210 protein-coding genes, 2 tRNA genes and 3 riboswitches (2 of these 215 cut by a window edge) are annotated in these 230,686 nt (G+C 37.5%); of the genes, 101 read left to right on the top strand and 111 right to left on the bottom strand.

What is annotated here, in order from left to right; all coding sequences use genetic code 11:
- Together fabG and J2T03_RS14965 are read right to left on the bottom strand one after the other, a co-directional pair.
- Positions 1–138: the 5' portion of a 3-oxoacyl-ACP reductase FabG gene (gene fabG / locus J2T03_RS14970; protein ID WP_306841639.1), read on the bottom strand. Its footprint begins 594 nt before the window's first position; the window shows 138 of its 732 coding nt (coding positions 1–138); its start codon is at positions 136–138; its stop codon lies off the left edge, out of view.
- A gap of 82 nt (positions 139–220) precedes the next feature.
- Positions 221–1,741 carry an HAL/PAL/TAL family ammonia-lyase gene (locus tag J2T03_RS14965; RefSeq protein ID WP_306841638.1) on the bottom strand — a complete coding sequence of 507 codons (1,521 nt, stop codon included), beginning with the start codon at positions 1,739–1,741 and terminating at the stop codon, positions 221–223.
- A gap of 97 nt (positions 1,742–1,838) precedes the next feature.
- On the opposite strand from J2T03_RS14965, the gene J2T03_RS14960 reads away from it, so the two are divergent.
- Entirely contained in the window at positions 1,839–3,089 is a 1,251-nt protein-coding gene (locus J2T03_RS14960) for an NAD(P)/FAD-dependent oxidoreductase (RefSeq protein WP_307212254.1), read from the top strand.
- Between the two features lie 37 nt (positions 3,090–3,126).
- Here J2T03_RS14960 and J2T03_RS14955 read toward each other — a convergent pair whose 3' ends face one another.
- The 4 genes from J2T03_RS14955 to J2T03_RS14940 form a co-directional block, all read right to left on the bottom strand.
- Positions 3,127–3,729 carry a hypothetical protein gene (locus tag J2T03_RS14955; protein ID WP_307212252.1) on the bottom strand — a complete coding sequence of 201 codons (603 nt, stop codon included), beginning with the start codon at positions 3,727–3,729 and terminating at the stop codon, positions 3,127–3,129.
- Positions 3,730–3,779: 50 nt separating this feature from the next.
- Positions 3,780–4,382, bottom strand: coding sequence for a hypothetical protein (locus tag J2T03_RS14950; RefSeq protein WP_307212248.1), 603 nt, complete (start codon positions 4,380–4,382; stop codon positions 3,780–3,782).
- A gap of 12 nt (positions 4,383–4,394) precedes the next feature.
- A complete protein-coding gene (locus tag J2T03_RS14945) occupies positions 4,395–5,687 on the bottom strand; it encodes a phenylacetate--CoA ligase family protein (protein WP_307212246.1) in 1,293 nt (430 codons plus the stop codon).
- A gap of 74 nt (positions 5,688–5,761) precedes the next feature.
- Positions 5,762–7,450 carry a M23 family metallopeptidase gene (locus J2T03_RS14940; RefSeq protein WP_307212243.1) on the bottom strand — a complete coding sequence of 563 codons (1,689 nt, stop codon included), beginning with the start codon at positions 7,448–7,450 and terminating at the stop codon, positions 5,762–5,764.
- A gap of 315 nt (positions 7,451–7,765) precedes the next feature.
- Here J2T03_RS14940 and ileS point away from each other — a divergent pair, with 315 nt between their 5' ends.
- From ileS to trpS, 7 genes are all read left to right on the top strand, one after another.
- Complete coding sequence (gene ileS, locus J2T03_RS14935) at positions 7,766–11,155, top strand: isoleucine--tRNA ligase (protein ID WP_307212240.1); 3,390 nt, start codon at positions 7,766–7,768, stop codon at positions 11,153–11,155.
- 59 nt (positions 11,156–11,214) lie between these two features.
- Positions 11,215–11,595, top strand: a complete 381-nt coding sequence (locus tag J2T03_RS14930; RefSeq protein WP_034726982.1) for a TraR/DksA family transcriptional regulator — start codon at positions 11,215–11,217, stop codon at positions 11,593–11,595.
- Between the two features lie 80 nt (positions 11,596–11,675).
- Positions 11,676–11,921, top strand: coding sequence for a DUF6576 domain-containing protein (locus tag J2T03_RS14925; RefSeq protein ID WP_307212238.1), 246 nt, complete (start codon positions 11,676–11,678; stop codon positions 11,919–11,921).
- Positions 11,922–11,947: 26 nt separating this feature from the next.
- Positions 11,948–12,133, top strand: coding sequence for a DUF2683 family protein (locus tag J2T03_RS14920; RefSeq protein ID WP_111958618.1), 186 nt, complete (start codon positions 11,948–11,950; stop codon positions 12,131–12,133).
- Positions 12,133–12,771 (top strand): lipoprotein signal peptidase, encoded by a 639-nt coding sequence (locus tag J2T03_RS14915; RefSeq protein WP_306841628.1) that lies wholly within the window; start codon positions 12,133–12,135, stop codon positions 12,769–12,771. Before J2T03_RS14920 ends, J2T03_RS14915 begins: the two co-directional genes overlap by 1 nt.
- Positions 12,772–12,787: 16 nt before the next feature.
- Positions 12,788–13,432, top strand: coding sequence for a SanA/YdcF family protein (locus J2T03_RS14910; RefSeq protein ID WP_307212235.1), 645 nt, complete (start codon positions 12,788–12,790; stop codon positions 13,430–13,432).
- A 135-nt stretch (positions 13,433–13,567) separates the two neighbouring features.
- Entirely contained in the window at positions 13,568–14,536 is a 969-nt protein-coding gene (trpS, locus tag J2T03_RS14905) for a tryptophan--tRNA ligase (RefSeq protein ID WP_307212233.1), read from the top strand.
- A 3-nt stretch (positions 14,537–14,539) separates the two neighbouring features.
- On the opposite strand, the gene J2T03_RS14900 is transcribed toward trpS, so the two are convergent.
- From J2T03_RS14900 to J2T03_RS14865, 8 genes are all read right to left on the bottom strand, one after another.
- Complete coding sequence (locus tag J2T03_RS14900) at positions 14,540–15,832, bottom strand: sensor histidine kinase (RefSeq protein ID WP_307212230.1); 1,293 nt, start codon at positions 15,830–15,832, stop codon at positions 14,540–14,542.
- Positions 15,833–16,504: a response regulator transcription factor gene (locus J2T03_RS14895; protein ID WP_307212228.1), complete on the bottom strand. Its 672-nt coding sequence runs from the start codon at positions 16,502–16,504 to the stop codon at positions 15,833–15,835. It abuts the gene before it with no gap.
- A 166-nt stretch (positions 16,505–16,670) separates the two neighbouring features.
- Positions 16,671–17,120 (bottom strand): PepSY-like domain-containing protein, encoded by a 450-nt coding sequence (locus J2T03_RS14890; RefSeq protein ID WP_307212227.1) that lies wholly within the window; start codon positions 17,118–17,120, stop codon positions 16,671–16,673.
- A 175-nt stretch (positions 17,121–17,295) separates the two neighbouring features.
- Entirely contained in the window at positions 17,296–17,991 is a 696-nt protein-coding gene (locus J2T03_RS14885) for a YjjG family noncanonical pyrimidine nucleotidase (protein ID WP_307212225.1), read from the bottom strand.
- 205 nt (positions 17,992–18,196) lie between these two features.
- A complete protein-coding gene (locus tag J2T03_RS14880; protein WP_306841621.1) occupies positions 18,197–18,787 on the bottom strand; it encodes an RNA polymerase sigma factor in 591 nt (196 codons plus the stop codon).
- Positions 18,788–18,984: 197 nt separating this feature from the next.
- Entirely contained in the window at positions 18,985–19,476 is a 492-nt protein-coding gene (locus J2T03_RS14875; RefSeq protein WP_307212221.1) for a hypothetical protein, read from the bottom strand.
- Between the two features lie 82 nt (positions 19,477–19,558).
- Positions 19,559–20,839 (bottom strand): methionine adenosyltransferase, encoded by a 1,281-nt coding sequence (gene metK / locus J2T03_RS14870; protein ID WP_306841619.1) that lies wholly within the window; start codon positions 20,837–20,839, stop codon positions 19,559–19,561.
- A gap of 231 nt (positions 20,840–21,070) precedes the next feature.
- On the bottom strand, positions 21,071–22,021 hold the full coding sequence (locus J2T03_RS14865) for a LysR substrate-binding domain-containing protein (RefSeq protein ID WP_306841618.1): 951 nt from the start codon (positions 22,019–22,021) through the stop codon (positions 21,071–21,073).
- Between the two features lie 132 nt (positions 22,022–22,153).
- Here J2T03_RS14865 and J2T03_RS14860 point away from each other — a divergent pair, with 132 nt between their 5' ends.
- From J2T03_RS14860 to J2T03_RS14840, 5 genes are all read left to right on the top strand, one after another.
- Positions 22,154–23,641 (top strand): catalase, encoded by a 1,488-nt coding sequence (locus J2T03_RS14860; protein ID WP_307212219.1) that lies wholly within the window; start codon positions 22,154–22,156, stop codon positions 23,639–23,641.
- 104 nt (positions 23,642–23,745) lie between these two features.
- Complete coding sequence (locus J2T03_RS14855; RefSeq protein ID WP_307212217.1) at positions 23,746–24,513, top strand: enoyl-CoA hydratase-related protein; 768 nt, start codon at positions 23,746–23,748, stop codon at positions 24,511–24,513.
- 42 nt (positions 24,514–24,555) lie between these two features.
- On the top strand, positions 24,556–24,978 hold the full coding sequence (locus tag J2T03_RS14850; RefSeq protein WP_111958590.1) for a deoxycytidylate deaminase: 423 nt from the start codon (positions 24,556–24,558) through the stop codon (positions 24,976–24,978).
- A gap of 6 nt (positions 24,979–24,984) precedes the next feature.
- Positions 24,985–25,899: a site-specific tyrosine recombinase XerD gene (gene xerD, locus J2T03_RS14845; protein ID WP_306841615.1), complete on the top strand. Its 915-nt coding sequence runs from the start codon at positions 24,985–24,987 to the stop codon at positions 25,897–25,899.
- Positions 25,900–25,941: 42 nt separating this feature from the next.
- Positions 25,942–26,460 (top strand): NUDIX hydrolase, encoded by a 519-nt coding sequence (locus J2T03_RS14840; RefSeq protein WP_306841614.1) that lies wholly within the window; start codon positions 25,942–25,944, stop codon positions 26,458–26,460.
- Between the two features lie 62 nt (positions 26,461–26,522).
- Here the strand turns inward: J2T03_RS14840 and J2T03_RS14835 are convergent, their stop codons facing one another.
- The 8 genes from J2T03_RS14835 to J2T03_RS14800 all read right to left on the bottom strand — a co-directional run bounded on the left by J2T03_RS14835 (position 26,523) and on the right by J2T03_RS14800 (position 35,811).
- Positions 26,523–26,981 (bottom strand): heme-binding domain-containing protein, encoded by a 459-nt coding sequence (locus tag J2T03_RS14835; RefSeq protein ID WP_307212215.1) that lies wholly within the window; start codon positions 26,979–26,981, stop codon positions 26,523–26,525.
- Between the two features lie 4 nt (positions 26,982–26,985).
- Entirely contained in the window at positions 26,986–28,740 is a 1,755-nt protein-coding gene (locus J2T03_RS14830) for an Ig-like domain-containing protein (protein ID WP_306841612.1), read from the bottom strand.
- A 23-nt stretch (positions 28,741–28,763) separates the two neighbouring features.
- On the bottom strand, positions 28,764–30,026 hold the full coding sequence (locus J2T03_RS14825) for a serine hydrolase domain-containing protein (RefSeq protein ID WP_307212213.1): 1,263 nt from the start codon (positions 30,024–30,026) through the stop codon (positions 28,764–28,766).
- A gap of 152 nt (positions 30,027–30,178) precedes the next feature.
- Entirely contained in the window at positions 30,179–31,108 is a 930-nt protein-coding gene (locus tag J2T03_RS14820; RefSeq protein WP_307212211.1) for a 2-hydroxyacid dehydrogenase, read from the bottom strand.
- A 138-nt stretch (positions 31,109–31,246) separates the two neighbouring features.
- Entirely contained in the window at positions 31,247–31,798 is a 552-nt protein-coding gene (locus tag J2T03_RS14815) for an acyl-CoA thioesterase (protein ID WP_307212208.1), read from the bottom strand.
- Entirely contained in the window at positions 31,786–32,526 is a 741-nt protein-coding gene (locus J2T03_RS14810; protein WP_306841607.1) for a hypothetical protein, read from the bottom strand. The genes J2T03_RS14815 and J2T03_RS14810 overlap by 13 nt, the downstream gene beginning before the upstream one ends.
- Positions 32,527–32,664: 138 nt before the next feature.
- Positions 32,665–34,803, bottom strand: a complete 2,139-nt coding sequence (locus tag J2T03_RS14805) for a TonB-dependent receptor (protein ID WP_307212206.1) — start codon at positions 34,801–34,803, stop codon at positions 32,665–32,667.
- A 303-nt stretch (positions 34,804–35,106) separates the two neighbouring features.
- Positions 35,107–35,811, bottom strand: coding sequence for a WG repeat-containing protein (locus tag J2T03_RS14800; protein WP_307212204.1), 705 nt, complete (start codon positions 35,809–35,811; stop codon positions 35,107–35,109).
- 515 nt (positions 35,812–36,326) lie between these two features.
- Here J2T03_RS14800 and J2T03_RS14795 point away from each other — a divergent pair.
- Entirely contained in the window at positions 36,327–39,107 is a 2,781-nt protein-coding gene (locus J2T03_RS14795) for a bifunctional aconitate hydratase 2/2-methylisocitrate dehydratase (RefSeq protein WP_307212201.1), read from the top strand.
- A gap of 332 nt (positions 39,108–39,439) precedes the next feature.
- Positions 39,440–41,707 carry an aconitate hydratase gene (locus J2T03_RS14790; protein WP_306841600.1) on the top strand — a complete coding sequence of 756 codons (2,268 nt, stop codon included), beginning with the start codon at positions 39,440–39,442 and terminating at the stop codon, positions 41,705–41,707.
- A 126-nt stretch (positions 41,708–41,833) separates the two neighbouring features.
- On the opposite strand, the gene J2T03_RS14785 is transcribed toward J2T03_RS14790, so the two are convergent.
- Positions 41,834–44,572, bottom strand: coding sequence for a TonB-dependent receptor plug domain-containing protein (locus J2T03_RS14785; protein WP_307212198.1), 2,739 nt, complete (start codon positions 44,570–44,572; stop codon positions 41,834–41,836).
- A 288-nt stretch (positions 44,573–44,860) separates the two neighbouring features.
- Positions 44,861–44,959, bottom strand: a riboswitch (SAM-I-IV-variant riboswitch).
- Between the two features lie 122 nt (positions 44,960–45,081).
- Here J2T03_RS14785 and J2T03_RS14780 point away from each other — a divergent pair.
- Positions 45,082–47,295, top strand: a complete 2,214-nt coding sequence (locus J2T03_RS14780) for an outer membrane beta-barrel family protein (RefSeq protein WP_307212195.1) — start codon at positions 45,082–45,084, stop codon at positions 47,293–47,295.
- 67 nt (positions 47,296–47,362) lie between these two features.
- Here J2T03_RS14780 and J2T03_RS14775 read toward each other — a convergent pair whose 3' ends face one another.
- From J2T03_RS14775 to J2T03_RS14715, 13 genes are all read right to left on the bottom strand, one after another.
- Entirely contained in the window at positions 47,363–48,073 is a 711-nt protein-coding gene (locus J2T03_RS14775; protein WP_307212193.1) for a HesA/MoeB/ThiF family protein, read from the bottom strand.
- A gap of 91 nt (positions 48,074–48,164) precedes the next feature.
- Complete coding sequence (gene thiH / locus J2T03_RS14770) at positions 48,165–49,283, bottom strand: 2-iminoacetate synthase ThiH (RefSeq protein WP_307212189.1); 1,119 nt, start codon at positions 49,281–49,283, stop codon at positions 48,165–48,167.
- A gap of 15 nt (positions 49,284–49,298) precedes the next feature.
- Positions 49,299–50,075: a thiazole synthase gene (locus J2T03_RS14765; RefSeq protein ID WP_307212186.1), complete on the bottom strand. Its 777-nt coding sequence runs from the start codon at positions 50,073–50,075 to the stop codon at positions 49,299–49,301.
- Entirely contained in the window at positions 50,072–50,686 is a 615-nt protein-coding gene (thiE, locus tag J2T03_RS14760) for a thiamine phosphate synthase (protein ID WP_307212185.1), read from the bottom strand. Before thiE ends, J2T03_RS14765 begins: the two co-directional genes overlap by 4 nt.
- 2 nt (positions 50,687–50,688) lie before the next feature.
- Complete coding sequence (locus J2T03_RS14755; RefSeq protein ID WP_307212182.1) at positions 50,689–51,438, bottom strand: hydroxymethylpyrimidine/phosphomethylpyrimidine kinase; 750 nt, start codon at positions 51,436–51,438, stop codon at positions 50,689–50,691.
- Positions 51,411–52,001 (bottom strand): thiamine phosphate synthase, encoded by a 591-nt coding sequence (locus J2T03_RS14750; RefSeq protein WP_307212179.1) that lies wholly within the window; start codon positions 51,999–52,001, stop codon positions 51,411–51,413. Before J2T03_RS14750 ends, J2T03_RS14755 begins: the two co-directional genes overlap by 28 nt.
- Positions 51,998–53,809, bottom strand: coding sequence for a phosphomethylpyrimidine synthase ThiC (thiC, locus tag J2T03_RS14745; RefSeq protein WP_306841583.1), 1,812 nt, complete (start codon positions 53,807–53,809; stop codon positions 51,998–52,000). Before thiC ends, J2T03_RS14750 begins: the two co-directional genes overlap by 4 nt.
- 23 nt (positions 53,810–53,832) lie before the next feature.
- Positions 53,833–54,039 (bottom strand): sulfur carrier protein ThiS, encoded by a 207-nt coding sequence (thiS, locus tag J2T03_RS14740; protein ID WP_307212177.1) that lies wholly within the window; start codon positions 54,037–54,039, stop codon positions 53,833–53,835.
- Positions 54,040–54,097: 58 nt separating this feature from the next.
- Positions 54,098–54,195: riboswitch (TPP riboswitch) on the bottom strand.
- Between the two features lie 103 nt (positions 54,196–54,298).
- The gene (locus J2T03_RS14735; protein ID WP_307212175.1) at positions 54,299–56,368 is read right to left on the bottom strand and encodes an Ig-like domain-containing protein; all 2,070 of its coding nucleotides are present in this window, start codon (positions 56,366–56,368) and stop codon (positions 54,299–54,301) included.
- 200 nt (positions 56,369–56,568) lie between these two features.
- A complete protein-coding gene (locus J2T03_RS14730) occupies positions 56,569–57,246 on the bottom strand; it encodes an RluA family pseudouridine synthase (protein WP_306841577.1) in 678 nt (225 codons plus the stop codon).
- A 3-nt stretch (positions 57,247–57,249) separates the two neighbouring features.
- Positions 57,250–57,573, bottom strand: a complete 324-nt coding sequence (locus tag J2T03_RS14725) for a hypothetical protein (protein WP_306841575.1) — start codon at positions 57,571–57,573, stop codon at positions 57,250–57,252.
- 3 nt (positions 57,574–57,576) lie between these two features.
- Positions 57,577–58,392 (bottom strand): 3-methyl-2-oxobutanoate hydroxymethyltransferase, encoded by an 816-nt coding sequence (panB, locus tag J2T03_RS14720; RefSeq protein WP_111958535.1) that lies wholly within the window; start codon positions 58,390–58,392, stop codon positions 57,577–57,579.
- Positions 58,393–58,456: 64 nt separating this feature from the next.
- Positions 58,457–59,170 (bottom strand): Crp/Fnr family transcriptional regulator, encoded by a 714-nt coding sequence (locus J2T03_RS14715; protein ID WP_062652074.1) that lies wholly within the window; start codon positions 59,168–59,170, stop codon positions 58,457–58,459.
- Between the two features lie 89 nt (positions 59,171–59,259).
- Here J2T03_RS14715 and J2T03_RS14710 point away from each other — a divergent pair, with 89 nt between their 5' ends.
- The 10 genes from J2T03_RS14710 (at position 59,260) to J2T03_RS14665 (ending at position 69,767) form a co-directional block, all read left to right on the top strand.
- Positions 59,260–61,635 (top strand): heavy metal translocating P-type ATPase, encoded by a 2,376-nt coding sequence (locus J2T03_RS14710; protein ID WP_307212173.1) that lies wholly within the window; start codon positions 59,260–59,262, stop codon positions 61,633–61,635.
- Between the two features lie 109 nt (positions 61,636–61,744).
- Positions 61,745–61,972: a cbb3-type cytochrome oxidase assembly protein CcoS gene (ccoS, locus tag J2T03_RS14705; RefSeq protein WP_184162681.1), complete on the top strand. Its 228-nt coding sequence runs from the start codon at positions 61,745–61,747 to the stop codon at positions 61,970–61,972.
- A 5-nt stretch (positions 61,973–61,977) separates the two neighbouring features.
- Positions 61,978–64,239, top strand: coding sequence for a cytochrome-c oxidase, cbb3-type subunit I (gene ccoN / locus J2T03_RS14700; protein ID WP_306841565.1), 2,262 nt, complete (start codon positions 61,978–61,980; stop codon positions 64,237–64,239).
- Positions 64,240–64,255: 16 nt separating this feature from the next.
- Positions 64,256–64,456 carry a cbb3-type cytochrome oxidase subunit 3 gene (locus J2T03_RS14695; protein WP_111958529.1) on the top strand — a complete coding sequence of 67 codons (201 nt, stop codon included), beginning with the start codon at positions 64,256–64,258 and terminating at the stop codon, positions 64,454–64,456.
- Between the two features lie 10 nt (positions 64,457–64,466).
- Positions 64,467–65,348 carry a cbb3-type cytochrome c oxidase N-terminal domain-containing protein gene (locus J2T03_RS14690; protein ID WP_306841561.1) on the top strand — a complete coding sequence of 294 codons (882 nt, stop codon included), beginning with the start codon at positions 64,467–64,469 and terminating at the stop codon, positions 65,346–65,348.
- Between the two features lie 95 nt (positions 65,349–65,443).
- On the top strand, positions 65,444–66,898 hold the full coding sequence (gene ccoG, locus J2T03_RS14685) for a cytochrome c oxidase accessory protein CcoG (RefSeq protein WP_306841559.1): 1,455 nt from the start codon (positions 65,444–65,446) through the stop codon (positions 66,896–66,898).
- Positions 66,899–66,958: 60 nt separating this feature from the next.
- Positions 66,959–67,411, top strand: coding sequence for a FixH family protein (locus tag J2T03_RS14680; RefSeq protein WP_307212170.1), 453 nt, complete (start codon positions 66,959–66,961; stop codon positions 67,409–67,411).
- Entirely contained in the window at positions 67,402–68,157 is a 756-nt protein-coding gene (locus J2T03_RS14675) for a sulfite exporter TauE/SafE family protein (protein WP_307212167.1), read from the top strand. The genes J2T03_RS14680 and J2T03_RS14675 overlap by 10 nt, the downstream gene beginning before the upstream one ends.
- Before the next feature lie 17 nt (positions 68,158–68,174).
- Positions 68,175–68,912, top strand: a complete 738-nt coding sequence (locus J2T03_RS14670) for a hypothetical protein (protein ID WP_307212166.1) — start codon at positions 68,175–68,177, stop codon at positions 68,910–68,912.
- 78 nt (positions 68,913–68,990) lie between these two features.
- Positions 68,991–69,767 (top strand): hypothetical protein, encoded by a 777-nt coding sequence (locus J2T03_RS14665; protein ID WP_306841555.1) that lies wholly within the window; start codon positions 68,991–68,993, stop codon positions 69,765–69,767.
- 75 nt (positions 69,768–69,842) lie between these two features.
- Here J2T03_RS14665 and serS read toward each other — a convergent pair whose 3' ends face one another.
- The 4 genes from serS to J2T03_RS14645 form a co-directional block, all read right to left on the bottom strand.
- Entirely contained in the window at positions 69,843–71,111 is a 1,269-nt protein-coding gene (gene serS / locus J2T03_RS14660) for a serine--tRNA ligase (protein WP_307212164.1), read from the bottom strand.
- A 66-nt stretch (positions 71,112–71,177) separates the two neighbouring features.
- Positions 71,178–71,684 (bottom strand): hypothetical protein, encoded by a 507-nt coding sequence (locus J2T03_RS14655; protein ID WP_307212161.1) that lies wholly within the window; start codon positions 71,682–71,684, stop codon positions 71,178–71,180.
- A gap of 26 nt (positions 71,685–71,710) precedes the next feature.
- Positions 71,711–72,955 (bottom strand): oligosaccharide flippase family protein, encoded by a 1,245-nt coding sequence (locus J2T03_RS14650; protein ID WP_307212159.1) that lies wholly within the window; start codon positions 72,953–72,955, stop codon positions 71,711–71,713.
- Entirely contained in the window at positions 72,952–74,088 is a 1,137-nt protein-coding gene (locus tag J2T03_RS14645; protein WP_307212157.1) for a glycosyltransferase family 4 protein, read from the bottom strand. Before J2T03_RS14645 ends, J2T03_RS14650 begins: the two co-directional genes overlap by 4 nt.
- Before the next feature lie 125 nt (positions 74,089–74,213).
- Here J2T03_RS14645 and J2T03_RS14640 point away from each other — a divergent pair, with 125 nt between their 5' ends.
- A complete protein-coding gene (locus J2T03_RS14640) occupies positions 74,214–74,960 on the top strand; it encodes a class I SAM-dependent methyltransferase (protein WP_307212156.1) in 747 nt (248 codons plus the stop codon).
- A gap of 29 nt (positions 74,961–74,989) precedes the next feature.
- Here J2T03_RS14640 and J2T03_RS14635 read toward each other — a convergent pair whose 3' ends face one another.
- The 6 genes from J2T03_RS14635 to J2T03_RS14610 form a co-directional block, all read right to left on the bottom strand.
- Positions 74,990–75,478 (bottom strand): hypothetical protein, encoded by a 489-nt coding sequence (locus J2T03_RS14635; RefSeq protein WP_307212152.1) that lies wholly within the window; start codon positions 75,476–75,478, stop codon positions 74,990–74,992.
- Between the two features lie 103 nt (positions 75,479–75,581).
- Positions 75,582–76,361, bottom strand: coding sequence for a (Fe-S)-binding protein (locus J2T03_RS14630; protein WP_307212149.1), 780 nt, complete (start codon positions 76,359–76,361; stop codon positions 75,582–75,584).
- The gene (locus J2T03_RS14625) at positions 76,351–76,974 is read right to left on the bottom strand and encodes a hypothetical protein (protein WP_307212147.1); all 624 of its coding nucleotides are present in this window, start codon (positions 76,972–76,974) and stop codon (positions 76,351–76,353) included. Before J2T03_RS14625 ends, J2T03_RS14630 begins: the two co-directional genes overlap by 11 nt.
- 11 nt (positions 76,975–76,985) lie before the next feature.
- Complete coding sequence (locus tag J2T03_RS14620; RefSeq protein ID WP_306841541.1) at positions 76,986–78,326, bottom strand: 4Fe-4S dicluster domain-containing protein; 1,341 nt, start codon at positions 78,324–78,326, stop codon at positions 76,986–76,988.
- A gap of 7 nt (positions 78,327–78,333) precedes the next feature.
- The gene (locus tag J2T03_RS14615; RefSeq protein WP_306841540.1) at positions 78,334–79,284 is read right to left on the bottom strand and encodes an MlaD family protein; all 951 of its coding nucleotides are present in this window, start codon (positions 79,282–79,284) and stop codon (positions 78,334–78,336) included.
- 127 nt (positions 79,285–79,411) lie between these two features.
- Positions 79,412–81,565, bottom strand: a complete 2,154-nt coding sequence (locus tag J2T03_RS14610; RefSeq protein WP_307212144.1) for a peptidylprolyl isomerase — start codon at positions 81,563–81,565, stop codon at positions 79,412–79,414.
- A gap of 260 nt (positions 81,566–81,825) precedes the next feature.
- Here J2T03_RS14610 and lon point away from each other — a divergent pair, with 260 nt between their 5' ends.
- Both lon and J2T03_RS14600 read left to right on the top strand, forming a co-directional pair.
- Positions 81,826–84,231: an endopeptidase La gene (gene lon / locus J2T03_RS14605; protein ID WP_307212143.1), complete on the top strand. Its 2,406-nt coding sequence runs from the start codon at positions 81,826–81,828 to the stop codon at positions 84,229–84,231.
- A gap of 260 nt (positions 84,232–84,491) precedes the next feature.
- Complete coding sequence (locus J2T03_RS14600; protein WP_307212142.1) at positions 84,492–85,604, top strand: AI-2E family transporter; 1,113 nt, start codon at positions 84,492–84,494, stop codon at positions 85,602–85,604.
- 125 nt (positions 85,605–85,729) lie between these two features.
- Here J2T03_RS14600 and J2T03_RS14595 read toward each other — a convergent pair whose 3' ends face one another.
- Positions 85,730–85,966: a bacteriocin-like protein gene (locus J2T03_RS14595; protein ID WP_307212140.1), complete on the bottom strand. Its 237-nt coding sequence runs from the start codon at positions 85,964–85,966 to the stop codon at positions 85,730–85,732.
- A gap of 156 nt (positions 85,967–86,122) precedes the next feature.
- Between J2T03_RS14595 and J2T03_RS14590 the strand changes: the two genes are divergently transcribed.
- Positions 86,123–86,500, top strand: a complete 378-nt coding sequence (locus J2T03_RS14590) for a DoxX family protein (protein WP_306841532.1) — start codon at positions 86,123–86,125, stop codon at positions 86,498–86,500.
- Positions 86,501–86,572: 72 nt separating this feature from the next.
- Here the strand turns inward: J2T03_RS14590 and J2T03_RS14585 are convergent, their stop codons facing one another.
- Positions 86,573–87,931, bottom strand: a complete 1,359-nt coding sequence (locus tag J2T03_RS14585) for an acyl-CoA dehydrogenase family protein (protein WP_306841531.1) — start codon at positions 87,929–87,931, stop codon at positions 86,573–86,575.
- Positions 87,932–88,139: 208 nt separating this feature from the next.
- On the opposite strand from J2T03_RS14585, the gene J2T03_RS14580 reads away from it, so the two are divergent.
- The 12 genes from J2T03_RS14580 to J2T03_RS14525 all read left to right on the top strand — a co-directional run bounded on the left by J2T03_RS14580 (position 88,140) and on the right by J2T03_RS14525 (position 99,136).
- Positions 88,140–89,057, top strand: a complete 918-nt coding sequence (locus J2T03_RS14580; protein ID WP_307212138.1) for a DUF4349 domain-containing protein — start codon at positions 88,140–88,142, stop codon at positions 89,055–89,057.
- A 158-nt stretch (positions 89,058–89,215) separates the two neighbouring features.
- On the top strand, positions 89,216–90,085 hold the full coding sequence (locus J2T03_RS14575; protein ID WP_307212136.1) for a TraB/GumN family protein: 870 nt from the start codon (positions 89,216–89,218) through the stop codon (positions 90,083–90,085).
- Between the two features lie 25 nt (positions 90,086–90,110).
- A complete protein-coding gene (locus J2T03_RS14570) occupies positions 90,111–90,620 on the top strand; it encodes an RNA polymerase sigma factor (protein ID WP_307212133.1) in 510 nt (169 codons plus the stop codon).
- Entirely contained in the window at positions 90,610–91,218 is a 609-nt protein-coding gene (locus J2T03_RS14565; RefSeq protein WP_306841525.1) for a hypothetical protein, read from the top strand. The genes J2T03_RS14570 and J2T03_RS14565 overlap by 11 nt, the downstream gene beginning before the upstream one ends.
- 206 nt (positions 91,219–91,424) lie before the next feature.
- On the top strand, positions 91,425–93,065 hold the full coding sequence (gene pgi, locus J2T03_RS14560; RefSeq protein WP_307212131.1) for a glucose-6-phosphate isomerase: 1,641 nt from the start codon (positions 91,425–91,427) through the stop codon (positions 93,063–93,065).
- A 3-nt stretch (positions 93,066–93,068) separates the two neighbouring features.
- Positions 93,069–93,893 (top strand): class I SAM-dependent methyltransferase, encoded by an 825-nt coding sequence (locus tag J2T03_RS14555; protein WP_307212128.1) that lies wholly within the window; start codon positions 93,069–93,071, stop codon positions 93,891–93,893.
- A gap of 21 nt (positions 93,894–93,914) precedes the next feature.
- On the top strand, positions 93,915–94,799 hold the full coding sequence (locus tag J2T03_RS14550) for a bifunctional 5,10-methylenetetrahydrofolate dehydrogenase/5,10-methenyltetrahydrofolate cyclohydrolase (RefSeq protein WP_306841520.1): 885 nt from the start codon (positions 93,915–93,917) through the stop codon (positions 94,797–94,799).
- Positions 94,800–94,806: 7 nt separating this feature from the next.
- Complete coding sequence (locus J2T03_RS14545) at positions 94,807–95,436, top strand: 7-carboxy-7-deazaguanine synthase QueE (RefSeq protein WP_306841518.1); 630 nt, start codon at positions 94,807–94,809, stop codon at positions 95,434–95,436.
- A gap of 44 nt (positions 95,437–95,480) precedes the next feature.
- Positions 95,481–96,851 (top strand): exopolysaccharide biosynthesis polyprenyl glycosylphosphotransferase, encoded by a 1,371-nt coding sequence (locus tag J2T03_RS14540; RefSeq protein ID WP_307212125.1) that lies wholly within the window; start codon positions 95,481–95,483, stop codon positions 96,849–96,851.
- A gap of 119 nt (positions 96,852–96,970) precedes the next feature.
- The gene (locus J2T03_RS14535) at positions 96,971–97,723 is read left to right on the top strand and encodes an MlaE family ABC transporter permease (protein ID WP_116015026.1); all 753 of its coding nucleotides are present in this window, start codon (positions 96,971–96,973) and stop codon (positions 97,721–97,723) included.
- A complete protein-coding gene (locus J2T03_RS14530; RefSeq protein ID WP_111958469.1) occupies positions 97,723–98,538 on the top strand; it encodes an ABC transporter ATP-binding protein in 816 nt (271 codons plus the stop codon). The genes J2T03_RS14535 and J2T03_RS14530 overlap by 1 nt, the downstream gene beginning before the upstream one ends.
- Complete coding sequence (locus tag J2T03_RS14525; protein WP_306841512.1) at positions 98,522–99,136, top strand: outer membrane beta-barrel protein; 615 nt, start codon at positions 98,522–98,524, stop codon at positions 99,134–99,136. Before J2T03_RS14530 ends, J2T03_RS14525 begins: the two co-directional genes overlap by 17 nt.
- A 33-nt stretch (positions 99,137–99,169) precedes the next feature.
- Here the strand turns inward: J2T03_RS14525 and J2T03_RS14520 are convergent, their stop codons facing one another.
- Positions 99,170–99,478 carry a hypothetical protein gene (locus J2T03_RS14520; RefSeq protein ID WP_306841510.1) on the bottom strand — a complete coding sequence of 103 codons (309 nt, stop codon included), beginning with the start codon at positions 99,476–99,478 and terminating at the stop codon, positions 99,170–99,172.
- A gap of 93 nt (positions 99,479–99,571) precedes the next feature.
- Positions 99,572–100,378: a M48 family metallopeptidase gene (locus J2T03_RS14515; RefSeq protein ID WP_306841508.1), complete on the bottom strand. Its 807-nt coding sequence runs from the start codon at positions 100,376–100,378 to the stop codon at positions 99,572–99,574.
- Between the two features lie 109 nt (positions 100,379–100,487).
- Between J2T03_RS14515 and J2T03_RS14510 the strand changes: the two genes are divergently transcribed.
- Positions 100,488–101,042, top strand: a complete 555-nt coding sequence (locus J2T03_RS14510; protein WP_306841506.1) for a DUF4251 domain-containing protein — start codon at positions 100,488–100,490, stop codon at positions 101,040–101,042.
- On the opposite strand, the gene meaB is transcribed toward J2T03_RS14510, so the two are convergent.
- Positions 101,039–102,022, bottom strand: a complete 984-nt coding sequence (gene meaB, locus J2T03_RS14505) for a methylmalonyl Co-A mutase-associated GTPase MeaB (RefSeq protein WP_307212123.1) — start codon at positions 102,020–102,022, stop codon at positions 101,039–101,041. The two genes, J2T03_RS14510 and meaB, sit on opposite strands and share 4 nt — an antisense overlap.
- A 141-nt stretch (positions 102,023–102,163) precedes the next feature.
- On the opposite strand from meaB, the gene J2T03_RS14500 reads away from it, so the two are divergent.
- A complete protein-coding gene (locus J2T03_RS14500) occupies positions 102,164–102,454 on the top strand; it encodes a c-type cytochrome (RefSeq protein WP_307212120.1) in 291 nt (96 codons plus the stop codon).
- A gap of 20 nt (positions 102,455–102,474) precedes the next feature.
- Positions 102,475–102,762, top strand: a complete 288-nt coding sequence (locus J2T03_RS14495; protein WP_306841502.1) for a cytochrome C — start codon at positions 102,475–102,477, stop codon at positions 102,760–102,762.
- Positions 102,763–102,826: 64 nt separating this feature from the next.
- Here the strand turns inward: J2T03_RS14495 and J2T03_RS14490 are convergent, their stop codons facing one another.
- The 13 genes from J2T03_RS14490 to J2T03_RS14430 all read right to left on the bottom strand — a co-directional run bounded on the left by J2T03_RS14490 (position 102,827) and on the right by J2T03_RS14430 (position 123,577).
- Entirely contained in the window at positions 102,827–103,819 is a 993-nt protein-coding gene (locus tag J2T03_RS14490) for an enolase C-terminal domain-like protein (RefSeq protein ID WP_306841500.1), read from the bottom strand.
- 385 nt (positions 103,820–104,204) lie between these two features.
- Positions 104,205–104,903: a peptide chain release factor H gene (gene prfH / locus J2T03_RS14485; RefSeq protein WP_307212118.1), complete on the bottom strand. Its 699-nt coding sequence runs from the start codon at positions 104,901–104,903 to the stop codon at positions 104,205–104,207.
- Between the two features lies 1 nt (position 104,904).
- A complete protein-coding gene (locus tag J2T03_RS14480) occupies positions 104,905–105,456 on the bottom strand; it encodes a hypothetical protein (protein WP_307212116.1) in 552 nt (183 codons plus the stop codon).
- A gap of 86 nt (positions 105,457–105,542) precedes the next feature.
- Positions 105,543–106,934, bottom strand: a complete 1,392-nt coding sequence (locus tag J2T03_RS14475; protein ID WP_307212114.1) for an RtcB family protein — start codon at positions 106,932–106,934, stop codon at positions 105,543–105,545.
- Between the two features lie 461 nt (positions 106,935–107,395).
- Positions 107,396–107,896, bottom strand: a complete 501-nt coding sequence (locus J2T03_RS14470) for a hypothetical protein (RefSeq protein WP_307212112.1) — start codon at positions 107,894–107,896, stop codon at positions 107,396–107,398.
- 56 nt (positions 107,897–107,952) lie between these two features.
- Positions 107,953–110,070: a methylmalonyl-CoA mutase gene (scpA, locus tag J2T03_RS14465; protein ID WP_307212110.1), complete on the bottom strand. Its 2,118-nt coding sequence runs from the start codon at positions 110,068–110,070 to the stop codon at positions 107,953–107,955.
- 138 nt (positions 110,071–110,208) lie between these two features.
- Positions 110,209–112,317 (bottom strand): prolyl oligopeptidase family serine peptidase, encoded by a 2,109-nt coding sequence (locus J2T03_RS14460; protein ID WP_373425252.1) that lies wholly within the window; start codon positions 112,315–112,317, stop codon positions 110,209–110,211.
- A gap of 89 nt (positions 112,318–112,406) precedes the next feature.
- Entirely contained in the window at positions 112,407–113,081 is a 675-nt protein-coding gene (locus J2T03_RS14455) for a hypothetical protein (RefSeq protein WP_306841488.1), read from the bottom strand.
- Between the two features lie 93 nt (positions 113,082–113,174).
- Positions 113,175–114,260, bottom strand: a complete 1,086-nt coding sequence (prfA, locus tag J2T03_RS14450) for a peptide chain release factor 1 (protein WP_306841487.1) — start codon at positions 114,258–114,260, stop codon at positions 113,175–113,177.
- A 151-nt stretch (positions 114,261–114,411) separates the two neighbouring features.
- Positions 114,412–115,707 carry an APC family permease gene (locus tag J2T03_RS14445; RefSeq protein WP_307212108.1) on the bottom strand — a complete coding sequence of 432 codons (1,296 nt, stop codon included), beginning with the start codon at positions 115,705–115,707 and terminating at the stop codon, positions 114,412–114,414.
- A gap of 7 nt (positions 115,708–115,714) precedes the next feature.
- Entirely contained in the window at positions 115,715–118,135 is a 2,421-nt protein-coding gene (locus J2T03_RS14440; RefSeq protein WP_307212105.1) for a TonB-dependent receptor plug domain-containing protein, read from the bottom strand.
- Positions 118,136–118,231: 96 nt separating this feature from the next.
- Positions 118,232–118,340, bottom strand: a riboswitch (SAM riboswitch).
- Positions 118,341–118,445: 105 nt separating this feature from the next.
- Positions 118,446–121,283: an alpha-amylase family glycosyl hydrolase gene (locus J2T03_RS14435; protein WP_307212103.1), complete on the bottom strand. Its 2,838-nt coding sequence runs from the start codon at positions 121,281–121,283 to the stop codon at positions 118,446–118,448.
- Between the two features lie 215 nt (positions 121,284–121,498).
- Positions 121,499–123,577 carry a T9SS type A sorting domain-containing protein gene (locus J2T03_RS14430; RefSeq protein ID WP_307212100.1) on the bottom strand — a complete coding sequence of 693 codons (2,079 nt, stop codon included), beginning with the start codon at positions 123,575–123,577 and terminating at the stop codon, positions 121,499–121,501.
- Positions 123,578–123,726: 149 nt separating this feature from the next.
- Between J2T03_RS14430 and J2T03_RS14425 the strand changes: the two genes are divergently transcribed.
- Positions 123,727–124,596 (top strand): helix-turn-helix transcriptional regulator, encoded by an 870-nt coding sequence (locus tag J2T03_RS14425; RefSeq protein ID WP_307212098.1) that lies wholly within the window; start codon positions 123,727–123,729, stop codon positions 124,594–124,596.
- Between the two features lie 97 nt (positions 124,597–124,693).
- On the opposite strand, the gene J2T03_RS14420 is transcribed toward J2T03_RS14425, so the two are convergent.
- The gene (locus J2T03_RS14420; protein ID WP_174772309.1) at positions 124,694–124,978 is read right to left on the bottom strand and encodes a hypothetical protein; all 285 of its coding nucleotides are present in this window, start codon (positions 124,976–124,978) and stop codon (positions 124,694–124,696) included.
- 93 nt (positions 124,979–125,071) lie between these two features.
- Positions 125,072–126,679 carry a fumarate hydratase gene (locus tag J2T03_RS14415; protein ID WP_306841474.1) on the bottom strand — a complete coding sequence of 536 codons (1,608 nt, stop codon included), beginning with the start codon at positions 126,677–126,679 and terminating at the stop codon, positions 125,072–125,074.
- Positions 126,680–126,815: 136 nt separating this feature from the next.
- Between J2T03_RS14415 and fumC the strand changes: the two genes are divergently transcribed.
- Positions 126,816–128,210: a class II fumarate hydratase gene (gene fumC / locus J2T03_RS14410; RefSeq protein WP_307212096.1), complete on the top strand. Its 1,395-nt coding sequence runs from the start codon at positions 126,816–126,818 to the stop codon at positions 128,208–128,210.
- Between the two features lie 148 nt (positions 128,211–128,358).
- Positions 128,359–128,565 carry a hypothetical protein gene (locus J2T03_RS14405; protein ID WP_307212093.1) on the top strand — a complete coding sequence of 69 codons (207 nt, stop codon included), beginning with the start codon at positions 128,359–128,361 and terminating at the stop codon, positions 128,563–128,565.
- 43 nt (positions 128,566–128,608) lie between these two features.
- On the opposite strand, the gene J2T03_RS14400 is transcribed toward J2T03_RS14405, so the two are convergent.
- The 8 genes from J2T03_RS14400 to J2T03_RS14365 form a co-directional block, all read right to left on the bottom strand.
- The gene (locus tag J2T03_RS14400) at positions 128,609–129,334 is read right to left on the bottom strand and encodes an ABC transporter ATP-binding protein (protein ID WP_307212090.1); all 726 of its coding nucleotides are present in this window, start codon (positions 129,332–129,334) and stop codon (positions 128,609–128,611) included.
- 2 nt (positions 129,335–129,336) lie between these two features.
- On the bottom strand, positions 129,337–130,803 hold the full coding sequence (locus J2T03_RS14395) for a DUF5687 family protein (RefSeq protein ID WP_307212087.1): 1,467 nt from the start codon (positions 130,801–130,803) through the stop codon (positions 129,337–129,339).
- A gap of 51 nt (positions 130,804–130,854) precedes the next feature.
- Positions 130,855–132,504 carry a DNA repair protein RecN gene (locus J2T03_RS14390; RefSeq protein ID WP_306841467.1) on the bottom strand — a complete coding sequence of 550 codons (1,650 nt, stop codon included), beginning with the start codon at positions 132,502–132,504 and terminating at the stop codon, positions 130,855–130,857.
- A gap of 77 nt (positions 132,505–132,581) precedes the next feature.
- The gene (gene porD / locus J2T03_RS14385) at positions 132,582–133,484 is read right to left on the bottom strand and encodes a type IX secretion system protein PorD (protein WP_306841465.1); all 903 of its coding nucleotides are present in this window, start codon (positions 133,482–133,484) and stop codon (positions 132,582–132,584) included.
- 36 nt (positions 133,485–133,520) lie between these two features.
- Entirely contained in the window at positions 133,521–134,726 is a 1,206-nt protein-coding gene (gene coaBC, locus J2T03_RS14380) for a bifunctional phosphopantothenoylcysteine decarboxylase/phosphopantothenate--cysteine ligase CoaBC (RefSeq protein WP_307212084.1), read from the bottom strand.
- Positions 134,727–134,849: 123 nt separating this feature from the next.
- A complete protein-coding gene (locus tag J2T03_RS14375; protein ID WP_027372958.1) occupies positions 134,850–135,173 on the bottom strand; it encodes a DNA-directed RNA polymerase subunit omega in 324 nt (107 codons plus the stop codon).
- 42 nt (positions 135,174–135,215) lie between these two features.
- Positions 135,216–136,211: an outer membrane protein assembly factor BamD gene (locus J2T03_RS14370; RefSeq protein WP_307212081.1), complete on the bottom strand. Its 996-nt coding sequence runs from the start codon at positions 136,209–136,211 to the stop codon at positions 135,216–135,218.
- A gap of 103 nt (positions 136,212–136,314) precedes the next feature.
- A complete protein-coding gene (locus J2T03_RS14365) occupies positions 136,315–136,944 on the bottom strand; it encodes a TetR/AcrR family transcriptional regulator (RefSeq protein WP_073328854.1) in 630 nt (209 codons plus the stop codon).
- A 97-nt stretch (positions 136,945–137,041) separates the two neighbouring features.
- Here J2T03_RS14365 and J2T03_RS14360 point away from each other — a divergent pair, with 97 nt between their 5' ends.
- The 4 genes from J2T03_RS14360 (at position 137,042) to J2T03_RS14345 (ending at position 139,568) form a co-directional block, all read left to right on the top strand.
- Positions 137,042–137,668 carry a TatD family hydrolase gene (locus J2T03_RS14360; protein WP_307212078.1) on the top strand — a complete coding sequence of 209 codons (627 nt, stop codon included), beginning with the start codon at positions 137,042–137,044 and terminating at the stop codon, positions 137,666–137,668.
- Positions 137,661–138,386 carry a tRNA threonylcarbamoyladenosine dehydratase gene (locus J2T03_RS14355; protein WP_306841445.1) on the top strand — a complete coding sequence of 242 codons (726 nt, stop codon included), beginning with the start codon at positions 137,661–137,663 and terminating at the stop codon, positions 138,384–138,386. The genes J2T03_RS14360 and J2T03_RS14355 overlap by 8 nt, the downstream gene beginning before the upstream one ends.
- The gene (gene rnpA, locus J2T03_RS14350) at positions 138,386–138,763 is read left to right on the top strand and encodes a ribonuclease P protein component (protein ID WP_307212075.1); all 378 of its coding nucleotides are present in this window, start codon (positions 138,386–138,388) and stop codon (positions 138,761–138,763) included. The genes J2T03_RS14355 and rnpA overlap by 1 nt, the downstream gene beginning before the upstream one ends.
- Before the next feature lie 193 nt (positions 138,764–138,956).
- On the top strand, positions 138,957–139,568 hold the full coding sequence (locus J2T03_RS14345) for a DUF4126 domain-containing protein (protein ID WP_306841441.1): 612 nt from the start codon (positions 138,957–138,959) through the stop codon (positions 139,566–139,568).
- Positions 139,569–139,626: 58 nt separating this feature from the next.
- Here the strand turns inward: J2T03_RS14345 and J2T03_RS14340 are convergent, their stop codons facing one another.
- The 12 genes from J2T03_RS14340 to J2T03_RS14285 form a co-directional block, all read right to left on the bottom strand.
- A complete protein-coding gene (locus J2T03_RS14340; protein ID WP_307212072.1) occupies positions 139,627–141,654 on the bottom strand; it encodes a tetratricopeptide repeat protein in 2,028 nt (675 codons plus the stop codon).
- A gap of 1 nt (position 141,655) precedes the next feature.
- Positions 141,656–142,177: an LPS assembly lipoprotein LptE gene (gene lptE, locus J2T03_RS14335; protein WP_306841437.1), complete on the bottom strand. Its 522-nt coding sequence runs from the start codon at positions 142,175–142,177 to the stop codon at positions 141,656–141,658.
- An 83-nt stretch (positions 142,178–142,260) separates the two neighbouring features.
- On the bottom strand, positions 142,261–143,547 hold the full coding sequence (locus J2T03_RS14330) for a sigma-54 interaction domain-containing protein (protein ID WP_307212069.1): 1,287 nt from the start codon (positions 143,545–143,547) through the stop codon (positions 142,261–142,263).
- Positions 143,548–143,577: 30 nt separating this feature from the next.
- Positions 143,578–144,375 carry a tetratricopeptide repeat protein gene (locus J2T03_RS14325; RefSeq protein ID WP_307212067.1) on the bottom strand — a complete coding sequence of 266 codons (798 nt, stop codon included), beginning with the start codon at positions 144,373–144,375 and terminating at the stop codon, positions 143,578–143,580.
- Positions 144,347–144,859: a hypothetical protein gene (locus J2T03_RS14320; protein ID WP_307212064.1), complete on the bottom strand. Its 513-nt coding sequence runs from the start codon at positions 144,857–144,859 to the stop codon at positions 144,347–144,349. Before J2T03_RS14320 ends, J2T03_RS14325 begins: the two co-directional genes overlap by 29 nt.
- 9 nt (positions 144,860–144,868) lie before the next feature.
- Positions 144,869–146,305: a tRNA (N6-isopentenyl adenosine(37)-C2)-methylthiotransferase MiaB gene (miaB, locus tag J2T03_RS14315; protein ID WP_306841430.1), complete on the bottom strand. Its 1,437-nt coding sequence runs from the start codon at positions 146,303–146,305 to the stop codon at positions 144,869–144,871.
- A gap of 269 nt (positions 146,306–146,574) precedes the next feature.
- Complete coding sequence (locus tag J2T03_RS14310) at positions 146,575–146,985, bottom strand: hypothetical protein (RefSeq protein WP_307212061.1); 411 nt, start codon at positions 146,983–146,985, stop codon at positions 146,575–146,577.
- A 9-nt stretch (positions 146,986–146,994) separates the two neighbouring features.
- A complete protein-coding gene (locus J2T03_RS14305) occupies positions 146,995–147,447 on the bottom strand; it encodes a hypothetical protein (protein ID WP_307212059.1) in 453 nt (150 codons plus the stop codon).
- 155 nt (positions 147,448–147,602) lie between these two features.
- The gene (locus tag J2T03_RS14300; RefSeq protein ID WP_307212055.1) at positions 147,603–149,336 is read right to left on the bottom strand and encodes a thiamine pyrophosphate-dependent enzyme; all 1,734 of its coding nucleotides are present in this window, start codon (positions 149,334–149,336) and stop codon (positions 147,603–147,605) included.
- A gap of 264 nt (positions 149,337–149,600) precedes the next feature.
- Positions 149,601–150,800 (bottom strand): diaminopimelate decarboxylase, encoded by a 1,200-nt coding sequence (lysA, locus tag J2T03_RS14295; RefSeq protein WP_306841424.1) that lies wholly within the window; start codon positions 150,798–150,800, stop codon positions 149,601–149,603.
- 260 nt (positions 150,801–151,060) lie between these two features.
- Positions 151,061–152,284: a 3'-5' exonuclease gene (locus J2T03_RS14290; RefSeq protein ID WP_307212052.1), complete on the bottom strand. Its 1,224-nt coding sequence runs from the start codon at positions 152,282–152,284 to the stop codon at positions 151,061–151,063.
- A 374-nt stretch (positions 152,285–152,658) separates the two neighbouring features.
- On the bottom strand, positions 152,659–154,182 hold the full coding sequence (locus J2T03_RS14285) for a helicase HerA-like domain-containing protein (protein WP_306841421.1): 1,524 nt from the start codon (positions 154,180–154,182) through the stop codon (positions 152,659–152,661).
- Positions 154,183–154,319: 137 nt separating this feature from the next.
- Between J2T03_RS14285 and J2T03_RS14280 the strand changes: the two genes are divergently transcribed.
- The 4 genes from J2T03_RS14280 (at position 154,320) to J2T03_RS14265 (ending at position 157,653) form a co-directional block, all read left to right on the top strand.
- Positions 154,320–155,390: a hypothetical protein gene (locus J2T03_RS14280; RefSeq protein ID WP_307212051.1), complete on the top strand. Its 1,071-nt coding sequence runs from the start codon at positions 154,320–154,322 to the stop codon at positions 155,388–155,390.
- A 113-nt stretch (positions 155,391–155,503) separates the two neighbouring features.
- Positions 155,504–156,913 (top strand): MBL fold metallo-hydrolase, encoded by a 1,410-nt coding sequence (locus J2T03_RS14275; protein ID WP_307212049.1) that lies wholly within the window; start codon positions 155,504–155,506, stop codon positions 156,911–156,913.
- A gap of 1 nt (position 156,914) precedes the next feature.
- Positions 156,915–157,292, top strand: coding sequence for a rhodanese-like domain-containing protein (locus J2T03_RS14270; RefSeq protein ID WP_307212047.1), 378 nt, complete (start codon positions 156,915–156,917; stop codon positions 157,290–157,292).
- A 61-nt stretch (positions 157,293–157,353) separates the two neighbouring features.
- Positions 157,354–157,653: a thioredoxin family protein gene (locus J2T03_RS14265; RefSeq protein WP_034701246.1), complete on the top strand. Its 300-nt coding sequence runs from the start codon at positions 157,354–157,356 to the stop codon at positions 157,651–157,653.
- Positions 157,654–157,777: 124 nt separating this feature from the next.
- Here J2T03_RS14265 and J2T03_RS14260 read toward each other — a convergent pair whose 3' ends face one another.
- Entirely contained in the window at positions 157,778–158,599 is an 822-nt protein-coding gene (locus tag J2T03_RS14260; protein ID WP_306841413.1) for a hypothetical protein, read from the bottom strand.
- Between the two features lie 124 nt (positions 158,600–158,723).
- The gene (locus tag J2T03_RS14255; RefSeq protein ID WP_307212043.1) at positions 158,724–159,479 is read right to left on the bottom strand and encodes a nitrilase-related carbon-nitrogen hydrolase; all 756 of its coding nucleotides are present in this window, start codon (positions 159,477–159,479) and stop codon (positions 158,724–158,726) included.
- A gap of 104 nt (positions 159,480–159,583) precedes the next feature.
- Between J2T03_RS14255 and J2T03_RS14250 the strand changes: the two genes are divergently transcribed.
- The 6 genes from J2T03_RS14250 (at position 159,584) to J2T03_RS14225 (ending at position 165,949) form a co-directional block, all read left to right on the top strand.
- Entirely contained in the window at positions 159,584–160,024 is a 441-nt protein-coding gene (locus J2T03_RS14250; protein WP_307212040.1) for a DUF6646 family protein, read from the top strand.
- 103 nt (positions 160,025–160,127) lie between these two features.
- Positions 160,128–161,609: an RIP metalloprotease RseP gene (gene rseP / locus J2T03_RS14245; RefSeq protein WP_306841409.1), complete on the top strand. Its 1,482-nt coding sequence runs from the start codon at positions 160,128–160,130 to the stop codon at positions 161,607–161,609.
- A gap of 81 nt (positions 161,610–161,690) precedes the next feature.
- A tRNA-Asn gene (locus J2T03_RS14240) sits at positions 161,691–161,764 on the top strand.
- An 83-nt stretch (positions 161,765–161,847) separates the two neighbouring features.
- The gene (locus J2T03_RS14235) at positions 161,848–162,567 is read left to right on the top strand and encodes an AAA family ATPase (RefSeq protein WP_306841407.1); all 720 of its coding nucleotides are present in this window, start codon (positions 161,848–161,850) and stop codon (positions 162,565–162,567) included.
- 136 nt (positions 162,568–162,703) lie between these two features.
- Positions 162,704–162,777 (top strand) — tRNA-Asn (locus tag J2T03_RS14230).
- Positions 162,778–163,420: 643 nt separating this feature from the next.
- Positions 163,421–165,949, top strand: a complete 2,529-nt coding sequence (locus J2T03_RS14225) for a DUF5686 family protein (RefSeq protein WP_307212037.1) — start codon at positions 163,421–163,423, stop codon at positions 165,947–165,949.
- Between the two features lie 161 nt (positions 165,950–166,110).
- Here the strand turns inward: J2T03_RS14225 and J2T03_RS20565 are convergent, their stop codons facing one another.
- The 3 genes from J2T03_RS20565 to rplU all read right to left on the bottom strand — a co-directional run bounded on the left by J2T03_RS20565 (position 166,111) and on the right by rplU (position 167,322).
- Positions 166,111–166,278, bottom strand: a complete 168-nt coding sequence (locus tag J2T03_RS20565; RefSeq protein ID WP_444861133.1) for a bacteriocin-like protein — start codon at positions 166,276–166,278, stop codon at positions 166,111–166,113.
- 198 nt (positions 166,279–166,476) lie between these two features.
- Positions 166,477–166,734 (bottom strand): 50S ribosomal protein L27, encoded by a 258-nt coding sequence (rpmA, locus tag J2T03_RS14220; protein ID WP_007842221.1) that lies wholly within the window; start codon positions 166,732–166,734, stop codon positions 166,477–166,479.
- 12 nt (positions 166,735–166,746) lie between these two features.
- Complete coding sequence (gene rplU / locus J2T03_RS14215) at positions 166,747–167,322, bottom strand: 50S ribosomal protein L21 (protein ID WP_111953705.1); 576 nt, start codon at positions 167,320–167,322, stop codon at positions 166,747–166,749.
- A 195-nt stretch (positions 167,323–167,517) separates the two neighbouring features.
- Here rplU and J2T03_RS14210 point away from each other — a divergent pair, with 195 nt between their 5' ends.
- The 8 genes from J2T03_RS14210 (at position 167,518) to J2T03_RS14175 (ending at position 176,834) form a co-directional block, all read left to right on the top strand.
- Complete coding sequence (locus J2T03_RS14210; protein ID WP_307212034.1) at positions 167,518–168,405, top strand: metalloprotease; 888 nt, start codon at positions 167,518–167,520, stop codon at positions 168,403–168,405.
- Between the two features lie 113 nt (positions 168,406–168,518).
- Positions 168,519–169,607, top strand: coding sequence for an acyltransferase family protein (locus J2T03_RS14205; RefSeq protein ID WP_307212031.1), 1,089 nt, complete (start codon positions 168,519–168,521; stop codon positions 169,605–169,607).
- 75 nt (positions 169,608–169,682) lie between these two features.
- Positions 169,683–170,261, top strand: a complete 579-nt coding sequence (locus tag J2T03_RS14200) for a tRNA-(ms[2]io[6]A)-hydroxylase (protein WP_307212030.1) — start codon at positions 169,683–169,685, stop codon at positions 170,259–170,261.
- A gap of 23 nt (positions 170,262–170,284) precedes the next feature.
- Entirely contained in the window at positions 170,285–170,902 is a 618-nt protein-coding gene (locus J2T03_RS14195) for a DUF502 domain-containing protein (RefSeq protein ID WP_111953713.1), read from the top strand.
- Positions 170,903–171,049: 147 nt separating this feature from the next.
- Entirely contained in the window at positions 171,050–171,970 is a 921-nt protein-coding gene (locus tag J2T03_RS14190) for a DsbA family protein (RefSeq protein WP_306841398.1), read from the top strand.
- A gap of 24 nt (positions 171,971–171,994) precedes the next feature.
- Entirely contained in the window at positions 171,995–173,080 is a 1,086-nt protein-coding gene (locus J2T03_RS14185; RefSeq protein ID WP_307212026.1) for an FAD-dependent oxidoreductase, read from the top strand.
- A 1-nt stretch (position 173,081) separates the two neighbouring features.
- Positions 173,082–174,239 (top strand): pyridoxal phosphate-dependent aminotransferase, encoded by a 1,158-nt coding sequence (locus tag J2T03_RS14180; protein WP_307212024.1) that lies wholly within the window; start codon positions 173,082–173,084, stop codon positions 174,237–174,239.
- A 162-nt stretch (positions 174,240–174,401) separates the two neighbouring features.
- Positions 174,402–176,834 carry a TonB-dependent receptor plug domain-containing protein gene (locus J2T03_RS14175; RefSeq protein WP_307212021.1) on the top strand — a complete coding sequence of 811 codons (2,433 nt, stop codon included), beginning with the start codon at positions 174,402–174,404 and terminating at the stop codon, positions 176,832–176,834.
- Positions 176,835–176,915: 81 nt separating this feature from the next.
- On the opposite strand, the gene J2T03_RS14170 is transcribed toward J2T03_RS14175, so the two are convergent.
- Positions 176,916–178,133, bottom strand: a complete 1,218-nt coding sequence (locus J2T03_RS14170; RefSeq protein WP_307212018.1) for a PQQ-dependent sugar dehydrogenase — start codon at positions 178,131–178,133, stop codon at positions 176,916–176,918.
- Positions 178,134–178,239: 106 nt separating this feature from the next.
- Between J2T03_RS14170 and J2T03_RS14165 the strand changes: the two genes are divergently transcribed.
- From J2T03_RS14165 to uvrB, 3 genes are all read left to right on the top strand, one after another.
- Complete coding sequence (locus tag J2T03_RS14165; protein WP_306841388.1) at positions 178,240–178,611, top strand: BlaI/MecI/CopY family transcriptional regulator; 372 nt, start codon at positions 178,240–178,242, stop codon at positions 178,609–178,611.
- 2 nt (positions 178,612–178,613) lie between these two features.
- The gene (locus tag J2T03_RS14160) at positions 178,614–180,008 is read left to right on the top strand and encodes a M56 family metallopeptidase (protein ID WP_307212015.1); all 1,395 of its coding nucleotides are present in this window, start codon (positions 178,614–178,616) and stop codon (positions 180,006–180,008) included.
- Positions 180,009–180,150: 142 nt separating this feature from the next.
- Positions 180,151–182,142: an excinuclease ABC subunit UvrB gene (gene uvrB, locus J2T03_RS14155; RefSeq protein ID WP_306841385.1), complete on the top strand. Its 1,992-nt coding sequence runs from the start codon at positions 180,151–180,153 to the stop codon at positions 182,140–182,142.
- A 408-nt stretch (positions 182,143–182,550) separates the two neighbouring features.
- Here uvrB and J2T03_RS14150 read toward each other — a convergent pair whose 3' ends face one another.
- Genes J2T03_RS14150 through J2T03_RS14140 form a run of 3 tightly spaced genes read right to left on the bottom strand, consistent with a single transcriptional unit; the run spans position 182,551 to position 184,551 of the window.
- Positions 182,551–183,318, bottom strand: a complete 768-nt coding sequence (locus J2T03_RS14150; RefSeq protein ID WP_307212012.1) for a hypothetical protein — start codon at positions 183,316–183,318, stop codon at positions 182,551–182,553.
- Positions 183,319–183,348: 30 nt separating this feature from the next.
- Entirely contained in the window at positions 183,349–183,948 is a 600-nt protein-coding gene (locus J2T03_RS14145; protein WP_307212008.1) for a recombinase family protein, read from the bottom strand.
- A gap of 60 nt (positions 183,949–184,008) precedes the next feature.
- Positions 184,009–184,551: an antirestriction protein ArdA gene (locus J2T03_RS14140; RefSeq protein ID WP_307212005.1), complete on the bottom strand. Its 543-nt coding sequence runs from the start codon at positions 184,549–184,551 to the stop codon at positions 184,009–184,011.
- 396 nt (positions 184,552–184,947) lie between these two features.
- Between J2T03_RS14140 and J2T03_RS14135 the strand changes: the two genes are divergently transcribed.
- From J2T03_RS14135 to J2T03_RS14100, 8 genes are all read left to right on the top strand, one after another.
- Entirely contained in the window at positions 184,948–186,843 is a 1,896-nt protein-coding gene (locus J2T03_RS14135) for an HsdM family class I SAM-dependent methyltransferase (RefSeq protein ID WP_307212002.1), read from the top strand.
- Between the two features lie 4 nt (positions 186,844–186,847).
- On the top strand, positions 186,848–187,912 hold the full coding sequence (locus tag J2T03_RS14130) for a restriction endonuclease subunit S (protein WP_307211999.1): 1,065 nt from the start codon (positions 186,848–186,850) through the stop codon (positions 187,910–187,912).
- A 2-nt stretch (positions 187,913–187,914) separates the two neighbouring features.
- Positions 187,915–189,600: a DUF262 domain-containing protein gene (locus J2T03_RS14125; protein WP_307211995.1), complete on the top strand. Its 1,686-nt coding sequence runs from the start codon at positions 187,915–187,917 to the stop codon at positions 189,598–189,600.
- A gap of 225 nt (positions 189,601–189,825) precedes the next feature.
- Positions 189,826–190,389 (top strand): hypothetical protein, encoded by a 564-nt coding sequence (locus J2T03_RS14120; protein ID WP_307211992.1) that lies wholly within the window; start codon positions 189,826–189,828, stop codon positions 190,387–190,389.
- Between the two features lie 15 nt (positions 190,390–190,404).
- Positions 190,405–190,689, top strand: coding sequence for a hypothetical protein (locus tag J2T03_RS14115; protein WP_307211989.1), 285 nt, complete (start codon positions 190,405–190,407; stop codon positions 190,687–190,689).
- Positions 190,686–190,886: a hypothetical protein gene (locus tag J2T03_RS14110; RefSeq protein ID WP_307211986.1), complete on the top strand. Its 201-nt coding sequence runs from the start codon at positions 190,686–190,688 to the stop codon at positions 190,884–190,886. The genes J2T03_RS14115 and J2T03_RS14110 overlap by 4 nt, the downstream gene beginning before the upstream one ends.
- A gap of 83 nt (positions 190,887–190,969) precedes the next feature.
- Complete coding sequence (locus J2T03_RS14105; protein WP_307211983.1) at positions 190,970–193,144, top strand: EndoU domain-containing protein; 2,175 nt, start codon at positions 190,970–190,972, stop codon at positions 193,142–193,144.
- Positions 193,145–193,163: 19 nt separating this feature from the next.
- Positions 193,164–193,508 (top strand): hypothetical protein, encoded by a 345-nt coding sequence (locus J2T03_RS14100; protein ID WP_307211980.1) that lies wholly within the window; start codon positions 193,164–193,166, stop codon positions 193,506–193,508.
- Positions 193,509–193,553: 45 nt separating this feature from the next.
- On the opposite strand, the gene J2T03_RS14095 is transcribed toward J2T03_RS14100, so the two are convergent.
- The 7 genes from J2T03_RS14095 to J2T03_RS14065 form a co-directional block, all read right to left on the bottom strand.
- Positions 193,554–194,969 (bottom strand): hypothetical protein, encoded by a 1,416-nt coding sequence (locus J2T03_RS14095; RefSeq protein ID WP_307211977.1) that lies wholly within the window; start codon positions 194,967–194,969, stop codon positions 193,554–193,556.
- 174 nt (positions 194,970–195,143) lie between these two features.
- Positions 195,144–195,926: a helix-turn-helix domain-containing protein gene (locus J2T03_RS14090; RefSeq protein ID WP_307211972.1), complete on the bottom strand. Its 783-nt coding sequence runs from the start codon at positions 195,924–195,926 to the stop codon at positions 195,144–195,146.
- Between the two features lie 14 nt (positions 195,927–195,940).
- The gene (locus J2T03_RS14085; RefSeq protein WP_307211970.1) at positions 195,941–197,236 is read right to left on the bottom strand and encodes a phage integrase SAM-like domain-containing protein; all 1,296 of its coding nucleotides are present in this window, start codon (positions 197,234–197,236) and stop codon (positions 195,941–195,943) included.
- A gap of 364 nt (positions 197,237–197,600) precedes the next feature.
- On the bottom strand, positions 197,601–197,828 hold the full coding sequence (locus J2T03_RS14080; protein WP_307211967.1) for a DUF3820 family protein: 228 nt from the start codon (positions 197,826–197,828) through the stop codon (positions 197,601–197,603).
- Position 197,829: 1 nt separating this feature from the next.
- On the bottom strand, positions 197,830–198,912 hold the full coding sequence (locus tag J2T03_RS14075; RefSeq protein ID WP_307211964.1) for an AI-2E family transporter: 1,083 nt from the start codon (positions 198,910–198,912) through the stop codon (positions 197,830–197,832).
- Positions 198,913–198,935: 23 nt separating this feature from the next.
- The gene (locus tag J2T03_RS14070) at positions 198,936–199,673 is read right to left on the bottom strand and encodes a beta-carotene 15,15'-monooxygenase (protein ID WP_306841380.1); all 738 of its coding nucleotides are present in this window, start codon (positions 199,671–199,673) and stop codon (positions 198,936–198,938) included.
- A gap of 72 nt (positions 199,674–199,745) precedes the next feature.
- The gene (locus J2T03_RS14065; protein ID WP_306841379.1) at positions 199,746–200,468 is read right to left on the bottom strand and encodes a hypothetical protein; all 723 of its coding nucleotides are present in this window, start codon (positions 200,466–200,468) and stop codon (positions 199,746–199,748) included.
- A 47-nt stretch (positions 200,469–200,515) separates the two neighbouring features.
- Here J2T03_RS14065 and J2T03_RS14060 point away from each other — a divergent pair, with 47 nt between their 5' ends.
- On the top strand, positions 200,516–201,493 hold the full coding sequence (locus J2T03_RS14060; protein ID WP_307211960.1) for an aminodeoxychorismate synthase component I: 978 nt from the start codon (positions 200,516–200,518) through the stop codon (positions 201,491–201,493).
- Positions 201,477–202,103 (top strand): aminotransferase class IV, encoded by a 627-nt coding sequence (locus J2T03_RS14055; RefSeq protein ID WP_306841376.1) that lies wholly within the window; start codon positions 201,477–201,479, stop codon positions 202,101–202,103. The genes J2T03_RS14060 and J2T03_RS14055 overlap by 17 nt, the downstream gene beginning before the upstream one ends.
- Here J2T03_RS14055 and menD read toward each other — a convergent pair.
- Complete coding sequence (menD, locus tag J2T03_RS14050; RefSeq protein WP_306841374.1) at positions 202,100–203,776, bottom strand: 2-succinyl-5-enolpyruvyl-6-hydroxy-3-cyclohexene-1-carboxylic-acid synthase; 1,677 nt, start codon at positions 203,774–203,776, stop codon at positions 202,100–202,102. The two genes, J2T03_RS14055 and menD, sit on opposite strands and share 4 nt — an antisense overlap.
- An 84-nt stretch (positions 203,777–203,860) precedes the next feature.
- On the opposite strand from menD, the gene J2T03_RS14045 reads away from it, so the two are divergent.
- Entirely contained in the window at positions 203,861–204,811 is a 951-nt protein-coding gene (locus tag J2T03_RS14045) for an isopenicillin N synthase family dioxygenase (protein WP_306841373.1), read from the top strand.
- Positions 204,812–204,903: 92 nt separating this feature from the next.
- On the opposite strand, the gene J2T03_RS14040 is transcribed toward J2T03_RS14045, so the two are convergent.
- Positions 204,904–205,092: a bacteriocin-like protein gene (locus tag J2T03_RS14040; protein ID WP_306841372.1), complete on the bottom strand. Its 189-nt coding sequence runs from the start codon at positions 205,090–205,092 to the stop codon at positions 204,904–204,906.
- 159 nt (positions 205,093–205,251) lie between these two features.
- On the bottom strand, positions 205,252–205,521 hold the full coding sequence (locus J2T03_RS14035; protein WP_307211958.1) for a hypothetical protein: 270 nt from the start codon (positions 205,519–205,521) through the stop codon (positions 205,252–205,254).
- 251 nt (positions 205,522–205,772) lie between these two features.
- Here J2T03_RS14035 and J2T03_RS14030 point away from each other — a divergent pair, with 251 nt between their 5' ends.
- Positions 205,773–205,934: a bacteriocin-like protein gene (locus J2T03_RS14030; protein WP_306841369.1), complete on the top strand. Its 162-nt coding sequence runs from the start codon at positions 205,773–205,775 to the stop codon at positions 205,932–205,934.
- Positions 205,935–206,023: 89 nt separating this feature from the next.
- Here the strand turns inward: J2T03_RS14030 and J2T03_RS14025 are convergent, their stop codons facing one another.
- Positions 206,024–207,070, bottom strand: a complete 1,047-nt coding sequence (locus J2T03_RS14025; RefSeq protein ID WP_306841367.1) for a PA0069 family radical SAM protein — start codon at positions 207,068–207,070, stop codon at positions 206,024–206,026.
- A 119-nt stretch (positions 207,071–207,189) separates the two neighbouring features.
- Positions 207,190–207,384, bottom strand: coding sequence for a hypothetical protein (locus tag J2T03_RS14020; protein WP_116012957.1), 195 nt, complete (start codon positions 207,382–207,384; stop codon positions 207,190–207,192).
- A 172-nt stretch (positions 207,385–207,556) separates the two neighbouring features.
- Here J2T03_RS14020 and J2T03_RS14015 point away from each other — a divergent pair, with 172 nt between their 5' ends.
- The gene (locus J2T03_RS14015; RefSeq protein WP_307211955.1) at positions 207,557–207,907 is read left to right on the top strand and encodes a hypothetical protein; all 351 of its coding nucleotides are present in this window, start codon (positions 207,557–207,559) and stop codon (positions 207,905–207,907) included.
- A gap of 62 nt (positions 207,908–207,969) precedes the next feature.
- Here J2T03_RS14015 and J2T03_RS14010 read toward each other — a convergent pair whose 3' ends face one another.
- Genes J2T03_RS14010 through J2T03_RS14000 form a run of 3 tightly spaced genes read right to left on the bottom strand, consistent with a single transcriptional unit; the run spans position 207,970 to position 212,556 of the window.
- Positions 207,970–210,624: a hypothetical protein gene (locus tag J2T03_RS14010; protein WP_307211952.1), complete on the bottom strand. Its 2,655-nt coding sequence runs from the start codon at positions 210,622–210,624 to the stop codon at positions 207,970–207,972.
- Positions 210,625–210,661: 37 nt separating this feature from the next.
- Positions 210,662–211,459: a DUF2797 domain-containing protein gene (locus J2T03_RS14005; RefSeq protein WP_306841360.1), complete on the bottom strand. Its 798-nt coding sequence runs from the start codon at positions 211,457–211,459 to the stop codon at positions 210,662–210,664.
- A 38-nt stretch (positions 211,460–211,497) separates the two neighbouring features.
- Entirely contained in the window at positions 211,498–212,556 is a 1,059-nt protein-coding gene (locus J2T03_RS14000) for a DUF389 domain-containing protein (protein ID WP_307211950.1), read from the bottom strand.
- A 76-nt stretch (positions 212,557–212,632) separates the two neighbouring features.
- Here J2T03_RS14000 and J2T03_RS13995 point away from each other — a divergent pair, with 76 nt between their 5' ends.
- The 9 genes from J2T03_RS13995 (at position 212,633) to msrA (ending at position 226,057) form a co-directional block, all read left to right on the top strand.
- A complete protein-coding gene (locus J2T03_RS13995) occupies positions 212,633–213,655 on the top strand; it encodes a GDP-mannose 4,6-dehydratase (RefSeq protein WP_307211947.1) in 1,023 nt (340 codons plus the stop codon).
- Between the two features lie 141 nt (positions 213,656–213,796).
- Positions 213,797–214,018, top strand: a complete 222-nt coding sequence (locus J2T03_RS13990) for a DUF2795 domain-containing protein (protein ID WP_002662059.1) — start codon at positions 213,797–213,799, stop codon at positions 214,016–214,018.
- A gap of 128 nt (positions 214,019–214,146) precedes the next feature.
- On the top strand, positions 214,147–217,221 hold the full coding sequence (secA, locus tag J2T03_RS13985) for a preprotein translocase subunit SecA (RefSeq protein WP_306841236.1): 3,075 nt from the start codon (positions 214,147–214,149) through the stop codon (positions 217,219–217,221).
- Positions 217,222–217,376: 155 nt separating this feature from the next.
- A complete protein-coding gene (locus J2T03_RS13980) occupies positions 217,377–219,542 on the top strand; it encodes a TonB-dependent siderophore receptor (RefSeq protein WP_307211944.1) in 2,166 nt (721 codons plus the stop codon).
- Positions 219,543–219,588: 46 nt separating this feature from the next.
- Positions 219,589–220,785, top strand: a complete 1,197-nt coding sequence (locus J2T03_RS13975) for a PepSY-associated TM helix domain-containing protein (RefSeq protein WP_307211941.1) — start codon at positions 219,589–219,591, stop codon at positions 220,783–220,785.
- Positions 220,785–222,902 carry a TonB-dependent receptor gene (locus tag J2T03_RS13970; RefSeq protein ID WP_307211938.1) on the top strand — a complete coding sequence of 706 codons (2,118 nt, stop codon included), beginning with the start codon at positions 220,785–220,787 and terminating at the stop codon, positions 222,900–222,902. Before J2T03_RS13975 ends, J2T03_RS13970 begins: the two co-directional genes overlap by 1 nt.
- A 51-nt stretch (positions 222,903–222,953) precedes the next feature.
- On the top strand, positions 222,954–224,165 hold the full coding sequence (locus J2T03_RS13965; protein WP_307211935.1) for a PepSY-associated TM helix domain-containing protein: 1,212 nt from the start codon (positions 222,954–222,956) through the stop codon (positions 224,163–224,165).
- Between the two features lie 84 nt (positions 224,166–224,249).
- Positions 224,250–225,218, top strand: coding sequence for an ROK family protein (locus J2T03_RS13960; protein ID WP_306841230.1), 969 nt, complete (start codon positions 224,250–224,252; stop codon positions 225,216–225,218).
- Between the two features lie 287 nt (positions 225,219–225,505).
- Complete coding sequence (msrA, locus tag J2T03_RS13955; RefSeq protein ID WP_307211932.1) at positions 225,506–226,057, top strand: peptide-methionine (S)-S-oxide reductase MsrA; 552 nt, start codon at positions 225,506–225,508, stop codon at positions 226,055–226,057.
- A gap of 124 nt (positions 226,058–226,181) precedes the next feature.
- Here msrA and J2T03_RS13950 read toward each other — a convergent pair whose 3' ends face one another.
- Positions 226,182–226,922 carry a hypothetical protein gene (locus J2T03_RS13950; RefSeq protein ID WP_306841226.1) on the bottom strand — a complete coding sequence of 247 codons (741 nt, stop codon included), beginning with the start codon at positions 226,920–226,922 and terminating at the stop codon, positions 226,182–226,184.
- A gap of 354 nt (positions 226,923–227,276) precedes the next feature.
- Here J2T03_RS13950 and J2T03_RS13945 point away from each other — a divergent pair, with 354 nt between their 5' ends.
- The 6 genes from J2T03_RS13945 to J2T03_RS13920 form a co-directional block, all read left to right on the top strand.
- The gene (locus tag J2T03_RS13945; RefSeq protein ID WP_306841225.1) at positions 227,277–227,459 is read left to right on the top strand and encodes a hypothetical protein; all 183 of its coding nucleotides are present in this window, start codon (positions 227,277–227,279) and stop codon (positions 227,457–227,459) included.
- Positions 227,460–227,517: 58 nt separating this feature from the next.
- Positions 227,518–229,158, top strand: a complete 1,641-nt coding sequence (locus tag J2T03_RS13940; protein ID WP_307211927.1) for a tetratricopeptide repeat-containing sensor histidine kinase — start codon at positions 227,518–227,520, stop codon at positions 229,156–229,158.
- Between the two features lie 11 nt (positions 229,159–229,169).
- Entirely contained in the window at positions 229,170–229,835 is a 666-nt protein-coding gene (locus J2T03_RS13935) for a response regulator (protein WP_307211925.1), read from the top strand.
- A gap of 127 nt (positions 229,836–229,962) precedes the next feature.
- Positions 229,963–230,169, top strand: a complete 207-nt coding sequence (locus J2T03_RS13930) for a hypothetical protein (protein WP_307211923.1) — start codon at positions 229,963–229,965, stop codon at positions 230,167–230,169.
- Positions 230,170–230,178: 9 nt separating this feature from the next.
- Entirely contained in the window at positions 230,179–230,511 is a 333-nt protein-coding gene (locus tag J2T03_RS13925) for a YegP family protein (RefSeq protein ID WP_307211921.1), read from the top strand.
- A gap of 10 nt (positions 230,512–230,521) precedes the next feature.
- Positions 230,522–230,686, top strand: partial view of a type I restriction endonuclease gene (locus tag J2T03_RS13920; RefSeq protein ID WP_306841220.1) — the 5' portion only. Its footprint extends 903 nt past the window's final position; 165 of the gene's 1,068 nt are visible here — the first part of the coding sequence; it begins with the start codon at positions 230,522–230,524; the stop codon falls past the right edge of the window.

Below are 230,686 nucleotides of genomic sequence, written 5' to 3'. Positions count from 1 at the left end.
TTTAGCCAAAGTTTCCTTTGCTGCCACTTCATTTGAAGCGTAGTTGATGAGTATATGATAATTTTTTTCTTCCGCCAGTTTTATACAGACTGCTCTTCCAATTCCCCTGGAGCCGCCTGTTACAATTGCACATTTCATGTGTTAGTGTTTAGTTAGTTTTAGTTTTTTTAAAGTTAGGTTTTTTATCCTTAGCTGTATGACAATTCAGTATCACTGATAATTACATGGTCTTTAAATATTTTTTCACTTCCTCTAGATACGGATACATCACCATGTCATCAGAGAATGCAGGAATTATCTTTCTTATTTCGTCATACAGTTCTTTGGTAGAAGACGAAACTTTATCCTGAAAACCAAGGTATTCAACAGCCTGGATGATAGTAATGGCTTCAATGGCCAGTACTTCAAATGCATTTTCGATCACTTTTCTACAGATCACTGCTGCATTGGTTCCCATGCTTACAATGTCCTGATTATCATTATTATTAGGTATACTGTGTACATACATGGAATTCGAAAGCATCTGGCTCTCCGCCGTTGTAGATGTTGCCGTAAACTGAACGCCCTGCATACCGAAATTGAACCCTAATTTACCCAAATTTACAAAAGGAGGCAATATTTCATTGATCTTTGCATTTAAAAGGTAGTTCAACTGTCTTTCTGCAAGCATTGTCAGCTTCGTAACAACAATTTTCAGCTTATCCATTTCCAGCGAAATATAGTCACCGTGGAAGTTTCCGCCATGATATACATGTTGATCTTCTACATTGATGATTGGGTTATCATTGGCCGAGTTGATCTCATTTTCAAGAACCTTTTCAGCATATTCCAGAGTATCCAGAACCGGTCCCAGAATCTGAGGGACACATCTTAAAGAATAATATTCCTGAACCTTTTCCTTAAATACTTTTTCCTGCTCTTCAAAGTGGGTATAAAGATGGTCTTCTCTTTTTCTGATCAGTTTACTGTCTGCTAAATGTACACGCATTCTCTCGGCTACCTTCTGCTGACCGTAATGTTTTTTTGTACCGTTCAAAGCCTCTGAAAGATGATCATCATATGCCTGAACAATCTCATTGATGGCACAGGAAAGTCTGATTGAAATATCTGTTAACTGATTCGCTTTATAGGCATTAACGATTCCTATCCCGGACATCACAGAAGTCCCATTCATCAGGGCAAGGCCTTCACGGATCTCTACCTTGATAGGCTCTAATCCTTCAGCTTCAAAAACATCTTTTGTCGCTTTTCTTTCGCCATTATAAAAAACTTCCCCTTCTCCTATCAGAACCAAAGCGAGGTGGGCAAGCTGTACCAAATCTCCACTTGCTCCTACTCCTCCGTGTTCAAAGATCAAAGGTGTAATATCCCTATTAATCAATTCTTTAAGCAAATGAATAACAGATTGATGCACCCCTGAATTCCCCAATGAAAGTGTATTGAGCCTTGCCAGCATACAGGCTTTTACTTCCTGGGCAGGCAGCGGGTTTCCGATTCCTGAGGAGTGGCTTCTGATCAGGTTATATTGAAGCTGATGGGTATCTTCATCACTGATTTTGAACTGAGCCATCGGCCCAAAACCGGTATTGACGCCATATATTACTTTATTTCTCGAAAATTCCTTTAAAAACTGAAAACTTGCTTCTACTCTATCCAAAAGTGATTCGTTCAGTTCAATTTTTCCGTTCTCAATGATAATTTTTTGAAAATCCTTCAGTTCTAAAAAGTTATTTATTTTCATCAATTAAAAGTAATAGTTGCTAATTTTGTAAAATATTAATTAATTGTCACTAATTTTGCGGCAAAGATAGAAGTTATTATTAAAATAAAAAATCAAGATGAGCAAAGAATTTGTTGATGTTCTTGTAATCGGTGCTGGACCTTCGGGATGCGTATCTTCTTCATACTTAAAGAAAAACAATATCAACGTTAAGGTTGTGGAGAAGGCAAAATTCCCCAGACTGGTCGTTGGAGAAAGCTTAATTCCCAGGGTAATGGATCATTTTGATGAGGCAGGACTTTTTCCGGCTTTGGATAAAATGGGCTTTGAAAAAAAGCTGGGAGCGCGCTTTTTACGGGGCGATGAAGTCTGCATTTTTGATTTCAGCAACAAGTTTGGAGAGGGCTGGGACTGGACCTGGCAGGTTCCGAGAGCTGATTTTGATAATACACTTGCGCAGGAAGTGATTAATAAAGGCATTGATCTGGAATTTGAGACGGAAGTCACTGATATTCAATTCAACGGCACAGATTCTATCACGACTGTAAAAACCAAGGGCGGAGAGACAAAAGAGATCCATGCTAAATTCGTGATCGATTCAAGCGGATATGGGAGAGTACTGCCAAGGCTCCTTGATCTTGAAAAACCTTCAAAACTTTCTCCGCATTCTGCTATTTTCTCGCATGTAGAAGATACCAACAGAGAGGAGGGTGAGGAAGGTACTTTGATTTCTTTTGATATCATTGAAACTGAAGTATGGCTTTGGGTAATTCCTTTTTCCAATGGAAACACAAGCGTGGGCATTGTAGGCCCTACAGAATATATTGAAAAACTGTCTGAAAATGAAAATACAACAGAAGCATTAAGGAAAGCTATTTCCCTTTCTGATTATTATGTAAAACGTTTCGGCAATGTAGATTTTATTTTTGAACCAAGACATCTGAAAGATTATTCCTGCTCGGTAAAACAATTGTTCGGAGACGGATATGCTCTGACCGGAAACGCTTCTGAGTTTCTTGATCCTGTTTTCTCTTCGGGAATGGCATTTGCCACAGAATCGGGAATGCTTGCTGCAAAATTAGCTTTAAGACAGCTTAACGGTGAAAAAATCGACTGGCAGAAAGAATACACGGATTATATTCTTTATGGTGTAGATGTTTTCACAACTTATGTAAAGGAGTGGTATACCGGGAATCTTCAGGAGCTATTTTTCCACAGACCTGAAAATGAAGATGTAAAAAGGAAAATATGTGCGGTTTTAGCAGGTTATGTCTGGAATAAAGACAATCCTTTTGTAAAAAAGCACGATACGGTTATTAAAAATCTTGCGAACCTCATCAAAACAGAGAAACAGCAGGAACAACCATAAAAAAAGCGGTCAGAAAATTTTCAGACCGCTTTTGTTTTTATTTCAAATCTCTTTCGATTCTCTGAGCAAGGGTTTTGCCTGTTTTAGCAAAACCCTCTCCTACTCTGGTTTCGTTATTAAAATTACTTCCCCACTGATCTCCAGGAGCATCTGTACTTTCAATATCGCACAACACCTTTTTAGAATCTGTTTCTACAAAAGTAAGTTGCGTGGTCACTTTTGCAGGCTGCTTCATAATTCCTGCATCCCAACCCGGATAAATCCATTTTACTTTAACAATTAATGTATATAGACTTTGAGTATTTTCTTTAAGTTTTGTACTAATATTTTCTTTTGCCAAAACTTTATTGAATATGGTGATGAATTTCGGGTTCCATAATTCTTCTTTACTACGTTCCCACTGCTTTTCCCAGATATCTCCGCTTCCTTCTGTCTTTTTGTTCAGTTCTTCAATTCTTCTTGGAATGTATTCTTCTTCGGTATAATTTTCTTTCAGTAATTTCATCTCGGAATAGTCAAAAACAACATTTATAGTTTCAGTTCCTTTCAGAAATTTTGCATCTCCGCTTAGAATTTTAAATTTCTGAGCCATTGCAAGCGTGGAAATTGTGATAAGCAACAGCAATAATGATTTTTTCATAGTTTATAATTTTTTAAGTTTCAAATATATTATAAAAAAGCAATCAATTATTACTTTTTTTCTTTGTAATGATTAGCCTTTAAAGCCAACATTTTTGAAGTTTTTGCATAGCATTCGGCAATCCTGTCATTATGGTTTGGAATTCCAATACCATTATCACCTGTTGCTCCCACTCCTTCAACAACCAGTAAAACATGATCAGGATTATTCGTTTCTACAAAAGTCATTCTGGAATCCAATTTTGCAGGCTCATTGATAACCCCGCCAAACCATCCCTGGGAAATCCATATTGGTTCTACAATAAGGGTATATTTTGTCTGATCAATATTGGTAGCAGCCTTGATGTCGATATTTTTATTCCAAGAAGCCAAAAATTTATCAGGAAAACTTTTTTCTTTTGAATATTCCCAGTCTTTTCTCCATTTTTCAGACTCTTCTTTACCACTGGTCTGCTCAATATCTTCCATCCTATCTTTGATATACTGTTCCTCACTGATCTTCTTTTTCGCAAAAGTAACGCCTTCAAATTTGAAAACTATTTTGATGAATTTTTGATCTTTCAGAAACTTGTAATCTCCGGAAACTACTCTTACCCTTTGAGCCATAACACTGGCAGAAAGAGCAATTAACAAAAGAAATAATATTTTTTTCATCCTCTGGTCTTTTTATCTTAAATCTATAAATGTGATTGGTTTTCTGCTGCTCGGATTAAAAACGGTTTTGGACAGAATATCAAAATCTACGATTTCAATTTTAGGACTCACCCTTAGTTTGGCCCGGAAATGATCACGGACTTCATTAACGAAGTTGTCATGATCCTGCTCTGTACTTAGCTTGATGATAATTTCATCCAACCCAATTTCATTGGACTGAATAACAATCTGATAGCATAAAATAGTATTGAAATCGTTCAGAATATCATTCATGGCAGGAGGATACAATGTTGTTCCTTTGTACTTGATCATCTGCTGTTTTCTTCCGACAACAGGACCGAGCCTTATGGTATTTCTTCCACAGCTGCACGGCTCGTAATGCGCTTTTACAATATCTCCGGTTTTAAAACGCAGCAAAGGAACAGCCTCAACACCTAAAGTGGTGATCGTCAGTTCACCGTTCTCTCCTTCCTGAACAGGATTTTCGTTATCGTCAAGAATTTCTGTGATAATCAGTTCAGGATGATGATGCCCTCCAATCTGGAACTCGCATTCCGTGAAGGCTGTGCTCATTTCTGTGGAAGCGTAGGTTGAGAATAATTTAATATTCCATTTTTCTTTAATCTTCTGCGAGAGAATATTGTCTGTGAAATCCTGATTTTTGATACTTTCACCGATACAAACCGCTCCGTAAACACTTGAATTTTTATAGTCCAATCCATGTTTTTCTGCATAATCAATCATCTTTAAAAGAAAAGACGGAACTGTGATCAGGTATTTAGGCTTATATCTGAAAATAGAATCCCACTGCAGCTCCGGAATACCAGGTCCCATTCGAACAACGCTGGCGCCCATTTTTCTTAACCCTAAGAAATAGGCCAGGCCTGCCATAAATCTCTTGTCGATCGTGGTTATCATCTGTACTACATCTCCTTTCTGAATTCCGGCACAGGCAAAAGAAATAGCTTCATTGTAGGCCAATCTTTCAAGATCACTGTCAGACAGCCCGAAAGTTACCGGATCACCTAAGGTTCCCGAAGTGGTGCTGTAATCCACAATCCTGTCCGGTGAAATACAGAAAAAATCATGATTATGCTCCTGCAAGTCATTCTTTGTGGTAGTAGGAATTTTTTGCAGATCTTCTAATGTCTGAATATCCGAGATATTGATACTGTTCTCTTTAAACAATTTCTGATAAAAAGGCGAATAGGTTTGAAGATAGGCTAAAAGTTCCTGAAGCTTATGCTCCTGAAATTTTTTAATGTCCTTAAGGTCTGATCTTTCGATGTCCGGATAGAATTCCAATGATTTAATTTTAAGGAACAAATTTATTTAATTAAAATTAAAAGATTGAATAATAAAATGGGAGCCGTAATAATTTACCTTTGAAAGGTAAAAGTCTGTGTATTGGCATTCCCCGCCGTATTGGCTGTAGTTACTTTTAAAGTATGTAAACCTGAACCTTTGGGACACTTTTCATCAAAAATATAGATAAAATCATCTTTTACACGGGCAAATCGAAGCCATTTCCCATCCAGTTCTGCACGGAATGATACGATATCGCCAGTTTTAGTTCTTCCATTCAATCGCAAAGTACTGGTTTTTATAAGCGCTCCTTCTTTCCAACCTGAAGAAACAGATGGTAAACTGTGATCTAACAAGAGTATTGCCGTGCCCAGCCTATTAAACCTGGCTTCAACTTTATCACCTTTCCACTTTCCTTTGACAGCATCCGTATCGCTTCCATAATCGAACAGAACAACTGTTTTTTCTTTTTCTTCATTCGTCAATTTTCTGTTGGGCTTTATTTTCAGAGTATAATCATCATGAACCGGTATATATGAACTGTGCATCACAAAAGTATTTGAAACCGCATCTGCGTGAGTACCTGCTTTTTCAGACATTTGAAAATTCACAGCATCATAAACTGCATTTTTGCTAAAACTAATTTCCGCATTTTCCGTACTTATTGTTTTTGCTTCATCCGGTTTCACCAATTTACCTGAAGGAGTAACCTGTTGTGAATTTCTCGCATAACGAACTTTTGTGATCAGCTTACTGGTATTTCCGCTAACATCCTTTAAAACAATTTCAATATTATGAACACTGTCATCCTCAAGGTGAATAATTCCTGTTTTACCGGATGAATTGTAATTTTTAAGTTTCATTCCCCGTAATTCAGATAAATGCTGAATGCTCATTTTATCTTTTGTAAACTTGGGATAATCTATACAACCATTTAGATATCGGGTATCATCATAGCTCACCTGATCAATGGAAAAATTATAGACCCGCTGCCCATCCATCAGTAATTCTGCATAATAAATCCCGAGATTAAATCCCTGATTGGCTTTGTCCACTGCTTTAATAGCAAAACTGATTTCCGGTGAATTTACCTGAATGACATCGGTTGTATAATTACTCCCATCCTTTTTCACCGTAATTCCGTTCGCGCCTGGCTCATAAGCACTGAACCGCCTGTCATACCAATAAAGTCCGCTCATAATAGGTGAAATACCATCCGGAATCTTAAAACCGAAAAGCAAAGGATTGATACATTCTTCCGTTTTTGTATCTCTGATTTCAAAATGTAAATGTGGTCCTGCCGATCCTCCTGTATTTCCGCTTAAAGCAATGAGCTGTCCTTTGGTTACCGGAAACTGTCCGGGAGAAAACGTGATGTCCTGTTCCCATTTTTCATCTTTATACTGCATTTCTTTTACATATTCATCCAGCTGATCAAAGTATTTATTTAAATGGGCATACACTGTGGTATAACCATTCGGGTGGGTAATATAAACGGCATTTCCGAAGCCATACCTCTCTACTTTTATTCGGCTTACATAACCATCTGCCGCAGCGACAACGGACAGGTTTTCCTGGCTATTGGTCCGCAAATCCAAACCCATGTGAAAATGATTGGCCCGGACTGCTCCAAAGTTGGCGGCCAACTGCATGGGGATATTCAGAGGGCTTCGAAAATAATTTTGTGGATAATTATTTTGAGCACCTATGATGATACTGGTTAGGAAAGAAATAGCGAATACTAGTTTACAAATAGCTTTCATGCAGCGATTGGATTTGAGGTTTATTTAAAATTACAAAATTTTAAATAATGATGGATCAAGATTTTAATTAAGTTTTGGCTAAAGCCAGAGGATTGAATCATATTTTAAGCGGGCTAAAGCCCGCTCCTATTGATAAAAACAACAGAAAAAATTGACCTATTCACCATTCACTATTCACTTTTTACCTCCTCCTGCATTTATATTTCTGAAATTGAACTTTTTAATAGATATAAGCTAAATAAAACATATCTTATAAACCGACAAAAATCACTAAATTTGCAGACTTAATTAATCAACGATATTGAGATATTTACAATGAGCCAATTTAAAGAATACAAAAACCTCAACCTTATTGACGTAGCCGAGAATGTAGCGGAATTTTGGAAACAGAATAAAACGTTCAGTAAAAGTGTTGAGATTCGCGAGGGTAATGCCGAGTTTGTTTTTTATGAAGGTCCGCCTTCAGCAAACGGTATGCCCGGAATTCACCACGTTATGGCCAGAGCATTAAAGGATATTTTTTGTCGTTTCCAGACTCAGAACGGAAAGCAGGTTTTCCGTAAAGCGGGCTGGGATACACATGGACTTCCTGTGGAGCTGGGCGTAGAAAAGGAATTAGGAATTACGAAAGAAGATATTGGCAAAAAAATCTCTATTGAAGATTATAACAAAGCCTGCCGTGAAGCAGTAATGCGGTATACAGACGTATGGAACAACCTTACGGAAAAGATCGGATACTGGGTAGACCTTGAGGATCCTTATATCACCTATAAGTCGAAATATATGGAGACTGTTTGGTGGTTACTGAAGCAGTTATATGATAAAGAATTATTGTACAAAGGCTACACGATCCAGCCTTATTCTCCGAAAGCAGGAACAGGACTTTCTTCCCACGAACTGAATCAGCCGGGAACGTATCGCGATGTATCGGATACTACAGTTGTGGCTCAGTTTAAAGCAAAAAAAGAAACATCTGAACTGTTCAATGATATAGAAGGTGACGTACATGTTTTAGCATGGACGACTACTCCATGGACGCTGCCTTCCAATACCGCTCTTGCAGTAGGGAGAGATATTGAGTATGTTTTGGTTAAAACATTCAACCAATATACATTTGAGCCGATAACGATTGTTTTATCAAGAGTTCTTTTACCTAAAGTATTCGGTAAGAAATATGCAGAAGGAACAGAGGAGGATTTTGCCGGCTATACTGCAGAAAGCAAAGTGATTCCTTTCAAAGTCGTAAAAGAATTCACCGGAGAAAAATTGGCCGGAACTCAATACGAGCAGCTAATTCCTTGGTTTACACCCAATGATTCACCTGAAAAAGCGTTCAGAGTGATCATCGGAGATTTCGTAACTACTGAGGACGGTACCGGTATCGTTCATATTGCGCCTACTTTTGGTGCCGATGATGCGAGAGTTGGAAAAGAAAACGGAATTCCACCCATGTTGGTGAAAGACGAAAATGACAACCTGGTTCCTCTTGTAGACTTACAGGGTAAATTCATCAAAGGAGAAAATGTACCTGACGTATTTTCAGGAAAATATATCAAGAACGAATATTATGACGACGGAACTGCTCCTGAGAAATCCTGGGACGTAGAACTGGCAATCGTTCTGAAAACGGAAAACAAAGCTTTTAAAGTAGAGAAATATGTTCACAGTTACCCACACTGCTGGAGAACTGACAAACCGGTATTGTATTATCCGCTTGATTCATGGTTTGTGAAAATGACGGCTGTAAAAGACAGACTGGTTAATTTAAACAAGGAAATCAACTGGAAACCGAAAGCTACCGGAGAAGGACGTTTTGCCAACTGGCTTGAAAATGTAAACGACTGGAATTTATCCCGTTCAAGATACTGGGGTATTCCGTTGCCAATCTGGAGAACGGAAGATCTTAAAGAAGAAAAGATCATCGGATCTGTGGAGGAATTATACAATGAAATTGAAAAGTCTGTTGCTGCAGGATTGATGAAAGAAAATCCGTTTCAGGGCTTTATCATCGGAAATATGTCTGAGCAGAATTATGAACTGGTTGACCTTCATAAAAATGTAGTGGACAAAGTAGTTCTGGTTTCAGATTCAGGAAAGGCAATGAACCGTGAGAGCGATCTTATCGATGTTTGGTTCGATTCAGGATCTATGCCTTATGCACAGCTGCATTATCCTTTTGAGAACAAAGAAATGATCGATAACAATAAAGCATTCCCTGCTGATTTCATCGCAGAAGGTGTAGATCAGACGCGTGGATGGTTCTATACGCTTCATGCCATCGGTACTGCTGTTTTTGATTCTGTTGCTTATAAAAATGTAATGAGCAACGGGCTTGTTCTGGATAAAAACGGCCAGAAAATGTCAAAACGCTTAGGAAATGCTGTAGATCCTTTTGAAACACTTTCCGTATACGGTCCGGATGCCACGAGATGGTATATGATCTCGAATGCGAATCCTTGGGAAAATCTGAAGTTTGACATTGAAGGAATTGATGAAGTAAGAAGAAAGTTCTTCGGGACCCTTTATAATACATACTCATTCTTTGCATTGTATGCCAATGTGGATGGATTTAATTATACGGAAAAAGAAGTGGAAAACCGTCCAGAAATCGACAGATGGATCCTTTCCGAGCTGAATCTTTTAATCAAAGAAGTGAAAGCATTCTACGAAGATTACGAGCCTACAAGAGTAGCGAGAGCGATCAGCACATTTGTAAATGACAACCTGAGCAACTGGTACGTAAGACTGTGCAGAAGACGTTTCTGGAAAGGAGATTATAGTGATGATAAAATCTCTGCTTACCAGACTTTATATACATGTCTTGAAACGGTGGCGAAATTATCCGCACCTATTGCTCCGTTCTTTATGGACCAACTGTATCAGGATTTAAATAAAGTAACAGGGAAAGAAAACTGTGAATCTGTACACTTAACGGATTTCCCTGTAGCTAACGAAAGTCTGATCGATCAGGATCTGGTAGAAAAAACGCATTTGGCACAGAATATCACAAGTATGGTTTTCTCTCTGAGAAAGAAGGAAAATGTAAAAGTCCGCCAGCCTTTACAGAAAGTATTGGTTCCGGTTCTGGATGCTAAAACGGAAGAGCAGATCTTAGCGGTTGCAGACCTGATTAAACAGGAAGTAAACGTTAAAGAATTACAGCTGATCAATGCAGAAGAAGCATCACATTTAATTGTAAAACAGATCAAGCCAAATTTCAAAGCGTTGGGTCCTAAGTTAGGAAAAGACATGAAAACGGTAGGCGGAGAGATTGCCAATCTTAACACGGAGCAGATCGCCAGCCTTGAAAAAGAAGGAAAAATAGACATCCAGGGGTATGAAATCACCCTTGATGATGTGGAAATCTCTACCAAAGATATTCCGGGGTGGACAGTTACTTCCGACGGAAAAACAACTGTGGCATTAGATTTGACGTTAACAGAAGAATTAAAATCTGAAGGTATCGCAAGAGAATTCATCAACAGAGTTCAGAACCTGCGAAAAGAGAAGGACTTTGAACTGACGGACAGAATTAAAATCTCCATTGAAGAAAACTCACCTTTCATTGAAGATATTAAGAAAAATGAGGAATATATTTCATCTGAGGTCTTGTCAAATAAAATAGAAATTGTATCTTCACTTTCAAATTTTAACGAAATCGAAATAGATGAGGTTAATTTTAAGATAAATGTCGAAAAAAATTAACATATAATTATTGTATTTCAAATTCCATTTCATAATTTTATTAAAAAAGAGAAAAGAATATGTCAGACGAAAGAGTAAGATACAGCGATGCTGATTTACAGGAATTTAAGGCTATCATAAAAGAAAAAATAGAAAAAGCAGAAAGAGATCTTCAGCTGATCAGAGAAAGCTTCATCAACGACCAGAATAATGGTACAGACGATACTTCTCCTACATTCAAAGCTTTTGAAGAAGGAGCAGAAACACTGAGCAAGGAGCAAAACTCTATATTGGCGGGGCGCCAGGAGAAATTCGTGCGCGATCTTAAAAATGCTTTGATCCGAATAGAAAATAAAACCTACGGTGTATGCAGAGTAACAGGAAAACTGATTCCTAAGGAAAGACTTTTGGCCGTTCCTCATGCTACGCTGAGCATTGAAGCGAAAAATATGCAGAAATAAACCGTTAAGGTTTGTAAAATACTATTGGGTTTATATCGTATTCACGGATACTTTATAAACCTAATTTTTAATGTATACCCATGAGCGAAGTATTAATTTTAGCAATTATTGTTGCTGCAGTTTTACTGTTTTTCAATAGAGAATGGATTAAAAACAAGTTCTTTCCTGACCGGCACAAGAACTACACCATCGATGATCAGTTTAATTCAGATAAACGCGAGAGGGAAAAAGAAATCGACAGAATTTTGAGTAAGATGGGCAAAAACGGTCTTAGCGACCTGTCTGCAAAAGACCGTAAAAGACTCGATGAGCTGTCCAAAATGTAACATTTAAAAAAGAAAAAGAAAAGAAAATGGAATCTATCATAGTACATCCTAAAAATCCTATGGAGCTGAGTGCACTGAAAAGTGTTTTAAAAGATATGAACATCAGATACGAACGTGCTCAGACCAAAAATACGTTCCATACAGAAAAGGTAGCCAAGAAAATTTTTGACAAGAAAAATTCTGAGAAACCTTCTAAACCAAAAGGACAGTAATGAAAAAGATCTTAGCTATAACATTTTTAGTATTGTTAATTGATCAGGCTTCAAAAATTTACATCAAAACGCATTTCAATCTGGATGACAGTGTCACCGTTCTTCCAGGCTTTAAACTGACTTTCGTAGAGAATCCTGGGATGGCTTACGGGCTTCATTTCGGAGGTATTATCGGAAAATATTTTCTGGTGATCCTTAGGCTTTTCCTAATCGGAGGAATGGTTTATATGTTCAAGAAATGGCTGAAACAGGGAGCTTCCAACTATCTTCTGATTCCAATGGCTATTATTTTTGCCGGCGCTATCGGAAATATTATTGACGGAATGTTTTATGGGCTCATCTTCGACAGCGGAACGGTTTACGACCCAAGCATCGACCGCTGGATAGGATATGGAGGAGTTTCGAAGTTTGTTCCTTTCGGACAGGGCTATTCTGCTTTTATGAAAGGCTGTGTAGTAGATATGCTTCACTTTCCTTTGGTAGACTGGTATGTTCCTGATAATATCCCTTTGATTGGTGGTAAACATATTGAATTCTTCAAGTATATTTTCAATGTGGCAGATTCTGCCATTACGGTAGGAGCCGCCCTGCTATTAATATTCAGAAAAAAAGCTTTTCCTAACGGACTTGAGTTTTAAAGAAACAGTATTCCGAATGAAAAAAGTAATTAAAAATATTTTTAAAATTTTCCTGCTGCTTGTTGTAGCGGGAATTATTTTTATAGCCTGGGCCAACTACAGTATCAGAAAAGAAAGCAGCGCTTTTGTTTCCTACAATATCTCTGATGTTCCTGAAACCAAAGTGGCCTTACTGCTTGGAACCGGGAAGAATCTGAACAACGGCATGCCCAACGCTTATTTCTACAACAGGATACAGGCCGCCATAGATCTGTATAAAAGCGGAAAGATCAAGTACATTATTGTAAGTGGTGACAACAGCTCCAAAGATTACAATGAACCGGAAGATATGCAGCTTACTTTAATGAAATACGGCATTCCAAAGGACAGGATTGTGATGGATCATGCCGGGTTTAGAACCCTGGACTCTGTAGTAAGGGCTAAGGAAATTTTCGGACAGAATAAGCTGGTGATCATTTCACAGAAATTCCACAATGAAAGGGCTGTTTTTCTGGCAAGAAAGAATGGAATGGAAGCTTTCGGGTATAATGCCAATGATGTAAATAAATACGCCGGATTAAAAACAAATCTGAGAGAATATCTGGCAAAAACAAAAGTGTACTGGGACCTTCTTTTCGGAGTTCAGCCGAAATTCGGAGGAGAAAAGATTCTGATTCCTTAATTTTATCTTGCTGGCTGGGCAGGTTTCCTGCTATCATTCAAAAAAACAGTCTGCAACCGCTGTGAATTTTTTATGTGATCTGCGGTAGAATTAATTAAATTTGCAATTCATTAATTTTATAAACAATTTAAACAAATGTCAAGAATTCTTACCGGCATTCAAGCCACCGGAACCCCCCATCTTGGAAATCTTCTTGGGGCTATCATTCCTGCTATTGAACTTTCCAAGCAGCAGGGAAATGAATCATTTTTATTCATTGCAAATCTTCATTCTCTTACCCAGATCAAAGATGCGCAGATTTTAAAACAGAATACCTACGAGATCGCTGCGGCTTGGCTTGCTTGTGGGCTGGATACAGAAAAAACATATTTTTACAGACAGAGCGATATCCCTGAAACCTGTGAACTTTCTTGGCATTTATCATGTTTTTTTCCTTACCAGAGATTAACGCTTGCCCACTCATTTAAGGATAAAGCAGACAGGCTCCAGGACGTTAACGCCGGGCTGTTCACCTATCCTATTCTGATGGCTGCGGATATTTTACTGTATGATGCAGAGGTCGTTCCTGTAGGAAAGGATCAGCTTCAGCATCTTGAAATTGCCCGTGATGTAGCATCAAGGTTCAACAATCAGATGGGTGAAGTTTTGGTTTTACCTCAAGCTGAACTTCAGGAAGACACAAAATATGTTCCCGGAACAGATGGCCGTAAAATGTCTAAATCCATGGGAAATATTATTAATATTTTCTTACCTGAAAAAGATCTGAAAAAGCAAGTAATGAGTATAGAAACCGATTCTAAAGCTCTTGAAGAGCCAAAAGATCCTGAAACAGATAAAGTTTTTGCCATTTATGAACTGATCGCAACACCTGAACAGACGGAAGAATTAAGAGCTAAGTACTTAGCCGGAAATTTCGGTTACGGGCATGCTAAATTAGAGCTGTTGAATCTGATCTTAACACGTTTTGCAAAGGAAAGAGAAATGTTTGCTTACTATATGAACAACCTGGATGAGCTAGAAGCTAAACTTCAGGAAGGTGCAGCGAAAACAAGAGTTGTTGCTACCGAAACCATTAAAAGAGTAAGGGCAAGCTTAGGAATTTAAGCATTAAAATACCAAAGCATTGTTTTTAGAAAGAATAAAACAATGCAATCCATCTTCAAACTCATAGACAATATCCCATCCGGGATATTGTTTTGTTATAGTCCTGATGATAGACAGACCCAAGCCGGTAGAACTTTGATCTGAACCCTGCTTGTAAAAACGGTTGAAGATCTGGGTCTTATCAAGCGGAGTGCCGTTTCCACTATTCTGGAAGATAAGCCTGTTATCTTCTATAATGATACTGACAATTCCCTCCTGGTTATTATACTTAACCGCATTTTTAAGCAGATTAGAAAGCAGGATATCCGCCAGATCAGGATTAAAATCACTTCCAAAGAATCCTTTTTCAATAATACTGACTTCAACTTTTTTAAATTCGATAAAATCCTCATAGCTTTTGATCAGCTCTGCAATCATTTCATTAAAATTAACTTTTGATATCTTGTTGAACTGGCTATTCTCTATTTTTGAAAGCACCAGCAGGGATTTATTCAGTCCTGCCATTCTTCTAAGATCACCTTTTACTTCGGTAAGGAAGTTCATATTTTCCTTATTAAGATCACCATTCTGGATCGCCAGATCGATTTTATTAGTCACAATAGCCAGTGGAGTCTGAAGTTCATGGGATGCATTTTCAATAAACTGCTTCTGCTGATGAAAGACAAGTTCATTCCGTTCAATCATTTCCTCTATTTCTACATTAAGCTCTTCAAATTCTTTGATGGAATAATTCTGAGTTTCCTGTGGTGAAGAAGCTCCGAACTGGTATTTTTTCAGCCTTTCCAAGATGGTGTAAAAAGGACGCATCGCTTTATTCAGCATATAACCATTGACGGCAACAATACTTATTACAAGTAAAATATACAGCACAATTAAAGCTGTAGTAAGGTCATACACCAATTCATCCTGCTCCACAGTAGAAGTGCGTATTTCAAGTCTCTGGCGCTTTCCGAACTGATCTATAAAATCCGTTTCAAGTACACGGTAAGGTTGGTCCTTATCGTCATACTCCATATAAAACATCTTGTTATAAAGCCGGTTTTTATCTTTATACTCAGATTCTGAAATCGGTTTGATCTTAAATTCATTAAATCCGAAATCCTTACTGTTCAACAGTTTAGGATCGTGATATACTGCTTTAATAATCTGTATCTTCCTGTCTTTCAGTCCATCATCAACATTATCATACACTTCATCCAGGATGTAGGCATAGAATAGTGCGGCCCAGACCGCAATGATAAGCAGCAGAATGCCGATCATATATTTGATAGTGTAGTATTTTAACGAAACTTTCATTCAGACAAATTTATAACCTATTCCGTAAACAGCTTGGAAATCAGCTTCTGCATTGAGGTTTTTTAATTTTTTACGGAGATTTTTAATTTGTGAATAGATAAAGTCCAGACTGTCTGCCTGATCAATATAATCTCCCCAAATTGCTTCAGCCAAAGTTGTTTTCTGCAGCGTTTTTTCCGGATGGATGACAAAGTAATACAGAAGGTCATATTCCTTGCGGTTAAGAATCATATCTTTATTCCCGACTTTAACGGTTCTGCTTTCTGGATCAATGCTGATATTTTTATAGGTAATCGTATTTTCACCATCCTGATTCTTTCTTCTGATCACAGACCGGATTCTCGCCATCAGCTCAACAAGGTGGAAAGGTTTTGCCAGATAATCATCGGCGCCTATTTCCAACCCTTTGACCTTGTCCTCAACAGAATCTTTAGCCGATAGAATGATCACAGGATCTTTTTTATGCAGCTTCTTAATTTCTTTCAGCAGCTCAATGCCGTTTCCGTCCGGCAGCATAATATCAAGAAGAATACAGTCATACTCATACGAAATGATCTTTTCCAACCCTGCATTATAGGTAAGGGCAAATTCTACAATAAAATGCTCTGATTCCAGGAAAGCCTGTACAGTGTTTTTCAGTTCCGGTTCATCTTCTACGATCAATATCTTCATTCTGCAGTATTAGCTTATCAAATATATGAAATAGAAAAGAAGAAGGAAGCTAGAAGTTGTTGTCAAGTGGCTGATATCTGATTGTCATTTTTACAAATTCATACTGCTACCTAAAGACTTTCATCCTTTAATTTCCAGCTTCCTTCAACTATATTTTTCAATTGGATTAATCATCAATCCTTTTGAAATTTCCTTTCCTGTCAAATTCAAGATCCAGCCCATTGGAAAGTTCCGCCTTATAAGACCATCTTTCTTTTTCTATCTTAACAATGTAAGTATTGGGAAAACTTTTAGCGGCGTAGTTCCTGATCGATGCCGGAATAAATGCATAAGGCAGCTTTTGATGTTTTCCGTCCACTTCTTTCCAGTTTCCGCTGCTGTCAAATTCTACTTTCATCCCGTTAACCAGATACACCTGGTATTCATCAACACCATAAATTTCTCTGTCCTCAATAGCTGATCCTACAGCAACCCCTTTAAAATGAGAAGCCAGGAAATTTTTAGCAGTTTTAGGTAACTGATTCGCATTTATTGTTTTGTCCTGCGCAAAAATAAATCCTCCTGCCAGTAAGAAAGTTAAAACAAATGCTCCTGTGATTTTTCTGAAATTTTTCATAATGCTACATTTTTTCTGTTCTTATTATGAAGCAAAGGTCAGAATCAATTTAGGAAAGAATTAGGAAAAACTAATCAGACAGAAAAATAGAACGAATTAAAAAAATAGATCATGAAGATCATCTAAAATCTTAAAAAAATTCAGTTTCTTATAGCTACTAACAAACTGAATATTTTTATAAGTATTCTTTAATTTGCAGAAGATGTGTAATAGCTTTCAGTCCTTCTTCCTGCTTATTTTCTTTATAAACATCAAAGAAGATTACATCGATTCCATAATTCTGAGAACCCACAACATCTGCGATCCAGTCGTCACCAATCAGGATACTTTCCTCCTTACTGGCTTCTGCAAGCGCCAATGAATATTCAAAAATCTTAGGATTGGGCTTTCTCACGCCTACAGAATCGGCGCTGGTAATGGTTTTAAAGTATTTATCTATTCCTGATAAGATGCATTTCCTTTCTGTTACTTCCTGAAAGCCGTTGGAAATGACATGCAGTGTATAGTGTTTGGATCTCAAATATTCCAAAATGTACTCTGCACCTTCTACAAGCTCGTTATGGTTAAGAATCTTATCCAGAAAATGTTCTTCAAAATATTGCGAAAGCTCTTCATCGTCCACTCCGAAATGTTTGAGAGTATCATAGAAACGGTGCTTTCGAAGGTATTCCTTACCGATGAGACCGTCTCTGATCTTTTCCCAAAGACTCTCATTAATTTCGTGATAGACAGAATGGAAGGCTTCAAAATCAATAGTATAATGTAACGTGATTTTCTGTTTTTCAAAAAGATCCTTGATGGTAAGGTAAGCGTTCTTACGGTGATCCCAGAGCGTATTGTCCAGGTCAAAAAAAATGTGCTGAATTTTCATACAGCACAAAATTACTCAATTTAATTTTTGGAAATCGGGAAATTATTGCTTTTGGTTTGTACCAATTCAAGACTTTTTGAGTAACTCAATAAAAAATCAATTGTTTGTTTCTTAGGTTTCAAAGTTTTCACTTTTAAGGAATCATTTTTTTTCATAGGCGAAAAGTATGTTTTCCTTTAAACGTGAATTTTTCGAAATTATTATTCTACCGTGTCAATACAATATTATTTTCGTCCATGATTTTCCTCAGGTTAATGAGTGCATAGCGCACTCTCCCCAATGTGGTATTGATACTCATATTGGTATGATCAGCAATTTCTTTGAAACTTAATCCATCAAAAAACCTCAGCTTAATGACTTCCTGCTGATTCTGCGGCAGGAATTGAAGCATTCTCAAAAGATCTTCCTGAATCTGAAGCGTTACAAGCTGATCTTCAATATTTTCCGAAGGCTCCCGAATCAGATCGAAAATGGAATATTCATCTGTTTCAAAAGTGGTTTCTGAAACTTTAATGTTTTTTGCTTTCAACCTGAAATGATCAATGATAAGATTGTGCGCGATTCTTTTTGCCCAAAGAATAAATTTGCCTTCTTCGTTATACCGGCCTTCTTTCAGCATCAGAATGATTTTCATGAATGTATCCTGAAAAACATCATTGGCTAAGTCTTCATCATTAATTTTGTAAAAAATGAATGTAAACAGTTCTCTCTGATGACGATGAATAAGGGCTGATAGGGCTTCTTCGTCTCCTTTCTGATAAAGGGATATTAGTAGGCTGTCCGTTTTTGATTTCATAACTCTTCTCAATAATAAAAAATTTGCAGACCAGCAATTCTCCAGATATTTTATCTGGCCCTAGCTGTAAATACAAAACAGTTTTTTAGAGTAAAGTAAAATCGATAGGCAGTACAATTATTATATGGTGTAAATATAATAATTTTTTAATAACTGTTAAGCTATTATTAAATTTTTACGAGAAAATTTAAAAAAAATCACTTAAACATATCATGAATAAAGACTGTAGGAATATTTAATGTTAAATTAACATTTAAGCCTTTCAGCTCTTTTCCATTCAAACGGCTCTCTCCAATCGGGAAAGCATAGCCTCCCGTAAGGTCTAAAAGCCCGAAAAGAGTAACTCCTATTTTCGGTGCAATATATTTATTGGTTCCTTCTGCTCCTATTAAAAGATAATAAGAGTGATAGAAATCGACATTTTTCTCAAAATTAAGAAGTACGTCTGCCTGCAGTTTCGGCATAATTGCAAATTTAGAACCTGCGGATCCCATCAAAGCAGATGCGCCCAGCCGGTATATCACATCATCATTCTTCAGAAAGAGCAGCTTTCCTCCCAATTCGCCAAAACTTTGGTTCTGGTAGGTATATCCTACGGTAACCATTTTATGCATGGTATACTGCGCCTTTGTTACTATGCTCAGAAAAAATATAAAAAGTACGGTAACTGCTGATTTAAAATTCATCATCATTAATTATTTAAGATGTAAAATTAAAAAAAACTGCCTTACCTAAAGATAAAGCAGCCTGTTTATTATTTCTGAAGAAGAATTAAATACCGAAAGCGGCTTTAATTTCGTCTACTTTGTCAAGTTTTTCCCAGGTAAAGAACTCAAGACCTGTAAGGGTAATTTCATTTTTCTGACCTTTGTTGAATGTTTTGTCAGCTATATAATGCTCTTTCCCCATGTGCCCGTAAGAAGCCGTTTCCTGGTAGATAGGGTTTCTTAATTTTAAGTTCTGCTCAATCGCGTAAGGTCTTAAATCAAAGATTGAAGTCACCTTCTTAGCAATATCACCATCATGAAGATCTACTTTTGAAGTTCCGTAAGTGTTGATATACAAACCGCAAGGCTCAGCAACACCGATTGCATAAGAAACCTGTACCAGAACCTCGTCAGCTACTCCTGCAGCCACCAAGTTTTTAGCAATGTGCCTTGTCGCATAAGCAGCACTTCTGTCTACTTTTGACGGGTCTTTTCCAGAGAAAGCACCACCACCGTGAGCTCCTTTTCCACCGTAGGTATCTACAATGATCTTTCTTCCCGTAAGACCTGTATCCCCGTGAGGACCTCCGATCACAAACTTCCCTGTAGGATTGATATGATATTTGATCTGATCATTGAATAATGCCTTGATCTCTTCAGTCTGTTGAGCAACAACTCTTGGAACCAGGATACTTTTGATGTCTTCACGGATCTTTTTAAGCATTTCTTCTTCAGTTCCGAAGTCGTCATGCTGTGTAGAAACTACAATAGAATCAATTCTTACCGGCTTGTGATCGTCAGAATATTCAATAGTTACCTGGCTTTTTGCATCCGGACGAAGGTAAGCGATTTCATTTCCTTCTCTTCTCAATACAGAAAGCTCTTTAAGAATAGTGTGGGCAAGGTCAAGAGCAAGCGGCATGTAATTCGCCGTTTCATTGGTTGCATACCCGAACATCATCCCCTGGTCGCCAGCACCTTGTGCATTGGCTTTAGCTTCAAAAGATTCGTCATTTACGGCTCTGTCAACTCCCTGGTTGATATCAGGAGACTGTTCGTGAATTGCTGAAATCACGCCACACGAATCTCCGTTGAACATATATTCTCCTTTAGTGTATCCAATTCCGTTAATTACATCTCTTGCAATAGTCTGAACATCAAGATATGCATCGGACTTTACTTCTCCTGCCAGCACTACCTGCCCTGTCGTTACAAGGGTTTCACATGCTACCTTAGAGCTTTTATCGTATGCTAAAAAGTGATCGATTAATGCATCGGAAATCTGATCGGCAATTTTATCCGGATGTCCTTCTGAAACTGATTCAGATGTAAATAGATAAGACATATTATTCTTTGTTTTTAGATTAAAAATTATGTGAAGAAAAATAAGAATAAATTGCCTAGAAAGAATACTGTTTTAGCATATTTTTAGAGAGGTTGCAATCAGGTCAAATTTTTCCTCGTTTATAAACGTCCGCAAATTTAAGTACTATTTTCTTAATACTAAAGGATTTTGCTTGTTAATTATAATTTTCTTAAAATTAATGATTTATATCATTTTGTGCCCCTTCTTAGTTCATTGCGGCTTGATGCTCACAAATTCCTTCGGATTTACATGATAATTCAATTTAAGTTCAAGAGAATTTTTGATAGATAATGACAGTTCATCAATTATTTTCTGCTTAAAAGTCGGCTTATAATAAATAATACTGATCTCTCTGTAAGGAAAAGGTTTTTTGAACCTGAAAACATTCTCTTTCTGCTCTTCTGAAAGCTGACTCAATGCTAGTTCCGGCAGAATACTGATCCCTCCTACCTTATCCACCATATGGACCAAAGTCTGAATATTGGATGCTAAAAAATCCAGATTCTTAGGTTTCAGTGTGTTTTCTTTTAAATGACAGATATTCTCAAACTGATTTCTCAAACAGTTTCCTTCCTCTAAAAGCCATACCTTTTCAACATTCAGCTCTTCGGGTATGATGTAAGAGTTCTTTTTATTCGCTTCCGTATCGGAGCTGTAAATCATCAATTCTTCATTGAAAAGGAAGTCCTGATAAAATTCATCGGCAGAATCATAAGGCGTGGAAATAATTCCGGCATCCAGTTCACCTGCTTTTAAGGCTTTGACAATATTATCAGTGGTCATTTCTTTTACATTCATCTGGATTTTCGGGTTGTCTTCCAAAAATTTAAAGATCTCTGTTGGCAAAATGAAGGAAGAAACGGTAGGAATAATTCCTAAATTGATCGTTCCTCCCAAAATATTATTCAAAAGATTGGCTTTATTTTTCAGCTCATTGACAGATTCTATAATTACCTTTGCCTGATCAATGATTTGGAGACCTACATCTGTAGTACGGATAGGATGCGTTGTTCTGTCGAATACCTTCACATCCAGTTCATCCTCAAATTTTTGTATCATCGCACTTAATGTAGGCTGCGTAATAAAGCATGCCTGGGCTGCTTTACCAAAATGTTTGTACTTATCTACAGCGATAAGATACTCCAGTTGCTGAATGTTCATCTGATTAATATTATCTATTACAAAGATAAAATGTTTTTGCCATTTGTAATCAAAAATTCAAGTAAATTTGATATTTAATACGTCTGCATAAGACAGCTTACAAGGGAAATCAACCATACAAATCATAACTATATGGATTCTAAAAAATTAACGCTAAGCAACGGCGCACCTTATTTTGAACATCAGGACTCACAAACTGTAGGCCCGAGAGGGCCCGTCCTGCTGCAGGATTTCATTCTTCAGGAAAACCTTGCACACTTTGTAAGGGAAAGAATCCCTGAAAGAATTGTGCACGCTAAGGGAAGCGGAGCCTACGGAACATTTACCGTAACACATGATATCAGCCAGTATACAAAAGCCAAATTATTTTCAAAAGTCGGGAACTCCTGCAGAATGTTTGCCCGGTTTTCTACCGTAGGCGGGGAAAAAGGAAGTGCAGATACAGCAAGGGACCCGAGGGGTTTTGCTTTAAAATTTTATACAGAAGACGGAAACTGGGATCTGGTAGGAAATAATACGCCGGTATTCTTTATTAAGGATGCCAAAAAATTCCCGGATTTTATCCATACCCAGAAAAGAGTACCGAAAACCAATTTAAAGAGTGCCACGATGATGTGGGATTTCTGGAGCCATAATCCGGAATCGCTTCACCAGGTTCTTATTTTAATGTCAGACAGGGGAACACCTTATGGCTATAGGCATATGCACGGATTCGGATCTCATACTTTTTCGATGATCAATGCTCAGAATGAAAGAGTCTGGGTGAAATTCCATTTTATAACAAAACAGGGAATAAAGAACTTCACCGATGCAGAAGCCGTAAAGATGGCTGGAGAAAACCCGGATTTTGCGCAGGAGGATCTTTGCAACGCCATTGAAAACGGAGACTTCCCGAAATGGACGATGTATATCCAGGTGATGACTGAAGAGCAGGCTAAGGACTTCAGATGGAATCCTTTTGATGTGACCAAAGTATGGTTTCACGACGACTTCCCGATGATCGAAGTGGGTGAAATGGAACTGAATGAAGTTCCGGTCAATTATTTTGCCCATGTAGAACAGTCAGTATTTTCCCCGAGCAGTCTTATTAACGGAATCAGCTTTTCTCCGGACAAAATGCTCCAGGGAAGGCTATTCTCTTATCCTGACGCACACAGATACAGAGTTGGAGTAAATGCCCACCAGCTGGAAGTGAACCGTTGCCCTTTTGCAGTTAACAACTATCAGAGAGACGGTTTTATGGCAGATTCCAGCCAATATCAGGACCGACCGAATTATTTCCCGAACAGCTTTGACGATATTAAACCGGATCCATCCTATAAGAATTATGAATATGAGCTGGACAGTGCCCATGTTGCCAACTATAACAGGAATGAAAATGATGATGATCATTATACCCAACCCGGATTATTGTATACAAAATCTATGACGGCTGAAGATAGAGAACACTTAATCAGCAACATCGTAGGAAGTATGAAGGGAATTACCGGACCGAAAAAAGATGAGATCATCAACCGTCAATTATGTCACTTTTTCAGGACTAATATAGAGCTTGGCATGAAAGTGGCATCTCAGCTTAACATCAATATTGATGCAAATATGATGAATCACTCGAAATAGCATTTTGAAGGATTCATCAAGTAAAAGGAAAAAAAACTAATATTTTTTCCTTTTTTTTGTAAAAAATTCATAATTTGCAAAAAATAATATTTTATAGTGGAAAAATGAGTTACGAAAATATATTATTAGAAAAAGAAGACAGATTAGCTGTTGTCACCATAAACAGACCTCAAAGCTTAAATGCTTTAAACGCGAAAACGATTCAAGAGATAAGCTCAGCAATGGATGAACTTAACGCTGACCAGTCCTGTAGGGCAATCATTATTACGGGAAGCGGTGAAAAGTCATTTGTAGCGGGAGCCGATATAAAAGAATTCAGTGATTTTGGACAGGAAAAAGCCGAAGAACTGGCCAGAAACGGGCATAATACCCTGTTCAACAAAATTGAGAATACATCTAAACCTGTAATTGCAGCCGTGAATGGTTTCGCATTAGGAGGAGGTTTAGAGCTGGCTATGGCGTGCCACATCAGATATGCATCAGAGAATGCAAGACTGGGGCTTCCGGAAGTCACTCTGGGATTAATTCCGGGGTACGGAGGAACTCAAAGACTTCCTAAACTGGTAGGAAAAGGTATCGCCAACGAAATGATCTTCTCTGCTAAAATGATTCCCGCTCAAAAAGCCAAGGAAATCGGATTGGTGAATGAAGTATACCCTATTGAAGAATTATTAACCAAAACAAAAGAACTAGCGAGTATTATAGCCGGTAACTCACCAATGGCTATATCAAAGGCCATCCAAGCCGTAAACTTGTCTGATACGGATAAAGGTTTTGAATCTGAAATCAAGTATTTCGGGGAACTTTTTGAAATGAACGACAAGAAAGAAGGAGTTAACGCTTTTTTAGAGAAAAGAAAGCCTAACTTCTAAGATTTTAATCCAAATTATTTCGAAAAAAACTAATGCTGCGGTATGAATAAGTTTGATAAAGCTTATCTAAAAATGGCCCAAGAGTGGGCAAAACTATCCTACTGTAAGAGAAAACAGGTAGGAGCTCTTATCGTAAAAGATAGGATGATTATTTCAGATGGTTACAACGGAACTCCTTCGGGATTTGAAAACTGCTGTGAAGATGGAGAAGGAAAAACACACTGGTATGTACTTCATGCGGAAGCCAACGCTATATTAAAGCTGGCTGCTTCCACTCAGTCTGCAAAAGGTGCAACGTTATATTTAACGCTGTCGCCATGCAAAGAATGCAGTAAACTGATTCTGCAGGCTGGAATTACAAGACTTGTGTATATTAATGAGTATTCAGACGACGACGGGATAGCGTTCTTGAGAAACCATAATATTGAAATAGAACAAATATCGGACTGTGAACTAAAAAAATAAGCACAAATGACCTGGAATGAAAAAATCAAAGATTTTGAAATATTTCTTCGCTTCGAAAGAAATTTTTCAGAAAATACTCTCGATGCCTATATTCGAGATATCAAAAAATTAAAAGATTATGCCGAAGTGGATCTGGAAAATGTCGGTCCAGACTCTATCGGTTACGAAAACTTACAGGAATATATCTTCAATCTTTCCAAACAGAAGTTCAGCGAAAGATCACAAGCAAGATGGATTTCTTCCATAAAAGCTTTCTTCAAGTTTCTGCTTGAAGACGAGTACAGGGAAGACAATCCTGCCTCACTGCTTGAAGGTCCAAAACTAGGATTGTATCTTCCTGATACCTTAAGCCTGCCTGATATCAATAAGATTATTGCAGCCATTGAGGCCAGTTCTGACCTCGGAAAGAGAAATCATTGTATCATTGAAGTTCTTTACGGATGCGGCTTACGTGTCTCGGAACTTATTGACCTTAAAATCTCGAACATCAATTTCAAAGAACAGTACATTAAAGTAAACGGAAAAGGCAACAAAACACGCTTCGTTCCTTTGGCGGATTATACTGCTGAACTTTTGGAAACATATATTAAAGAGGTACGTTCGAAAAGCAAGATCAACAAAAAATATGAGGATACGCTGTTTCTTAACAGCCGCGGAACATCTATGTCCAGAGTGATCGTATTTCTGATCATTAAAGAACTTACTGATAAAGCAGGAGTAAGCAAAAAAATCTCCCCCCATACTTTCAGACATTCTTTTGCAACACACCTTTTACAGAATGGAGCAGACCTTCGTTATATCCAGGAAATGCTAGGACATTCCAGTATTACCACTACGGAGATCTACACCCATCTGAAGACGGAAGAACTTCGGGATGTGATTTTGACCTATCACCCGAGAAATATTAATATTGCTCAATAAAACGAGGTTCCATCTGACTTTTGAAAAAATTATTGTTAACAGATGAAATTATTGAAATACTGCCCAAGCTGTGGCAAAGAAACCCTGCACTGGGACGGCGAAAAGAAATGGAGCTGTCCCGAATGCGGTTTCACCCTCTACAATAATGTTGCCGGTGCGGTAGCTGTTGTTATCCGATGTGGTGATGAAATCTATCTTACCCGAAGGAACCGTGACCCTAAAAAGGGAAAACTCGATCTGGCAGGAGGTTTCGTAGATCCAAAGGAAAGCGCAGAAGAAACATGCAAAAGAGAACTTTTTGAAGAGCTTCAGCTTGATGTGGATATTTCAAACTTAAAATATCTGACCAGTCTTCCCAACATTTATCAATATAAAGACATTGATTATAATACGATTGATCTCTTTTATGAGTATAATGTTCAGGAAAAGTTTGAGGCAAATCCTGAGCTTTCTGAAATATCAGAAGCAATCTGGATTCCTTTGAACACACTGGATCTTAATGATATTGCTTTTGAATCTCAGCAGAGATTTTTTGAGGAATATTTGAAAAATAACCCGTAGGTTATCATAAAGAAATTTTCTCCCGCAGATGATACAATTTGCGGGAGTTATTTTATTTGACGTCAATAAGATTTTGATTTCAGCATTTCTTCGAAATACTGAACTAGCAATGTTCTTTCTGCTTCTGTAAGATTCGCTTCTTTGTGATAGACTATATAGCCCGGCATAGGCATTACTTTACTTTGAACCGTCTGGATAGACTTGCTCAGCATGCTTTCTTTCAGTTCCTTGTTATATGTACCCCAAACAGAAAAATTAAGATGTTCCCTGCCTTCATTAACATGGCTTTTTACAGACCATGAAATGGGTGCCACATAAGCATACTTGGGATATACTGTTTCATTAGAATGACAATCGTAACAGGCTCCTTTTATCAGACTTCTAATCTTCTCCGGAGTCTTTTTCGCATCGACGAAGTTCACCGCTGTATTGACAGGCTTATTCACTTTATCAATAGAAATAAACTGCATCATTGCAAAAACCACCAGCGTCCAGAATAGCACTTTTTTTAATGTATTCATAGCTTTATTTTACCGGTGTCAAAATTGCATTTTCAGATTCAGATTTCATTTCTTTATTCAAATCCTTCTGTACAGTGTCTTTTGGTGTTTCAGCAGGAACATCAGTAGGTTTAGGAACATTTCCTTTAGGATTATCCAGCGTTCTGGTATCTTTTAAATCCCAATCTTCTTTGGTCTCCCACAATGGCCGTACAATAGCTTTTTTGTAGAAGACATAGGAATCTTCGGCAAAGGTTTCTTTTTCAAAATCTGCTTCGTCCCAGAATTTATTTCCGTTGTTATCTACCAATATCCTTACAATATATTCATTAGGTTTCAGTATATCAAATTTCACGCTGTTTCCTTTGGTATACCTTGAATAAATGACTTTATCCGAACCATCCAGAAGCTGAATCCAATAACTGGCTTCCGGTGCATTTTGAATATTAAATGCAAGACTTCCAAATTGATCTACTTTTTCTACTTCAAAGTCAAACCGTTTTGACTGTACATTTTTAGCGTAATAGGATGATACTGTTTCTTTTGGAATCGTAAGCTGATATTTTTTGCCATTCACAAAATCTGAGTGAATCTGGATCTGGTAAGGATCTGTTTCAGAGATTTTAGCAGTAAATTCCTGAGTGGTTAAGCTGTCGCTTTTTAAAGTCCATTTTTCAGGACTGATTTTATCGATGATATAGCCGGATCTTATATTAAAGTCAGAATTCGGGGCCAATAATGGGCCTCCGCTGTCGTTTTCAAGATCCATCGCATTTTTTTTGTTGTACTTATAGAATACGGAAACAGTATCCTGCTTGCTGCCGATATCGTAGCTGAACTTCAGATTCTCCGTCACCGTCTGTCCTATATTATTCTTTACAGCATCGAACCAGATTTTTACAGTATCTGATTTCGGACGATGGGTCACTTTAATATCCTGAAGTTTTTCGTTTATGGAAGCTACTTTCACATTCTCCGGATTCCCTTCAAATGTCATGATAGCCCCACCCGGACTTTCTTTCATTTCAAGATACTTCAACGGCTTTTTGGAAGGATATACTTTTAAATTTAATCCTGAAACAGATTTTTCAACATCTACAGGTTCTTTTTGAAATCCTATTTTCTCTTTTCCCGGATCATAAATAGAATTACTATTCTCATCCTCAAAGGCTATAATCTTATATTTTCCGGGCGTAAGATAGTTCAGCTCATAATATCCATCTTCATCCACTTTTGTGATGTAATAGGGCTTCTGCCTGTAATTCATGGTATCTTTTACCTGGTAAAGTCCTACCACAAGCTTATTTTCGCCTTCTTTCTTTTTAATAGCTACCGCATCCGAAATTTCACCGCTGATATAAAGATCATCCAGCTTATCTCCCGTAGAAAAAGCAAAATTGAAATACCTAAGAATATTAGACTCATTATTATCAGCAATCGAGTTTCCAAAATTGAAGTTATAAGTCGTATTGGCCTGAAGAGTATCTTCCCACTGGATCATTACAAACTTGTTGGCAATATTGGAAGGAAGAATCCGCTTTATATTTTTAATAGGTGGAGAAATGATCAGGTTTTTATTAATATCCTTTAAGGTAATATATTCGTCGAAATCCAGCCTGAGCTCGTGGATGTCTCTTTTTACATTAACTCTTGTAGTGTCAATATTAGAGCTTAAAAACTTTGGAGCCAGGGTATCTTTAGGACCACCAACAGGAGATCCTACTCTTGCACATGAGTGTACAAGAAAACAGATAACGAATAATAGAAGAAGTCTTTTCATATATGTTTAAGCAAAATTAAACATTATTCTCCAAAAACTTCATGTCCGGCATTCAAAGTATCTTTATTGTCATTCATTACACTGTGCAGCTTATCTTTCTGAGCCGGGAAATCCTCGAATAATCCTGATAAAGCCAGTGCTGTATATACTTTACCGGAATATTTGTTTCCAATAGCTACAATGGTCACTTTTGACTTCAACAAATGGGCAAATACAGAATTAGTTCCGTGCCACCATCCGTTATGATAGGTGAGTTTCTCGCCGTTATCGAAAATCTTCATCCTGAACCCGAGGCCATAATTATTCATTCCTGCTTTCTCGTTGCTGTAAGGTGTGAAAACCATCTGCATCAGTTCAGGCTTTAAGAAGTCTTTTGAAAACATAGCTTTAGAGAAGTTATAAAGATCTCTTGGTGTCGTATATACATTTTTATCACCATAAATAAGATCAAGCCTGTCTAACGGATACAGTCTGTTTCCACCGTAATAAAAGGACTGTGCAGCTGTAGGAATATCCTTCTCCTGGAAAATATAGGTATGTTCCATTTTCAAAGGCTGGAATACCATTTCTTTCATCGCCTGCGGAAACGGAGTTTTCGTGACCTTCTCTATCAGTAAAGCCAGCATGGCAAAGTTAGTGTTGCAATACATAAAACCCGTATCCGTATCTCTTGCCAGATCAGGTTTATATTTGATGATCATATTCAGAACATCCTGATTGGTAATGAAAGACTTTGAAAGCTCAGCCGGAGCAGGCTGTATTTTGGCTATAAAATATTCGTATTTTGGAAGACCGCTTCTCTGATCCAACAAAGTCTGTACAGTAACATCCGGATAAGGAAACCCTGGAAAATATTGGGTAAGATGGTCGGTAAGTTTAATTTTTCCTGCTTCTACCAATTTCAGCATGGCCATAGCCGTCAACGTTTTTGAAACGGAAGCTACATGTAGCGGTGTATTCTTACCAATCGGCATCTGATTTCCTTCTCTCCCAAAACCCCTGTAGCTTTCATATAGAATTTCATCTCCTTTTGCTACAAGTATTCCCCCGCTCAGGTCTCCCCCTTCCCAGATCTTTTTATAATATTGGTCGATATATCCTGTGAGTATTTCTTTATCTCCAAGCTGGCTGTCTTCTTTGGTAAAAACATTCCCCAGATCTACATTTCCGTAGTTTGGAAGATTGGTCGTACTTTCAGCTGAAGTCTGCTTGGATTCAGAATTTTTTTTACAGGAAATAAAGGATAAAAAAACAGCTACAATAAGTAAAAAATTACGCTTCGTCATGAGTATCAAAAAATGAGCAGCAATTTAATAAAACTCAAAATAAATTCTCAGTTCGGAGCCTATATTATGAATTATTTAACATAAAAGGTGAAACTCGCGAAAGGGATAAAGGCTATAGCAATGAGTGATTTTTTCTTTTGCAGCATATTTTCCTAACAATAGGAAGCAATTATTTTATCTACAATCACCTGTGCCAGCTTTTCTTTACTTTGGTGAGTCCATCCGGCGATGTGAGGTGTTACAATTGTTTTTTCAGATTCCAGGAGGTATTTCAGGTCTTCATTCTCTGTTTCCAGATTTTCAAAGGATGCTTTTTCATATTCGAGAACATCAAGGCAGGCTCCTTTTATTTTCCCTGACTTCAAAGCCTCAACTAAATATTTAGTTTCTACATTTTTCCCTCTTGCTGTATTGACGAAATAGAAATCTTTTTTCATTTCAGAAATAAACTTTTCATTGACGAGGTAATTGGTTTCAGAAGTTAGTGGAATGTGCAGGCTCAGGATATCTGCAGACTTTTTTAATTCGTCTAAACTAACCTGTGAAGCGTAGTCATCAGAAAGTCCGGGAAGGATATCATGAAAAATAACTTTACAGCCAAATCCCGAAAATCTCTTAGCTGTAGCTTTTCCCATATTTCCATATCCTATAAGCCCTACCGTCTTACCGAGAAGCTCATCGCCTCTGTTTTCTTCACGAAGCCAGATTCCGTTTTTAACCTCCTGGGAAGCGATAAAAAGACGGTTCATTAGAATCAACAGCATTCCTACAACATGCTCTGCTACTGAATCCCTGTTTCCTTCCGGAGAATTGATCAACTGAATACCCAGTTTCTCTGCAACAGGAATATCAATATTTTCCATTCCGGCTCCAACCCTGGCAATGAATTTCAGGCTTTTTCCCTTTTCCAGAAAGTTTTTATCCAGAGGAATCCTACTTCTGATGATGACCCCGTCATAGTTTTCAATTTTATGACAAACCTCATCGTAAGAGGAAGTAAAGTCTTCTTCCAGTACAAAATTCTTAGCCAAAAGCTGTTCTGTGATGAGAGGATGGTTTTTATCTAAAAGAAGAATTTTCATTTTTTTAACACGAATATTATAATTAAACGTGATTTTATTTTAACGCAAAGAGTGCAAAGATTTATTTAAAATAACTTCTGTTTTTAAGATCACGAAGGCGCTAATACTTAGCAAGGGTTGAATCTAAAAGAAGTTAATTTATTTTTTATCTTTTTTGGATTCTTTTGTTTCTTCTGGTTCCTGGAACAATTTCTTAAGCTCTACAGATTCAAGAGGCTTCATTCTTCCGGAAAGGATTAGTGACAGCTCTTTTCTTCTGAAAGCAGCAGCGTGTCTCAGCTTTTCTTCTTCTGTTTCAGGGACCATATCCGGGATAGGAATAGGACGGTTGAATTCATCTACTGCAACGAAAGTATAAATTCCCTCATTGGTATGAATTTTCTTCTGATTGATCGGATCGTCCAGCCAAACATCCACATACACCTCCATTGAAGTAGAGAACGCTCTTGAAACTTTAGATTCCAGGACAACCACTCCACCTTCAGGGATAGGATGATTGAAAGAAACATGATTTACAGAGGCTGTTACCACTCTTCTTTCACAGTGTCTGGCTGCAGAAATGGAAGCACAACGGTCCATTTTTGCAAGAAGCTCACCTCCGAAAAGGTTTCTTAAAGAGTTGGTTTCGTTCGGAAGAACAATATTGGTCATGATAGTCAGAGATTCTGACGCTTTTTTTATTTTTGCCATTGAGTCTTAGTGTTGTTTTGAGCTGCCGGAGCTGGTTTTATGCCTTTTCCAACCGGTTTTGCTAATGAATCTTTTTTCAGGGAATCTGAAACAGCCGCTTTCGGACCGTGCACCATAACTTTTACTGTGTCTTTTACAATTTTGTGTGTAGAAGCTTTATCAAAAGATTCTTTTCCGAAAAGAAGTTCTCTTTGGGTAAACGCCAGATACAGGATTCCTAAAACAGGAATTACAAGCAGGAAAATCCAAAGAATAGATTTTTTGAATGTATAATCTTTCTCCTTGCTTTCTTTAGTACTGATCTTTTCACCGTTATTGATATCCGAGAGCCTGATCTCTTCAAGCCCGTAGAAATCCGGATGCCCCGATTCTATTCTTTTCCCTTTGAAATGGGTCTTATCATCTTCAATATGGATAACCCCGAGGTTCTGAATTTCCAGAAACTGATCTGCCTGAAGCTTTTTCTTCCAAAAATCGGTCTGGATTTTCAGATCACTTCTGGAAGCTTCTAAAGACATGTGTTTTTCTCCGGCTATAAAGGCAGCCAGCTCATCAGACTGTATTTCATAATCCACCGTAAAAACGATCTCGCTTGCAGGCGGAAGGATGCTTCCGTTCTCAGAATTAATAATTGCTTTGGAGTTTTTAAGCGAAAACGCACCGAATCCCGGAACCGTCACAGTTCCAAATTGTTTCAGATATTCTAAAATGTAAGCTGAAATATTCATTTGGCAGCAAATTTATAATTTTTTCGTGACTTTCTGAAGAGATTTATAGGATATAAAAAAAGACTGCCGAAACAGTCTTTTGATAAATAGGTATAAAATTGAATGGATTAAACGCCTTTCGGTAAATTATCATCCGTATTATTGAATTTTCCAGCTGATCCCGAACATAAAATTAGTTCCGGCCTGTGAAAAATAGTATGGATCACCACCGTAAACAGCTCCATTGTTTACATACTTTCTATTGAACAGATTATTGACGAGTAATTTTAAAGCAATATCATTATGAGCAATAGTAAACTGGTATTGTGCATTGAAATCCGTCAGGAAATAATCTTTCAGCTGCAGGTTCTTATTTGCTGTATTGTCGAGATACTGTTTTCCTACATATTGATTCGTTAAAGCAAACAGGAAACTTTTGGAGGGATTGAATTTCAGTCCCAGATTGGCAATAATGTTCGGAGAGAATGAAATATCGGTATCACCCAGATTTTGAAGGGCTTCATTATTTTTAATCTTAAAATCAAGATTTCTGTTCTGGCTGAGACTGACATTTCCGGTAACTTCCCATTGCTTTGAAAGTTTAGCCAGTGCTCCGATCTCAATACCTCTTCTGTAACTCTTCCCTGAATTGGTTCTGATAAATGCTCCTACATTATTCAATTGTCCGTTCAACACTAACTGATTAACATAGTACATATAATATAAATTAGCCGTTACCGATAAAATTCCAAACTGCTTTTCAATACCAGCTTCAAAATCGTGAAGTTTTTCGGCTTTTACTTCATTATCACTCATCAGGTCATCCCTGTTTGGTTCGCGGTGGGCATGTGCATAGGAAAGGAAAACTTTTCCATTCCCGATTTTATAATTCACCCCCGCCTTTGGATTGAAAAACAGCCAGTTTTTATCAAGATTTCCACCCTCTCCGTCTCCGGCAGCCAGGATCTTGGTATCGTAATCAATATTTCTGATCTGAAGATCTCCAAAGAATTCAAAATGATCCCCGGTTCTCCATAAAGCTTTTGCAAAACCTGCCAGCTCAGTTTTTACAGAACGGTTTCTGTAATATTCATACTCATTGATCTGTGGAAAATAAACCCCGGTAACATTCCCAAAATGCCTTCCATAGTATTGGTTTGCAACCACCCCAAAATTCAGGTCCACATGATCCAACTTTCCGTAAAGCGTAGAAACAGCCCCATAAAAATCATTGTCCAGCCATTTTTTCCTGATGAAATCTGTTATTTCCACCGGAGATCCATTTACAATCGGTACGGATAGATTATAATTAGAGTAATGTGTTGCCTCTGCATCTGTTTCATCAACTCTTTTATAATTTTCGTAATATCCCCTTCCTTTGGTGTAATGAAGCGTTGTTTCCAAATTCCAGTGATCACTGAATTTCTGTTCCCACAAAAGCTGATAATGGTTCTGTCTGTAATTATCGGTCTCGTTATCATAGAATTTCTCTTCTCCGGTAAACAGATCTGTGTACTGTCCTGAATAATTGAACTTGGGATTCGCTTCCCAGGTTGGCCGATCGATTCCGTTCCAAGCCTGATAGGTCTTTTCTTTTCCTCCGAAAGCCATCAGCCGAAGCCTTGTTTTCCCTTCTTCAAATAATGCGGTAAAATTGTAAGAATCCAGTTTGGAAGAAGCTCTGTCAATATATCCGTCAGAATGGATACGCGTATATCTTCCCATCACTGAAAATCTGTTTTTCCAGAATTTTCCCGAACCCGCTTCCGCTGAATATTTATAAGTATTAAATGAACCGTAGCTATCATCGGTCTTAAAATACATTTTTTCATCCGGCTCTTTGGAAATCACATTAATACTTGCACCAAACGCTGAAACGCCATTATTCGAAGTTCCCACACCTCTCTGGATCACAATCTGTGAGGCAGAACTGGTAAGATCCGGAACATTGACAAAGAATGTTCCCTGGCTTTCAGAATCGTTATACGGAACACCGTTCATCATCACATTTATCCCTCTTCCTTCTACTCCACGAATTCTGAATCCTGTATATCCAACCCCGTTTCCGGCATCAGAAGTAGAGATAATGGAAGTTTGATTTTTTAAAAGTATCGGAAGATCCTGCCCTAGATTTCTGCTATCTACATCTTTCTGTACGTTGATAATTTCTTTAGCAACGGGAAGCCTTTTGGTAAAGTTGACAGCTTCAATTTCCCTGACCTTCAGGGAATCCTTATTTTGCGCCTGGACAAAGGCTGCAGAGCTTACAGTAAGCCCTAAAAAAAACAATCCTTTCATTCTATAAATTTTTAAAATTTAATGAATAAAAGGGGCGGATTATCTATAATTGATAGGCGATAAAAAATGATTGATTCTTGCTTTTCATAAAATTGATAAAATTATTTTATCAATTATCATTCTATCAATTATATAAATGTTTCCCTAAACAGCATTATCTGTTCCAGGTTCATTGGGTATAATCTCAGCTTGTTAAAGCACCCCTTTATTTCAGCCGCAAAATTACAAAAAAAATGTGATATGGGATTTTGGGTTCTGTTGGATAGAGATGTAGGATTTTGCTGTGATAGAATAACAGGCTAATTAGTAAGTCTTATTTCTGGCATCAACATAATAATAGTTCTTGCCGTCTTTTGTTACTTCAAACATTTTCCCCAGTTTCCAGCTGAAATTCCTCTTTATATTGGAATATTCGAAAGGAACAATCACTTTATTATTAACATCTATCACTCCAAATCTGTCATTATGCGAAGCCACGATCATTGGGTCTGCAATATCATCACCTTCCAGAATATATAAATACTGATACTGGGGATAGATCTGGTAATCTCTGTAATCTGCTGCATTCACGAATCTAGCCTTTTCAATGATGCCATAAAATCCGTTTAAAACATAAGCCTGGTAAAGCTGTTGCTTATAATCCTCAAGCTTACATTTTCCCAGATCTGAGTCCTTGAACTGATAGACTCTTTTTCCTGCTTTATTCACACGATAAGAAATCATGTCCTTTTCTACAGTGGCATACTCATTGGTTCCAAATTTTCGTATTTTTTGGTTAGGAGAATTCAAAAGATTACAATCTTCATAAAAAAAGACGGCAATATGATATTCAGGTTTGATAATAAATTTCCCGTTCTGATTAACATAACCAAATTTCCCATCTTCCTTTTTAGGAATCAGAACAGGAAGATCCGGGTTAATAATCACAAGATCCGGGTTTGGCTTAGCCACTGCAGGCCCCTTCTTTACTGCAGTTTTTGCTACATTTTTGACTGGTAGTTTTTTCACCGATTTCGTCTGTGAAAAAACGAAAATCGAAATAAATACACACCAAAAATTCAGGATGTTTCTCATATTCATCATTTGCCTGCAAAATTACGGCCAAAAATAGAAACTATCAAATTCATATTTATAAAGAATCTAAATAATTTCATCTGATAAAATACTAAAAAATCGTAAATTTGGGAGCACTTTTTAAATGTTTGATAATCTAAAACGTTTTGGAGATATAATTTTTGATAGGAATGCTATCAAAACAGTGTATAAATCTTACCCAAAGAGAGTTTTTTCAACAAGACAAATCGCAGGTAAATTACTTATACTTTAGCTAAAGGTCAAATATATTCCACTTCGAAACGGAACATTATTTCACATTTTTAAAGGGATAGATTATGTTGTGTATAACTATGTCCGTTTTTGCAAATTTAAACAGCTTATTGTAATGATAACCTGTTAACAAGAATAATAGTACTTAACAACTGCCATAAAAATCTACTTTTAAAATTTAAAAGACTTCTATTATTATGAATATGTATCAGGATTACATCCAAGAGATTGAAGAAAGAAAAAACCAGGGGCTAAATCCAAAGCCAATTGACGGTGCGGGATTATTAAGCGAAATCATTTCACAAATTAAAGATCCAGGTAACGAATATCGATCGGATTCTCTTAAATTTTTCATTTACAACACCTTACCAGGAACAACAAGTGCTGCAGGCGTAAAAGCTAAGTTTTTAAAAGAGATTATCCTGGGTGAATCCGTAGTAGAAGAAATATCCCCAACCTTTGCTTTTGAATTATTATCTCACATGAAAGGAGGCCCTTCTATTGAGGTATTGCTTGATCTGGCTCTAGGCAATGATATTTCTATTGCCAAGGAAGCAGCAAATGTTCTTAAAACACAGGTTTTCCTTTATGATGCAGATACTAATCGTCTAAAAGAAGCATTTAATAACGGTAATGAAATCGCAAAAGAGCTTATTGAAAGCTATGCAAAAGCAGAGTTCTTCACTAAGCTTCCGGAAGTGGCTGAAGAAATCAAGGTTGTTACATTCATCGCCGGTGAAGGTGACATTTCAACTGACTTGCTTTCTCCGGGTAACCAGGCTCACTCAAGATCAGACCGTGAACTTCATGGTAAATGTATGATCACCCCTCAGGCACAGGAAGAAATTAAAGCACTTCAGGCACAACATCCTGACAAGAGCGTAATGCTGATTGCTGAAAAAGGAACAATGGGTGTGGGTTCATCCAGAATGTCCGGAGTAAACAACGTAGCTTTATGGACTGGTAAACAAGCAAGCCCATACATCCCATTCGTGAATATTGCTCCGATTGTTGGAGGAACAAACGGTATTTCTCCGATCTTCCTGACTACTGTTGACGTTACAGGAGGTATTGGTCTTGACCTTAAAAACTGGGTTAAAAAATTAGATGAGAACGGAGAGCCAATCCGTAACGAAGCTGGAGAACCGATTCTTGAAGAAGCTTATTCTGTAGCTACAGGAACTGTTCTTACCATCAATACAAAAACAAAAAAATTATATAATGGCGATCAGGAGCTGATTGACATTTCTAAGGCATTTACTCCTCAGAAAATGGAATTCATCAAGGCTGGCGGATCATATGCAATTGTTTTCGGTAAAAAGCTGCAGACATTTGCAGCAAAGCTTTTGGGAATAGAAACACCTCTTGTTTTTGCTCCTTCAAAAGAAATTTCCCATGAGGGGCAAGGTCTTACAGCAGTTGAAAAAATCTTCAACAGAAACGCAGTTGGAACAACTCCAGGAAAAGTTTTACATGCTGGTTCAGATGTTCGTGTAGAAGTTAATATCGTTGGTTCTCAAGATACAACAGGTTTAATGACTGCTCAGGAACTTGAATCTATGGCAGCAACAGTGATTTCTCCGATTGTTGACGGTGCTTACCAATCCGGATGTCATACCGCTTCTGTTTGGGATAAAAAAGCGCAGGCCAACATTCCGAAACTCATGAAATTCATGAACGAATTTGGTCTGATCACAGCCCGTGACCCGAAAGGTGAATATCACGCTATGACTGACGTAATTCACAAAGTTCTTAATGACATAACGATAGACGAGTGGGCAATCATCATCGGTGGTGACTCTCACACAAGAATGTCTAAAGGAGTTGCTTTTGGGGCAGACTCAGGAACAGTTGCCCTTGCACTGGCTACAGGTGAAGCATCTATGCCAATCCCTGAATCTGTGAAGGTAACATTTAAAGGGAATATGAAAGAGCACATGGATTTCCGTGATGTCGTTCATGCAACACAAGCCCAGATGCTTAAACAGTTTGGTGGGGAAAATGTATTCCAAGGCAGAATCATTGAGGTTCACATCGGAACACTTCCTGCTGACCAGGCATTCACATTTACAGACTGGACTGCTGAGATGAAGGCAAAAGCTTCTATCAACATTTCTGAGGACAGCACCTTGATCGAATCATTGGAAATTGCAAAAGGCAGAATTCAGATCATGATTGATAAGGGCATGGACAATCATAACCAGGTTCTTCAGGGGTTAATTAATAAAGCTGATAAAAGAATCGCTGAGATCAGATCAGGTGAGAAACCAGCTCTGACTCCGGATGCGAATGCTAAATATTATGCTGAAGTAGTTGTTGATCTTGATGTGATCGTAGAACCTATGATTGCAGACCCGGATGTAAACAACGATGATGTATCCAAACGATACACTCACGATACCATCAGAGCACTTTCTTATTATGGAGGAGAGAAAAAAGTAGATCTTGGTTTTGTAGGATCTTGTATGGTTCACAAAGGCGATTTGAAAATTGTTTCTCAAATGCTTAAAAACATTGAAAAGCAACAAGGTAAGGTTGAATTTAATGCTCCTCTGGTAGTAGCAGCTCCAACGTATAATATCATCGATGAATTAAAAGCGGAAGGAGATTGGGAATTTTTAGAAAAATACTCCGGATTCGAATTTGATGATAATGCTCCTAAAGGCGAAGCACGTGTTGAATACAAAAACATGATGTATCTTGAGCGTCCGGGTTGTAACCTTTGCATGGGTAACCAGGAAAAAGCAGCCAAAGGAGATACGGTATTAGCAACTTCAACCCGTCTTTTCCAGGGAAGAGTAGTTGAAGATTCCGAACGTAAAAAAGGAGAATCTTTACTGGCCTCAACTCCAGTTGTTGTGCTTTCTGCCATCATTGGAAGAATTCCTAATATCGATGAATATAAAGCTGCCGTTGAAGGCATTGACCTGACTAAATTCGCTCCACCTATTAAGGAGCTTGTTCAGGTGGGCCATTAATAGAGGATTTAATCACAAGTCCAAGGACTGTTTTATAAATTATATAATTGAAAGATTTTAGTCCTGCGGGATTTAAAATCTTTCAATTTTTGTTTAGAATGTTTCCATTTAAGACTGATTAAGAATTATTTTAAATGAAATTAAGAAAAGAAATTTCATTTTTCCTTAACTTGATAGAAATAAAACATTCTGATTATTGATTAGAAATATTCATTTTACAGATGGAAGGAACAGAATTTGATGAATTGTAGTAACAAAGAATATTTTCCGCTTTAAGTATTGAATTAATGCCGGAAAAGTCTATTAAAAAGAAGAAAAAATTAAATTAAGATATGACTTTTGATATTGATATGATCAAAAAAGTATATGAGCGTTACCCAGAAAGAATTGCTGCGGCAAGACAAATCGTGGGAAAACCTCTTACACTTTCAGAAAAAATCCTTTACACCCATCTTTGGGAAGGTAATGCCACATCAGCACATGAAAGAGGAAACTCTTATGTAGATTTCGCGCCGGACAGGGTAGCTATGCAGGATGCAACTGCGCAAATGGCGCTTTTACAATTTATGCAGGCAGGAAAAGCTAAAGTAGCCGTTCCTTCAACTGCTCATGCTGATCACCTAATTCAGGCAAGAGTAGGCGCTGAATCAGATTTACAGGAGGGGATCAACAAAAACTCTGAAGTTTTCAACTTCCTAAGTTCTGTTTGCGATAAATATGGAATTGGCTTCTGGAAGCCGGGAGCAGGAATTATTCACCAGGTGGTACTGGAAAATTATGCATTCCCCGGAGGTATGATGATTGGTACCGACTCTCACACAGTAAATGCAGGAGGTCTGGGAATGGTAGCTATTGGTGTAGGAGGTGCTGATGCAGTAGACGTAATGGCCGGAATGGCGTGGGAACTTAAAATGCCAAAACTTATCGGGGTAAAATTAACCGGTAAAATGAGTGGCTGGACGTCTGCAAAAGACGTGATCCTGAAAGTGGCAGGAATCCTTACCGTAAAAGGAGGAACAGGATGCATCGTAGAATATTTCGGAGAAGGAGCAGAATCTCTTTCAGCAACAGGTAAAGGAACCATCTGTAACATGGGTGCTGAAATCGGGGCTACCACTTCTACCTTCGGATACGATGATTCCATGAGAAGATATCTGGCAGCAACAGGAAGACAGGATGTAGTAGATGCTGCTGACAAAATTGCAGAACATTTAACAGGTGATGCTGAAGTATATGCCAACCCTGAACAGTATTTCGACCAACTGATCGAAATCAACCTTTCTGAGCTTACCCCACACTTAAACGGACCTTTTACTCCGGATTTGGCTACCCCTGTAGCTGAATTCAGGGCTAAAGCTGAAGCTAACGGGTGGCCAATAGAAGTGGAATGGGCTCTTATCGGTTCTTGTACCAACTCGTCTTATGAAGATTTATCGAGAGCAGCTTCTATCGTGGAAGATGCAGTAGCCAAAGGAGTTAAGCCTAAAGCTATCCTGGGAATTAACCCCGGATCTGAGCAGGTAAAATTCACAGCAGAAAGAGACGGATTCTTAGATTCTTTCAGAAAATTCGAGAATGCCAGAATCTTCACCAATGCTTGTGGACCTTGTATCGGGCAATGGGACAGAGAAGGCGCTGATAAAGGAGAAAAAAACTCCATCATCCACTCTTTCAACAGAAACTTTGCAAAAAGAGCTGACGGTAACCCGAATACACATGCATTTGTAGCTTCTCCAGAAATGGTAGCTGCTGTTGCCATCTCAGGAAGGTTAGACTTTAACCCAATTACAGATACTTTAACTGCTGAAAATGGCGAACAGGTAAAACTTGATGAACCTAAAGGTTCTGAACTACCGGCAAGAGGATTTGCTGTTGATGATAACGGATACCAGGCACCATCTGAGGACGGTTCCTCTGTTGTTGTGAAGGTAAGCCCTACTTCGGACAGGCTTCAGTTATTGGAAGAATTCCCAGCTTGGGACGGCAAAAACATTGAAGCAGCCAGAGTGCTTATCAAAGCTTTCGGAAAATGTACTACCGACCATATTTCTATGGCTGGGCCATGGTTGAAATACCGAGGCCACCTGGACAATATTTCAAACAATATGCTGATTGGAGCCGTAAATGCCTACAACATGGAAACTAACCATGTTAAAAATGAATTAACAGGTGAATATGGTGAAGTTCCGGCTGTACAGAGAGCTTACAAAGCTGCAGGAATCCCTACCATCGTGGTTGGAGACCAGAACTACGGGGAAGGTTCTTCAAGAGAACACGCTGCAATGGAGCCAAGACATCTTGGAGTAAAAGCTGTATTGGTAAAATCATTCGCAAGAATCCATGAAACAAACCTTAAAAAACAAGGGATGCTTGGAATAACTTTCGCTAATGAAGCTGATTATGACAAAATCCAGGAAGATGATGTGGTTAACTTCTTAGACCTTGAGCAATTCGCTCCAGGAAAGCAGCTGACTTTAGAATTCATTCACACTGACGGAACCAGAGATATCATTATGGCTAACCATACTTACAACGATCAGCAGATCGATTGGTTTAAGGCCGGTTCCGCTCTTAACCTGATCAAGAAACAAGAAAATTAATTGTTAGATCTAATTAATCATAGAAAAGCAGTTTCGATCGAAACTGCTTTTTTGTTATTGCAACAGAGGATGCATTAATTTCCTATAGAACCAGATCTATGTTATTCTGCTTATCCTTTATTTGTCTTAAAATTTAAATTCCACTCTCGCAAATACAAATCGCCCTCCTATACCATATTGCGATACCTGTCTTGAATAGACAAACTGGTTATCAGCCGTTAACGAACTGATGTTTGGGCTCCTGGAAGGCAGAATATTAAATATATTATTGCTCCCTATCGTTGCCGAAATATTTTTGTTGAAATCATAGCCTACGGAAAGGTCTGTTACAAAACGTTCACTCAAAACAAAATGCTCTCTACTTTCAATAACTCCGTCAAAGTTGGCATCCAGCACATCAGCATCCGTCACCTTTCCAAAGTAGGAGTTTCTAAGGGCAACAGTAAGTGCTGAGAATTTCAGTGTATTGGCAAGAGTTGCCTTGATACGCGGTACGGCTTCTTCAAAATACACTCTGTTCGGCTCAGAGAAATAATTATTGATCTGGCTTACCAGTTTCGACGAGGCATGAATATCACCAACCCTCCTGGTCTGATTAAAATTAAGCCCCAAATTATTCTCTAAAGATATTCCTTCTGAAATTCTTGTATTCTGGGAAACTGTGATATCCAATCCTTTGGTCTGGGAATCTACTGCATTGGCAAAGAAATTCGCAGCACTGGCTCTTGCAAGATCAAAAGCACTTTGTAATACCTGGTCATCAGGCCCTTCGATCTTATCTGGACGGAAAAACAAATCAGTCAGAACTACTCTATCCTTAATCTTTATAAGATAGGCATCGGCTGTAAATACAAGACTTAAAGCAGGAATTTTCCAGGTAATTCCAGTACTGTAAGACTGTGAAGTTTCCTGTTTCAGTTTTGGAATTCCTAATGCCTGGGCTGCTTCAGAATTATTTCTGAAAGTCCCTACCTGTGTCGTCTGACCCTGCTGAATCAGTGTAGAGGTGGAACTGTAGTAGATCTGCGCTAAAGAAGGTGCCCTGAATCCTGTGGAAACCGCTCCTCTCCAGTTGAAATTTTTAGTCAGTTTTACATTGGTCGCCAATTTATAATTAAAGGTAGAACCGAAGTCTGAATAATTTTCAAAACGCACAGCTCCTTCCAGCAGCCACCAATCAGTTGGTTCAATCTCAATATCTGCATATGCCGCAATACTGTTTCGGTTTCCGGAAACGGCGTTATCCGGACTGAATCCCGGGAAGACCTGTGATCCGGCCGGTCTTATAGTTCCAAAGAAATCAGTCACTTTTTCATTTTCAGGGGTAGCAGCAGTGACTACATGTCCATAAATATCATAGGAGACATAGGAATTTTCGTCTCCTGCATTCACTTTATAGTTTTCATAGCGATATTCTCCTCCGAAGGCTACATTCAGGCCGTGAAGAACATCATATTTTTTGGAGAAATCCAGATTCAGCGTATTTTGTAGAAATTCAGATCCTCCTGCTTCAAAAGTCCTTGGTGAGCGATCTCCCAGAGATGCATTAAATGTATTCACCACACCGAAATTAAAAGCATTCTTCCCAAAAGTATTACTCAAATCTACATTCCAGCCGTTCCATTTTCCTTTGATTCCTCCGGCTAAGGAATAATCATTTACATTGGCTTCAATTTGTGGTAGATATCCATTGGGAGTAACCGCATTGATATTTCTTTCTGTATTCGGCAGGCGGTAAAATCCTCCTGCATTTCCCAAACGGTAGCTGTACCCTCCAAAGGAATAAACTTTCCAGTCTTCACTGACGGGAATTTCAGAATTGAAAAATAGCTGTGCCGACTGCAGCTTAGATTGCCCAGCTCTTAAGCTGAAATCTTTTCTTTCCAAGCCTCTGTAATTAAGTTCCTGATCAGTAAAATCTTTACCTAACAAACCTTGTAATGCCGAAATACTGTTAGCTCCTGATATTTCATCTTTAAAATCCTGTGAAAAATAATCAACCTGTGATGCATATTGCTTGACTGTATTAATGATCTGCTGAGTGTTGGAAGTATTAGTAATATTTTTATATAATCCATCGATATTGACTCCGTTCTGCAGTGCTCTGTAATTAATTGCATTATAGGCATTATAAATATTTCCCTGGCGTACATCCGCTCTTGAATATGGATCACGATACTGTACGGAACCTGTTACATTAATAAATCCTTTTTCACCAATTTTTGCTCCATAGTTCAAGTCTGCAGAAATGGTCTGCCCGTCTACTCCTCCGGAAAAATTATTGGCGACCGGTGAAGCGTATCCTCCCAGAAAAACCTGCCCTGATAATCCTAACCGTCTTTTAAGTCCTAAATTCACGACTCCGGCAATGGCATCAGAGCCATATTGAGCAGAAGCTCCGTCTCTCAGCACTTCAATCTTATCCAGAGCAAAGGCAGGGATAGCATTAAGGTCTGTTCCCACCGAACCTCTTCCTGGTGTCAATGTAACATTAATAAGAGAAGACTGATATCTTCTTTTCCCGTTAAGCAAAACCAAAACCTGGTCCGGTCCAAGTCCTCTGAGTAGAGCCGGGTCGACAAAGTCAGTTCCATCGTTCACGGTATGTGAAGTGGAAGAAAATGAAGGCACCACATAGTTGAGAGCCTGGCTTATATTATTAACCGGACTTTGTCTTAAAATCTTTGAGATATTGATAATATCTACCGGAACCGGAGTTTCTGTAAGGGATCTTCCGGATCCTCTTGATCCCAGGATCACTACATCATCTATCTTTTTGGATGATGCAGAATCCGTCTGGCCAAAGTAAAATGCTGAAATAAGAGCTGCCGAAGCCAGGATTATTTTTTTATCGAAATTATACATGTGTTTTTTATATTTTTTATTGCTGATTGTTTGTTTGATTTTTGGCAACAGTCTTCCCGTAACCTTATTTTTAGGTTACTGTGAAAAGTCTGAATATTGATATTATTTTAAAGAAGTTTAGAAACAACAACACATGCACATATGGAAATGGCATGAAAAGAGGTCAGAATGATGAAAGGTTATTTCATGATCTGAGAAACGAAAATTTAAATTGGTCTTGTGATTTCTCTTGTCTTTAAACATTGATTTAATTTTTAAAACAAAAATGTCAAGATGGGGAGAAAATAGAGAATAAACATTTTTTCCGGACATACCGGCTTATCTATTTCAGCACCTTGCTTGTTTTTGCAGGTTGCTATCCCATCTATGAGATTCTTGATAATTACGTGGCAAAGATATAATTATTTCGGAATAAAAAAAATAATTGCCTAAAAATTTAACTTTTCACAAATTTTACCGTAACAAATTGCTCTTTTTTACGTCTAACCGAACAGTAGTAAAAAAACATTATGAAAAAAACTATATTAGCTTTATCCCTGCTGGGATCTTTTTTTGCCTATTCGCAGGAGAAGAGCAGCAGTAATGCAGTGGAGGAAAAGCAAATTGAAGGCGTAGTTATCACAAAAACTAAAAAAGCCGTTGAACAGAAAGCAGACCGTACTATTTTTGATTTTTCTGAGCAGCCTCAGCTTAATAACGGTAACGTTCTGGAAGGTATTAAAAAACTTCCCGGTCTGGTTGCTACCGATATCGCGGGAATGATGTATCAAGGAAAAATTCTGGATGTTTATCTAAACGGAAGACCTTTAAATATTACTTCGAATGAATTGAATTCTTTCCTGGAGGGGATGCCGGCAAATTCGGTAGACAGAATTGAAGTGATTACGCAGCCAGGTGCAGAATTTCCTGCTACTTCAGGAGGTGCGATCATGAATATCATTACGAATAAAAATGCCAATAAATATTTAACGGCAACTTATTCAGGAAATTACTCGTTTACAAATTACGATAAATTCAGAAGCAGAACTACCAATTCATTAAACTTAAATGCCAGAAACAAGTATTTCGGATGGCAGCTGAATGTAGGCCAAAATTACCGTGAAAGTATGCTGAACGGTGACCAGGACGTACTTCTTCACAACAATACAGACAGAATAGGACGTGGTTATTTTGCTAAATCTGGTCTGACTTTTGATCTTGGACAGGACAGATTATTAGTAAACTACGATATTTATCATAATAATAATGACAACTATACGGCGAGTAGAGGACTTGCTGACATCCCGGTCAACCTTAATCCTATCAAATACCGCGAAGCTGATTATGAGGCATCCGATGTTGCTCATACCAACAACCTAAGACAAGAGGCAGTTGTAACGTATCAGAAGCGTTTCAGCGACAAGACCCAAAAGCTGGACTTCCAGTTCGGGTATACAAAATCTACATCTAAGTTCGCTCAGGATAATTTTTTCCAGAGAGGATTTTATACAGATTTTTGGCAGCCTTTTCTTAATACCGGTGGAGAAAATGTGCTTGACAATAAATCGGATATGAGGGTGGCAAATTTCAAGGTGGACTATTCTCAGCCGATTAAGCTTATGGACGGTGGTAAAGTAAGCTTAGGAGGTTTATATGAAAGACAGGATTATGACACAGAAAACAAAGGCCTTACCAATCTGGAATACCAGAGACAGACGGCTTCCACTTATCTTGAATTTCAGGCGAAACTGAAGAAGTTTGATTTTATTTTAGGTGCTCGAGCTGAAAATTATGATATTTCAGGGATTACAAGAACAATAAAAGACGGCGCTGTTCTTGAAAGAGATCTCACCACCTTCAACAGGTTTAAGCTTTTCCCTAATGCAAGTGTACAGTACAGCCTGATGAACCAGGTTTATGTGGCTGCCAACTATAACAAAAAAATCAGCCTTCCGAGCATTTCTGCCCTGAATCCGAATAATGTAACATTCGGCAGCCCAAATACGCAGGTCACGGGTAATCCGGATCTTCAGCCTACGATCTTTGATAATTATGAATTAAAAGTCTCAGCATTTGATTATGCTTTTATCGGATACAGTGTAAGTTCTGCTAAAGATCAGGTAGCGCAGATCGTCATGAAAGAAGGCAAAAATCTTTTCAATAAGCAAGTGAATATTTCGAATATGAAAATTCACAACTTTAACCTGGGTCTTCCGATTCCTTTTATGATTTTCAGCAAACCGATGAGCGAAATCATGAAATTTAATTTTAATCCTGATAAAATTAATTTCATGTATCTGTACGCAGGATACCAGAAGCATGAGATCGATAATTTAAGCAACAAAGGCTTCTGGATCTTCAATATCATGACCCAATTGCTCTTACCTAAAGATATCAAACTGACCGCCAATTACAGCTATCTGACTCCAAAAGCGGGATATTTCTACTTTACAGCAGATAAGCCATTCAACAATAATCTGGATATCACGCTGACCAAGAAGTTTATGAACAACCGTCTTACGGTTTCTGTTTTCGCAAATGATATCTTCAACGGACAGGTGATGCAGGTATATTCCAATCCACCCGAAGGACAGGCGGTAATGATCAGAAGTAAGTATGACACAAGAAATTTCGGAATTTCAATTAACTATAAAATTCCTACGAAAAATAAACTGGCTAAGGAAGATCCGAATATCCTGAACCAGACTAAAAAAGAGGATACTGGCGTACTGCAAACTCCCTAGTAACTTATCCATATAAAATGAGGCAGCAAAATTTCTTTACTGCCTCATTTATTTAAAAACAATATAATTAAAAATCTATGGTCTGAAATCTCCATTCCAGAGTATCGATAAGGGTAAGCTGATCCGGCTGTACAGGAAGTCCTGTAATGATCTTTAAAACTTGTAAAGCCATCATGCTTCCTACAATTCCCGGCAATGCTCCCAAAACTCCGAGACTGTCACAATCCGGTAAATCTTCGTCAAAAGGCGGTTCCGGGAACAAGTCTCTAAGGTTTTTGCTTCCTTGATAGTTGAACACGGCAGTTTGTCCTGAAAAACCAAGGATACTTCCGTACACCAAAGGCTTCCCAAGCTTCACACAGGTATCATTGATTAAATATCTGGTTGTAAAATTATCGGATCCGTCAACAATAATATCATACTGTGAAAGGATTTCTTCTGCATTTGAGCCATCAATTTTTATATCAATTCCAATAAATTCCACCTGATGATTAAGTTTATTGACAAACGCTTCTGCGCTTCTGACCTTTGAAATTCCAACTGTATTTTCATTGTGAATGATCTGGCGGTTCAGGTTGTGAAGTTCCACCTCATCAAAATCTGCAATGCCTAAAGTTCCGACTCCGGCTGCTGTGAGGTATTGAATAATAGGGCTTCCCAAGCCTCCTGCTCCAATGACAAGGATTTTGGATGACCTGATCTTTTTTTGTCCTTCCAATCCAATTTTTTCTATGAATATCTGCCGGCTGTATCTTGCAAGAATGTCTTTACTTTTCATCCCATAATTTGTTTTTTAACCATTAATATTTTTTAAGCTGTTAAGAGATATTGCTTTAAGGTTAACTTAATTGCTTCAATGCCTTAATGGTTTAAATTCCGTTGTATGCAGGATCCCAATCTTTCATGACCGGATCATAGCCGGCTTTTCTGATGCTCCTTTTCACATCTTCCATGCTTCGTTCGTCGCTGGTTTCAAACTGTTCCAGAGATTCTACGTCAACGGCGTAGCCTCCAGGATTGGTCTTTGATGCGGCACTCATTGCTGTGGCTCCGAGGGATATGATATTGTCTCTGAATTTTTCATTTTCCCTTGTGGATATTGAAATTTCCAGGTCTTCATTCCAAATTCTGTAGGCACAGATCAGTTGCAACAGGTCTTTATCTTCCATAATAAAATTAGGCTCGACGGTTCCTTCCGCAGGCCTTAGTCTGGGAAATGAAACTGAAAAACGGCTTTTCCAGTATTGTTTCTGCAGATAATCAATGTGAAGTGCATTAAAGAAACTGTCTACACGCCAGTCTTCCAGCCCAAGCAGAACACCAAGACCAATCTTATGAATTCCGGCACGTCCAATCCTGTCCGGTGTATCCAATCGGAAATGAAAATTAGATTTCTTTCCTTTGGGGTGGTATTCTTTATAGACTTCCTGATGATAGGTCTCCTGATAGACTAACACAGAATAAACACCTTCCTGATGCAGCTGGAGATATTCTTCTTCAGACAAAGGCTGTACTTCAATCGAAATATTCGCAAAATGAGGCTTCAGCAGGCGAACCGCATTCAGGAAATATGAAATTCCAACTGTTTTATTAGCCTCTCCACTGACTAACAAAACGTGATTCACTCCCATAGATTTCAGGACAGAGGCTTCTATCATCAGTTCCGTATCGGAAAGGGTTTTTCTCCTTACGTTATTATCCAGGCTGAAACCACAATAAGTACAGATATTCTGGCATTCATTACTGAGGTACATCGGTGCATACAGCTGGATGGTTTTCCCAAAGCGTTTCTGGGTAAGCTCGCGGGTCATTTTGGCCATCAGCTCCAGCTCCTGGGCAGCAACAGGAGAAATAAGATTGAGAAAATCCTCCATCGTCCGGTGTTTCTTCTGAAGGCTGTTCAGTACGTCTGGATGGGTTACTTTTCCGAGTCTTTTCTTTATCTCATCCCAATGATAGCGTTCAAAAGCATCTTTAAAGCTGTTCATTTTTTTCTGCTGTTTTTATTCAAATAAAAAGGAGGTCAAGGGACTTGATGCTTCAGCATGATCCGCTATTGCCCCTAATCCTGATTCAAAGGCTCTTCTTCCGGCAATAACTCCTTCTTTAAAGGCCAGAGCCATATTGACAGGGTTTCTTGCTACAGCGATTGCAGTATTGACAAGAACGGCATCAGCTCCCATTTCCATTGCTTTTGCAGCATCCGAGGGGGCTCCTATTCCGGCATCTACCACAACGGGGACATTGCTCTGGTTGATGATAATCTCTAAAAAATCTAATGTTTTCAACCCTTTATTCGTCCCGATTGGAGCTCCCAAAGGCATTACCACAGCGGTCCCGGCATCTTCCAGACGTTTGCATAAAACCGGATCAGCGTGGATGTAAGGCATTACGATAAATCCCAATTTGGCCAGTTCTTCTGTTGCATACAGGGTCTCAATAGGATCCGGAAGAAGGTACTTCGGATCGGGATGGATCTCTAATTTTACCCAGTTGGTTTCCAAGGCTTCTCTTGCGAGCTGTGCTGCCAATACCGCTTCCTTTGCCGTTCTGGCACCTGAGGTATTGGGGAGAAGGTGAACATTGGTTCCTTTTAATGAATCCAATAACCCGTCTTCTGCCGCACCGGAATCTATTCTTTTCAGTGCCATGGTAACCATATCTGTACCCGAAGCGATCACAGAGGCCGCCATTTCCTGAAGGTTTCCGAATTTTCCGGTTCCGAGGAACAGTCTAGAGTCAAATATTCTGTCTGCTATTATTAATTTCTGATTATTCATATCATTGCTTTTTTAAATTCACTGATGGCAGCAGGGCAGTTGGTGATCTGTCCCGAAACCGCTACTCCATATATTCCGATTTGCTGAAGAGGCTCAATATCCTGAAGCCCAACTCCTCCGATGGCGTAGATCTTCGGAATGGTGATTAATCTGTCTTTTAAACTTTTAATAATATTCTGGTAGCCTTCAAACCCGAGGATCGGGCTCAGCTTTTCTTTTGTAGATGTAAATCTCAAAGGTCCTAAACCTATATAATCACATGGCTCATTGATTCTTTGAAGGACGTCTGAAAGGGTATTAGCTGTTCCTCCGATGATTTTATTTTTACCTAAAAGGCTTCTCGCCATTTCAACGGACCCGTCCTGTAAACCCAAATGGACACCGTCTGCATCAATATCTTTTGCTATTTGAACATGATCATTAATGATACAAACCGTATGGTATTCTGAACAAAGTTTATTTGAAATTTCACAGAGCTGAAAAAACTTACCTTCATCAGCATTTTTCCAGCGGACCTGCAACCATTTTATACCATTATCTAAAGCTTTCCGGATATTAAACTCCTGCTCTTCTTTGGTTTGTCCCTGAGAGATATATTGTAATTTTTCCATGTTTAAACTGAATGAAAACCCAATAAAGACGGGTTACTTTTTAAAAAATTTTCGGTATATAACTTTCCTTTCCTGCAGGCATCTTCCAAATTTTCTCCTTTTGCCAGCCAACCGGCAATTGCTGAAGACAGCACGCATCCTGAACCATGTTTCGGATAATAGACGGAAGGTTCATTAAGGTTCGGCTCCAATGAAACTTCTTTTCCATTCCCGGTAAGGATATCTGTACCGATTTTATCTGTTCTGTGACCACCTTTGAGTAGTACTGCGCAAGAGATTTCGCCTTGATCTAAAAGATTACATTCTTGTAAAACCCTATATTCATTATAATTGGGCGTGATGAGGTCAATCTTTCTTAAAACATCAGTCAAACGGGATAAGGTTTCCAGATCAAAAAAAGAAAACTCTGAGGTACTTTTTAATACGGGATCCCAGATGATTTTTACTCCGGCACTATGGGACCGTACAGTTTCTATAATATTTTCCAGAAACACAGCGTCTTTTACTATCCCAATCTTGATAACCTCAACAGGATAATCTCTCATCAGAATGGCTACAGAGGATATTATTTCATCTAAAGATCGCCACTCTATGGTTAAACATTCAGATGCAGTCTGAATGGTCATCGCAGTGCATACCCCAAATCCCATTGCCCCAATCTGTTCAAATGTTTTTATATCTGCTAAAATACCTGCCCCTCCTGAGGGGTCAAATCCAGCAATACTCATAACGAAAGGACGCTCTGTCTGCATTTCCTGAATGTATTTAAAGGTTGATCATTTTCCCAAATCGCACCCAGGAGTGCCGCTCCGTCTGCTCCGTTTTCAAATACTTTACAGATGTTATTTTCGTCAATTCCTCCCAATGCAATTAATCTTACGTTCTGATTGCTTCTATGCTTAATATCCTTCATAACATTTGAATGCTCACCGTACCCTTTTTTAGAAATACTTGGAAAAACCGGGCTTATAAATGCATACTCCCATTCTTTTCCCAAATCATTAAAGGTTTCAATATGATGTACCGATGTTGAAATAATATTTTGTCCTATATAAGATGTATAAACCTCCCCGTTCCTGTCTGCTTCTCTGAAATGAAACCGGGAAATATGATGATCCTTCCCCAAATCATAATATCCGTGCAGTACCAATTGAGGATAAAATTCCTCATCAATACCGTACAGGAAATTTATTATTTCTTCCCGGTTTATCATTGGTTTTCTTATATGAAGCAGATCCAGTCCCTCCTGAAACAGATGATTGATGATCTCCGTTTCGTTTTGAACTATGGTTTCCGGAGTGATAACAAGTATCATATATAAATTTCTTTTCCTTTTTCAATAAATTCCTGAGATTTATCCAACATTCCTTTTTCTGCAGAATCCCGGATCTCCTGAGTAATTTTCATAGAACAGAATTTCGGGCCGCACATGGAACAGAAATGGGCAATTTTAGCCCCTTCTGCCGGAAGCGTTTCATCGTGATAAGCCCTGGCCGTATCAGGATCCAATGAAAGATTGAACTGGTCTTCCCATCTGAATTCAAATCTGGCTTTACTCAAAGCATTGTCTCTATATTGCGCTCCAGGATGTCCTTTTGCCAAATCTGCAGCATGTGCAGCTAGTTTGTAAGTAATAACTCCAACTTTTACATCTTCTTTGTTTGGGAGACCTAAATGTTCTTTCGGGGTTACATAACACAGCATCGCACATCCGAACCAACCGATCATAGCTGCTCCGATGCCTGAGGTAATATGGTCGTAACCGGGTGCAATATCTGTCGTCAAAGGTCCCAAAGTATAAAACGGAGCTTCATGGCATTCTTCCAATTGCTTATCCATATTTTCTTTAATCATGTGCATGGGTACATGCCCCGGACCTTCAATCATTACCTGTACATTGTGCTTCCATGCAATTTTAGTCAGCTCACCTAAAGTTTCAAGTTCTGCAAACTGCGCAGCATCGTTGGCATCCGCAATAGATCCCGGGCGGAGGCCATCTCCAAGGGAAAAAGCCACATCGTATTTCTTCATGATCTCACAGATCTCTTCAAAATGAGTGTACAAAAAGTTTTCTTTATGGTGGTAAAGGCACCATTTTGCCATGATGGAACCTCCCCTTGAAACTATACCTGTTACTCTTTTTGCGGTAAGATGGATATATCTCAATAAGACTCCGGCATGAATAGTAAAGTATGAAACCCCCTGTTCTGCCTGTTCAATTAAGGTATCTTTAAAAACTTCCCAAGTCAGGTCTTCCGGAACTCCTTTTACTTTTTCCAAGGCCTGATAAATTGGGACGGTACCAATAGGAACCGGACTGTTTCTGATGATCCATTCTCTAGTTTCATGAATGTTTTTTCCTGTTGATAAATCCATGATGGTATCTGCTCCCCAACGGCAGGCCCAAACTGCTTTCTCTACTTCTTCTTCAATACTTGATGAAACAGCACTGTTTCCGATATTGGCATTAATTTTAACCAAAAAATTACGTCCAATGATCATCGGCTCACTCTCCGGGTGATTGATATTATTCGGGATAATTGCTCTTCCTGCAGCAATTTCGTCTCTCACAAATTCAGGACTTATCCTGCTTTTCGGAGTATTGGCACCAAAACTGTTTCCGGGATGCTGAAATGACATTTCCTTAGAAACTGTTTCCAACTGCTCGATCCGTTGATTTTCCCTGATCGCTACATATTCCATTTCAGGGGTAATGATTCCCTGTTTCGCATAGTAAAGCTGGGTAAGTTCAAATCCTTCTTTGGCTACCTTAGGCTTGTGATCGTATGTAAAACGCAGTTCATCAAGGCGGGAATCTGCCAGACGTGCTTTTCCGTATTCTGAAGTGATTCCGTTCAGGACATCCACATCTTTTCTGTCCAGTATCCATTGCTCCCTGATCCGGGGAAGCCCTTTCGTGATATCGATGGATGCATTTTCATCCGTATAGGGACCCGAAGTATCATAAATAGTAACTGGCGGGTTATCTTCCAAAGTTCCGTTGCTAAGCTTCGTGGGACTTAGGTGAATTTCACGCATTGCTACGTTGATAGGATGTATTTTTCCTTCAACGTAAATTTTCCTGGCGTTCGGAAATGGCGAACAAGTGATTGAATGAGCCATAAGTTTTTGTATTATTAAGTGAATTAACCGCCCTGAGTGGCAGTAATGATTAAAACTGAATCTTTGTTTTTAAGGATTGTTTCTGCCCAGGCGGACAATGGAATAATACGGTTATTGAGAGCCACGGCTATCCCTTTTTTCTTTCCGGGTATTTCCATAGCCATCAGTGCTTCCAGATTATCCGGAAGTACTTCAAATGTTTTCGTAGTGTGGTTGATTGTAAGTTCCATTCCTAATTATTTTATATATACTTTAGGAATGGCCGTCATTGTACAATAGAATGTACAGCAAAAGTCATTTACTTTTCCCTACGCTGGTATAATCCAGATCAGGTTCAAAGGGTAAAGTCTCAGTCTGTATGTCTACAGACACCCCTAAAGTTGTGACGAAGGTAAGTATTTTTTCAGAACAGGCAAAATATAAGATTGAAAAAACAAAAGCCCGAAGCTGCTTACAACTCCGGGCTTTTTATTTTTTTATTTAAAATTTTTATTTTTTAATCGCTTTTACGTGGCCAATACTTCCGTCTTTCATACTAAGATTTAGAATGTATAACCCTGATTTCAATTCTCCTAAATAAATTTCTTGAGATGGATTCTCAATAATTTTTATCATTCTTCCTGCACTGTCAAAAATCTGAATAGATTTTACTTTTTCAATATCAGTAATGGTGATGATATCTTTAAATGGATTAGGATATACTTTCATCTGATCTTTAGCATTCACTTCGGATGTACTTAAGCAGGCGCTGTCCACTGTTGCAGTAACAGTTGTTCTTGCACTCTCACATTTGCTGGTAATCTGCCAGTCATAGAAGTAATAATAAGATGTTGAAGCCGTATTTCCGGTAAGGTTACCTGCTGTTATAGATAATGCTCCCGGAACCGTAAAGGGATAACTTCCCCAGGTGCCTCCTGATTCTCTTATTAATCCGGACACGTTGCCTGATCTTGTTAACATCATTAGTTTATAATTACTTCCCGGCTGAATTGTAAAATTCAAGGGAACATAAGTCTTTACATAAGGAGCTGCAGAACCCGTCAGGTTTACTGTAATTGTCTGTAATGTTACAGCAGGGGAAACATTCCCATCCTGTAAAGCAATTTCTACAGTTCCAGCTCCTGTACCCATCGGGTATACATTTACCCCGTTAATAGTAACAGTAGAATAAACATCAAAAAGCAAGCCTGCATCCAGTGTATAACCTGATGTAGATATAGCATTCGTCATTCCGGTTGAAGATGTATTTCCAGTTGAAGCAGTTACATAATAAGGAGTGGTACTGCTTAATACAGGAGTTGTAAAACTCGGTCCTGTACCTACTACATTTCCTGCCGTAGCAGCATCATACCAGGTTATAGATGCTCCGGTATCTGCTGTAGCCGAAAGTGTTGCAGTCTGATTAGGACAAACAGTAGCACCAGCAGTTGTAAGAATTGCCGGTGGCAGGCATTGTGTTACAACCTGTATAGGCTGAAGCGACCATACACTCGTATTTCCGCCTCCACAATTTGATCTGATCCAGATATAATATAATGTAGAAGGCGCCAATGATCCTATGGAAGCTGAAGTCCCGGGAACATTTGGATTAGTAGGTACTGTAGAAGATGTTGGAGGTGTGTTGGCAGTACTGTAATAAATATCATACCCTGATGGAGCTGATGAAGAGGCAGTCCAAGATATGGAAGCGCCATTACTGGTGGTTGTACCTGCCGTAAGTCCCGATGGAACATAGCATGTTGGCGGTGTCCAGGTATAGGTTAACCCCGCAGAAGGCATTCCCGGAATTGAATTAGCTGTATTGAACGCCTGTGTACTGTTATTTGCGGTTCCCACAGTAGAGTTTATAAATTCCAGTGTTGTTGCATTAAGCCGGCTATTAAAATCAGCTGTGGAAGCCCCTCTCAGGCCGATCTGAGCTGTTCCTGAGACAGTTGTACTTCCTACTAAATAAGCCCCGCTGCTATAAACCATTTCAATAATATTCGAGGTTTCCTTTAAACGAGCCTGAAATGAAAAAGCATATACCGCAGCTGTAGAGGTACTGCTATTGGGTCTGAAGTTTTTCCATTGAATAACAGCCTCCCTGTTGGGAGCCGAACCGATGATTTCCCAACTGATATTCCCGGTAGATCCACTGATGTCAAAAAAACTACTTATGTCCCTTCCAAAAACAGAAACTGCCCCATCATAGGCTGTAGTACTTGATATTGGAGTGGTGGTAGTTGTGCCCGGAGCCGTTGCACCAAAAGTGACAAATCCGTTCGTTGACACGTTCAATGCGTTGTACGAAGTTCCGTTAAATACAAAATCGAAAGGCAGGGTTAAAGGGTAAACATTACTGTTAAGGTTTGTTGTCGAAGTATTACCAGTGGCATCTGCCAATGCAGTTCCTACAATAGGAGTATAGGTTCCGGAAGACTGGGTAAAACTATAAGCACTTACCTGTGCTGATACTAAACTACTGCCTGTAATCAAAGCGGTAAAACTGAATAAGGCACTTTTTAAATACTTTACTTTTTCTCTTCCTTGAGAAAAAAAATTGTAAAAATGTTTCATATGGGATTGGATTAAATTCCCAACTAAGATATTAATTTTTACGAAAAATTAAATAAAAAATAAGATTTACCTCATTATTTATATTAAAAACAAGTAATTTATCACAGATAATGGAAAAAACAAAACCAGGCAACCAGCAGTGAAATTCAATGTTTAAAGCAAAAAAAAAAATCCTGTAAAAATATACAGGATCAGATTTTTTATTCTTCGCAGGCCTTCCAAATGGCATCATTCTGCGGAACGGGAGCTGTAATTTCTATTTTTTCTTTGGTAACGGGATGAATAAACTCCAGTTTTCTTGCATGAAGATTAATTCCACCGTCCGGATTGGAACGGGGAGCTCCGTATTTCAGATCTCCTTTGATAGGAATCCCTGTTTTTGAAAGTTGTGCACGGATCTGATGATGCCTTCCGGTTTCCAGATCAATTTCAAGAAGCATATAATTATCTAATGTTTTAATAACATGATAAGTCAGAATGGCTTCTTTTGCCCCTTCGGTTACTTTGGGAAAAACAATTGCCTTATTGTTCTTTTCATTCTTTTTCAAATAATGAACAAGTCTCTGACTCTGAGGAATCATTTCTTTTCCCACAACAGCCCAATAGGTTTTTTTAACCTCTCTGTTCTTGACCATCTGGGTAAGACGGGAAAGTGCTTTGGAAGTTTTGGCATAAATGACCAGACCCGATGTCGGGCGGTCTATACGGTGAACTAAGCCGAGAAAAACATTTCCCGGCTTAGCATCTCTTTTTTTTATAAAATTCTTAATAGACTCCAGCAAGGATTCATCACCGGTTTTATCGCCCTGAACAAGCTGTCCTACTTTTTTGTTAACCACCAGAAGATGGTTATCTTCATATACAATCTGCTCCTTCATACATTACGAACGCCTTGGCCTGTTGGTGAAAGAAATGATAATTCCTCCGAGAAGACCAATTGTTTTAAGCATTGAAAGTTTAGAATCTGCCGGCAGAAATGCTCCGATTACACAAATTGCCGCCGCTACGTACATGGCGTACATAAAATTTTTATTGGCAAGTAGCGGTGCCTGAACGAAGAAACTCGCTCCTATCAATACATAAAAGACTTTTCTGGAGAGAAGCTCGTTGATTTCCGGGGAGAATAAATTAAACCAGCCTACCGCCATACATATAATTGCTGCGATGGATAAGATTCCCTGAAGAGATTGTTGTTGGTTCATCATCAATTAGTAGCTTTCATTTTCATTAGGAAATTCAACACTTTTCACATCTTTTACATACTGGGCAACGGCTCCGGTAATTTCTGTATACAGATCAAGATATCTTCTTAAGAACTTCGGGCTGAAACCTTTATTCATCCCAACCATATCATGATATACGAGAACCTGTCCGTCACAGTCAGCTCCGGCACCAATCCCGATAGTCGGAATAGAAATACTTTCCGATACTTTTTTGGCTAAATCAGCAGGAATTTTTTCTAAAACAATTGAAAAGCATCCCAGTTCTTCCAAAAGCTGTGCATCACTGATCAGTTTTTCAGCTTCGGCTTCTTCTTTAGCTCTTACTTTATAGGTTCCGAATTTGTAGATAGACTGCGGTGTTAGTCCCAAATGTCCCATTACAGGAATTCCGGCATTGATAATTTTTTTAATAGATTTTGAAATTTCTTTTCCCCCTTCAATTTTTACAGCATGGGCCCCACCTTCTTTCATCATTCTTACCGCTGATTCCAATGCTTTCTCAGGATTACTCTGGTAGGTTCCGAACGGAAGATCTGCCACCACAAGAGCTCTGTCAACTCCACGAACAACACTTTGAGCATGATAAATCATCTGATCCAGCGTGATCGGCAAAGTGGTTTCAAAACCAGCCATTACATTGGCTGCAGAATCCCCAATCAAAATAGCATCAACACCTCCGGCATCTACCATTTTTGCGGTGGTAAAATCGTAAGCGGTAAGCATTGTTATTTTTTCCTTGTCGAATTTCATTTTTCGCAAGGTTTCAGTCGTAACTTTTTTAATTTCAGAATGAACAGACATAATGTATCTATTTTTTAAAAGTTAAAAAAGTCGGCTTTCGCCGACTTAAGTTTTTGTATGATTGTTATAAAACTACGTGACCTAGTTTCATCAGTTTGTCGTGGTTCAAAATTTTGATATTCCTTCCGTCTACTTCTATGAGACTGTCCTGTTTGAATTCAGAGATCAAACGGATGGCACTTTCTGTAGCAGTACCGATGATGTTGGCAATTTCTTCTCTGGTGAGCGAAATTTTAATAAACCCTTCAGGATCTACTCCCAATTTCTGTTCCAGAAGAATCAGGATCTCTGCCAGTCTTTCTCTTACCGTTTTCTGTGCAAGGAAGGTTATAGTATTGGATGATTCTCCCAGTTCGTAAGAGATTTTCTGAAGCATCGCAAAAGAAAGCTGCGGATCTACCTCCAGAAGATACATGAAAACATCTGCCGGAAGGAAAATGCATTCAATGTCTGTCATAGCCTCAGCTTTTGCCTGGAAATTTTCCCCGCAAAGTAATGAACGATAGCCGATAATATCCCCCTCTTTGATAAATCTTAAGATCTGATCTTTTCCAAAAGCTCCGGACTTGGAAAGCTTGGCGGCTCCTTTTTCTAAAACGTATACTCCCTTTGGCGTTTCTCCGTCTTCGAAAATCGTGTCGTGCTTCTGAAAACTTAATTTTTTCTTGCTGTTAATATATTTTTCAAAATCAGTGCTAGAAAGTCTTTCCTTAAATGATTTATCATTAAAAACTCTGGCGAACCTCTCTTCAATTGCAATCTGTTGTTCCTGCGACATTTTATATGACATTTATCACAAAAATAGAACTTTTTAACGCGATAAACAAAAAAAATTGTTATAATTTTGTAGTTCAATATATTATGGTGGTGAGCGAGAACTGTTTTCATTGTGGTCAAGGTATAGAAAAGGAGCGAATTTTATTTGATGAAAAGACTTTCTGCTGCAATGGCTGCAAGTCTGTCTACGAAATTCTGAATCTCAATGATTTAACCAATTTCTACGAACTTAATAAAAGAGCAGGAATTCGTCCCGATGAAAGCTCTTCCCAATTTGAATATCTTGACACTCCGGAGATCTTCGAAAAAATTACGGATTTCTCAGAAGGAAAAACAAGTCTTGTTACTTTTAAAATTCCTGTAATACACTGTTCTTCATGCATATGGCTTCTGGAAAGCCTGCATACTTTGAATGAGCACATCAATTACTCTCAGGTAAATTTCACCAGAAAGACCTTGCAGATCTCATTCAATCATAACGATCTAAAATTAAGCGAATTAGCTAATTTCTTAACCAATCTTGGCTATAAACCCGTTATCAGCCTTGAAACCGCTGATAAAAACGTAGATCATCTTGACAAATCTCTGCTTATAAAATTCGCCATTGCCGGTTTTGCATTCGGAAACGGAATGTTCCTGGCTTTCCCTGAATACGTAGGAGGTGAAGATTTCTGGATGGAACATTATAAAGGACTTTTCAGAACACTGATGTTCCTTTTGGCATGTCCGGTTGTATTTTATTCCGCTTCGGATTATTACAAATCTGCCTGGTATGGATTAAAGAATAAAATTGTTAACATCGATGTTCCTATTGTTCTGGGGATACTTGTTCTTTTCGGACGAAGCATTTACGAAGTGGTTACAGATTACGGTCCTGGATATTTTGATACATTGTGTGGATTGCTTTTCTTTATGCTAATGGGGAAAATTTTCCAGAAAAGAACGTATAGCGCCTTATCCTACGACAGAGATTATAAATCATTCTACCCTATTGCGGTTACCAAAGTAGACTTCGAAGGAAAGCAGGACAATATTCTTCTTTCTGAAATTAAGGTAGGGGACAGAATTTTGGTCAGAAACCAGGAAATCATTCCTGTTGACGCTATACTGATCAACGGTGAAGGAAATATAGACAACAGCTTTATCACCGGAGAAAGCGAAAGCATCAGCAAGCAGCCGGGTGATAAAATCTTTGCGGGTGGAAAGCAGATTGGCTCGTCATTAGAGTTAGAAGTAATCAAAGATGTGGATCAAAGTTACCTGACACAGCTTTGGAACAAGGAAGCTTTTAAAAAGCATGAAACAGGCCTTGATACACTAACCAACAATGTCAGCAAGTATTTCACATTCATCATTTTAGGCATTGCATTAATCTCAGGAATTTACTGGGCTTTTATTGATCTGAACACCATGTTCCAAGTAATTTCAGCCATTCTTATTATTGCCTGTCCTTGTGCACTTGCATTATCTGCACCATTTACTTTTGGGCACATCATGAGGATTCTAGGCCGTAACAAGTTTTATGTGAAAGATACTCTGACAATTGAAAAGATCGCCAAACTGGATACCATTGTTTTTGACAAAACGGGAACCATCACCCACAGAAAAAAATCAAATATCAGATATGAAGGCTCCGAAATTAATGAATTTGACCGCCTGAATATCAAAACATTATTAAAGAATTCCAATCACCCGCTTTCTAAATCTCTGTATGAATTTATTGAGGTCAATGACGATTATTTCCCGGTAGAGAATTTCCGTGAGATTTCAGGAAAAGGGTATGAAGCCAGCGTACGAGGAAACGTATATAAAATCGGCTCTGCCCGTTATAATAATCAGGAACCCAAAAACCTTGAAACTGCTGTATATATCAGCAAAAATGGAGAATTTTTAGGTAAATTCATCTTCAAAAATGAGTATCGTCCGAAATTAAAAGAGCTGTTCACAAAGCTTACGAGCTACAAAATATTCATTCTGAGCGGCGATAACTCTTCTGAAGAAAACCAACTTAAAGAACTTATCCCCACATATCAGGGAATGGCTTTTAATCAAAGCCCGGAAGACAAACTCAACTATATCAAAAATCTTCAGGATCAGAACATGAAAGTAGCTATGCTGGGAGACGGCCTTAATGATGCCGGAGCATTGAAACAAAGTAATGTGGGAATCGCTATTGCCGATGACACGAACAGCTTTACGCCTTCTTCTGATGTGATCATGAATGGTGATAAAGTAGTGACATTAGACAACTACCTGAATGTCTGCAAAGGATCGATTACCATTGTAAAAATGACATTCATAATCAGTTTTTTATACAATATCGTTGGTTTAAGTTACGCAGTTACAGGCCAGATGCATCCGCTCTTTGCAGCAATCATCATGCCAATCAGTTCCATTACCGTGGTTGCATTCACTACTCTTTCCACCTGGATTTTAGGCCGGAAATATTTCAAAAAACAGGCGTAGAAGCCCTTATTTAGACTGATTTTAAATTAGCTGAAATCCGCATTTCGTGATGAATGTCATTATTTTTCACTAAATTTGAACCCCGAAAATAGGTTAATTTTGTTGTCCAATGGATATTCTATATTTAATGATCCTCTGCAGTGTTTCTTTGGCTGCGATTTTCTTGGTCGTATTTATAGTGTATGCCCGAAAAGGGCAGTTTGAGGATGATGAATCCCCGGCTGTCAGAATCCTTTTTGATAATGGAGAAATCAAGGAAAAGGATGAAAACGGCAACAAAGATAAAGACGAGAAAAAAATAGGAGAGAATAATAAAATTGAAGAAAAAAGTGAATAGTTGATATGGAAACACAAAAGTTTAGTTATGACAACAGTATTGTCCGTGCGTTCCTTTATGCGACCTTAGTTTTCGGTCTTATAGGATTTACGTTCGGGCTTACGGCGGCATTAATGCTTTTCTACCCGGAATTGCCGGAATTTATATTCGGTACAGATGATACAACCATCAAAAGCCTTGCATCAGGCAATATTCAAGGGTTAATAAACACTCATGGTGCATTTGGTTTTGGTAGAATCAGAATGCTTCATACCAATACCGTGATCTTTGCATTTGTATGTAATATCGTTTATACCGGTATTTATTACTCATTACAGAGATTATTAAAAACAAGAATGTACAGTGATACATTATCCTGGTTGCATTTCTGGACTTGGCAGTTTATGATCGTTGCTACGTTCGTTACATTCTTTATGGGGATCAATACTTCAAAAGAATATGCTGAACACGAATGGCCGATCGACATATTGATTGCATTCTCATGGATCATTTTCGGGATCAACATGTTCCTGACCATTGCAAAAAGAAGAGTAAGACACCTTTATGTGGCTATCTGGTTCTATATCGGTACATGGATTGCGGTGGCAATGCTTCACATCTTCAATAACCTTGAAGTTCCATTATCTTTCGCCGGCTGGAAATCATATTCAGCATATGCAGGGGTAAAAGATGCTATTGTACAATGGTGGTACGGTCACAATGCCGTTGCATTCGTACTGACGACTCCGGTTCTTGGTTTGATGTATTACTTCCTTCCGAAGGCAGCAGACAGACCGGTTTTCTCTTATAAACTGTCTATTATTCACTTCTGGTCATTAATTTTCGTATATATCTGGGCTGGTCCTCACCACCTTCAGTATACAGCTCTTCCGGCATGGGCGCAGGCTGTGGGAACTGGTTTCTCTATCATGCTTATCGCACCGTCTTGGGGAGGAATGCTAAATGGTCTTCTTACGCTGAGAGGAGCTTGGGATAAAGTAAGGGAAAACCCTATTCTTAAGTTCTTTGTAGTGGCTGTTACATGCTACGGTATGGCAACATTTGAAGGTCCGCTTTTGGCAACTAAAAACATCAACAAAATTGGTCACTTTACAGACTGGGTTATTGGTCACGTACACTTAGGGGCTCTTGGGTGGAATGGTTTCATGGCATTCGGGGTTATCTATTATTTAGTACCCATTATGTGGAGAACAAAACTTTGGTCTGTAAAACTAGCTAACTGGCACTTCTGGTTAGGGACATTAGGAATTATTTTCTACGCAGTACCAATGTATATTTCAGGATTCACACAAGGTTTGATGTGGAAACAGTTTAATCCGGACGGTACTTTGATGTACAAAAACTGGTTGGATACAGTAACTGCTATCATTCCTTATTTCAAGATGAGATTCTTAGGAGGTATTTTTTATATTTCCGGATCTATCTTAATGATCGTTAACGTAATCGCTACGGTAAGAAAAGGTTCATTCCAGAAAGAAGTTCCTGCTGAAGCACCTGCGTTGGCTAATATTGGAAACAAACGTAAAGAAGGTGAAGGGACTCACTTATGGCTTGAAAGAATGCCGGTATTATTAGGTATCTTATCTTTCTTCACTATTTCCATAGGTAGTTCAATTGAAATTATCCCTACACTATCTCTTAAGAAAAGTGTACCTACAATTTCAGCTGTAAAACCATATTCACCGCTTGAGCTGGAAGGTAGAGATATTTATATCCGTGAAGGATGTAATGCTTGTCACTCTCAGATGATCAGACCGTTCAGGGATGAGATCACCAGATTCAACGGTAAGAACGGACAGTATTCTAAAGCGGGAGAATTTGTATACGACAGACCATTCCTTTGGGGTTCTAAGAGAACAGGACCGGATTTACATAGAGAGGGAGGTAAAAACCCAAGTTCTTGGCACTACAAACACATGTATAACCCAAGATCTACATCAGCAGGTTCTATCATGCCTCGTTATCCTTGGCTAATTGCTACTAACTTAGACAGATCTAAAATGGTAGACAAAATGAAGCTGATGAAGAATACATTTGAAGTTCCTTATACGAAAGCTGAAATAGATTCTGCAAACAAATGGGCAGACAACCAGGCAACAAAGATCGTAAAAGACATCTTCTCTGAAGCTAATGACCTTAAGGTAGCTTATGCTAAGAGACCTCAGGGAGAATTGGAGAAAAAAGAGATCGTAGCTCTTATTTCTTATCTTCAGAGATTAGGGACAGATATCAAGACTACAGAAATAAAAACAGCAAGTACTAACTAAACATTAAAAGGTTCACATGATTCCTCAGAACTTTAAAGATATATTATCCAATACAGAAAACGCTGGTCTCTACCAGACGTTGGCTCTGATTTTCTTTATGCTGTTCTTCATAGCTCTGGTAATCTATGTTTTTAGCAGGCCTAAAAAATATTACAAAGAGGAAGAAGAGGCTCCACTTGGGGATGACGAGGATGACGATTTTAATTTAAAAAATTAAACTATTTATTATGAAACAAAGAACACCTGTTGTTGTAAACATCTTAATAATAACTGGACTTTTAATAGTTTTTTATTATTTGTTTGTACAGAGCTACTCGTTCCTAGCTTCACCTTACTTCTGGGGAACTGTTGTGATCAGTGCTATCTTGGCATACATCCACAGTGCTATTGGAGATTTGATTGAAAATAATAAATTCAAAAAGCTATCTCCGGAAGAAAAAGCAGCTTATCTGGCAGAAAAGAAAGTTCCTTTCTTAAGAAGAATGTACGACAGTGCATTCAAAAAACAATCTGCTACAGAAGAAAAAGATATCCTTATCGACCATGGCTTCGATGGGATCATGGAATTGGATAACCAGCTTCCAAAATGGTGGGTAGGTTTATTCTATTTTGGGACTGCTTTTTGTATTGTATATATCGCAGCTTATTCCTTCACAGATTTCGCACACCCGTTGAGCGAATACGAGCAGGAATATAAAGAGCAGATGGCCAGCATTGCAAAATATGAATCTGAACAGCCTCCTGTAACTATAGAAACAGCAAAATACTCTGCCGACAATATCGCAGAAGGAAAAGAACTATTCAAAACCAACTGTGCATCTTGTCACAAAGAAGACGGAAGTGGTGGTATCGGTCCAAACCTTACTGACAACTACTGGATCAACCAGCCGGAAAAGACTTTATTTAAAAACGTTTTCCACATGGACTGGAATGGTTCTCCTACTAACCCATCGATGAGAGCATTCGGTAAGAACGGAGAAGTTTCTGGTGCAGAGATTGAAAAGATTGCAGCATATGTATATCACATCAATCAGGAACAACCGCCGGTGACGCAGGCCCAGGGAGGAGCTGCTCCTCAGGGAACCGAAGCGCATTGGGAAAAAGAATAATTTTAAGAAATTAGAAACATATGAAAAAAACATAATTTGTTATTAGATTAAAATAGTAACGAATTATGTTTTTTCTTTTTTAAAATATATTACAAATGTCAGACATAGAAGAAATAGAAGTACGAGGTGGACAGGGCCAGGTTCTGGATCCTGAAACTTACAGAGATTCTATCGGGACAATGGAGCAATCCGGTAAGAGAAAATGGGTATTCCCGAGAAAACCAAAAGGGAAATACACCAATTATAGAAACATTGTAAGTTATGCTTTATTAATTATTTATTTTACAGTACCATTCCTCAAAATCAATGGCAATCCGTTCTTTTTGTTTAATGTTATCGATAGGGAGTTTTTCATTTTCGGACAGCCTTTCTATCCACAGGACTTTTTTATCCTTACTCTAGGTGCTATTGCATCCTTAATATTTATCATCATTTTTACGATTGCGTTCGGAAGAATTTTCTGCGGATGGATATGCCCTCAGACAATTTTTATGGAATCTATCTTCCGTAAAATTGAATATCTTATTGAAGGGGACCGAAACAGGCAGATGAAGCTGGACAGACAGGAATGGAACAGCGAAAAGATATGGAAGCGAAGCTTGAAATGGTCGGTTTATGTGATCATCTCCCTGATTATCACACACTTTATGCTCATGTATATCGTTGGTTATCAGGAAATCTTCAGAATTATATCAGAAGGGCCTTTTGCTCATCCTACCAACTTTATTATAATGGTTCTGTTTTCAGCAGCATTTTACTTTGTATTTGCTTGGTTCAGAGAACAGGTTTGTACTTTGGTTTGTCCATACGGCAGACTTCAGGGCGTTTTAATTGATAAAGACACGATTAATGTTTTCTACGACTTTAAAAGAGGAGAAAACAGATCTAAATGGAGAAAAGGTGAAGACCGTAAGGCTGCAGGAAAAGGAGACTGTATCGACTGTCATCAGTGCGTAGTTGTTTGTCCTACAGGAATTGACATCAGGGACGGGCAGCAGCTGGAATGTGTAAACTGTACCGCATGTATTGATGCATGTGATGAAGTAATGGAAAAAGTAGGCCTTCCAAAAGGACTCATCCGATACGCATCGGAAAATGAAATTGAAAACCAGACCGAATTCAAATTTACAGGCAGGATGAAAGGTTTTGCGGTGGTTCTTGTTTTATTAGTGGGATTCCTCGGATTCCTTCTATACAGCAGAGGAGAAATGGAGGCGAAATTCATTAAGCCGGCAGGAAGCACATTCTTTGTAAGAGACGGTAAAATTACCAATACTTACAATTATACATTCCTTAATAAAACCAACGATAAAAAGATTGTAACAATAAAAATTCTTGAGCCTGCACACGGTGAGGTCACCTACAGTGCATCCAGCAAGATCCAGGTAGACCGGGATAAAATTTCGAAAGGAACAATCAATATCAGCTTCCCGGAAAATGATATGAAACTTTCAAAACAAAACATAACTATTGGCGTATATGATATGAAAGGTAAGCTTATAGATTCTTATCAGACGTATTTCGAAGGGCCATTCAAACTGCAATTTTAATTAAAAAGCCTCTATAATTCAAAATCATGAGGTTCAAAACAGATAAAAAATCCGGAAGAAATGAAAAACTTTAGTTGGGGACACGGTGTAGTCATTGCATTATTTGCGTTCATTGTTTTTATATTATCCATGCTGTTTCTTTTCCCGAATGGGCAGAAAAATTCTGAAATGGTAACCGATAATTATTATGAAGAGGAACTTAAGTACCAGGATGTAATTGATGCTAAGAAAAGAGCAGACGATCTGCAGGAAAAACCTGTGTACTCTCAGGAAAGAAATGGAATTAAGATTACTTTTCCAAAAGAATACAATAATACAAATACTACGGTAAAATTTGTTTTAAACAGAACCGACGACCAGAATTTAGACATAAAAAAATCTGTACAGCTTGATGCCGCTCAATCTATATTTATACCGGGACAGGTATTAAAAGCAGGAAATTACACCCTTAGACTGATGTGGACGAAAGACAAGGCAGACTATAGAATGGATTATGATGTGATATGGAAATAGGACTTATTTTATCGGCAATTGCATTAGGCTTTGCTTCCGGTTTTCACTGTATCGGAATGTGCGGACCTATTGCTCTATCGATGGGATTGACTAAAAAGCAGGCCACCAATTTCTATCTTCAGAATTTAACCTATCAGTTCGGCAGGATCTTCACATACTCTTTATTAGGGGCCGTTCTGGGAATTGTAGGTGAAGGTTTTGAAATGGCAGGCTTCCAGCAGTATCTTACGATCATTGCGGGAATTCTTCTGATTATGATGGCTTTGTTTTCGTTTGGGGGAAAAGATTTTGCCTCTAAGATTCCTTTTCTTTCTAAATTTCTCTTTTCAATAAAATCAAATTTAGGAAGACTGCTGCAAAAAGCAGATTACCGCTCAAGGTTTACAACCGGGCTTCTTAATGGCTTTCTTCCGTGCGGAATGGTTTATATGGCTCTTACAGCAAGCCTGGCAGCTGGAGGAGTGTGGCAGGGAGCTTCATATATGGCTTTATTCGGACTTGGAACACTTCCATTCATGTTTGCAGTAGTTCTGGCCGGAAATCTCATGAATCAAGCTTTTAGAATTAAAATTTTGAAAGCAGTTCCTGTTATTATGATTATTTTAGGAGGATTATTTATACTAAGAGGTCTTGAACTGGGAATTCCTTATATCTCACCGAGAGCTGAAGCTATGACAATTTCTAAAGATCACAACGGTAACTGTCACATTGAAGGACACGATCACAGTTCAACCAACTGTCATTAATACAATTTACTAATTCCATGAAAAAATTCTTTTTATTCATTGTATCTCTTTTTGTTCTGCAATCATGTATCATTAATTCTGAAATTGTCTACCATACAGATGCTGCCTCCACTTCGGTCACAGATATCGACATGAAGCAGTTCATTTCAGAAATGAAGGCCATGACTCCCGATTCACTGAATCAGCAAAAAGAATTCGGAGAAATGGATAAGCTTCCAACCGTTTGGACAAGCTTTCTTGATATTCAAAAACCGGCTGGAAAGCAGGAGACCAACGACCTGGATTCTATCAGGATCATGAAAAAGATCTTTATGAAATCCAATAAAGAAAATAACGAACCAGCTGGCATTTCTTTAAAATTGGAACATTTCACGCAGGCAGATTATCAGATGCTGAGAAATTATAACAAAAAGGAAAAGCTTCCACTGGATCAGAATATTTTCAATAATTGGGACGGAAAAACCCTGACCATTAATACTGAAAACTTCAATCTTAAAAATATTGAAGAATCCCTCAAAGGAAAAGCTTCAAAAGATGAGGCTGAAAAGGTAGAAGGGATGATCACCATGTTCTTCAAGAGCATAGGAACAACCTTGAAGTTTGAAAACAAAATAAAATCTATCACCGGAAAGCATGACTGGGTGAAACAGGTCGATCATCATACCATTAAAATAGATTACGATCTCAAAACCATGTACGATAAAGAGGCTAAGTTCAAAAATGCCGATAAAAAGATTGTGATCGTTACAGAATAAAAAACCGGCTGAGATTTCAGCCGGTTTTTGGTTGGTATCTGTTTTGTAATACATAAGAAAACACTAAAAATTTCAGCAATGATTAAACAGATAAAATTTTTATGGGGCGCCATTCTTTTTATGATTCTACAGTCCTGTTCTATCAATACAGAAACCACCTATTATAAAGATGCAGCAACCAGCATGAAGTCTAATATCCTGATGGATAAAAGTGTAATGGGCATGATGAGCATGATGGGGTCAGATCCAAAAAAACTGAGCGACCTTGATAAGCTTCCTACTGACTGGACAAGTCTTTATAATGTTCAGAAACACGGGAAAATAATGCTTAATGAAGATTCGGCAAAAGTGCTTAAAAAAGTTTACATGAAAGTGGATAAAGATAAAAACGAGATTGTTGGTCTTTCTCTGAAATATGATAAACTTATGCCTTCAGAAATTACTCAACTTTTAGCCAGCGACAAACGCCTGAAGAAAATCCCTTTACAAGACATTGCAGTCTGGGATGGTAAATCCCTGACCATTAATACTGATAAATTCAATTCTGATGGGATTCTTAAAATGCTGGAAGAAAAAGAATCAGAGGAAAAAACAACTCCTAAAACCAAAAGCGATTCTATTGAAGCATACGGAAAACAAATGGCTTCAGGAATGGCTGGTATGCTCAGAATGTTCAATCTTACCTTTACCAATACCCTGAAGTTTCAGAAACCGATCAAAAGCATAGAAGGAAAGCATGATTTCGTAAAGCAGGTTGATAACAAAACCATTGAGATCACTGTAAGATCCAATGATCTTGTAGATGGCAAAAACCTTGTAAATAAAGATAAAAAAGTGGTAATTACTACTGAGTAATTCCATTTTTAACAATAAAATAATAGTCCCCTTCCAAAACTGAAAGGGGATTATTTATTATATAGAAATATTATTCTAGTTGATCAGATCGAATCTCGCATATTCTGCAATTTTCTTAGGAATTCTGATTCCTTCTTCTGTCTGGTTATTTTCAAGCAATGCAGCCATAATTCTTGGAAGTGCCATTGCAGAACCATTCAAGGTATGCACCAGCTGAGATTTTCCTTCTGTTTTGAAACGGCATTTCAGACGGTTAGCCTGGAAAGTTTCAAAATTGGATACAGAACTTACTTCCAGCCACATTTCCTGAGCCGCACTCCATACTTCAAAATCATAGGTCATTGCTGAAGTGAAACCCATATCTCCGCCACAAAGTCTCAACACTCTGAACGGAAGTTCAAGATCTGTAAGGATCTCTTTAATATGCTCTACCATTTCTTCCAGTGCAGCATAAGAATTTTCAGGTTTTTCAAGTCTTACAATCTCCACTTTTTCAAACTGGTGAAGACGGTTCAGACCTCTTACGTGAGCTCCATAGCTTCCCGCTTCTCTTCTGTAGCACTGAGAAAACGCTGTATTTTTGATGGGAAGATCTCTTTCTTCCAACAATACATCACGATAAAGATTCGTTACAGGAACTTCTGCCGTAGGGATTAGGTACAGGTCATCCAGGCCAATGTGATACATCTGCCCTTCTTTATCAGGAAGCTGTCCCGTTCCGTACCCTGAAGCTTCGTTCACAACGTGAGGAGGATTGACTTCCATATAACCTTTTTCAACGTTCTTATCTAAGAAATACTGAACGAGGGCTCTCTGAAGCCTTGCTCCTTTACCCAAGTAAACAGGGAATCCGGCACCGGCAATCTTCACTCCAAGCTCAAAATCGATCAGGTTATATTTTTTGGCAAGTTCCCAGTGAGGAATCGCTCCTTCTCCAAGCCCTGCCACATCATGAGACTGGAAAATATTCTCGTTGTCTTCAGCAGATGCTCCGCTTTTCACTAATTCAAACGGAACATTTGGAATCTGGTATAAAATATCCAATAAGGCCTTTTCCGTTGCATCTAATTGGGACTGCAATTCTTTACTCGACTCTTTGAATTGGGCTGTTTTAGATTTTGCAGACTCCGCTTCTTCTTTCTTTCCTTCTTTCATCAAAAGTCCAATTTCTTTGGAAATTTTGTTGATCTCGGAAAGCTGGGAATCTAATTCAAACTGGATTCTTTTTCTTTCGTCGTCAGCAGCGACAGCATCGTCTACCAACCCAAGATTCTTGAATTGTCTTTTTTTAAGACCTTCTAAAACGCGTTCTTTATTGTCGCGCAAAAAATTGACTTGTAACATTTTATATTAGATGTTAAATATTAGATGTTAACTTAAAAACTAAGCTAACAGTTTTGCAAATTTAAATTATTTTATGATAGTAATGGTATTTATAGCATTGGGCGTATCCGCAGCTTTGGTAAATACGACCTGATTATTGTAAAGAACCTCAGAAACCTGGAATACCGATGGTGTCCAGCGATATTTGATTTCCATTGAATCAATAGTTGTTATCACCACATTGTTCTCCGTTCTGCTCAATGCGAATGCCAATTTGGAATGATAAGTTCTGTTATCGGGGCTTAATGAATCCAGTGTTCTTCTTTTTGCACCCCGTAAATATTCAAAGTAGTATATAGAATCTGTGGTGACTTTAAGAGGTACAGATACCGGAGCCACATTCGCAACACCAAAAACGTCATTCACGGTATAGGAAGAATAGGAACCTGTCTTTTTTGCATTGAGCAGATCTTGTCCTGCACTGTTTTTTATATAGATGTTCAGGACCTGATCAATTCTCTGTAAAGAATCGTCATCGCTTCCACAACTAACCAATGCAAAAAGTACAAATAATAGAAAAACTGAATTCTTCATAAGGCAAAGGTAATAAAGATTTGTAATTAAGGAAGTTTCTTAAGATACAAAAAGAAAAAAATAAGATAAAAAAATCCTGATATGAGTATGGTAGAGGTCATGGCAATTCCCATCCCAAAGACTCCATAGATGGGTATTAATAAATACGCAGTTATAGCAAGAAAAATAAGAGAGGCTATACCCACCCAGGTATTAATTTCTATCTTTCCGACAGCCGGAAGAAGGTTACCGTAAAGATTCCTGGTCAACATCCCTACATTGAACCCTATTAATAAAACCATCAGTAACTCTGAATTATCAATATAGGCAGTTCCGAAAAAATATTTTAAAATATATTGATTAAAAAACATAAAGAAAATAAATATGCCAATACAAACAGGTATAAATACTTTGTGGAAATTAATTATATAAGACGTTAAAAACGCCTTGTTCTGATAGTTTTTAGAGAGCACTGGAAAATCGCTTTGTAAAAAACTGATGGCTAAAAAGGTGATATTGGATGGTATCAGAATGGCAACACGGTAATTGGCAACAGCACTTTCATTCATTAAAAAACCAAGTAAAAGAATGTCTAAAGAGAACATGGTATCAGAAATAAGAGATGTTGCAGCCGTAAATCCTCCATACTTCCACATTTCCCTGTAATTTTTAGGAATAAATTGACGAAATGAATAAATATCTTTTGTAAGCCAAAATAATGAAAGATAGGGTGTAACAGCAATAGCAATCAGGTAACCGTGAAGTTTAAAGAAATAAGTGAGAATGAGAATTAAAAGTAATCCGCCTATATTCACAACATTGTTAATCCTTGCAAACGTTTGATTCTTTCCTGTAATGCGGTAAAAAACCTGAGTATGGTTAACAATATAAAATCCACCCAGTCTAACCGCACAGAAAACAAAAATGAGAAAAATGTCTTCATATCGATTAAAATAAAAAAGGGCCACACTCAAAAACAAAGCAATTAGTAAGATTTCGAATAGAATTCCTCTAAAGAAAAAATAGGAAGATATTTTTCGTTTTTCATCTTCATCAGATGAAATAGATCCAAACCTCATTAAAGCCTGTCCGCTTCCAAAACCCGTGAATGGAAGAAAAATAGTGAGAACAGAAATAACGATACTTAAAACGCCAAACTCATTCTCAGGAAGCAATCTGATAACCAGCAAAGTACCGGCAAAACCACAAATTTTGGCAATCAGAAAAGATAAGAAAACGTAATGTCCATGATTATCAAAAAAACTCCTTAGAAAATCTTTCAAACTTTTCATAAGTTTGAATTTTTACAGACATCATCGTAAACTTCTGAAAACTTCTGCGCAATAATTTCTTCTGAAAATGTATCTTTTGCATATTGAGAGATGGAAAATATATTATCCTTTCTCTTCCCTTCTAAAATTATACGCATTGCCGAAAATAACTGATCTTCATCTACTTTCGTAAGTAAAATCCCAGCATTTTCAGGGAAGAATTCGCTGATTCCTCCAACATTTGTGGATATTACTTGTAAACCGCTGGCAAATGCCTCCGCAATAACACATGGCTGATTTTCATCATCACTAAAAAGAATGAAGCAATCAGACCTTTGCATTCGCTCTGCTATCTGAGATATAGTTTGTATTCCAAAAATTTCTATTCTGTTTTCAGCTTTTGCATTTCTTACCTCCTCTTGCAATTTATCAATATTACCATCACCTCCCAACTGCAAATTAAATTGATATCCTTTCGACAAGAGTTTTAACGCTACTTTTAATATTTTATCAGAATTCTTTCTGGGAATCAAATTAGAAACATGAATAAATGTAAAGTCAATAGATAACTCTTTTTTTGGTTTAAAAATCTTGGTGTCAACAACATTTGGAATAACTGTTATTCCGGTCTTTATACCAATTTTCTTTAAACTTCTTTTTAAATCATTGCTTACGGGTAAAACTTTATCTGCGGTATTTCCAATAAGCTTTGCAATATATTTTGTAATAAAAGGGGTCCGGTTACTATTAACTTCTCTCAAAACCGTCCAATGTTCTGTAATTACAAACGGTATTTTAAATCTTTTTTTAAGATAAACAGCAAAAAGCATAGAATTGTGCATTACATTGGCATGAACTAAATCTGGCACCTGCATCTCAGAAAATCCAATTTTGTAGGCTCTCATTCTCCTTAAAAAATTTTGAGCCGGATTTTTTGAATTCTTATAATAAACAATGCACGTTCTAATACCATTTATTACCTGATCATCCTTCAAATACTTTTGCTTTTGGTTAAAATCACCAATCGCATGCAGTATTTCAACATCATGAATTTTTGCAACCGCTTCCGCATGACGCTGAACAAAGTTTCCATTTGTAGGCTCAATTTTATTGGGAAACCATGAGGAAATAAACAGTATTTTTTTTCTTTTCAAAATTTTATTTAAATTATCTTTGTGAAAACTCAATTAACTGAACTTTCAAAATAATGGTTAAAATTAATAAATTTCTATCTTTTATCCGAATAATTCTCAAAAATCCGAGTCTGGTTAATCTTATTTTGAACAGTAGAATTGAGGCTGAAAATAAATTTAAAGAATATTACACTCCTATTGTCGCTTTACCACAAATAGATATAGAAGAACTGAGTTATGAAGTTCCCGGAACAATTGAAAGCTTTTTACTGGATGGCAGTTCATTAATCACAGATTTACAACTCCTTGTCACGATTGCAGGCAGAAAAGAAGTTAATTCTTATTTGGAAATAGGAACCTGGCGTGGAGAAAGCGTACACAATGTTGCCAAGCTTATTGATGACTGTACAACCATTAATTTGTCTAAAAAGGAGATGCTGAGCATGGGATGGAATCCCAAATATGTAGAACAGCACGGAATACTTTCAGGCAAAAATCCAAAAATTCTTCACTTGGATGCCAATACCAAAACCTTTGATTTCAGTTCACTTAATAAGAAATATGATTTAATTTTTATTGATGGCGACCACAGCTATGAAATGGTCCTCCATGACACTAAAAAGGTTTTTGAACATTTGGTTCACGAACACTCAATTGTAGTTTGGCATGATTACGCATACAATCCTCAAAACATCCGTTATGAAGTTTTCAGGGCAATATTAGATGGTACGGGAAAGGAAAATCACCCATATCTTTATCACCCCAAAAATACAATGTGTGCCATTTTTATAAAAAACAAATTACCAGTATCAGTTTTTGATGAAATGAATATCCCTGAAAGACTCTTCCAGATTGAAATTAAACAGCAGCCTTTTTCGAAAAACCCGCTCTAAGGCTCTGGTTTGTTTGTTTTTTATATCATTTAAGCTATACTTGCCGCCCAGCTTTTTTCCAATGGCAGCAAAAAGTGGCTTAAAAAGTCCAGGTATGTATTTTTAGAAAAATCAAAGACTTGGATATCTTTCGGCAGTTCACCACTTCTCAGCTGAGATTTAAAATCCTGAAGCTTCAATGTTTTTACCTGTTCATTTTGTACAAAGCTGGCTTTCATTCTGTCGAAAAGCCCAAGCTGGTATTCTTCATCGATCTCGCGCATAATCTTTCCTAAAGCATCAATACTGCAGCCTGAAGCCATTTCTTTCTCTTCATCCACACACACCACTATAAATTGATTTTTTTCAATCTTAAAAGATGAGGAAAGCGGTTTTCCGTGTGCAGCCCAGGTCGCCAGGAAATCGAAAAGTTTTTCAGTGATAGCCTTAGCTTCTTTGGTTTCAAAAGGTCTCGATGCCGGGTATATAATAACTCTGTAGTCGTTGGTTTCTACTATGCTGGATTCATCAATTTTCATATCCTGTCAGTTTTAAAAGTATAAAATTAAGAAATATTCCTGAGTTTATGATAAAGAAAAACCCAGACACAAGCCTGAGTTTTTACCTATCTTTTATGTAGTCTTACAGATCTTCGGCTTCTGCAAGAAGCTCTACAATATCTTTTACAGCTACTTCTGTATTTTTGTTAAAATGTTTTACACCATCTGTCATCATCGTGTTACAGAAAGGGCATCCTGTAGCAATTACTTTTGGTTCGAAAGACAATGCTTCTTCTGTTCTTTCGATATTGATGTCTTTATTCCCTTTTTCAGGTTCTTTAAACATCTGTGCTCCTCCTGCTCCACAGCATAAACCGTTGGTTTTGCAGCGTTTCATTTCCACAAGTTCGGCATCCAGTTTCTCAAGAAGGATCCTTGGAGCCTCATATTCATTATTTGCTCTTCCAAGATAGCAAGGATCATGGAACGTAATCTTTTTTCCTTTAAAGGCACCCCCTTCTATCTTCAGCCTTCCCTCTTCCATTAATGTCTTAAGGAACTGGGTATGGTGTACCACATCATAGTGTCCTCCCAGGCTTGGATATTCATTTTTCAGAGTATTAAAGCAGTGAGGACAGGCAGTTACGATCTTTTTTACTTCATAGGCATTCAGGACCTCGATATTGGTAAGGGCCATCATCTGAAAAACAAATTCGTTCCCTGCTCTTTTTGCGGGATCTCCGGTGCAGCTTTCTTCCGGTCCCAGAACTGCAAATTCAACTTCTATTTTGTTTAATATCTTGCAAAATGCTTTTGTAATTTTTTTGGCGCGGTCGTCAAAGCTTCCAGCACATCCAACCCAAAATAAAACTTCCGGGGACTTTCCTTCGGCAGCATATTCTGCCATTGTTTTAATTTGCATTTTCTTTTTGTTTAATTAATAAATCAGCGTAGTATTCCTTTGCCTTTTTCATTACTTCTACCGGAACTACAGATACATACAACGGATTGGCTTCATCATAGTTCAGATATTTCCATGTATTTCCTGTAACCTTGTCATTCAAAGCGATGATCATGGCCTGCTTACTCATTTCCAGCGAGCTGTCATCTAAAAATTTGGCATCCATCCCCTGAACTGCCATCATGCTGATCACAGTTTTCTTTTTACTTTCATCAAACTTCTCTTTCAGAAAAGTCATTTTCATCTTCATTGGATAGGTTGTGAAGGCATATTTAGTATTTTCCTTTGTGGTGAAAATATCAGAAACGTTAAAAGTATTTTTATTGGGATCTAAGATTTCTATTTTGAATTCATCATTACCTTCAAGCAGCATTTTAAAAGTTCGGGTCATTGTCTGCCTGTCTACTTTTTCAAAAATGCCGGGATGGGTAAGATCCAGCATACCGTCATAGTCTCTTTTTTGAAACATAGACATGAATGACTGTGAATCTTCAAGGATTTTTTTCTGATCAGCATTCTGAGCGAATACAAGGCCTGAAAACAGGATAACAAAGAGAAAGAATAGTTTTTTCATCTTTTCAGAGTTTAATCATTAGCCCAATTCAGACGGTCAGCCTGGTTATATTGCCAAGGAGCAGCATTATTTTCTACATTCGTCATCATCAGATTCAGCTCTTGAGGTGCAGCAGACTGTTCCATGACAAGGAATCTTCTCATTTCGAAAATAATAGAAAGCGGATCCAGCAATACCGGACATGCTTCTGTACAAGCGTTACATGTAGTACATGCCCAAAGTTCTTCTTTGGTAATATAATCATTCAGAAGCTTCTTGCCATCGTCTTCGAATTTTCCGTTTTTATCTATATTTCTGCCTACCTCTTCGAGCCTGTCTCTTGTTTTCATCAGAATCAGTCTTGGAGAAAGCTTCTTACCTGTGATATTAGCAGGACATACAGAAGTACATCTTCCGCATTCTGTACAGGAATAGGCATTAAGCAACTGTACCTGGTCGAGATCAAATATATCTTCTGCTCCAAATTTAGACGGAGCATCTGCTGTTTCTCCCTCAGCCGGTGCAGCATAAGGATCTGCATTAGGATCCATCATCAGCTTGATTTCTTTGGTTACGGAATCAAGGTTATTGAATTTTCCTTTTTTATCAAGATTTGCAAACCATGTGCTTGGGAATGCCAAAATGATATGAAGATGTTTTGAATAATAAAGATAGTTCATGAAGAAAAGAATTCCCACAAAGTGAAACCACCATGCACTTCTTTCAACAAAAACCAAGAAACCATTGTCAAAACTAAATACTTCCAGGATTGGAACAAAAAGCATCTGACTGATCGGGAAAGAACCTATATGATGAAAACCTTCTGCATTTCTAGCCTGCAGAACAGATTCTGAAGCATTCATACTAAAGAAGGCTACCATTAAAGCGAATTCTATGATCAGAATCCAGTTGGCATCATTTTTAGGCCAGCCAAAAAGTTCTTTCATATTAAGCCTTTTAACGCCATAGAAATTTCTTCTGATAAAGAAAACAACGACTCCAATGATGACTAAAAGAGCCAGTATTTCCAATGTCGCTGTAAAAAAGTTGTAGAAACTGTCTCCAAAAATGGAAGCTAAAAACCTGTGAGTTCCAAAGATCCCATCAACAATAATTTCTATCAGTTCAATATTGATAATAACAAAACCCACGTATACAAAAAGGTGAAGAATACCTGCAACAGGACGTTTTACCATTTTGCTCTGCCCCATTGCCACTCTGGCCATAGTTTCCCAACGCTCGGCTTTCCTGTCGCTTCTGTTGATTTCTCTTCCTAACCTGATATTTCTGTAAATCTTTTGCAGGCTTTTAGCAAACAGCCCAAATCCTGCAACTAATAAGATCAGAAAAATAATGTTATCGATGTACTGCATAAGGTGATTAGTCTTTATTGTTCTTACCGAAAACCGAGAAATTAATGTATCTCTTAGGGTTTGCTTTCATGTCTTCAATCAATGAATTCAGGTTCGTGGAAGCGGAGTTTAAATTATTGTAAAGTTGTTCATCTTTCATTAACTTTCCTAAGCTTCCCTGTCCGTTGTCAACCCCTGCTATTACCTGGTTCAGTTTTCCTACGGTAGCATCTAAACTGGCAATTGTTGCATTCAGCTTTTTAGTATCAATGCTTTCCGCAAGGTTACCGTATTTATCTAATGTCACCTTCCCGCTCTGCATGGTAAGGCTTGCATCATCAAGTACTTTCTGAAGTTTAGGATCATTGTTTCCCACAAGGGTATTTACACTTCCTGCAGTAGTCTGTAAAGCACCTACCGTTTTATTTAGATTGGCAAGCAGGGCTCTGATTTCTTCTCTGTTTTGCGCATTGACCACCTGGTTTGCATTCGCCATTAAAGAATCTACTCTGTACAAAACAGTCTGTAGCTGATCTTTAACAGGGCCTACCTGAGAAGAAAGACTTCCCAAAGTTCCCAGTTTGAAAGTACCCCGCAGTGTATCTCCGTCTTTTGCAGTTTGTCCGCCATACATAAGATTCACTCTCATTTCTTTTCCAGACATCAGACCGGGCTCAAAAATTTCAAGGGTTGAATTCTTGGAAAACTCGAACTTATCGTCTACCGTAATTTTTACCACAAAACTGATCTTCCCATCTTTTGCTGTCCTAGGAATGATCTTATCGACCTGACCTACTTTCAGACCATTAATGGAAACTGCGGATGACTGTGCCAGCCCTTCCACATTATCGTATTTTGCGTAAAATATATTATCGGTAGTAAAAAGACTTCTGCCTTTCATGAATTGAAACAACAACACAAAGCCTACAATAGCTAAAAGTGCAATCACACCAGCTTTTAATTCTTTACTGAACTTCACTTGCTAAATTTTTTCTAATGAGCAAATATAACACATTTTAAATTAATCTTTTTCTTTATTGTTCTGCGTTAAATACAAAAAAGCGGCAGAAAATCCTGCCGCTTTTATATCTGTAAAAATTAATTTCTTACTGTTGCTGATTCCCCAGCTTGTTCCAGATTTCGATTCTGTAGTCCTCGATATCTGCATTATCCTGAAGACTCTTCATCCAAGCCTGTCCGAACATACTTGCGCTTCTCTGGGTAATAGATTCTGTAAACTGCTTAAGGTCACCCGGCTGCTTGTTTACTGTTTCTGATTTTTTGATCAATACATAAACTCCCGTTCCACCTTCGATAGGGTTGGAAAGTTTTCCTTTCGCAACACCAAAAGCAGCACCTGCAACTTTAGGCTCCATAGCACCGGCTACTGAAGGGTTAAGCATATTAACCTGAGCCGCTTGTTTTGTTGAACCAAACAGTTTTGCAATCTGATCTAAGTTTGAAGCTTTAGCTCCGGCAATTTTATCAGAGATCTGCTTAGCCGCCAATTTATTTTTAACGATCACTTCAATCTGATCTCTCACAGACTCGGGATCTGCAAGACCTGCCTCCTGTTTTCCGTTAAGATATGCTACAATTTTATCTCCTGTTCCTTCTACAGTAAAGAATTCTGTATCTCCCTTAGTTCTTTTCTTATCGAAAGCCCAAGCTAAGATCTCTCCGTCTTTATCAGTCCCAAGTCCCTGAAGCTGTCCGTCAAATCTTTTGGCTGATTTGGGATTGGAGAACTGATAGTTTCCTTTTTTAGCAATATTCACGAAATCGTTGAAAGATTTCCCCTGAACCTGCTGAATGAATCTTCTTGCTTTTTTATCAGATTCAGCTTCTGTAGCATCTGAAGGTTTCACTTCTTTTACAAGGTTAGCTACTTTATAGCTCATTGCCCCTGCTTTTTTATCTTCAATATTGATAATATGATATCCGAACTGTGTCTCTACAACACCTGTAGCTCCTTTAGGATTATTAGCCAAATAAGTAAGGAATTCCGGAACAAAAGGAGTTTCCGGGGTAGTCCATCCTAAGCTTCCTCCCTGCGCTGCAGAACTTGGGTCATTAGACATTTTGATAAACTCTGTAAATTTTGCAGGTGTTGCTTTCACAATAGTTCCGATAGAGTCTGCTAATTTCTTAGCCTGCTCTTTAGATCTTGTTACTCCTTCTCCTGCAGGGCTTCCTTTGAAAGCGATAAGGATATGTCTTGACAATGTAGAATCTGAAGTCTTTTTATCCAAAAGCTTTGAAACCACATAGAAATTCTGCTCTTTGTAAGGTCCGAAAGTCTGTCCGATAGCAGCCGTTGCAATTTGTCCCTGAATCGTTTGAGGCAATTGGGCAGGCGCTGAATACTGGTTGTTGAAAGGCATGTCAGAATTGGCCATTATGAACATTGAGTCGTTCTTTGTATTCTGGAAATTCTCTGTTCCTCCGCTTGCATCCGTACCTCCTGAGAAAAGCTTATTGATTTCCTTCTGAGCTGCTGCATCATCTGCCGCACTAGGTTTAGAAGGGAAATATACAAGCCCGATATTTCTGCTAGGTTCAGCTTTAAACATTACCGGGTGTTGCTTGATGTAGTTTTCAAGGTCTGCCGTAGTAACGTTGATTTTTGTTTTCTGAAGATATGCTGCATAGTCGATCTTTACAAAATCGACATCAGCCAGCTGGTCTCTCTGCTTCATAAGCTCTTCAGCTTCTTTTTTGCCAGTAGTGATCCCCGCTGAAATATTAGTGAACACCTGTCTTGCCATCAATCTGTACTCCACAGTTTTTCTGGTTTTCAGCCACTGGTTGTAGCCTTCAGGATTGGTGTTTTTTAATGTTTCAATCTCTTTTTTAAGCTCTTGAGTTTTAAAATTACCTTTCTCATCAAAGAACTGCTGTTGTTGGGCGAACATCTGATCGTACTGGATCTGATTCCAGAAATAATCGTCAGTCATTTCAAAGCCCAATTTCTCAAACTGCTGCTTGATAAGTTTAGATTGTACAAGTAACTGCCAAGCCTGCTCTTCAAGTCCCGTTTTTGGACGACCCTGTTGCTCAGCCTGCTGCTGCAGTACGAAAAGCTGATCATTGAACTCTTCGCGGGTGACTTTCTCACCGTTTACTTTTCCTAAAACATCAGGATTTTTTCCAAAAACCTTGTCGATGCTGTCGGGGTTTACCAGAAACGCTAAAAGCGCCAATGCGATCACTCCCATCAAAAGCCAAGGCTTACTCCTAATCTGTCCTAAAATTGCCATTTTATATATTATAGTTTTTTATCAGTTTGCGAAAATACACATTTTTAAGAAATTAGAGAAGCAGAACTCCTTTATTTTAATTTTTAAAATGAAAGATTATTAAAAAAAGGAAATTTTGACCATATTTTTTAGCAAAAAACAAATGGCATAGGTATTGTGCAATTTAGAGAACTATAATACGCTGCACGTTTTCAGCGCATTTTGTAAAATATCATTTTAACGATTTAAAACGAAGATGACAATTTGTCATTTGATTAACTATGACAGAATTTGAAGATATTAGTTTAGAGGAAATGATCAGCGATGGATTTGACATTGTAGCCGAAGAGATCAATCTTTCAGACTTTTCGGAGACTGATAAGAATTCCGAACAGAGAATATTCCCTATACTTCCCGTAAGAAATATGGTCATGTTTCCAAATGTGGTAATTCCTATTACTGCAGGAAGAAAAACATCGATACAGCTTCTTGAAGAGGCACAGAAAAATGGTGAGTTCATTGGAATCGTAAGCCAGAAAAACTCGGATCTGGAACAGCCTGCCGAGAGAGATATGTACCAGACCGGCACATTGGCAAAGATCATTAAGATCATTAAACTTCCTGAAGGCAATATTACAGCTATTACTAAAGGGTTCCACAGATTTAAAATAAAAAAGATCGTAGAAAACCAACCTTATTTCAAAGCAGAAATTACAAAACTGAAAGATTCCCGCCCGAAAAATAAGGAAGAATATGAGGCTTTACTTGAGAATATCAAAGACTTGGCCTTAAAAATCATTGAACTGGATCCTAATATTCCGAATGCGGCTAATTTCGCCATCAAGAACATCAATAATAATGATGATCTCCTGAATTTTATCTGCACCAATGCCAGCTTTCCTTCTGCCGAAAAGCAAAAGCTGCTTGAGGAAAAAAGCCTTATGGAAAGAGCCAACAAGTGCTATGAAATGATGCATGAGGATTTCAGAAAACTGGAATTAAGAAACCAGATTCATCAGAAAACATCAAAGGATCTTGACAAGCAACAAAGAGAATATTTCCTGAATCAGCAGATCAGAACTATTCAGGATGAGCTGGGAGGCGGGCCGGAAAGTGATGTGGAAGATCTCATCAATAAAGCAAGAAGAAAAAAATGGAGCCAGGAAGTTGAAGAGCATTTCCAGAAGGAGATCAGCAGGCTGCAGCGTCAGAACCCGAATTCTCCGGATTATAATGTTCAGAGAAATTATCTTGATTTCTTCACGGATCTTCCGTGGGAAACCTATACAAAAGATGTTTTTGATATTGCCAAAGCTGAAAAAACTTTGGATAAAGCTCATTTCGGACTGGAAGATATTAAAAAAAGGATTCTGGAACACATGGCTGTTTTAAAGCTAAAAAACAACATGAAATCTCCTATTCTTTTACTTGTAGGGCCTCCGGGAGTAGGAAAAACGTCTTTAGGAAAGTCAGTTGCTGATGCCCTGGGAAGAAAATATGTAAGGTTATCTCTGGGTGGACTTCACGATGAAAGTGAGATCCGTGGGCACAGAAAAACATATATCGGAGCTATGGCGGGAAGAATTCTGCAATCCATCAAAAAAGCAGGAACTTCCAACCCGGTTATAGTGCTTGATGAAATTGATAAAATCGCTCAGGGGCTTCACGGGGACCCAAGCTCTGCTCTTTTGGAAGTTCTTGACCCTGAACAGAATAAGGCTTTCTATGATAATTTCTTGGAAATGGGGTATGATTTGTCTAAAGTGATGTTCATTGCAACAGCAAATTCACTTTCCACAATACAGACTCCTCTTCTGGACAGAACGGAGATCATTCAGATCGCCGGCTATACGATGGAGGAAAAGACAGAGATTGCAAAGAGACATTTGATCAAAAAACAACAGGAAGAAAACGGATTGGATGCAAAATCATTTAAACTCGGAAATCCTGAGCTGAAACATATCATTGAAGCACATACTTCAGAAAGCGGTGTAAGAACCCTGGAAAAAAGAATTGCTTCTATCGCAAGATGGGTTGCCCTTCAGACTGCCCTGATGAAAGAATACGATCCAAAAATCACCATTGAAAAGATAGATGAGATCCTTGGTGTCCCAAGACCGAAGAACCTGTCTGAAATCACCGGAGTACCTGGTGTAGTAACCGGCTTAGCCTGGACAAGTGTAGGTGGAGATATTTTATACATTGAAAGTATTTTAAGTAATGGAAAAGGAGGTCTTACCATGACAGGAAACTTAGGAACTGTCATGAAAGAATCCGCAACCATCGCCCTGGAATATATCAAAGCCAAACATGACGAACTCGGAATAGCACAGGAAGAGCTGGATAAGAAGAACATTCACGTTCACGTTCCGGAAGGGGCAACACCGAAAGACGGACCCTCTGCTGGTATTGCTATGCTGACCTCTATGGTTTCTTCATTTAAAAACAAAAAAGTAAAACCTCATCTTGCAATGACAGGGGAAATTACGTTAAGAGGAAAAGTACTTCCTGTAGGAGGAATCAAAGAAAAGCTTCTTGCCGCAACCAGAGCAGGCATAAAAGAGGTAATTCTTTGTGAAGCGAACAGAAAAGATGTGGAAGAAATCAAAAAAGATTATCTGAAAAACCTGACTGTACATTATGTAAACAGAATGGAGGAAGTAGTCGACTTTGCAATCGAAAAATAATTTAGAACATATCAACTCTCAATAAGAAAACGCGTTTCGGATATATCTGGAGCGCGTTTTTTTATTCACCGAATTTTAAACCAGTAAAAATCAATGAGCATATTAATGAGGGTAAGAACAGTCAAATGATTTTAGCTATAATAACATACCACACTACCCTGTTCATCTGCTTCTTCCTCAAAAGAATTATGTTAATTAAACCAAAACGATGCTTTAATTAGACGGGTTTTCTTATTTTTATGCAACAGATTTGAAAAATTATGAATTTTCTTAGGCTCCCTTTTCTTGTTAACCTCACCCTTGTAATTATTTCCATCATTGGCCTGGGCTACCTTTTGGCGCTAGGACAAAGCATATTAGCCCCTTTCTTCCTTGCTTTTTTAATGGCTATGCTCTTTCTTCCGGCTGCCACTTTCATGGAAAGAAAGTTAAGATTTCCGAGATCTGTCTCTACAATGACTTCGGTTTTTATTATGCTGGCTATTTTATCCGGGCTTATTTATTTTTTCGGATCTCAGCTTTCTGATTTCAGCAAAGATCTTCCTCATCTAAGGGATCAGGTGACAACTGTTTTTAATAATCTGCAGCACTGGATTTCAAAAACATTCAATGTAAAGATAGATGAACAGCTTGATTATATTAATCAGGGATTAAATAAACTGCTTTCTTCTTCAGGAGTGATCCTTGGTTTTACGTTTGGAATATTTTCAAGCGGTTTTGGCTTTATTGTATTTTTCACCCTGTTCTTTATTTTTATTTTAAATTACAGAAGGGTTCTTAATAATTTTATCGTAACGGTTTTTAACGAAAAACATAAAGCAAGTGTACAGGAAGTGGTTAATGAGATCAGGGTCATGACGAAAAAATATATTTTCGGGCTTTGTCTCCAGGTTTTGATCGTTTCGGTTCTCTGTACCATCCTTCTTACTGTTTTAGGAATAAAGTATGCCATACTTCTGGCTATTTTGACGGGCTTATTAAATGTGATTCCTTATCTTGGAATATGTATTTCTCTTTTAATATCATGTTTTATTGCCTTTGCCACCGGCACTCCTTCCAGCTGTGTGTACGTAGCAATCGGATATATTGCCATACATATTATTGACGGAAATATCGTACTTCCGTTCGTTGTAGGTTCAAAAGTGAAGATCAACGCTCTGTTTTCTTTCATCGGAATTATTTTAGGTGAGCATCTTTGGGGAATCGCAGGAATGTTTCTTTGTATTCCGGCTATTGCGATCATTAAAATTATTTTTGAAAGAGTAGATGGCTTAAGGCCATGGGGCAAACTGCTCGGAGAGGAAGAAAAGCCTCATAAAAAGAAAAAGAGCTATAAGATTTCTAAGAATATTACGCTGAAGGAGATGGATTGATCATTGATAATAAATAATCACAATGACTAATCGATTATAACGTATTGCCGGTCATCATATTACCTTTTCCCATTATAATTATTAATAAAAAGCCGCCTCAATTGAGGCGGCCCTATAGTTTAACTTTATAGTGCACAGAATGGATCTCTACCGTCAGGGCAAGTCTGGCTACAAGGGATATACGTTTGGCTATCAGGACAATATCCTAAGTCCTCACCACCTCCGCCCGGACCTCCCAAGCAAGGATCTCCCGGGGGAATTATACATGGACAGCCTTCCGGACCAATGTCACAAACAGGCGGCTTTCCTCCTCCATGAATTTTCCTTAAATTCTCACGATCTAATTTTTGAAGATTTTTCATAATACGATTGTTTAGTTTGATTTGTAAAACAAATATATTAAATGAAATTAGAAATTATTCCAAACACAGGGATAAATTTACAACATTAATAAATTTTAATAAAAACAGACCCGCGAATCCTATTTTTGTTTTACATTTGATATAAAATCATCAATCATGAAAATCGTGAAATTCATTCTTTGCTTTTTGTTTGCATTGGTATTTATCAATGCAGGTCTGGACAAATTTTTCCACTATTCACCAATGCCAAAACTGACGGCTGAGCAGGAGAAGATCTTTGCAGCATTCGTAGAGATTGGCTGGCTGATGCCACTGGTGGGAATTGTAGAAGTTATCGGTGGAGTATTGTTTATTTTCCCTAAGACACGAGCATTAGGCGCTATCATCATTCTTCCTGTTATGGTAGGAATAGTCCTTCACAATGTTTACAGGGATCCCAATCAGATGGGGATCATTATGTCTGTGGTTATGTTCCTTATTAATATCTGGGCTCTTATTGATAACAGGGAGAAGTATAAAGCTTTGATTAGTTAAAATAGGTTTTAGGTAGCAGGTAGCATAACGCAGATTAACCTGCAACCTACAGTCTGCTGCCTGGTACCTTATCTATACAAATGCACTGAATCCTGTAATTGATCTTCCTACAATCAATGAATTTATCTCTTTAGTTCCTTCGTAAGAATAGATGGCTTCGGCATCTGCCACGAATCTTGCTACGTCGTATTCAAGAAGAATACCGTTGCCCCCCATCACTTCTCTTGCTCTGGAAACAATATCCCTGGTTCTCAAAGTACAGAAAACTTTGGCTAATGACGCATGTTCATCCTTTAAAATTCCTTCATCCTGCATCTCCGAAAGCCGGAAAACCATGGTCTGCATGGCGGTAAGATTGGAAAGCATTTCCACCAAATGTCCCTGGATCATCTGGAATGAAGCAATAGGCTTCCCGAACTGTTCTCTGGTTCTGGTATACTGTAATGCACTTTCGTAAGCTCCTCTTGCACAGCCTGTAGCCATCCATGCCACTCCTGCACGGGTCATGCGCAGAACTTTTCCGGTATCTTTAAATGAATTTGCATTCTGCAGACGGTTTTCTTCGGTTACCAGACAGTCTTTTAAAGTAATCAGTCCGTTTTGAACGATCCTTAATGCCATTTTCCCTTTTATCTTTTCTACGGAATAGCCGGGATTGTCCTTTTCCACAATGAAACCTTTTACTTCGCCACCATCCAGATCTCTTGCCCAAATGATGATCAGATCTGCAAATGTGGCATTCCCGATCCATTTCTTTTGCCCGTTGAGAATCCAGCCTTCTTCCGTTTTTTTGCAGGTAACAGTAAGACCGCCTGCCGCACCGGACCCCACTTCGGGTTCCGTAAGACCAAAAGCCCCGATTTTTTCGAATTTCTGCATCTGTGGAAGCCATTTCTGTTTCTGCTCTTCTGATCCGCAGATATAAATAGATCCCATCGCCAGCCCTGACTGAACACCAAAGAATGTAGCAATAGAAGCATCAATTCTAGCCATTTCCATAGCAATGACACCTTCCATCAAAAAGGGCATTCCCGGACAGCCGTATCCTTCATAAGTTACACCACAGATATCCAATTTTTGAAATTTTGGGATCAGTTCAAAAGGAAACTCATCTCTCAGCCAATAATGATTTACCAGAGGCTTCACTTCTTTTTCCATGAATGCTCTCACTTTAAGCTGAATTTCACGCTGCTCAGGAGTAAGTGTATGGTAGATGTCATAAAAATCACCATCAATGGGCGGAAGCTCTTTCTTTTTCTTATTGGGATCGAGCATTTTCATCATTCCGTTCAGCTGTTTATCATCCAGTTTGGAGAAATTCTGCATCAGCTTCGGCAGATCAACTTTTTGAGAAATAGCATTCAGCTGGTCAAAATCTATCGATCTGAATAATTCTATCGCGTTTCTTATTTTGGAAAAGGGATTTGACATAGTAATATTTTGTGGGATTGATTTGTAAAAGTTAAGCAAAAACTGCTCCGAAAACAAATTCCTTCCATCCTATCTATTTTACAAAACACTCATTTTCAATTTATTAAAACAGAAATATTTCTTTACAAATTTTTTACGCTGGATTTTCAAATATTACAAAGGATCCTGACAGAACTTTGACCTAAGAAAACCCACAAAAATCAATGCTATGAAAACGACTTACATTAAATTATCATTATCGGCAGTTCTTTTATTAGGTATTTATTCATGTAAAAAAGGAGAAGCATCAGTGCATTCCACCGAAAGCGCAGACTATGCTGTAGCAGATTCTGCAGCCGTAGCCATATCAGACAGTGTTTCGTCCGCAGCAACCATGACTGTAAAGGATAAACAGTTCATCAAAACGGCAGATGTGAATATGGAAGTGAAAGACGTATATGAAGCAACAATTTCCATTGAAAAATCAGTTCAGGATCTTGGAGGATTTGTTACCCATAGCAATCTTCACAGCAATATAATATCCGAGGATACTTACAATACCTCCAATGATAATGCCATGCTGATAAAAAAATACCAGACGGAAAACACCATGCAAGTACGCGTTCCTACCGAAAAGCTAGGTAAGCTTCTTCTGATCATCAATGATAAAAAGCTGTTCCTTAATTCCAGAATTATCAATGCTGAAGATGTAACATCCAACATCAGGTACGCAGAAATGGAAGGTAAAAGAATTAAAAAGACAGGTGAAAATATTGAACAACTGAAAACTAACAAAGACAAAGTAAAGCTGGACAACGATAATATGGCGGAAGGAAATCTGCAGCAGCTTGCCAATATGGATACTACCGACAATATAAAATACAGCACCATAGATATTTACATAAAGGAACCTAAGCTCCGTATTGCAGAAATTGCCGTAACCAATACCGGAAACATTGACAATAAATATAAATTCAATTTTATATATGATGCTAAAAATGCATTTGTAGAAGGGTTTTACCTGATTCAAAAGATCGTTGTCGGGCTGATTACCATATGGCCGCTGCTATTAATATTAGGTGTAATTGTTTACTTTTTAAGAAAAAGAAAATTGACAAAGCCGGAACATGCAAAAATCCCAGAATAACAAAAGCAACCCTAACCAATTGGTTATCATCATAATTTTAGATTTTACAAGCCTCCTATTCCGGGAGGTTTTTTATTTTTTTCAAAAAAAATTGTAACGATCATCATACTGCCCATACCTACTGTTTAAAGAATAAGAAAATCAAAAAACTTAATCATATGAAAAATTTAATAAAACTTGGGTTTGCAGCGTTATTATCGGCAACCTTCATGACAGCAAATGCACAGAACAGGAATACAGAAAACAGTACAGTCTGGGAAGTTTCAGGGAATGGACTCACGAAACCTTCTTACATCGCAGGGACCTTTCATGTCATGTGCCGCCAGGATTTTGAGATTAAACCGAAAGTCATGAAAGCTCTTGAAAAATCAGATCAATTCGTGATGGAGATCAATTACACGGATCCGGCTGAAATGACAGCAATCCAGAAAATGTATCAGACTGATAAAAAACTGTCAGACCAGCTTACTCCTGAAGAAGCGAAAGAGCTGAATAAAATCCTTGCTGATTACGGAACAGATTTAAAAAAGATGGATAATTCCAGTTCACAGGGCCTATATGCTCTTATTTCCATGAAAGCCTTACCATGCCCTCAAACTGAAATAAAATCATATGAAATAGAGCTCCTTCAAAATGCTCTGAAAAACAAAAAGAAAGTCTATGGACTTGAAAAGGTAGAAGACCAGATGAATTCCATTAACAAAGCCTATAATCTGAAAGCAGTAATCGGACAGTTAAAAATGGGAAAAGAATATGAAACCCTGTTCAAGGAAATGATTACCGCCTTTAAAAAAGAAGATGTACAGTCTATCTATACATCCTTCAGAAACGACAAAATAATGAACGCCGAACAGGAAAAAGCCATGCTGACGGACAGAAATAAAAACTGGGCAGAAAAAATGCCTGAAATAATGAAAAAAGAAAGTGCTTTCTTTGCAGTAGGAAGTGCCCACCTTATGGGTGAAAACGGAATCATCAAGCTTTTAAGATCCAAAGGATATACTCTAAAGCCGGTATCAAGCCTATAACGTATAACTAAACCATGAAATTATTGTGAGCAGTCAGACTGAAACCGCTTTTTTAAAGCTCGTCAACCAGCACAAAGGCATTTTATACAAAGCCTCCCGGATGTATGCCGACTCGTTGGAAGACCGGGAAGATCTCCAGCAGGAAATTCTTATCCAACTCTGGAAATCTTACCAGAATTTCAAAGGCAACAGTGAATTCTCTACGTGGATGTACCGGGTCGCCATCAATACCGCCATTACTTATTTAAAAAAGGAAAAAATACGGACGAACAATCACACAGACGTCCCACATCATTTTGAAGTTCAGAATGAAGACTATAATCCATCAAAAGACCGGCAGCTGGAAGTTTTTTACGCCGCAGTCCAGGAACTTAAGGCGCTTGAAAAGGCCATCATATTCTATTTCATGGAAGGAATGTCTCACAAAGAAATAGGAGATAATCTGGGACTGAGCGAAGGCAATGCCCGCGTAAAACTTAACAGAGCCAAAGAAAAAATACAACAAATCATAAAAAAAACAGGTTATGAATTTTGATCAATTAAAAGAACAGTGGAATAATGAAGACGGTGAAAGCGTCAATATTCCCAACACTATAGAACAGCTAAAGAAAAGCAAACATCCTATCGAAAAGATCCAGAAAAGCATGAAAGCAGAATTTCCATTTCAGATTATTGCCGTCATTCTGTTCGCATTTTTTCCACAGCTGCTGGATTTTCCAACTTCTCAATACGTTATTTATTATACGTCATATACCATGCTTGTTGTAATATCATCTTATTACCTGTACGGATTCTATAAATTTTATAAACAGACTGAGCTCTATACCGGAAATACAAAAAACAGCCTCTGGAAAATATATCATGAACTGAAGCTGAATATGGAGAGATACCAATCCTTCGGATTCCTGCTTCTTCCCCACTTTATGATCACATTAGGACTGGCATTTTATAATACATTCCTGAAAAAAGGAATGCCTTTAGGAAGTTTTGCTGACTCTTATCAGCAGACGTTTATCCTGATTGTACTTCTTGGGACAGTAGCAATTGTAGCCAGCATTGTCCTATGGACTAAATATTTATATGGGCGCCACGCTAAACGTTTGGAAAATATACTTAACGAAACGGATGAATAATTTTTCTGATTCATCTTTTACAAAACAATAACCATGAAACCTCAGACCTGTTCTGAGGTTTTCTTTTTTAAAAAATTGTTATTTATCCTCTTCAAATTTATCTGAGGTTTTATTTTTCCTTAAATTTGCAGATCAGAAATAAATGATATGGATTTTAAACATTTGATTCAGCCTTTTGTTTTCTGAACCTATATAATTTCTAAAATATGTTATCAAAAATAAATCCTATACAAACCACCAGCTGGAAAGCTCTTGATGAACATTTTGCAGGAAATGACTTTGATTTAAGAAGCCTTTTCCAGTACAATCCTGACCGTTTTAAAGAATTCTCTCTACAGAAAGATAACTTCCTTTTTGATTATTCTAAAAACCTGATCGATGCAAGAACGAAGGAACTTTTACTACAACTGGCCAATGAATGCCAGCTGAAAGACGCCATTTCTAAAATGTTTTCAGGTGATAAAATCAATGAAACAGAAGGAAGAGCAGTTCTGCATACAGCATTAAGGGATTTCTCGGATAAAGAGATCATTGTAGACGGTGAAAATATCAAACCTCAGATCAGAAGAGTTCTTGACCATATGAAAGCATTCTCTGAGAAAATTATTTCAGGAGAACACAAAGGCTTCAGCGGAAAAGAAATTACCGATGTTGTGAATATCGGAATCGGAGGTTCAGATCTTGGACCTGTGATGGTTTGTTCAGCTTTAAAGCATTTTAAAACAAGATTAAACGTTCATTTCGTTTCCAATGTTGACGGTAATCACATTGCTGAAACCGTTAAGACCCTGAATCCTGAAACCACTTTGTTCATTATTGCTTCCAAGACTTTTACCACTCAGGAAACAATGACCAATGCCAATTCTGCAAAAGATTGGTTCTTAAAGGCAGGAAAAGAAGGTGATGTTGCTAAACATTTTGTGGCTTTATCCACTAACGTTGAAGCAGTTAAGAGTTTTGGAATTGCAGAAGAAAACATTTTCGAATTCTGGGACTGGGTAGGCGGAAGATATTCTCTCTGGAGCGCTATCGGTCTGAGTATTGTTCTGGCAGTAGGTTATGATAATTTTGAGCAGCTTTTAAAAGGTGCTCATGATACGGATCTTCATTTCCAGACTGCAGATTTCTCTGAAAACGTTCCGGTTTTAATGGGCCTTTTAGGCATCTGGTACCGTAATTTTTATGCAGCGACAAGCTATGCGATCCTCCCCTATTCACAATATCTGGACAGATTTGCAGCCTATCTTCAGCAGGGAGATATGGAAAGTAACGGAAAATGTGTAGACAGGAACGGAGAATTCGTAGAATATGAAACCGGGCCTATTATCTGGGGCGAACCGGGTACGAACGGCCAGCATGCTTTCTACCAGCTAATTCATCAGGGAACTGAACTTATTCCTGCAGATTTTATTGCTTATGTGAAAAGCAGCAACGCAGTTTCTGATCATCAGCCGAAACTTTTAGCTAACTTTTTTGCACAGACTGAAGCGCTTGCCTTCGGGAAATCTGAAGAGGAAGTAGAAGAAGAATTAAGAAGCGCTGGAAAATCCGATGCAGAAATTGACAAGTTATTAAACTACAAGGTCTTTCACGGAAACACACCAACTAACTCTATATTATTCAATGAATTAACTTCTTTTTCGTTAGGACAGTTAATTGCCATGTACGAGCATAAGATTTTCGTTCAGGGTGTAATCTGGAATATTTTCAGCTTCGACCAGTTCGGAGTGGAATTAGGAAAAGTTTTAGCCAATAAAATCCTTCCTGAGCTTGAAAACAATGAGGCAATCAGTTCTCATGACAGCTCTACGAATGGACTGATCAATTATTATAAAGGAAACAAGTAGCAGATGTCTGCATTACGGTCATATTATTATAAGCTTCCTCCCAGCCTCAGGCTTTTGGGGAGAAAGGTCTACTATTTCCCGATAGATCTCTACAATGGGCTTACCGGAAAAAGATCTGAAAATGAACCTAAAAAAGGAGACATTTATGTAGGTGGCAGTGACTTTATCCCTCACGGAATCCGCCAGGTGAATGCGCTTAAAAAATATATCGGATTACAAAATACAGATCATGTTCTGGATGTGGGGTGCGGGATCGGAAGAACGGCAGTAGCCCTTACCGGCATTATTGATAAAGGAACATATGACGGTTTTGATGCTGTAGAAAAAGGAATCAACTGGTGTAATAAAAATATCGGCAAAAAACACCCGAATTTTAAATTCAAGTTTACCCCGATTTATAACGACTTGTATAATACTTTCAGCCAAAAGGCGGAAAATTTTACATTTCCGTATGATAATGCCCGGTTTGACAAAACATTTCTGTTTTCAGTTTTCACTCATATGCAGATTCCTGAAATCAAGAGATATCTTAAGGAAATCAGCAGGGTGCTGAAGAATGACGGACAATGTCTGGCTACATTCTTCCTGTATGATGAGTCTAAAGCTGAATTCGGCACAATGCCGTTCCCGCATCAGCATGAAGGCTACAGGCTTATGGATGATAAAGTAACTGCAGCCAATATTGCAGTAAGCATTCCCCTGCTGAATGAGATGGCAGCAGAAGCAGGATTAAAAGTAACCACGATAAAAGAAGGATTCTGGAGAACCAATGTAGAAAAGGAAAGTGCCGATGAATTCCAGGATATTGTTGTATTCAATAAAATCTAAATAAAAGTAAAAAAAGTAAAAATGGCAGAAATTCTTGACGGACTTAAAGTATCCAAAGAAATAAAGGCAGAAATCAAGGTTGAAGTGCAAAAGATCCTTGAGGGCAAGAAAAGAGCACCACATTTGGTTGCCATTCTTGTAGGAAACAACGGGGCAAGCAAGGCATATGTAAACAGTAAAGTAAAAGACTGTGAGGAAGTAGGATTCCGCTCTTCGCTTTTAAAGTTCCCAAGCACTGTTTCCGAGTCTGAATTGCTGGAGAAAATTGATGAATTAAATAAATCTAAGGAGGTAGACGGTTTTATCGTACAACTTCCTTTACCGGATCAGATCGATCAGGAAAAAATCATTCTGGCGATTGATCCAAGAAAAGACGTAGATGGTTTCCATCCTGAAAATTTTGGGAAAATGGCATTGGAAATGGACACTTTCCTTCCAGCTACCCCTTTTGGAATCCTGACATTACTGGAAAGATATAATATTGAAACCAAAGGAAAAGACTGTGTCATTATCGGAAGAAGCAAAATCGTGGGAAGACCTATGAGCATCCTGATGGGAAGAAAGGATTTCCCGGGTAACTCTACCGTGACTTTAACACACTCTTACACAAAAGACATCGAAGAATATACAAAGAAAGCAGACATTGTTATTACCGCATTAGGTGATCCTCATTTCTTAAAAGGAGATATGATCAAAGACGGCGCAGTAATCGTGGATGTTGGTATCACAAGAGTAGACGATGACTCTCCAAAAGGATACTACCTGGCAGGGGATGTAGATTTTGACAGCTGTGCAGCCAAAGCAAGCTGGATCACACCGGTCCCTGGAGGAGTAGGCCCTATGACCAGAGCCATGCTGATGAAAAATACCATCATCGCTTACAAAACTTCAGTCTATAACGACTAATTTTAAAATGAACAAAGAAGAAGATATTTTATTAAAAGAAGGTAAAATGCTCCCCGTAATGGAGCATTTTTACACTTTACAGGGAGAAGGGGCACACACCGGAAAAGCATCCTATTTCATCAGATTGGGAGGCTGCGACGTCGGATGTCACTGGTGTGACGTAAAGGAAAGCTGGGATCCAAACCTTCATCCATTGATGAATGCAGAAGAAATTGCAGAAACTGCCGCAAGGCACTGTAAGACAATTGTTTTAACCGGCGGGGAACCGTTGATGTGGAATTTAGATATTTTAACATCCAAATTAAAAGAATTGGGATGCACTATCCATATTGAGACCTCAGGAGCCTACCCGTTGAGCGGACAGATCGACTGGATTACCCTTTCGCCTAAGAAAACAGGACTTCCGAAAGAAGAAATCTATGAAAAAGCCAGTGAGCTTAAAGTAATCATTTTCAATCAGCATGACTTTACATTTGCCCAGGAACAGGCAACAAAGGTTTCTGAAAATTGCAAATTGTATATGCAGAGCGAATGGAGCAAGCGTGATGAAATGTATCCAAAGATCACCGATTTTATTTTAGCCCATCCGGAATGGCGAGCCTCGGTTCAGACCCATAAATACCTGAATATCCCGTAAAAATACTTACCTTAGCTCTTCGTATCCATTATAAAGACTAATAGATGCAGAGAATTCGATACTCTAGATACCTGAAATCGATCATTATTTTGCTTGACCTTTTGGTTATTGCATCTATCTTCATATTCTTTTTCATAAGCAGGAACGAAAGTTTAAGATACCATGAAGAAACCTGGTATCAGAATATTTTTTCCCTGGTATTGCTTTTTTTGTTCTGGATGCTTCTAAGCGGCAGAACAAAAATTTATAATATTCAAAGAAATCTTACCTATACTTTATTTCTGGAACGCCTTCTTATCCATTTTCTGTTTTTTATACTCGGTGTTCTGCTCATTGGAAAAGTAAGCAAAAATGTATTTTTTAATTCAGATATTTACTGGCTTTCCTTCTATCTTTTTTTCTTTATTTTTCTTGCGAAATCGATCATTTATTTTACTATAAAATATTTCCGCTCACTGGGGATCAATTATAGAAATGTGATGTTTTTGGGAGAAACAGGCTCTACTGAAATTTTGAAGAATATATTTCAGGACAGAAAAGATTACGGATATAAAATATTTGAGTACGGAACGTCTGATATAAAACCAAGCGAGCTCGTTGAGTTTTGGAAAAAAAACGGAATCCACACATTGTTTTTATCTACAGAAAACCATTTCACCGAAAGTCTTGAAACTGAAATCTTCAAACTTGCTGAAGACCATAAAGTTCACGTCTCATTAATTCCGAGCATTACACAGAGCGATTTTTTCCTGTATGATCTTGGATATATTCAGACGCAGCCTATTCTCAGCCAGGCAAAATATCCTTTGGATTATTACTCCAACTTCCTGGTTAAAAGAATTTTTGACATTTCTTTTTCTATCCTTATATTGGTTTTACTAGGTTCCTGGCTATTTCCGATTATTGCAGTTCTCATCAAAATAACGTCTAAAGGACCTGTTTTCTTTGTCCAAAAGAGATATGGCTTCCATGAAGAAGTATTCTCCTGTCTCAAATTCAGAACCATGATCGTTAATGATGAATCTGCAACAAAAACTACGGAAGAAAATGATGTAAGGATCACTAAAATAGGAAAATTTCTTAGGAAAACCAGCCTTGATGAGCTTCCTCAGTTTATCAATGTCCTAAAAGGTGAAATGTCCATTGTAGGGCCACGTCCGCATATGCTTGCTGTTGATAATTTTTATAAACCCAAGATAGGAAGATACAGCTTAAGAAGTATGGTGTCGCCTGGTATCACCGGCCTTGCCCAGGTAAGCGGGCTACGGGGAGATTATGGAGATGTGGAGGTGGAAATGAAAAAACGGATTCTTGCAGACACATTCTATGTAAGAAACTGGAGTTTTGTTTTGGATCTGATCATTATTTTAAAGACCGTCTTATTGGTGATCGGTGGTGATAAAAATGCGAAATAAATAAAACAAAAGGTTAAGATTAAAATTGAGGAATCATATTTGCTTCTAAGGTTTAATAAACCTCCGTTGAGCATCTGAGGCCTAACCTTAATTAAATAAAAAAAGTCTAATTTAGCAGCATGTTAAAAAAGTTTTTTACAGCAATAGGAGAGTACATTATCCTTCTAGGTAAATCCTTGCAGAAACCCCAGAAAATGAGGGTTTTTTGGAAGCTGTTCATGAGAGAAATCAATGATCTCGGCGTCAATTCTTTTGGGCTTGTGATCTTCACTTCTATATTTGTGGGAGCCGTAGTGGCTATCCAGATGTTCAATAATTTTGATTCGTCTTCTTTTCCTATTCCGCCTTCATTTGTGGGATATGCCACAAAAGCTGTTTTGGTACTGGAATTTTCGCCGACCATTATCAGCCTTATCCTGGCAGGTAAAGTAGGATCCTATATTGCATCAAGCATAGGGACCATGAGGGTTTCCGAACAGATCGATGCATTGGACATCATGGGGGTAAACTCACCCAATTTCCTGATATTGCCAAAAATTTTTGCCTGTGTCATTTTCAATCCCCTGCTTATTGCCATCAGTATCGTATTCGGTATCGGAGGTGGGTACCTGGCAGGTATCCTGACGGGAAACTGGACGGAAAATGATTATATAGTAGGTATCCAGATGTATATGCCGAATTTATTCGTCTATTACGCGTTTATAAAAACCACAGTATTTGCTTTTATTATTGCTACAGTGCCTTCTTACTTCGGATATAATGTAAAAGGAGGATCGCTGGAAGTTGGTAGAGCCAGCACACAGGCTGTAGTATGGACCATGGTATTCATTATTATTTCTGAATTAATTTTAACCCAATTAATATTAAGCTAATGATTGAGGTAAAAGATCTTAAGAAGAGTTTTGACGAGGTTGAAGTGCTTAAGGGAATTTCAACTTCTTTTGATAAAGGAAAGGTAAACCTGATCATTGGACAGAGTGGCTCCGGAAAAACAGTTTTCCTGAAAAGCTTACTGAATGTTTATCAGCCCTCATCAGGAGAAATCCTTTTTGACGGCAGAGATATTAACGTCATGACACGGGAGGAAAAACAGCACCTGCGCTCAGAGATCGGAACAGTATTCCAAGGCAGTGCACTTTTTGATTCTCTTACAGTGGAAGAAAATATCATGTTTCCACTGGATATGTTTACCAATCTTACTTTCAGAGAAAAAAAGAAAAGAGTATTTGAAGTAATCGGCAGAGTGCACCTTGATAAGGCTGGCAGGAAATTTCCGTCTGAGATTTCCGGGGGAATGCAGAAACGTGTTGCCATTGCAAGGGCGATCGTGAACAATCCGAAATATCTGTTCTGCGATGAACCGAATTCCGGTCTTGACCCTTATACTTCCAATGTCATTGATGATCTTCTTCTTGAAATCACCAAAGAATATAATACAACTACCATCATCAACACGCACGATATGAATTCCGTGATGACGATTGGGGAGAAAATTGTATACCTGAGACTGGGAATCAAAGAATGGGAAGGAAACAAGGATATTCTCATTACTGCAGGCAATAAAAATCTTATTGACTTCGTTTATTCTTCAGAACTGTTTAAAGAACTGAGAGAATATTTACTTGAAAATAATAAAACGATTGAAAATACAATCTCTAAAATAGATGATAATGAAAAAGGTACTTAGTATAGCGTTAATCGGGTTTTCAATGTTCGCTTCTGCACAGATTTCTCTGGCAGGAAAAGCCAACCTAATATTCCCGACAGGATCTCCTTCCTGGAAAAACATTAAAGGAACGGTAAATGAAGCCATTGAGGGAACAGGAAAAAACAATGCAGGTTTCAACGTGGGACTTTCTTTAAAAATAGGACTTCCGACTGCACTTTATGTAATGCCGGAACTATACTACACTCACTTCAAAAATGAATTCACTACGGAGAATACTACTTTTGATGTAAAGAGCAACCGTATCGATATGCCTGTTCTTTTAGGGTATAATCTTTTAGGAGATATGCTCGGGGTTTTTGTAGGACCTGTAGCCAGCTATAATTTAAGCAAGGACGATACCTACAACGATTTTAAAGAAAACGTTAAAAACGATTTCACGGTAGGGTACCAGTTCGGCGCACAGCTTGAAATCAAAAAACTGATCATCAATGCCCGATATGAAGGGGCTTTCAGCAAAGACGAAAGGAACTTCATCAATAAGGTTTCCGGATCGGAAATCAGGTATGACAACAGACCTAATCTGTTTTTAGTAGGTGTAGGTTATAAGTTTAAATAATCTGAAAATAACACTATAAAAAACCCTCAAATATTAAATTTGAGGGTTTTGATTTTGTTGAAGTTCCGCTTCTCTTCTGGCAATATCTGCCGCCTGTTTTTCCAGATCTTCTTTTTCCTGCTGTAGTCTTTTGAATTCTCTTTTTTTCTCTTCAGCCTTTATCGCGCTTCCTTTGCTTACATATCCTACCATTCCGCCAATAATAAGACCAATTCCTACGCCGGCCATTACGCCCATCATATGTGAGATGGTAATTCCTCCTACCGTAAAATCAGTGGTCAGATAAAAAAGCAACGCCGAAACGGCAAGCAGTATAAGCCCGGTAATTGATAAACTTTTCATAAATATTGTGTTTAGTGGTTTATATTGAAAAAGCCTTACCCAATTTAGTGAAAAATTCAATAAGGCTCTATACAAGATTAAATTCTGAAATAATTATATTTTCCCTCCGGCCGCTTTATAGTATTCCAAAGCTTTTGGAAGGTTTTTATTGATATCTGAAATCCTTGTTTCAGGATTCGGGTGAGTCGACAGGAATTCAGGCTGTCTTGCGCCTGATGCTGCCCCTTCCATTCTGTTCCAAAAAGGAATTGCCTCTCTTGGATCATATCCTGCCATAGACATCAGGTACAGTCCCATCTGGTCTGCCTCTGATTCCTGATTTCTACCGTATTTCAACAGGGCTACCTGCGATCCGATAGGATATACTTTTTCGAAAATACCGGCCCATTGTGAATTGGAAATTGTTCCACCCAGAATAGAGCCTCCGTACTGCGCAACCATAGCCTGAGAAATTCTTTCATTGCCATGCCCTGCTAAAGCATGTGAAACTTCATGTCCCATCACTACAGCCAGGCCATTATCATTTTTTGTAACAGGAAGAATCCCTGTATAAACGGCAACTTTTCCGCCAGGCATACACCAGGCATTCAGCTCATTACTCTGTATAAGATTAAATTCCCAATTGTAATTCGCAAGGTCTGCAGATCTTCCTATACTCTGATAATATCTTTCTGCTGCACTTTTTATTCTGCTTCCTACACTCCCTATTCTTTTTGCATCTGAAGTTCCGGTGATAATCTTAGATTTAGACAATGTCGTCTTATATTCCTGAGCAGACATTGTTAATATTTCCGAATTATTGGCGATCTGTAATGAAGACCTTCCCGTAATTGGATTAGTAGTACATGCTACAGCTGATAAAGCAACTGCTCCTATTCCTAATAGATGTGTAAATTTCATAGTTGTTTGAGTGTTAATAATTGAACATTTACAATTTTTATTCCAAAATGATTCAGAAGGAATATATTTGCATACAATTTGCTATTTAAATTTAACAATTATTACGGTTATGAAAAATTATATTTCACTTATATTTATTTTGGGATTTCTTTTTTTCTTCCAAAGCTGTTCCTCGCAGGCTTCACTAGATTCCAAAACAGTTGATGCGCTTGTAGATTCCCAGGAGTTTACTTTTCATGCACAAAGAGCAAACCCTATGAATTATGACGTTATCAATGTTATGAATTCAATGCCAAATTCTACATCAATGAGGATTTTAGAGCTTAACGGGGACAACTATAGCATTATAATCAATAAAAACAATTTGGAGGTTGTACTTCCTTATTTCGGAAGAGTATTTAATCCTTCTTTCGGAGATAGAGATAAAAACAGCTACCGTTTTACCTCCAAAGACTTCACTGTCAATAAGTCTCAGAATAAAAAAGGAAACTGGACCTTAAAGATTAAGCCAAATGATGCAAGAAATGTTGATGAGATTAATATAGAAATTTTTAAGAACGGTAAAGCATTTGTTTCAATGAGAAGTAATGACAGACAGCCGATTACTTATGACGGTTATATTTCTAAAAATGAGGAAGCGCCAAAAGAGAAGGAGAAACTTTAGTCTTTAGATAAAAATTTTTCAACAAACAATTTTGCTTCAGTGCTGGGATTAGAAACCATTTCTGAAGCATTTTTTTTGTGCTGTGCATAAGCAGCTTCTACGGAATCACTTCTTTTCATCATAGCCAGGATATATTCCTGAACCCAATATTCAAAACGTTTTTCTGCCTGATGGGTACGGACTTCACTAAAGCGTGCAGTTTTCTTTTTTAAATCTATAAATTCATCAATCTTACTGTATATTTCTTCCAAGCCTTCATTGTAAAGGGCAGAACCTAAAAGTATAGGGATTTTCCAGCCTTTTTCTTTGGGAGGAATAAAATCCAGTGCACGTTTCAGTTCCAGCCTTGTATTTTTTGCTTTCTGAAGGTTATCCTTTTCTACTTTATTGATAAAGATAAGATCTACCATTTCCATGATACCTCTTTTAATTCCCTGAAGCTCGTCTCCTCCGCCAATGATCTTCAGGAATAAAAACACATCGGTAATATCGGCTACGAGCACTTCAGACTGCCCCACCCCAACCGTTTCGATCAAAATATAATCGTATCCTGCCGCTTCGCAGATGATCATGGTCTCAAAGGTGGTATTGGCAATACCGCCAAGAAATCCGGAACTCGGGGAAGGACGGATAAAAGCACGTTCTTCTTTGGCCAATTCTTCCATTCTGGTTTTATCCCCCAAAATGCTTCCTTTATTAATGGAAGAGCTGGGATCGATGGCAAGAACAGCCACTTTTTTACCATTAGCAATAGCAAGCCTTCCGAAATTTTCAATGAATGTAGACTTTCCTGCGCCGGGAACTCCGGTGATTCCAACTCTTATGGAATTTCCCGAGAAGGGCATTATTTTCTTCAGAAGTTCTTCCGCCTGGGTTCTGTGTTCAGCTTTTTTACTTTCGACTAATGTAATAGCTTTTGCGATCAGGCGCTTATTTCCTGACCGTATTCCTTCTATTAGTTCTTCTGTAGTAAATTTCATTGATTCAAAAATATAAAAATAACCTTCAAACTTCCATATAAACAGGAATTAATTTTATTTCTTCTAAATTAAAACTAAGGCTTGCTTCATCAAGGGGAGTGGTAAATTCTTACATTTGTTACTAATCAAAATTCAAGAAACATGAAAAAAATTTCCGTTGTTGCATTATTTACTTGCCTATCTCTGGCTTCCTGTACACCAAAAGCTTCTACAGCCGGACCTATAGGACCTGCTGTTTCTACTGCAGAACAAATAGCTCAGGGAAAAACAATCTTTGAAAATGCATGCGGAAAATGCCATAAGCTCCCGGATCCTACAGCACACACATCTGTACAGTGGGTAGGAATCATGAATTCAATGGCTCCGAAAGCGAAACTTACTGACGAGCAACATCAATGGGTATATGACTATATTGTTTCAGTGAAAAAATAATCACCAAATCAGATATGGATATGAAAAAAATAATCTTAAGTATAATCGCGGGTGCTGTATTTATGGTATCATGTGGACCTAAAAGCATTGCTGTAACGGGGCCAAAGTACACTGCATCCGAGCAGCTGGTTCAAGGTAAAACTATTTTTGAAAATTCATGTTCGCAATGCCACAAACTTCCGGATCCGGCTAAACACGATGATCAGGGATGGATCAAAACATTAAGCAGAATGGCTCCGAAAGCCAAGCTCAGCGATGATCAGCATCAGATGGTATATGATTACCTGATTTCTGTGAATAAGAAGTAGAATTTCTGTCTTGGAGAGTTTAGGATATGATCTTCATTACTTACAATATATAATTTCTTCTCCTTTATTTTAACATTATTCCCAAACCTGGTTTCCCGGATAAAATTATTTTTCCGTTTTCTACAAAATTTCCGGAGGCATAGTCATTGGAAATAAGGTTTGCACCATCAAGATCAGCAAAGTCAGCCAGCCCTGTCAATAAACAACCAGCGGAGATTCCAACGGTAGATTCCGTCATGCATCCGATCATTGTTTTATATCCCAGTTCTTTTGCTTTTATGATCATTTCCAATGCCGGAGTAAGTCCTCCACATTTCATCAGCTTGATATTGACACTTTTATAATAAGGCAGTAGCTCTTCAAGGGAATTCAGACCTTGAGAATCCTCATCTGCCATCCAGTTGGCAAAACCTTCTTTTCTTAGAACTTTATACTGGTCAACCGGCCGCGGCTGCTCCAGATAAGAGAATTTTCGGACATCTTTATTTTCCTGAAGCCAGAGACAATCCTGATCTGTAAAACTTGCATTGGAATCTAATGCGATATTGCGGTTCAGCCTTAACAGCTTTTCGATATTGTCTTTATTCAATCCTTTACATTTTACTTTAAATCTGTTCCAGCTGCTTTTTTCTATTTTGCGGATCTGATCTTCAATATCCGCTACTGAAATGGTAATTGAGCTTTCTGCTAAGTTCTCGTAAGGAATGTGATTTAATTCTGTAAAGCTTTTGTTTTCAAGTTTTCCAAAAAGATCCCAATAGGCACAATCTAACGCTGACATTAAAAACGGATGAAGATTCAGCGTTGAAAGAAAGTGAAAAAAGTCTTTGGGATGGGTGACATTCTGCTTTTCAATTAAAGACTGTATCTCTTTTAATCTGATGATAAATTTTTTCAGATCAATATGATAATAATCTATGGCAACACATTCACCATATCCTTTACAGTTTAAATAAGATAATTCTACCAGCAATGCTTCTCTTGTATCATAATTCCCATAGGAGATGGAGAAGGTTTCTTTTAGCTGAAGTGTTTTTATTGTATAATTTATTTTCATATCCTAGCTAATCCAATTCTGAAATGATTTAATTTCAACCCATTCTCCATTGATCTTTTTATAAATTGCTGTATATCCACTTCCATTTAATATAGCCACAGGAAGTTGAGTTTTGAACGATACACATTGTTTTATCTTTATTGAAGAAAGGCACTGAGAAGTTTCGAATGCATGTATGTCCAAATTTTTTGTTCAGCTCAGTCCAAAAATCATTATCAAAAAAATATAGTGTTTCATATACTAAATCTACGAAAAAAGGGACTTTTGAAATCATCAAAGCCGGAAATTTCTTCCGGCCATGAATTATTTACTTTTTTGAGGGATATTTTACGGGCAGTTCGGAAGGGCGTATGGATAATTGTCCAGTGCTGCAAAATATTTACTCTTAGTTAAGCTCATTTCTATCGTTTTTCAATTCTTTTTTCAGGATATTCCTCTGTTTTTTGAATGATTTATCCTGATGGTTCTTTTTAAAATTTGTTCCTGAAAATATACGGACCGGATTCCCTCTCTGCACCTGAAGATGATTACTCCAGGTATCCTGCATTCTTTTTTCCAACTGTTTAATATACAGTCCAGCCACTTTCTCTTTCAGCCGTATAATGGCCAGCTTTTTATTCTCAAGCTGAGACCGGGAATCCTGTGCAAATACACTTTCTCCGGTTGGTATGTGAATGGCACGAACAGCCGTATTGACTTTATTTACATTTTGTCCGCCACTTCCCTGGCTTCTAGTAGTCTGGAAATGAATATCTTTTTCACTGAAATTGATTTTCTCCAATCCTTCCAGCTCGAAGATACCGATAAACCAGTTGCTTCTTTTATGAAGTTTCCTGAATGTACTTTTTCCGGTCCAGCATATGCTTCCTAACCATGTTTTTAAGAATGTATCCAGTTCTTTTGCTTTTAAAAGGATGGTTACAGATTTCAAAGTCAGGTTTTCATCTCCGTTTTCGCGGTGGATGATTTCGTAATCTATTGCATTGTTTTTAACTTCCTCAAGGAAGACCTTCAGAACTTTTGCAGTGACCCACTGGCATTCTAAAGGTCCTTTTCCTGAGGTTATTTGTATGAGTTTTTTCATTTTAATTTACTTTAGGTATTTCACTTAATTTTGGATGACCAACAGGATCAATTCTTCTCTGCAATAAATCTTTAGCAGCCATTACGGCCCAGCATTTATCACTGGAATGAATGTTTCTGTAAAACGTCAGTAAAAGTTCAGGCTTCACTACTGTAAAACCATTAATTTCAATGGTTTCCAGATCATTTCTCTCGAAGAAATCTATAGTAATTCTGTGAGATTTTCCATTTTCCAGTACAGCTGTTTTTTCATACCTGCGGAAGTTTTCTGCACTCTGCAGATGATCATAGCGGGTCCATACTTTTTGAAAACCTTCCTGCTGAAGAATCATAACTGCTTCTGCGGCGTTTTCTTTCTTTACAAAAACATCAATATCCTTGTGGTCATGGGCATGCTTGTATTCTGTATGCCCAGTTTCTGACATAAAATGCCACGCCCAGCCACCTGATATAATGACTTTATCTTTTAGTTTATTTAAAATTTCAAGCCCGTACAGGATTCTAAACTCCGGCCAGACCTCTCCGTATCTTTTTATGTTATGAGGTGCTCCCATTTTCTTATTTCTTTTGTTACTAATTACTGGTCCCCGGTCACCAGTTATAATTTTCAAACTGATAACCAGAAACCTGCAACTAAAATTTATTTATCCATTCTCACAATTCGGGGTTGAAATGTTCCGAGAATGTCTACCAATTCGCTCTGTGCATTCATTACTTCATGAATATCCTTGTAAGCCATTGGTGCTTCTTCTGTATTTCCACCTATCAAAGTGACCTTCTTCAGCTTAAGCTCTTTTTTAATGTCATTCTGAGTAAAAAGGCTCCTGCATTCTCCTCTCGAATGAGCTCTTCCAGCTCCGTGTGATGCTGAATTCAAAGCATCGGGATTACCTTTCCCACGGACGATAAAACCTTTTGCCGTCATGGATCCCGGAATCATGCCCAATTCATTTACGTTGGCGGGAGTTGCACCTTTCCTGTGGACAATCACTTCTTTTCCGTTATGAATTTCTTTCCATGCGAAATTGTGATGATTTTCAATCCTTGCTTTTACTCTGCCACCAACAGCTTTTACCAGTCTTCTATGAATATCATCGTGGCAGGCAGAAGCGTAATCTCCTGCAAGATTCATTGCAGTCCAGTATTCCAGGCCTAGATGGCTATTGAGATCCAGCCAGGCAAACTGCTGGGCTTCTTTTGGCAACGGACACTGGTCTGCAGCTGTTCTTGAATAGTATTGGGCGATCTCAGCTCCTAACCCCCTGGAACCGCTGTGAGATAAAATCCCCAGGTATTTTCCTTTCGGAAGGCCGATCTGGTTATCTTCTTCCGTGATCTCCACTTCTCCGAATTCCACAAAATGATTTCCTCCGCCGGAAGAGCCCATCTGTTTGATGGCCTTTCCTTTTAACCTCCTCAAAACCGGGATCATATCGAAGGTATCTCTTTCAAAGATTTCATGATCAATATGAGATTTATGAACTTCATACATCCCGAATTTGGTGTGTTCGGCAAGAGCTTTTTCATATTTATCTCTTGCTCCGTCAAGATATGAAACGGGTATATCCAAAATACTGAGGCTCATCCTGCAGCCAATATCCATTCCTACGCCATAAGGTATAACCGCGTTTTCAACAGCCAGAACGCCACCTATCGGCAGCCCGTAACCGCTGTGCGCATCGGGCATTAAAGCGCCCTGGGTTGAAATTGGCAGTTTTAATGCTGTATACAACTGGTTTTTTGCTTCTTCAGAGATATTGTTTCCAAAAATCTGAAAGGAGGCACGCTGTGTATTGAGCATTCTTTTTTCTGTTTTTCTGGATGAAAGCAGTGATTCTGCAATTTGCCCGAATGTCAGGTCTTTTTCAAAGCTTTCCGGGTTGAGAAGGATGTCTTTCAGAATAGATTTTACATGATGAATATTCTTCGTTGCAAAATTTCTTTTCATGACCTCCAAAGCCACATTGACGCTTTGATTATTCGGATACCCGAGTTTTAATATATCTTTTCCTTTTAGTTTTAAATTTCCCATTGTTTTATTTTTAAGACATAAAATGTCAGACACAAGATCCAAGATTTTGATCTGTGCATACTATTTTTATCAACTAAAATATTAGTTGATCTATTTGTAATGAGGAACAATACATTGGAATCTTAAAAAGGTTCAATGATTCTGTTCTTCCTGATATTGAAAAAATTTCGGGGAAACTGAAGTTTAAATATTGCGCAATAAAAAACCCGAAATCTTTACGACTCCGGGTTTTGATATTTCGTTGTACTATTATTCTAAGAGTATACCAAACCACGAAGCCTTACCACCATAAGGGGTACTCCAGCTGAAGAATTTTGATTCGTTTTGAACATTGCTTCGTTGTTTTTTAATGGGTTAAACTTGATTTTCAGGTGCAAATATAGTATTTTTTCTGAATATTCAGTTTTTTTGATAAAAAAAAGCCTGAATAATTTATATCCAGGCTTTGCTTTATGGGGAGATTAATCTTTTGATCCTAAGCTGTCCATCTCGTCGTCCATTCCTTTAACTTCATTGGAATGGTAGACTCTTTCTGATCCAAGGAAATAAATATTATGCCTTGCTTTGGCAATGATTCCGTTATATTCCTGTTCCGACATTCCCTCAGGAATGCTGTCTTTAGCTTCTGAAGGCTTACGGTAAACTTCGAGTGCCCCGTTTTCATTTAAAATGGTTTTGGCCGCCTTAGCCTGCTGCAGGTCGTCTGCATATACAATAACATTGCTTCTGCCAATACTGTGTTTGCGGTAAGCCTCGAGCATTTCTGCATCGTGAGCAAAGACGTATTCAAAAAATCCTTTTGTTTGTTCATCTTCCTGAAACTGATCAGTTGACAATCCACTTTCTACCTTAGATTTTGAAATAATAATATTTGCCTCATCAAAACCTTTTTCTTTTAAATTCTTTTTAATTTCCTCTGTATCTACAGTCACCGGAAATACTGAAACTACTGTATAAGCCATAATGAAATTTTTCATTTAAACTATACAAAAGCTGTGCAGTTATTCTATAAAAAATGTTAATTTAAAAATTTTTCTAAAATTTCCACCGCACATTTGGGAAGATTAGTTCCCGGGCCGAAAATAAAATCGGCTCCGTTGGCATAGAGGAATTCATAGTCTTGCTGTGGGATAACTCCTCCTACAACAATGGTAACATCATCAGCTCCCAATTTTTTCAATTCTTCCACCACCTGTGGAACCAATGTTTTATGTCCTGCCGCAAGAGAGGAAACCCCAAGGATATGGATATCATTCTCTACAGCCTGTTTAGCTACTTCTTCGGGAGTCTGGAACAACGGTGCCACATCTACATCAAATCCCATATCTGCGAATGCGGTAGCTACTACTTTGGCACCTCTGTCGTGCCCGTCCTGTCCCATTTTAGCAACCATAAGTCTTGGGCGGCGGCCTTCTTGCTCTTCAAATTTCTGGGTCAGCTGAAGAGCTTTTTCAAAATATTCGTTTTTCCCTGCATTCATAGCGTATACTCCGGAGATTGTTCTGATATTGGCTTTATATCTTCCAAAAGTTTCTTCCATAGCGTCACTCATTTCGCCAAGAGTCACTCTTCTTCTGGCCGCTTCTATACATAATGCCAGAAGGTTTCCTTTGCCTGTTTTTGCACTTTCACGGATATCATTCAGAATTTCTGTAACGGCTTCAGGATTTCTTTCTGCTTTTATTTTTTCGAGTCTTTCAATCTGCTTTCTGCGGACTTCTGTGTTATCGATATCCAGGATTTCTATGCCATCCTGTTTTAAGGCTGTCCTGAATGAATTTACTCCAATGATGAATTCTTCACCACTATCAATTTTAGCCTGTTTTTTAGCCGCTGCTTCTTCAATCCTCATTTTTGGAATTCCGGCTTCAATAGCTTTTGTCATGCCTCCTTCCTGCTCTACCTCATCGATGTATTTCATCGCTTCTTCAATCATTTGCTGGGTAAGACTCTCCACAAGATTACTTCCGCCCATAGGATCTACAACATCACAGATTCCGCTTTCCTGCTGGAGGATAATCTGGGTATTTCTTGCAATTTTTGCTGAATAATCTGTAGGAAGTGCAATGGCTTCATCCAGTGCGTTGGTATGGAGTGACTGGGTTCCTCCTAAAGCTGAAGAAAGGGCCTCAATAGCTGTTCTTGTAATATTATTAAAGGGTTCCTGCTCTGTAAGGGACCAACCAGAGGTCTGAGAATGGGTCCTTAATGCTAAGGATTTTGCATTCTGCGGGCTGAACTGTTTTAGAAGAGTTGCCCAAATGTATCTTGCAGCACGCATTTTTGCAATTTCCATGAAATGATTCATTCCGATCGCCCAAAAAAATGAAAGTCTTGGGGCAAAATCATCGACATTCATTCCGGCTTTTATCCCTGTTCTCACATATTCAAGACCGTCTGCAAGCGTATAGGCCATTTCCAGTACCGGAGTGGCACCCGCTTCCTGCATATGGTATCCTGAAATGGAAATAGAGTTGAATTTCGGAATGTTTTGGGCTGTATATTCAAAGATATCAGCGATGATCTTCATAGAAGGTGCAGGCGGATAAATATAAGTATTTCTCACCATGAACTCTTTCAGAATATCATTTTGAATGGTTCCTGAAAGCAGTTCTTGCTTTACCCCTTGCTCTTCGGCAGCCACGATATAGAAAGACAAAATAGGAAGTACAGCTCCGTTCATCGTCATGGACACCGAAATCTGATCTAGTGGAATTTCATTGAAGAGAATCTTCATATCTTCCACAGAATCGATCGCTACTCCGGCTTTTCCTACATCACCAACTACTCTTGAATGATCGGAATCATATCCTCTGTGCGTTGCAAGGTCAAAGGCGACTGATAATCCCTTTTGTCCTGCTGCCAGATTTCTTCTGTAAAATGCATTGGATTCTTCTGCGGTAGAGAAACCTGCATACTGTCTTACAGTCCAGGGTTTTTGTACATACATAGTGGAATACGGACCTCTGAGATAGGGTGCAATTCCCGGAGAAGTCTGTGTTAAAGATTCATTTTTAACATCTTTGGGGGTGTAGGATGATTTTAATTCTAATCCGTCTTTTTCAAAATTATAGATCTCTCTTTGCTGAGGTTCTATAGTAAAATCCGGAGTTTTCACAGAAATTGTCTTTCGCATTCCAATAATTTTTGTCTCCGTAAAGTTAATTTTTTTGAATGAAACATGAAACTTATGTTAACATCCTGTTTTACTGAATTTTAAGCTACAAAAAAGACCGGACAAATGTCCGGTCTCAGTTTATGTATACGTATTATATTACTTCAATTTCGTTATCCCCATTTCATATAAGGCAAATGATATAAGATCTGCATTTTCGCTGATCACCTGATCGGTTGCTCTTCCGGCACCATGGCCTGCATTTTTCTCAATTCTTAATAAAATTGGGTTTTTACAGCTTTGCTTATCCTGAAGCTCTGCTCCGAATTTGAAAGAATGCGCCGGAACTACCCTGTCATCATGGTCACTTGTAATGATCATTGTGGAAGGATAACATGTTCCTTTTTTCACATTATGCACCGGGGAATAGGATTTAAGATATTCAAACATCTCTTTGCTGTCTTCTGCAGTTCCGTAATCATAGGACCAGCCAGCTCCCGCTGTAAACTTATTGTATCTCAGCATATCCAGAACTCCTACTCCCGGGAAAGCTACCTTTGCAAGGTCAGGGCGCATGGTCATTGTTGCTCCTACAAGCAATCCTCCATTCGATCTTCCGGATAATGCCATATATTCTTTTGATGTATAGCCTTTGCTCTGCAGATATTCTCCTGCCGCAATGAAGTCTTCAAAAACATTTTTCTTCTGTGTTTTTGTTCCGGCATCGTGCCATTTTTTGCCATATTCACCACCACCGCGGATATTCGGTACTGCGTATATTCCTCCGTTTTCCATCCAGATCGCATTCACTACAGAGAATGAAGGCTGAAGGCTGATGTTGAAACCTCCATAAGAGTACAGGATCGTAGGATTTTTACCGTCAAGTTTTGTTCCTTTTTTATAATTGATCATCATTGGAACTTTGGTCCCATCTTTTGAAGTATAGAATACCTGCTCAGAAACGTAATCTTCAGGATTGAACTTCACTTTGGGCTTCTGATAAATTTCTGATTTTCCGGAATCTGCATTAAATTTATACGTAGTTCCTGGTGTAATATAATTACTGAAAGAGAAATAAAGCTCTTTTTCCTCTTCTTTACCTCCAAAACCGCCTACATTTCCTTTTCCTGGAAGTTCAATTTCTCTTATCAGCTTGCCTGTTTTATCAAACTGTTTTACCTGATCAATAGCATCAATCATATAGGTGGCAAAGAAGTATCCGCCTCCTGTAGATATCCCTAAAACATTTTCTGTCTGCGGGATCACATCTTTCCAGGTTTCCGGTGAAGGATTTGTGATGCTGGTTTTTACAAGACGCATATTCGGAGCATCTTTATCGGTAAAGATAAAAAGATCGTCTCCTTGTGTATCCACAATGCTTACATTAATATCAAATCCTTTATTGATCTGTACAAAATCGCCGCCTTTCTTTAGGTCTTTGATATACAATTCATTTCCATTGGTTGCGTTGGCAGCAGAAACAATGAGGTATCTCTGATCTTCGGAAACTCCGGCTCCAAGGTATCTTCTGGGAGTTTTATCTCCTCCGAAAATAAGTTTATCTTCCGACTGCTTGGTTCCTAACTTATGAAAATATACTTTATGTTTATCGGTCATTCCGGAAAGTACTGTTCCTTCTTTCGGCTTATCATAGCTTGAATAGTAGAAACCGTCATCACCCTGCCATGAAATTCCGCTGAATTTTACATCTACCAATGTTTCATCAATCTGTTTTTTGGTAATGGCGTCTATGATAATAATCTTATTCCAGTCACTTCCTCCTTCAGAAATGGAATATGCTGCAAGGTTTCCTTTTTTGTTGAATGACAAATTGGAAAGCGAGGTGGTTCCTTTTTCTGAAAATTTATTAGGATCTAAGAATATTTCTGTTGCTTTGGTCTTATTGTTTGTTCTGTATAGGATGGATTGTGCCTGAAGACCATTATTTTTATAATAGTAAGTATAGTCTCCTTCTTTGAAAGGCGCTGAAATTTTTTCATAGTTCCAGATCTCTGTCAGCTGATCCTTGATTTTATTTCTGAACGGGATCTTTGAAAGATAATCCTGGCTGTAGGCTACTTCATCGTCTACCCATTTTTTCGTGGCATCAGAATCATTTTCCAGATCTCTGAAAGGGTCTGCAACAGCGTTACCAAAATAAGTATCTGTTTGACTTCCTTTTACTGCTTTAGGATAATTCATTTTTTGAGAATAAAAAGTTGCTGAAAAAAGGACTCCAGCGGTTAATAACATAGGCTTAAAATTCATAATCAAGGGTTTTCTCAAAAATACGTAAAGTATGTGAAATAAAAAAAGCCCTGAAACCAGAGCTTATAATAATATTTTTTAAAGGATCATTATTTAGACCCGAAGCTTTCAAAATAGAAATCCGTCAATCCTGAAACAATTTCATCAGGACTACCGTTCCAGTAGTATGTTTTTCCTCCTTCGTTTAGCTGGTACAAACTGAACTTTTGCTCTGTTACGACGGTTTTATCTGCATTTTTAAAATCCTGTACACTTTGGACCAGGTATTTTTTAAGGTCTTCAGGCTTAACGGTTTTAATATCTCCCGTTGGAATATCAGAAAATTTAGCCGGAACTTTGAAACTGACTGAATAATTAACCTCAGCAATTTTCTGGTCTTCTATATATTCATTCTGGACAATTTTCACGTCTTTAACGGAAAGTTTTCCGTTTTTAAAATTTTCCATCATAGCGGTGAAATAATCTTCGGCTTCTTTTTTACAGGCATCTGCCGTGGTTTTGGAAAAAGCAGATAAAAAGTTGTCGGTGGTTTCTTTCATCATATCCCTGGAAACGGTTTTAAAATCTACCTGATAAGCATTTTCTCCTTCTACGGTAGGTTTTAAATAATCATTCAGCTTAGCAAGTGCAGCATCATCATTTTTAACGAAGGTTCCGAAGTACATTTCAAAGACTTCCGAAGGTTTCTTCACTTCCGTCTGGGCCAACAGATTTTGACTTAACACTGCCAACATCATGAATATAACGATCTTAAAATTGTTCATATTATTTTGTTTTAATTCAATGGTTTTTGAAGGATGAATATACAGCAAAAAAAAGCTCCTGAAATTCAAGAGCCTGATTTTTATAATTTATTTTTAATAATTTTCTTCTTCTCCCTTCATCTTTTCTGCATTTTCCGCCATGATGACAGCGTCTATCATTTCAGAAATATCCCCGTTCATATAAGCATCGAGGTTATACATGGATTTATTGATTCTATGATCCGTCACCCTTCCCTGAGGATAGTTGTAAGTTTTGATCTTTGCGGAACGGTCTCCTGTAGAAACCATTGTTTTTCTCTGTGCAGCAATATCTCCCTGAACCTCCTGAAGCTTAATATCATATAATTTCGCACGAAGCATTTCCATTGCCAGCTCACGGTTAGCCAGCTGAGAACGGGCCTGCTGACATACGACCACTAAACCTGAAGGCTTGTGAGTCAGCTGTACTTTAGTTTCTACTTTGTTAACGTTCTGTCCACCGGCACCTCCTGAACGGGAAGTCTGCATTTCAATATCTGCAGGATTGATCTCTACATCCACTTCTTCAGCTTCCGGAAGTACTGCAATGGTGATTGCAGAAGTATGAACTCTTCCCTGAGATTCTGTTTCAGGAACACGCTGTACACGGTGAACTCCGGATTCGAATTTCATGATTCCGTAAACACCTTCACCTTCCACTTTCATGATAAGTTCTTTGTAGCCTTTCGCCGCCTCATTAGAATCCGTTACTTCATGTTTCCATCCTTTTGTTTTGAAGTACATGCTGTACATTCTGTAGATATCTTCCACAAAAATAGCTGCTTCATCACCTCCTGTTCCGGCACGTAATTCTACAATGATATTTTTGTCGTCTGCAGGGTCTTTAGGAATCAAAAGAACTTTTAATTCTTCTTCCAGGCCAGGAATTTTAGCCTGAGCTTCCATTTTTTCCTCTTTGGCAAGGTCCACAAGATCTCTGTCAGACCCGTCAGCAATGATTTCATCAGATTCTTCAATCGAATCCAGAGCACCTTTATACTGGTCGTAGACTTTTACAATCTTTCCTAAATCACTGTATTCTTTGTTCAGAGAAGAATATTTTTTTTGATCTGAAATGATATCAGGCTGTATAATAAGGTCTGCAACCTCATTATATCTTTGTTTAATAGCTTCTAGTTTTGGAATTAATGATTTAGACATTCTGCAATTTTTGAGAGTGCAAAGATAAGAATTTATTAATTCAAATTAAAATTCCTTTACTGTGTCAAATTCATATAATTTTTTTGAAATATTATGGTTTAAGACCTTTTCAGGATTATCAGACGGATTTTTATTTTAAGATTTTAATGTTCTACTGTTTTTTAAAAAATTTCCTGTCAATTACATATAAAACCAGTCCAAAGGCTACAATTCCAAGTCCTATAATACTTTCTTTGGGATTATGAACGAGTGTAAAATAGAGAATATAAATACTGAAGAGCAGAAAGACTGCCGGGAAAATGTAAAATATATTGGATTTAAATATTTTCCTCTGATCTTTTTTGAGAAAGAAAACCGTAGAAATGGAAAGACTGGCAAACAGCTGAAGGATAAAAGCGGTATACACAAAGATCTCTTTAAAACTTCCCGTCAAAATGATCACTGAAGCAATCACAGCGTGTACAAAGATAGCCCTTACCGGAATTCCTTTTTTGTTGTTGACAGCAAGTGATCTCCACAAATGGTTTTCCTTTGCAAAAGCCTGTGTAAGCCTTGAACCCACCCATAAATAACCGCTGATCGTAGCAATCAGCTGTAAAGCAATAAAAACATTGACGATTTTTCCAAAACCGATTCCCAGCATATTCCCTGCTGCTTCTCCCATCACATCTTCTTTTCCGGCCAATTGGCTTACAGGTGCATGTTTCAGCATGATAAAGTTGACGAGCAAATAACTCACTGTCACGAAAACAGTTCCAACAATTAAAGCTCTGGGAAGGTTTTTCTGAACATCTTTTATTTCTCCTGCAATGTAAGAAGCTGAATTCCAACCGGTATAGGAATAGGTAACAAAAACAAGAGATGTTGCAAAAGCCGGGAGCATGATCTCATGCTGCCAGCTGTCAGTAAATTTCAGGCTGTTTCCTGCATCGGATCCTGAAAGCATAACACCCAGAATCACCAGAACAATAATAAAAGCGATTTTGATAAAGGTAAAAAAATTATGAAACCTGCTTGATGTTTTAAGGCTGAACGATAAGCTCGCTGCCACCAGAAAAATGAAACCTATGGCAAAGCCGTTTCCAAAGGTGTAATTAAAAGCTGAAAGGTATTTGGACATTGCCAGTGCTGCCAAAGCCACAGGTGCAGAAAACCCGATGATCAGAGAGATCCAGCTTACCAGATAGCCAAATACCGGATGATAGGTTTCTTTAAGATAAATATAATCTCCTCCGTTTCCTTTAAAATATGATCCCAGCTCGGCATAGCAAAATGCTCCGAACAGGGCGAGAATCCCGCCGATAATCCACAACAGGAAAATGCTGTAGGTATTGGTAATATCAGACAGCTGGAAGCCTAAAGTAGTAAATATTCCTGTCCCGATCATATTGGAGACAACAATAGCGGCAGCCGTTTTCCAGCCGATCTGGTGTGTAGCAGTATTCATTTAACAGTTAAAAATTAAAATTAAGCCTTCCGAAGAAGTAATTCCCCAGTGTTCCCATCTGAACCGGCGCATATTTAAATACTCCATAATATGAATTTTCATAGATCTGAAGGTCCGGAAACACATCAAAGGCGTTATTGGCTCCTATGGTCAGATTAATATTTTTCGTTATATCATAGCCTACACTTATATCTGTAACCACTTTAGGAGAGAATTTCTGAACCTTTCCAAATGGGTAACCATCTCTTATGACCTGACCAAAATACGTATTTCTAACCATGAAATTGAATTTTCCGATGGCATAGTTCAGTCCTAATGAAGCTTTTGCCTTAGGAGAAAGGGTCTCGATGATATTAATCTGGTCCGGCCCGAAGAATTCATCCTGAGGAGGCACTAAATTTTCAGGAAAATGGAAATCTGTGATCTTGGTTTCTGTATAATTTCCTGCCAGGCTGATATTTAAATTTCCGCCACCCAGTTTCCAATCATAAGAGACAACAATATCTACTCCTTTTGTTTCCGTGTCTACTGCATTAGCAAAAAACCTTCCGCTTTCTACGTTGTATTGAGCCAGTCTTGGATCTTCGATATTGCTGGTGATTACAATTCTGTCTTTTACTTTGATCCAATAGCCGTCAACGGTTATAAACAGTCTGTTGGCTGGCTTCAGAGTAAGACCGGCACTGGCATTGACTGAGGTTTCCTGCTTTAACTGATCAAATCCGAGCGCTCTGGCTGCGTCACTGTCATTCCTGAAAATCCCTTTGGTAACAATTCCTAGTCCTGAAGTGGAGATATCGGCATAGGAATTATTAAAATACTGCTGCTGAAGGGATGGAGCCCTGAAACCGGTTCCCACAGATGCCCGCACTGCATAATCTTTTACAAATTCATATCTCACGGCCAGTTTTCCATTCAGCGTATTTCCAAAATCTGAATAATTTTCGAATCTTCCTGCCAGATCTATATTTAATTTTTCAGCAATATCATAAGAAACATCGGCATACACCGCTGCTGAATGTCTGGATTTCTTTAAAGCATTGTCCGGAGAAAAACCGATAAATGATTGTGACCCGCCATTTCCTTCCACTGTAGATCCGGGAACAGCAGGATTTCCGTTGATATCATACCGGGTGTAAGAAGCTTCATCTCCCGGTTTGATCTCGTACTGTTCAAAGCGGAATTCTCCTCCAAATGCTACATTAAGCTGATTCAATTTTTTAGAAATATCAAGATTCACCGTATTCTGAAGGAAACCGTGCGCCCCTGCATAAAAGCTCGTTGGAGATTTCGCCCCTAAAGATGCATTATTGGTATTGTTTACATTATAATTGAAGGTGTTACTTCCGAATGTATTGCTTACATCAAGCCACCAGTTATTGACATTATATTTTACTCCTACAGCATAAGAAAAGTCGTAAACCTGCGAGTTCAAAGAGGCCTGAAATCCATTTGGATAGACAGAAGAAACCACATTGGATGTTTCACCCGGTAGTCTTCTGAAACCGAAACCTTTTCCTTCTTTAATGCTGAAACCGCCAAAAGAATACAGCTTAAAGCGTTCACTTAAAGGATATTCAGAATTAAAAAACAATTGGGCCTGCCTGATCTGGGCATCTCCGATCTGAAAATTAAAGTCATCCCGGGTGAGACCTCTTTCTTTAATAATCTGATCGTCTAAAGCCCTGGCCGCGATAGGATCATTCGCAAATTCATAGGCAAAATTGTCTCCGAAAATATCCAAATCATGATTTTGAGTTCTTGTAGTCTTCCCTCTGTGGCTCAATTGCAGTGAAAGATTCACATAACTGTCTTTTTTCCCAAGAGAAGATCCATAGTTGATTCCGGCCTGATAGGTTTCACCATCATTTCTTCCTGTAATTCCATAGGATGCCGATGCTGATGCCCCGATATCTTTTTTAAGGATAATATTGACAACTCCTGCAATGGCATCAGAACCATACTGTGCGGCTGCTCCGTCTCTCAGAACCTCAATTCTGTCAATAGCAATCACCGGGATCGTACTGAGATCTGTTCCTACAGATCCATTTCCAACGGTATTCTGATAATTGACCAATGAAGTGGTATGTCTTCTTTTTCCATTGACGAGTACCAATACCTGATCCGGCCCCATCCCCCTCAGGGTTACGGGATCAATATGTTCTGTCCCATCGGACGCTGACTGTCTTACAGAATTAAATGACGGAATCACATAATTCAGCAAATCCTGAACCGTCGTCTGTGGCGCAGATTTCTGCAGCTTTTCTATATTGATAACGTCTACAGGAACCGGTGTTTCCAGCTTTGTCCTTTTGGTATTCCGGTTTCCTACGATAATTATATCTTCAATCTGATTTCCCTTTTCCTGCTCCTGTGCGTTCACCAAAACAGCCCCCAGGAGTATAACAGACAGGCTTAATTTTTTCATCTTTGTCTTCGTAAATTAATGATACACTAGTTCCACGGACCTCATCCGCAGATATAAAAGACTTCAAGAAATGGAATTGCTGTCAGAATATTGACTTTCTCATCTTCCCCTCAATGGGTTGGAATTAGCACCTTTACACTTTTTAGAGTCGTGCAGGTTGCTAAGGTTTCATAGGGCCAAATCCCTCCACCTTTCTTGATAATCTACTGCAAAAGTAGACTAATATTTTTAATTGACAAAAAAGTAGATTTATATATTCTGGGCTGTCAATAAAAAGAGGGACAATGTTATCGTCCCTCTTTCTTTTTTTTTATTTAATAATCATCTTCTGAATGGCAGTGCCTGTTTCAGAACGTAGGTGAACCAAATAGGTTCCCGGCGGATAATTAGTTTTCAATTCATAAGTTCCGTTTTCGGTATTTAATTTAATGGAATTCATTTTTTTACCGCTCATGTCAAAAATAACAATCTCTCCGTTTTTGGCCTTGTGGTATATTAATTTTGCCACACCGTTTTTCACGGGGTTATCCGCAATCTGAAGCGAGAGTTTATTCGCAGCATTTACATCAGATGCTGACAGCGCACCGGCATAATTTCCAAAAATCCTGAACTCTCCCGGCTGCAAAGTAATAGGAGCTGTTGTTGAAGCAATGTTGGAAACAGAGTTATCCATCAGGTTCAGCCACTGTCCTGTGTAGGGGAAGTAGGGAACAACATTCTGAGCCGCAGTGGTATAGTTCGCCAAAACCACCACATTCTTCATTCCAGCTATTGCATTGTCATACACATAAATTCTGGTGATCAATCCTTCAGGATCGTTGGTAAGGTTATTAGACTCTATAGTATATGTTTTTGATTTGAAAACCGGATAGGTATTTCTGATATTGATAATTTTAGCCCAGGTATCATACACCGCTTTTCTATTGGCGTTCGTATCATATCCTAAAGTAAAAGCAACAGGTTTTTCATCTGTTCGGCATCCACTGCTGATCGTGCCGTCTGCACATCGGTTGATACTGAATTCATAGCCTAATTCACCAAATTGCCAGATCATTTTCGGGCCTGGAATGGTAAAAAATGTTGCTCCGAAAGTTTTCATTCTTTCAAGGGCTGTATTCAGGTTAGCAGCATTGTAACCTCCGTTAACAGCGCCATAAGCAAGGTTTTTAAACATTAATCTTTCTTCATCGTGGCTTTCTCCATAGCCTACAGCATGCATATTGGTAAAACCGTGAAGACTGTGATTCATTCTGTCATAGTTACTGTTTTCCTTGTAACCCATTGTGTTTTGGTTGTAAGGCTCAGTCTGCTTATTCCAAAGCATTACGCCTTTTCCCTCGGCAATTCTATAGTTTGCCCATTGCTGTTCTTCAGCATCGGTTCCTAGATGTTCAAATATCATATAGGAATTCGGATCGATTGCCCACTGTTTATCAGCATAATTTTTCATAATATCCACTCTGTCCTGCTGGTAAGCATTGGTACAGGCTTCATCATTTGCAGAGCAGCTTTGGGTAAATCCTTTTGTCAGGTCCCAACGGAATCCATCAATTTTATATTCATTCAGCCATTGCTGTAAAGTTCTTTCAACATAATATTTAGTTGCTGCACTTGAATGGTTGAAATCATTAAACACATTGTAAGAATGTTTGGGCACCTGATTGAAGTAAGGATTATTGGCCGCAACATCTCCATAGCCATCACCATCCGGATCAATATTCCAAAGTCTTACCAATGGAGACCGCCCTGTTGCATGGTTGAAAGCAACATCCAGAATCACTGCAATCCCATTTTGATGGCAGATGTCTACAAATTCTTTGAATTTTTCAGGAGTTCCATAAGCTTTGTCCAGCGCATAATGGAAAGAAGTATTGTACCCCCAGGAAAGATTGCCATCAAATTCCATAATTGGCAGAAGCTCAATAGCATTAATATTTAAGTTCTTTAAATACGTTATCTTGTTGATTAATGACTGCCAGTTTTTTTCCTGGGTGAAATCTCTCAGCAGTAATTCATATACCACAAGATTTTCCTTAGCAGGTCTCTGAAAGTTGGTCACCTGCCAGCTGTAAGGTGCCTGACCTGTTTTAAACATCGAAACTTCAAAATCCTGCCCTACTGGAAATGCAGGCAGATTTGGATAAGTAGTTGCCGAAATCCACTGATCATCATAAGAGGAAAGAATCTGTGGAGAGAAAGGATCTGCCACTTTTTTCAGGTCATTCGTTCTGTACTGGAAAGTATATAACTGTTGTGGGGTCAGCCCGTTCAGTTCAATCCAGTAAAGATCAGGATTGGCAGTATCCCTTTTCATTAAATAAGAATCATTTACGGTCCAGTTATTAAAACTCCCGATGACGTGTACAAAGTTTTTATGAGGGGCATAAAGAGCAAGACCTACTTTTGTATTATCTGTAGGATTATAATTGATTCCCTGCTTTATCCAGCCTGGAATTGCCTCTGAAACAACATTTCTTGGAATTTGCAACATGAATGCTGCATTCTTGGAGTTTAAATTGGCATCTGTTGCAATAAGCTCCATATTGGCATCCTGAGTTACTGTATAGCTATAACTGTACGACAGTGAAGGAGTAGAAGTAGAATTGACAACGGTTCCGTTTGCTTTTAGCTGGAATGTTGTGGCAATATTGGTTGTTGCGGTAATATTGACGGAATTTCCTGCTGGAACTGTAGTCAGACTATTCGCAGCCGGATTGGTTAAGTTCAAATTCAAGATCCCGACATTGACAAATATATCGGGTGAGGTTTGGTGAGCTCCAGTTTTATCTTTTAATAAAAATCCAAACCTTCCGATCCCTGTTCTTCCGTAAAAAGCAGTAGGAGTAAAAGTTAAGGAATAGGTATCTGTCCCTGAATTGTAAGTGAGCTTATTCAGATCGTTAGAGTTATTCCAGCTTCCGTTCGTAGGACAGTCCTGACTGTTCTGATAGTTAGTGTCTAGGGACCAAGACCAGATATAAATAGCATTATTTGAAACGCCCCAAGCAGTTTCATCAATCTGATCTCCAGGAATGGTTAAGGTAATCGCATCCGTTTCATTGAATGGATTTGGAGCAATCGTATAGTTAATCTGCCCAAAAACAAAAGCTGCAACAAACAGATAGATAAGGGAGTAAAGTTTCTTCATTTTCTATTTTTTATCGAATATAGGATTTATTTTTCTTTTAATTCTTTCATTTTTTGTTGAAAATGTAATACAAAAAAAGCCCATGAAGAAATTTCATGAGCCTTTACAATAAAAGTAATTGTAATGAACTATGCTTTAAAATATATTAATCCCGGCTTTCACAACAAAAGGCTTTCCTAAAAAAGCCTTTGCTTATCAATCAAACGTACTAAGACTTAGTTTTTAATAATTTTCTTAGAAACACTCTGTCCGTTCTTTAACTTTAATTCTACAATATAAATTCCACTCGGAAATTCGCTCATATTGATCTGGTTGTTGTTGAACTGTATATTATTTAGTTTTTGGCCAACCATATTAATAATACTTACGCTTTCAATCAGTGAATCTGCCTTGATATTAATGATTGCATTCGTAGGATTTGGGTAAATTCCCACGGTAGCAGTATTTCTGATAATATCGGATGTTCCTAATGCAGAAGCTGTTTTTATACATCTTACAGCAGAACCTTGCCCTCTCATCGCTCCCGAAGAAGGGTTTGCAATGGTAGAGCCTATATATAAATATTTCCCTCCAGAATTGGAAGTATCTGAACTCCAGAAATACCCTCTCTGTCCGGCAAATGTAAGAGCACCGCTTGAAGAACTTCTATAGCCCGATGCCGGCAGTTTTAAATGACTGTTATAGGCAGTTCCAGGATTGGCAATATTCTCTGAATTAACAATACCTGTCCATTCTGCCTGAGAAGGCATCTTCCAGCCCGGCCCAACTGCTCTACAAGGATCTGCCCCAATATTATTGGAAACATCCGCCGGGGTCGAAGCCGTCCATTTATCAGTAGCAGCAAAGACATCCCACCATGAAGGAGATCCTATGATAAAGGCATTTGTACCGCCTAGGCCATCCGGTGAATTAGGAGATGTTGACGATGCTGTAGCAGAATTTCTAAGCTGATGCCCATCATCCCATCTTCCCCATTGGAAAAGATCTCCATATGAAGCCTCATCGCCCATTGTCGTGGCAATCTGAGAACTTCCAAGATTCTGCTGCAGCCAGATATTTCCGTCAGCACCTCTTACCGTTGCATACGTGACCTGCTGACCCTGATAGGTAAAAGTTACGCAGCCTGTATCTCCGGCATTGCTTCCCGGATCTGTATTAGTACAACCCGGCGGAATCCCATTTAATGGAATTCTTTTAACTTTGGTAACGTCTTCAGAATAAGCTAATACCAAATAGCCATTCGTTCTGTCTATTGTCAGATCATTATATCTTGCTTCTCCAGAAGAAATAAAATCTCCCCCAAAAGTCACCCAATTCTGGATAGCTGCATCAAATTTATAAACTGTATTTCTTAATAAATCATCATTTTCAAAACGGCTGGCCACCACATAAGGCTGTCCGGATTGAGTAACTGCTATAGCCACATGCTGTACCCTTCCGCTGGAAAAATTAGCGGCACCAAGCTGCACCCATGCATTTCCTTCAAATTTCTTTACATTTAATTTCTGCCCGTTAGCTGAACTGGAAACATATGCCACATACAGGTTGTTATTCCCATCTATAGCAATATCCGATGTATACTGTTCTGAAGAAGAAGCGGCATCCACAATACTTCCTCCAACCAAGGTCCAGGTATCTGTTGTCGTTGCCGAAGTACTGTTCTCATACACCCTTACTCCGGCAGATATGCTGCATGTATATACTTTCTGATTAGATCCTATGACCATTTCCGCAAATGTAGCTCCGTTAGAAAATCCCGTATTTCCTACCTGTTCCCATGCTCCATTTACATATCGCTGTACAGTTCCTGAGTTCTGTCCTGTGAATGTAAACAGCACATTGGAAGGAGAAACTGCGGAAGCATGGTAGTTGACTGATGACCCTGCGGCATCCGGAAGAGACGTCCATGAAGTTCCACTAAACCGCCGTACCGCAATTCCCGAACCCGGATAACCGATCTGATTGGTGTAAAAAATATTTCCGGCATTGTCAAGAGATAATGAATTAAAAGTTGCCGGCCCTTCAGTAATTCCTGCTGATCCTCCTACATAAGACCATGAAGCACCATCGAATTTCTGTACCGAGCCCTTTGCGACGGAAGTGTCATAATAAGACAGAAAATAATTTCCAGCCTGATCTACTGCCAGATTATTGTAACTGGTACCAGCTGCTGAAACTCCTGCTGCACCTCCTACATCCTCCCATTGCTGGGCATATAGATAACCTCCAGCGATATTTAGCAATGCCAAACCTGCTCCTATTTTACGGATTGCAGAATGTAAATATTGAAACATATTTAATATTATTTTTAATTATTCTAAATTTAATTTAATTTTGTGCAAAAATACTTTACATTCTTAACCACAAGTTATCATTTCCAAACTTTTTGTTATCCGGTGTAAGGGTTTATTTCAAATTGTACCATCCAGTAAAAGCATTTCATATGAAGAATCTAGCCAATAGCGGATTAATGTTCAGCTCCGAAAATATCAGAATTTTGATGCAGGAAGATGAGCAGCCTAAAAAGTATTCAAGATTACATATGATTGAGAGCAGGGCGAGTTTCAGTCTTCTTTTTTTATTGAGTCCGAATATCAGGCTGGAAGCTCATGACTGTGAGACAAAATTTCTATTCAGAAAAAACCAGTATATTCTTCACTATTCCTCCCAAGAAAGCACAGCAGAACTCTGGACAGAAAACCAGGAAGCCATAAAATATTTCCAGATACAGATCAATTACCAATATATATTCAATCTCATCGATCCAGAATCCAGCAGGGAGAATGCAGAAATTCTGGAAAATATGATTAGAAACAATTATATCTTTCTTCATAAGAAAACACCGCCGTATATGACAGTGGAAATGCATATGATCCTAAATGAGCTGATCAGCTATTCAAAAAAAGGGATGATGCAGAGGTTATTTGTCGAGGCTAAAATCATTAAACTGCTCATTCTTATTTTTGAACAATTCAATGAGAAGAATAAGTTACAGGCTGAGCCAGGGATTTCCTTTGTGGTCAAAAAATTCATTGATGAAAATTATCATAAGAATATCCGGGCGGAAGATATAGGAAAGCTTACAGGTATTAGCCAGAATAAGATCAGAAAGGAATTTAAGTTCCAGTATAAGATGACCGTGGCAGATTATATTTCAGATCTGAGAATGCTTAAGGCGAAGAAAATGATCATTGACAAAGATATTCTAGTCAAAGAAATAGCCATTGAATGCGGCTATGAATATGTCCAGAATTTTACCCGGGCATTCAAGAAAAAATTTGGGGTATCCCCGGAGAAACTGAGAAACGGATAAATAAAAAACCGCTTAAAATAAATTAAGCGGTTTATATATGTTGTTTTGCTTTGATATTACTTTTTCAGAATTAAGGTGAAAAAGCAATGACAATCAATTAATGATGATGTCCGTGATCGTGGATGAAAGGTCCGTTCCCCTTAGGGTTGCTGAAGATTACTTCTACACCTTCCTGCTCATTTACCTGCTTTCTTCTGATGTCTTCAGGATCGAAAGGTTTTACTTTTCCGAAATATTCTTTCAGACCTTCAGTTAGCCACATTGGGATTACCAATCCGAAGAACATGAAGATACACCAGAATCCTACTAAGAACATAATTATAAAGAATACAGTCCATAGGAATTGGTAAAACGGCCAAAATGCTGATAAAATCGTTATCATTCTCTTAAAGATTTTAGGCAAAAATAGGACTTTTTTGTATTGTACACAAAAGATACAAGCCCTATTTTATAATTTATTTTGATTTTAAACTAATTAGTGAGCAAGATCTGCGAAGAAATCATTGCCTTTATCGTCCGTAATGATGAATGCCGGGAAATCTTTTACTTCAATTTTTCTCACAGCTTCCATCCCTAATTCAGGGAAATCTACAATATCTACGGATACAATATTATCTTTGGCAAGGATGGCTGCAGGTCCTCCGATGGATCCAAGATAAAAACCACCATACTTACCGCATGCATTGGTCACATCCTTACTTCTGTTTCCTTTGGCAAGCATGATCATACTTCCGCCATGGCTCTGGAATTCGTCAACATATACATCCATTCTTCCGGCAGTTGTAGGTCCAAAACTTCCTGATGCCATTCCTTCCGGAGTTTTTGCAGGTCCTGCATAATAGATGGGATGATTTTTGAAATATTCCGGCATCGGTTTTCCGCTGTCGATGATTTCTTTGATCTTCGCATGAGCAATATCTCTGGCTACGATCAGTGTTCCGTTTAATTTTAACCGGGTTTTGATAGGATATTTAGACAGTTCAGCCAATATCTCAGGCATTGGCTTGTTCAAATTGATCTCAACAGCCTCTTCCAAGTGTGGAGGAGTATCCGGTAAAAACCTTTTTGGATCCTGCTCAAGCTGTTCAAGGAAGATACCTTCTTTTGTAATTTTCCCTTTGATATTTCTGTCTGCAGAGCATGAAACCCCCATTCCAACCGGGCAGGATGCGGCATGGCGCGGAAGTCTGATCACTCTTACATCGTGAGTAAGGTATTTTCCTCCAAACTGTGCTCCGATAGCACTTTCCTGGCAGATCTTCTGAACTTTAGCTTCCCATTCAAGGTCTCTGAAAGCCTGTCCTGCTTCGTTTCCTTCTGTCGGAAGGTTGTCATAATATTTTGCAGAGGCTTTTTTCACAGCAGCCAGATTCGCTTCAGCTGAAGTTCCTCCAATGACAAGCGCCAGGTGATAAGGTGGACATGCGGCTGTCCCAAGATCTGAAATTCTTTCTTTTACGAATGCTTCAAGAGACTTTTCATTCAGTAATGATTTGGTCTTTTGGTATAAGAATGTTTTATTGGCAGAACCCCCACCTTTTGTTAAAAACAAAAACTCATAGTAATCTCCTTTTTTAGCATAAATATCAATTTGTGCGGGAAGGTTTGATCCTGAATTTTTCTCTTCAAACATCGTCAAAGGAACCACTTGAGAATATCTGAGGTTTCTTTTTTGATAAGTGTTGTAGATCCCTTTACTCAGGTATTCTCCATCCTCAACTCCTGTGTAAACATTTTCTCCTTTTTTACCCATCACAATAGCCGTCCCGGTATCCTGGCATGAAGGAAGAGCTCCTTCTACAGCAACTGCGGCATTCTGCAACAAATTGTAAGCTACGAATCTGTCGTTATCAGTTGCTTCCGGATCGTCGATGATTCTTCTGAGACTTTCAAGGTGTGAAGAACGGAGCATGAAAGATACATCAGCCATAGCTTCTTCAGCCAGAAGCTCAAGCCCTTTCGGATCAATTGTTAAAATTTCTCTTTCTCCTAATTTTTCAACCTTTACGTAATCTGATGTCAATTTTTTATACACCGTATCATCTTTCTGGATCGGATACGGATCCTGATATCTAAAATCCATTCAATTTTTGTTTGTGCAAAAATACGCCATCCTTAAAAAAACATGAGTAAAATCAGTCATGCATATCGATATTTATAATGGTTATAAATTGCGGGATTCTGCGTTTATGATTAACTTTATAAAAATTTCAATCACAATGAATTACAGAATCGAAAAGGATACTATGGGAGAGGTTCAGGTGCCTGCAGATAAATTTTGGGGAGCGCAAACTGAACGTTCAAGAAATAATTTTAAGATCGGGCCGGAGGGTTCTATGCCTCACGAAATCATCGAAGCTTTTGCTTATTTAAAGAAAGCAGCAGCTTACACCAACACTGATCTTGGAGTTCTTTCCGCAGAGAAAAGAGATATGATTGCCAGGGTATGTGACGAAATTCTTGAAGGAAAACTGAATGACCAGTTTCCATTGGTGATCTGGCAGACCGGCTCCGGAACACAGTCGAATATGAACATTAATGAAGTGGTTTCAAACAGAGCTCATGTAAACAATGGCGGAACTTTAGGTGATACATCTGAAATTCATCCCAATGATGATGTGAACAAATCACAGTCTTCAAACGACACTTATCCCACAGCCATGCATATTGCCGCTTATAAGAAAGTGGTGGAGGTAACCATTCCTGCTGTTGAAAAATTAAAAAATACCCTTGCTGCAAAAGCAGAAGCTTTTAAAGATATTGTAAAAATCGGGAGAACACACCTTATGGATGCTACGCCGCTTACTTTGGGACAGGAATTTTCAGGCTATAAAGCTCAGCTTGAATATGGACTGAAAGCATTAAAAAACACCCTGCCTCACCTTTCCGAGCTTGCTTTGGGCGGGACTGCAGTAGGTACAGGGCTTAATACTCCAAACGGTTATGATGTAAAAGTAGCTGAATATATCGCGAAGTTTACGAACCATCCATTTGTTACAGCTGAAAATAAATTTGAAGCTTTGGCAGCACATGATGCGATTGTGGAATCTCACGGTGCACTAAAACAGTTGGCTGTTTCTTTATTTAAAATCGCCCAGGATATCAGATTATTAGCTTCCGGACCACGTTCGGGAATAGGGGAAATTCATATTCCTGAGAACGAGCCGGGATCTTCCATTATGCCGGGAAAAGTAAATCCTACACAGAATGAAGCAATGACAATGGTTTGTGCACAGGTTCTTGGAAATGATACAACCATATCTTTTGCCGGAACACAAGGAAATTATGAGCTTAATGTTTTTAAACCTGTAATGGCATACAACTTCCTTCAGTCTGCCCAGTTAATTGCTGATGCATGCATTTCATTCAATGATCACTGTGCAGAAGGTATTGAACCGAACCATGAGAGAATTAAAGAACTGGTGGACAAATCATTAATGCTTGTTACTGCTTTAAATACACATATTGGTTACGAAAATGCTGCGAAGATTGCAAAAACAGCCCACAAAAACGGAACTACCCTAAAAGAAGAAGCTGTGAACCTTGGTTTTTTAACTGCTGAGCAGTTTGACGAATGGGTGAAACCTGAAAACATGGTAGGAAGCCTGAAATAAATTTAATATATAGAGATTAAATGATAGAAAAGCCTCAGAATACATGGGGCTTTTTAGTTTTGATAAAACTCTGATATTTAAAATATTAAGATCCGTTTCCATTATATAATTTCATATATTAGTGATATAATATTTAAAAACTAATCTTATGAAAAATTCAAAAAAATTCAGCAGAGAAAACCTGAAAGATGTATTTGGAGGTGCTAGTATTCCACGATGCCCTACGAACTGGTATCTTGTTCAGTACAATGGTTACTATGCATGTTGCAGTGTTCCCACAGACAATCCGTGCCAGGGAATGTGCATGGTGCATGTAGATATGTGTGCAACTCCAATAGAGGAAGATCCTATTTAAAATAATTGATGGCAAGGGCGGGAAAATTTTCCCGCCCTTTTCATTATAAATTAACTGCTGAAGACACCGAAACCTGATCTGAAAAATACTGTTCAAGATCCCGCAACGTTTCCGGGTTGGTCTTTATATCTTTCACAAGCTGCCCTTTATTCACAACAACAATTCTGTTGCAAACTTCTGTAGTATGCGAAAGATCATGGCTCGAGATCAGAAAAGTTACGCCGTCCTGCTTTGAAAGTTCTTTAATCAGATTTTTAAGCTTAATTTGGGTAGAAGGATCCAGATTCGCAAAAGGTTCATCAAGAATAATGATCTCCGGATTTCCAATGACAGCGCCTACTATTCCCACTTTTTTCTGATTTCCTTTTGACAGATCACGGACGTATTTTCCTGAATTGAGAATCTCACCATTGAAAAAATCGTGAAATGGCTTTAAAAACTCATCGATGGAAGCCTTATTCTGCCCTCTCAGTTCTCCAATGAAATAAAAATATTCCTCCGGTGTCAAATAGCCGATCAGGAAAGTATCATCTACAAAAGCAGACACTTTATTTTTCCAGATTTCAGATTCATTCACTTTGATATCCTCGATGCTTACAAATCCTGTCGTAGGCTGGATCAGATCAAGCATAAGACTGAAAAGTGTGGTTTTTCCCGCTCCATTATTTCCTACCAGTCCAAAAGTTTCACCGTCAGGAATTTCAAGATACTCAATATTAAGAACTGTGGCAGTTCCATAGGTCTTGGATAAGTTATTGATAGTAATCATAGTTAGTCTTTGTTTTTAAATGCGTCCAGTGTACTGTATTTTTCGCGTTTATATTGTTTGACAATGATATCGAATATTTTTTCTCTAAGGAAGAATCCTAAAAGTCCAAAAACGGCAATGCTTACAACTCCGGCTGTAATTCCAAAGAAATATTTTGACAGAGCAAAAACACCCATTGGAAGCAGCATTTTCGGAATTAACAAGAGCATGGATTTCAGATTAAAGCTGTTTTTCTGTCCTATTCTTTTTTCCTTTGAATTAAGGTCGATCTGGGTTTTATTAAATGCTCCGGACCAAAGGGTAAGCTGGGAATTTACCCCAATATTATAAAGTCCAGCTGCAAAAAATGTAACATACAGCTCCCAGCCGAAATAGGCGTAGAACAATGCAATAATGATTGAAGCTGCTGTCATAATGTTCATCAGCCACCATTTAGCTTTGAGATATTCTTTGTAGGGAACGTTCAGCGTCATCATCAGCGGATAGTAAGAACTGTCGAAAGCAGGAACCCTCTGCCCGAAAAGAAACTGAAAACCTCCGGTTACAAACAACCCCATAAACATCATCATGGCAGGTGTTTTATAAATCGTAGACGTAAACATCAGCAATCCGTAAAAAAGAAAGAAAAAGCTTCCAATCAGAATACCTTTTGTTACCTTATTACGTCTCAGCATTTTAATATCATTGTTGATAAACGTTCCGATAACACCATATTTATTTAAGAAAGCAATATTTTCCGTTTTCCCGAACTGCTTTTTAGCTTCTAATCCCCGATCCAGATAAAATTCTTTACGGACGTAATTAAAGCATATTCTCCAAAGACTGAAAAACAGCATAATCGGAATTACCACCATATAAGGATTCTTGTAGAAACCGTAGACAAATCTTTCTGAGTAAGAAAGCACAGGTACAATATTATAATATCCAAGCCCGGCCACCGCAGCAAATAAAAGTCCTATGATAATGGCAACTGCTTCCTTATCATTAAACAGAATATTGATAAAATTATTAAGATAAAACAAAAGGGAGATCCCGATAAACCAGGTCAAAACACCCGTCACACTATATCCATTGAACAGTGCAATGACAGAAAATGTGATAAAGAATAAAGAATTCAGCCAGCTTAACGCCGAAAGAAAGGTTTTCACAAACATATAATTGACCAGCGTATTCTTCGGAATATTCTGGGTCAGAAACGGTTTGATATTCTGAGTTGGCATTTCCTGCCAGATGTATTTTAAGATCAGATCTACCGCCCATGCAATAACTAAAAATTTTGAAACAACTTTTAAAGGATCCAAGTGCATTTCATCCCGTACATAGAAGAATACAGCAAAAGCACCACCCGCCAGGCATGCCATAAAATAAAAAATTCCTATAAAACGAAGGATTTTCATGGCCAGATTTAAGCCTACAGAAGTACCACGGAAAAAGCTTTTGATTTCAAGCCTGAGGAACTTTAGAAACATATTTTAGTTTTTTACATTAGTCAGTATAATGTAAAATATGTTACAGTTTTTTTAGCCTATTAATTCTTTCGCCTGTGCCAGCGCCGCTTCAGTAATTTTACTTCCGGAAAGAAGCTGGGCGATCTCGTTCAGTTTTTCCTCGTCATTCAGAGGAATGATGGTGGACTGTGTTTTGCCGGAAATATCACGTTTCACCACTTTGTAGTTGTCATTTCCTTTTGCAGCAACCTGTGCAAGGTGGGAAATAACGATAAGCTGCATATCCGTGGCCATTTCTCTCATCAGGTTTCCGATCTCTTCTGCCACTTTTCCGGAAACTCCCGTGTCAATTTCATCAAGAATAAGGGTTGGAAGCTCATCGCTCTCGGCAATGATCTTCTTCACGGCAAGCATTACTCTTGATCTTTCACCGCCGGAAATGGCTGTCTGGATCGGTTTTAAAGGAAAGCCTGAATTGGCTTGAAACAGCAACTGTATATTTTCTTTCCCAAATGCATTAAACTCTGTTGTATCCTGAAGCTCAATATCAACTCTGGCTTTTTCAAGACCTAATTTTTTGAGAAGGTCTTCTGCTTTTTTGATAAAGACAGAAATAGACTTCTTTCTGTTTTTTGAAAGTTTTTCTGCCAGAGATTGAAGTATTTTTTCTTTTTTGGAAATATTTTCTTCAAGCTCTTCAATATAATCTTCAAGCTCTGAAGCCCCTTTTTTTTCCCCCGCCAGCTGATCTCTGAGCTCTTTCAATTCATTGATGTCAGAAACGTTATGTTTCAAAAATAAAGCATTGATTTTATTATTAAGCTCAACAAGGATCGCAAGGTTAGCCGGATTGATTTCTATTCTTTCCGATTCATTTTCAAGTTCAGAAATAATATCTTTCAATTCCACAAAAGAGGTTTCCAGCCTTTCGTCCAGTTCTGAAAAGCTGCCTGAAACTTCGGAAATCCTTGACAGTTTATTTTTAGCTTCGTTAAAGAAAGACAGAATTCCTACTTCTTCCTGGTGAAATCTTGAAAGAATCTGTACCAAATTTTCAGAGATCATCTCGGCGTTTTCCTGGATAGAAAGCTGGTTCTGAAGGTCTTCATAATCTACATCATCCAGTTTCAGTTCCTCCAGCTCGTTTAAGAGAAATTCTTTATAATCACTTTCTTTTCTGTTTTCAGAGAGCTGGGTCTGAAATTTTTTAAGCTGTATTTTTAAACTCTGAAAGTCTGAAAATTCATTCTGATAATCTTCAATAATCTTTTTATTTTCAGAAAGGCCGTCAATAATTTTAAACTGGTATTCTGAGGTAAAAAGGTTTGAGGTTTCAAACTGCGAATGGATATCAATCAGTTTTGAAGATAGTTCTTTAAGTACATCAAGGGTTACAGGGACATCATTGATGAATGCCCTGGATTTTCCTGAAGGAAGAATTTCCCGCCTGATAATGGTCTGATGCTCATAATCGAGATCGTTTTCAATGAAAAATTTTTTGAACTGGTTATTCAGGTCAAATTCAGTTTCTACAATGCTTTTCTCTTCTGATTTAGAAATGGATTTAGCTTCAGCCCTTTCTCCGAGGATTAACCTTAAGGCTCCTAAAATAATAGATTTCCCCGCTCCGGTTTCTCCGGTAATTACCTGCAGACCGTTATTCAATGATACTTCAAGAGTATCAATCAAAGCAAAGTTTTTAATGTAAATTCTCGAAAGCATGGATAATAGCTGATTACTTTAGGTAATGCAAATATAGAGTATAGAATTAAGTATTCATAACTTGAAGCAAAGGATCTTTATTTCCACTTATTCCATTTGTTCTCCGAATTTTTTGGAGAGAGCGTCATCATCAGCTGTTTAAGGTCGTTTATGACAATTCCTCCGTTGTTTCCGGAATTGAAAACATTAAAGATCTCATCACTTTTGTTATCAAGGAACAGATTGAAATAATAGGACTGCTGGAAAGAGTTTTCATATCTCTTCAGCTGTAACAGGGCATCAAAAATCACTTTTTTCGCAGCGGTCTGGTCCTGGTTGAATAAATTATCCAAACCTGCTCTATGGTAAGTATACATTGTGGAACGTAATTGGCTCCAGTTCGGGTTGATGATTTCATTGATCAGGATCGTGCGGCTTCGCGGCTCATTGATAACATTCCATCCTTCATAATTCCTGTTCTGGGAATTCTGAGCGATCTGCTGTGCTTTTGCAAACCACTGTGTTCCACCCATAGACTGAAAACTGTCAGCATCATACCCTAAAATCACGTACACATAAAAACTGATCACATCAATCAGGTTTTTTCCGGAAAACTGTCTTTCATTGAATACAAGATTTTCATTTTCCACATATTCAAATGCAAATCTCTGATCCTGAAGGTTGACTAATGGTGATTCATAGCTGGTATTGTACACCGGACGGACAGCCTGGATTACAATACTTCCTTTGAATCTGTTTCCATCTCTTTCAGCGATCACGACAGCAAAATTACATTTAACCTTTTCGAAATTTTGAAGCTTTTTCCCCGTCCAGCTGGTATTATTGATAAAGTCTCTGAGACTTTTCTCCAGAGCTTTATAGGCCTGCTGGTTACTTCCTCCCAACTGCTGGGAGTTGATCTGTACAGTTGCAAGCAATTCCTGGGAGAAACTCAGATTATATATAAAAAGCAGCAAAAATAAGCTTATGATTTTTTTCATTATCTATTAAAAATTGAGAACGGAAATTTATTAAAATTATTTTAAAAGTTGAGCCTCAACAAAATCCAGAATATCCGCAGCTACTTCGTCCTTAGATTTGAGATCAAATTCCTTTTTCTCTGTTTTGGTGAATATTTTGATTTTATTGGTATCATTCTTAAAGCCGGCTCCTTCGTCACGGAGCGAGTTCAGTACGATCATATCGAGGTTTTTCTTTTCCAGCTTTCCTTTGGCATTTTCTTCTTCATTCTGGGTTTCCAGCGCAAAACCTACCAAAAACTGATGGGTTTTCTTTTCACCCATTGTCTTAAGAATATCTGGATTTTTAACCAATTCGATGGTTAAGCTATCATCATTTTTTTTAATTTTCTCTTTTGCTACCTCTTTTGGAGCATAATCTGCTACTGCTGCACTCGCAATACCAATATCCACACGGTCATAAAATTCAAAAACTTTATTCAGCATTTCTTTGGCAGAGGTTACTTTATGAAGCTGGATATTTTTATCATCTGTTTTTTGTGAGCTGGGTCCTGATATCAAAATAACTTTCGCTCCTCTTTTTGAGGCTTCTTCAGCAAGGGAAAAACCCATTTTGCCGGAGGAATGGTTCCCGATAAATCTCACGGGATCAAGAGCTTCATAGGTAGGCCCAGCCGTGATCAGTATTGTTTTTCCTTCTAAGCTTTTGGTCTGATTTCCAGAAGTAAAGAAATGATCAACAGTTTTAAAGATGGTTTCAGGTTCTGCCATTCTTCCCTGTCCTACCAATCCGCTGGCCAGTTCACCGGTTTCAGCAGGAATGATGATATGCCCATAATCTTCTGCCATTTCAAGATTCTGTTTAGTGGAAGGATGTGCATACATATCAAGATCCATGGCCGGAGCAATAAACACTGGACATTTTGCAGACATATAGGTGGCAATCACGAGGTTGCCACACATGCCGTGAACCATTTTAGCTAATGTATTGGCCGTGCATGGGGCTATAATCATTACATCTGCCCATAAAGCCATCTCCACATGGCTGTTCCAGATACCGTTATCACCATAAAAATCTGAATACACAGGTTTTCTGGAAAGGGTTGAAAGACTTAATTTCGTTACAAACTGCTCTGCATCGGGAGTTACAATCACCTGAACTTCGGCTCCTTTTTTTACAAAATCCCTGATCAGGAAATGAATTTTATAGGCCGCAATTCCCCCAGAAACAGCGATAAGTATCTTTTTACCGGAAACACTCATTTAGTTTTAATTTTTGAACTCCTAAATTACTTATTTTTTCGCACAAAGACAGGGTATAAACAGACAAAGGTCATAAAAGAACTGAATTCCCTTATGACCTTCATATATAAAAAACACAAATGATTATTTTCTGTCTTCTGTCTTTCTGAAATAGATATCTTCATTCAGCCATTCTTCGATAGCAATAGAAGTAGGCTTAGGAAGTTTTTCGTAATGTTTAGAGATTTCAATCTGCTCTCTGTTTTCGAAAACTTCTTCCAATGTAGAATTGTGCACAGCAAATTCGTCCAGTTTATTGTGAAGCTCCGTACGGATCTCTGCATTGATCTGCTCTGCTCTCTTTCCCATGATAACAATAGCTTCATAGATTGAACCTACTTTATCTTCAATCTTGTCTTTATCGTAAGTAATAGTATTTACTTCTGCTTTTGTATCTTTTACGCTCATTTTGAGAAAATTATTTTATTAATAAGGTGGCAAATTTACGAATTATCTTTGGATTTTGAAAGTGGCCGCCGGCGGAGGGGTCTGAAGTGCCGCACTATCCCTCTGGATCTGCATTGCCTTCTTTTCATTACTGATCTGATCTTTGATCTGCTGCTCGGCTTTACCTTTTTCTGCCATTTTTTCTGCCTCCTTTTTCTGTCTTGCCGTTAATGCCGCAATTCTTGCTTCTGTCTGTTTTTTAACGACAGCAAAATTTTCTTTTTCTTTTATCAGTTTCGTTCTAAGGTCTGTTGCTGTTTTGGAATATTCTGTATTCGGAACTTCCTTTTCTACCAGCTTTGTATAAGACAGAGCACTTTCTATACGCTCATCTTTAAGGTCATAAATAGACTTTAAAGCCAGCTCGTAGCGTGATTTCATGATATAATCGTAAATCTTCGGACGAAGCTTAGTACTCGGGAAATCTTCCAATACATTTTCAAAAGCTACGTTAGCGGCTTTGTACTCACCCATTTTGAAGTACTGTCTTGCATTTTCATATGCTTTGAATTCTAATTTATAAGACAGTTCGTCAATCAGCTGGCTGATATTTTTAGATCTTTCAGAATTTGGATAATTGGTCAGGAAATCCTGAAGCTCATTAATCGCAGTTTCTGTGGTAGACTGATCCAGGTTGTAATCCATGGAACCTTCATAATAGCATAATGCAGACATATATGCCGCTTCTTCTGCTCTTGGATCCTTAGGGAAGTTTACTGCAAAGTTTTTAAACTGATGTCCTGCCAGTTTATAATTTTTGTCATAATAATTTGCATAGGCAGTATTAAAACCCACATTAGGAAAATCATCTGTTCCTGCTACGAGGTTAGTAAGCCTGTCATATAAAGCCAAGGCATTTTTCCATTTCTTTTTGGCAAAATTATCATTAGCCGCCTTTAAGATAAAATTCTTGTCAGCACTCTTCATTGCTTTTTCCTGCTGGCTTACGCATGAGGAAAGAACCGCCACTGCAAAAAGACCTAAAATATATTTTTTCATATAAAAAATTCAACAGTTTTCGGATGATACAGCCGATTTACTAATTTGCAAAAATATAACTTTTTTGTCAATAGATTTTTTTTTATGAATATTTAACGTAAAATTAGTCTGCAGCATATCCTAAAATCGCAAAAACGCTGACTAAAAGATTCATTCTCACTTTTTTCTCAGCTTCTTTGGTGTAAGCTTCTTCGTTTTTACTCGGTACATACAGCTCATAGAAATTTTTATTCCTAATGACGAACAATGTGGATCCTATGATCATGGTAAGAATATCTTCAGGCTTTGGAGTGAAGGTAAATACTCCTGATGCAACTCCTTTTTTGATGACATCATCCAGCTTTTTCACAAACAGCTGGTAGAAATCCAGCAGTTCATCTTTTAAGTTTTCGGTATGTCTGAGCTCCTGCGTTACAAATCCGTGAAAATAATTGTATTTGAATAATTGGGAAACAATGTATTTGATGATCTCCCTAAGCTGCATTTCCGGCTTGCCATCCTTGATGGTGTCTGCAAATTCAGAAAAATTCTCTCTGGTTTTCAGTACGCGGTACTGATAGAGATAAGACATCATTTTTTCTTTGGAACCGAAGTAATAGGAAATCATCGCCACATTAATATTGGCCTTGGAACAGATATCCCTCACAGAGGTCCCTTCATACCCCTTTTTGGCAATAAGCTCCTCAGCAATGTCCAAAATATGGATCTGTTTTTCTGTAAATTTTTTTCTCATGAAGTGCACTTTGAGTAAAGTTAAGAAATTTTTAACAAAATTATAAACGTTCGTTTAAAATTTTAAATTAATTTTCTGGATAATTGTACTTTTGTGAATGGATTTTTTTGATTTTCACCATCATAAGAAGAATAACCTGTATGGGATTTATAATATAGATTTCGGGACAGTCCCACCAGATTCCCCCTATTCTATAGGGATACATCCTAAAGACATTGCCGTGGGATCTATAGAGGAACAGTTCAGGTGGCTGGAATCAAACATTTCAGAAAACTGTCTGGCCATCGGTGAATGCGGACTGGACTCTATTGTTTCTATACCCCAGAATATCCAGGAGCAGATTTTTCAGAGGCAGATTATGATTTCCAATGAGGTGAAAAAACCTTTGATTATTCACTGTGTAAGAAAGTTTTATGAAGTAATCTCTTTTAAGAAAAAGGCTGAACAGGCGGTTATCATTCACGGTTTTAACAAAAAGCAACGGATAGCGGAAGATCTTCTGAAAAATAATTTTTATTTGAGTTTTGGAAAAGCCGTTTTGTATCATCTATCTTTGCAGGATATTGTAAGAAGCACTCCTTTGAACCGAATGTTTTTAGAAACTGATAATGAATATTTTAACATAGAGGAATTATATTCAAAAGTTTCGGAGTTAAAGGGTATTTCTTTGGAAAAACTGAATGAACATATTTTAGAAAATTTAGACACAATAAAGAATGGATAAGTATTGGCTGGAGAGAACAGAGCTCCTGATCAAAGAAGAAGGACTGGGAAAACTTAATAAAGCGAATGTACTGGTAATAGGCTTAGGTGGTGTAGGTTCTTTTGCCGCAGAATTTTTAGCCAGAGCCGGAGTGGGAAATATGACCATTGTAGACGGCGATACAGTAGATATCACCAACGTCAACAGACAGCTTCCTGCATTACATTCTACAGTAGGAAAGCATAAAGTGGAAGTGGTTGCCGAAAGGCTTCTTGACATCAATCCAAAAATGAATTTAATCAAGATCAATGAATTCCTCAATCCGGAAAGAATGGACGAAGTTATTGATTCCAGTAAGTTCGATTATATCCTGGACTGTATCGATAGTGTAACTCCAAAATTATGCCTAATTAAAGCTGCTAAAAGAAGAAAAATAAAACTGATCAGCTCTATGGGAGCAGGCGGAAAAACAGATCCCAGCAAAGTAATGGTAAGAGATATCAGCAAAACTCAGAACTGTTTTCTTGCCAGACAGATCAGAAAAAGACTTAAAAAGGAAAAGATCAATAAGGGTTTCCGGTGTGTATTCTCGAATGAACTTCAGAAGGAAGAAAGTTTGAAAATGACGGACGGAGCCAACTACAAAAGATCTTTCTACGGCACTATCAGCTATATTCCTGCCATCTTCGGATTATATGCAGCGGCTGAAGTGATTAATTATCTAGTGAAACAAGATTAATGCAGAACTTCAAATATTCCAGAGAAGAAAAACTCAAAAAAAATACTGAGATTGCTTTACTTTTTGAAAAAGGTAAGTGGAGGAGCTGCGGAAATCTGAGGATCATTATTCTGAAAGACAAACCCAATCTGGAAGTGGAAAGCCATAAGTTCGGGGTATCTGTTTCTAAAAGATATTTTAAGAAGGCTGTACACCGGAACCGGGTAAAAAGGCTCTTAAGGGAGTGCTATCGTTTGAATAAGAACCTGTTTAAAGAAGCTTTTGGAGAAAAAACGTTAGCCATGATGTTTTGGGTTTCTCCCGAAATGCCGGCCAAGTTTCAGGATGTGGAAGAGCAATTTATCAAAATTTGCCATATGCAGAAGAGGCCTCAATGATGTAACAATAACAGTGTAGTAATTCCCCAATGAAACTGTTGTAATGCTTGAAGCTGTATTTAACCACAGATAGCACAGATTTGCACAGATGATTCCGGAAAGTTGTTGCTATAAAATCTACAAGTACTTATTTTTTACAAAATCTTGCATAGTTTTTGTAATTTTAGGGGAAACAATAAATCTGAAAATTAAAATGTTAGATCAAGTTCCCTATTTTCCCTACATACTCAGTGCTTTCATTGGTATAGGATTGGCTGCTGCTACAGGCTTTAGAGTTTTTCTGCCGATGTTTGCGGTAAGTCTCGCTTCTTATTTTCACTGGATTCCGATGAATGAGCATTTTGAATGGCTTTCGGGGCTTCCGGCGCTCATTACTACCGGAATTGCGACAATCGCTGAAATTTTAACGTATTACATTCCGTTTGTGGATCATCTGCTGGATACGGTCTCGGTTCCTTTGGCTACTGTAGCGGGCTCTGTTTTATTTGCCAGCCAGTTTGCTGATCTTGGAACTTTTCCCCAGTGGGCACTTGCATTAATTGCAGGAGGCGGAACAGCTGCTACCATCAGTTCCGGTTTTGCAGGAATCCGGGCAGCCTCTACTGCGACAACGGGTGGCCTGGGAAATTCTGTAGTGGGAACTACTGAAACCGCAGGCGCCGGAATTATGTCCATATTAGCAATGGCTGCACCAGTTATCGCTGCCGTTTTTGCGCTCATTATGATTATTCTCGTTGTTATTTTCGGACGGAAAGCATGGCGTAAACTGCGTGGCAGTAAAGATGATGCCACTGATACAATATAAAAAATAAGGCTGGACACTTTTCTGTGATCAGCCTTTTTTAATATCTTTTTAAGCCTATTTAGCCTTTACTTCTGAAATCTTTTATTTCCTGGATTTTGGACTGGAAATATTCCTTTTTTTCAGGGGTTTTATTGATCAGAATTTCAAATGCTTTTATGGCTTTAGTATAGAGTTTCTGCTCGAAGTAAAGATTAGCAAGTGTCTCTGTCATCAAATGGGAAATATCATCATTCTTTTCTTTGACAATGTAAGTGCTCTCGTCTCTTAACTGACTTATTTTAGGGTTATTTTCAATGAAAGCTTCAATAACCTTTTCCTGAACCGGAGTTTTTTCTTTTTGAGGCGCCTCTTCTGTTCTGCCAATCTTAAGCCAGCTCTGCCATGTATTGATAAACCCCGGCACATTGCTGTCAGCTTGTATTTGTCCGGTGTTTTCTTCTTTGATTTCCTGAACGGGCTTTTCTTCTTTTGCTGCTTTTTCTACTGCCAGACTCGAAATATCGGTCCCAAAGAAAGATACATTCATAACTGGTGCTTCTTCTTTTGGCATTTTTGTTTCGATCGTTTCTTCTGATTTTTCAACTTCTCCATTTTTTTCTTCTACAATTTCAGGTATTTCTTCTTCAGCAACAGGATGTTCTTCTTCTACGCCTGCATCAGGACTTTTTTGAAACTCTTCAGTTTGTTGAGGAATTTCCGCCTCGTTATCTGCTATTACCGGGATTTTCTCCTCTTTTGGAGCTTCCGTCTTAGCTGCAGGGGCTACACTAGCATGGCTGATCATAGAATCAGGCAGGTTGGGCTCCAGGCTCATAGGCTTCCAGGCAGAAGATTCTTCTACAGCAGTTTCGATTTTTTCTACTTTTTCCTGAATCTCTACAGGCTCTTCATGCTGAATTGGCTGTTCGATTATATTTTCTATTGCTTCCGCAGCAGGTTCTTCAGCTTTTGGCTCTTCTTTTTCAGTGGACCAGAAATGAAAGCTCTGTGTTTCAGCAAAACTGATCTCATGATCAGCAGTTTCCCGCTCCTCATTCTCAGGCTTTGGTATCACCTGTGCTTCTTTCATTTTTTTCTCCACTTCTTCAATGAGGCGTCTCATTTCTTCCTCGTGCTTATTCACATTCGGCTTAGGAATTTCAACAGCAACAGATTCATTATCAGGTCTTCCCTGAATCTTAACTTCTGGCAGGAATTCATCCATCCCGTGGAAGCTGATCTCAGCATGAGGTTCATTTACACTCTCATCTTCATTAGCAATTTCCGAGGCCACATCTGTTTCAACAAGTGGAGATTCTTCAATAATTTCAACTTCTTCTGTATTTTGAACGGCCTCTGTTTCGGGGTTTAGGGTTTCAACTTCATGAAAGCTTAGCTCATCATCTTTATTGATTTTCTGCTCTTCTTCAGGACTTTCAATTTTATTTTCTTCAACAATCAATTCAGGGGTGAATTCTATTCCAGCTTCTGAATTTTCAGACTGTTCATTTTTATCCGTGCCCGGCTCAGGTATAATCTTTTCGTTAAGATTTTCTGTTACTGGCCCGGATTTTTGCGTAACCAATACGCCTGATTCCAGCGTAGATTCAATATCTATTGTTTCAGAATGTACTTCGTCAAGGAAATTCTCTTCTCCTTCAAAAAGAATTCTGTTTCTTTCTCCGTTGACATGAACATGCTTGATTTCCTGTGCAGGCTGTATCATACCTGCTGCCTCCTCATATCTGTTCTCCTTCTTTTCGGGAGACTCTCTTTTTATCGGGAATGTTTTCTCCTTATAAGAATACTTTACCGGTTTTTCCAATGTTTTAGAAGCTTGTTTGTCTTCTGCAGTTTCCGGTTTCGGTTCACGCTGGATTTTACCGTTGATCAGCTGGTAAAGGAGTTTTTTATCTGTGGTATAAGCAGCGGTTGTGGAAAGTTCTTTCTGATAGTTTTCTTTATCATAAAGATGTACCCCAAACAAATGAAGCGCCCTGATGTTCTGTACATAGGGAAAAGCATGGATTTCTTCTTTCAAAAGACTGAGATCTTCTGGCTGTATATTTTTGGGACTCTTTAATAATTCTAAAACTCTGGGATTCATCTTACCAATTGGCTACAATATCGTTAAATATCTTATTAATAATTCTGTCTGTTACAAGCTTCACCTGGGAAGTTTCTATCTGGCTCTGGCTCAGGTCGCTGTTGTAAACCACTTCATCCGAATAGGTTCTGTCAAAACTGGAATCCGGATGTATTTTATTTTCATAATGCACTTTCACACTGATGGTCAGCTTGCTCTGTGCCTGCTGTACAACGCCTCCCGAAGGGTTTGTCAGTGTATTGGAGCTGATCGTAGTAGGCGAAAAATTGTAATCTGAAATTTCACCTTCTATTAAAATGTCAGGATTTGATTTTGTTCCTTTTAATGTGGTTCTCTGCAGAAATCTGTTCTGGATATCTGTAGAAAATTGCTGGGAAAGGGTAGGATTCACAAGCGCTGCATTATTAGGAAATTCATTGATCTGGACGGTTTTTTCATCCGTCAATGAAGATCCTGTAAAAGAGTAACACTGCTGAAACAGCGAAAGAATTACAAACCCAAATATTATTTTTAATTTACTCATACCGTTTTATTCTCTAACACAACTTTATAGACTACATGCTCATACAGATTCCCAAAGGTATGGAAAACAGCATTCCTGTTTTTTTAATCTTCTAAATTATATTGCTTTATTTTTCTGTATAAAGTTCTCTGTGAAATTCCAAGTTCGTCGGCAGCTCTGTTTCTGCGTCCTTTATGTTTCTCTAATGCTTTGATAATCAAATCTTTTTCATTATTCTGAAGAGATAAGGATTCCGGCCTGTTTTCTTCTATTTCTATATCTTCAATATCTTCATAGCTATCATCAGCATTTGAAATAATAGTAGGTGAAGACTGTACTCCCGGCGATTTGTCTTCGAAATACAGCAGTGAATTCTGGCTGACTGGCTGTGTCTGCTCTGCGGAATAGATCCTGTTGATCAGGTTTTTCTCCTGATTGCTGAGATCAGCGGTTCCCCTGTTTTTGATCAGTTCTGAGGTGAGTGACTTTAAGTCATTAATATCACTTCTCATATCAAAGAGAATTTTATACATAATTTCTCTTTCGCTTCCGAAATCATTCTGCTTTTGAGCATTCGGATTATTCACAACCATCGGAAGATGGGTCTCCATAGGAATATATTCAGCCAGCTTTTCAACAGTTACCTGCCTGTTTCTTTCTACCACGGTCATCTGCTCTACCAGGTTTCTCAACTGGCGGACATTTCCGGGAAAACTATAATTTTCAACATAATGAACAGCACTTGGCTCCAGCTCCAGTTCCGGCATTCTGTACTTTTCTGCAAAATCTATTGAGAATTTTCTGAACAGTAAGTGAATATCCCCTTTCCTCTCCCGTAAAGGCGGCATGTCGATCTGCACGGTATTCAAACGGTAAAATAAATCTTCACGGAATCTTCCGTCGTGAATGGCCTTCATCATATTGACATTGGTAGCTGCCACAATTCTCACATTGGTTTTCTGAACCTGAGAAGAACCTACTTTCATGAATTCACCACTTTCCAACACTCTTAAAAGACGGACCTGAGTCTGCAGGGGAAGCTCTCCTACCTCATCAAGGAAGATCGTCCCACCGTCTGCCACCTCAAAATATCCTTTTCTGGTTGCTGTAGCTCCGGTAAATGCTCCTTTTTCATGGCCAAATAACTCAGAATCAATAGTTCCTTCCGGAATTGCACCACAATTCACTACGATATAAGGTTGATGTTTTCTTTTGGATTCCGAATGGATGATCTTCGGGATAAATTCTTTCCCGACCCCACTTTCTCCAATGACCAGAACGGAAATATCTGTAGGCGCAACCTGGATTGCTTTTTCTAAAGCACGGTTCAGTGCCGGAAAATTCCCAATAATTCCAAAGCGGTTTTTTATGTTTTGTAAGTCGTTGCTCATAAGTAAATTTTTGATTATTGATTTAATAATCTACAGCTCTTCTATCTGTTTTCTGTAGATTTTGTTGAAGTGATGAGTGTAGACATCTTTCATAGTCTTTCCTTCATCATAATTCATTAATGCTAACTTTTTTAAATCTAAATAATCTTTGTTTCTGATTTTAGAAACTTTACTTTTAAAGTATATATTCTCGGCAAAGTTATTTTCTTTGCTTTGTTTTTCGAAATTTTCCAAGGCTTTGTCATATCTGCCCAGCTCAAAATAAGTTACTCCAAGCTGATAGTGATCATACATTCCTTTGAAGTAGCCTTTTGATGCCAGAACCTTTTCAATAATCCCAGCAGCTTTTTCTTTCTGTCCTAAAGCACTGTAAGACATGGCCTTCACCACCTCTAAATGATAGTCTCCATTTAAAGATCTTCCCAGATCATCAGGATAATATTTTTTTAACTCTTCTAAATCCCGGATTGCTCCTTTATAATCCCGTAAAAACTGGAATTTGCACCAGCCCCTATATCCTAAGTGCATTTTAGGATTTGCGTCAACAGCTTTATCGATGAGTATTTTCCAGGTTACAAAATCCCCGTTTTTAAGATATGGAACGGCTTTTTCCATATAGGAATTGGAGAAATCGGGACAAAGACCAATGGCTTTATCAAAAGCTTCCTGGGACTGTCTGCTACCCTGCCTGTCTGAGGCCCAGTTGTATAACTCACAAGCCTTTTTGCAGTCCTCACCCTCTACTGCATTACAGTTGACCTGCGCAATAGTATTGGTGTAAACGATAAGCAACAAAAAGCTAAGGTAATACCTCTGAAACTTTTCCATTTTCAATTTTATAGGTTAAATACTGATAATAGCCTGTTTTAAAACCTTTTATCTTTTGCGGGATCCATCCGTCCAGCGATTTTGTAAACCGCAGCAGCCTGTCTCCCAGCTCTTTATCCAGAACTGTTTCTTTCAGATCCTCATTCATCTGCTGAACTCTGAACAATCCTGTTTTTCCTTCACAATTTACTAAAAATCTTACGGTAATATAACCGTTCATCTTGGTTTCGGAAGATATTTTTTCTTTTTGCAGTTTTTCTATAATGGCCAGCTTCTCTCCTTTATAGTTAAACCCTTTTTCTCCCTGATAATACTGAAGACTGATCAGCTTTTCAGGAGTACATTTTTTAAAATCGGGATCATCCAGCTTTTCATCAAATTCAATGTCTCCTACCGTTACGGGATATTTATTTATATTTTTTTCAGTCTGACAAGACATCAGCACGAAAGAAAACAAGGCAAGAAAATAAAGCGTTTTGATCAAAATTTTAAATTATTCAGCTGTTCTCCCCAAAAGCGTGCCCTGTGTATTGCCATAGACAAAAACGTCCACAATGTCACCTATTTTCTGTCCTTCAAGCATATCGAAAACGCAGACTGCATTCTGTGAGTTTCTTCCCTTCCACTGGTTTTTATTTTTTCTGGATATTCCTTCGATGAGGACCTGGTGATGTCTTCCCACATAAGATTCCATTCTTTTTCTGGATAGCTCTCCCTGAAGTGCAATAACCTCAGCCAGACGCTTTTGCTTCACGTCAGCAGGAATATTGTCTTCCATTTTTTTATGGGCAGGCGTTCCCGGTCTTTCTGAATAAGCAAACATATAACCGTAGTCATACTCCACTTCTTTCATCAGACTCAGGGTATCCTGGTGATCCTGTTCTGTTTCATTGCAGAAACCGATGATCATATCCTGTGAAAAAGCAATATCGGGAACTATTTCCTTCGCTTTTTTAATTAAATCCAAATATTCCTCACGCGTATGCTGCCTGTTCATCGCCAGAAGCATATTATTGCTGCCGCTCTGTACAGGAAGGTGAACATATTTACAGATATTGTCGTGTTTTGCAATCATTCTGAACACTTCAAGGCTCATGTCCTGAGGGTTTGAAGTAGAGAATCTGATTCTCATCTCAGGAACAGCTTTAGCAACTAAATCAAGCAGTTGCGCAAAATTAACTGCGGTTGCTTTCTGCATTTCAGAAGCTTTGTCAAAGTCTTTTTTCGGACCTCCTCCGTACCATAAGTAAGAGTCTACATTTTGTCCTAAAAGGGTTATTTCTTTGTACCCGTTGTTTAGAAGGTCTTGACATTCTTTGATGATAGAGTGCGGATCCCTGCTTCTTTCTCTTCCTCGGGTAAAGGGAACTACACAGAAGGTACACATATTGTCGCAGCCTCTGGTGATGGTTACAAAAGCCGTAACCCCATTTCCGCCTAAGCGTACAGGATTGATATCTGCATAGGTCTCTTCTTTTGAAAGGATTACGTTGATAGCATCTCTCCCGTCCTCTGTTTCTTTCAGAAGGTTGGGAAGGTCTCTATAGGCGTCAGGACCTACCACGAGGTCTACCAGCTGTTCTTCTTCTAAGAATTTGGTCTTTAACCTTTCAGCCATGCATCCCAAAACACCCACCGTCATATTGGGTTTTTCTTTCTTCAGGTTTTTGAACTGGGAAAGACGCATTCTTACAGTCTGCTCTGCCTTTTCACGGATGGAACATGTGTTTAAAAGGATAAGATCTGCTTCTTCCACTTTCAGGGTCGTATTGTATCCCTGCTCATTAAGAATAGATGCAACAATTTCAGAATCAGAAAAGTTCATCTGACAGCCATAGCTTTCTAAAAAGAGTTTTTTAGAATTTTCAGGCCTTTCAGCGATAGCAAAAGCTTCTCCCTGTTTTGTTTCGTCTATATATTTTTCCTGCACAATAATCGTTTTAAAGTTCAATGCCCAGTATTTAATTTCAAAGCATTAAGATGAATTTAAATCCCGAACAGATTAGTCTGCAAAGATACAAAATATTGTGACAGAATGGCAGGAGATTATTTTGGAGGGTTAAAATTTAATGGAAGTGTATAAAAAGATTCTACCGGCTCTCCGTCTTTTTTTGCCGGCGTCCATTTTTTCTTTCTCATCCTTTTGATTCCTTCTATGATTCTTTGGTTAAAAAAGACCGTTAAAATAAAATTAGCGTTCTAATCATGATCATATGCGTTGGTACTGAAATTAACTTTGATGATTATTTTAGAATCAACAGGAGCATCACCATACATTGCCGGCGTCCATTTTCCTTTGATCTTCTTCATGGCATATTTTACATCATCTATAAACATTTCACTGTTTTTGATTTTCGGGACCACATCAAGCTTGTTCATTTTACCTTCCGATGAAATATTGATTAAAAAAGTCATTTCACCGTTGATGGCATAGCTCTGGGTATCAACATAAGCATAAAGCATCTCCATAAATTGCTTCCGAAAAGCCTCGTCACCACCGGAAAATTTAGCCCTCTGGGTATATGATGCTACTTCTACCGGGGACGTATTTTGAGAGAAACTTTTAACCCCAATGCACAGTAAAAGGAATAATAAAAGGTATTTTTTCATGTGAGTAGTTTATAAATCTGTAGCGATTGAAGAGAAATGCATTTTAATTTTAATCTGCGAAGCAACAGCCTGACCGTTACATGAAGCAGGAATCCAGTCCTTTTTGATACGTCTTACCACATATTTCATATCATCAAAAAAATAAGTGCTGTTGACTACTTTCGGACTTCCTTCGATATCGGTAACTTTTCCGGTCTGATCAACCCTGAGGGTAAATGTAAAATCTCCGTTCAGCACATAAAAATCTGAATTCAGGTAATCGTACATAAATTTTTGCAGGGTTTCTTTATAAACCGTTACTCCTCCTTCAAATGCCGCCGGTTTAAAATCATTACAGTTTTTCACCGCAACCTGTAAGAGAGGTTCTTTGATATCTATTTTTAAAAGATTTTTATTGATCTCTGTAACCGGATTATCATCCCGGTCTTCAACATCCTGCTGGGCAAATATAAAATTTGCCATAAGAAACGCAATCAACAATGTAAAAACTTTCATAGGGCTATTCATGAGCTATTAATTACTTAAACAAAGTTAATTATTTAAATGCTTTGTTAAAAAGAAAAACTCCAGGCTGTACCTGGAGTTGTATTTAATTGGATTCTTTTAAGATATATTCATTACAGCAGTCCTTTAATATGCTTGTAGTTGGTTTTTACCGTATCCAGAACTTCTTCCATCTTACCACCAAGCATCAGCTGGGCCATAGATTTCGTCATTCCCAAGACCTGATCGAAGTCTATTTTCGGGGGAAGAGCGAGTGCATTGGGATTGGTAAAAATGTTAAGAAGGTAAGGTCCGTTATAGGCCAGACATTCTTTAATGGCGTCTTCTACCTCTTCAGGCTTGTGAACATTTTTTCCGGGATATCCCATAGCCTGTGCTACCATTGCAAAATCCGGATTAATCATATCGGTTTCATTATCCGGCATACCGCCTACTTCCATTTCCAGCTTTACCATTCCTAAGGTTCTGTTATTAAAAACGATGAGTTTTACCGGAAGCTTATACTGAAATATGGTTGCCATATCCCCCAAAAGCATCGAAATCCCACCGTCTCCACACATGGCAATCACTTCTCTGTCCGGATGAGCCAAAGATGCACCTATGGCCATTGGCATAGCATTCGCCATAGATCCGTGATTGAAGGAGCCCAGCATTTTTCTTTCTCCTGTACCTGTAATAAACCTTGCTCCCCACACGCAGCACATGCCTGTATCTACTGTGAAAATGGCATCTTTTTTAGCCAGCCGGTCTAAAGTATATGCAACGTATTCAGGCTGAATGGAGTTTTCTTTCCCAAAATCTTTCACGTAAGTAAGCTGAATGTCTTTTACCTTTTCATAAAATGCCAATTGCTCATGAAGGAAATGAATATCTGTTTTTTCTTGCAACAGAGGCAACAAAGCTTTAATAGTTTCTTTCACATCTCCTGCCAGACCTAGCTCTAGTTTAGCCCTTCTTCCCAATCTCTCCGGGCTTTCGTCAATCTGGACAATTTTATTTTTTATGGGCATGAATTTTTGATACGGAAAATCGGTTCCCAAAAGAATCACAAGATCGGCTTCGTGCATTGCGTGATAGGCGGACGGGAACCCCAACAGTCCCGTAAGCCCTACCTCATTGGGATTGTCCGGCTGAATGGCCATTTTTCCACGGAAAGAATAGCCTACGGGAGCTTTTAGAAACTTCGACAGTTCTATCACCTCAGCATTGGCTTCTCCTGCTCCAATTCCGCAATAAAGCGTAACTTTTTCACTTTCATTGATGAGATTCGCAAGGGTTTTCAATTCATCATCAGAAGGCCTGATTACAGGATTGGTCCTAAATACCTGGGTAGAAGTGGATCCTTCCTCAGCATCAAGTTCAGATACATCTCCCGGAAGTCCGATTACCGCTACCCCTTTTTTGGAAATGGCGTGCTGGATTGCAGTCTGTAAGGTTCTCTGCACCTGCTCCGGTCTTGTAATCATCTGGTTGTAGTGGCTGCAGTCATCAAACAGTTTTATGGTATTGGTCTCCTGAAAATAATCCATGCCCATTTCATCACTGGGAATCGTGGAAGCGATAACAAGCATGGGAACGTGGGACTTATGCGCTTCATAGACCCCGTTGATCAGATGAACGTGTCCCGGCCCGCAGCTTCCTGCACACACTGCAAATCCGTCAAGTTCTGCTTCTGCCGCCGCTGCATATGCTCCTACTTCTTCATGCCTTACATGAATCCATTCAATGCTGCTATTTTTAACCGCAATATTAAGATGGTTAAGACTGTCGCCGGTTACTGCATAGATTCTTTTCACATTGGCATTTTCGAGCATTTCAACAATTTGCTCTGCTATGTTTTTAGCCATAATTCGTATTTTTTGGTGTTTATTTTAGTTACAGAATATTGAAAGGAATGTGGATTGGTAGGTGTTTAAAATTCTTACCTCTCCCAAATTTAGCTAATAAATTATAATTTCTATGCCTAAAAAACATTAAAATTTCAACATGTTACAGCTGTTTTGATTGCAATGAAAAGTTTTTAAAACATTAATAAGAATGAATTTTTTCCGGTTCCTTCAAACAAAAAACTCCGCAGTAATCTGCGGAGTTTTTATAATTTATATTTGATTTTAAATTACTTCTATCTGGTTTCTTAACAGATCTTCAAATTCATCTCTTTTACGGATCAGGTGTGCTTTTCCGTCTAAGAATAAGACTTCTGCCGGTTTTAATCTTGAATTGAAGTTTGAACTCATTTCAAAACCGTAAGCGCCAGCATTATGGAAAACCAGAATATCTCCTTCTCTTACCTCATTCAGCTTTCGGTCCCATGCAAAAGTATCGGTTTCGCAAATGTTTCCTACTACGGTATAGATCCTTTCTGCCCCTTTTGGATTTGAAAGGTTTTCGATCTTATGGTAAGAGTCATAGAACATCGGACGGATCAGGTGGTTAAATCCTGAATTTACTCCTACAAATACAGTAGCCGTCGTTTGCTTGATCACATTAGCTTTTACCAAAAGATAGCCGCTTTTTCCTACCAAGAATTTTCCCGGCTCAAACCATAATTCGAATTTTCTTCCTGTAGATTTTGTGAACTCGGACAATACTTTTTCCACTTTTTTACCTAAGGTTCTTACATCGGTTTCTTCTTCACTGTCCTGGTAAGGAATTTTGAAGCCGCTTCCCATATCCAGATATTTAAGATTTGGGAAATGCTCGGAAAGTTCCAGCATAATGTCTAATGCCTGCAGGAAAACATCCGGGTCTTTGATCTCGCTTCCCGTATGCATATGAAGACCTTCCACATTAAGATTGGTGCTTTTCATCACTCTTTCGATATGGCGAACCTGGTGAATGGAAATCCCGAACTTGCTGTCGATATGTCCTGTTGAAATTTTATAGTTTCCTCCTGCAAAAATATGTGGGTTGATTCTGACAAGGATCGGATAAGAATTTCCGAATTTATTTCCGAACTGCTCAAGAATAGAGATATTATCAATATTAATGTGAACGCCCAGCTTCATTGCATCTTCAATTTCTGCAAGGTCTACACAGTTTGGCGTGAAAAGAATCTTTTCTTTAGGAAATCCCGCCTTAAGGCCAAGTTTTACTTCATTTATTGATACACAATCCAAAGATGCACCCAGATTCTTGACATACTTTAAGATGTTGATATTGGTCAACGCCTTGGCAGCATAAAAGAACTTCGTGTGTTTTAAGAAAGAAGATGTAAGTTTCTCGTATTGAGTTTTAATAGATTCAGCATCGTAAACATACACTGGTGTGCCATATTCATTGGCAATCTGTAGCAAATCTTTTGAATTCATAATTTGATTTTAACATAAAAAAAGGCAGATTCTTCCAAAAAGAGTCTGCCACATTAATTATTTTTATGCAAGACAACTCTTTTAAATATTCCAAACCTTAGAGAACTTTACAGCTCCCTTTTTTCCAGTTTTTATTTGTTTAAAATTTTGCATTGCTTCTTTTTTGTTTTTGCAAAAGTACTATTTATTTTTTATTTCAGGAAAATTCATTTGAAAAGCATCTTTTCCTGATAAAAACCTGTAAAATATAGATTCCTCTATTATTTAGGTAATGGCAACGTCTCAAAATCACCACGGAGCAGGGCAAGCTGGAGGTCATTATGGAGATCTGTAGATGACAAAGGGAGATCAATTTTCAGTTTTGAAATCTTACTAAGGGTCTGAATCTGGGTAAACAGCTCATAAAAGCCATACGAAATCACTTTGCCGTTTTCAATGATCAGAAAAAGCTTCTCGCCCAATTTTCTTCCCTGACCGAGCCACAGCTCACTTCTTTTTCTGAAGTCTATTTTTTTAAGAAAAGCATTCAAGTCATTAAATTCTTCCTGTAAACCAATAAACTGGACAGCTTTTGTTCCCTGGGTAAACGATCTGAATTTCAGGATCGGTCTTTCTGCTTTATTGAGTTTGTTCTTTTCAACAATGTATTTATTATTTCTAAAGTAAAGTCCGAACGGAAACACTTCTCTTTTTTTGATGTTTTTAGAATTCAGGATCAGTTTGGCAATAATATCTGTTCCTGTAAGCTCATAATTGATCTGTTCAACATCTTTCTGAATCTGTTCCCATTTTTTAGACTTGGAATTGAAAACTTTTTTAGAGAATTTATTGATATCCTGAACGTAATCCGATAAAATGATTTTACCGTCTTCATTCTGGAAATAGACAAACCCTTTTTCATTGGGAAGATCCTGGGTCAGAACCTTGATCTTATTGATATACGTTTTTGCGTTCGTTTCGTCATGCTGCTTCTGAATGATCTCATTTTCCGTATCTTTTGATATTAAAAGCTTGAACAGTTCCAGCGTTGCCCTTGCATCACCTTCAGCCCTGTGATGGTTCGTCAGCGGAATCCCAAGCGATTTGACCAGCTTACCCAATGAATAACTTACTTCATCAGGAATCATTTTTTTCGCCAAAGGAATGGTATCTAAAGTACTGGTCTGAAAATCATAACCAAGCCTTTTGAAAGACTGGCGCAGCATTCTGTAATCAAAATCAATATTATGGCCTACTAAAGTGGTATTTTGAGTAATCTCAATAATTCTTTTAGCTATTTCATGGAATTTTGGAGCTGTTTTCACCATTTTAGGGGTAATATTTGTCAGCTTTTGTACAAAAGGGGTAATATCACTTTCGGGATTGACAAGGGATATAAACTGGTCAGTAATCTTCTGCCCATCGTACCTGTAGATGGCTATATCTATAATGCATTCATTTCTATAACCTGCACCATTACTTTCTATATCTATAATCGAATACATTGAGTTCTAGTTATACTGCTATTTTTTAAATTAATATTAATCATTCCTGTCATCAACAGCCCAAACATAAAGGTTATCACGCTTAATACATAACCTATGCCATAGATTCATAATGACTGTACGCCCGTGCTGCAAACCTTTGGTATTGGATAAGAATGCCACTATACAGGCTCATGAGTGAAATTATTCCGTCCAATAGCTGAAACAGCCATTTTTATTTGCCAAAAGGCAATCCTGCTAAAATAACAAAAAAAATGTCAAAAAAAAGTAAAACGCGTATTGTTGCTGCTCATAACCAAATTTAAAACAGCTATTGCAACACAATAAAAGCTGATACACTTTTCATGGCAGATCAGTTTTATAATTTCAAAATGCTATCTCCTTCTTCCGCCAAGTCCGAACATTCCCAGAATGGCTTTCGCCCCCTCACGCATTAATGTGCTGGTAAAAGTTCTTCCTGCTTTGCTTTGCAGTACCTGTTCAAACATTCCTGGCTCTTCTTTCACTGGTTTTGTCTTCTGGGCCGGCAGGTTTTGTACTGCCTGTTCCATTCTGCTGGTTAATATTTCATAAGCTGATTCTTTGTCAAGAGGTTGTTCATATTTAGCGACTAAAGCAGAATTCCCTGTCAGTTCTGAAATTTCAGCATCATTCAGAATATCCATTCTTGATTCCGGAGAGATCAAATAGGTATGCACAAGAGGTGTTGGAATTCCTTTTTCATCTAAAGCCGTTACAAAAGCCTCTCCAATCCCAAGATTCTGAATCAGGTTTGACGCATTATAAAATTCTGTTGTCGGATAATTTTCAACAGCCTTGGTAATTTCTTTTTTATCTTTTGCTGTAAAACCTCTTAGGGCATGCTGGATTTTCAGACCAAGCTGTGACAAAATATTTTCTGGAACATCACCAGGAATCTGTGTAATAAAATATATTCCAACCCCTTTGGAGCGGATCAGCTTAACCATCGTTTCTATCTGTGAAAGCAGAGCTTTTGAAGATTCATCAAAAATCAGGTGGGCTTCGTCTATGAAAAGGACAAGCTTGGGTTTGCCGCTGTCTCCTTCTTCAGGAAAGGTCATATAAATTTCGGCAAAAAGCGAAAGCATAAAAGTGGAAAACAGCTGTGGTTTATTCTGAATTTCTGCAACTCTTAAAATATTTACAACCCCTTTTCCATCCCTGGTTTCAAGAAGATCCTGAACATCAAAGCTTAATTCTCCAAAGAAATCAGCTGCGCCCTGCTGTTCAAGGGCAACAATAGATCTCAGGATCGCTCCTAAAGAGGCCGAGGCAATGGATCCGTAATTTGCAGCCAGTTCAGCTTTGCCCTGGGCATTATCGGTTACATACTGTAAAACTTTCTTCAAATCATTAAGGTCAATTAATGGGAGACCTTTATCATCGCAGTATTTGAACACAATTGACATAATACTCTGCTGGGTATCATTAAGCTCAAGGATCTTGCTTAATAAAACAGGCCCGAATTCCGTAACCGTAGCTCTTAATTTCACTCCTTTTCCGCCGGAAATACTCATCAGCTCTACAGGAAAGGCCTGTGGATTATAAGGAAGCTGGGTTTTAGCGTATCGTTCTTCGATTATCGGATTCATCTGCCCGGCCTCGGCTATCCCGGAAAAGTCACCCTTAATATCCAAAACCAGAGAAGGAATTCCTGCATGGGAAAGCTGCTCTGCAAACACCTGAAGGGTTTTTGTTTTACCTGTTCCTGTTGCTCCTGCAATAAGACCATGACGGTTGATTGTTTTTAAAGGAATTGTAACATTTACTTCCGGGACTACTTCCCCTTCCAGCATTCCTTTTCCCAGTATAATGTGGTCTCCTTTCGGAGTATATTTTACATTTAGTTCTTCAATAAATTGTGTTTTATCTGCCATCTAATCTTTTTTTAACTGATAAATATAAAATTTTTTATAAAATATCTGGCCATTAAAGTCATATTACATGATTAAATTTAGTTTTAACTTGTACAAATTATACTTAATTTAGTATAAGAAAGTACAACTCATTTAATATGCAGCATCCCATTATGTTCAAGAAAAATTTAATTATTATTTTTTCTCTTGTATTCGCAACCGTTTTCTCCCAACAAAGGGTTCAGCCGGCCAAGTTATCCGTAAAAGGAGATTATACCCATGAATCTACTTCCGTGACATTCCCAGAGTTATGGTCGGGGTTTCAGCGGGAAGTGATCTACTCTTATGATCTTAAAAACAATCATTTGGCGGTAGGATATGTCCAACAAAAAACGAAAAAAAATAAAACAACGCTTACCCTGTATATTTATCCTAAAAAGGAAATTGATAATCAGTTATTAAGAGATGAATTTTCTACCTACGAGTATGCTCTTAACCAAAATTCCAATAAAGGTACCGATCTCAAGCCTTCATTCGGAAGTGCTTCCAATGAGCATCTGAAAGTCAATTATATTTATTCCATTTTTGATCATTCCATGGGGCAACCTGATTTTTTTAAAGGGGTAAAATATACAGACAAAAAGTCTCTTCTCGCCATCTATGAATGCGGAGGCTGGGGCTTTAAGATTCGGATCTCAAGTGATGATATGACCTACGATCAGATAGCAGAACTAAAAGACAAAACTGAAAAATACTTTGGACTGCTGAATATTGCATCTAAAAAACCTCTTCCGATAAGCAGAACACCCGACATTGTTTTATCTCCTATTGTCAAAAGAGATTCTATGATGATTAATTCTACAATCACAGCTGCACGGGCAAAAATTGAATGGCTGGGTACTCATTTGGAAATGAAAGAACTGCTCACAGGTTTCAGTGATACAAATATTGATTCTGAAGTATTTGCTATTGAAAAAATGATAGAATTTTATAAAATTCATGAAAAAGATTGGACAATGGACCAGGATACTAAAAAGTATTTTGACGAAATGATAAGAATAGCTGACAACGGAAGAATCAAAGATCACATTTACGAAAAATATAACAGAATGATTAATTATGAGCAGGGTGAAACAAAAAAAGACGATTATATCCAGTTCAAGATAGACCAAAATATTTCAGAAGATACCAATCAGATTTTGTACAAAATATTTTATAAATTAGAATAAATAAAGGTATATAGATTTATTCTATCGTTATAGTTTGTCTATAATAACCCGTTTTAAAAATAAAACCCGATTTTTGTAGATTAATATCAATAACAAAATTGTTTATAAATAAGATGAAAGTTGAACAAATATATACAGGATGTCTTGCCCAAGGAGCATATTATATTGTATCAGAAAATGAAGCTGCGATTATTGATCCGCTTAGAGAGGTTAAACCCTATCTGGATCGCCTTGACAAAGACAATGTTACTTTAAAATATATTTTCGAGACCCATTTCCACGCTGATTTTGTTTCAGGACATTTGGATCTAAGTGAAAAAACAGGAGCTCCTATTGTTTACGGACCCACCGCCCAGCCTGCATTTGAGGCCATCATTGCTGAAGATAACCAAATCTTTGAGATCGGAAAAATAAAAATAAAAGCACTGCATACTCCAGGGCATACCATGGAGAGCACAACCTATCTTTTAATCGATGAAAATGGCACTGAAACTGCTATTTTTACAGGAGACACTTTGTTTTTAGGAGATGTTGGAAGACCCGACCTTGCCCAAAAAGCAACCAATCTTACCCAGGAAGACCTCGCGGGGATCCTTTACGACAGCCTTCAGACTAAAATCTTACCACTGCACGACAGCATTACAGTATATCCCGCGCACGGGGCCGGTTCAGCATGCGGAAAGAATATGCAGAAAGAAACCGTGGATATTTTGGGAAATCAGAAAAAAACCAATTATGCACTTAACCAACCTGATAAGGAGTCGTTTATCAGAGAAGTTCTTGACGGTCTTACCGCTCCACCGAAATATTTCGGAATGAATGTCGCTATGAATAAAGGCGGTTATGAAAGCCTGGATGTAGTAATGAACAAAGGATTAAACCCCGTTAATGCAGAAGATTTCGAAGCATTGGCGGAAGAGAGCGGAGCTTTAATTTTAGACACGAGAAGCCCTGCAGAATTCCATAAAGGATTTATTCCAAATTCTATCAACATTGGCCTTAAGGGAGATTTTGCCCCTTGGGTAGGAAATATGATCGTAGATGTAAAACATCCGATTCTGCTTGTAAGTGATGAAGGTACTGAAGAGGAAGTAATCACAAGATTAAGCAGAGTAGGTTTTGATAATGTTTTGGGGTATCTGGACGGAAGTTTCAATACCTGGAAAAATGCCGGTAAGGAAACTGATGATGTCAAAAGAATCTCTCCTGCTGAATTTGCAGAACAGTTCACAGAAAACGCTAAAGTAATTGACGTGAGAAAATTAAGTGAGTATTCTTCTGAACATGTTGACAATGCATTTAACAAGCCGCTGGACACCATCAGCGATTGGGTAAAAACCATTGATGATTCTGAACATTTCTTTCTTCACTGTGCAGGAGGATACAGAAGCATGATCGCAGCAAGCATACTTAATGCTCACGGAATCAGAAACTTTACCGAAATAGAGGGAGGCTTTAACGGCATCAAGAAAACAGAAAAGTTACCGACAACAGATTTTGTGTGCCAATCAAAAACATTGTAAGATGATGAAAGGAAAACTTGCCGGATTCTTTATTGCCTCAATTTTAACGTTAACAGCCTGTAAGACAACAAGTAAAAGCCTCACTCAAAAGGTTGACATCAAAGAAATGGTTAAGAGCTCAGACGTCACTTTAGTTGATGTAAGAATTCCTGAACAATATCAAGCAGGAACCGCAAAAGGAGCTATTAATATTCCTCTAGCTGAAATACAAAGTAACATTGATTCGCTTAAAGGCAAGAAAATTGTTGTCTTCTGTAATAAAGGAATTCAGGCTGACCAGGCTATGGAAATCCTAAAGAAAAACGGTGTGGAGGCTTATGATGGCACCAGCTTGCAAAATGTAAAAGCAATTCAGGACGAAAAACAGTCCGGAAAATAAAATACTCTACCATTAAGACTCATTTCCTCAATTTTAATGGTTCAAATAAAAAAACAAAACTATGTCACAAAAGTTTCAAGAAATCATTAATTCAGAAAGACCTGTACTTATTGACTTTTTTGCCACATGGTGCCAGCCGTGTAAAGTACAGTCATCCGTGTTGAATACCGTAAAGGAAAATATAGGTGAAGGAGCCAGAATTATCAAAGTAGATGTGGACCAATATCCTGCTTTAGCCGCTCAATATGGTGTGCGCGGGGTCCCGACTCTGGCAGTCTTCAAGAACGGAGAACTTTTATGGAAAGAAAGCGGTGTACACGATGTAAATACACTCACGGAGCTGCTAAAACAATATTCTTAAACTGTGATTTTCACAGTTTTCCCTCCACAGATTTCACGGATTTACACAGATAATTGAGAATAGAATCCTTAGTAATTCGTGAAATCCATTGGGTTTTATAGTGAATTAATTTACTGATATGCTTTTACGGACAATTTTTCTCATACTCTTTTATGATTCCAATGTAAATTTCAGCCTGCCTATTTTGTATTTTCTCTCCAACGATATAAAATAATTTTTTAGTTTGCTCTCTATCTTTTTTTACTTCTTGTAAAGTCGTTTTATAAATTTCCTGATATTCTTTTTGTAACGTTTTATCTAAATGCTTTTCTTGCATCATTTCTTTCTCAAAAGAATTTAAATACTGATTAAATGGGCTACAATCTCCGGCAACAGCTCTAAAAGCATCAACGATATTTTCAATAGACGAACCCATCTTAGAGCTAAACTGACTTTTTTGTTTTACCGCCAAAATCGTGTAAGGTTCACCCCTTTTTTGGATATAAAAATTTGAATGGGTGTAATAGCATGCATTCAAACCCATACACTCAAATACATTTGAGCTGTATAACTTAATTTTACCATCATAGAGTAAATATTCGAAAGTTTCGGCTGTATCATTGGAAAAATTTCCTTTCTTATCTACCGTTTTAACTTTAATTTTTTCCTGAATTTGAGAAGTTTCATCACCATTATAATAAATAATTTTTCTTACCTCTTTAGAATTTATTTCTTTTCTTTTCTCATCTGCCGTTGTCGTATATTGAAATGCAGATATTCTGTTGTGGACTATTATTTGTCCCACATTAATAGTTTTAGTAACTGCCTCAACTGAGTTTGCTTTAAATGAAGATCCGTCTTCCAAATGAAATTCAGCAATATTATTTTCTTGATTACGCTTATTTTCCTGCGCATTCATAACCAAATTCAAAATACAGAAGGCAACAAACAGTAATTTTTTATTCATATATGTTATCTTTTCTAATTATATGATTAAAATTAAAAAAAACTCACAATATGTTGTTGAAAAATTAAAAAAAATATCTCAATCATTCAATAAAAATCAAGCTACTATTATTTTAACTTTCGAATTATTTAATTTTGATCTCAAAATCATCTCTATCATTTAAAAACTGAAAATGATTTCTAAAACTTTTCAATTCTTGAATATCTAATTCTGCAGAAATGATATTACCATTCTTTTTTGAAATCTCCTTTCCATCTGCAAAAAAGCAATGGGAGCTTTCCTGGTAAAAAAGATTATTTCCATCTGTTCCAATTCTATTTAAGCCAAAAACAAAAGCCAGGTTTTCGATTGCTCTGGCCTTTAACAGATGCTCCCAGGCTTCTACCCTCTTTTCAGGCCAATTGGCAACATACAAAACAGCATCATAATCATCATTATTTCTTGCAAAGACCGGAAAACGAAGGTCATAACAGACCTGCAATAAAATCCTGAATCCTTTATAATTTACAACGACTCTTTTATTTCCCGGCGAATACACCTGATCTTCTCCTGAAAAAGAAAACAAATGTCTTTTATCATAGAATATGGTTTCGGAATCAGGCCGTACGAAGTACATTCTATTGTAAAACCTTCCCTCCTCTTCTATGGGAGCACTCCCACAAATGGCTGCATTCTTTTCTTTTGAGAACTTTTTCAGAAACTCCAGAGATTCTTCATTTCTATCCGAAACTTCAGCAGCATCCATACAGAAACCGGTAGAGAACATTTCAGGAAGCAGGAAAATATCAGCATCCACATCTTTAAACTGGTTTTCGATCAATTGAAAATTTTTGTCTTTATTTTTCCAGACAATATCTAAATTAAGTCCTGCAATTCTCATAAACTTTGTTAAATAACTTCAATAAAAATACGATTTTCCAATGATTTCGGTTCTATTTTTGATGAGGATATTTTCATTATTATCATTTAATAAAAGTAAAGTTTATGAAGAAATTGTTTTTTGTGTTGATGATCGCTTTTTTCGGAACGGCAGCCAACGCGCAGGCGTACACCGGTAAAGGCGACCAAAAGATTCAGCTGGGACTGAGTGCTTGGGGATACGGAACCGGGGTTACGGGAACTTATGATTACGGCTTGAATAAGCTGATATCTGTTGGTGCCGGGCTTAATGCTTATTTTGGAGATTATAAGGATCATGATAAGGACAACCGTGTTTTTGTATTCGGGAGACTGAATTTTCATCTCCAGGAAGCACTTGACCTGCCTTCTAAATGGGATATCTATCCTGGGGTTGATCTTGGGGTACTCGGTAAAGATTTTGGTATTGGAGCACACATCGGAGCCCGTTACTTTTTCACGGAGAAAGTGGGTGTTTTTGCAGAAGTCGGCAACAACGGCAGCATAGGGGTTTCTTTCAATCTGTAAGATTCTTTAAATATATGACAAAGCTTCTCATTTAGAGGGGCTTTTTTATTTGGCATAGTTTTGATAATTGTTACCTTTGCAAATTAAAATCTAAAAATTATTAATGGAATTAGCAATCAAGATTTTCCAGTTCATACTAAGTATTTCTATTTTAGTGGTTCTTCATGAGCTTGGACACTTTTTACCGGCAAAATGGTTTAAGACCAGAGCTGAGAAATTCTTCCTGTTTTTCGATCCATGGTTTTCTATCTTCTCCATGAAGAAGATCAACGGAAAATGGCAGTATAAATTTCTTTCGAAAAACCTTCCGGACACAGAAACTATCGTAGTAGACGGAAAAGAGACAGAAGTTCCTATCGATATATCAAAACTTTCAGACAACGACTGGAGAAAGCATCCTGAACAGACAAAATACGGAATCGGATGGCTTCCTTTCGGCGGCTATGTGAAAATTGCTGGGATGATCGATGAAAGCATGGATAAAGAACAGATGAAAAAACCTGCGCAATCATGGGAATTCAGATCCAAACCGGCATGGCAGAGGCTGATCATCATGTTGGGAGGAGTTACTGTTAACTTTTTTTTAGCTTGGGTTATTTTTGGATGTCTTTCCTATTTCAACGGTGAGACTTCTTTCGATACGACCAAAGTGGATACCCCAATGCATTATACCAATATTGCAAAAGAAATGGGTTTTGAAGATGGCGATAAAATCTTAAAGGTAGACGGAAAGGTTCAGAACAACCTGGATAAACTGTCTTTAGATATTTTATTAAGTGACCAGGTAACCGTTTTGAGAAAAGGAAAAGAGGTTACTTTTAACACAGACGATGATGGGAAAGCACTTGCTTTTAAAGATGAAAACCCAAGAGCATTCCTAACTCCAAGATATGCCCCTGTAATTGACACGATCGTGAATCCTAAAACCGCTGAAGCAGGGTTAAAAATAGGTGATCAGGTGGTTTCGGTAAACGGCCAGAAAATTAATTATTATGATGAACTTCAGGGCGTTGTTATAAAAAATGCAGGCAAGGCTATTAATATGGAGGTATTAAGAGCTGGCGCTGTACAGCCGCTAAGTCTTGAAGTTTCCAAGGAAGGAACTTTAGGAATAGCTTCTTACAAGCAGCTTCAAAAGTATGTTGCTACTGAGAATTTCACTATGATGCAATCCATCGGAAGAGGATTTACCAGAAGTATCGAAAGTCTTACGTACCAGGTGAAGCAGTTTAAACTGGTATTCAACAAGAAAGTTCAGGGATATAAAAAAGTAGGTGGACCACTGGCGATCATCAAAAATATGCCGGTACAGAAATCTAAAGACGGAGCTGTATCTATTAACTGGAGTATGTTCTGGAGTTTTACGGCTATGTTCTCTGTTTGGTTGGCATTCCTGAACCTTATTCCTATTCCGGGACTTGATGGAGGGCACGTTTTATTTACTTTGTGGGAGGTGATTACGGGGAAACCTGTTCCTCAGAAAGTATTGGAAAATGCACAGATGATCGGGGTTATCTTCCTGTTAGGATTGATGTTACTGATCTTCGGAAGTGATATCTTTAAAGCACTTACGGGCAGCTTATAATTTTTTTGAATTTTTTTCTAAAAAATATTTGTACGGTATAAATATTCGTCCTATATTTGCACCACTTAAAACAAAGGACATTCCTCCTTAGCTCAGTTGGTTAGAGCATCTGACTGTTAATCAGAGGGTCGCTGGTTCGAGCCCAGCAGGAGGAGCAAAAAGACTTACAGAAATGTAGGTCTTTTTTTTTGCATACATTTTGCTTGATGGATGTTAAAATATGTAATAAATAACTGCAATGCCTTACTTATCCCGGATTTATTTAAAAGATAATCTCCCGGAAGATTTCCCTTTCAATCTTCCTTTTCTAAGCAATGGCTTAGATTTAAAATTCAAAAGCAATGTCACCTTTTTTGTTGGCGAAAACGGCATCGGAAAGTCTACATTACTGGAAGCCATTGCAGAAAAATGTGATTTCAATGTATCGGGAGGCAGCAGAAATCACAATTACAATTTCCACAAAACAGAATCGGGACTGTCCGACCACCTTACCCTGTCGTGGAAAACCAAAACCGGCCAAGGATTCTTTATGAGAGCTGAAAGCTTTTTCAACTTTGCAACCTACATCGATGAAGTTGCCGAAGAAGACAGAAGCGTTCTGAATGCCTATGGAGGAAAATCCTTACATCAGCAATCCCACGGTGAGGCTTTTCTTTCTTTATTTCACAATCATTTCCAGAATGGCCTTTATATCCTTGACGAACCTGAATCTGCACTTTCTCCACAAAGGCAATTATCATTATTATCCGTCATTCACAAATTGGAAAAAGCGGGAAAGGCACAGTTTATTATTTCCAGTCATTCTCCAATTCTGATGAGTTATCCCGGTGCTGAAATTTATTTGCTGGATGACCAAATTCAACACGTCCATTACAAGGAAACAGAACATTACCAATTAACAAAGAATTTTTTAGAATCCCCGGAACACTATTTCCGGCATTTATTTGAAGATGATTAAAGTTAATCTAAAAGTTGCTGAAATATTTGTTGCTGAAATTCAACATTTTTAGTTAAAAATAGCCGTTAATTAGGGATAAAATTTGCCTGATATTAATATTCCTTTTATATTTGCAACACCTTAAACAAAGGAAAATTCCTCCTTAGCTCAGTTGGTTAGAGCATCTGACTGTTAATCAGAGGGTCGCTGGTTCGAGCCCAGCAGGAGGAGCAAAAAAGACTTACAGAAATGTAGGTCTTTTTTTATGCCTTTATTTTAAATACCCAACCTTTTCATTTTAGAATACAGGATTCTCTTCCCTATCATTAATATCCTTAGAACAGCATCTTAACTCAACAGTTTTCCACAAAATAACCAATATATTAGTAACATCCTTTATTCCGTACTATGAGCAGAAAATATACATTCGCTTTTATTTGTGGAAAAAACTTCAAAGGCATTAATAACTTATTGATTATAAAATAAATAAAATTGTTAATAACCTGTGGAAAAAACATTAGTACAAAATGGAAAACAAATAATAAGCTGTGAAGAATATGTGAATAATTTATCGGAAACTTGTTAAAAGCCTGTTGATAATGCTTTAAAAGCCATGAATAAATTGTGGAAAAACTGTGAATGAAAAAAATAAAAATATCTGATTCATTTACATTTTTTAATTTTAATCTTGCCCTTAAACAAAGTTATCCTTTTGCAAAATCTGCTATTATCAGCAGATTATTTACCATAGCCTTTTACTGTTATTTTTGTTACATTTGTAGTTTTATGAATTTTAATAGAAAACGTTAAAAAAAATGATCTTTTTTAAATAAACAGCACGCTTTTTGTTTGTGCTAATTGCTTGAAGAAACAAATGATGTTAAATAACAACTCTAAATATTATAATCTCTTCTTTCTGTTTTTTATATCCTGCCTGGCATATGCCCAAAACACAGCAAACGGAAGAATTGTAGATGCAAAAACCAATAAAGAAATTACCGGCGTAGATGTCTTTATTAATGATAATACTGAACCTTTTTTAAAAACTTCCCTTGGAAGCTTTAGTGTTCAGTCGGACAGCATTATTTATAAACTGAAATTTTCAAAAAAGAATTATTCTACCGAAATCATTACCATTACTCCTGAAAATGCAGCCAATGTATTTGTAAAGCTTTCGCAGGAAAAAGTAAGCACAATTGGCGAAATCGTTATCCATAACGAAAAAACCAAATACAAAAACAAAAAAGAAAATCCCGCTTATGCTATTATGCAGGAAGTATGGAAAAGAAAACGTAATAATGGCTTAGAGAAATTTGACACCTATACTTATAAAGAGTACGAGAAAATCCAGTTTGATGCGAATAACCTGGACAGCGCTTTTATGAGTAAGAAGATCTTCAATAAGCTTGATTTCATTTTTGATTACGCAGATTCCACAGCTAGCGGAAAGATTGGACTCCCTATTTTCCTGAATGAATCCATTTATGAAAATTTTGGAGAAAACAAACCTGGAAAAAAGACAAAAAGATTACTGGTTGCCCAAAAAACATCAGGCTTTCAGGATAACCAGGTAATTACCATTACTGCAAAAAATCTCTACCGCGATATTAATATCTATGATAACACGTTAAATTATTTTGACATAGGATTCCCAAGCCCAGTCGGCTCAAATGGGTTCAGTACCTATGACTATAATTTAACAGATACAATCTCTATTCACGGCGAGAACGCCTACAAGATAAGATACCAACCCAAGAGGAAAGACGTTTTAGCCTTCCAGGGTTATCTTTATATTGACACAGATAGCTATGCTGTTTTAGGGGCTACTTTAAAATCTACGCAGAAGATTAACGTTAACTTTATCAATAGTATTTCCACAGAATTGGAATACGACAATCCCGATGAAAATACATTTCTTCCTAAAAAATTCATTACAGAAATAGAGCTTACTCCTTTCGCAAAAAAGAGGACCTCTAAAAGTATTATAGCAAAACGGTCAGTCGACTATTCTCAATATGAATTCAATAAGCCTCTCGATGATAAAATATTCACGCGGAAACAGGAAGAGTACGACGACAAATTTGTCGACAAAGATGATGCCTACTGGGTAAAAGCAAGACCTGACTCACTGTCAAAATCTGAACAGGGTGTCTATGAAATGCTTGATAAGCTTCAGCAGACTCCAAAATTCAACCGTATCGTCAAAATCTACGAAACACTGGCATCAGGATATTATAACGCTTTTAAAGGCATTGATATAGGTCCTATTTTCTCAATTTACGGTAAAAATGAAGTGGAAGGCGACAGAATACGACTGGGAGCAAGAACCTACTTTGGACAAAATGATCCTTGGAGGGTTCAGTTTTATACCGCTTACGGATTTAAAGACGAAAAGGTTAAATACGGAGCGGAAGCCCGCTACATGTTCAACAGGGTGAACAGGTTCATGATCGGGGCCGGAACAAAAAGAGATATTGAACAATTAGGTGTACAACTTACTACCGATGACGGAATTATGGCGCGTACCTTTGCTTCTTCTACCCTTTTTGCAAGAGGAGAAAACGCTTCTTTGAGTTCTATAAACAAGACCAATATTTTTGCTTCCATTGAGCCCTGGAAAAACTTCCAGGTAAGAGTAGACGGAACATTACAAAGTATAAAATCTGCAAACCCGGATAAATTCAGTTTAATGTATTACCGTAATGGAGATTTGAGAAAAACGCTTAATGACTCCCACGTTACTTTAAGCTTAATTGCAAGACCTGGAGCAAAGTTCTCTCAGACAGGAGTTGACCGTTACGAACACGGAACACTGGCGCCTACTATTATCCTGAAATACACAAGAGGTATCGAGGGTCTTTTCAACGGTGATTTCAACTATAACAGACTTCAGTTCATGTTCTACAAACCAATACTGATCGGAAGCTGGGGCAAGACCATTGTTAACTTTGAAGCAGGAAAAACTTTTGACACAGTTCCTCTGGCCCTTCAGAATGTAATCCCGGGAAACCAGTCTTACAGCTTGGCGCAGAATACATTTTCACAGCTTAATTACTATGAATTTGTAGCAGACACCTACTCAACGCTTCATCTTGAGCATCATTTCAACGGGAAAATACTTTCTTTCATTCCTTTGATCAAGAAGCTGAAACTAAGGGAAATCGCATTTATCAGAACAGCTTACGGAACTTTAAGTGATGCCTCTAAATCCATTAATGTGGAGGGCTTCAAATATTCAGCCCCTAGCGAGCAGATCTACTTTGAATACGGATTCGGAATTGAAAATATTGGAATCGGGAACCTTAGGATATTCAGGGTAGATTTTAACTGGCGAGGAAACTATCTCGACAGACCTGATATTTCAACTTTTGGAATAAAAGCAGGATTCCAGGTAGGATTTTAAAATACAGCTCTTTGTCTAATCGACAAGGAGTTTTTTTTAATTAATGAAATTACAGATGGGCTGGATCAAAAAGGAAGGCTTAAAACTTTTAAACAGTATACTCTTTTAAAACAAAAACCTCGGCGCTGCCGAGGTTTACTTTTTTCAATAACTTATTTATTCTAACATGCACATGGGTCCGGATCCATAATCATGTTACGACACATCAATCTCTGTTGTGGAGTCCATGTGCACCATTCTACACAGGTAGTTGCAGGAGGAGGACATGCTAAAGCACCACCATCTACTGTTCTCAGTTGTTTTTTTGATAGCTTTCTTAAATTTTTCATGGTATTTTGTTTTAATTTGTTGCCTACTCTATCTGCTTTTCGGCATCCGCAAATGATTTGTTATTTGATAGTTAACAAATATATAAATATTTCACTAAAACAAGAATATTAGCGAAAATATTTTTCTTTTAACAGAATTAAGCAAAAAAAAACCTCAGCCAATGGCTGAGGTCTAGATTTTATAAAACGCTTAAATAATTATGCGTTCGGCTCTACAGATACAAAAGATCTGTTGTTTGCTTTCTTTCTGAAAACTACTTTACCGTCTACTAATGCAAACAAAGTATGGTCTTTACCCATTCCCACGTTTTCACCCGGGTGGTGTTGCGTACCTCTCTGTCTGATAATAATATTTCCGGCAATAGCTTCTTGTCCACCGAAAATCTTCACACCTAATCTCTTAGAGTGAGACTCTCTACCGTTCTTGGAACTACCGACTCCTTTCTTGTGTGCCATTTTATTACTGGATTATTTGTTAAGTGCTTTAAATTGATCAATATTCTTAACGATAGCAGCATCCACTTCTTCGTGAGTAAGAACATTCTTTTCTAATTCAACTTTAACCGCTTTACCTAAAGTAATTAAAGTTTCTCTGTTTTCTTTAGACTGAGACAGGTTGTTTTTCTTTAAGTGATAGTTCAGTTCGTGATCTTCACCAAAGTTAACTGTTGCGTTGTCTGAAAGAACTTCAGCTTTTACAGTTTCTTTTTTAGCAGCTTTCTTAGTACTTCCGTCAAAACCAGTGATACCAGTGATTTTAATTTGAGTTAAAGATTGTCTGTGACCGTTTTTTACCTGATAACCTTTTCTTCTTTTCTTTTTGAAAACGATTACTTTATCAGCTTTTACGTGATCTAGGATCTCTGCATCTACAGTGATTCCGTTTACAGCTGGGGCGCCAACAGTGATTGAACCGTTTACAGTAAGAAGAATTTTGTCAAAAGAAACTTTGTCTCCTTTTTCTCCTTTTAAACGGTTTACAAACAACTTCTGGTCTTGCTCAACTTTGTATTGAAGCCCTGCTATTTCTACAATTGCAAACATTGTTTATAAATTTTTAGTTATTTCGAGGTGCAAATATATGAATAAAATTCTAAATACCTTACAATCAGTACCGTGTTTTTTTAGCAAATATACAGTAAAAAATCATTTCACTATATTTTGAATAATTTTTAGCATTAATATGCTCATAGTTAAGAGATAATTTTATACCTTCGTTATCACCAAAAAATATTTTATATGAAAAGAAACTTTAAATTCTGCTTATTAGCAGGAGCCATTGCCGCTTTTTCATTATCAGCGTGCCGTGATGACAAAATGGAAGAATCTGCTCTTCCTGAATCTCAATCTGCAAGTGCAAAGATCGAACAACCCGGGGAACTTCAAAAAAGCTGCTCTTATGTAGATCAGTACTGGAGTTCAACCGCAGTACTTAAAACCGGTCTTCAGAACACAGCAGATACCAACTTTATGAATTCCCAAATGACTAAAATCGCCAGTCTGTGGGGAAGAAGCAACCCAACTCTTCGTTTTGTAGACGACCCTTCCAACTTCAATTCTACCTATAATGCGATCTCTTATTCTACAGGGAAAATTTATTATGGTTATGCAATCTATGCAGATGCAAAGAATAAAGGAGGAGATATTGTGAATGCCATGATCCTTGCTCATGAATACGGGCACCAGCTACAGTACATTTTCGGCCTTCCGACTGTAAATGAATCTACAGCAAGGCCAAACGAACTGGAAGCTGACGGTTTCGCAGGATATTATTTAAGAAGGCCAAACGGATACAACAAAACCAGTTTTGCTGAAATTGCTGCAGCCTACGAATTTGCACAGAGTATCGGTGATTATCAGACTACCAGCGCCAATCACCACGGAACGCCTCCTCAAAGAAGATCTGCCGTACGTTTAGGCTTCCTTCTTGGACAGTACGATCTTAATGCAGCCAACTTTGATTATAATTTCTTCTACTATTATCAGGGCGTGTTAAACGGAACGTATAAAATGGGTAAAAACACTATGAATCCTGAGATCGATGCTTATATGAGCCAGTATATCGATGAACTTAGAAAGATCCAAACCGGAGAAATTTCTGAAGAAGAATTTAAACAACTTAAATAACATTCATTTTTAGCATATTTAACAAAGGAGACAGACAGCAATGTTCTGTCTCTTTTAGTTTATTTGATAAATATCCCAAAGTTTATTTACTTTTGAACCATATCCTACAACAAATGAACAGAGATCTCTACATTGATTTTGCCAAGGGAATGGCAACCCTTTCCATTATATTCATCCATACCGCTTTTTGGTCGGGGCAGTTTTATATTCCTGCCGAGGTCAGGGTATTTTCCCTGGTATTTGATGTGGCTCTCTTTTATGCTTTAAGCGGAATTACTTCAGGATCGAACATCGAGAAAACATTCTACAGGTTATTAAAACTTCAGATCACTTATATGATCTTTGTAACATTTCTGTTCTTTCTGGATTATTTTTTCAAGGTTTTCGGATTAACGTTCTTTTCCATGGAATGGCTGCAGAATTTCTATTCAACATTTGGGTCAAAATATGCAGCAACCAGCGTATCCGATATTCCGCAATGGCAAAATCTGGGGAACTGGTACCTTCATCAGTACACTAACGCAGATACTTTTCCGGTTGTCATGGGTAGCTTCTGGTATCTGAAAGTATATTTCATTCTGGCAGTTTTCGGAGTGCTGATCTTAAGATTCTTCCCAAAACATGTCAACTGGTTTATAGGACTATGCCTGGCTCTGACTCTAATATTCAATGTTTTTCCGGAATATTATCCCGGAGGACAGGTGGGTTATGTTGCTTTTTATCTTGCTATCTTTTTAATTGCCAACAGAATGCGTGATAAAAAAATTCCCGAAAGAGTAATCCCCGTCTTATATGTGATAGTTGCAGCAGCCTTGATCTGGATGTTCTGGTATTACGGAAATGAGATTTTCTACAAAATCAATAAAAATAAATTCCCGCCAAAAATTCCTTATATCATTTGGTCACTGTTTTCATTAACGACATTATTTGTGCTCTATAACAGGTTAAAAATCACAAAAGAAAATTTCGTAACCCACATTGGTAAGAATGCTATATTCTTTTATTTCGCCCAGGGGTTAAGCTCATCTCTGGTATACTTCATTGTGGTTACTTTACAGGAAAATATGCCGTGGTGGCTGCTCATGATCTTTATTTATATAGTGAATGTCGTTTTAGCGTTCATCATTGCAGCAGGATTAAAAAGAACAGATAATCTTGGTTGGAAAATCTTAGAGTTCTTAAGGAGAAAAACAGCTTCTTAACACTTTAATCCTCAATTTGAAATAAAATAATTTTTCTTATCGCAATTTATTTTAATTTTACAGAAAATTCAAGGCATGTTTAAGTTGAAACTTCCCACTGATCCAAGATGGGCGAATATTGCAGAAGAAAACATTGAAGAAATTTTAACGGATCATGCGTGGTGTGAGCAGAAAGCAGCAACTAATGCTATCGGTTTAATCACTATGCTTCCTGAATATCCTGAAATTGTTACTGAGCTTCTCGCCATTGCGCAGGAAGAGCTTGATCATTTTAATCAGGTACATGAGATTATTAAAAAAAGAGGTTTTGTCTTTGGAAGGCCAAGAAAAGATGATTATGTGAATGAACTGGCTAAGTTTATCATCCAGGGGAGCAGAGAAGATCTAATTGTAGATAAAATGCTTTTTGCCGCTATGATAGAAGCCAGAAGCTGCGAAAGATTTAAAGTTCTTACTGAAAACATTAAAGATGAAGAGCTTAAGACATTTTATAAAGAGCTTATGATCTCAGAAGCAAACCATTATACAACATTTATAGGATTTGCTAGACAGCTTGGAAATCCCGAAAAAGTAAACAAGCGCTGGGATGCGTGGCTGGAATATGAAGCCAATATCATTAAATCTTACGGAAACAAAGAAACAATCCACGGTTAAAATAAAAAAGTAAAGAATCCACGTTGAAAAAACTGACCTTCGAAAATATTGCCAACTTTTTCCTGAAAAATTTCTTTCAGGGGCTGGTTATTATTGGACCCATCGGGCTTACCATCTTTGTGATCTGGTATGTTGTCAGCGCTGTTGACAACATTATTCCTTCTGTTGCAAAAGAGATCCCGGGTCTGGTTTTTGTTTCAACGATACTTATCACAGCAGTTCTGGGCTATCTCGGAAATAAATTTGTAGTCGGGAAATTCTTTTTTGACACGATGGACAGCCTTCTGGAAAAAATTCCGGGAGTAAAGCATATTTATACCCCTACAAAAGACGTCATGTCATCATTTGTGGGAGACAAAAAGAAATTCAATGATCCTGTCTGGGTAAAGACGAATGAAAATCCAGAGATCTGGAGAATCGGCTTTCTGACCCAAAAAGAAATGTCGGACGTTGAAAAGCACAATTACGTAGCTGTATACCTGCCCCATTCCTATGCTATTTCAGGCTGGGTAATTGTTACTGAAGAAAAAAACATCAAACCTGTAGTGGGAATGACTGCAGCTTCTGCCATGAAGTTTGCAGTAAGTGGCGGTGTCGCAGGGTTCCATTCTGACGACAACATCTTTAAAGCTCCTGAATAATTCTACCTTTCTCCTCTTCCAATCATAGCACATCTGGCTATTGTTCTTTATTCTACTCAAATATTATGTTAACCAAAAAAAATCATTTTGGACATTTTTACCTATCTATTTTTAATATTTAATTTACTTAATTCAAACAACAATAATATGAACAAAAATCCTCTTCTAAATTGCGATCCGGAAAAAGGTATATGTGAAATACTAGAGACACAAGACTCAGAATATTCTGCAGAGCAGCTTCAGGGCACTAAAGATAAAATCACCATTATTTACTATACAGATCCTATCTGCTCTTCCTGCTGGGGAATTGAAGCTCAGCTGAGAAAAATGAAGCTAGAATACGGCAATGCTGTAGAAATAGATTACAGAATGGGAGGACTTTTACCGTCATGGGATATTTACAATTCCGGAGGGATCAGTAAGCCAAGTGATGTTGCCGGCCATTGGGAAGAGGTAAGCCCATATTATAAGATGCCTATTGAAGGAGGAGTCTGGCTGACAGATCCGTTAAATTCTTCCTATCCGCCATCTATTGCTTTTAAAGCAGCACAAATGCAGGATAAGAAGAAAGCTGTAGATTACATGAGAATTACCCGTGAAATGGTTTTTCTTGATAAATTAAATATCACAAAATCAGAACATCTGGAAAAAGCAGCAGAAATGGCGGGATTAGATGTGGCACAGTGGAAAGAGGATTATGAATCCAAGGCTCAGATTGAATTCAAAAAAGACCTTGACCTCGGAAGACAGCTTGGGGTAAGAGGATTCCCTACCTTGATCTTTACCAAAGATGATGAAATCTTAGACATTCTCTACGGTTTCAAACCCTATACAGATTTTGAGCGCAGAATAACAAAAATAAGTCCCGACGCAAAAAAACAGGAATATTCTACAGAACCTGACGAATTATTTGCAATTTATCCTACTTTAACCACTCAGGAATTTGCTGTTCTCTCCAATATCTCTTTCGATAAAGCATTTGATACACTTCAGAAACTGACTGAAGAAAACAAAGTCTCCCGCAAAAAATACAAAAACGGAGATCTTTGGATTTTTAATAAAAACTAATAACACTATTTAAAACTAATAAGGATGTACAAAGTTGCAATCATAGGAGCGGGAGTTTCCGGATTGAGTATGGCAAATTATTTGGAAAAAAATAATATTGACTACCATATCTATGAAAGAAGAACTCAAAATGACCTGAAGGGACACGGATTTATTCTTCCCAAAGAAGGCATTGAATACCTTTCCAACATCATTAATATTGATGATCTCTACAAAAAAGGACAGTTTTTAAAAAAATATCTTCACTACCACCAGAATGGCGAGATCCTTTCCGAAAAAGACCTTGAAGATGTTTTTGTGGTTTCAAGAAGTACCCTGATAGAGATTTTGGCTGAAGGCATTCCCTCCGACAAAATATCATATGATACAACAGTCACCCTGAATGGTTTTTCTGACGGAAAATCCTGTATAACCCTCAATGACGGTACGCCTTTGGAAGCCGATATGGTTATAGCTTCAGACGGTTCAAGAAGCAGAATCAGAAGAAAAATTTTTGAGGATGAAAAAATGAAAGCCGTTTTAGAGAATGAGGTGGTCAATATTATCGAAAACGAAGAAATTGCCAGCAGGCTTGAAAATAATTTTTTAAAATTCCACCATGAAGACGGCGGGCTTACTTTCGGAGTATTGAAGCTTTCCTCTACAAAAATATTATGGTACTGCCAGTTTGATATAACCAAATTTTTCATCAATGAAGATTATACGCCGGACTGCATCAAACAGTTCATCGTAGATAATTTCGGAGACTGGAATCCTCTTATCTCTTCGATCATCAATGATTCCAGCTATGAAAACGCCCACATATGGAGGGTGTATGAATTGGAAAAGCTTAATCCTTTTTATCACGAAAACATTGTATTCATAGGAGATGCAGCTCATCCTCTGATTCCTTTTACAAGTCAGGGCGTTACTTCGGCTCTAAAAGATTCTTATGTTTTAACAAATCTCTTACTGGAAGGAAACAATCTCCCGGAAACTTTTCAAAAATATGAAGAAGAAAGAAAAGCGGAAATTGAGATCCACATCAAAAACGGAAGAACATTACTGAACCAGTTCCTGCTGCCATTAAATGAGCAGCAAAAAAACACCTTACCAATTTCATACAAATAAAATGTTTACAAATAAAGATATCAATTTCGAAGCCCTGAAAAGAAAAGCGTATAACGGAAGATGGGCAACTCTGGAAAACGGGATTATTCCTTTAACAGCAGCAGATCCGGATTTCAGAATGTCTCCCGAGATCGAACAGGGAATTATTGAATATATTAAAGACGGATACCTGAGCTATGGTCCGTTTTCGGGAATTCCGGAATTCAAGAAAAGCGTTGCAAAACACTTCAATACGGAAAAGAACGGAAGCTTCACGCCAGAAAATATTCTAGCCGTGAACAGTGCCGCCCAAGGGATGTTTCTGATTGCCAAATATGTTTTAGGCCCAGGAGATGAAGCTATTATTTTCGACCCGGTGGATTTCCTGTTCAAAAAAACAGTGGAAGCGGCAGGTGGAAACATCAGATTATGCCCTGTAGATTCTAAAACAGGAGAGATCGATCTTGAAATACTGACTTCTTTAATCTCACCAAAAACAAAGCTGATCAGCATCTGTAATCCTCACAATCCGGTAGGAAGGGTTTATTCAAAAGAGATTTTAATAAAAATTTCCGAAATAGCTGAAGCTCACGATTTATGGGTAATGAGTGACGAGATCTGGAGTGATATTGTTTATGACAAAAAAGAATTCAATACTTATTCTTCAGTGTCAGAAGCGGCAAAAAAGAAAAGCTTTACCGTTTTTGGATTTTCAAAATCATTCGGAATTGCCGGTTTAAGAATTGGAGCTGTTTTATGTAATGATCAAGAGCTTTTGGATGATTTTACAGAAAAATCCCAATTCAATTCTACCATTGAGGGTGTTTCTACCTTATCTCAAATTGCAGCAAGTGTGGCTATTGAAAAGGCCAAGCCCTGGTTTAATGACTTCCTTGATCATCTACAGCATAATAGGGATCTTGCCTATAGCATGCTGAGTAATTCCGGTATTTTAACCCCTAATTTACCGGAAGCAACCTTTGTTATTTTCCCAAAAATTGAAAATGGACTTTCAAGCGAAGCTTTTACCGGGCATGTTTTAAAAGAAGGAAAAGTAGCTGTTGTTCCTGGTTCTGAAAGATGGTTTGGAAAAGGTGCTGAAGGCCATATCAGGATCTGCTTTTCTACTTCCAGGGAAATTCTGGAGGAAGGACTCAACCGCATTATCAGAAGTTTTTAAAGTTAAAAATTTTCGTATTCTCTGTATTATTAATTAATTTTTTTCTTTACTCAATGAAAATTTAACGTAATTTAAATAATTCTTACACAATAGCATATTTTCGTATTGATTTAACAGTTAAATTCAATATTTTTGATACAATCACTAACTTAAATACGAAATATGAAATTGAAGTACACAAGTGTTCTTTTTTTGGGAACCGTATCCATGCTTTATTCTCAAAATACAAATGACACGATTTCCAAGGAATCAAAAATTGAGGAAGTTTCCATTACCGGTAGCCGGAATAAAAAAAGGACCGTTACCAACACTCCTGTTCCCGTTGATGTAATTGATATCAAACAGGTAAGCCAGTCGACGGGGCAGATAGAAGTGAACCAGCTTCTTCAGTTCAGTGCGCCATCCTTTAATTCCAATAAGCAGTCCGGATCAGACGGAGCTGATGCAACAGACCCCGCAACCCTTCGAGGGCTTGGGCCAGATCAGACCCTGCTTTTACTAAACGGAAAAAGGTATCATCAGTCATCACTGATCAATGTCTTTGGAACAAAAGGAAGAGGTAATACGGGATCAGATATGAACACCATTCCGATCGGGGCAATAAAAAGGATTGAAGTACTTCGCGACGGAGCCTCTGCACAATATGGATCTGACGCAATAGCCGGGGTTATCAATGTTATTCTTAATGACCGCAACCAGGGGTTTGAGGGTAATGCCTTTTATGGAATGAATCTTTTTAAAAGCCCGGGAAATAAAGATGTGGTATCGGATCATAAAGTAGACGGAACCACTTTCGATTTCAGCGGAAATCTGGGAACAAAAATAGGCAGCAAAGGAGGCTTTGGTAATTTCACTGTTGAATTTGTGAATAAAGACCGTACCATAAGAAATGCAAATCCTGAAAAGTATACGTCTCCGAGAGAAAGGTTTGGAGATGCAAAATCCCAGAATATTTATTTCTTCGGAAATGTAGAGCTTCCTCTGTCTGATGGCCTGAAGTTCTATTCCCGCCAAGGGTTTTCCTATCGTAAGACGAATGCTTATGCATGGACCAGAACTGCAGATGCAGATGGAAATATTCCTGAAGTGTATCCAAACGGTTTTAACCCTCTTCAAAATACCAGCATCACAGATTTTACTTTTGACAATGGCCTGAAATTTAAAGTTGCAGACTGGGATGTTGATTTTTACAACGCATTCGGAAGTAACAGATTTACTTATCAGATAGACAATACGATCAATGCCACTCTGGGAATAGAATCTCCCACAAGCTTTAATGCCGGCGGACATTCTCTTTTGCAGAATACGACAGGTTTTAATGCTTCAAAACAGTTTAAGGTATTGGAAGGTTTAAACGTTGCTTTAGGATCCGAATTCAGATACGAAGAGTTTGGGGTCATCAAAGGAGAAGAAGCATCGTATGCAATGTATGACGTTAACGGAAATATTGTAACGTCTGACACTCCCGCAGGCCTCCTTGTTACCAATCCATTATCCGGCGATGTGCGTCCCGGCGGCTCACAGGGTTTTCCGGGATATTCACAGGAATTTAATAAAAACAGGAATAATTTTGCTGCGTATGTAGACACTGAGCTGGATATCACCAAAGACTGGATGATCAGCGTGGCAGGAAGATTTGAAAACTACAGTGATTTCGGAAGCACTTTAAACGGTAAATTTGCGACGCGGTATGCCATTACTCCCCAATTTGCATTCAGAGGTTCCGTTTCTACAGGATTCAGGGCGCCTTCTCTGGCACAGAAGTATTACAGTCTTCAGTTTACAAACTTTCAAGAAGGAAACCTTGTAACGATACAGCTTGCAGCTAATGACAGTGACCTTGCACAAACAGTTGGAATTCCGCAATTAAAACAGGAAACTTCCTTGAATGGTAGTGCCGGATTCACTTTTAACACAGGAAAATTCACTGCAACAATTGACGGATATTACATTAAAGTAAAAGATCGTATAGTTTTGACAGGAAATTTCACCCAGGATGATGATGCTATAGGTCAAATTCTAGCCGATAATCATATCGACCAGGCTCAGTTTTTCACTAATGCAATAGATACCAGAACAAAAGGGGTTGATATTATCTTAAGCTACACTGAAAATATCGGTTCGGGAAAGCTTTCTGCTACTTTAGCCGGTAACTACAACGAAATGGAGATCACCAAGATAAACACCTCAGAAAAGTTAAAAGGAAAAGAAGATGTCTATCTGAGTGCGAGAGAAAGAGCGTTTATTCTCGCTTCAGCTCCTAAAACAAAGGTTAACCTGAATTTAAATTATAAAATCGATAAGTTCAATGCCAACCTTCAGCTGGTAAGATTTGATAAGGTAAAGCTGATAGGCTATGGCGGTGCAGATGACTACCAACTTTATGGCGCAAAAGTTACTACTGACCTGTCATTCGGCTATGAGTTTACCAAAAGCTTTAATCTTACAATCGGAAGTAAAAACCTTTTTAACCGCTATCCTACTCTTCAGACGGCACATGTAGATGGCAATACAGAATCCGGAGGTATCTTCGATCCTGTACAGATGGGTTTTGCGGGAAGACAGGCTTTCGCAAGACTTAATTTTAAGTTTTAAATAAGTATAAAGTGGCTGTATCAGCGTAAGAATAATCAACAGCTTGACTTTGTTGAAATAGTCTGCTGATACAGCCTCTTTTTATTTTTTAGAAATTTTATAGAGCTTCCCACTATCTGTCACCGCATACAGGCTGCCGTCCATTCCATCCAGCACATCTCTGAAACGTTCTTTTTGGTCAGCAAGAAGGCGTTCTTCGCCCACTACTTTATTATCTTTCATAACAATTCTGTTAATGTGCTCGCCACTCAGACATCCGATGATAAGATTTCCTTTCCATTCCTCAATATTTCCGGTATAAAAGGTCACTCCGCTTGGAGAGATCACAGGATCCCAGTAATAAACGGGCTGTTCTGTTCCTTCTTTTTGGGTTATACCATCTGCCACTTTGGCTCCGGAATATTCAATTCCATAGGTTACATCTCCCCAGCCATAGTTTTTTCCGGGCTGGATCAGATTGATCTCATCGCCGCCTCTCGGGCCCATTTCAACATCCCAAAGAGTGCCGTTCGGGTCTATTGCCATTCCCTGCGGATTTCTTATACCATAGGCATAAATTTCCGGCTTATATCCTTGTTTTCCAATAAAAGGATTCCCGGGAGCCGGTTTTCCATCTTTGGTAATTTTTAATATTTTCCCTAAATAATTATCTGTTTTCTGGGCATATACTCTTGTTTCTTTATCTGACCTCTCCCCGGTACTCACAAATAAATTTCCGTCCCTGTCAAAAGCCAGCCTGCTTCCATAATGCTTATCGCCATCATAGGAAGGTTCTGCACGGAAAATAACTTTAACTTCTGAAATACTTTTAAGATCTGCCGAGAGTTTTCCTTTCGCTACCGATGTCAGGTTTCCTTCACCAAACGGTTCTGAAAAACTGAAATAAATAATATTATTCGTCTTAAAATCCGGATCAAGGGCTACGTCCAGCATTCCTCCCTGCCCTTTCGAATCTACTTTTGGGAATCCTGTAATTTTGGAAACCTGTTTTCCATCAGCGGATACCACATTCATATGCCCATTTTTATCCGTAATAAGAAACTTTCCATCAGGAAGATTTATAATCCCCCAGGGCTTACCAAGGTCTTTATTAAGGATTTCAACTTTATAGGCTGTAGCGGTTTTTACAGCTTTAATCCTGGTCTGTCCTTTAAAGGCTGGTTTATAGTCCGTATTCGGCTTTTCGGTTTCTACACTGCCGTCGGCTCCTGTCTGCTGGGCATTAGCACTGTTTTTACTACATGAGCATAAAAGTAAAAAAATGCTGAGTGCCGATACATAAATTAGGTTGAATTTCATAGTATTGTAATTAGTGATAACAAAAATAATGGAAAAATAATGCCACAAAAATTTGCAGGTATAAATTTTAATTCTACATTTGTAGAACAAATTATAAAACTGTAGAATGAAAGAGATAAAATTAACCGATTCGGAAAAAAGCCTTATGGAAATTCTTTGGGAAAGGAAACGGATTTTCATGAAAGATATTCTTGATTCCTACCCGGAACCCAAACCTGCCGCTACCACCATCGCTACTCTGCTGAAAAGAATGCAGAATAAAGATCTGGTAGGCTATACATTGTATGGAAATTCCCGTGAATACTATCCAAAAGTAGAAAAAGGGGAATATTTCAATGAGGAAATGACCTCTATGATTGACCGTTTTTTCAATAGTTCGGTGACCCAGTTTGCATCATTCTTTACTTCCAATGCAAAATTAAGTCAGAAGCAGCTGAAAGAACTCCGTGACATAATCGATCAACAGATAAAAGAATAGAAATGTTCATTATTATTCTAAAAATACTGCTGTGCTCTTCTGCATTCATAGCTGTATATTACCTGTTTTTGGAAAAAGAAAAAATGTACCGGTTTAACAGGTTTTATTTGATTTTTTCTTTGGTTTTCTCCTATGTGATCCCATTCATTTCCATCACAGTACAGCCAACAAAAACAGAGAATAAGTCTAGGATCATATTTGAAGATACGGCACAGATCATCCCCATCCAGCCTTCCCAGGAAAGTTTTGACTGGACCAATATTATATGGCTCATCTATGGAACCGTTGCTCTTTTCCTTTTAATAAAAAGCACTCTGTCAATTATAGCTATCAAAAAAATACAGGGTAAAAAAATAATCTACCACAAATACAGGATTATGGTAACCCATGAAAACCTTCCTCCTTTTAGTTTTTGGAATACGATTTATTTAGGTGAGAGCTATATAAAAAATGATATGATTGATCCAAGGGTATTCCTGCATGAAAAAAACCATATTGACCAGAAACACAGCATAGATCTTATTTTTATGGATATCATGAAAATTTTCACATGGTTCAATCCAGTTCTTCTTATTTATAAAAAAGCGATCATCACCAACCATGAATTTCTTGCAGATGAAGCTGTTTTGAACAGCAGATACGATATTAAAGAGTACCAGAATTTGATTCTTGATGAGATTATCACTATCCAGAACCTGCCTTTTACTCATTCATTTAATTTTAACAATACCAAAAAACGATTTATTATGATGACAAAGAAAAAATCCAGATTCATTGTCCTGAAAAAAGCAGTAGGAATCACAGCTCTTATTGCAGCAACAGCTCTATTCGCAGAAAGGACATACGCAGTCAATCCTATTGCTACTTATCATCTTCAAAAAGCGAGCACAAGGACTGTAAAAAATGTGCAATCTCCTCAAGCCACTCTAATCACCTCTGATTATTTCGAAAAAATAAAAGAGAAGCCCAGCACCGCAATGGAATCCAAGAAGGAAAGCACAAAAACTGTTGCAGACACCATCTCTCCCCAAAAAACAGCTCTGTCGTCCAGCAATGAAGGTAAAAACACAAATACCAACATAAACTCTGACAAGAATTCTACCGAAGCAGAATATCCCGGCGGACTAGACGTTTTACGAAAAAAAGTTGGTCTTATGTTAGATACAAGCGTGCTTGAGCATAAAAAGGGTTTCATGAAATCAACCGCGTACATCCACATAGATGAAACAGGAAAAGCAACAAAGATAACAGCATCAGGAGATAATGAAATCTTCAACAATGAACTCATCAAAACAGCGACAGCTATAAGTACTGAAACAACATGGAAACCAGCTACCAGAGATGGAAAACCAATCGCAACGATCTATAAGCTTCCAGCCACAATGAGTTTCCAGTAAGATTAATTAACAAGCGCTATAAGTTTAGCGCTTTTTTTATTCCATATACCCTTATCGGATGAAAAATTTAAAATAGTCATCTTCAAATACTTTATGAAGGCTAAAAATTTCTTTCGTATTTTTGTTGTATACATCATTTCCTATGAATTTTAATCTTCAGTCAGAATATAAACCTACAGGCGACCAGCCACAAGCGATCGAAAAGCTTACCAAAGGCATTGAGATCGGCGAAAAATACCAGACCCTTCTTGGTGTAACGGGCTCCGGAAAAACATTTACTGTCGCCAATGTTGTGCAGAACGTACAGAAGCCTACACTGGTGCTTGCCCACAATAAAACTCTTGCAGCACAGTTATTCATGGAATTTAAGGAATTCTTCCCGGATAACGCCATTGAATATTTTGTCAGCTACTACGATTACTACCAGCCGGAAGCCTATATTGCGACAACCGGAACTTATATTGAAAAAGACCTGAGCATCAATGAAGAAGTCGAAAAACTGCGTCTTTCTGCAACAGCCAGCCTGCTTTCAGGAAGAAGAGATGTACTGATCGTAGCTTCTGTTTCATGTATTTACGGTATCGGAAACCCCTCAGAATTTCACAAATCACTAATCACATTAGCTATTGGAGAAAAAGTAACAAGAACCGCACTTCTCCACTCTTTAGTTAATGCATTATATGCCAGAACACTGGGTGATTTCCAGAGAGGAACGTTCCGAGTAAAAGGGGATGTTATTGATGTTTTCCCCGCATATGCTGACAATGCTGTGAGAATTCAGTTTTTTGGAGATGAAATCGAAAAAATCCAGAGTTTTGATCCTGTAAGTGGAAATGTGGAATCTAATTTTGACCAGATTCAAATTTATCCCGCGAATCTCTTCGTAACATCGAAGGAAACTCTAAACGGAGCCATCAGAAGCATTCAGGACGATATGGTAAAGCAGGTAGATTTCTTTAATTCAATTGAAAAGCCTTTGGAAGCTAAAAGGCTCCAGGAAAGAACAGAGCTAGATCTGGAAATGATTAAGGAACTGGGCTACTGCTCAGGGATTGAGAATTATTCAAGATATCTTGACGGAAGGCTTCCGGGCTCAAGGCCATTCTGCCTGATTGATTATTTTCCGAAAGACTTTTTAATGGTCATTGATGAAAGCCACGTTACCGTTCCACAGGTTCATGCCATGTACGGCGGGGACCGGAGCAGAAAGGAAGCCTTGGTGGAATACGGCTTCCGACTTCCGGCCGCCATGGACAACAGGCCTCTTAAATTTGAGGAATTTGAAGCCATGCAAAACCAGGTGATCTATGTTTCTGCAACGCCAGCAGATTATGAGCTGGAAAAAACAGGAGGCGCTTATATTGAGCAAATCATTCGTCCGACAGGTCTTCTGGATCCTATTATTGAGGTAAGACCAAGCCTGAACCAGATTGATGACCTAATGGAGGAGATTCAGAAAAGAGCAGATGCTGATGAAAGGGTGCTAGTCACTACTCTAACGAAGAAAATGGCCGAAGAACTTACCAAGTATTTTATGAAATTCGGGATCAGGACAAGATATATCCATTCAGATGTAGAAACGCTGGAACGTATTCAGATTATGCAGGACCTTCGTTTGGGACTTTTTGATGTGCTAATCGGAGTCAACCTGTTAAGAGAGGGGCTTGACCTTCCGGAAGTGTCTCTGGTAGCCATTCTGGACGCTGATAAAGAGGGAATGCTTAGAAGCCGAAGATCGATGATCCAGACGGTAGGACGTGCAGCAAGAAACATTAACGGGAAAGCCATCATGTATGCTGATAAGATTACAAAATCCATGCAGGCTGCCCTGGACGAGACGGAATACCGCCGTAATAAACAAATACAACATAATGAAGCTAACGGGCTTGTTCCTCAGGCCTTAAATAAAAAGATCTCAGAAAATCTTGTGGGAAGGAGTAAAGATTTTCCAGATCCAAAATACACCCAGAAAGAGATTCTTCAGAAAGCCGCCGAAACAAAAGCCAGCTATGGGGACAAAGACATTGAAAAAATCATTGGACAGAAGCAAAAAGAAATGGAAGCTGCCGCTAAAAATCTTGATTTCATAAAAGCAGCCAAGCTTAGGGACGAGATCGCAGCTTTGAAAGAATAATGATTAGGATACAATAACTAGGGGCGGCATCTTCGATGCCGTCTTTTAAAATCGCAATATGCCTATTCATGGTACATTGCAATTTTATTTTGTGGAAGTTTTCCGACATATTTCCGACATTCAAATTTCAAACCCTTCCAAAGAACACTACTGCAAATATACAAATACTATGCCCGAAATGACAAAATATTTGTATAGATTAATTATAGCATGAGAGACTTCTTAGCTCAAAAATCGCTCTACTCCCACATTTATAAAGTACCATTTTAGGTATATAGAAATAATAAAGAGATACACTCTTCCAATAGTGCAAATAGCTTGATTTCATATGCTTTTAGATATGTTGATAGTGAAAATTACATCTTGTTTGAGTGGTCTATCCTTGTAATTTCTCATTTAAGAAGCAATCTATTCCTCTGGCAAATTTTCTTGTTGAGAAACATTATCTAACTTTCTTTTATCCAAAATATATCCCAATGCTAAAGAATAATTTTGCATATTCTTGTAATCATTCTTCTTTTCATTGAAATTATCTCTAATAAACATTATCACAACAAAAAAAATTGGACTTATAAGCAATAACATGAGAAGAATTATTATTTTTTGCTCTTTACCTTCTTCAACTCCAATCGCCAACAAAATAAAGCTTAAAATGGAAATAAATGGAGCACCAAATGAAATAATTCCAGATAAATTAATTGGAAACTTAGGCATTGTAATATTGGCCAGCTCTTTATCATTTTGGTTTTTAAAAAACTCAATTTTCTTAGTTTGTAATCCTATACTAAAATTGTAAAGTTTATCAAACCAATAATATTTTAAAATTATTGAATCCCAATTTATCCCAAATAAAATTACTCCAAGCATGTTCTGTTTAAAATACCCAACCTTTTTTTTAACATTTCTAAAAAGCCTTATTCTTTCGTAAACAATAAACGCATAACATAGAACCAATGAGCCTGCTGTCAATTTAAAATGCCATTTATTGTATGTTTCTGATAGAGGAATGCTATTTTTCACGGTATCTTCTGCAAAAAAATACACACCTATACCTGTTGCTACTAAAAGTAAAATCAAAATCCCAAAATCAAAAAACACATTTTTTTTAATAGTGCTTAGATTTTTATAAATATTATTATCTCCTAGAAAGCGACTGTAATGTTCATGAAAATTCATTTCTTAAATATTTTTTCACAAAAATAATAATTAAGCAGAATTATTAATGACGTTTTTGACTTTCTGAACAGTTCCAATACTGATACTACAGATTTTTGCTGTATCTCTAATAGAATTCCCTTTCTTTAGGCTCTTAATCACTTCCTTATATTTAGAAAGAAAGTCATCTACACTCTCCATAGAACCTTTTTCACGCCCTTTATAAGTTCCACGAGCTTTGGCAAGTGCAATGCCTTCACGTTGACGTTCTAAAATGGCTTCTCGCTCCATTTCGGCTATATTAGCCATTACAGAAATTATGAGTTTGAATGCTTGATTCTCTTTCCCTTTGATAAGGCTTTCTATTCCTAGATTATCCACTTTAAGAATAACGCCCTTTTCTTTGAAGAATTCCAGAGTCGTAAGAATGTCATACAGGTTTCTTCCGAGCCTGTCAATAGAACTTACAGAAACGTAATTAATTTCTTCCCTCTCAATAGCCTTTATCAGTTCTTTTCCCTGTTCTCTATCCTTAAAGGGAGTAGAACCGCTTACTACATCAGTAAATATCTTTTCGCCCTTTGCCTGTCTCTCTTCCTGTCTTGCTATGTTCTGCGATCCAGTTGAAACTCTAATGTATCTTGCTTTCATATTGTAAATAGTTATAAAGCACCCTACAATTATGCAAGGTGCGAAGAATTGTTATCGTAATTAGTTTCGGAAATAATATCCGTTAGAACTCATATAATCATACATGATATGCCTTGCGGTTGCTTCCCAATCAATGTAAATGTAAGAAGGTAGGTTTTCTGGTATTGAGCCGTCTTGTTCTAAAGTAGCTTGTGCAAAGTCTTCGTCTGAATTGTATTCTCCGAAATAAGAATCTGAAAGACTATCTAAAAGGTCGTCCACGTCCTTATGATTGTAGCTCATACACTCTGCATAGGCTTCAATAATTTCTAAATCATAATCCGAATTGTTAATCTCTTCGGCTATTTCGTAAATGTCTGCTGAAAGATGGCATTCGCTGATTAGCTTTTGTTTGATAAAGAACTCCGAGCATTCATAATCCTGAAACATATATTCGGGGTCGTCTTCGTCTTGGTGAAGTTCCTGCATAGCCTGTAAAAGATCGTCATAATTTGAATAATCTGAAAGGTTCAACCATTCACCATAGATTGAACCTTCATTGTACTTTTTGTACGTTCCGACATAGATACTGAAAGTATCAAGACAATTTGTTAACTTTGCCATTGTAGATAAGTTTTAATTAGCGTTAGAATTTTTTACACTTCCCCGTTCAACATTCGTAGTATTGACGGGGTTTTTTGTTGGTTTATAGTAGTCGAAAACTATGCCAAATGTTATAAAAATAGGGTGATATCCAATGAAATATCAAAAGTATTTTGAATCCGTAGAAAATCTCTTGAAACCTGTTCTAACTTTGGGTTGTAGTCTAAAAATGTCAAAAAAAAGAGTTCAGGTTTTTAGACTTCCGAAAACTTTTGACCGACTTTCCAAAGGTGGGGGTACTACCAAAAACTTGTCCTATGGTGGGGCGTTTTTATTTAGATGGGTAGCAATTTGATACATATTAAAGTAAAATTTTGAAAAATTTTATTATATTTTTGTGAGTTGTAACTTTTGAAAATGACTAACGAAAAGAAAACAGATATATTTATAAGTAGACTTCTTGAAAACGCTGAAATTCAATATACCCCAAATGGAAGCGACATTAAGGAAATTCAAGATGCCTTAAAGACAGCATCTAAAAAAGGTACAGGCAAAATTGGTTTTCCTGAATTTGTTGCTATTTCTAACGACTTTATTTTAGTGATTGAAAATAAATCCGACACAGAAAAACAAGTGTTATATCAAGATGATGCTCAACAAATACTTTCTAGTGATAAAAAAGCGATAACTGACTATGCTGAAAATGGTGCTTTGCATTATGCTAAAGAAATAATTAATAAAACTAATTTTAAAAAAATATTTGCTTTTGGCTGTTCGGGTGATGAAAAACATCATATTATCCGACCTCTCTTTGTAGATGAGTCAGGATGTAAATTATTGGAAAAAATAGAAAATTTTGAGAACTTCAAAGAAAATAAAATTGAACAATTTTATAGAGAGCAAGTTTTAGGAGAAACACCAAAAAAAATACTAGAAACCGAAGAATTAATAAAAAAAGCGTCTGAACTTCATGAAGCACTTCGAAACTATGGGCAGTTAGGAGATAAAGAAAAACCCTTAGTCGTTTCTGCAATTTTATTAGCTCTTGCGGATGTAAATAATTTTAAATCACAACAATTAACAGGTGACAATATAGATACAGATGGTAATAAAATTTACCGCAGTATAGAAACCTACATGAAAAAAGTAGATGTAAAGCCTGAGGAGAAAAAACAAACGGTACTTAATCAGTTTATCATCATAAAAGACAGAACATTACTTAATCAAATAGATGATAGGCTTGCAAAAACACCATTAAAATATTTCACTGAATTTATAGAAACTAATATTTTACATTCCATAAGAGCCAACAAAAAAGGCGATGTATTAGGCAGTTTCTATGGAGAATTTATGAAGTATAGCGGTGGAGATGGTCAAAGTTTGGGTGTAGTTCTTACGCCTGATTCTATTACTGAACTATTTTGTGATTTAGCTGAGTTAAAAGTTACTGATAGAGTTTTTGACCCTTGTTGTGGGACCGCTTCTTTCCTTGTTGAAGCTATGCACCGTATGGTAAACATGAGTGATGATGAACAGCAAAAAGTAGAAATAAAATCGAATCAATTACATGGTATAGAAATACGAGAAGATATGTTCTCTATTGCTACCACCAATATGATTTTAAGAGACGATGGAAAAAGTAATTTAACTAACGAAAATTTTTTAAGAAAACCTACTAAAGAATTAAGAAAGAAAAAATACACAGTAGGTTTTATCAATCCTCCGTATTCTCAAGCCAAAGGTAAAGACACGGCTCATTTATCCGAAATTCATTTCATAGAACATCTGTTAGAAAGTCTATCAGACAATGCTATTTGTATTGCTATTGTACCACAAAGTACCATGGTAGGTAAAACCACGGAAGATAAAAAAATAAAGAAAAGGATTTTAGAAAAACACACCCTAAAAGGTGTAATTACACTCAATAAACAAACGTTTTACAGAATAGGTGTAAATCCTTGTATTGCTGTTTTTACGGCACACAAGCCCCATGATTTTGCTACTCGATGCAAGTTCATTAATTATGAAGACGACGGCTATATCATCAGTAAACATATAGGACTTACAAAAACAGTCCGCAATGAAGAAAGAAAACAATTGTTATTAGATTGCTGGTTTGATAAGAAAGACACAGAATCTAAATTTATGGTAAAAACTACCATAGAGCCCGATGACGAATGGTTGCATTCTTTCTACTACTTTAATGATGAAATCCCGAAAGAGGAAGATTTTGAAAAAACCATTGCCGATTACCTTACGTTTGAGTTCAATATGGTTATGCAGGGAAGGGAATATTTATTTGAAAATGAATAGTGCTATGGAATCAGATTTGAAAAATATTCAATGGGGAGAGTTTATGATACAAGATTTATTTTATACTAAAATAGGTAAAAGTATAGATGGAAATAAAGTAAATAAACAAAAAGGCAGAACAGCATATATTACGAGAAAAGAAAGTAATAATGGATTAGATGGATTTATTGACTTTGAAAGCAATTACATTGTAAATGAAAAACCTGTTATTACCATTGGAAATGAAACCGCTGAGCCATTTGTTCAAAATTTTTCATTTTTTACAGGTACAAAAGTAAATGTATTAATCCCAAGACAAAATATTTCAAAGGAAATACTACTATTTATAGCTCAATCGTTAAAACAGCACAAAAATAAATACTCATATTCATATACAATTAATTCAACACGGCTAAAAAAGCAGGTAATTCTTTTACCTATAAACTCCAAAGGTGAACCTGATTATGCCTTTATGGAGCATTATATAAAGCAGAAAGAACAGAATAAAATAAGTCATTTTCAAAATTACATTGCAAAAAGAATAGAACAGATAAAGGACTATAATGAAGTAGAGCCACTTCATGAAAAAGAATTAGGGGAATTTGAATTAGGAAAACTATTTAAATTAAGTCAGGGCAAATCAAAAGGCTTAAATCACTTAAAGAAAGGGAAATCAGGTTTAAATTATTTAGGTGCAACTAATTCTAATAATGGAGTTTTAGCTTACGTAGATGAAGTAGGAAACGAAAAAATGATTCAAAACGGCAATTGTATTGCATTCATTAGAAATGGAGAAGGCTCAATGGGCTTTTCTATATATAAGGCTGAAAGCTTTATTGCTACTTCTGATATATCTGTTGGATATTCTAAAGTATTGAATAGAGAAATTGGCTTATTTATTACAACAATTGCAGATAAAATTAGAGGAAAATACAATTTTGGATATAAAAGAAGTGATACACGACTAAAAAAAGAAAAGTTGCAATTGCCTATTGATTCCAAAGGGCAGCCTGATTATGAGTATATGGAAAACTACATCAAAAAATTAGAGTACGAAAAACTCACAAAATATTTGAAACTAAAACAGTAACCATGGCAGAACTACATGTAAGTAAAAAAAGCATAAGCAAATTATTTAGTGATATGCAGGATAAAAAATTTATAATTCCTGACTATCAAAGACCTTATAAATGGACGCTAGAAAAATGCGAAACATTATGGAACGATATTGAAAGTTTTGCTAACACAGATGCAAAGAAAGGCGCAGATTATTTTCTTGGTACTATTGTATCTTTTAAAAATGGAGAAGATTCTGAAATAATTGACGGTCAACAGAGAATCACCTCTTTTTTCTTGCTTTTAAGAGCGTTTTACAGAAAATTGGAGGTAATGACAGAAGATGACGATGTAAGAGGTTTAAAAACGCAAATAGAACCTTGTATATGGGATATAAACCCAATTTCTACAAAAGTTTCAGATAAAACAAAAATTCATATTATTTCAGAAGTTGCGACTGAAGAGGATAATGAAACTTTCCATAAAATTCTTGAGACAGGATTAAGCAGTGATAATGCTACTGATAATTATTCGGTAAATTATAGATTTTTTAAGAAACAGTGTGATGATTATGCTGAAATCAATCCTATGCAATGGAAGCAATTATGCATAACAATTTTACAAAAGTGTATCATTTTACCTATTGAATGTGATACCTCGGAAGTGGCACTAACAATTTTCTCAACGTTGAATGATAGAGGACTACCTCTTTCAGACTCAGATATTTTTAAAGCGCAGATATATAGAAACCTTCCAACTGTGCAAACGAGAAAAGAGTTTACAAATAGATGGAAAGAACTTACTCAAATTTGTAAAGAAGCAAAAGTTTCAATTGATGATATTTTTAGATACTACACACATATTTTAAGAGCAAGGAATAATGATAAATCAAAAGAAGTTGGTTTAAGAAAATTCTATGCAGAAGAGCAATATAAGAGACTGAAAGAACCACTAATAATGGAAGAAATAATGTCTTTAGCCGAATTTTGGAGGTATATTAATTCAGATATAGAATCTGAGAGCAATAACTATGAAATTTCTAAAACAGCAAGAAAATATCTACAATGTCTAAATTGCTACCCAAATGAATACTGGAAATATCCGATAAGTGTTTTTTTCTTGAAACATCGAAATAGTGCAAAATTTGATGTTGACTTCATCAAGGTTTTGAAAAAACATATAGCATTTCTATTTGCAAAATTTATAGATGCTCCATCTGTAAATGCTATTAAAGATGATATTTATGGAACTTGTATTGCTATTCAAAATGAAGATAATTTCAATTTTAGATTTACAGTTAACGAGGAACAGTTAGGTGGGAAAATTGATGGTCATTCTTCATCTAGACTTTCAAGGGCTTTGCTTTTACTTCATGCTTATTTACATACAAATCAATTAGAATTAATTCCTGACACCTTTGATATTGAACACATCTTTCCTAAAAAATGGCAAGACACTAATTACAATGGATGGAATATTGATGATGCAATGTTAAACTTAGACAGATTTGGAAACAAAATCGTTTTTGAAAAAAAGCTAAACATTCAAGCTGGAAATGGCTACTTTGGAGTTAAGAAGCAAAAATATAATATATCAAATATTGCTGTTGTAAAAGACTTGAGTAATTATCATAAAAGTGATTGGGTCAAAGAAGATATAAATTCGAGAGAAATTCAATTCAAAAGTGATTTATTAAATTTCTTTAAACTTGAATTAAATTAATAAGGCACAAAATTTGTAGTTTTGCGCAAAGACATCAACGAAAAATAATAAGTGTAAAGCTTATTGCTTTGTTAGAAAAATTTGGCGATTTTGAAAACACACGGAGCAAAAGTTAGACACCCACCCCTATGGCGTGGGCGTTCTGCTTCTGTGTGTAGGTTACGCCAAATACCTTCTAACAAAGTGTGAATAGCTCACGCTTTGTCGTTTATAATACATTATAAAATGGGGTATCTACACAAAATCATCGAATTAGAAAAGCAAAAGAACTTTCAAGAGATTGCTACAACTCTTTTCATGGAAGCCGACATCAGTTACAACCATACTGAATGGATTGAGAAAAAACCAAACATGAAATATTGGGAGTTTGTAAGCAAAACAAAACACCTTCTTAACAAGGACTTTCATAAAAACATTATGTTTGGCGACCTAAAACCTAATCCGCATTTGATAAATGCTTACAAAATGATTGGTGGAAAAGGTGAAATTGCATTTTGGAGAGAAGACAAATATCCCCTTGACGGAGCAATAGCACGTCTCATGTTTACCCCGACAATTTACATTTACGCAAAAGAATGTTGCGAAGTATTTGAAGAAAAGATCGGTAATAAGCCATTATTTATGAGTGGTTTAAATCCTCAAGGTGTTATCAATAAATATAATTCTGAAAAAAAAACATTCCAATCCCCTACAACCTATACAAACAACAGCTCGCAAAGTGGATGTATGGGAGTTTTATTGATAATAATGGGGGTTATTAGCCTACTAATATTACAAATTAACCTTTAAAACAATTAAGTATTAATGAAAAAATTAATTTTTACTTTAATGTTCGCATTACCAACATTTTATTTCGCACAGGAAGAAAAACCAAAAGATTTCAAAGAGCCAATCAAAAACAACCGTCTTAAAAAGTTTGTTGCTATTGATAATGGAGTTGACGAAAAAGAGGTTACTATAATCAGAGCGCAAAATGGTTTTGGTAGTGGGATTTATACGGTTTGCGCAAAAGGACAACCTATTCAATATCAAAAAATGGGAACAGTTTTTATGCGTGAGGGGAAAAATCCTTTTAATAACGCAAAATGATACTGCAATTACAAGCGCAAACAACTTGTTTTCCCGCAATTGAATTTAAGCCATACAGCATTTGGGATGATGTATCGCTTATTTTGATGCTCATCGCATACCTCATTTTGTATGTCGGAGGTGCTTATTTCCTCATGCGAGGTTTAAAACTCGGTATTAATGCGCTGAAAAAGCATTTTGAGAAAGAAAAATGTTAATAGTTCAAAACCTGTTTGTTATGCGACAGGTTTTGACGTTATAGGCACTTACATTTGGCTCATAATAATTAAAATTCACTATTATGATGCAAAGATTAGATTATGTCTTGAGTAGAAACCTTGACAGTCCTTATGGAAAAAACAGTGTGTTTTTTGAAACATTTGTTGTTCCTCCCGAAGATTTCGATAAAATCCCCGAAACTAAAGAAACAGATCGCATAAAATATACTTTCATACTATGTAAGAGTGGTGTTGAAGTGTTTGATAGATACGAAAAAGAGGAGGTAGAAGAGAAACAATTTAAAGTTTTCTATGAAGAAGATGACCCTAAAAAAAGTAACTTTTTTGGTACTGCCTGTCGGGTGAAAATGGGAAAAGATGCCAAAGACTTCTTTAACAGAATTTATAGTAGTAATCAAAACACCACGTATGTAACACCAACAGAATCAATAACAGTAAGTGGGTTTGACAATCTTGTTAGAGAACTTGCAGATGATACAAAGATAAACGAAACTCTTTTAAAGGGTGCAATCTATTTGGAAATTGCAGAACAAACCAAATTGAATGAAGCCTTTGAAAAGGTATTTTCTTTAAATAATCAATTGGCTGATTGGCTTAGAGGAGGTATTGAAACTGTTGAAAGTTGGAAATTCACGGAAGAAAATTATGATTACGAGAAGTATTTTGTATTACCGATGTACAGTACTTATCAAAATAAAGTAGGTACAAGCGGATTTCAAAAACAAGAAGCAAAATATAAGCCCATCATTCCTGTTCCTATTTCTGCCAGAGAATACAAAACTATGCAGAATGCATCTGAAATAGCAGGTGAAGGCTTTAATAAACTCAAAGATTTTGTAGATTATTTTGATGAAATTTCCCTGGCAATAGTTTCAACTGTTGTTAAAGCAACCCCAACAATAGCGGACGATGTTTTCTTTGCTGTAGTCTTCTATTTAAAGAATTTCATAGAAGATAATATCCCTGAAAGCATTAAAAATGTATATAATAAACTCAAATCATTCTTTAAGGATGTTTTAGATGTCATTTCTGGGATTGGAGCGTTTATAGGAGAAAAAATCAATCAGGAAGTAGCAAAAATCAATGCTTTTTTATGTGGATTACTTAACGGTCTTATCTCATTGGCTCAAACAGTAATTATGTTATTAGCTATGATTACTGACAATCTTCCTTTTTTAAATATGGAGAAATTAAGCCCTGTAGAGCTTACAAAACATCAAGAAAAGTTAGAGTTTATTGAAGATTTTGTAGATTTATTTGCTGAAAACTCAAAAGAGTTTCTTAGTGGAATTAAAAATATTTTTAGCAAAGGTAAAATCTGGAAAGAGATTTCACAATTTACTGACATGCTAAAAAAGAAATTTTCAGAACTTAATGATTATTTTTGGGCATACTTTGTAGGTGCTATTGCTTTTGAGCTTATTTTGGATGCTATTATTGCATATTTTACAGGAGGCGCATCTCTTGCTGGAAAAATCTCTGAGGAGATAGCACAGGCAGCAGGTAAAATTAGTAGAGTATCTCAAAAATCAGCAAAATTAGGAAAAGCGATAAATTTTTCTAAAAACATAGGTAAGAAAATTGGTAATTCATTGGCAGACCTATGGAAATGGTTAAAAAAGGAATTTTTAGAGTTAGTAGAAGCAGTAAAAAGTGGGAATTTAGCTCATTATTTGAAGAAAAAATTTTATGAATTAACAGATGATGTGGAAGGTTTGCGTAAATTGGCTTTTGGAAGATGGCTCAGTAAATTTGACAAAGGTTTTTTCAATCATCTTGAAGGAGAGTTTAATACTGAACTTTTTATAAAAAACCTGCCTTCGGGTTTCAAATACACAGATGAAGTTTTAGTTTCCCAAGGAGGACACAGAGGTTCGGGAATCTTTAACGGAGCAATAGACGTAGAGAAAATATTAGACCCTGAAGGAGTTTATTCTATGACACAATTGGCAGAAGATGTTCCTTTTAAGGCTAAAATCAGTATAAAATACAAAGATGGTTATTTAGTGAAAAATGCAGAATCTTCTATGTTCCCTAAAAATTGGGACGTTAAAAGAATACAGGAGGAAATAGCATATGTGTATGAAAATACCGTAGTTAAAGGACAAGGAGTAAATCCAGCCTCATTGGGCAAAAAATTTAAACAATATAAGTTCAAAGACTCTTCAGGTAGGTTTGACATATTAATTGAGGTTGATGATGCAGGAAATATTATGAATGCATATCCACTGCTGTAAAATAAAAATATTATACAAAATGAAATATACATTTAAAAAAGATATGTGGGGAGACACAATCTTACACTCTATTCAGAGTGAAGAAAGTACTATAAACCACTTTGGTAGTTGGAATTGGACACCACAAAAAATTCAAAGTTTAATTGACGGTGTGGAACAAAGCAAAAACAAAGATTCTGATGAATCCTTTGACTGGCAAAACGAGGATGTTTTCTTCCGAAGCAATAAATATGGGGTTTTCTTTGTAGACCTTATGAAACAAAGGGCAGGTGAAAAATCTAAAAAACAAGACTTGGATTTGAATCACGATAAGTTCATCAAATTTTTACAGGATTTTAAAAAGTTTGTTGAAGAAAATAGTTGATAAATTGCTTAATTCAAAAACAGGCTTAAAATAAGCCTGTTTTTTTTATGATATTGATAAAGTTGGTGCATTTCCATATCTTTGATGAAATACATTGTTAAAATAGCTCTTTACAGTCTCTACATGCTCGCTTGTAGTTGCTATACTATCGTGAATTGTAAAAACTGGCATTTCACGTCTGTATTCTTTCGTTAATTCCTTTGCCAACACATCTACAATCATAAATCCCTCCATTTCAAAAAGTTGTTTGCTAATCTTTTTATAACCTTGTTTCTTTTTGGTTTTTAGGAAGTCATAAATTACAGGATAACGCTCGGCAAAAACTTGTTGAACCTTTTCATATTGCGAGTTTTTCGCAAAGAACATCGCCAATAAAAGTTTCTTCGTTAGCTCCCTGTTTTTCTCATAACAGTTCGTGTAATTCACTAAAAACAATCTTTTGTACTCTTTTCCCCATTCCTCACCGTAAATTTCCATAAGCCTGTCAATAAAAACATCGTACACCCCGCCAGAGACACATAAATTTTTGAAGTCGTTAACCTCAGTATCCATGCAGGTTTTGAGAGATTCAGAATTCATATATATATGGAAACTACTATTTATTCTATCTAATCTCTTCTTACTAACTCTATATCTAACACTAGATAGATAGTTAGATAAGAAATATGGTATGCTATTCTTCAAATCAATTTCGTGTATTTTTCTATTGTCATAAAACATTAGTTTCCTGATTTCTTTATTCAATCTTGCGAATGGATTGTAAAACCTCCCCACTGTTTTGTAACCTTTCCCAACTTTATCACTACCTCTTGAAAAACTGTAAATTCCATTCATAAATTTCACCATGTTTTTCATTGCCATAAGATAGTAGGAATAGGTAGCTAACCCTTCTTTATCTGGCTCACCATGTGAAATCTTGATTGGATATTTACCTTCCATGAAATAGGCTTCAAAAACATCATTTTCAGCAAGTTCTGTATCAATTGAAAACTTCGTGTAGTCGAAAAAGTCTATTAAAGGCTTTTCATATTTTTTCACGTAGCTTGTTTTTGTGGTAGTAGACTTCAAGTCATCGGCACTTTTAATTTGAATCACTTCCGCAAAAACTCTTGAAAAACGTAAAGGTTTTAAAAAACCATATCCAAAACTTTCTTCTCCAACGACATACGGTTTTCTATTTATATATTTCAAATCAATTAAAAGTTGAACGTATTCTAAATAGTTTTTTCCGATATGTTTAATCCAAGTATCGCTATTAATTACGCTATGATGGTTGTATTTTTCTGTTTCTGTGGTTTTTACGAACACAACCGAACTATAAATTATACGCCCGATAATAAACTTAATGCAGTTCATGTCGAAATTTTTAATTTTCTCATTCCCCTCTATTTCAATTCTGGAATAATTGAGTGATAATGGTAGTAAAACCATTAATTCATTTTTATTTACTGTTTGTCTCATTTAATCATATTATATTAATCCTCAAATCTTTAACCGAAATAAGAATGGTTAATAAAATAGACTTCAAGCAAAAGCAGTGGCTAACATAAGCCTTCGCTAATGCTTGAAATCTTCCAATAAAATTTTTAGGTGTTTGGTTCAGCAGGACAGAAAAAATCCTACTTTACAGATAGATTAATTCGTTCTTACGAGACAGTTTACAATCTCATGTGGTTTAAAGTAGGTTTGTGCTCCAAGCATATATTCTGGAACGACTCCATCACGTCTCATTCGCCAAAATGTTGTGTCGCTCACCCCTAAAAACTCTTGCGCTTCTCTAATTGATAAAAGTTCAGGTAACATTGTTTCTTCCATAGCATTAATTCTAGCTGCCAAACAAGCTGTTTTATCCGCTAAAACCCTTTCAATGATAGAATCTAGTATTTCATCATTTGATGCGTCAGAATCGCCTGAAAATAATTCAGAATATTGTACACATAGTTTATCCAAATGCTTAATTTCTTCACTGTATTGAGCTACAAAGTAATCAATCACCTCTTTTTGGATTGGGTTAAGGTTTTCAAGTGAAGATAAAATCTCACCAATATTAATAAAATGTAGTTTTATTTCATAGGCAGTTTGTCTTTTTGTGGTTAAATTGTTAATAGTTAATAAATAATCTCTCAATTCTTTTCTGAAAACGCTGGACAACTCCGAAAAGATTAGTATGATCGCATTATTGAACATTCCAAAGTCAAAAATTGGAAGCACCCTATCGTAATTGACAAAGTACGCATGAAAAGGATTATTCCCGTCATATTCTTCTTCCAAAATTTCCGTTTCTTCGTTACAGTCAAAAAATGTCATTTGTAAACTTATTTCAGGGTGTAAAAATCCACAATTTCCGTACCTGCATACAAACCCATCAATCGACATTAAATCATACTTAAAAAGCGGATTTCCTAATAATTTATCCATTCTATATTATTTAATTAATTATTAATCATAAAGTAACTGGCTAGTGCATGAGATTGTTGCCTATCTACTTTTCCAATGTACCTAAGAAACATATCCTCAGATTTATGGCCAGTCGCCACCATTAATAAAGGGGTTGGTATTTTACCGTAATTATTACTTGCAAAGCTCCTTCTTCCGATGTGACTTGTAATAAGCTCATGTTTTGGATAATTAGCAAAGACTTTTCTTTTACCTTTTTCAATTCCTCCGTAACACACCTCGGTGATTCCTGCATCTTTACAAACGGTTTTCACTAATAAATTATACTTATCCTCATCATATTTAGCAGGAAATTGAAAACCCCTTTTATTGAGTATCTCCAAAATCTTTGGATGAACAGGTAAATGTAAAACATGGCTTGTTTTATCTTGAATAAAGTTCAAAAAGTAGCTTTCTTGATCATTATCAAGCTTTTCTTTAGTAAGCATTTCTACGTTAAATCTCATAAAGTCCGAAATTCTTTGACCACTGTACACCGAAATAATCAACCAATCACGGATATTATCTAATTCTGCATCTTCAAAAACATGAGTCTCAATAGCTTCTAATTCGGCAGAATTCAAGATTTGGAAAATCGTTTTCTCTTCTTTTGACTTAACCAATTTGATTTGAGAATGTAGCTTAATTCCATTTCTTTCCGCTTGATAGGCAATTATTCGTAGTAGTCTAAGATTTGTAGAAGTATAATTTACTGAATACCCCATCACTTCATAACAGTACTTTTCAAAATCTACTTTGAATTTCATATTAATTTCACTGAATTTTAAAGTCTTCTTTTTACTATGCTTCAAAAATTCCTTAATAATCCTTTTTAGACAGTTAATCTTAATAGTGTAGCCTTTGGAGATATCATGCTTCTTTTGCTCAATAAACATAGGACAGAATGACACAAAATCATCTGGAACAGTATTTTCCACTACAACAAGGGGATTAATTACGCTTTTCAACCACTCTGTATTAAATTCTACTCCTTCGGCTTCTTTAAAGGCTTTATCAATCTTTTTAGTCAAGTCTTGAAGTCTTTCGTTGACCTCTCGACTTTCAATAAATAAAGCCCTCGTAACCCCATCTCTTTTCTCAACCAATTTACCCTTTTGCTCGACGAAAAACCTCTCTTTCATCATTCCGTTCACTTCATCCCAACGGGATGCAATACAGGTTTCTTTAGTTGCTACTTTTAAGTCGAACGCTCGACCATTACTTACACGCACATAAATAGGCGTAATTACTTCGCCAGACTTGTGTCTGACAAAAAACTTTGTCTTTAACATAATTTACTTGGATTTAAATGTTAGTATTACCTCAAGCTTTTTGAGGAGTGCAAAGATACGAAATTTTAACAATACTGACAAATTGTCACATGTTAAAATTTGGTTAAATAAATTAATTTTCATATGATACGAGCGAATTCAAAAAATCAGCGCCAGCTTTGTTCCGACATCTTTCCGACATTTACGAAATTCAATGAAAAAATTTGAAGTTTTGAGCCGTAAATACGAAATGTAACAAAACAGAAAACCCCTGAAAAGAGCCGTCATTACACGAAACTCGTTTCAAGGGTTTTCATTTGATTTCAGGCGCACCAGTATCTTCGATGCCGCCCCTAGTTATATTTATAGTCAGAAAAGATCTTTCTTATCTTAAAGAAGCCTGGATAGGGATCAAAAGTTCCATCAGACCGTTTAATTTAATCTCGTAAATGGTTGAAAGCTGCATCCCCAATTTCCCTTTAGGCATTCCTTTTCTGTTGAACCATTCCAGGTAACTTACCGGAAGATCAGCAAGTATTGTTCCTTCGTATTTTCCGAAAGGCATCTTTACGATGCAGATTTCTTTTAATATTTCTGAATTTACACCTTCCATTTTATACAATTAAATTAACCTTTTCTTCATCATCATTATCCGGCAGTTTAAGGTCCGGTGGCGTATCTTCATCTGAAAACTCATTTCTGTAAATCTGGATCAGAAGCATGGTAAACGAAATAAGGATAGGACCGAAAATAAGCCCCATAAAACCAAATAAATTCATTCCCATGATAATTCCGAACACGGTATTCAATGGATGGATATTTTCGAGTTTCTTTAGAAGGGTGAAGCGAAGCAGGTTATCCGTAAGTCCAACCACTACTAAACAATAGACAGCCAAACCCAATCCTTGCCCTGTATTACCTTCTGCGATCATGAAAATACATACCGGAATGTACACAATAGCCGCACCTACGACAGGAACCATTGAAGCAGCAGCCGTTAAAGCAAAAAGAAGTACCGGACTAGGGGCTCCAAAGATAAAGTATCCTACCAGAGCTACAATCCCCTGCCCTAAAGCCACAACAGGAATTCCAATCGCATTGGCCATAATCAGCTTTCTCAGCTTATCGCCGATTAAAGAAATATTGGCCCTCTTTAATGGAGCGGAAGAACTAAGGATTTTCTCAAACAATCTTGGCCTGTCCAGCATAAAATAGAGAATAAAATACATGGACAATACCACAGTCAGGGTATTAAATGTCCCGCTCACTGCTGAAGTGGAAAACTTTCCCGCAGAACTCTTTACTTTATCCATATTCTCTTTGCTGAGAATATCAAAGCTTGTTTTTGAATAGATATATGAATGTATTTTATCCAGAAACACATTGAATTTTGTCATATAAACCTGTGCATTCCCCAGTTTATCAATCAGAAGGTCAGCAATAAAATAGATCGGAAGAATAAGGATAACAAGACTGGCCAGCATCAGAACAAGCGATGCCTGCCAGGGTTTCCATTTTTTTTCTTCCTGTAGATAGAAGTTATACCTTCTACAGACCACATAAATAGTGACCGCTCCAAGCACTGACGGTATGAACAGTGAAAGATTAAAACAGATCAGTCCGGTAAGCACCAGAATTATAGCCAGCAGGGCAACTTGTTTTATGGCAACATTGCTTATCTGTTTATCTTTATTCATCGTGTTTTTTCTATCTTTTTATTTTATTTCTTAAATTCGATTTGTCTAGGTTTTCCTAAAAAAGCACAGTAAGCAGAATACATGACGATCATCATGAAAGGGGCTGTTAAAATAATACCAATCCCACACAGAACTATTCCGGCAATAGAGATCAGTGCTCCCAGTACGGTTGTACCAAGAAACGTTCCGTAATTTTCTTTGGCTATGTTGAAAGACTTCCCTAATGCTTCAGTAGCCGATGCATTTTCAAATAACAAGATAGGATATCCCAATAAAAGGAAAGGATAAACAAAGATAATCGGGAAGAAGCAAAGTGCCATCGCAACACTTGAAATAATTCCTGAAAGAATACTGTAGATCAGGATATTCACAAAATTCTGCTTGTACCCGATGAATAGATCTGCAAAATCAATCTGGCTTTTAGTGTTATATTTATTCACAATGTAAATCAGTCCTACATATAATGGAGCAAGTAAAATCCCCAAAAGACCTGACAATGAAAGATAAAGCGAAAACCCCGGGGCATTCCAGTAGCTGAAACTTGAGTAATCTCCTCCCGCATCTCTCATTTCCTCCATCATAGATGCGGAATTGAACCCGCTGACAGACTGTATGATGAACCCTCCTATAAGGTAAATTATCATAGCGACGATCCCGTAAAGGAAAACGCCTTTATACATTTCAAAAGAATGCGAAATAATAGATCCTGTATCCTTATTTGGAACGGATCCCTGCTGATCAAATTCATTAAATTCTGACATAGTTTAATATTTTAATGGTTTCACCAAATTTAACTTTTTTTGGCATAAAAACATATTAAACCTTTTTAAAATTTAACTTTTTTCCGAGAAAACCGTTTTATACAGTGAGTAAATCATTGCGTTCCAAAACGGAAATGTAAAGAGTCCCCCTATAAAAAACAATGCAAATCCGATATACTTAAAGAAAACCGCCACAATAACGCATACGAGTATTTCTAAAAAATATTTTCTTAATGCCTGCAGGTTCAATGAAATTGCTTCGAAAATCCTCTTATTGGTAAAAAACATGAGCGGGGCTACAAAAATGGTGACAAACACCCATATAACGGCAAGGATAATGGTCTGAAATGTATAAATATAGACAAATGACCAGAAAATATAATATCCTATATATTTGAAAAAATTAAATCCGTTGTAGCCCACAAGAAGATCGCCCAACTCCAGTTTTTCATTTAGGTCAATTTTCCTGTAAATCTGATAAAACCCGATATTAAGGGGGTAAAGAAAAATAGAAGTCCCTATAATAGCCCAGGAAAAATATTGAAACCCCGGGTTGGACTGCATTTTCAAAACCTGTGCAGAATATGCTTCTACTCCATCTTTTGCATATTTTGCGGCTTCTGCATACTGGGCCAGGATACCATATCTTCCGTCAAAGAAGAAAAAGACAGTAAAAAAAATTCCAAAATAAAAAATTGAAAATACTAACTGAAAGAAAAGAGTCTTATTCCAATAGAAAAAAGCCTGCTTCAATATAAAATCTATTCCCGGTTTCTGAGGATATCTGCTCTGCATTTAAAAAAATTTCTACAAAAGTAGTCATCATTAATTATTTTTGCAGGATGTTTTCAATGAATCATCAAAAATTTATGGAAATGGACGAACTTTCCCTTCAGAAGGTTCCGTACTTTTTCATGATCGATTTCCTTGCGGAAAATGTAGAGGTCTATAAGGAAAATGAGATTAAAGAATCAGGCTTGTTAATTGATTTTCAAAGCTTTTCAAACTCAAAAGAGAAATACGCTCTCAATAAAAAAATCGAATGGACTCCATTTCCGGAAACGCTTGAAAGCTTTAAAGAAGGATTCGACAAAGTTCAGAAAAATATCCGCCTTGGAAACTCTTACCTTGCAAACTATACCAGAAAGACCGAAGTTCAGACGAATTTAAGCCTTAAAGAAATTTTTTATCATTCAATTGCAAAGTACAAAGTGTTTTATAAAGATTTTTTTGTATTTTTTTCTCCTGAAACTTTTGTAAAGATTGTTGACGGCAAAATCTTGACCTATCCCATGAAAGGCACTATTGATGCATCATTGGAAAATGCAGCTGAAATTTTGAAAAACGATAAAAAAGAAAAAGCAGAGCATTATACAGTCGTGGATCTTCTCCGGAATGACCTCAGTATAGTTGCAGATGATGTAAAAGTTGATCAGTTCCAGCATATAGACCTCATCAGGACGCAGCAAAAAGACCTGTATGCCATGAGTTCTGAAATTTCAGGGAATGTAAAACCTGAGTTTGCAGGAAAAATAGGCAGCATAATGAAAAAACTGCTTCCCGCCGGATCAATTCTAGGAGCACCCAAACCTAAAACGCTGGAAATAATCTTAGATGCGGAAGGGTATGACAGAGGCTATTATACCGGAGTATGCGGTTGGTTTGACGGTGAAAATCTTGACAGCTGCGTAATGATCCGCTTTATTGAAAAGGAAGGCGACCAGCTTTATTTCAAAAGTGGTGGCGGTATAACCCATATGAGCAAATTAGAAGACGAATATCAGGAAATGAAAAATAAAATCTATGTCCCAATTCATTGAAAGCATAAAAGTAGAAGACCAGGAGATTTTTCTTTTGGAACTACACCAAAAACGTATTAACCAGACTTTTGCCCATTTTGGGAAAGAGGGCTCTATCGACCTGGCCAAGATCTTCAAAAATCTCGAACATGATGAAGATGGTCTTTTTAAACTGAGACTCTCCTATGACCTGGATAAAAGGGTACGGACGATGATGATCCCATATGCCATTCCTGAGATACAGAGCTTCCAGCTGGTTGAAAACAACAGCTTTGACTACTCTTTCAAGTTTGAAGACCGCAAAGAGCTGGAAAAAATGAAAATGAAATCAAAAGCTGAAGAGATCATCATTGTGAAAAACAACCACATTACCGACACTTCTTTTTCCAATATTCTTTTCCTAAAAGGTAAGGACTGGTTTACTCCGGCCACCTATCTTCTGAACGGTGTACAGAGACAGAACCTCCTAAAACATAAAAAGATAAAGGAAACCGAAATCACCCTTCAAAATATTAAGCAGTTTTCTCATTTTCAACTGATTAATGCCCTGAATGACTTTGATGATATGTTTATTTATCCTATTGACAAGATTACAAATTTACCCGGGAACGAAGAATATCTTGACCTTTAATTTCCCTTCATGAATTCAAAATAAGCTTTCTGAACATCCGCACTGTTTTTCCCGTATGTATTTACTTCAAGGATTTTTGGCTGAAGGTCCGGTTTAAAGAAATTCTCCAGAACCCTGTCCAGCGTAGGCTCGTCTTCTACTTTAATGTAAGAGAATCCGAAATGTTTCGCCAGATGTTCTGCATGTTTGCGGTGTTTTGTTGCTATAAATTCATCTAAAGTATTAGGATTTGCGTTGCCTGGTCCCGGAATGATTTTAAAGATATTCCCTTCACCGTTATTGAAAATAATAATTCTTACAAACGGTGGAATATATTGGTTCCAAAGCCCATTAATGTCATAGAAGAATCCTAAATCTCCCGTAATAAGCAAAGTAGGGTTCGCATTTTTTATGGCAAAGCCCATCGCTGTAGAAGTAGAGCCATCTATACCGCTTGTTCCTCTGTTGCAGTACATTTTCCTTTTTCCAAAATCAAACAGCTGTGCATATCTTATCGCTGATGAATTACTGAAATGGATATTATAGTTTTCAGGAATGGTCTGTGAAGCTTTATTAAAGAAATAAAAATCTGAAAATTCAGCCTTATTCAGGAACTGCTCATGTCTGGCGTCCTTTTTATCCCTTAAAACATCCCAAAGATTAAAGTAGGCTCTCGGCTCAAGGTTAATAAACTTCAAAAGTTTGGAAAAGAAAACCTCAGGCTTCACTTCAATCTTTTCAGTCAGAGAGAAATAAGTATCCGGCTGCCATACTTCATCCAGGTGCCAGTGCTGCTTCGGGCGGGCATTTCTCAGGAACTGCTTTACTTTTTTGGAAACCACATTCTGCCCTACCGTGATCAGAAGATCCGGAGCATAGGTTTTATAATCCTCTTCGGTAAAATTAAAGATATAGCGGTCAATATGTCTGAAAAATTTCTCATGATACAGGTTGGAATTAGCTTCACTCAATACAACAACAGAATGGTTTTTCACCAGCTGTGTCAATTGGTTTTCCAGTTCAGGGCTGTGATCTTTGGTTCCCACCAGAATCATAATCCTTTGAGAAGTATGCCAGTCTGCGATTAAATTGGATGGCACTTCATATTCCTTATGCCTGATCGTTTTTTCAACAGTAGGAAAAGAGGGAAGTTCTGAAACCAATTCGTACAATGGCTCCTCTAAAGGAATGTTGATATGTACCGGTCCCTGTTTTTCAAAACAGAGCTCGATAGCTTTTTTAATAATGTCAAAATTAACGTCCTCTGCATTTTCTTTACTGTCTTCCAAGAGCTGAAAGTCTCCATAAGAATGCTGATGAAAAATATCTTTCTGCCTGATGGTCTGCCCGTCAAAAATATCTACAAAATCTGTAGGCCGGTCGGCAGTGAGGATCAAAAGTGGAATATTCTGATAGAAAGCTTCTGTAACTGCAGGATAATAGTTTGCCACTGCAGAACCGCTGGTACACGTTATTGCTACCGGCTTTTTCTCACTTTTAGCCATTCCTATTCCTACAAAAGCTGCACTTCTTTCATCTACAATACTGTAACAGTTGAAGGTGTTAATTTCTGAAAAATGAATAGCCAAGGGAGCATTTCTGGACCCCGGGGAAATGATGACATCTGAAATTCCGTACTGCTGAAGAAGATGGGCAAGTATCTGAATACTTCTCTTAGAAGAATATTTTTTCATACAGCAAATTTAGCTGATAAATACTTATTTTAAAATCATTTCATTTAAAAAATATGTAATTTTGTGATTCGTAAATTTCTAAAAATGGATAAAATACCTAGTGTAGACCTGCGTGATTTCCTTTCGGACAACCCGGAACGCAAACAGAAATTTGTAAATGAAATCGGAAAAGCTTATGAAGAAATTGGTTTTGTTGCCTTAAAAGGCCATTTTCTTGATGACAAACTAGTAGATGAACTCTACGGAGAGGTTAAAAACTTTTTTGACCAGCCAGTAGAAACGAAGCAGAAGTATGAAATTCCAGGAATCGGTGGCCAGAGAGGCTACGTAGGATTCGGTAAAGAGACCGCTAAAGGTTTCAAAAAAGGTGATTTAAAAGAATTTTGGCATTTCGGACAGTATGTGTCTGATGATTCAAAATACAAATCCCAGTATCCTGACAACGTAATCGTTGAGGAACTTCCAAAGTTCAATGAAGTAGGTAAAGAAGCTTACCAAATGCTTGAAAAAACAGGTCAGTATGTATTAAGGGCTCTGGCTCTTTATCTTGGTCTGGACGAGTTTTATTTTGATGATAAAATTGCTGAAGGAAACTCTATTTTAAGACCTATCCACTATCCCCCAATTACTCAGGAGCCGGATGATGCGGTAAGAGCTGCTGCTCATGGAGACATTAACCTGATCACTCTTTTGATGGGATCTCAGGGAAAAGGTCTTCAGGTGCAAAACCACAACGGAGAATGGATCGATGCAATTGCAGAACCGGACGAATTAATGATCAATGTTGGAGACATGCTGTCCAGACATACCAACAACAAGCTGAAATCCACCATTCACAGAGTAGTTAATCCTCCGAGAGAATTATGGGGAACTTCAAGGTACTCTATTCCGTTCTTTATGCATCCGGTGAGTGAAATGTCATTGAATGCCCTTGAAAACTGTATTGACGAAAATAATCCTAAGTTATACGAAGATACGACTGCAGGAGAATTTTTACATGAAAGACTTATTGAATTAGGACTTATCAAAAAGTAATATAAAAAGTCAATAATTGATCTGTATTTGATATCATTATCACACGATAGCTTCAGATTAATTATTGACTTTATTTTTATACAGGCAACCGGTTAGAAGCCAAGCCCGCAAGGTGTCAGCTCACAGGACAGGCTACAGCTGTTAAACCGGTAACATGCCATACCCATATTGTTCAATTCTGCACAGGGATCTTCAAATGTATCTCTTATTTCAAAACATTTTTTTGATCCTCCAATGATCTCTTTCAGATCTTTTCTCTCAATTTTCTTTAGATTTTTCATAGTTATAGTTTGTATTAATTACTGATGATGACAGGAGCAGAAGAGAAAGACAGAAAGCTGTTATTTGGACAGCTATTCTATGCTTCAAAGTCTTCAATAAACCGTAATTATGATCCTATTAAAGTTCCCATCTCCAAGCTTCCTTTTAAACTTATTAAATTATCCTGTTATACAATAAAATTCCGGACATGGAGTGGTCTGCGTAAAAGTTCCCCATGGGCAAATACATGTATAGGTATCACCACCAGATCCAGGACCGCCGCCAGTTCCCGGATCTACATACGGAACACATTTTCCACCAGAGCATATCTGTCCTGCAGAGCACCCGCCTGTTCCCGGACCTTCGCCCTCAAAACAGAAAGAAGGAGTGAGATCTCCGGCAGAAATCCTCTTTTGATCTCCCCGTGAAAGTCTTTTTAAATTTTTCATAGTTATTTGTTTTTATACTTCCTACTCTATCAGCTTTTCGGATACCGCTTTGATTAAACTAAAATTAAATATTTTTTGTTAATAATCAAAGACTTAACCCATATTATTCACTATGTAATGAGATTTAAGGCATTTTATTTTTGCTATTCCTATTATCACAAAATTTAATAGTAAAAACCTACCACATTTCATTTTAGTTAAAAATATTTTAATTATATTTATCTTACTATCAAATTTTTAATTAAAACAGTATGAAAAATTTAAAAAAACTAAACAAAGGCCAGTTAAAAAGTATCTCAGGAGCAGGAGGAATTAAACTTCCGGAACCGGAATTCTGTATGTATTATTGCAGCGGAACTGTAATCTGTGCAGCCTGCAGTGACGATTTCCAATGCCCGGATGACACAATGTGATATTGAAGTCAAACAAATAAGAAGACCGTTCCTTTTGGAGCGGTTTTTATTTTACAGAGGTTTTTTGGCTGAAGACAATGATTTTAAACTCAATCGAATAACCTCAATTGCTGATCTTTAGTTCCGGTAAAACTCGCTGTAGAAAGCTTGGGAAATTCTCTCCCTTCAAAAAATTTCTTCCTTCCGATTTTAAATGTATCATGAATCATTTCAGCGATATTCCCCTCACCGCTCTGCCTTTCAAAGTATCTTTTATCGCCTAATTTTCCGCCACGCATGGAGCGGATAAGGTTTAAAACTTTTTGTGCCCTATCCGGGAAATAAGTCTCAATCCAATTGACAAAAACAGGTTCTACCGTATCATTCAGCCTTACCAGCGTATAACCGAAACTTAAGGCTCCTGCATCTGAAATGGCTTTTAAAATGCTTAAGGGCTCATCACTGTTCAGACCGGGAATAATGGGCGCCACCATGACATGCACAGGAATTTTGTTTTCTGTAAGAATCTCAACGGCCTTCAATTTATTTGGTGCCGAGCTTGTTCTCGGTTCCATTTTCCGTCTAAGATCCTCATTAATAGTAGGAATGCTAAGTGACACAGAGACCAGATTCTTCTCCGCCATAGGTATTAGAATGTCCAGGTCTCTCAGAACAAGTGCATTTTTTGTCAGAATATTGACAGGATGCCTATAATCCAGACAGACCTGGAGCAATTTTCTGGTGATTTCAAACTGTCTTTCTGCAGGCTGATAGCAGTCGGTGTTTCCGGAAAGCAAGATAGGCGCCGGTTTATAACCTCTTTTCCGGAAAAATTTCTCTAACAGTTCAGGAGCATTTTTCTTCACCATTATTTTTCTTTCAAAGTCAATTCCCGCACTATATCCCCAGTATTCATGGGTGGGTCTTGCAAAGCAGTAGGAACATCCGTGTTCACAGCCCTGATATGGATTCATGGAATATTCCATCGGGAGGTCTTCACTTTTCACCTGATTCACAATGGTTTTCGGAAAAACTTCCGTAAAAGAGGTTTTAACAGTTTCAAAATCTTCATTATCCGGCTCATAGGTATACCTGTCGAAACGGTTGACTACGTTTCGCTGCGCTCCCTGTCCTTTTATGAATTTTTCGTCCTGCATTGTCGTGTAAAATTAAAATGGATTTTTATAAAATAATGAGTTTTAACATTAAAGTTATCCACAAAAAATCCGGCCCCTTTATTGGAGCCGGATTTACATAATTAAAATATATTCTTTTACTACTTCAGTGCATAAAATTCCACTCCGTGATATTCATCGTCGTGGTTTTTTTCATCAAAATGCCTGTGATAATCCGAATAGGTATCACTATATTTTTTATCTTTTTTTGTCAATATCTTTTTCAGTCCAATAAAACCTAATACTGCCAAAAGACCAACTCCTCCTGCCAGTAATACGCCAACTTCTTTTTTCATATTTTGTCCGATTTATTAATATAACTATTGCAAAAAGTATACCTATTTTCTTTTTTCAAATTATAAATTTTGTTAACATTAGGCATTATTTCAATGAAAGATGTAATTGTCTTTTTCTTTAATTTAGCCAATCAATGGTTTAATTATTGTAGTACTTTTAAAAAGTAATATTATGGATAATTCAGAAAATATAGACAGAATGACAACTTTGAGCCAGGTCATGAACACTCTTTCAGAAAGAGGAATTCATAGAGAGTTCAGAATGAATGAGGCTTGTGAGATGAAATTTGAAAATTCAGAGAAAATATATCATCCCTCTGAGTTGACTATTTTAAAAACATACCGTTTTGAAGGGGATAGCAATCCGGATGATAATGCAGTATTGTACGTTGTAAAGGACGATGCAGGAAATCACGGAATGATTATAGATTCTTACGGAGCAGAAAGCAATTATCCAGGTGAAAAGTTTGATGAGTTTTTAAGAAATATTCCTATCCAGGAAAGCGATGAATTTAACTTTTAATTTTCTTTTGATAAAGAGAATTAATTTTCAAGGCTTTAGACTTTAAAAATATAATCCCGGAATTACTCAGTTCCGGGCTTTTCTTTTTTCCTGAAGACATTTTTTAGAAACCCTTTCTTTTCCTTTTTCTCTTCCTGTGGTTTAAGTTCTTTCTTGGCTTTAATCTCCTGTTTTACCTCTTTTACTGTTTCTTTCACTTCTTTTACTGAAGAAACTGCGCTTTTTACAGTTTTTTCAGTTTTATCAATATTCCGTCCTATTAACGTTTTCTTCAGTCCCTGCTCAATTCCTTTCCAGAAAAGATTAAAAAACGATTTTGTAGGGTCCCGCTCAACATTTTCCACCGCTACAGCTTCCGGAAACTTTCCGGAGTTGGATATTATAAAAAGGTTGGCAACAGCTGTCAGCACTCCTTTTTTCTCACGATTATCCTTATTGAGAACAGCAATTTTGAGGTCTTTATGTTTCAGGTTGAATGTTCCGTTTATTCCCGCAGGATTCCCTTTGAAATTAAACAGCATTTCCTGGATTGTTCCTGAAGTGGCTGTGACATGAAGATAAGGCCTGATGAACGGATTAATTCCGCTTGCAGGAAGATTGGACGTTCTCCCGGAAATTGAAAATCTGTCATTGTGATCCGCCACATCAAAGCCCCAGTTCACAGAGAGCGGGGCAAGGTTCATAAACGAACAGTTAATCCTGATGTCTACTTTTGTAGGTTTTCCTTTTGTTTTGGCAGAATTAAGATTTTTAACGTTCATATTAAAACTACTGAATGTGAGTTTTCCAGGTCCTGCACTTTCCGGAGTATCTTCTTCATAGACCAGAACTGAATTTTTCAGATCAAGATTATTGACGGTCACTGGAATTTTTATGGACCGGAGCAACTTAGAATACAAAGGTTTTATTTTAGGATCATCTTTCGGGATCTTACTTCTGAAAATATTGGCATCTGCAGAAAGAACAGTCATATTTGAAGCATGGATCGATTTATTATCCGAAAACAGATCCCAGCTTCCATCTGCGGTTATCTGCGCCGCCTTGAGGTCGTACAGATCACGTTCAACAGGTATCATTCTGATAAATTGAGCTCTTGAAACGAGAGGCTTCATGACAAAGTTATTAATCTGGATCTTATTTTTATTTAATTTTAAAAGACCTACACTTAAATTATAGAATTGTGTTTTATAGGCAAAGTTTCTAGTTGTGAGAAAATAATCTTTAATTTTTAAAGAGAGTCCCTGACTGTTAGGTTTTCGAGTTATTTCAATGGCATTGACAGTTGCATTAAGGTCATGAAATGCCAATGGCTGCATTCCTTTGTCATAAACAATATCAGAATTTTTAACGGTCATTTTCCGGACTAGTACCGACTGTATGATTCCCGGACCTGGTTTCTTTTTAACCTTGTTTCCAGCAGCCTTAATTGTTCCGTTTACATTCTCAACAAGAACATCTTTAAGGTCCAGATTAAGTTTTCTTTCAATAAATTCAAATTTATTAATGTTAAATGCAATATGACCGGTTTGTAGATCCATAGAACCCCTTTCTTCTGCCGCCTTCATTCCGGGAGAGAGAATTAAATTCCTGATTTCGCCACTTTTGGGGTTTAATGCAAAGCTCTCAACGGCAAAGTTCCGGTGATTTGAATATTGTATATCTTTTCCTGAAAAATGAAAATCTTTATATCCAACAGGAATTACTTCTGCTGCAGTGACCTTATCAAACTTCAGCTGATTGACTTCTACATTCAGTGTTCTTGCAAAAAGCAGCCTGCTTCCGTCAGGTTTATTGATCAGTACAGAGAGATTGTTAAGCTGCACATCTTCCAGATTGACCTCAAAATTCAATTTTTTTTCAGCCTTTTGAAGCTTTACTCCGGTATTATGTACGGTAAGAACCGGATTTTGAAAATCAGCATTGGCCAGTGAAATCTTGTTCTTCTTTAAAACCACATCTTTAAAATCCATCTTTGGAATGGAAAACTCAAACAGCTTAGGTTTCTTTGGATAGAATCTTTTAAACTGTTCAAAAGAGAGCAGAGGAATCAGGCGAAAATTTCCGACCGACATTTGTCCGTTTGATGTTGCAATATTGCTGATTGTAATGGCATAAACATTATCCGGGCGGAAAAAAAAACTCTTCCCTTTGATATCATAGCGGTCAAAAACTACCGGAAGTTTATCCTCTACAGACTCTTCAGTCATCTGAAGGTTTTCTACAAAAAGATCGAGCTGCTGAACGGACAGGAATTTCTGTTTGGTATGCTTGAAAATATTAATGGTTCCCTTATTGATTCTTATATTTTCAAATAAAACCGGATTTTGTTTTTTCCCTGTTTTACGATCGACAGGCCTTGCAAGGCTGATGTTTAAATTAGGCTTAGCCAGCAGGAGATCCGATGAGCTGATCCTTTTATTAAAAACAGCATCATAAATCCCGAAACGGCTGATCTTTATGGTATCAATTGTTCCCTGTAGCCCAATTACGTTGGTATTTTGGGGATCTTTACTGTTTACTGTTATTCCTGCCGCAAAAATATTTCCCGAACCAAGATCTACATCCAGTTTTTTATAGGAAACCTTATAGTCAGTATTATTCTTTATATATTCAGGAAGCTGGGTTTTAAGCCAGATATTCAACCCGAAATTTGCAGCCAGAAGAATGAGCAGCAGAATTCCAAGGCTTATCAATAACTTTTTAACCCATTTTTTCATATTTGTGATTTGGTTTTCGTTATTTTAAATATAAGGATTAATTTTTTATTTCCAATTCTATCACATACCCTTCATGTCCTCTTACATTCATAAAATCTCCACCACTAAAGCTTAGATACTGTCCTTTGATCCCTGTGAGCCTTCCTGTAAACTCCGGTTTTTTGTCCAGCGTGAAAGAAGTTACTTTGGCGGGTTTCTCAAAAGGATAATCAAATTTCCATAAGTTTTCTCCTTCACTGTAGAATTTCTGAAAATCTTCGGGAAAATGCTGCCTGATCTTTTGCTGAAAGTCGGCAAGATCCATTTCTCCCTCAAAATCATCCTGAAGCATTTTTTTCCAGTTTGTTTTATCAGGAAGATGCTCTTTTAGGGCAACTTCTATCATTCCTGCTTCATACCGGTTCTCTGTTCTGGCGATCGGAAGGGCAAAAGTGGCTCCCTGGTCGATCCATCTTGTCGGGATCTGGTTATTTCTCGTTACGCCGACTTTTACATCACCGGTATAGGCAAGATATACGGTATGAGGCTGCAGCTGGATTTGTTTTTCCACCTCCAGGTCACGTTCAGCAACCCCCAAATGAGCTGTGGAAAGCTCGGGGCGAATAATTGTATCACTGGCATAAGGACTTTCAAAGAAGCAATTCTTACAGAACCCCATTCTATAAACAGGCTTGTTTTCTCCGCAGTTAACACACTGAAAACCTGTATGTTTTATTCTTAATTCTTTTCCAAACAACTCATTCATATGGATAAGATCGCCCGAAAGATTGAGATAATATTGAATTGGCTGTGCATCGAAACTCGTCATTTTTAAAATTTGCCCTTGAAACTGCATAATTGTTCTGTTTATAAGTAAATATATTAAAATTAAATTTATTTGATTTTATTCTGAGATTTCATCCTGTCTATTTCGTTTTTCAGTGCAGTTATTTGACTCTGAAGTTTTTGCAGCTCCGGATTTTCAGAACTTCTTACCCCTGGCGAATATTGCCATATCAGGTGGATATCTTTTACCAGCTCATTGTGGGCATCCAGCCTTTTTTTACTGATCGTGACACTGTCATTCAAAAGGGTTATCCTCAAGAAATCCTGATCGTTTTCTTTAAACGCTTCGTAGTTAATAATAGCCAGTTCCGAATGATTTTCTTTAATGTCTTTAATATAATTTTCCGCCCGTTCTTTTAGCCTTTCCTTTTCCCACTTCTTTTTTGTAAGAAGAATACTAGGAAATAAGATAACAATTGAAAGCAAGCTAATCAACCCAGAAATTTTACGGTTATGAGATTTATCCTTTATTCTGTAATATCTCTGGTAGCCTAAAAATATACTTAATATCCAGGTTCCTACTCCTATAAAAAAGCAATTGATAAGATAAAAATAAAAGCCTCCCCAAAAATACTCCCAGTTTCCATTTGCTATTCCAAAACCGGCTGTACAAAGAGGCGGAATACATGCCGTGGAAACCGCAACCCCCGCAATTACCTTTACAGCTTCTTTCCTGACAATTCCCAGGAACCAGGCAAGGCCCCCTAATAAGGCCAGAAAACAATCAAAAATCGTAGCGGTCTTAAAACTTTCCAATTGTGAAGTCTCAGAATGGAAAGGAGAAATAAGAAAATACAGAGCAGAGGAACAAATCGCAACAACAATCATCAGTACCCAATTGATAATTCCCAATCTTATCAGCCTCCTGTTTCCTGTAGAAAGACCAAAGGCCATTCCCACAATGGGGCCCATTAACGGAGAAATAAGCATCGCACCAATAACAGCTGCTGAACTGTTGATATTCAGACCGATACATGCAATTCCCATAGAAATTACCAAAAGCCATAAATTGTGTCCCCGGAAATAAATTCCTTCTTCTATTTCCTGGAATGTAAATTCTTCATCTTCTTCCTTGGGTAATACAAATAGTTTTCGGAAATTGATCATTGATTATATTTTCTAACAAAAGTATGAAAACAGCATTCAAGTATTATTAATAAATTTGCCCATTAAAAATCCACAAATGATTTATCTTGTAACTGGCGGAAGCGGCTTTATAGGTTCACACTTAATAGAACGATTATTAAGGAATGGACATTCTGTCATAAACGTTGACAATTTTGATGATTTCTATAATTATCAGACAAAAATTAAAAATACATTAGAGTCTATTGACAAAATTTCGGATTTTGAGTTTACGGACAAAGAGACTGATATCAGGCATTTAGCCACTATATCCCAGTCGGACAGGTATCAGATGTATTATCAGGATATCCGTGATAAAAAAGGGCTTGAAACTATTTTTAAAAATCACAAAATCGACCTTATTATTCACCTTGCAGCCCTTGCAGGAGTACGCCCATCCATTGCAAGACCCTTGGAATACGAAGAGGTGAATGTACGCGGGACGATGAATCTTTGGGAACTCTGCAAAGAATTTAATATCAATAAATTCATATGTGCATCTTCGTCAAGTGTTTATGGCAACAATGAAAAGACTCCATTTTCAGAATCAGATAACGTAGACCATCCCATCTCACCGTATGCTGCAACCAAAAAAAGTGGTGAAATCTTAGGACATGTTTATCATAATCTGTATCATATAGATATGATCCAACTTAGGTTTTTCACTGTATATGGCCCCAGACAGAGACCTGATCTTGCTATTCATAAATTTACAAAACTGATCTCGGAAGGACAGGAAATTCCATTCTACGGTGACGGAAATACAGCAAGAGACTACACGTATATTGATGATATTATCGACGGAATCACGAAATCCATCCTCTATTTAGAAACCCATTCCGGAGTTTATGAAATTATTAACCTTGGAGAAAGTGAGGTGGTTACTTTATCCGAAATGTTATCTACAATAGAAACTACCCTGGGAATTTCTGCCACGAAGAAAAACCTGCCAATGCAGCCGGGAGATGTCCAGAAAACCAATGCAGATATCACAAAAGCAAAGGCATTAATTGGTTACAAACCAGACACAGACTTCCAAAATGGCATAAAAAAATTTGTGGAATGGTTTTTGAGAAAATGACATCATGTAACTTGCTGACACAGCTGTAATGCAGTCTATGACGGCCAATGAATAAAAATTAATCAAAAAGAATTGAAAATCAAGTATAAAAAAGCGTATAATATAAGCTAATTTTATACTTTTGCAAAAAATCAGAAAATTATGTACTGGACATTAGAATTAGCCTCATACCTAAGTGACGCACCTTGGCCAATGACAAAAGCAGAGCTTATTGACTATGCAATCAGAACTGGTGCACCAATGGAAGTAGTTGAAAACCTTCAGGCAATTGAAGACGAAGGAGAGATCTATGAATCTATCGAAGAGGTTTGGAGTGATTATCCTACCGACGAGGATTTCCTTTGGAACGAAGACGAATATTAATGAAAGCAATTAAGCTTTGAGCAATATGCTTAGAGCTTTTTTGTCCTTTTTTATATGTAACATTTACACGATAAGCGTGTCAGTAAAACGCTTAAAGCATATTGATTTAAGCATAAAGCAAAAAATTTATGAGTTTTTTAAACAAAGTTCTTAAAGGGTTTTTGGGAGACAAAAAAGCGCAGGACCTAAAAGAAGTAAAAAAAGTTGTAACAAAAATCAAAGCTGTAGAACCAGCCATTCAGCAGTTAACTGATGATGGGCTGAGAGAAAAAACTGCTGAATTTAAAGAGAATATAAAATCTTCAACCAGCAAAATAACAGCGCAGATAGAACAGATAAAAGAGCAGGTAAAAAATTCAGCTAACGTAGATGAAAAAGAAGCTCTTTTCTCAAAGATTGAATCTTTGAAAAAAGAATCATACGACATTGAAGAGAAAGTTCTTGCCCAAATCCTTCCTGAAGCTTTTGCCCTGGTAAAAGAAACAGCAAGAAGATGGGCCCAGAACGGAGGCATCCGTGTGAAAGCAACTGATTGGGACAGACAATTGGCTGCTGCAGGAAAAGATTTCGTGGAAATTCAGGGAGATACTGCAATCTGGAAAAGCTCATGGGACGCAGCCGGAACTCCTGTAGTTTGGGATATGGTCCATTATGATGTTCAGTTTATCGGAGGGGTTATTCTTCACAGCGGTAAAATTGCCGAAATGGCAACCGGTGAAGGTAAAACTTTGGTAGGAACATTGCCTATTTACTTAAATGCACTTCCTGAAAGAGGGGTTCACGTAGTAACTGTAAACGACTATCTTGCCAAAAGAGACTCCGCATGGATGGGACCTCTTTATCAGTTCCACGGAATGTCTATCGATTGTATCGATAACCACCAACCGAACTCAGACGGAAGAAGGAAAGCATATAATTCAGATATTACCTACGGAACGAATAACGAATTCGGTTTCGATTATCTGAGAGATAACATGGTAACTTCGCCTACAGAGCTTGTGCAGAGAGAATTGAACTTTGCCATTGTGGATGAAGTTGACTCTGTATTGGTAGATGATGCCAGAACACCATTGATTATTTCAGGTCCGGTTCCTCAGGGAGACCGACAGGAATTTGATGTTCTTAAGCCTTCTATCGACAGAATTGTTGAAGTTCAGAAAAAAACAGTTTCTGCCATCTTTAATGAAGCGAAAAAATTAATCGCTGCAGGAAACACAAAAGAAGGAGGATTCAAATTGCTTCAGGCCTACAGAGGTCTTCCTAAAAACAGACAGTTAATTAAATTCTTATCGGAAAGCGGAAACAGAGCATTGCTTCAGAAAACTGAAGCGCAGTACATGCAGGACAACAACCGCGATATGCCGATTGTAGATAAAGATCTTTACTTTGTAATCGAAGAAAAGAACAATCAGGTAGATCTTACAGATAAAGGCGTTGAATACATGTCTCAGGGAAATGAAGATAACAATTTCTTCGTTCTTCCGGATATCGGGACGGAAATCGCTGAAGTGGAAGCGAAAAACCTATCCAAAGAAGAAGAATTCGAAGCTAAAGAAAAACTTTTCTCTGAATTCGCTGAAAAATCCGAGCGAGTACACACAATGAGCCAGCTGTTAAAAGCATATACATTATTCGAAAAAGATGATGAATATGTGGTAATTGACGGCGAAGTAAAGATCGTTGACGAGCAGACAGGCCGTATCATGGAAGGAAGACGTTATTCAGACGGTCTTCACCAGGCCATCGAAGCTAAAGAAAATGTAAAGATTGAAGCAGCTACACAGACCTTTGCAACAGTAACGCTTCAAAACTATTTCCGTATGTATAACAAGCTTGCGGGAATGACAGGTACTGCTGAAACAGAGGCGGGAGAACTTTGGGAGATCTACAAATTAGACGTTGTGGTAATTCCTACGAACCGTCCTATTTTAAGACATGATAAACAGGATTTAGTTTTCAAAACTAATCGTGAAAAATATAACGCCGTAATCGAAGAAATTGAAAAATTAACAGCAGCAAAAAGACCTGTACTTGTAGGTACTACTTCTGTTGAAATCTCTCAATTGCTTTCTAAGGCGCTTCAATTAAGAAAAATTCCACACCAGGTACTGAACGCGAAACTTCACAAAAAAGAAGCTGAGATCGTAGCAGGAGCCGGACAGCCGGGAGTTGTAACGATTGCAACGAACATGGCAGGTCGTGGTACGGATATCAAGCTTACCAAAGAAGTAAAAGAAGCCGGCGGTTTAGCCATTATCGGTACAGAAAGACACGATTCAAGACGTGTAGACAGACAGCTTAGAGGTAGAGCGGGACGTCAGGGAGATCCTGGCAGCTCTCAGTTCTATGTGTCTCTTGAAGATAACCTGATGCGTTTATTCGGTTCAGAGAGAATCGCGAAAATGATGGACAGAATGGGTCATAAGGAAGGAGAAGTCATTCAGCACTCTATGATCAGTAAGTCTATTGAAAGAGCCCAGAAGAAAGTGGAAGAAAACAACTTCGGGATCAGAAAGAGACTTCTTGAATATGATGACGTAATGAACAAGCAGCGTGACGTGATCTATAAGAGAAGAAAGAATGCTCTGTTCGGGGATCACTTGAAATATGACATTACGAACATGATCTTTGATGTTTCTAATTCAATTGTCACTAAAGGAAAAGCTACAGGAAATTATAAAGATTTCGAATTTGATGTCATTAAATTCTTCACTATGGAATCTCCTGTTTCTGAAAATGATTTCAAAAGTAAGCAGGTTCCGGAATTAACAGACCTTCTTTTCAAAGCCGCTCAGGAGGATTATAAAATGAAACTGAACTTACTGAAAGAGAAATCATTCCCTATCATTGAGAATGTATATCAAAACCAGGGTTCTATGTTCAAAATGATTCAGGTTCCTTTCACAGACGGACACAAGACAATGACAATTGTTGCCGATCTTAAAGAAGCTTATGAAACTCAGTGTGAAAGCCTTATCAATGATTTTGAAAAGAATATCACTTTATCGATCATCGATGAAAACTGGAAACTCCATCTTCGTGAGATGGATGACCTACGAAGATCTTCGCAGGGAGCTGTTTACGAACAGAAAGATCCATTGGTAATTTACAAACAGGAATCCTTCCACTTATTCAGTGAAATGGTAGACAAAATGAACAAAGAAATTATTTCATTCTTATACAAAGGAGAAATCCCGGCTTAAGAATTCAATAATAAAATCTCATAAAAACCCCGCTTCAGCAATGCCTGAAGCGGGGTTTTGTTATTCAACACCTAATAATTTTATGACAAATATCAATTCGATTATTTATTTAGAACAATTAAAAACAATATATTTGCAGAAAATTTGACTTATTCATGAAAAATGTACTGATCTGCGCCTCAATGTTGGGTTCTATGCTAACGTTTGCACAAGAGAAAAAAGATTCTACAAATTCTAAAAATATTGAAGAAGTTATCATCAATAAAATGGTGAAAAAACTCGATACTGAATCCTCCAACAAAATGCCGGTGAAATTCATAGAAAATCCGCAAGTCTATTCTTCTATTGATAAAGGGATTTTGGAAAATGAAAACATTTTTACTGTTGATGATGCTTACAGGAACGTAACCGGTTTGCAGAAAATGTGGAATCCCACAGGAAGAGCCGGAGACGGTGGATCCTTCTTCGTTTTGAGAGGTTTTCCTTCACAAGCTTCTACAAGAAATGGTTTGGTTGCTCCCGTTACGTCTACAATTGATGCAATAAATGTGGAAACATTGGAATTTCTAAAAGGTCCTGTCGGAACACTTTACGGAAGTACAGTAGCTTCTTACGGAGGGCTTATTAACAGGGTGACCAAAAAACCTCAGCAAAATTTCATTGGTGCAGTCTCAGCGTCTGCAGGAAGTTACAATACTTACAGAGCAACTGCAGATATTAACGCTCCGATTACAAAAAACTTGCTTTTCCGTGTAAATACAGCTTATACAAACGAAGGAAATTTCACGAAAACCAATGCAGGAAATCAATATACAACATTTGCTCCGAGTTTGACCTGGAATGTTTCCGACAAAGTTCAGCTGAATGTAGATTATGAATTATTCCAGAACCGAGTAGCGGCGAATCCTTATTACTTCTATCTTTCACCGAAAACTTTGAACGAAATTAATAATATGAAAGATTTGGAAAAGGCGGCAGGCCTCGATTATAAAGAATCTTACACCGGGAATGATTTATACATGACTGCAAGAAACTCCAATATTTTTGGAAACGTGAAATGGAAAATCAACGATAATATCACCTCAAATACTTACATTAATAATTCCGATTCTTATTCAGACGGTTACAATCCGTATTTTTCGATTTCTTACGACAATGCATCTTCTTCTTATTGGGTAAAAAGAGCTGACCAATCTACAAATAAAAGTAAAAAATCCTGGTTTCAGATCCAACAAAACTTTAATCTTAATTATGATTTTTCAAATGGAATGAAAAACAAAACGGTTGTTGGTTTTGATTATATGAGAACAACGGAAAGGTTGCGTTACAAATATTTGAACACTTACTTCGATATTGTTGCGCCTTCAGGTGCGGATTATTCCGGAATGAATGCCACTGCTTTGACTGCGCTTTATGCTGATACAAATAAATTTTCAACCTACGATTATTTGAGCGACTTGAATACCTATTCTGGATATGTTTCCAACTTATTTACTCCGATTGCCAACCTGCACATTATGGCAGGGCTTCGTTATGAAAATAACGATTATTTGGGCGGAATGATTGGGCCATATTCGAAACCGACATTCAATCCGGCATTTAATCAATCTGCATTTTCTCCAAAAGCAGGAATTGTTTACGAAATCGTTCCTGAGAAATTCTCTGTTTTCGGAAATTACCAGAATTCCTTCAAATCCAACGGATATTATACTTATAATGTTGCAGGAGATATGGCTTTATCAGACCCTGAAAGAGGAAACCAGTTTGAAGGAGGTTTCAAAGCAAGTTTATTTAAAAACAGATTCAACGCAACGATTTCATACTACAACATCAAAGTGAAAAATCAACTGCTTAACACCGGAGAATATACTGCAGCTTTTGCTGTGGTTCAAAAACAAGCCGCTTCTACACTCAGCAAAGGCTTCGAGCTGGAAGTTAATGCATATCTAGTAAAAGGTTTCTCTTTAGTAGGAGGTTTGGCCTACAACGATACTGTTGATGAATCTACAGACACAAGACCAACTACGGCGGGTTCGTTTTGGAATGCAAATTTCAACTTGGCTTATCAATTTGTTGATGGAAAAGTAAAAGGTCTGGGATTCGGATTTGGTGGAAATTATGCTAGTGACAATAATGTAACAGGAGATTTCATTTTACCAAAATATTTCGTTTTGAATGCCAATGCGTTTTACGATGCCAAGAGATTCAGAATCGGAGTTAAAGTTGATAACTTCACGAATGAACATTATTGGACAGGATATTCCACAGCGAATCCTCAAAAACTGGCAAACTTCTTAGGGACAATTGCTTATAAATTTTAATCAACCACATACTCACTATTCCTGAGTTTCAGGAACAGTTTATTTAATGAAAAAGAAGCATCATTATAAAAAGAAACCTTCTTTTACAAAGAAATGGTCTGCCAAACTGCATTTGTGGTTTGGCTTATCCGTTGGTATTATTGTTTTCATTGTTTCACTTACCGGGACTTTATACGTTTTTAAAGATGAAATACAAAGCAGTCTACGGAAAGAAGCCATATATGTACAAAAAGCTACGGAAACTCCACTTTCTATAGCTATTCTGAAAGAAAAGGTCAGTTTGGAACTTAATGAAAAGTATCCTTTGAATGCTGTGGAAATTCCTTTAGATAAAAATAAATCCTACCGTTTCTCCTATTACGAAAAGAACAAAAAAGGCTGGAATTATTTTGAAGAGGTGAAGATCAATAAGCTGGTGTATGTAGATCAGTACAGCGGGAAAATTTTAGCTGTTTACAATGAAAAATATGACCTTTTCCCAATTTTAAAAGCCATTCACTGGAGTTTATTATTAAAATCAGATTGGGGGAAATATGTGGTAGGAATTCCTACCGTACTGTTTATCTTCATGCTGATTACAGGAATTATTTTATGGTGGCCAAAGAACAAAAAAGCAAGAAAAGGACGCTTCTGGTTCAGCTGGGAAAATGTGAAGACCTGGAAACGTAAAAATTATGATCTTCATAATGTATTGGGGTTTTATGCTTCATTCCTGGCACTGCTGATGAGTATTACAGGAATTTACTTTGCCTATCCGTATGTAAAAAACACCTTCAATCTTGCACTTTCCGGCTCTTTAGAATTGCCAAAAGAGAAGGAAATCAAATCTCCGGATTCTCTGATGATAAAAAATACTTCAGTTTTTGATCTTACCGCTCAGGAAACCAGAAAGCTTTATCCTACCTCTTCCAGTTTCAGAATTCCCTTAAACGGAAAAAACAAGAAAGGGAAAGAATTAAAGAACATTCCGGTTACCATATATGGACAAGAAGGGCGGTACAGTGAAAGAAATACGCTGGTTTTTGACAAATATTCAGGGAAACTTCTGGCAGACAAACCTCATCAGAAACTGAGCAATGCAGAAAAATATGCCAATGCCAACTATGATATCCATACAGGATCCTATTTTGGGCTGTTCGGGAAAATTCTCTGGTTTATTACAGGCCTCATCTGCACATCACTCCCTGTTACCGGCTTTTTAGTATGGTGGGGGAAACAAAAAAAACAAGGAAAGAAAATATAATGAAAAAAGTGCTTTTATCAGCCGCATGTTTAGGGTCGGCAACTGTTTTTGCACAGGTTAAAGACAGCCTGCAGACCAACAATGTGGATGAAGTCGTGATGACTGCTTCCAGAAAAAAAGAAAACATTAAAGAAATACCAAGCTCAGTAACGATTGTTGCAGAAAAGCAGATCCAGTCTCAGCTTACCGTCAATTCCGATATCACCAGCATTCTTCAGTATACGGTTCCCAGCTTAGGAACCAATTCCGGACAAACCTCCAATACAGGTCAGACTTTAAGAGGCCGTCAGGTTCTTGTCCTTATCGATGGCATTCCTCAATCTACCCCACTTAGAAATGGGGCAAGGGACATCAGAAGCATCGATCCTTCTGTTATTGAAAGAATTGAAGTGATCAAAGGAGCATCTTCTATCTACGGAAACGGAGCAGATGGCGGAATCATCAATTATATCACCAGAAGAAGTAAATCCGATAAAAATATTTCAGGACTTACCCAGGTTGGTTTTACTGGCCAGACCTATGGAGGAACCTTAGGAGTAAGGGCCAGTCAGCTGCTATCCGGAAAGGTGAATAAATTTGACTATGTTTTCTCCCTTGCTTATGAAAGAACCGGCTATATGAAAGATGCTGACGGAGTAAACCTTACCCCAACCTACAGCCCCGCAAAAATGGATAACTATAACGGAATGCTTAAAGTAGGGTATAATATCAATAATGATCAGAGAATTGAAGCTTCTTACATTGGATATTCTTCCAGATCTGATCTTAGCTTAGGACTGGTAACCGGAAAATACGGTTTTAAACCAACCATTGGTGAGGGCGTAGGAAAAAACCTTGAAACCACTCCTCAAGGAACACCAAAAAACCACAATTTCAGGGTTAATTATGATAACCAGAATCTTTTTGGAGGAACCACTTCATTGAATTTCAATGCTTATATGCAGGATTTCAAGACGGTATACGGATACAGCGATACATTTTTCGGAGGAGGGCAGTCCAATGTGATTTCCAAAAAATACGGCGCCAGATTCAACTTTGATACGAAGCTTTGGAACGCTCAAAATTCACAGGCTGAAGTGATGTACGGAATGGATATCCTTAATGACCAGACCGTTCAGAAGCTTGAGGACGGGCGTTACTGGACACCAGACATGAATATGACTAACCTGGCCCCTTTTGTGCTGGTTAAAATCGATTTACTGAAAAAATTAACCATTAAAGGTGGACTTCGCTACGAAAACATGACCGTTAAAGTAGGAGACTTTAATACCCTCTCTTCCGTAAAAAGTGATGGAACTTTCACAACAAGTATTTTTGTTACCGGCGGAAAATTAAAATATAATGCATTGGTGGCCAATTTAGGGGTGCGTTATAATATTGAGCCTTTCATTAACCTGTTCGGAAGCTTTTCCCAGTCCTACTCTATCAACGAGCTGGGAAGGATCTTAAGAACATCTACACAGGGAACCATTCAAAATCTTGAAACCAAGCCCATCATTGTTAACAATTATGAGCTGGGTGCCACAGGACAGATCTCAAAATGGGTCAACTATGAAATCACCTCTTATGTAAGCACATCAAAATTAGGAGCTTCCTTTGTACAGAGCGCAGACAGGGCTTTAACCATACAAAGGTCACCGGAGATTGTTTACGGTGTGGAAGGATTCCTGCATTTTACCCCTGCAAAATGGATCAGTTTCGGAGGAAGCTATAGCTGGATGGAAGGGATTACGTCTATTAAAGATGATGGAGATTATTCTGCAAAAATCAATAACAGCCGGATTTCTGCGCCTAAGGTACTTGCTTACATTCAGGCAAGACCTATACAGGCCTTATCCATTGGTTTTGATATGCTGCATGCCTTTGAGCAGGACAGGTTTCAACCTAATGCAAAAACCGGATTATTCGTATACGGAGAAGGCCACGTTCCTGAATACACCGTTTTTAATTTTAAATCAAGCTACGAAATCAATAAAAACTGGAGAGTTTCTTTAGGTATTGAAAATTTGTTCAACAAAATGTATCAGCCTGCCATTGCATGGTGGTCTGCTCGTGACAGCGAATTTGTGAATTCACTGGGGAGAAGAGGCACCCTGATGCTTGAATATAAATTTTAATTAAACTAAATAAAAAGATAAACTTATCTTTGCGATACTTTGAACTGCAATATGAAGAGAAAACATCATCATAAGAAAAAACCGGGCTTTTTCAAGAAATGGTCAGCCAAGCTGCACCTTTGGTTTGGTCTGGGAATTGGCTTTCTGATCTTTATTATATCCATTACAGGAGCGCTTTATGTTTTCAAAGATGAAATAGAAAACATCACCAGAAAGGATGTGATCTACCACAACGAGCAGAATATAGCACAAAAGCAGGTTCTTCCTATCAGAATAATGGAAAAATCTGTTGCCGAACAGGTAAAAGAAAAATATCCCATCCATTGGGTGAATGTTCCGATCGATAAAAAAATGTCGTACATGTTTTATTGGTATGAGCATAATACGGATGCCTGGAATTATTTTGATGAGTTTCCTATCTATAAAGCAGCTTATGTAAATCCTTATACGGGAAAAGTCCTCAGAACATATGATGAAAAGAACGGATTTTTCAACATTGTAAAAATGATCCACTGGAGCTTTTTATTGAAGCAGGATTGGGGAACCTATGTAGTGGGAATTCCTGTTATCATATTTATCATGATGCTTATTACCGGAATCGTTCTCTGGTGGCCTAAAAATAAAGCAGCCAGAAAGCAACGTTTTTCTTTTAGATGGAAGAATATAAAAAGCTGGAAAAGAAAGAATTATGACCTTCATAATGTGCTTGGTTTTTATTCCTCCATCTTCGCTTTGATCTTCGCAATTACAGGACTCTTTTATGCCTTTTTTGTTGTACAGGCCATGATCTACGTGATATTCTCCGGCGGGGAAACAAAATATCCGGACTTCTCCCATATTAAAACCAAGGCTCCTATAGAACTACGAACTGAAGGAACGCTCGATAAGGTCATTAATACTGTACAGCAAAAATATCCTGATGCTTTCGGTTTTGCCATTGACCTTGGCCATGAGCATATGGATGACCACGAGCATCCTAATTTTGAAGTTTTTGTAAAGCACCTTTCATATTCTTATCACAAAAACAGCAGCCTGATCTTTGATGAAAACTCGGGGGAACTGCTTCATACCCACGATCCGAAGGACAAAAACTTCGGAGAAAAAGCAGTAGCTGCCAACTATGATATTCATGTAGGGGCTATTTTAGGGCTTCCTACAAAGATCATTGCATTTATTGTCAGCCTTCTGTGTGCATCCTTACCTGTCACCGGATTTATGATCTGGTGGGGAAGAAGAAAAAAGAAGCCGGTAAAAATTGCCTAAAAGTTTTTCAAATAAAAGTTTGTTAATAATTCATTAATACAATCTTTTTTATAATTTTAACCCTTTAGAATTTATAAACAGGAAATGTCATTAATAGATTTATCAAAACAAGTTGCTCTAGGAATTGATATCGGCGGAACGAATACAAAGTTCGGAGTAGTAAACCATCGCGGTGAAGTTCTGGAAAAAGGAAGTCTGAGAACTGATGAGTACGAAAAAGTGGAAGATTTTATCGATGCTTTGTATGAACAGGTTCAGCCCCTGATCGAAAAATACGGTACAGAAAAAAACTTTGACGGAATTGGGGTAGGCGCTCCTAACGCCAACTATTATAAAGGAACTATCGAGCAGGCTCCTAACTTACCCTGGAAGGGCCTGGTCCCTTTCAGTGAACTGATGAAGGCTAAATTCAGCCTGCCGTGTACCATTACCAATGATGCTAATGCAGCAGCTCTTGGAGAAATGCTTTTCGGAGCAGCACGTGGTATGAAGGATTTCATTATGATCACTCTGGGAACCGGAGTAGGCAGCGGAATCATTTCCAATGGGAGCCTGATTTACGGACATGATGGCTTTGCAGGAGAGCTTGGCCATACTATCGTAAAGCCTGGCGGAAGAAAGCACTGGAGCACTGGATCTGAAGGAAGTCTGGAAGCTTATGCCTCAGCCACAGGAATTGCGATCACTGCAAAAAAAATGAGAGCTGAATTTCCTGAATCTATGCTGAGCCAGTATCCTGAAGAATCTATTAACTCAAAAACTGTACATGAATGTGCTCTGAAAGGCGACCCTATCTCTATTGAGGTTTTCAGATATACAGGACAGAAGCTGGGTGAAGCTTTGGCAAATTTCGTCATGTTTTCTTCACCGGAAGCTATTCTTTTATTCGGCGGCGTAATCAAGGCCGGTGATTTTATTTTGAAGCCTGCAAAGCTCCATATGGAAAGAAACCTTCTTCCAATCTTTAGAAATAAAGTGAAACTGGTCTTCAGCGAGCTTGATGAAGCAGATGCAGCCATTCTTGGAGCAAGTGCTTTAGTTTGGGAGAAATAACTGAAAAACATATTTAAAATAATAAAAGCATCCTTTCGGGGTGCTTTTTTGTTCCTGTGCCTATTCGTGAAATCTATTGTGCTACGCAGAAGTTTGAGCTTTATCTTACCTATATTTATTTATAAAAATAGAGATTCTGTTTGCCTTTATGAAGAATTATTTGTGATATCTATTTGTGTTATTCGTGTTTAAAATTGCAAAAGTTTTTCCTATTTTTGATTAGTTTTTTTCACTCATTTCCAGTGCGGATTAGAGCAAAACCGGACCAATATAATAATCAATCTACAATGGATAACAATTTAGAACAGATCACTTTCGGCGGCGGATGCTTCTGGTGTGTCGAAAGCTGCTTCAATATGCTTAAAGGAGTACAGTCTGCTGTCTCAGGCTATTCGGGAGGACACAAGGATAATCCAACCTATGAAGAAGTGTGTACAGGAGAAACGGGACATGCCGAAGTGGTACAGATCACTTTTGATCCTAAGATCATTTCCTATGCACAGCTAATGGATGTATTCTTCTTCCTTCATGACCCTACCCAGCTGAACAGACAGGGCAATGATATCGGAACACAATACCGTTCTGTTATTTATTATAAAGATGAAGCAGAAAAAGCTAGAGCAGAAGAAGCTCTCAAAAAATCTGAAGAATCGGGAAAATGGCCCGGAAAATATGTAACCGAAGTAACCCAGTTTGAGAAATTCTGGCCTGCTGAACAGTATCACCAGGGCTATTATAACGAAAACCCGACACAGCCATACTGCAGCACCGTAGTAGGCCCGAAGATCCAGAAATTTAAAAAACATTTTGGAGAGCTGGGAATGCTGAATGAAGCGTAAAAATATAAAGCGAATATCTTTTTGATGTTCGCTTTTTTTGTGTGGAAATTTATTTTCAAATATCCTCTGTTTGCTCGAATCCTATTGACACATCAATATTACCAATAATCGATTTTCAACAATACTACTTCGCATTTTCACCTCCATAAGTATAAATTATGTGTTCCGTTGCCTCTTTTAAAGTTTTTTCATTTTCTGGATTTACTCCGTGACTGGTAAAAAATTCTACATCATTATCACTCTTATCGTACCATACCTTTCCCAATGAACTTTCAACATTAATAGTGTCTGGTCTTGTACTTTTTTTAAGATACTTCAGTTTAACTGTATCAATAGGTATCAAGTGATGGTTTGGGTTTTTATCATTACAATGAGCTAATTGATATTGATCACCATCCCAATACATGCATTCTTTCGGAGTAAAAACACCTTTGGAAAACAAAAGCCCCATTAATGCAATGATTCCAAGTACTCCACCACTCATGCTTTTATTGTTGCTAATAAACTCTGTTAGATTAATAAAAGGCTTATTAACAATGTTTATAACAATTTTAGAAACTGTTTGATTAATAGCATATTCTATTGTTTTCCAATCCAAACAATAAGCTTTAAAACTTTCGTATCCTAAATATCTACTTAGATCATCAAGAATTACCGGCTTTATATTATAATCATTTTCATTCTCAACAATAACTTTATAATATGTCTCCAACGACTTATAACTTAAGCTAATTTTAAAATCATCTAACAAACTTCTTTCTAATGATTTTAAAATCCCAGTAGATGACTGTTCTGTTGTCTCACTTGATGCTTTTTCCAAAACTTCCTCCAATAACTTTTTTTTCTGAAGTAAAAATCTAGACATATAAATAAATTTTATCCGGAAAATTAAACAGTTATTCTCAAAAAAAATTACGGGTTCCCGTAGAAAACTTTCCAAGAACTTTCCAAGAACTTTCTAACCCCTATTTTCTTTTTCGCCGTTATTTTGCCTTGTAAATCAGTAACAAATAAAACAACAAACTCAAAAAACTGATTTCAAAATCACCAGATAAAACGGAGGAAAACTCCGGGTTGGGAAGCAGATGTTTCTCCTCCGTTTTTGAAGGTTCACTTCCCAAAAATTTAGAAGCGCTTCAAAATTTTTAACCGTGTAACACTGCTTACGATCTGTTTCGTGAGGAAGAACACCAGTGCCAAATTTTAAATTTTTAAACCAATGTTAGAATTAATATTGATGCTACTGGGATTAGCATTTTCAAATAACAACGCAAACACGACATCAGATAATAGTAATAATCAGGAACAGACAACGGTTCAGCTGACAGACCCGGGAGAAGGAGTGGATCCGGGGGATACCGGAGGAGAAACGGGACAGCTTCCTCCTCCTCCAAAAAAATAACCAATTAAGCGAAAGAGAATTTCTTTCGCTTTTTTTATTATTTTTGATAAAAAACTAATTGAAAAAACTCATCTTCTTATTACCTGTAATTCTATTTTCCTGTAATAAAAATAACAGAACTGTAAAAAGTGATAGAACAGACTATGACAAAGCATATAATTATTTAAAAACTTCAGAAAAAGATAGCGCTTTTAAATATTTCAATAAGGCAAAAGATTTTTTCATTCAGGAGGACAACCCTTCATTCGCCGGTAGTTGTTTAGTAAATATGGCTATTTTACAATGTGAAAATGGAGATTATTATGGCAGTCAAGAAACAGCTTTATCTGCAATTAAATATTTAAACCCCCAAAAGGACACTCTGGAAATAGTAGGAAATTATAATAACTTAGGTATTACCTGTCAAAATTTAAAGGAATATAATAAAGCCGCTCAGTTCTACAATAAAGCAGCCCATTTTTCTCAAGATCCTATTTATCAATTAACACTGTTAAACAATAAAGCAATTTCATATACATACTTAAAAAAACATGACTCTGCCATTCAAATTTTTAATAAAATATTAGCTTTTCCAACTATAAAGAAACATGCTAAAGTTTTCTCAAAGGTCTATGATAATTTAGCTTATACAAAGTTTAGTCAAAATCCTGAATATAATGCGGAACCAGAGCTAAATGAAGCTCTAAAAATAAGAGAAAGGATAAAAGATGATGATGGGTTAAATGCCAGCTTCTATCATTTAACAGAGTACTTTGAAAATAAGGATCCTAAAAAAGCATTACATTATGCTAACAAAAACTGGCAAATAGCTAAAAAGAACAACAATCCTGATGATCAATTAAAAGCCCTTCAAAAAATTATTACATTAGAAAATTCTAATAACACAAAGTATTTCTTTCTGAGATATCAAAGCCTCAATGACAGCCTTCAAACAGCAAGAAGTAAAGCAAAAAATCAATTTGCCATTATAAGATATGATGTTGAAAAAATAAAGGCAAAAAATGCAGAAAATGAAATCGAGCTCTTAAAAAGAAATATTGGCTTAGGTACTTTATCCGTTCTTTTAATAGGTGGTATTTTTTTATACAAAAAAAGAAAAAAAAGACTCGAACAGGAAAAAGAACTGGAAGTTAAAAATACTGAGCTGAAAATGTCGAAAAAAGTCCACGACGTCGTAGCCAATGGAATTTACCAGGTCATGACTAAAATAGAAAATCAGGACCATTTTGATAAAGAAAAGGCCCTGGACGATCTGGAATTTGTTTATGAGAAATCCAGAGACATTTCCTACGATAAGGAAGATTCTAAAGATGAGCAGGATTTTAGCGAAAAAATTTCAAATAGTATTGGCTCTTTTAATAATGATACCGTAAAAACCTATATTGCTGGAAATGAGAAAAACATTTGGGAAAATGTAAATCAATCTAAACAGGAAGAAATCTATCAAATCATTCGGGAGCTGCTTGTCAACATGAAAAAACACAGCAAATCAAACCTTGTTTCTTTCCGCTTTGAAAGAATTAATAACGAGATTGCCATCCATTATAAAGACAATGGAATTGGGATATCCGGAGCGGTAATTTATAACAATGGATTATCAAATGTGGTTTCCCGTATAGAAATTTTGCAGGGACAAATTATTTTTGACACTGAAACCGAAAAAGGATTGAAAATAGACATTTCATTTCCTGTTTACTAAAAACTAAAAAAATGTTCAAAAAAATTTTAATAGCCGAAGATCAAGAGATGGGTAGTTTGTCTGTCCAAAAAACATTAGAAGAACTCAACATTCCGAATGTTGATTATGTATATTATTGCGATGATGCTTTAGCGAAGATAAAAAAATCCATTCGAGAAAACGATCCTTATGACTTATTAATTACTGATCTTTCTTATGAAGAAGACCATCATTTTCAGAATATTAAAGATGGAAAAGAACTGATTGAAGAGGTCAGAAAATTACAGCCTTTATTAAAAATCATTGTCTTTTCCGGAGAGCGTAAATCAGGAATTATAGATTCTCTTTTTACCGAATTCAGGATTAATGGATACGTCCGCAAAGCCAGAAACGATTCTAAAGAACTGAAAAAAGCAATCGCATCCGTTTACGTCAATGAAAACTATCTATCTCTTGATCTTAAACAAGAAGTTAAAAAACTCAACAGTTATGAGTTTACAAAATATGACACCACACTTGTTTCTCTTCTTTCTCAGGGGGTGCAGCAAAAAAATATTCCGACTTATCTGCAGAATAATAATATCACACCTAACAGCCTGAGCAGTGTGGAAAAAAAATTAAACAGTTTAAAAGAAGCACTGGGAGTTACAAGTAATGAACAATTAATAGCTTTCTGTAAAGATCTGGGAATTATTTAATCTTATTTTTAAATTTTGTATAAAAACCTTTCAAAATTTGAAAGGTTTTTTCTTTTACGGTTAACCGTAAGGATTGGTTTTTTAATCGTTCTACTTTTGGAGTGTTAAAACATTTAAAATAAATTTTATGAAAAAGTATTACGTAAACAAAAAAGCGCAAAGCAACGGAGATCATGAAGTACATCATGAAGACTGCAGATATCTTCCGGGTCCTGCTAACAGAAAATATCTGGGAGAATATTCTTCTTGTAAGGATGCCGTAAAAGAATCAGAGAAAACGTACGCTCAAACAAATGGGTGTAAAACATGTTCAAACGAATGTCACACTAGCTAAGTAATTATCATGGAAAAATTTGTCATCACAAAAAGAGTCAACAACGAGTATCAATTTAACTTAAAAGCAGGAAATGGCGAAATTATTTTAATCAGCGAAGGCTACGTTCAAAAAGCATCTTGTCTAAAAGGTATTGAATCTGTGAAGATCAATTCTCAGGAGGATTCAAGATACGACAGAAGAGTTGCCAGGAACAATAAAGATTATTTTGTATTAAAAGCAAGAAACGGTGAAATCATTGGTAAAAGTCAATATTACAGTTCCAAATCTTCCATGGAAACCGGTATTTCTTCTGTAAAAAAAAATGCACCTACTGCCGAAATCATTGACGAAACTCTTTAAAAGCAACACTATGGATCTCAAAATTAAACTTGAACAGTTACACCAGAAAGTAGTCGGCCTAAAAGAGCAGATCAGCACAGAGGAAGCCACCAAAAACGCCTTTGTAATGCCCTTTATACAGATTTTAGGGTACGACATCTTTAATCCGACGGAAGTAATTCCGGAACATATTTGC

Source organism: Chryseobacterium lathyri (assembly GCF_030812195.1).
Taxonomy (GTDB): Bacteria; Bacteroidota; Bacteroidia; order Flavobacteriales; family Weeksellaceae; genus Chryseobacterium; species Chryseobacterium lathyri_A.
This window is presented reverse-complemented; position numbering and strand designations above follow the sequence as displayed.

Coding starts and splice junctions, on each gene's coding strand:
- J2T03_RS14085 (WP_307211970.1), bottom strand. CDS start 197,236: ATGTTAAAGACAAAGTTTTTTGTCAGACACAAGTCTGGCGAAGTAATT.
- uvrB (WP_306841385.1), top strand. CDS start 180,151: ATGAATTTTAATCTTCAGTCAGAATATAAACCTACAGGCGACCAGCCA.
- menD (WP_306841374.1), bottom strand. CDS start 203,776: ATGAAAAAATATTCTTCTAAGAGAAGTATTCAGATACTTGCCCATCTT.
- J2T03_RS14910 (WP_307212235.1), top strand. CDS start 12,788: ATGAAAAAAGTAATTAAAAATATTTTTAAAATTTTCCTGCTGCTTGTT.
- J2T03_RS14690 (WP_306841561.1), top strand. CDS start 64,467: ATGAAACAAAGAACACCTGTTGTTGTAAACATCTTAATAATAACTGGA.
- J2T03_RS14105 (WP_307211983.1), top strand. CDS start 190,970: ATGATGCAAAGATTAGATTATGTCTTGAGTAGAAACCTTGACAGTCCT.
- rplU (WP_111953705.1), bottom strand. CDS start 167,322: ATGTTTGCAATTGTAGAAATAGCAGGGCTTCAATACAAAGTTGAGCAA.
- J2T03_RS14575 (WP_307212136.1), top strand. CDS start 89,216: ATGAAAAATTTAATAAAACTTGGGTTTGCAGCGTTATTATCGGCAACC.
- J2T03_RS14405 (WP_307212093.1), top strand. CDS start 128,359: ATGAAAAATTCAAAAAAATTCAGCAGAGAAAACCTGAAAGATGTATTT.
- J2T03_RS14395 (WP_307212087.1), bottom strand. CDS start 130,803: ATGTTTCTAAAGTTCCTCAGGCTTGAAATCAAAAGCTTTTTCCGTGGT.
- ccoS (WP_184162681.1), top strand. CDS start 61,745: ATGGATATTCTATATTTAATGATCCTCTGCAGTGTTTCTTTGGCTGCG.
- lptE (WP_306841437.1), bottom strand. CDS start 142,177: ATGAGTAAATTAAAAATAATATTTGGGTTTGTAATTCTTTCGCTGTTT.
- panB (WP_111958535.1), bottom strand. CDS start 58,392: ATGTCTGTTCATTCTGAAATTAAAAAAGTTACGACTGAAACCTTGCGA.
- J2T03_RS14475 (WP_307212114.1), bottom strand. CDS start 106,934: ATGGGAAATTTAAAACTAAAAGGAAAAGATATATTAAAACTCGGGTAT.
- J2T03_RS14095 (WP_307211977.1), bottom strand. CDS start 194,969: ATGAGACAAACAGTAAATAAAAATGAATTAATGGTTTTACTACCATTA.
- J2T03_RS14010 (WP_307211952.1), bottom strand. CDS start 210,624: ATGAAAAAATGGGTTAAAAAGTTATTGATAAGCCTTGGAATTCTGCTG.
- J2T03_RS14635 (WP_307212152.1), bottom strand. CDS start 75,478: ATGAAAATTGATGAATCCAGCATAGTAGAAACCAACGACTACAGAGTT.
- J2T03_RS14290 (WP_307212052.1), bottom strand. CDS start 152,284: ATGTATTCGATTATAGATATAGAAAGTAATGGTGCAGGTTATAGAAAT.
- J2T03_RS14815 (WP_307212208.1), bottom strand. CDS start 31,798: ATGGCAAAAATAAAAAAAGCGTCAGAATCTCTGACTATCATGACCAAT.
- J2T03_RS14330 (WP_307212069.1), bottom strand. CDS start 143,547: ATGAGCAACGACTTACAAAACATAAAAAACCGCTTTGGAATTATTGGG.
- J2T03_RS14030 (WP_306841369.1), top strand. CDS start 205,773: ATGAAAAATTTAAAAAAACTAAACAAAGGCCAGTTAAAAAGTATCTCA.
- ccoN (WP_306841565.1), top strand. CDS start 61,978: ATGGAAACACAAAAGTTTAGTTATGACAACAGTATTGTCCGTGCGTTC.
- J2T03_RS14270 (WP_307212047.1), top strand. CDS start 156,915: ATGATGAAAGGAAAACTTGCCGGATTCTTTATTGCCTCAATTTTAACG.
- J2T03_RS14500 (WP_307212120.1), top strand. CDS start 102,164: ATGAAAAAAATTTCCGTTGTTGCATTATTTACTTGCCTATCTCTGGCT.
- thiS (WP_307212177.1), bottom strand. CDS start 54,039: ATGGAACTTACAATCAACCACACTACGAAAACATTTGAAGTACTTCCG.
- J2T03_RS14440 (WP_307212105.1), bottom strand. CDS start 118,135: ATGAAAAAATTAAGCCTGTCTGTTATACTCCTGGGGGCTGTTTTGGTG.
- J2T03_RS14535 (WP_116015026.1), top strand. CDS start 96,971: ATGTTAAAAAAGTTTTTTACAGCAATAGGAGAGTACATTATCCTTCTA.
- J2T03_RS14015 (WP_307211955.1), top strand. CDS start 207,557: ATGGATAATTCAGAAAATATAGACAGAATGACAACTTTGAGCCAGGTC.
- J2T03_RS13965 (WP_307211935.1), top strand. CDS start 222,954: ATGAAGAGAAAACATCATCATAAGAAAAAACCGGGCTTTTTCAAGAAA.
- J2T03_RS14260 (WP_306841413.1), bottom strand. CDS start 158,599: ATGAATAAAAAATTACTGTTTGTTGCCTTCTGTATTTTGAATTTGGTT.
- J2T03_RS14670 (WP_307212166.1), top strand. CDS start 68,175: ATGAAAAAATTCTTTTTATTCATTGTATCTCTTTTTGTTCTGCAATCA.
- J2T03_RS14830 (WP_306841612.1), bottom strand. CDS start 28,740: ATGAAAAGACTTCTTCTATTATTCGTTATCTGTTTTCTTGTACACTCA.
- porD (WP_306841465.1), bottom strand. CDS start 133,484: ATGAAAAAAATCATAAGCTTATTTTTGCTGCTTTTTATATATAATCTG.
- J2T03_RS14250 (WP_307212040.1), top strand. CDS start 159,584: ATGAAGAAATTGTTTTTTGTGTTGATGATCGCTTTTTTCGGAACGGCA.
- J2T03_RS14355 (WP_306841445.1), top strand. CDS start 137,661: ATGGATAAGTATTGGCTGGAGAGAACAGAGCTCCTGATCAAAGAAGAA.
- J2T03_RS14920 (WP_111958618.1), top strand. CDS start 11,948: ATGGAATCTATCATAGTACATCCTAAAAATCCTATGGAGCTGAGTGCA.
- J2T03_RS14555 (WP_307212128.1), top strand. CDS start 93,069: ATGTCTGCATTACGGTCATATTATTATAAGCTTCCTCCCAGCCTCAGG.
- J2T03_RS14900 (WP_307212230.1), bottom strand. CDS start 15,832: ATGAAAGTTTCGTTAAAATACTACACTATCAAATATATGATCGGCATT.
- J2T03_RS14055 (WP_306841376.1), top strand. CDS start 201,477: ATGTCCCAATTCATTGAAAGCATAAAAGTAGAAGACCAGGAGATTTTT.
- rpmA (WP_007842221.1), bottom strand. CDS start 166,734: ATGGCACACAAGAAAGGAGTCGGTAGTTCCAAGAACGGTAGAGAGTCT.
- J2T03_RS14300 (WP_307212055.1), bottom strand. CDS start 149,336: ATGGCTAAAAACATAGCAGAGCAAATTGTTGAAATGCTCGAAAATGCC.
- J2T03_RS14310 (WP_307212061.1), bottom strand. CDS start 146,985: ATGAAAAAATACCTTTTATTATTCCTTTTACTGTGCATTGGGGTTAAA.
- J2T03_RS14765 (WP_307212186.1), bottom strand. CDS start 50,075: ATGAATAATCAGAAATTAATAATAGCAGACAGAATATTTGACTCTAGA.
- J2T03_RS14775 (WP_307212193.1), bottom strand. CDS start 48,073: ATGAAAAGTAAAGACATTCTTGCAAGATACAGCCGGCAGATATTCATA.
- J2T03_RS14000 (WP_307211950.1), bottom strand. CDS start 212,556: ATGATCAATTTCCGAAAACTATTTGTATTACCCAAGGAAGAAGATGAA.
- J2T03_RS14020 (WP_116012957.1), bottom strand. CDS start 207,384: ATGAAAAAAGAAGTTGGCGTATTACTGGCAGGAGGAGTTGGTCTTTTG.
- J2T03_RS14365 (WP_073328854.1), bottom strand. CDS start 136,944: ATGAGAAAAAAATTTACAGAAAAACAGATCCATATTTTGGACATTGCT.
- J2T03_RS14585 (WP_306841531.1), bottom strand. CDS start 87,931: ATGTCAAATCCCTTTTCCAAAATAAGAAACGCGATAGAATTATTCAGA.
- pgi (WP_307212131.1), top strand. CDS start 91,425: ATGTTATCAAAAATAAATCCTATACAAACCACCAGCTGGAAAGCTCTT.
- J2T03_RS14955 (WP_307212252.1), bottom strand. CDS start 3,729: ATGAAAAAATCATTATTGCTGTTGCTTATCACAATTTCCACGCTTGCA.
- J2T03_RS14305 (WP_307212059.1), bottom strand. CDS start 147,447: ATGGCAAATTTTATATTTGCCCAGCAGGATGTTGAAGACCGGGATGAT.
- J2T03_RS14850 (WP_111958590.1), top strand. CDS start 24,556: ATGAATAAGTTTGATAAAGCTTATCTAAAAATGGCCCAAGAGTGGGCA.
- xerD (WP_306841615.1), top strand. CDS start 24,985: ATGACCTGGAATGAAAAAATCAAAGATTTTGAAATATTTCTTCGCTTC.
- J2T03_RS14140 (WP_307212005.1), bottom strand. CDS start 184,551: ATGGCAAAGTTAACAAATTGTCTTGATACTTTCAGTATCTATGTCGGA.
- J2T03_RS14430 (WP_307212100.1), bottom strand. CDS start 123,577: ATGTTTCAATATTTACATTCTGCAATCCGTAAAATAGGAGCAGGTTTG.
- J2T03_RS14340 (WP_307212072.1), bottom strand. CDS start 141,654: ATGAATCCCAGAGTTTTAGAATTATTAAAGAGTCCCAAAAATATACAG.
- J2T03_RS14090 (WP_307211972.1), bottom strand. CDS start 195,926: ATGGATAAATTATTAGGAAATCCGCTTTTTAAGTATGATTTAATGTCG.
- J2T03_RS14715 (WP_062652074.1), bottom strand. CDS start 59,170: ATGTCGCAGGAACAACAGATTGCAATTGAAGAGAGGTTCGCCAGAGTT.
- J2T03_RS14875 (WP_307212221.1), bottom strand. CDS start 19,476: ATGATGAATTTTAAATCAGCAGTTACCGTACTTTTTATATTTTTTCTG.
- J2T03_RS14275 (WP_307212049.1), top strand. CDS start 155,504: ATGAAAGTTGAACAAATATATACAGGATGTCTTGCCCAAGGAGCATAT.
- trpS (WP_307212233.1), top strand. CDS start 13,568: ATGTCAAGAATTCTTACCGGCATTCAAGCCACCGGAACCCCCCATCTT.
- J2T03_RS14265 (WP_034701246.1), top strand. CDS start 157,354: ATGTCACAAAAGTTTCAAGAAATCATTAATTCAGAAAGACCTGTACTT.
- J2T03_RS14110 (WP_307211986.1), top strand. CDS start 190,686: ATGATACTGCAATTACAAGCGCAAACAACTTGTTTTCCCGCAATTGAA.
- J2T03_RS20565 (WP_444861133.1), bottom strand. CDS start 166,278: ATGAAAAATTTAAGAAAGCTATCAAAAAAACAACTGAGAACAGTAGAT.
- J2T03_RS14150 (WP_307212012.1), bottom strand. CDS start 183,318: ATGAATTTTCATGAACATTACAGTCGCTTTCTAGGAGATAATAATATT.
- lon (WP_307212143.1), top strand. CDS start 81,826: ATGACAGAATTTGAAGATATTAGTTTAGAGGAAATGATCAGCGATGGA.
- J2T03_RS14625 (WP_307212147.1), bottom strand. CDS start 76,974: ATGAAAAAACTATTCTTTCTCTTTGTTATCCTGTTTTCAGGCCTTGTA.
- J2T03_RS14285 (WP_306841421.1), bottom strand. CDS start 154,182: ATGGCAGATAAAACACAATTTATTGAAGAACTAAATGTAAAATATACT.
- J2T03_RS14200 (WP_307212030.1), top strand. CDS start 169,683: ATGTTTAAGTTGAAACTTCCCACTGATCCAAGATGGGCGAATATTGCA.
- J2T03_RS14225 (WP_307212037.1), top strand. CDS start 163,421: ATGATGTTAAATAACAACTCTAAATATTATAATCTCTTCTTTCTGTTT.
- J2T03_RS14580 (WP_307212138.1), top strand. CDS start 88,140: ATGAAAACGACTTACATTAAATTATCATTATCGGCAGTTCTTTTATTA.
- J2T03_RS14520 (WP_306841510.1), bottom strand. CDS start 99,478: ATGAAAAGTTTATCAATTACCGGGCTTATACTGCTTGCCGTTTCGGCG.
- ccoG (WP_306841559.1), top strand. CDS start 65,444: ATGTCAGACATAGAAGAAATAGAAGTACGAGGTGGACAGGGCCAGGTT.
- J2T03_RS14785 (WP_307212198.1), bottom strand. CDS start 44,572: ATGTATAATTTCGATAAAAAAATAATCCTGGCTTCGGCAGCTCTTATT.
- J2T03_RS14135 (WP_307212002.1), top strand. CDS start 184,948: ATGACTAACGAAAAGAAAACAGATATATTTATAAGTAGACTTCTTGAA.
- J2T03_RS14525 (WP_306841512.1), top strand. CDS start 98,522: ATGAAAAAGGTACTTAGTATAGCGTTAATCGGGTTTTCAATGTTCGCT.
- J2T03_RS14025 (WP_306841367.1), bottom strand. CDS start 207,070: ATGCAGGACGAAAAATTCATAAAAGGACAGGGAGCGCAGCGAAACGTA.
- J2T03_RS14885 (WP_307212225.1), bottom strand. CDS start 17,991: ATGAAAATTCAGCACATTTTTTTTGACCTGGACAATACGCTCTGGGAT.
- J2T03_RS14780 (WP_307212195.1), top strand. CDS start 45,082: ATGAAAAAAACTATATTAGCTTTATCCCTGCTGGGATCTTTTTTTGCC.
- J2T03_RS14425 (WP_307212098.1), top strand. CDS start 123,727: ATGAAGAATCTAGCCAATAGCGGATTAATGTTCAGCTCCGAAAATATC.
- thiH (WP_307212189.1), bottom strand. CDS start 49,283: ATGAACAGCTTTAAAGATGCTTTTGAACGCTATCATTGGGATGAGATA.
- J2T03_RS14360 (WP_307212078.1), top strand. CDS start 137,042: ATGGATTTTTTTGATTTTCACCATCATAAGAAGAATAACCTGTATGGG.
- J2T03_RS14045 (WP_306841373.1), top strand. CDS start 203,861: ATGGATAAAATACCTAGTGTAGACCTGCGTGATTTCCTTTCGGACAAC.
- J2T03_RS14960 (WP_307212254.1), top strand. CDS start 1,839: ATGAGCAAAGAATTTGTTGATGTTCTTGTAATCGGTGCTGGACCTTCG.
- J2T03_RS14460 (WP_373425252.1), bottom strand. CDS start 112,317: ATGAATTTTAAGCCTATGTTATTAACCGCTGGAGTCCTTTTTTCAGCA.
- J2T03_RS14650 (WP_307212159.1), bottom strand. CDS start 72,955: ATGAAAAGTTTGAAAGATTTTCTAAGGAGTTTTTTTGATAATCATGGA.
- J2T03_RS14600 (WP_307212142.1), top strand. CDS start 84,492: ATGAATTTTCTTAGGCTCCCTTTTCTTGTTAACCTCACCCTTGTAATT.
- J2T03_RS14610 (WP_307212144.1), bottom strand. CDS start 81,565: ATGGCAATTTTAGGACAGATTAGGAGTAAGCCTTGGCTTTTGATGGGA.
- J2T03_RS14040 (WP_306841372.1), bottom strand. CDS start 205,092: ATGAAAAATCTAAAGAAAATTGAGAGAAAAGATCTGAAAGAGATCATT.
- J2T03_RS14370 (WP_307212081.1), bottom strand. CDS start 136,211: ATGAAAAAATATATTTTAGGTCTTTTTGCAGTGGCGGTTCTTTCCTCA.
- J2T03_RS13995 (WP_307211947.1), top strand. CDS start 212,633: ATGATTTATCTTGTAACTGGCGGAAGCGGCTTTATAGGTTCACACTTA.
- J2T03_RS14280 (WP_307212051.1), top strand. CDS start 154,320: ATGCAGCATCCCATTATGTTCAAGAAAAATTTAATTATTATTTTTTCT.
- thiE (WP_307212185.1), bottom strand. CDS start 50,686: ATGGAAAAATTACAATATATCTCTCAGGGACAAACCAAAGAAGAGCAG.
- fumC (WP_307212096.1), top strand. CDS start 126,816: ATGAATTACAGAATCGAAAAGGATACTATGGGAGAGGTTCAGGTGCCT.
- metK (WP_306841619.1), bottom strand. CDS start 20,839: ATGTCTTATCTATTTACATCTGAATCAGTTTCAGAAGGACATCCGGAT.
- J2T03_RS14890 (WP_307212227.1), bottom strand. CDS start 17,120: ATGAAAAATTTCAGAAAAATCACAGGAGCATTTGTTTTAACTTTCTTA.
- thiC (WP_306841583.1), bottom strand. CDS start 53,809: ATGGCTCATTCAATCACTTGTTCGCCATTTCCGAACGCCAGGAAAATT.
- msrA (WP_307211932.1), top strand. CDS start 225,506: ATGGATAACAATTTAGAACAGATCACTTTCGGCGGCGGATGCTTCTGG.
- meaB (WP_307212123.1), bottom strand. CDS start 102,022: ATGAAATTTACTACAGAAGAACTAATAGAAGGAATACGGTCAGGAAAT.
- J2T03_RS14835 (WP_307212215.1), bottom strand. CDS start 26,981: ATGAATACATTAAAAAAAGTGCTATTCTGGACGCTGGTGGTTTTTGCA.
- J2T03_RS14005 (WP_306841360.1), bottom strand. CDS start 211,459: ATGCAGTTTCAAGGGCAAATTTTAAAAATGACGAGTTTCGATGCACAG.
- J2T03_RS14165 (WP_306841388.1), top strand. CDS start 178,240: ATGAAAGAGATAAAATTAACCGATTCGGAAAAAAGCCTTATGGAAATT.
- J2T03_RS14545 (WP_306841518.1), top strand. CDS start 94,807: ATGAACAAAGAAGAAGATATTTTATTAAAAGAAGGTAAAATGCTCCCC.
- J2T03_RS14125 (WP_307211995.1), top strand. CDS start 187,915: ATGGCAGAACTACATGTAAGTAAAAAAAGCATAAGCAAATTATTTAGT.
- J2T03_RS14060 (WP_307211960.1), top strand. CDS start 200,516: ATGTTTTCAATGAATCATCAAAAATTTATGGAAATGGACGAACTTTCC.
- secA (WP_306841236.1), top strand. CDS start 214,147: ATGAGTTTTTTAAACAAAGTTCTTAAAGGGTTTTTGGGAGACAAAAAA.
- J2T03_RS14345 (WP_306841441.1), top strand. CDS start 138,957: ATGTTAGATCAAGTTCCCTATTTTCCCTACATACTCAGTGCTTTCATT.
- J2T03_RS14860 (WP_307212219.1), top strand. CDS start 22,154: ATGGATTCTAAAAAATTAACGCTAAGCAACGGCGCACCTTATTTTGAA.
- J2T03_RS14840 (WP_306841614.1), top strand. CDS start 25,942: ATGAAATTATTGAAATACTGCCCAAGCTGTGGCAAAGAAACCCTGCAC.
- J2T03_RS14070 (WP_306841380.1), bottom strand. CDS start 199,673: ATGTCAGAATTTAATGAATTTGATCAGCAGGGATCCGTTCCAAATAAG.
- J2T03_RS14080 (WP_307211967.1), bottom strand. CDS start 197,828: ATGGAAGGTGTAAATTCAGAAATATTAAAAGAAATCTGCATCGTAAAG.
- J2T03_RS14035 (WP_307211958.1), bottom strand. CDS start 205,521: ATGAAAAATTTAAAAAGACTTTCACGGGGAGATCAAAAGAGGATTTCT.
- J2T03_RS14470 (WP_307212112.1), bottom strand. CDS start 107,896: ATGGCTTATACAGTAGTTTCAGTATTTCCGGTGACTGTAGATACAGAG.
- J2T03_RS14445 (WP_307212108.1), bottom strand. CDS start 115,707: ATGAATACTGCTACACACCAGATCGGCTGGAAAACGGCTGCCGCTATT.
- J2T03_RS14435 (WP_307212103.1), bottom strand. CDS start 121,283: ATGAAGAAACTTTACTCCCTTATCTATCTGTTTGTTGCAGCTTTTGTT.
- prfH (WP_307212118.1), bottom strand. CDS start 104,903: ATGAAAAAACTCATACAAATAACCTCAGGAAAAGGACCTTTAGAATGC.
- J2T03_RS14075 (WP_307211964.1), bottom strand. CDS start 198,912: ATGAATAAAGATAAACAGATAAGCAATGTTGCCATAAAACAAGTTGCC.
- J2T03_RS14420 (WP_174772309.1), bottom strand. CDS start 124,978: ATGATAACGATTTTATCAGCATTTTGGCCGTTTTACCAATTCCTATGG.
- J2T03_RS13950 (WP_306841226.1), bottom strand. CDS start 226,922: ATGTCTAGATTTTTACTTCAGAAAAAAAAGTTATTGGAGGAAGTTTTG.
- J2T03_RS14415 (WP_306841474.1), bottom strand. CDS start 126,679: ATGGATTTTAGATATCAGGATCCGTATCCGATCCAGAAAGATGATACG.
- J2T03_RS14530 (WP_111958469.1), top strand. CDS start 97,723: ATGATTGAGGTAAAAGATCTTAAGAAGAGTTTTGACGAGGTTGAAGTG.
- J2T03_RS14390 (WP_306841467.1), bottom strand. CDS start 132,504: ATGCTTTCGAGAATTTACATTAAAAACTTTGCTTTGATTGATACTCTT.
- J2T03_RS14190 (WP_306841398.1), top strand. CDS start 171,050: ATGAACAAAAATCCTCTTCTAAATTGCGATCCGGAAAAAGGTATATGT.
- ileS (WP_307212240.1), top strand. CDS start 7,766: ATGAGCCAATTTAAAGAATACAAAAACCTCAACCTTATTGACGTAGCC.
- J2T03_RS14790 (WP_306841600.1), top strand. CDS start 39,440: ATGACTTTTGATATTGATATGATCAAAAAAGTATATGAGCGTTACCCA.
- J2T03_RS14565 (WP_306841525.1), top strand. CDS start 90,610: ATGAATTTTGATCAATTAAAAGAACAGTGGAATAATGAAGACGGTGAA.
- J2T03_RS14480 (WP_307212116.1), bottom strand. CDS start 105,456: ATGGGAGCACCTCATAACATAAAAAGATACGGAGAGGTCTGGCCGGAG.
- J2T03_RS13935 (WP_307211925.1), top strand. CDS start 229,170: ATGTTCAAAAAAATTTTAATAGCCGAAGATCAAGAGATGGGTAGTTTG.
- lysA (WP_306841424.1), bottom strand. CDS start 150,800: ATGAATTCAAAAGATTTGCTACAGATTGCCAATGAATATGGCACACCA.
- J2T03_RS13975 (WP_307211941.1), top strand. CDS start 219,589: ATGAAAAAGAAGCATCATTATAAAAAGAAACCTTCTTTTACAAAGAAA.
- J2T03_RS14655 (WP_307212161.1), bottom strand. CDS start 71,684: ATGAAGAATTCAGTTTTTCTATTATTTGTACTTTTTGCATTGGTTAGT.
- J2T03_RS14145 (WP_307212008.1), bottom strand. CDS start 183,948: ATGAAAGCAAGATACATTAGAGTTTCAACTGGATCGCAGAACATAGCA.
- J2T03_RS13945 (WP_306841225.1), top strand. CDS start 227,277: ATGTTAGAATTAATATTGATGCTACTGGGATTAGCATTTTCAAATAAC.
- J2T03_RS13960 (WP_306841230.1), top strand. CDS start 224,250: ATGTCATTAATAGATTTATCAAAACAAGTTGCTCTAGGAATTGATATC.
- J2T03_RS14695 (WP_111958529.1), top strand. CDS start 64,256: ATGATTCCTCAGAACTTTAAAGATATATTATCCAATACAGAAAACGCT.
- J2T03_RS14750 (WP_307212179.1), bottom strand. CDS start 52,001: ATGATACTTGTTATCACTCCGGAAACCATAGTTCAAAACGAAACGGAG.
- coaBC (WP_307212084.1), bottom strand. CDS start 134,726: ATGAGTGTTTCCGGTAAAAAGATACTTATCGCTGTTTCTGGGGGAATT.
- rnpA (WP_307212075.1), top strand. CDS start 138,386: ATGCAGAACTTCAAATATTCCAGAGAAGAAAAACTCAAAAAAAATACT.
- J2T03_RS14540 (WP_307212125.1), top strand. CDS start 95,481: ATGCAGAGAATTCGATACTCTAGATACCTGAAATCGATCATTATTTTG.
- J2T03_RS14855 (WP_307212217.1), top strand. CDS start 23,746: ATGAGTTACGAAAATATATTATTAGAAAAAGAAGACAGATTAGCTGTT.
- J2T03_RS14175 (WP_307212021.1), top strand. CDS start 174,402: ATGAAATTGAAGTACACAAGTGTTCTTTTTTTGGGAACCGTATCCATG.
- J2T03_RS14755 (WP_307212182.1), bottom strand. CDS start 51,438: ATGCAGACAGAGCGTCCTTTCGTTATGAGTATTGCTGGATTTGACCCC.
- J2T03_RS14820 (WP_307212211.1), bottom strand. CDS start 31,108: ATGAAAATTCTTCTTTTAGATAAAAACCATCCTCTCATCACAGAACAG.
- J2T03_RS14915 (WP_306841628.1), top strand. CDS start 12,133: ATGAAAAAGATCTTAGCTATAACATTTTTAGTATTGTTAATTGATCAG.
- J2T03_RS14895 (WP_307212228.1), bottom strand. CDS start 16,504: ATGAAGATATTGATCGTAGAAGATGAACCGGAACTGAAAAACACTGTA.
- J2T03_RS14825 (WP_307212213.1), bottom strand. CDS start 30,026: ATGACGAAGCGTAATTTTTTACTTATTGTAGCTGTTTTTTTATCCTTT.
- J2T03_RS14490 (WP_306841500.1), bottom strand. CDS start 103,819: ATGAAAATAAATTATACAATAAAAACACTTCAGCTAAAAGAAACCTTC.
- J2T03_RS14930 (WP_034726982.1), top strand. CDS start 11,215: ATGTCAGACGAAAGAGTAAGATACAGCGATGCTGATTTACAGGAATTT.
- J2T03_RS14940 (WP_307212243.1), bottom strand. CDS start 7,450: ATGAAAGCTATTTGTAAACTAGTATTCGCTATTTCTTTCCTAACCAGT.
- J2T03_RS14805 (WP_307212206.1), bottom strand. CDS start 34,803: ATGAAAGGATTGTTTTTTTTAGGGCTTACTGTAAGCTCTGCAGCCTTT.
- J2T03_RS14120 (WP_307211992.1), top strand. CDS start 189,826: ATGGGGTATCTACACAAAATCATCGAATTAGAAAAGCAAAAGAACTTT.
- J2T03_RS14210 (WP_307212034.1), top strand. CDS start 167,518: ATGAAAAGAAACTTTAAATTCTGCTTATTAGCAGGAGCCATTGCCGCT.
- J2T03_RS14880 (WP_306841621.1), bottom strand. CDS start 18,787: ATGAAATCAAAAACGGACAGCCTACTAATATCCCTTTATCAGAAAGGA.
- J2T03_RS14620 (WP_306841541.1), bottom strand. CDS start 78,326: ATGCAGTACATCGATAACATTATTTTTCTGATCTTATTAGTTGCAGGA.
- J2T03_RS14400 (WP_307212090.1), bottom strand. CDS start 129,334: ATGATTACTATCAATAACTTATCCAAGACCTATGGAACTGCCACAGTT.
- J2T03_RS14950 (WP_307212248.1), bottom strand. CDS start 4,382: ATGAAAAAAATATTATTTCTTTTGTTAATTGCTCTTTCTGCCAGTGTT.
- J2T03_RS14735 (WP_307212175.1), bottom strand. CDS start 56,368: ATGAAACATTTTTACAATTTTTTTTCTCAAGGAAGAGAAAAAGTAAAG.
- J2T03_RS14510 (WP_306841506.1), top strand. CDS start 100,488: ATGAAAAATTATATTTCACTTATATTTATTTTGGGATTTCTTTTTTTC.
- J2T03_RS14115 (WP_307211989.1), top strand. CDS start 190,405: ATGAAAAAATTAATTTTTACTTTAATGTTCGCATTACCAACATTTTAT.
- J2T03_RS14255 (WP_307212043.1), bottom strand. CDS start 159,479: ATGAGAATTGCAGGACTTAATTTAGATATTGTCTGGAAAAATAAAGAC.
- J2T03_RS14375 (WP_027372958.1), bottom strand. CDS start 135,173: ATGAGCGTAAAAGATACAAAAGCAGAAGTAAATACTATTACTTACGAT.
- J2T03_RS14180 (WP_307212024.1), top strand. CDS start 173,082: ATGTTTACAAATAAAGATATCAATTTCGAAGCCCTGAAAAGAAAAGCG.
- J2T03_RS14925 (WP_307212238.1), top strand. CDS start 11,676: ATGAGCGAAGTATTAATTTTAGCAATTATTGTTGCTGCAGTTTTACTG.
- prfA (WP_306841487.1), bottom strand. CDS start 114,260: ATGTCTAAATCATTAATTCCAAAACTAGAAGCTATTAAACAAAGATAT.
- J2T03_RS14185 (WP_307212026.1), top strand. CDS start 171,995: ATGTACAAAGTTGCAATCATAGGAGCGGGAGTTTCCGGATTGAGTATG.
- J2T03_RS13925 (WP_307211921.1), top strand. CDS start 230,179: ATGGAAAAATTTGTCATCACAAAAAGAGTCAACAACGAGTATCAATTT.
- J2T03_RS14235 (WP_306841407.1), top strand. CDS start 161,848: ATGCCTTACTTATCCCGGATTTATTTAAAAGATAATCTCCCGGAAGAT.
- J2T03_RS13930 (WP_307211923.1), top strand. CDS start 229,963: ATGAAAAAGTATTACGTAAACAAAAAAGCGCAAAGCAACGGAGATCAT.
- J2T03_RS14100 (WP_307211980.1), top strand. CDS start 193,164: ATGAAATATACATTTAAAAAAGATATGTGGGGAGACACAATCTTACAC.
- J2T03_RS14730 (WP_306841577.1), bottom strand. CDS start 57,246: ATGAAGGAGCAGATTGTATATGAAGATAACCATCTTCTGGTGGTTAAC.
- J2T03_RS14515 (WP_306841508.1), bottom strand. CDS start 100,378: ATGAAATTTACACATCTATTAGGAATAGGAGCAGTTGCTTTATCAGCT.
- J2T03_RS14455 (WP_306841488.1), bottom strand. CDS start 113,081: ATGAACAATTTTAAGATCGTTATATTCATGATGTTGGCAGTGTTAAGT.
- J2T03_RS14725 (WP_306841575.1), bottom strand. CDS start 57,573: ATGATGAACCAACAACAATCTCTTCAGGGAATCTTATCCATCGCAGCA.
- J2T03_RS14170 (WP_307212018.1), bottom strand. CDS start 178,133: ATGAAATTCAACCTAATTTATGTATCGGCACTCAGCATTTTTTTACTT.
- J2T03_RS14865 (WP_306841618.1), bottom strand. CDS start 22,021: ATGAACATTCAGCAACTGGAGTATCTTATCGCTGTAGATAAGTACAAA.
- J2T03_RS14065 (WP_306841379.1), bottom strand. CDS start 200,468: ATGCAGAGCAGATATCCTCAGAAACCGGGAATAGATTTTATATTGAAG.
- J2T03_RS14590 (WP_306841532.1), top strand. CDS start 86,123: ATGAAAATCGTGAAATTCATTCTTTGCTTTTTGTTTGCATTGGTATTT.
- J2T03_RS14325 (WP_307212067.1), bottom strand. CDS start 144,375: ATGGAAAAGTTTCAGAGGTATTACCTTAGCTTTTTGTTGCTTATCGTT.
- J2T03_RS13980 (WP_307211944.1), top strand. CDS start 217,377: ATGAAAAATGTACTGATCTGCGCCTCAATGTTGGGTTCTATGCTAACG.
- J2T03_RS14965 (WP_306841638.1), bottom strand. CDS start 1,741: ATGAAAATAAATAACTTTTTAGAACTGAAGGATTTTCAAAAAATTATC.
- J2T03_RS14810 (WP_306841607.1), bottom strand. CDS start 32,526: ATGAATATTTCAGCTTACATTTTAGAATATCTGAAACAATTTGGAACT.
- rseP (WP_306841409.1), top strand. CDS start 160,128: ATGGAATTAGCAATCAAGATTTTCCAGTTCATACTAAGTATTTCTATT.
- scpA (WP_307212110.1), bottom strand. CDS start 110,070: ATGCGAAAGACAATTTCTGTGAAAACTCCGGATTTTACTATAGAACCT.
- J2T03_RS14795 (WP_307212201.1), top strand. CDS start 36,327: ATGAATATGTATCAGGATTACATCCAAGAGATTGAAGAAAGAAAAAAC.
- J2T03_RS14665 (WP_306841555.1), top strand. CDS start 68,991: ATGATTAAACAGATAAAATTTTTATGGGGCGCCATTCTTTTTATGATT.
- J2T03_RS14680 (WP_307212170.1), top strand. CDS start 66,959: ATGAAAAACTTTAGTTGGGGACACGGTGTAGTCATTGCATTATTTGCG.
- J2T03_RS14130 (WP_307211999.1), top strand. CDS start 186,848: ATGGAATCAGATTTGAAAAATATTCAATGGGGAGAGTTTATGATACAA.
- J2T03_RS14205 (WP_307212031.1), top strand. CDS start 168,519: ATGAACAGAGATCTCTACATTGATTTTGCCAAGGGAATGGCAACCCTT.
- serS (WP_307212164.1), bottom strand. CDS start 71,111: ATGTTACAAGTCAATTTTTTGCGCGACAATAAAGAACGCGTTTTAGAA.
- J2T03_RS14495 (WP_306841502.1), top strand. CDS start 102,475: ATGAAAAAAATAATCTTAAGTATAATCGCGGGTGCTGTATTTATGGTA.
- J2T03_RS14675 (WP_307212167.1), top strand. CDS start 67,402: ATGGAAATAGGACTTATTTTATCGGCAATTGCATTAGGCTTTGCTTCC.
- J2T03_RS13970 (WP_307211938.1), top strand. CDS start 220,785: ATGAAAAAAGTGCTTTTATCAGCCGCATGTTTAGGGTCGGCAACTGTT.
- J2T03_RS14160 (WP_307212015.1), top strand. CDS start 178,614: ATGTTCATTATTATTCTAAAAATACTGCTGTGCTCTTCTGCATTCATA.
- J2T03_RS14630 (WP_307212149.1), bottom strand. CDS start 76,361: ATGCAAATTAAAACAATGGCAGAATATGCTGCCGAAGGAAAGTCCCCG.
- J2T03_RS13990 (WP_002662059.1), top strand. CDS start 213,797: ATGTACTGGACATTAGAATTAGCCTCATACCTAAGTGACGCACCTTGG.
- J2T03_RS14595 (WP_307212140.1), bottom strand. CDS start 85,966: ATGAAAAATCTTCAAAAATTAGATCGTGAGAATTTAAGGAAAATTCAT.
- J2T03_RS14550 (WP_306841520.1), top strand. CDS start 93,915: ATGGCAGAAATTCTTGACGGACTTAAAGTATCCAAAGAAATAAAGGCA.